The sequence below is a fragment of the Bythopirellula goksoeyrii genome (assembly GCF_008065115.1).
Classification (GTDB): Bacteria; Planctomycetota; Planctomycetia; order Pirellulales; family Lacipirellulaceae; genus Bythopirellula; species Bythopirellula goksoeyrii.
In genome coordinates this window covers 3,725,357-3,956,042 of record NZ_CP042913.1, presented here as the reverse complement: position 1 = coordinate 3,956,042, position 230,686 = coordinate 3,725,357, and the positions used below count along the sequence as shown (strand labels likewise).

177 protein-coding genes, 1 tRNA gene and 3 pseudogenes (1 of these 181 only partly in view) are annotated in these 230,686 nt (G+C 51.6%); 106 read left to right on the top strand and 75 right to left on the bottom strand.

Annotated elements, in window-relative coordinates:
• The 4 genes in view from Pr1d_RS15685 to Pr1d_RS15670 are tightly spaced (at most 6 nt apart) and all read left to right on the top strand, a layout consistent with a single transcriptional unit that may run on beyond the window.
• On the top strand, nucleotides 1-1,926 hold the 3' portion of the coding sequence (locus tag Pr1d_RS15685; protein WP_168205264.1) for a methyltransferase. 753 nt of this gene lie to the left of the window's left edge; only the last 1,926 of its 2,679 coding nucleotides appear in the window; the start codon falls outside the window, past its left edge; its stop codon occupies nucleotides 1,924-1,926.
• Between the two features lie 6 nt (nucleotides 1,927-1,932).
• Nucleotides 1,933-2,868 carry an ArdC-like ssDNA-binding domain-containing protein gene (locus tag Pr1d_RS15680; RefSeq protein WP_210417734.1) on the top strand — a complete coding sequence of 312 codons (936 nt, stop codon included), beginning with the start codon at nucleotides 1,933-1,935 and terminating at the stop codon, nucleotides 2,866-2,868.
• Nucleotides 2,865-3,326 (top strand): hypothetical protein, encoded by a 462-nt coding sequence (locus Pr1d_RS15675; RefSeq protein ID WP_148074407.1) that lies wholly within the window; start codon nucleotides 2,865-2,867, stop codon nucleotides 3,324-3,326. The genes Pr1d_RS15680 and Pr1d_RS15675 overlap by 4 nt, the downstream gene beginning before the upstream one ends.
• Nucleotides 3,319-4,365: a DNA-methyltransferase gene (locus Pr1d_RS15670; protein ID WP_148074406.1), complete on the top strand. Its 1,047-nt coding sequence runs from the start codon at nucleotides 3,319-3,321 to the stop codon at nucleotides 4,363-4,365. The genes Pr1d_RS15675 and Pr1d_RS15670 overlap by 8 nt, the downstream gene beginning before the upstream one ends.
• Before the next feature lie 54 nt (nucleotides 4,366-4,419).
• Here Pr1d_RS15670 and Pr1d_RS15665 read toward each other — a convergent pair whose 3' ends face one another.
• Nucleotides 4,420-4,629 carry a hypothetical protein gene (locus tag Pr1d_RS15665; protein WP_148074405.1) on the bottom strand — a complete coding sequence of 70 codons (210 nt, stop codon included), beginning with the start codon at nucleotides 4,627-4,629 and terminating at the stop codon, nucleotides 4,420-4,422.
• A gap of 147 nt (nucleotides 4,630-4,776) precedes the next feature.
• On the opposite strand from Pr1d_RS15665, the gene Pr1d_RS15660 reads away from it, so the two are divergent.
• Entirely contained in the window at nucleotides 4,777-6,195 is a 1,419-nt protein-coding gene (locus Pr1d_RS15660) for an IS4 family transposase (protein ID WP_148074404.1), read from the top strand.
• 510 nt (nucleotides 6,196-6,705) lie between these two features.
• Nucleotides 6,706-10,488, top strand: a complete 3,783-nt coding sequence (locus tag Pr1d_RS26555; RefSeq protein ID WP_148074403.1) for an autotransporter-associated beta strand repeat-containing protein — start codon at nucleotides 6,706-6,708, stop codon at nucleotides 10,486-10,488.
• Between the two features lie 411 nt (nucleotides 10,489-10,899).
• Here the strand turns inward: Pr1d_RS26555 and Pr1d_RS15650 are convergent, their stop codons facing one another.
• The 4 genes from Pr1d_RS15650 to Pr1d_RS15635 all read right to left on the bottom strand — a co-directional run bounded on the left by Pr1d_RS15650 (nucleotide 10,900) and on the right by Pr1d_RS15635 (nucleotide 13,957).
• Nucleotides 10,900-11,190: a hypothetical protein gene (locus tag Pr1d_RS15650; RefSeq protein WP_148074402.1), complete on the bottom strand. Its 291-nt coding sequence runs from the start codon at nucleotides 11,188-11,190 to the stop codon at nucleotides 10,900-10,902.
• 213 nt (nucleotides 11,191-11,403) lie between these two features.
• A complete protein-coding gene (locus Pr1d_RS15645; RefSeq protein WP_148074401.1) occupies nucleotides 11,404-12,021 on the bottom strand; it encodes a hypothetical protein in 618 nt (205 codons plus the stop codon).
• Nucleotides 12,022-12,221: 200 nt separating this feature from the next.
• Entirely contained in the window at nucleotides 12,222-12,614 is a 393-nt protein-coding gene (locus Pr1d_RS15640) for a TFIIB-type zinc ribbon-containing protein (protein ID WP_168205502.1), read from the bottom strand.
• 320 nt (nucleotides 12,615-12,934) lie between these two features.
• Entirely contained in the window at nucleotides 12,935-13,957 is a 1,023-nt protein-coding gene (locus tag Pr1d_RS15635; protein ID WP_148074399.1) for a PEP-CTERM sorting domain-containing protein, read from the bottom strand.
• A 389-nt stretch (nucleotides 13,958-14,346) separates the two neighbouring features.
• Here Pr1d_RS15635 and Pr1d_RS15630 point away from each other — a divergent pair, with 389 nt between their 5' ends.
• Nucleotides 14,347-14,934, top strand: coding sequence for an ECF-type sigma factor (locus Pr1d_RS15630; RefSeq protein WP_148074398.1), 588 nt, complete (start codon nucleotides 14,347-14,349; stop codon nucleotides 14,932-14,934).
• A complete protein-coding gene (locus Pr1d_RS15625; protein ID WP_148074397.1) occupies nucleotides 14,931-18,146 on the top strand; it encodes a serine/threonine-protein kinase in 3,216 nt (1,071 codons plus the stop codon). The genes Pr1d_RS15630 and Pr1d_RS15625 overlap by 4 nt, the downstream gene beginning before the upstream one ends.
• A gap of 675 nt (nucleotides 18,147-18,821) precedes the next feature.
• On the opposite strand, the gene Pr1d_RS15620 is transcribed toward Pr1d_RS15625, so the two are convergent.
• The 8 genes from Pr1d_RS15620 to Pr1d_RS15585 form a co-directional block, all read right to left on the bottom strand.
• Nucleotides 18,822-19,109, bottom strand: a complete 288-nt coding sequence (locus Pr1d_RS15620; protein ID WP_148074396.1) for a hypothetical protein — start codon at nucleotides 19,107-19,109, stop codon at nucleotides 18,822-18,824.
• Between the two features lie 183 nt (nucleotides 19,110-19,292).
• Nucleotides 19,293-19,616, bottom strand: a complete 324-nt coding sequence (locus tag Pr1d_RS15615; protein WP_148074395.1) for a hypothetical protein — start codon at nucleotides 19,614-19,616, stop codon at nucleotides 19,293-19,295.
• A gap of 159 nt (nucleotides 19,617-19,775) precedes the next feature.
• A complete protein-coding gene (locus Pr1d_RS26085) occupies nucleotides 19,776-23,201 on the bottom strand; it encodes a HEAT repeat domain-containing protein (protein WP_148074394.1) in 3,426 nt (1,141 codons plus the stop codon).
• Between the two features lie 110 nt (nucleotides 23,202-23,311).
• Complete coding sequence (locus tag Pr1d_RS15605; RefSeq protein WP_148074393.1) at nucleotides 23,312-24,493, bottom strand: hypothetical protein; 1,182 nt, start codon at nucleotides 24,491-24,493, stop codon at nucleotides 23,312-23,314.
• Nucleotides 24,490-25,149 carry a lectin-like protein gene (locus Pr1d_RS15600; protein WP_148074392.1) on the bottom strand — a complete coding sequence of 220 codons (660 nt, stop codon included), beginning with the start codon at nucleotides 25,147-25,149 and terminating at the stop codon, nucleotides 24,490-24,492. Before Pr1d_RS15600 ends, Pr1d_RS15605 begins: the two co-directional genes overlap by 4 nt.
• 145 nt (nucleotides 25,150-25,294) lie before the next feature.
• Entirely contained in the window at nucleotides 25,295-25,969 is a 675-nt protein-coding gene (locus Pr1d_RS15595) for a hypothetical protein (RefSeq protein ID WP_148074391.1), read from the bottom strand.
• Nucleotides 25,957-26,154: a hypothetical protein gene (locus tag Pr1d_RS15590; RefSeq protein ID WP_148074390.1), complete on the bottom strand. Its 198-nt coding sequence runs from the start codon at nucleotides 26,152-26,154 to the stop codon at nucleotides 25,957-25,959. The genes Pr1d_RS15595 and Pr1d_RS15590 overlap by 13 nt, the downstream gene beginning before the upstream one ends.
• Before the next feature lie 293 nt (nucleotides 26,155-26,447).
• Nucleotides 26,448-27,920: a hypothetical protein gene (locus Pr1d_RS15585; protein WP_148074389.1), complete on the bottom strand. Its 1,473-nt coding sequence runs from the start codon at nucleotides 27,918-27,920 to the stop codon at nucleotides 26,448-26,450.
• Nucleotides 27,921-28,530: 610 nt separating this feature from the next.
• On the opposite strand from Pr1d_RS15585, the gene Pr1d_RS15580 reads away from it, so the two are divergent.
• The 6 genes and pseudogenes from Pr1d_RS15580 to Pr1d_RS15555 all read left to right on the top strand — a co-directional run bounded on the left by Pr1d_RS15580 (nucleotide 28,531) and on the right by Pr1d_RS15555 (nucleotide 38,062).
• Nucleotides 28,531-28,926 (top strand): hypothetical protein, encoded by a 396-nt coding sequence (locus Pr1d_RS15580; protein ID WP_148074388.1) that lies wholly within the window; start codon nucleotides 28,531-28,533, stop codon nucleotides 28,924-28,926.
• A gap of 53 nt (nucleotides 28,927-28,979) precedes the next feature.
• On the top strand, nucleotides 28,980-30,245 hold the full coding sequence (gene ltrA / locus Pr1d_RS15575; protein ID WP_148074387.1) for a group II intron reverse transcriptase/maturase: 1,266 nt from the start codon (nucleotides 28,980-28,982) through the stop codon (nucleotides 30,243-30,245).
• Between the two features lie 126 nt (nucleotides 30,246-30,371).
• Nucleotides 30,372-30,971, top strand: a pseudogene (locus Pr1d_RS15570) (transposase); the annotation flags it as partial.
• A 357-nt stretch (nucleotides 30,972-31,328) separates the two neighbouring features.
• A complete protein-coding gene (locus Pr1d_RS15565) occupies nucleotides 31,329-34,769 on the top strand; it encodes a choice-of-anchor Q domain-containing protein (RefSeq protein ID WP_148074385.1) in 3,441 nt (1,146 codons plus the stop codon).
• Nucleotides 34,770-35,166: 397 nt separating this feature from the next.
• On the top strand, nucleotides 35,167-36,111 hold the full coding sequence (locus Pr1d_RS15560) for a phosphodiester glycosidase family protein (RefSeq protein ID WP_148074384.1): 945 nt from the start codon (nucleotides 35,167-35,169) through the stop codon (nucleotides 36,109-36,111).
• 532 nt (nucleotides 36,112-36,643) lie between these two features.
• Entirely contained in the window at nucleotides 36,644-38,062 is a 1,419-nt protein-coding gene (locus Pr1d_RS15555) for a sulfatase (RefSeq protein ID WP_148074383.1), read from the top strand.
• A 353-nt stretch (nucleotides 38,063-38,415) separates the two neighbouring features.
• On the opposite strand, the gene Pr1d_RS15550 is transcribed toward Pr1d_RS15555, so the two are convergent.
• From Pr1d_RS15550 to Pr1d_RS15525, 6 genes are all read right to left on the bottom strand, one after another.
• A complete protein-coding gene (locus Pr1d_RS15550; protein WP_148074382.1) occupies nucleotides 38,416-39,483 on the bottom strand; it encodes an NHL repeat-containing protein in 1,068 nt (355 codons plus the stop codon).
• A 224-nt stretch (nucleotides 39,484-39,707) separates the two neighbouring features.
• Nucleotides 39,708-40,076, bottom strand: a complete 369-nt coding sequence (locus Pr1d_RS15545) for a hypothetical protein (RefSeq protein WP_148074381.1) — start codon at nucleotides 40,074-40,076, stop codon at nucleotides 39,708-39,710.
• A gap of 19 nt (nucleotides 40,077-40,095) precedes the next feature.
• Complete coding sequence (locus Pr1d_RS15540) at nucleotides 40,096-41,673, bottom strand: sulfatase family protein (protein WP_148074380.1); 1,578 nt, start codon at nucleotides 41,671-41,673, stop codon at nucleotides 40,096-40,098.
• 441 nt (nucleotides 41,674-42,114) lie between these two features.
• A complete protein-coding gene (locus Pr1d_RS15535) occupies nucleotides 42,115-42,543 on the bottom strand; it encodes a zf-TFIIB domain-containing protein (RefSeq protein WP_148074379.1) in 429 nt (142 codons plus the stop codon).
• Between the two features lie 11 nt (nucleotides 42,544-42,554).
• Nucleotides 42,555-43,376, bottom strand: a complete 822-nt coding sequence (locus Pr1d_RS15530; RefSeq protein ID WP_148074378.1) for a TPM domain-containing protein — start codon at nucleotides 43,374-43,376, stop codon at nucleotides 42,555-42,557.
• On the bottom strand, nucleotides 43,366-43,794 hold the full coding sequence (locus tag Pr1d_RS15525; protein ID WP_168205261.1) for a TPM domain-containing protein: 429 nt from the start codon (nucleotides 43,792-43,794) through the stop codon (nucleotides 43,366-43,368). Before Pr1d_RS15525 ends, Pr1d_RS15530 begins: the two co-directional genes overlap by 11 nt.
• 615 nt (nucleotides 43,795-44,409) lie before the next feature.
• On the opposite strand from Pr1d_RS15525, the gene Pr1d_RS15520 reads away from it, so the two are divergent.
• The 3 genes from Pr1d_RS15520 to Pr1d_RS15505 all read left to right on the top strand — a co-directional run bounded on the left by Pr1d_RS15520 (nucleotide 44,410) and on the right by Pr1d_RS15505 (nucleotide 46,958).
• The gene (locus Pr1d_RS15520) at nucleotides 44,410-44,718 is read left to right on the top strand and encodes a hypothetical protein (protein WP_148074376.1); all 309 of its coding nucleotides are present in this window, start codon (nucleotides 44,410-44,412) and stop codon (nucleotides 44,716-44,718) included.
• 19 nt (nucleotides 44,719-44,737) lie between these two features.
• On the top strand, nucleotides 44,738-45,271 hold the full coding sequence (locus tag Pr1d_RS15515) for a hypothetical protein (RefSeq protein ID WP_148074375.1): 534 nt from the start codon (nucleotides 44,738-44,740) through the stop codon (nucleotides 45,269-45,271).
• Between the two features lie 562 nt (nucleotides 45,272-45,833).
• A complete protein-coding gene (locus tag Pr1d_RS15505) occupies nucleotides 45,834-46,958 on the top strand; it encodes a type IV pilus twitching motility protein PilT (protein ID WP_148074374.1) in 1,125 nt (374 codons plus the stop codon).
• A gap of 178 nt (nucleotides 46,959-47,136) precedes the next feature.
• Here Pr1d_RS15505 and Pr1d_RS15500 read toward each other — a convergent pair whose 3' ends face one another.
• The 7 genes from Pr1d_RS15500 to Pr1d_RS15475 all read right to left on the bottom strand — a co-directional run bounded on the left by Pr1d_RS15500 (nucleotide 47,137) and on the right by Pr1d_RS15475 (nucleotide 59,167).
• Nucleotides 47,137-47,346: a hypothetical protein gene (locus Pr1d_RS15500; protein ID WP_148074373.1), complete on the bottom strand. Its 210-nt coding sequence runs from the start codon at nucleotides 47,344-47,346 to the stop codon at nucleotides 47,137-47,139.
• Nucleotides 47,347-48,535: 1,189 nt separating this feature from the next.
• Entirely contained in the window at nucleotides 48,536-48,676 is a 141-nt protein-coding gene (locus tag Pr1d_RS25795; protein WP_168205260.1) for a hypothetical protein, read from the bottom strand.
• A gap of 80 nt (nucleotides 48,677-48,756) precedes the next feature.
• Nucleotides 48,757-49,653 carry a PP2C family protein-serine/threonine phosphatase gene (locus tag Pr1d_RS15495; RefSeq protein WP_148074372.1) on the bottom strand — a complete coding sequence of 299 codons (897 nt, stop codon included), beginning with the start codon at nucleotides 49,651-49,653 and terminating at the stop codon, nucleotides 48,757-48,759.
• Nucleotides 49,654-50,094: 441 nt separating this feature from the next.
• The gene (locus Pr1d_RS15490) at nucleotides 50,095-52,671 is read right to left on the bottom strand and encodes a serine/threonine-protein kinase (RefSeq protein ID WP_168205259.1); all 2,577 of its coding nucleotides are present in this window, start codon (nucleotides 52,669-52,671) and stop codon (nucleotides 50,095-50,097) included.
• A 105-nt stretch (nucleotides 52,672-52,776) separates the two neighbouring features.
• Nucleotides 52,777-56,895: a beta strand repeat-containing protein gene (locus Pr1d_RS15485; RefSeq protein WP_148074370.1), complete on the bottom strand. Its 4,119-nt coding sequence runs from the start codon at nucleotides 56,893-56,895 to the stop codon at nucleotides 52,777-52,779.
• 71 nt (nucleotides 56,896-56,966) lie between these two features.
• Nucleotides 56,967-58,280, bottom strand: coding sequence for a DUF7453 family protein (locus tag Pr1d_RS15480; protein WP_148074369.1), 1,314 nt, complete (start codon nucleotides 58,278-58,280; stop codon nucleotides 56,967-56,969).
• 329 nt (nucleotides 58,281-58,609) lie between these two features.
• Complete coding sequence (locus Pr1d_RS15475) at nucleotides 58,610-59,167, bottom strand: ECF-type sigma factor (protein WP_148074368.1); 558 nt, start codon at nucleotides 59,165-59,167, stop codon at nucleotides 58,610-58,612.
• Nucleotides 59,168-59,716: 549 nt separating this feature from the next.
• On the opposite strand from Pr1d_RS15475, the gene Pr1d_RS15470 reads away from it, so the two are divergent.
• Entirely contained in the window at nucleotides 59,717-61,861 is a 2,145-nt protein-coding gene (locus Pr1d_RS15470; RefSeq protein WP_148074367.1) for a PAS domain-containing hybrid sensor histidine kinase/response regulator, read from the top strand.
• Between the two features lie 339 nt (nucleotides 61,862-62,200).
• On the opposite strand, the gene Pr1d_RS15465 is transcribed toward Pr1d_RS15470, so the two are convergent.
• Together Pr1d_RS15465 and Pr1d_RS15460 are read right to left on the bottom strand one after the other, a co-directional pair.
• Complete coding sequence (locus Pr1d_RS15465; RefSeq protein ID WP_148074366.1) at nucleotides 62,201-63,055, bottom strand: hypothetical protein; 855 nt, start codon at nucleotides 63,053-63,055, stop codon at nucleotides 62,201-62,203.
• A 365-nt stretch (nucleotides 63,056-63,420) separates the two neighbouring features.
• Complete coding sequence (locus tag Pr1d_RS15460; RefSeq protein ID WP_148074365.1) at nucleotides 63,421-63,786, bottom strand: DUF6717 family protein; 366 nt, start codon at nucleotides 63,784-63,786, stop codon at nucleotides 63,421-63,423.
• 196 nt (nucleotides 63,787-63,982) lie between these two features.
• Between Pr1d_RS15460 and Pr1d_RS15455 the strand changes: the two genes are divergently transcribed.
• The 6 genes from Pr1d_RS15455 (at nucleotide 63,983) to Pr1d_RS15430 (ending at nucleotide 68,250) form a co-directional block, all read left to right on the top strand.
• Nucleotides 63,983-64,267: a hypothetical protein gene (locus Pr1d_RS15455; protein ID WP_148074364.1), complete on the top strand. Its 285-nt coding sequence runs from the start codon at nucleotides 63,983-63,985 to the stop codon at nucleotides 64,265-64,267.
• Between the two features lie 42 nt (nucleotides 64,268-64,309).
• On the top strand, nucleotides 64,310-64,834 hold the full coding sequence (locus Pr1d_RS15450) for a hypothetical protein (RefSeq protein WP_148074363.1): 525 nt from the start codon (nucleotides 64,310-64,312) through the stop codon (nucleotides 64,832-64,834).
• A 13-nt stretch (nucleotides 64,835-64,847) separates the two neighbouring features.
• Nucleotides 64,848-65,030 (top strand): hypothetical protein, encoded by a 183-nt coding sequence (locus Pr1d_RS15445; RefSeq protein ID WP_148074362.1) that lies wholly within the window; start codon nucleotides 64,848-64,850, stop codon nucleotides 65,028-65,030.
• Nucleotides 65,031-65,044: 14 nt separating this feature from the next.
• Nucleotides 65,045-65,143, top strand: a complete 99-nt coding sequence (locus tag Pr1d_RS15440; protein ID WP_148074361.1) for a carbon storage regulator — start codon at nucleotides 65,045-65,047, stop codon at nucleotides 65,141-65,143.
• 144 nt (nucleotides 65,144-65,287) lie between these two features.
• Nucleotides 65,288-65,566 carry a hypothetical protein gene (locus Pr1d_RS15435; RefSeq protein WP_148074360.1) on the top strand — a complete coding sequence of 93 codons (279 nt, stop codon included), beginning with the start codon at nucleotides 65,288-65,290 and terminating at the stop codon, nucleotides 65,564-65,566.
• Nucleotides 65,567-65,823: 257 nt separating this feature from the next.
• On the top strand, nucleotides 65,824-68,250 hold the full coding sequence (locus tag Pr1d_RS15430; RefSeq protein ID WP_168205258.1) for a tetratricopeptide repeat protein: 2,427 nt from the start codon (nucleotides 65,824-65,826) through the stop codon (nucleotides 68,248-68,250).
• A gap of 226 nt (nucleotides 68,251-68,476) precedes the next feature.
• Here the strand turns inward: Pr1d_RS15430 and Pr1d_RS25790 are convergent, their stop codons facing one another.
• From Pr1d_RS25790 to Pr1d_RS15410, 5 genes are all read right to left on the bottom strand, one after another.
• Complete coding sequence (locus Pr1d_RS25790; protein WP_168205257.1) at nucleotides 68,477-68,647, bottom strand: hypothetical protein; 171 nt, start codon at nucleotides 68,645-68,647, stop codon at nucleotides 68,477-68,479.
• A 434-nt stretch (nucleotides 68,648-69,081) separates the two neighbouring features.
• Nucleotides 69,082-72,855 (bottom strand): leucine-rich repeat domain-containing protein, encoded by a 3,774-nt coding sequence (locus Pr1d_RS15425; RefSeq protein WP_168205256.1) that lies wholly within the window; start codon nucleotides 72,853-72,855, stop codon nucleotides 69,082-69,084.
• A gap of 785 nt (nucleotides 72,856-73,640) precedes the next feature.
• Complete coding sequence (locus Pr1d_RS15420; RefSeq protein WP_148074357.1) at nucleotides 73,641-78,092, bottom strand: WD40 repeat domain-containing protein; 4,452 nt, start codon at nucleotides 78,090-78,092, stop codon at nucleotides 73,641-73,643.
• A 476-nt stretch (nucleotides 78,093-78,568) separates the two neighbouring features.
• The gene (locus Pr1d_RS15415; protein WP_148074356.1) at nucleotides 78,569-78,787 is read right to left on the bottom strand and encodes a hypothetical protein; all 219 of its coding nucleotides are present in this window, start codon (nucleotides 78,785-78,787) and stop codon (nucleotides 78,569-78,571) included.
• 406 nt (nucleotides 78,788-79,193) lie between these two features.
• Entirely contained in the window at nucleotides 79,194-80,234 is a 1,041-nt protein-coding gene (locus tag Pr1d_RS15410; protein ID WP_148074355.1) for a tyrosine-type recombinase/integrase, read from the bottom strand.
• 32 nt (nucleotides 80,235-80,266) lie between these two features.
• Between Pr1d_RS15410 and Pr1d_RS15405 the strand changes: the two genes are divergently transcribed.
• Both Pr1d_RS15405 and Pr1d_RS15400 read left to right on the top strand, forming a co-directional pair.
• Nucleotides 80,267-80,340 (top strand) — tRNA-Pro (locus Pr1d_RS15405).
• Nucleotides 80,341-80,551: 211 nt separating this feature from the next.
• Nucleotides 80,552-81,562, top strand: coding sequence for a tyrosine-type recombinase/integrase (locus Pr1d_RS15400; RefSeq protein WP_148074354.1), 1,011 nt, complete (start codon nucleotides 80,552-80,554; stop codon nucleotides 81,560-81,562).
• Here Pr1d_RS15400 and Pr1d_RS26710 read toward each other — a convergent pair.
• Nucleotides 81,554-81,790: a helix-turn-helix domain-containing protein gene (locus tag Pr1d_RS26710; RefSeq protein ID WP_390622090.1), complete on the bottom strand. Its 237-nt coding sequence runs from the start codon at nucleotides 81,788-81,790 to the stop codon at nucleotides 81,554-81,556. The two genes, Pr1d_RS15400 and Pr1d_RS26710, sit on opposite strands and share 9 nt — an antisense overlap.
• Before the next feature lie 386 nt (nucleotides 81,791-82,176).
• Here Pr1d_RS26710 and Pr1d_RS15390 point away from each other — a divergent pair, with 386 nt between their 5' ends.
• Together Pr1d_RS15390 and Pr1d_RS15385 are read left to right on the top strand one after the other, a co-directional pair.
• Entirely contained in the window at nucleotides 82,177-82,416 is a 240-nt protein-coding gene (locus Pr1d_RS15390) for a hypothetical protein (RefSeq protein ID WP_148074352.1), read from the top strand.
• Nucleotides 82,413-82,742, top strand: coding sequence for a type II toxin-antitoxin system RelE/ParE family toxin (locus Pr1d_RS15385; RefSeq protein ID WP_148074351.1), 330 nt, complete (start codon nucleotides 82,413-82,415; stop codon nucleotides 82,740-82,742). Before Pr1d_RS15390 ends, Pr1d_RS15385 begins: the two co-directional genes overlap by 4 nt.
• 157 nt (nucleotides 82,743-82,899) lie before the next feature.
• Here the strand turns inward: Pr1d_RS15385 and Pr1d_RS26310 are convergent.
• From Pr1d_RS26310 to Pr1d_RS15365, 4 genes and pseudogenes are all read right to left on the bottom strand, one after another.
• Nucleotides 82,900-83,022: pseudogene (locus tag Pr1d_RS26310) on the bottom strand (single-stranded DNA-binding protein); the annotation flags it as partial.
• 73 nt (nucleotides 83,023-83,095) lie between these two features.
• Nucleotides 83,096-83,494 carry a single-stranded DNA-binding protein gene (locus Pr1d_RS15375; RefSeq protein WP_148074349.1) on the bottom strand — a complete coding sequence of 133 codons (399 nt, stop codon included), beginning with the start codon at nucleotides 83,492-83,494 and terminating at the stop codon, nucleotides 83,096-83,098.
• 137 nt (nucleotides 83,495-83,631) lie between these two features.
• Entirely contained in the window at nucleotides 83,632-83,982 is a 351-nt protein-coding gene (locus Pr1d_RS15370) for a hypothetical protein (RefSeq protein WP_148074348.1), read from the bottom strand.
• 104 nt (nucleotides 83,983-84,086) lie between these two features.
• On the bottom strand, nucleotides 84,087-84,716 hold the full coding sequence (locus tag Pr1d_RS15365; RefSeq protein WP_168205254.1) for a 3'-5' exonuclease: 630 nt from the start codon (nucleotides 84,714-84,716) through the stop codon (nucleotides 84,087-84,089).
• Nucleotides 84,717-85,250: 534 nt separating this feature from the next.
• Here Pr1d_RS15365 and Pr1d_RS15360 point away from each other — a divergent pair.
• From Pr1d_RS15360 to Pr1d_RS15335, 6 genes are all read left to right on the top strand, one after another.
• Nucleotides 85,251-85,520, top strand: coding sequence for a hypothetical protein (locus tag Pr1d_RS15360; RefSeq protein WP_168205253.1), 270 nt, complete (start codon nucleotides 85,251-85,253; stop codon nucleotides 85,518-85,520).
• 6 nt (nucleotides 85,521-85,526) lie between these two features.
• Nucleotides 85,527-85,787, top strand: a complete 261-nt coding sequence (locus Pr1d_RS15355) for a hypothetical protein (protein ID WP_148074345.1) — start codon at nucleotides 85,527-85,529, stop codon at nucleotides 85,785-85,787.
• Nucleotides 85,788-85,790: 3 nt separating this feature from the next.
• Nucleotides 85,791-88,265 carry a MobF family relaxase gene (gene mobF / locus Pr1d_RS15350; RefSeq protein WP_148074344.1) on the top strand — a complete coding sequence of 825 codons (2,475 nt, stop codon included), beginning with the start codon at nucleotides 85,791-85,793 and terminating at the stop codon, nucleotides 88,263-88,265.
• Complete coding sequence (locus tag Pr1d_RS15345) at nucleotides 88,265-89,932, top strand: type IV secretory system conjugative DNA transfer family protein (protein WP_148074343.1); 1,668 nt, start codon at nucleotides 88,265-88,267, stop codon at nucleotides 89,930-89,932. The genes mobF and Pr1d_RS15345 overlap by 1 nt, the downstream gene beginning before the upstream one ends.
• Nucleotides 89,933-89,981: 49 nt before the next feature.
• On the top strand, nucleotides 89,982-90,398 hold the full coding sequence (locus Pr1d_RS15340; RefSeq protein WP_148074342.1) for a hypothetical protein: 417 nt from the start codon (nucleotides 89,982-89,984) through the stop codon (nucleotides 90,396-90,398).
• 102 nt (nucleotides 90,399-90,500) lie between these two features.
• Nucleotides 90,501-90,737, top strand: a complete 237-nt coding sequence (locus Pr1d_RS15335; protein ID WP_148074341.1) for a hypothetical protein — start codon at nucleotides 90,501-90,503, stop codon at nucleotides 90,735-90,737.
• A gap of 39 nt (nucleotides 90,738-90,776) precedes the next feature.
• Here the strand turns inward: Pr1d_RS15335 and Pr1d_RS15330 are convergent, their stop codons facing one another.
• Nucleotides 90,777-93,416, bottom strand: a complete 2,640-nt coding sequence (locus Pr1d_RS15330; protein WP_148074340.1) for a methyltransferase — start codon at nucleotides 93,414-93,416, stop codon at nucleotides 90,777-90,779.
• Between the two features lie 227 nt (nucleotides 93,417-93,643).
• Here Pr1d_RS15330 and Pr1d_RS15325 point away from each other — a divergent pair.
• The 22 genes and pseudogenes from Pr1d_RS15325 to Pr1d_RS15225 all read left to right on the top strand — a co-directional run.
• Nucleotides 93,644-93,973 (top strand): annotated as a pseudogene (locus Pr1d_RS15325) (TSCPD domain-containing protein); the annotation flags it as partial.
• A 202-nt stretch (nucleotides 93,974-94,175) separates the two neighbouring features.
• Nucleotides 94,176-94,532, top strand: coding sequence for a CHC2 zinc finger domain-containing protein (locus tag Pr1d_RS15320; RefSeq protein WP_168205252.1), 357 nt, complete (start codon nucleotides 94,176-94,178; stop codon nucleotides 94,530-94,532).
• 131 nt (nucleotides 94,533-94,663) lie between these two features.
• Nucleotides 94,664-95,806 (top strand): lipase family protein, encoded by a 1,143-nt coding sequence (locus Pr1d_RS15315; protein ID WP_148074337.1) that lies wholly within the window; start codon nucleotides 94,664-94,666, stop codon nucleotides 95,804-95,806.
• A gap of 25 nt (nucleotides 95,807-95,831) precedes the next feature.
• Entirely contained in the window at nucleotides 95,832-96,056 is a 225-nt protein-coding gene (locus Pr1d_RS26305) for a hypothetical protein (RefSeq protein ID WP_238476516.1), read from the top strand.
• An 18-nt stretch (nucleotides 96,057-96,074) separates the two neighbouring features.
• On the top strand, nucleotides 96,075-96,410 hold the full coding sequence (locus Pr1d_RS26300; protein WP_238476515.1) for a cation diffusion facilitator family transporter: 336 nt from the start codon (nucleotides 96,075-96,077) through the stop codon (nucleotides 96,408-96,410).
• A 44-nt stretch (nucleotides 96,411-96,454) separates the two neighbouring features.
• A complete protein-coding gene (locus Pr1d_RS15305; RefSeq protein ID WP_148074336.1) occupies nucleotides 96,455-98,917 on the top strand; it encodes a heavy metal translocating P-type ATPase in 2,463 nt (820 codons plus the stop codon).
• 11 nt (nucleotides 98,918-98,928) lie between these two features.
• Nucleotides 98,929-99,123 (top strand): hypothetical protein, encoded by a 195-nt coding sequence (locus Pr1d_RS15300; protein ID WP_148074335.1) that lies wholly within the window; start codon nucleotides 98,929-98,931, stop codon nucleotides 99,121-99,123.
• 844 nt (nucleotides 99,124-99,967) lie between these two features.
• Nucleotides 99,968-101,647: an efflux RND transporter periplasmic adaptor subunit gene (locus Pr1d_RS15295; protein WP_148074334.1), complete on the top strand. Its 1,680-nt coding sequence runs from the start codon at nucleotides 99,968-99,970 to the stop codon at nucleotides 101,645-101,647.
• A gap of 10 nt (nucleotides 101,648-101,657) precedes the next feature.
• Nucleotides 101,658-104,894: an efflux RND transporter permease subunit gene (locus Pr1d_RS15290; protein ID WP_148074333.1), complete on the top strand. Its 3,237-nt coding sequence runs from the start codon at nucleotides 101,658-101,660 to the stop codon at nucleotides 104,892-104,894.
• Between the two features lie 32 nt (nucleotides 104,895-104,926).
• A complete protein-coding gene (locus tag Pr1d_RS15285; RefSeq protein WP_148074332.1) occupies nucleotides 104,927-105,283 on the top strand; it encodes an RND transporter in 357 nt (118 codons plus the stop codon).
• A gap of 193 nt (nucleotides 105,284-105,476) precedes the next feature.
• Nucleotides 105,477-105,812 (top strand): heavy-metal-associated domain-containing protein, encoded by a 336-nt coding sequence (locus Pr1d_RS15280; protein WP_238476514.1) that lies wholly within the window; start codon nucleotides 105,477-105,479, stop codon nucleotides 105,810-105,812.
• 109 nt (nucleotides 105,813-105,921) lie between these two features.
• A complete protein-coding gene (locus Pr1d_RS15275; protein ID WP_210417733.1) occupies nucleotides 105,922-108,039 on the top strand; it encodes a heavy metal translocating P-type ATPase in 2,118 nt (705 codons plus the stop codon).
• Nucleotides 108,040-108,566: 527 nt separating this feature from the next.
• Nucleotides 108,567-109,073, top strand: coding sequence for a YfcE family phosphodiesterase (locus tag Pr1d_RS15270; RefSeq protein ID WP_148074331.1), 507 nt, complete (start codon nucleotides 108,567-108,569; stop codon nucleotides 109,071-109,073).
• A gap of 37 nt (nucleotides 109,074-109,110) precedes the next feature.
• On the top strand, nucleotides 109,111-109,527 hold the full coding sequence (locus Pr1d_RS15265) for a thioredoxin family protein (protein ID WP_210417732.1): 417 nt from the start codon (nucleotides 109,111-109,113) through the stop codon (nucleotides 109,525-109,527).
• A gap of 64 nt (nucleotides 109,528-109,591) precedes the next feature.
• Entirely contained in the window at nucleotides 109,592-110,158 is a 567-nt protein-coding gene (locus tag Pr1d_RS15260; protein ID WP_238476513.1) for a cation transporter, read from the top strand.
• A gap of 907 nt (nucleotides 110,159-111,065) precedes the next feature.
• On the top strand, nucleotides 111,066-111,740 hold the full coding sequence (locus tag Pr1d_RS15255; protein ID WP_148074329.1) for a heavy-metal-associated domain-containing protein: 675 nt from the start codon (nucleotides 111,066-111,068) through the stop codon (nucleotides 111,738-111,740).
• On the top strand, nucleotides 111,737-112,273 hold the full coding sequence (locus Pr1d_RS15250) for a hypothetical protein (protein WP_148074328.1): 537 nt from the start codon (nucleotides 111,737-111,739) through the stop codon (nucleotides 112,271-112,273). The genes Pr1d_RS15255 and Pr1d_RS15250 overlap by 4 nt, the downstream gene beginning before the upstream one ends.
• A gap of 32 nt (nucleotides 112,274-112,305) precedes the next feature.
• Nucleotides 112,306-113,475: an ABC transporter permease gene (locus Pr1d_RS15245; RefSeq protein ID WP_148074327.1), complete on the top strand. Its 1,170-nt coding sequence runs from the start codon at nucleotides 112,306-112,308 to the stop codon at nucleotides 113,473-113,475.
• Nucleotides 113,476-113,505: 30 nt separating this feature from the next.
• Entirely contained in the window at nucleotides 113,506-115,137 is a 1,632-nt protein-coding gene (locus Pr1d_RS15240) for an efflux RND transporter periplasmic adaptor subunit (RefSeq protein ID WP_148074326.1), read from the top strand.
• Between the two features lie 19 nt (nucleotides 115,138-115,156).
• A complete protein-coding gene (locus Pr1d_RS15235; RefSeq protein WP_148074325.1) occupies nucleotides 115,157-115,867 on the top strand; it encodes an ABC transporter ATP-binding protein in 711 nt (236 codons plus the stop codon).
• Nucleotides 115,868-115,869: 2 nt separating this feature from the next.
• Nucleotides 115,870-117,012 (top strand): ABC transporter permease, encoded by a 1,143-nt coding sequence (locus Pr1d_RS15230; protein ID WP_148074324.1) that lies wholly within the window; start codon nucleotides 115,870-115,872, stop codon nucleotides 117,010-117,012.
• 66 nt (nucleotides 117,013-117,078) lie between these two features.
• The gene (locus Pr1d_RS15225; RefSeq protein ID WP_148074323.1) at nucleotides 117,079-118,485 is read left to right on the top strand and encodes a TolC family protein; all 1,407 of its coding nucleotides are present in this window, start codon (nucleotides 117,079-117,081) and stop codon (nucleotides 118,483-118,485) included.
• Between the two features lie 895 nt (nucleotides 118,486-119,380).
• Here the strand turns inward: Pr1d_RS15225 and Pr1d_RS15215 are convergent.
• From Pr1d_RS15215 to Pr1d_RS26075, 3 genes are all read right to left on the bottom strand, one after another.
• On the bottom strand, nucleotides 119,381-119,599 hold the full coding sequence (locus tag Pr1d_RS15215) for an efflux RND transporter permease subunit (protein ID WP_210417731.1): 219 nt from the start codon (nucleotides 119,597-119,599) through the stop codon (nucleotides 119,381-119,383).
• 249 nt (nucleotides 119,600-119,848) lie between these two features.
• The gene (locus tag Pr1d_RS26080) at nucleotides 119,849-120,715 is read right to left on the bottom strand and encodes a hypothetical protein (RefSeq protein WP_210417730.1); all 867 of its coding nucleotides are present in this window, start codon (nucleotides 120,713-120,715) and stop codon (nucleotides 119,849-119,851) included.
• Between the two features lie 673 nt (nucleotides 120,716-121,388).
• On the bottom strand, nucleotides 121,389-121,550 hold the full coding sequence (locus tag Pr1d_RS26075; protein ID WP_210417729.1) for a hypothetical protein: 162 nt from the start codon (nucleotides 121,548-121,550) through the stop codon (nucleotides 121,389-121,391).
• Between the two features lie 321 nt (nucleotides 121,551-121,871).
• On the opposite strand from Pr1d_RS26075, the gene Pr1d_RS15205 reads away from it, so the two are divergent.
• From Pr1d_RS15205 to Pr1d_RS15155, 11 genes are all read left to right on the top strand, one after another.
• Entirely contained in the window at nucleotides 121,872-123,275 is a 1,404-nt protein-coding gene (locus Pr1d_RS15205) for an efflux RND transporter periplasmic adaptor subunit (RefSeq protein ID WP_148074321.1), read from the top strand.
• A 58-nt stretch (nucleotides 123,276-123,333) separates the two neighbouring features.
• On the top strand, nucleotides 123,334-123,738 hold the full coding sequence (locus Pr1d_RS15200; protein ID WP_148074320.1) for a four helix bundle protein: 405 nt from the start codon (nucleotides 123,334-123,336) through the stop codon (nucleotides 123,736-123,738).
• Entirely contained in the window at nucleotides 123,732-126,908 is a 3,177-nt protein-coding gene (locus tag Pr1d_RS15195) for an efflux RND transporter permease subunit (RefSeq protein ID WP_148074319.1), read from the top strand. Before Pr1d_RS15200 ends, Pr1d_RS15195 begins: the two co-directional genes overlap by 7 nt.
• Before the next feature lie 66 nt (nucleotides 126,909-126,974).
• Nucleotides 126,975-127,634, top strand: coding sequence for a hypothetical protein (locus Pr1d_RS15190; RefSeq protein WP_148074318.1), 660 nt, complete (start codon nucleotides 126,975-126,977; stop codon nucleotides 127,632-127,634).
• A gap of 101 nt (nucleotides 127,635-127,735) precedes the next feature.
• On the top strand, nucleotides 127,736-128,290 hold the full coding sequence (locus Pr1d_RS15185) for a hypothetical protein (RefSeq protein ID WP_148074317.1): 555 nt from the start codon (nucleotides 127,736-127,738) through the stop codon (nucleotides 128,288-128,290).
• A gap of 1,093 nt (nucleotides 128,291-129,383) precedes the next feature.
• Nucleotides 129,384-129,614, top strand: a complete 231-nt coding sequence (locus Pr1d_RS15180) for a hypothetical protein (protein WP_148074316.1) — start codon at nucleotides 129,384-129,386, stop codon at nucleotides 129,612-129,614.
• A gap of 177 nt (nucleotides 129,615-129,791) precedes the next feature.
• A complete protein-coding gene (locus Pr1d_RS15175) occupies nucleotides 129,792-130,457 on the top strand; it encodes a carbonic anhydrase (RefSeq protein WP_148074315.1) in 666 nt (221 codons plus the stop codon).
• 99 nt (nucleotides 130,458-130,556) lie between these two features.
• On the top strand, nucleotides 130,557-131,804 hold the full coding sequence (locus tag Pr1d_RS15170) for an ABC transporter permease (protein ID WP_148074314.1): 1,248 nt from the start codon (nucleotides 130,557-130,559) through the stop codon (nucleotides 131,802-131,804).
• Between the two features lie 35 nt (nucleotides 131,805-131,839).
• Nucleotides 131,840-132,523, top strand: coding sequence for an ABC transporter ATP-binding protein (locus tag Pr1d_RS15165; RefSeq protein WP_148074313.1), 684 nt, complete (start codon nucleotides 131,840-131,842; stop codon nucleotides 132,521-132,523).
• A gap of 93 nt (nucleotides 132,524-132,616) precedes the next feature.
• Nucleotides 132,617-133,705: a bestrophin family protein gene (locus Pr1d_RS15160; RefSeq protein WP_148074312.1), complete on the top strand. Its 1,089-nt coding sequence runs from the start codon at nucleotides 132,617-132,619 to the stop codon at nucleotides 133,703-133,705.
• 743 nt (nucleotides 133,706-134,448) lie between these two features.
• Complete coding sequence (locus Pr1d_RS15155; protein WP_168205250.1) at nucleotides 134,449-135,771, top strand: trypsin-like peptidase domain-containing protein; 1,323 nt, start codon at nucleotides 134,449-134,451, stop codon at nucleotides 135,769-135,771.
• Between the two features lie 379 nt (nucleotides 135,772-136,150).
• On the opposite strand, the gene Pr1d_RS15150 is transcribed toward Pr1d_RS15155, so the two are convergent.
• The 5 genes from Pr1d_RS15150 to Pr1d_RS15130 all read right to left on the bottom strand — a co-directional run bounded on the left by Pr1d_RS15150 (nucleotide 136,151) and on the right by Pr1d_RS15130 (nucleotide 143,253).
• On the bottom strand, nucleotides 136,151-139,321 hold the full coding sequence (locus Pr1d_RS15150; RefSeq protein ID WP_148074310.1) for an efflux RND transporter permease subunit: 3,171 nt from the start codon (nucleotides 139,319-139,321) through the stop codon (nucleotides 136,151-136,153).
• A gap of 10 nt (nucleotides 139,322-139,331) precedes the next feature.
• Nucleotides 139,332-140,363 (bottom strand): efflux RND transporter periplasmic adaptor subunit, encoded by a 1,032-nt coding sequence (locus tag Pr1d_RS15145; protein ID WP_148074309.1) that lies wholly within the window; start codon nucleotides 140,361-140,363, stop codon nucleotides 139,332-139,334.
• Nucleotides 140,356-141,687, bottom strand: a complete 1,332-nt coding sequence (locus tag Pr1d_RS15140; protein ID WP_168205249.1) for a TolC family protein — start codon at nucleotides 141,685-141,687, stop codon at nucleotides 140,356-140,358. The genes Pr1d_RS15145 and Pr1d_RS15140 overlap by 8 nt, the downstream gene beginning before the upstream one ends.
• Complete coding sequence (locus Pr1d_RS15135; protein ID WP_148074307.1) at nucleotides 141,665-142,612, bottom strand: lysophospholipid acyltransferase family protein; 948 nt, start codon at nucleotides 142,610-142,612, stop codon at nucleotides 141,665-141,667. The genes Pr1d_RS15140 and Pr1d_RS15135 overlap by 23 nt, the downstream gene beginning before the upstream one ends.
• 155 nt (nucleotides 142,613-142,767) lie before the next feature.
• Complete coding sequence (locus tag Pr1d_RS15130; RefSeq protein ID WP_148074306.1) at nucleotides 142,768-143,253, bottom strand: hypothetical protein; 486 nt, start codon at nucleotides 143,251-143,253, stop codon at nucleotides 142,768-142,770.
• A 794-nt stretch (nucleotides 143,254-144,047) separates the two neighbouring features.
• Here Pr1d_RS15130 and Pr1d_RS15125 point away from each other — a divergent pair.
• On the top strand, nucleotides 144,048-147,845 hold the full coding sequence (locus tag Pr1d_RS15125; protein WP_148074305.1) for an RNA-directed DNA polymerase: 3,798 nt from the start codon (nucleotides 144,048-144,050) through the stop codon (nucleotides 147,843-147,845).
• 621 nt (nucleotides 147,846-148,466) lie between these two features.
• Here Pr1d_RS15125 and Pr1d_RS15115 read toward each other — a convergent pair.
• Together Pr1d_RS15115 and Pr1d_RS15110 are read right to left on the bottom strand one after the other, a co-directional pair.
• A complete protein-coding gene (locus Pr1d_RS15115; protein ID WP_449240509.1) occupies nucleotides 148,467-149,318 on the bottom strand; it encodes a GP88 family protein in 852 nt (283 codons plus the stop codon).
• A 219-nt stretch (nucleotides 149,319-149,537) separates the two neighbouring features.
• Nucleotides 149,538-150,431: a hypothetical protein gene (locus tag Pr1d_RS15110; RefSeq protein WP_148074302.1), complete on the bottom strand. Its 894-nt coding sequence runs from the start codon at nucleotides 150,429-150,431 to the stop codon at nucleotides 149,538-149,540.
• A 1,513-nt stretch (nucleotides 150,432-151,944) separates the two neighbouring features.
• On the opposite strand from Pr1d_RS15110, the gene Pr1d_RS15105 reads away from it, so the two are divergent.
• The 11 genes from Pr1d_RS15105 (at nucleotide 151,945) to Pr1d_RS15055 (ending at nucleotide 161,885) form a co-directional block, all read left to right on the top strand.
• Nucleotides 151,945-152,424, top strand: a complete 480-nt coding sequence (locus tag Pr1d_RS15105; RefSeq protein WP_210417728.1) for a hypothetical protein — start codon at nucleotides 151,945-151,947, stop codon at nucleotides 152,422-152,424.
• Nucleotides 152,425-153,828: 1,404 nt separating this feature from the next.
• Nucleotides 153,829-154,188: a DUF488 family protein, N3 subclade gene (locus Pr1d_RS15100; protein ID WP_210417727.1), complete on the top strand. Its 360-nt coding sequence runs from the start codon at nucleotides 153,829-153,831 to the stop codon at nucleotides 154,186-154,188.
• A 71-nt stretch (nucleotides 154,189-154,259) separates the two neighbouring features.
• Nucleotides 154,260-154,511 carry a carbon storage regulator CsrA gene (gene csrA / locus Pr1d_RS15095; protein ID WP_148074299.1) on the top strand — a complete coding sequence of 84 codons (252 nt, stop codon included), beginning with the start codon at nucleotides 154,260-154,262 and terminating at the stop codon, nucleotides 154,509-154,511.
• Nucleotides 154,508-155,359, top strand: coding sequence for a radical SAM family protein (locus tag Pr1d_RS15090; RefSeq protein WP_148074298.1), 852 nt, complete (start codon nucleotides 154,508-154,510; stop codon nucleotides 155,357-155,359). Before csrA ends, Pr1d_RS15090 begins: the two co-directional genes overlap by 4 nt.
• 66 nt (nucleotides 155,360-155,425) lie before the next feature.
• The gene (locus tag Pr1d_RS15085; protein ID WP_148074297.1) at nucleotides 155,426-155,773 is read left to right on the top strand and encodes a single-stranded DNA-binding protein; all 348 of its coding nucleotides are present in this window, start codon (nucleotides 155,426-155,428) and stop codon (nucleotides 155,771-155,773) included.
• Nucleotides 155,774-155,942: 169 nt separating this feature from the next.
• A complete protein-coding gene (locus tag Pr1d_RS15080) occupies nucleotides 155,943-157,142 on the top strand; it encodes a hypothetical protein (protein ID WP_148074296.1) in 1,200 nt (399 codons plus the stop codon).
• Between the two features lie 3 nt (nucleotides 157,143-157,145).
• On the top strand, nucleotides 157,146-157,349 hold the full coding sequence (locus Pr1d_RS15075; RefSeq protein ID WP_148074295.1) for a hypothetical protein: 204 nt from the start codon (nucleotides 157,146-157,148) through the stop codon (nucleotides 157,347-157,349).
• Between the two features lie 176 nt (nucleotides 157,350-157,525).
• Nucleotides 157,526-158,020 carry a hypothetical protein gene (locus Pr1d_RS15070; RefSeq protein WP_148074294.1) on the top strand — a complete coding sequence of 165 codons (495 nt, stop codon included), beginning with the start codon at nucleotides 157,526-157,528 and terminating at the stop codon, nucleotides 158,018-158,020.
• 91 nt (nucleotides 158,021-158,111) lie between these two features.
• The gene (locus tag Pr1d_RS15065) at nucleotides 158,112-159,311 is read left to right on the top strand and encodes a hypothetical protein (RefSeq protein ID WP_148074293.1); all 1,200 of its coding nucleotides are present in this window, start codon (nucleotides 158,112-158,114) and stop codon (nucleotides 159,309-159,311) included.
• Between the two features lie 43 nt (nucleotides 159,312-159,354).
• Entirely contained in the window at nucleotides 159,355-161,592 is a 2,238-nt protein-coding gene (locus tag Pr1d_RS15060; protein WP_148074292.1) for a hypothetical protein, read from the top strand.
• Nucleotides 161,593-161,675: 83 nt separating this feature from the next.
• Nucleotides 161,676-161,885 carry a hypothetical protein gene (locus Pr1d_RS15055; protein WP_148074291.1) on the top strand — a complete coding sequence of 70 codons (210 nt, stop codon included), beginning with the start codon at nucleotides 161,676-161,678 and terminating at the stop codon, nucleotides 161,883-161,885.
• Between the two features lie 220 nt (nucleotides 161,886-162,105).
• Here Pr1d_RS15055 and Pr1d_RS15050 read toward each other — a convergent pair whose 3' ends face one another.
• Nucleotides 162,106-162,306: a hypothetical protein gene (locus Pr1d_RS15050; protein ID WP_148074290.1), complete on the bottom strand. Its 201-nt coding sequence runs from the start codon at nucleotides 162,304-162,306 to the stop codon at nucleotides 162,106-162,108.
• A gap of 252 nt (nucleotides 162,307-162,558) precedes the next feature.
• Between Pr1d_RS15050 and Pr1d_RS15045 the strand changes: the two genes are divergently transcribed.
• Nucleotides 162,559-163,341 carry a hypothetical protein gene (locus Pr1d_RS15045; RefSeq protein WP_148074289.1) on the top strand — a complete coding sequence of 261 codons (783 nt, stop codon included), beginning with the start codon at nucleotides 162,559-162,561 and terminating at the stop codon, nucleotides 163,339-163,341.
• Nucleotides 163,338-164,945: a TraM recognition domain-containing protein gene (locus tag Pr1d_RS15040; RefSeq protein ID WP_168205248.1), complete on the top strand. Its 1,608-nt coding sequence runs from the start codon at nucleotides 163,338-163,340 to the stop codon at nucleotides 164,943-164,945. The genes Pr1d_RS15045 and Pr1d_RS15040 overlap by 4 nt, the downstream gene beginning before the upstream one ends.
• Here the strand turns inward: Pr1d_RS15040 and Pr1d_RS15035 are convergent, their stop codons facing one another.
• Nucleotides 164,946-165,578, bottom strand: coding sequence for a hypothetical protein (locus tag Pr1d_RS15035; RefSeq protein ID WP_148074287.1), 633 nt, complete (start codon nucleotides 165,576-165,578; stop codon nucleotides 164,946-164,948).
• 486 nt (nucleotides 165,579-166,064) lie between these two features.
• Nucleotides 166,065-167,435: a replication initiator protein A gene (locus tag Pr1d_RS15030; protein WP_148074286.1), complete on the bottom strand. Its 1,371-nt coding sequence runs from the start codon at nucleotides 167,433-167,435 to the stop codon at nucleotides 166,065-166,067.
• A 958-nt stretch (nucleotides 167,436-168,393) separates the two neighbouring features.
• Here Pr1d_RS15030 and Pr1d_RS15025 point away from each other — a divergent pair.
• Both Pr1d_RS15025 and Pr1d_RS15020 read left to right on the top strand, forming a co-directional pair.
• Entirely contained in the window at nucleotides 168,394-169,104 is a 711-nt protein-coding gene (locus Pr1d_RS15025) for a ParA family protein (protein ID WP_148074285.1), read from the top strand.
• Nucleotides 169,105-169,114: 10 nt separating this feature from the next.
• Nucleotides 169,115-169,528, top strand: a complete 414-nt coding sequence (locus Pr1d_RS15020; protein WP_148074284.1) for a hypothetical protein — start codon at nucleotides 169,115-169,117, stop codon at nucleotides 169,526-169,528.
• A 30-nt stretch (nucleotides 169,529-169,558) separates the two neighbouring features.
• Here the strand turns inward: Pr1d_RS15020 and Pr1d_RS15015 are convergent, their stop codons facing one another.
• A complete protein-coding gene (locus Pr1d_RS15015) occupies nucleotides 169,559-170,341 on the bottom strand; it encodes a hypothetical protein (protein WP_148074283.1) in 783 nt (260 codons plus the stop codon).
• A gap of 333 nt (nucleotides 170,342-170,674) precedes the next feature.
• Here Pr1d_RS15015 and Pr1d_RS15010 point away from each other — a divergent pair, with 333 nt between their 5' ends.
• Entirely contained in the window at nucleotides 170,675-171,703 is a 1,029-nt protein-coding gene (locus Pr1d_RS15010; RefSeq protein ID WP_210417726.1) for a tyrosine-type recombinase/integrase, read from the top strand.
• Between the two features lie 284 nt (nucleotides 171,704-171,987).
• Nucleotides 171,988-172,206 carry a hypothetical protein gene (locus Pr1d_RS15005; protein WP_148074282.1) on the top strand — a complete coding sequence of 73 codons (219 nt, stop codon included), beginning with the start codon at nucleotides 171,988-171,990 and terminating at the stop codon, nucleotides 172,204-172,206.
• Between the two features lie 739 nt (nucleotides 172,207-172,945).
• Here the strand turns inward: Pr1d_RS15005 and Pr1d_RS15000 are convergent.
• Both Pr1d_RS15000 and Pr1d_RS14995 read right to left on the bottom strand, forming a co-directional pair.
• Nucleotides 172,946-175,168 carry a S8 family peptidase gene (locus Pr1d_RS15000; RefSeq protein ID WP_148074281.1) on the bottom strand — a complete coding sequence of 741 codons (2,223 nt, stop codon included), beginning with the start codon at nucleotides 175,166-175,168 and terminating at the stop codon, nucleotides 172,946-172,948.
• A gap of 8 nt (nucleotides 175,169-175,176) precedes the next feature.
• Complete coding sequence (locus tag Pr1d_RS14995) at nucleotides 175,177-176,277, bottom strand: AAA family ATPase (RefSeq protein ID WP_210417725.1); 1,101 nt, start codon at nucleotides 176,275-176,277, stop codon at nucleotides 175,177-175,179.
• Nucleotides 176,278-176,473: 196 nt separating this feature from the next.
• Between Pr1d_RS14995 and Pr1d_RS14990 the strand changes: the two genes are divergently transcribed.
• The 6 genes from Pr1d_RS14990 to Pr1d_RS14965 all read left to right on the top strand — a co-directional run bounded on the left by Pr1d_RS14990 (nucleotide 176,474) and on the right by Pr1d_RS14965 (nucleotide 183,101).
• Nucleotides 176,474-177,448: a CBASS oligonucleotide cyclase gene (locus tag Pr1d_RS14990; protein WP_168205247.1), complete on the top strand. Its 975-nt coding sequence runs from the start codon at nucleotides 176,474-176,476 to the stop codon at nucleotides 177,446-177,448.
• 2 nt (nucleotides 177,449-177,450) lie between these two features.
• On the top strand, nucleotides 177,451-177,963 hold the full coding sequence (locus tag Pr1d_RS14985; protein WP_148074279.1) for an HORMA-1 domain-containing protein: 513 nt from the start codon (nucleotides 177,451-177,453) through the stop codon (nucleotides 177,961-177,963).
• A complete protein-coding gene (locus tag Pr1d_RS14980; protein WP_148074278.1) occupies nucleotides 177,963-178,886 on the top strand; it encodes an AAA family ATPase in 924 nt (307 codons plus the stop codon). Before Pr1d_RS14985 ends, Pr1d_RS14980 begins: the two co-directional genes overlap by 1 nt.
• Nucleotides 178,887-179,630 (top strand): DUF6602 domain-containing protein, encoded by a 744-nt coding sequence (locus Pr1d_RS14975; protein ID WP_148074277.1) that lies wholly within the window; start codon nucleotides 178,887-178,889, stop codon nucleotides 179,628-179,630.
• A gap of 588 nt (nucleotides 179,631-180,218) precedes the next feature.
• Entirely contained in the window at nucleotides 180,219-181,523 is a 1,305-nt protein-coding gene (locus tag Pr1d_RS14970; RefSeq protein WP_238476512.1) for a TolC family protein, read from the top strand.
• 45 nt (nucleotides 181,524-181,568) lie between these two features.
• Nucleotides 181,569-183,101: a copper oxidase gene (locus Pr1d_RS14965; protein ID WP_210417724.1), complete on the top strand. Its 1,533-nt coding sequence runs from the start codon at nucleotides 181,569-181,571 to the stop codon at nucleotides 183,099-183,101.
• A 55-nt stretch (nucleotides 183,102-183,156) separates the two neighbouring features.
• Here Pr1d_RS14965 and Pr1d_RS14960 read toward each other — a convergent pair whose 3' ends face one another.
• A complete protein-coding gene (locus Pr1d_RS14960; RefSeq protein WP_148074276.1) occupies nucleotides 183,157-184,509 on the bottom strand; it encodes an APC family permease in 1,353 nt (450 codons plus the stop codon).
• Nucleotides 184,510-185,022: 513 nt separating this feature from the next.
• On the opposite strand from Pr1d_RS14960, the gene Pr1d_RS14955 reads away from it, so the two are divergent.
• From Pr1d_RS14955 to Pr1d_RS14945, 3 genes are all read left to right on the top strand, one after another.
• Nucleotides 185,023-185,763: a heavy-metal-associated domain-containing protein gene (locus Pr1d_RS14955; protein ID WP_148074275.1), complete on the top strand. Its 741-nt coding sequence runs from the start codon at nucleotides 185,023-185,025 to the stop codon at nucleotides 185,761-185,763.
• A 103-nt stretch (nucleotides 185,764-185,866) separates the two neighbouring features.
• Nucleotides 185,867-186,205 (top strand): four-helix bundle copper-binding protein, encoded by a 339-nt coding sequence (locus Pr1d_RS26705; protein ID WP_390622023.1) that lies wholly within the window; start codon nucleotides 185,867-185,869, stop codon nucleotides 186,203-186,205.
• 110 nt (nucleotides 186,206-186,315) lie between these two features.
• Nucleotides 186,316-186,603, top strand: a complete 288-nt coding sequence (locus tag Pr1d_RS14945) for a metal-sensitive transcriptional regulator (RefSeq protein ID WP_148074273.1) — start codon at nucleotides 186,316-186,318, stop codon at nucleotides 186,601-186,603.
• 1,313 nt (nucleotides 186,604-187,916) lie between these two features.
• Here the strand turns inward: Pr1d_RS14945 and Pr1d_RS14940 are convergent.
• Complete coding sequence (locus tag Pr1d_RS14940; protein ID WP_148074272.1) at nucleotides 187,917-188,096, bottom strand: hypothetical protein; 180 nt, start codon at nucleotides 188,094-188,096, stop codon at nucleotides 187,917-187,919.
• Nucleotides 188,097-188,359: 263 nt separating this feature from the next.
• Between Pr1d_RS14940 and Pr1d_RS14935 the strand changes: the two genes are divergently transcribed.
• The 4 genes from Pr1d_RS14935 (at nucleotide 188,360) to Pr1d_RS14920 (ending at nucleotide 196,081) form a co-directional block, all read left to right on the top strand.
• On the top strand, nucleotides 188,360-190,282 hold the full coding sequence (locus Pr1d_RS14935) for an efflux RND transporter periplasmic adaptor subunit (protein ID WP_148074271.1): 1,923 nt from the start codon (nucleotides 188,360-188,362) through the stop codon (nucleotides 190,280-190,282).
• The gene (locus Pr1d_RS14930; protein WP_148074270.1) at nucleotides 190,279-193,779 is read left to right on the top strand and encodes an efflux RND transporter permease subunit; all 3,501 of its coding nucleotides are present in this window, start codon (nucleotides 190,279-190,281) and stop codon (nucleotides 193,777-193,779) included. Before Pr1d_RS14935 ends, Pr1d_RS14930 begins: the two co-directional genes overlap by 4 nt.
• 93 nt (nucleotides 193,780-193,872) lie before the next feature.
• Entirely contained in the window at nucleotides 193,873-194,355 is a 483-nt protein-coding gene (locus Pr1d_RS14925) for a hypothetical protein (protein WP_148074269.1), read from the top strand.
• A 247-nt stretch (nucleotides 194,356-194,602) separates the two neighbouring features.
• The gene (locus Pr1d_RS14920; RefSeq protein ID WP_148074268.1) at nucleotides 194,603-196,081 is read left to right on the top strand and encodes a TolC family protein; all 1,479 of its coding nucleotides are present in this window, start codon (nucleotides 194,603-194,605) and stop codon (nucleotides 196,079-196,081) included.
• A 1,351-nt stretch (nucleotides 196,082-197,432) separates the two neighbouring features.
• On the opposite strand, the gene Pr1d_RS14915 is transcribed toward Pr1d_RS14920, so the two are convergent.
• The 6 genes from Pr1d_RS14915 to Pr1d_RS14890 all read right to left on the bottom strand — a co-directional run bounded on the left by Pr1d_RS14915 (nucleotide 197,433) and on the right by Pr1d_RS14890 (nucleotide 203,236).
• Nucleotides 197,433-198,863 (bottom strand): PP2C family protein-serine/threonine phosphatase, encoded by a 1,431-nt coding sequence (locus Pr1d_RS14915; RefSeq protein ID WP_210417723.1) that lies wholly within the window; start codon nucleotides 198,861-198,863, stop codon nucleotides 197,433-197,435.
• 129 nt (nucleotides 198,864-198,992) lie between these two features.
• Complete coding sequence (locus Pr1d_RS14910) at nucleotides 198,993-199,775, bottom strand: cytochrome c3 family protein (protein ID WP_148074266.1); 783 nt, start codon at nucleotides 199,773-199,775, stop codon at nucleotides 198,993-198,995.
• On the bottom strand, nucleotides 199,772-200,542 hold the full coding sequence (locus Pr1d_RS14905) for a hypothetical protein (protein WP_148074265.1): 771 nt from the start codon (nucleotides 200,540-200,542) through the stop codon (nucleotides 199,772-199,774). Before Pr1d_RS14905 ends, Pr1d_RS14910 begins: the two co-directional genes overlap by 4 nt.
• A gap of 73 nt (nucleotides 200,543-200,615) precedes the next feature.
• A complete protein-coding gene (locus Pr1d_RS14900; RefSeq protein WP_148074264.1) occupies nucleotides 200,616-200,930 on the bottom strand; it encodes a DUF5676 family membrane protein in 315 nt (104 codons plus the stop codon).
• Complete coding sequence (locus Pr1d_RS26070; RefSeq protein ID WP_148074263.1) at nucleotides 200,917-201,132, bottom strand: hypothetical protein; 216 nt, start codon at nucleotides 201,130-201,132, stop codon at nucleotides 200,917-200,919. Before Pr1d_RS26070 ends, Pr1d_RS14900 begins: the two co-directional genes overlap by 14 nt.
• A gap of 118 nt (nucleotides 201,133-201,250) precedes the next feature.
• Entirely contained in the window at nucleotides 201,251-203,236 is a 1,986-nt protein-coding gene (locus Pr1d_RS14890; protein WP_148074262.1) for a 2Fe-2S iron-sulfur cluster-binding protein, read from the bottom strand.
• 1,038 nt (nucleotides 203,237-204,274) lie between these two features.
• On the opposite strand from Pr1d_RS14890, the gene Pr1d_RS14885 reads away from it, so the two are divergent.
• Entirely contained in the window at nucleotides 204,275-205,030 is a 756-nt protein-coding gene (locus Pr1d_RS14885; RefSeq protein ID WP_148074261.1) for a response regulator, read from the top strand.
• A 134-nt stretch (nucleotides 205,031-205,164) separates the two neighbouring features.
• On the opposite strand, the gene Pr1d_RS14880 is transcribed toward Pr1d_RS14885, so the two are convergent.
• The 8 genes from Pr1d_RS14880 to Pr1d_RS14845 form a co-directional block, all read right to left on the bottom strand.
• Nucleotides 205,165-205,701, bottom strand: coding sequence for a YfcE family phosphodiesterase (locus Pr1d_RS14880; RefSeq protein ID WP_148074260.1), 537 nt, complete (start codon nucleotides 205,699-205,701; stop codon nucleotides 205,165-205,167).
• A 137-nt stretch (nucleotides 205,702-205,838) separates the two neighbouring features.
• Complete coding sequence (locus Pr1d_RS14875) at nucleotides 205,839-206,276, bottom strand: hypothetical protein (RefSeq protein ID WP_148074259.1); 438 nt, start codon at nucleotides 206,274-206,276, stop codon at nucleotides 205,839-205,841.
• A gap of 100 nt (nucleotides 206,277-206,376) precedes the next feature.
• Nucleotides 206,377-206,667: a glycogen-binding domain-containing protein gene (locus Pr1d_RS14870; RefSeq protein ID WP_148074258.1), complete on the bottom strand. Its 291-nt coding sequence runs from the start codon at nucleotides 206,665-206,667 to the stop codon at nucleotides 206,377-206,379.
• 136 nt (nucleotides 206,668-206,803) lie between these two features.
• A complete protein-coding gene (locus tag Pr1d_RS14865) occupies nucleotides 206,804-207,775 on the bottom strand; it encodes a periplasmic heavy metal sensor (RefSeq protein ID WP_148074257.1) in 972 nt (323 codons plus the stop codon).
• Nucleotides 207,776-207,873: 98 nt separating this feature from the next.
• The gene (locus tag Pr1d_RS14860; RefSeq protein WP_148074256.1) at nucleotides 207,874-208,470 is read right to left on the bottom strand and encodes a hypothetical protein; all 597 of its coding nucleotides are present in this window, start codon (nucleotides 208,468-208,470) and stop codon (nucleotides 207,874-207,876) included.
• Nucleotides 208,471-208,626: 156 nt separating this feature from the next.
• Nucleotides 208,627-209,289, bottom strand: coding sequence for a YHS domain-containing protein (locus Pr1d_RS26065; RefSeq protein ID WP_210417722.1), 663 nt, complete (start codon nucleotides 209,287-209,289; stop codon nucleotides 208,627-208,629).
• 307 nt (nucleotides 209,290-209,596) lie between these two features.
• On the bottom strand, nucleotides 209,597-210,247 hold the full coding sequence (locus Pr1d_RS14850) for a hypothetical protein (protein ID WP_148074255.1): 651 nt from the start codon (nucleotides 210,245-210,247) through the stop codon (nucleotides 209,597-209,599).
• Between the two features lie 353 nt (nucleotides 210,248-210,600).
• Nucleotides 210,601-211,134, bottom strand: a complete 534-nt coding sequence (locus tag Pr1d_RS14845) for a hypothetical protein (protein ID WP_148074254.1) — start codon at nucleotides 211,132-211,134, stop codon at nucleotides 210,601-210,603.
• 405 nt (nucleotides 211,135-211,539) lie between these two features.
• Between Pr1d_RS14845 and Pr1d_RS14840 the strand changes: the two genes are divergently transcribed.
• The 7 genes from Pr1d_RS14840 to Pr1d_RS26060 all read left to right on the top strand — a co-directional run bounded on the left by Pr1d_RS14840 (nucleotide 211,540) and on the right by Pr1d_RS26060 (nucleotide 223,014).
• On the top strand, nucleotides 211,540-212,148 hold the full coding sequence (locus Pr1d_RS14840) for an RNA polymerase sigma factor (protein WP_238476510.1): 609 nt from the start codon (nucleotides 211,540-211,542) through the stop codon (nucleotides 212,146-212,148).
• A 1-nt stretch (nucleotide 212,149) separates the two neighbouring features.
• Entirely contained in the window at nucleotides 212,150-212,986 is an 837-nt protein-coding gene (locus Pr1d_RS14835; protein WP_168205246.1) for an anti-sigma factor family protein, read from the top strand.
• Between the two features lie 211 nt (nucleotides 212,987-213,197).
• On the top strand, nucleotides 213,198-213,497 hold the full coding sequence (locus Pr1d_RS14830; RefSeq protein ID WP_148074252.1) for a hypothetical protein: 300 nt from the start codon (nucleotides 213,198-213,200) through the stop codon (nucleotides 213,495-213,497).
• Nucleotides 213,498-214,058: 561 nt separating this feature from the next.
• Nucleotides 214,059-215,666, top strand: a complete 1,608-nt coding sequence (locus tag Pr1d_RS14825; RefSeq protein ID WP_148074251.1) for a TolC family protein — start codon at nucleotides 214,059-214,061, stop codon at nucleotides 215,664-215,666.
• 207 nt (nucleotides 215,667-215,873) lie between these two features.
• A complete protein-coding gene (locus Pr1d_RS14820) occupies nucleotides 215,874-218,252 on the top strand; it encodes an efflux RND transporter periplasmic adaptor subunit (RefSeq protein WP_238476509.1) in 2,379 nt (792 codons plus the stop codon).
• 89 nt (nucleotides 218,253-218,341) lie between these two features.
• Nucleotides 218,342-222,334, top strand: coding sequence for an efflux RND transporter permease subunit (locus tag Pr1d_RS14815; RefSeq protein WP_148074250.1), 3,993 nt, complete (start codon nucleotides 218,342-218,344; stop codon nucleotides 222,332-222,334).
• Nucleotides 222,335-222,348: 14 nt separating this feature from the next.
• On the top strand, nucleotides 222,349-223,014 hold the full coding sequence (locus Pr1d_RS26060) for a YHS domain-containing protein (protein WP_210417721.1): 666 nt from the start codon (nucleotides 222,349-222,351) through the stop codon (nucleotides 223,012-223,014).
• 944 nt (nucleotides 223,015-223,958) lie between these two features.
• Here the strand turns inward: Pr1d_RS26060 and Pr1d_RS14805 are convergent.
• The 4 genes from Pr1d_RS14805 to Pr1d_RS14790 form a co-directional block, all read right to left on the bottom strand.
• Nucleotides 223,959-225,878 carry an arginase family protein gene (locus tag Pr1d_RS14805; protein ID WP_148074249.1) on the bottom strand — a complete coding sequence of 640 codons (1,920 nt, stop codon included), beginning with the start codon at nucleotides 225,876-225,878 and terminating at the stop codon, nucleotides 223,959-223,961.
• 347 nt (nucleotides 225,879-226,225) lie between these two features.
• The gene (locus Pr1d_RS14800) at nucleotides 226,226-226,555 is read right to left on the bottom strand and encodes a hypothetical protein (RefSeq protein ID WP_210417720.1); all 330 of its coding nucleotides are present in this window, start codon (nucleotides 226,553-226,555) and stop codon (nucleotides 226,226-226,228) included.
• Nucleotides 226,556-226,634: 79 nt separating this feature from the next.
• Nucleotides 226,635-227,564 carry a DUF1559 domain-containing protein gene (locus Pr1d_RS14795; protein ID WP_148076403.1) on the bottom strand — a complete coding sequence of 310 codons (930 nt, stop codon included), beginning with the start codon at nucleotides 227,562-227,564 and terminating at the stop codon, nucleotides 226,635-226,637.
• Between the two features lie 96 nt (nucleotides 227,565-227,660).
• The gene (locus tag Pr1d_RS14790; RefSeq protein WP_148074247.1) at nucleotides 227,661-230,594 is read right to left on the bottom strand and encodes a beta strand repeat-containing protein; all 2,934 of its coding nucleotides are present in this window, start codon (nucleotides 230,592-230,594) and stop codon (nucleotides 227,661-227,663) included.
• Nucleotides 230,595-230,686 lie beyond the last annotated feature (92 nt).

The window sequence follows — 230,686 nt, the reverse complement described above, 5'->3', positions numbered from 1 at the left end:
CGCTCGACCAAGGAGGAGAACGCCGCCCACGTCGTCTCCAAAATGCTTTCCTCCTTTGTGCTGGAGGGAAGTGTCTCTTACAGCCCTCTGAGTGGCGAGACCTACCAGGAGGCCGTCGCCAAGAAGGTCCGAGCTGTTAGCGCTGGAGAGTACGCCCGGGAATTTGAAAAACGCCAAGCAGCCACTCAGCAACATGAAAAGGCTCTGGAAAATCCAGAAACGCTTTTAGAGTTTCACACCTTTCTGCGGGAGAAAGGAGAAGAGGAACTCACGGATGAGCAACTTGCCCTCTACGACCGCTTGCGTGCCGACATGACGCGAAAGGTTCGTGCTGAAGCTGCTCCGAACTGCGTCAGTAAGTTTCAAAGCGAGGAGCTGCACGCCATCGAGTTTCAGCTGAAGGAAGGCTTTCATGACAAACGCCAATGCCCGCTCTGGATAGTGCAACTTTCTACGCGCGTCGAGCGAGACGCCTTCAACGAACTTAATCGTAAAGCCAAGATGCTGGGAGGCTGGTTCTCGAGTTTCAAGAAGACGGATGCGGGCTTTCAGTTTTTGGAGCTGGAAAAAGCGGAGCGGTTTTGCTCACTGCTCAAGGAAGACGCCGACCGGACGGATGTCTTGGAATCGAGAAAAGAACGCCAGGAACTAACGGCTGCTGAGCGGCTCCATGAACTGGCCCAGGAACTATTTTCGCGGGCTGCAGCGTCGCTGGAACAAAGCAAGGAAGCCTTGCAGAACACGCCCAGACGCTCCGATATCCAAGCCGGAGTCCGAGGACGCTGCTACGCGGACCAGGCCATGTCACGCACCCTGCACTCGATTGCCGAAGCCCTCTCACGCGGAGAGGCCAAGTATCTCGATGGCATCCGTCACAAGACGCATGTCGAGACACTCGACGCCGTGTTGTATCTCGCCAAGTGGGCCCGTGTTCGTGCCGAACAACGCACCGAGGGTGAAACTACTTTTCTGCAGGGGAGACGACTCGACCCCCTGGAAGAGGAACCGATCGGACCGGCCACGATTCGGTTTGCAGAGTATCCGTTTCCATGGATCTATAAACGCCACTTGGAAGACCTGGTACGCGATTGCCGCCAGCAAACAGGAGTCAAACAGGCCGCTGAGAAAATGCGAAAACGGCTCGCGCGCGAAAAGGAGGAGTATGTCACCTTCCAGAGCGAGCATGACATTGGGGCCCTCTCTGATTTTGTGGGGCGAGCTAAAGCGGTGGGCGTTGATACCGAACGGGTCGCCTCCTCGCTGGAAAAATACCAGCGGCTCAATTGTGCCGGCATCACGGATATCCATCAGCTGCGAGCAGCCCTGAGGGAATATCTCGGTCATCGCGGGGAAGCACGCGGCGACTCCCCCGTTCAGATTGCCGAGCGGGAACTCATCGGTAAAAAGCTACCCGGATTTTTTCCCACGCCGAGGCCTGTCATTGAGCGAATGCTGGAGCTGGCCAAGGTCGAAGCCCAACACAAAGTACTGGAACCCTCCTGCGGCAAAGGAGACATCCTCGACGCCCTCCAAGCAGAATGCCCAGGTGTTGAGCTGGTGGCGATTGAATACAACCGGTCGCTCTCAGACGTGCTCTCTACCAAGGGATATGCAGTCGAGTTGGGAGATTTTCTCCAGCACCAAGGAACCTACGACCGGATCGTCATGAATCCGCCGTTTGAAAACGGTTCCGACATGACGCACATCCAGCACGCTTACTCGCTACTCACGCCAGGCGGACGGCTTGTCTCAGTGATTTCTGAAGGACCGTTTTTTCGTTCTGACAAACAGAGTACCGCGTTTCGCGAGTGGCTCGCTGAGGTCGGCGGAGAAACCGAAACGCTCCCCGAAGATGCCTTTCAAGGAAGAGAAGCATTTCGAGAAACGGGCGTTCGCACACGGATTTTAACGATTGAAAGGGAGTAAACATTTATGAGAAACGAACAACATCCATACCGCGAAGATGCCGGCTTACCAAGCATGACGGTCTGCGAGTCCGCACCCCAGGAACTCGACTTAGAAAACCTGACAGCACCCAGTGACTTGCCGCTGGCCAAGACCGGGGCTGAGTTTCTCAAGCTGGCAGGGGATGCCTTGTCGGACTTGGAAAGCGACCTCAAGGCTGGAAAAAGTGATACGCTGGTCAAATTACTCGCGACGATGGGAACTTTTCCCAACTACAGTTTTAGTAATGTGATGCTGATTTGTCTCCAGCGGCCGGACGCCACCCACTTGGCGGGTTTTAACGCCTGGAAGAAGCTGGGCCGCTACGTCATGAAGGGCGAAAAGGGAATTGGCATTATTGCTCCGATGATTTTTGGAGCCAAGAACGAGTCCGCTGACGGCGAGGACGCCCCTCGTATTCGCTTCAAGGTAGTGAGAGTGTTTGACATCTCGCAAACCGACGGCGAGCCGCTCGCAGAGTTTGCTGCGATACGTGGTGACCCCGGAGACCATCTGGCTCGTTTGCGAGAGCTGGTCACCGAGCGAAATATTAAGCTGGAGTACGCAGAAATTGCCGGAGGTGCCCAAGGGGTGTCGCGGGGTGGCTCGATCACCATTCGACCCGGCCTTTCAGCCGCCGAGGATTTTTCGGTATTGGTCCACGAGTACGCACACGAAAAGTTACACAAAGCTGACAAACGAACCTCGACTACCAAGATTCAACGCGAAACAGAGGCCGAGGCTGTGGCGTTTGTCGTGAGCCGTGCCGTTGGACTTGATTGTGGCAGTCATGCCAGTGACTACATCCAGCTCTATCAAGGAGACGCCAAGGTTTTATCCTCCTCCCTGGAGCTGATTCAGAAAACGGCAGCGGACATCTTGGGGGCTTTGCTTGCTAAGAAAAGCAAACAGGAGCAGGCATGATTCAGCAAACCTCAACACAACCACTCGACGCTGCTAGCCTCCCCGGGCCTGATACGACCATGAAACGCGAGGCCCTCTTGTCACCTGACCCACGCTTGCAAGCGATGCTCGCGGAAGCCGTGCGGGTTGGCTGGCCTGCCGCCTTTGAAAATGACCTCTATCAGCATGACCTTTCGATTTTAGAAGCTCACCCAGACGAACTGATGGTCTGGATTCTTAGAGAACATGGCACACACTTGTTTGCGATGGAATGTGAGTCAGCGGGCCAGGCGACCTATGCCCGGGCTGTCATCAGATACTGGAGCGGTGAGGACAAACTCAACGTGATTCTCTCCCCTGCCGAGCGGCCTAAGTTCTACCTGGTCAGCTCAGGGGGACTTGCGGAAACGACGGCCCAAGAAGCTGCCAGTAAGATTCGCAGTACTCCAGACACTCCTAGCAGGGAGGACCATGCTTAGCCGGCAACCTCGCAGAGACGAAACAGAACTAGGCTCGGCAGTCGATTCGCTACGCGATGAAGTGCGTGTCCTACGAGATGTGCTCGATGAGATCCGCGAAGCCCTCCAGTGGCAAAACAACAACGCGGCAGATTTTCCGGAACTTGTTCAAAACCGCGAACCGTTGGGGCAGACCGGATGTGAGACCCAGACTGATTGGAGCGCTGGTCTCCAACCACCCTCACAACCTACTGAAATCCCAGACAATACAGAGCCAACACCTGATACCCCCCCTACCCTCCCCAGCCGAGAGTTGTTGTCCGAAGTGTTGCACGGGGATTGTTATGAGTTGCTTCCTACAATTCCGTCTGGCTGCGTAGAATGCCTATTTATAGACCCCCAATATAATATCGGCCTGGACTATGGCAGTGGCAGTCAGGCCGACCGCCTGCCACCAGAAATCTATCTGCGTCAGATGGAACGCCTGGCACAGCTTGCTGTCGAACGACTCACTCCCACGGGAAGCTTGTGGTTCTTGTGTCCCGAGAAATGGGCGGACGAGATGGGAATCATGCTCTCGAAACTCTTGCCGCGTCGTAATCGCATCATCTGGCGGGAGACGTTTGGGCAATATCGTGAGACCTCGTATCCGAGTGGGCACCGGCATCTGTTTTATCATGTGATGGACGAAAAACTCTCCCCGTTTTTTACTGACGAGATTCGTGTCCCGTCGCAGCGGATGCTCAGTGGTGACAAGCGGGCGGCCGGACCTCGTGTGCCCGACGATGTCTGGGAGATACCTAGGCTGGTGGGCAATGCTTCTGAACGAGTGGAAGGCCACCCGTGCCAGTTGCCGGAAGCAATGCTGAAGCGGATTGTGCTTTGCTCAACCCGCCCCGGTGACCTCATCGCCGACCCCATGAGCGGAACTGGTACCACGCTTCGCGTTGCTCAAATATTGGGGCGTCGATATCTAGGAATTGAGAAAGAGGCACGCTTCGTAGACCTCATCAAAGATCGACTCGCCCAAGAGCGTCAGCGGGAGATGTTCCTGCAGTAGACATGCCAACTTTCTTTACTACTGCAAGGCTGCCAACTTGAGAATAGACGTCGTTCAATTGTAGTGAGGCAATTCTAAATGTGGTGCATAGACGAATCCTTCATTACGCTCAAATTCTCGCCCGCGCAAGCGATCCATGACCCAACGCTTGCCCGTTGTCGATGTGATGGCGCTACTGCAGAGGTCTCCGTCACCTCCATCAGTTTCTGCGAGTCGAAAGTCGCTGAAGTTGGTCCAACTCATCGTTCCACACAAGTCTCGCATGCACTGCTATACCAGCGTCTCGTGATAGTATTGCTATCGACCTTGCCCAGATCAGCTTGGCTGCGAATGATTCTTTGGCTTGTCATTTTCGAGGGACTGTGTTGAGAAGCACGTTACTTTTCTTTGCTTCTTTCATGGAGGTCCCCGATGTCCGTTTCGCTACGAGACGAAGTTCGCGGTGCCAAGCTTGGCGACCATCGGTTGACCATACGGCTGGGCAAGGTCATTGAATCGCTCGGCGCGAAGCCCAACATGAGCGTCCCCGCCGCCACCCATGGTCGAGCGGAAATGGAAGCCGCTTATCGTTTCTTCGACAATGACAAGGTCTCGCCCGAAAGAATCCTCAAGCCGCATATCGAGGCCACACGGGAAAGAGTTTCTCAAGCCGAGGTTGCCTTGTTAGTCCAGGATACGACAGATCTCGACTTGACCCGACCGAAGCAGCAAGTCCGCGGGGCTGGCCCTCTGGAATACCATACTCGTCTTGGCGCTTTCTTTCACCCGTTGGTTGCCTTTAATGAACACGGCTTGCCCCTCGGCATCGCCTGGCAGAAATGTTGGACTCGTAGCAAGATCAAGAAAATGACCACGAACGAAAAGGGGCGCTGGGTACGAAAGACACCCATCGAAGAAAAAGAAACTTATAGGTGGATCGAAGGCCTGCGGGCAGCGCGCGAAGTTGCCGACACCTGTCCCCAGACGATTTGTGTCTGCATTGCCGACAGTGAAGCGGACGTTTATGAACTGTACTGCGAACCACGAACAACTTCAAGTGGCGAGGTGCACTTATTAGTGCGTGCCTGCAAGAAGCGGATTACGGTGGACACGGAGGTGACGTGGCTAGAAGCGGCTCGCGCTACAAAGTGTCTGTATCAATGTAGCGTGAACGTCAGTGGTCGCACCACGAAACGGCCCACGAATAAGCGCAAACGTCACGAATCACGCGAGGCACGCCTTGCGGAACTAGAAGTCCGAGCCACCACCGTGACGGTGCGTCCTCCGTATCGAGCAGGTCGCAATCGCAAACTGTCCGACGTCACGTTAAACCTCGTCCTCGCCGAAGAATCCAATCCCCCAAATGGCGTTGCACCGATCCAATGGTTGCTCGCGACAACACTTCCGATCGAAGAGGTCCAGCAAGTGCGGCAAATCATTGCTTACTACTGCATTCGTTGGCAAATTGAAATCTATTTTCGAACGCTGAAGAGCGGCTGTCGGATAGAAGATCGTCAGTTGGAGACACTAGAGCGAATCCTCAATTGTTTGGCAGTCTACGCCATTATCGCTTGGAAGGTGATGTATCTATCGCGACTGGGAAGCGAGTGTCCAGAACTAAGTTGTGAGCTGATCTTCGAACCGAGCGAGTGGAAGTCGGTGTGGATGACGATTCGCAAAGCGAATCCGCCATCTACCCCACCGCCATTGAATGAGATGATCCGCATGATTGCTTCGCTAGGAGGCTACGTCATCCGACAATCGACACGCCCGGGTACGCAAACACTATGGTTCGGGCTGCAGCGAGTTTACGACCTGTCCACCGCCTGGCAGACATTCGGACCGGACTAGTTCTCTTTTTTTTGACGATGACTTATGTGGAACGATGAGTTGGTCCAACTTCAGCGGCCAAGAAGTTCGGTGAACTGCAAGAGGTGTCCTTGTCGACGGTAGACCGCTGGAAGTTGCAAGAGTCTTTCGCCGCTTCGGTGGTGCACCCACGAGCACGATGAATAACCAAGAATTGTTTTTGGTCGAAATCACCGACGTTAGTTTGAGTCGCCATTTGAGAAGGTCACGCATTCATGCACGGAAGACAAAAGTATCCCATCGCATCGGATGGTGATGCAAATAGCAAATAAAAAATGAAATGCGGCAATCCCCATTTCAACGCCAAAATGTCAGAGTGGGACTCATGGGTACGGAGCTTGACTTCTAAATCCGATCAAGGCGGACTCTTGCAAATCATGCCAGGGGTTAAGATAATCATTCTGCCCCGAGCGCTACCAACCTCAGCCTGAAGTTGTCGTCTCGTGGGCGCGCTGCCCCGCATTGGGCTGGTGTGCCTGGGAGATCGGCATCATGGGTTCTTTTCTGCTGAGGGGGCCTGATGGCCTCGCTTTCTTCTCGCGAGCTTTGTTTCGATTCGTTGTCAGTCTCTTGGTTGCGATGGCAGTGATCAGCATTGCTGAGGCGATCCCCTTTCAGTTTACGTACGACGATGCTCCCGACGAAGGTTTCTGGGACCCCATCCTAGGTGATAATCGCCGCGCCGCGATGGAACGGGCTGGGCAGATCCTGGGCAGCTATCTGATTCCAAGTTTTGAAGGGGAAGTGATTACCGTACGAGCCGTCTTTGAGAATTTGGGCCCGACCACCAATGCCTCGACTTCCTCGGATACGCTGATTGATGAGCCAGACGGTCTGCTGGCAAACCGGGCCTATCCATCTGCCCTGGCGAATCATCTCTTGGGACAGGATCTGAATGTTTTTGCCCATGATATCAAAATTCGCTTCAACTCGACCGTCTCGTTCTATACGGGACTCGACGGGTCGCCCTCCTCGACAGAGCAAGACCTCATTCGCGTGGCAATGCACGAGATGACTCATGGACTTGGTTTCACAACCCACTTTCTTGAAGATGGCGACATCTTTGAAAGCCCTTCTATCTACGACGGCTTCATCACGGTTGGCTCTTTTGGGACTCCGCTGAATACGATGAGCACTGCCGCGCGAGCGGTCAATCTTACCAGCGACAATCTCTTTTGGAGTGGTGCCAATGGAGTGCTGGGCAATGCCGGCATGGCTCCCAAAATCTATGCTCCGAATCCGTATCTCGCTGGGTCGACTCTCTCGCATCTGGATGAGGCAACCTATACGACGGTGCTGATGACGCCGTTCGGGTCTCCGGGACAGCTGACGCGTTCACTCACTCCCAGAGAGCGGGGAATGCTGCTGGACATGGGCTGGACCGTGAATGTGTTTCCACAAACGACGACTTGGGCCGGCGCAGTCAGTAACCTTTGGCTCGATGCCCAGAACTGGTCGCCTGCCGCGGTGCCGACTAATGGGGACAATATCGTGTTCGACACGAGTTCGCAGACGGATGTCGAAATCAAGTATTCGGATGCCGGCGGGATTTTTCCCCAGACGCAGTTTCTCAATTCCATTTCGTTTACTGCAAGTGCACCGTCTTACACACTACGATTTGGACTGCGAACCATAACCGAAATCACCGGCCCTGGCTTTGCCTCAAGTTCTGCGGTTCCACAAACGATCGTGTTGGAATCGTTTGAAGACGATCCGTCCGCGGCGGCCACGTTGCTGCCTGACGCAGGCGCGGACATGATCTTTCGCAACAGTTCCTCGGCGGGCAACCTCAACTACGAGTTGCACGGGGACGTCACCGTGCTTCAGCAGGTGGGCCAGGAACTGGGCCTCATTCGCCACGGGATCGTCCGGGTGGATTTTCTCAACAATGCAACGGCCGGGACGGCGTCGTTTGATTTGACTGGTGGCAGCGGTGACGGAGCCTTCGGCGGGGTGTTGAGTTTCAAGAATAGTTCCACTGCAGGGAGCGCGAATTTACGAAATCGCGCAGGGCGAATTGGCGTCTCACTCCCTCTGGGAGAAACGGCGTCTGGTTTCGGGGCACAAACAATTTTTAGCAACGCGGCCTCGGCGATGTTCGCTCGGATCGACAACGATGGCAGCTTTGAAGCGACCGACAATCGTGGCACAACCCACTTCAACGATCTTTCGACCGCGATGGGCGCAGCGATTGTCAACCATGGATCGAGCTACGCCGATGGTACGGGAGGAGCGACATTCTTTAATCACAATTCGACGGCAGCTCAGTCGACGATTACGAATGAAAGTGCTTTGGTAGCCGGTGGAGAACTCAGTGGTGGGACGACGGTTTTCGACGTTGTAGCGACGGCTGGCAATGCGATCATCACGAACCAAGGCAGTAGTGGATCGCTTCTCTTGGGAGGTTTAACGCGGTTTCGTGATGATTCGACCGCAGGGACTGCGACGATTCACAACAATGGAAGCGCAAACGTCCTGTTCGCCAATGGGGGGGTTACCCAGTTCTTCGACGATTCAACCGCTGGCGGCTCACGGATCCATAACTATCCCAGTGGCTGGTCTGCCGGTCGTACGGAGTTTCACGATTTTGCCACAGCAGGCACTGCCACGATCGACATTGAACCGGTGACGGTCGGCTTCGGTGGGGCAGTTTACTTTAATGACAATTCCAATGCCGCTCAGAGTAACCTTCGCATGTTTCCTGGCAGTGCTTCTTCCGTCATCCGTTTCGACCACGAGGCCTCTGCCGGCAATGCACACCTCGAGATTATGCCGGGAGCACTTGGCAGCATTGAGTTCTATGCTACCTCGACGGCACAGAACAGCGACATCGACGTGGGTTCGACGGGCGTCCTCAACTTTTTCGACTACACGACCGCCGGGTCTGCAAATATCGACATCGGCAGCAATGCGACAGGGACGTTCAACGGTGGGATCAATTTCCCAGGGGTTTCGTCCGTCTCGGCCGACCAGTCGACGATCACCGTCCGCGGGGGAGGTGTGGCCGGAAGTTTGAATTTTGCCGCGAACGCAACGGCCGGTAACGCCCAGATCGTCATTGAAGGCGGCAGTGGACCGGGAACTTTGGGAGGACTTGTTTCCTTCGGACAGGAGTCTTCCAATGCCGGAGCGAGTACGATCTTGGTTGGCGCTGGGCTGAACGGTGCCCCCGGAGGGCGTCTTGCTTTTGCGCTTGGGGCGAAGGCGGACTTGGCCACAATTATCACGCAGCAGGATGCTGTCCTGAACCTGCTTGGCAACCAGTTTTACGGCGGCACTTCCATTGGTTCTCTCGTCGGAACGGGAGGAACAGTCTTGATGCAGTCGCACCTGAATGTTGGTGGACTGGGGCTCGACGGCACCTTCGATGGGCAATTGATCGACCCAAACCCGGCGGATACGGACGGAACTCTCACAAAAATCGGCGGCGGTACGCTCATCTTGGGCGGTGCGAATACTTATGACGGAGTCACGACCGTTGCGCAAGGAACGCTGAACGTGAATGGCTCGATAAGAGGAGGAGCCGTCGTTCTTGGCGGTGCAACCCTGGGCGGCACCGGTTCCATCGAAGGTGGAGTGAACGTCCTCACCGGAGGAATTTTCTCTCCCGGTACGAGTCCCGGCGTCTTAACCGTTGACAGCTTGACGCTTCAAAGCGACTCGGAAGTTCGGTTCGAGCTCGGCACGTTGAGCGATCAAATTGTGGTCCATGAAGACCTCACACTCGGTGGTTCACTGGTACTCTCCTTCCTGGACGGGTTTGTCCCCCTGATGGGAGAGTCGTTTACGCTCTTTAGCGGTTCGTTCGGGACCCCAACGGGACAATTCGCCGAGATCGTCTTGCCGCAAGGAGTTCAGCAAACGCTAGACATCAATTACGCCGACGGGTTAATAACGTTGGGAGCGCTCTCGAATGCCAGCCTAATCGGTGACTTCGATAGTGATCTCGACGTGGACGGCAATGACTTCCTAATCTGGCATCGCGGTGGATCACCCAGTCCACTCAGCCCCTCTGACTTGAACGACTGGCAGCTGAACTTCGGCAACGTGGTCTCGAACACAGTCTCCCTGGCGGACATTGTAGTACCTGAGCCACCGGATTCGACGCTGCTGCTGATGGCGGCGATGGGCTGGGTGCTTACTCGTTATCGCTGGAATTCGAGAGTTAGGCACATCTTGCTTGCTGGGGCGAGTCCGTCCAAGCGGCCCTGGGTCGCCTTTCTCAATTGGTGCAGCCGCTCGGAAAAGCTGCAAGTTGATAAAGTCGGCGGTTAACACACCAACCGCAATTTTCTACTTTTCTATTTCGCTGCGGTTGCACGACCTCCTTCAGTTCGGTGACCTACAAAATGAGCGAGGTTGCATCACCCGTCAGCTCGAAGGGGTTAGTGAAATGCTATAAGAGGTCAGAAATCCCCGACAAGAACTCTGCAAGTTCGAGTCGGACGCAACTCCGGTCGGATGGGTCACCCTCAGTCAGTTTCTGCTATGCCGGATTACAGTCGGTGTGTCTCACCTCAGCGTGCAGGATACTGGCGGTTGTTTGCAAATTGCGATTCGACATGTGGGCGCAACGCTAACTTGTGTCATCCACGGCGTAGCAGATCGACGCGGGCTCTCCCGAGAGCTTTGCCTGAGAAGAAAGCTCCGAAAAACAGTCGTCATTTGCCATTATTCACTGTTGCCTCAATAACGACGGCCTATTCGAGCAAAGATCTGCAGTACCGCCAGAAACAACCCGGCTGGGACTCCCACATATAATCCGCCGATTCCAAGGCTGAAGCCTACGAGCAGGCCCCAGGCATCCGGCGACCCGTCCGTGCAAAATACCAACGAGTATAAGAACGCTCCCCAGGATGGTCCTAGAAAAAACGCGGTCAACGCACCGATCACCGGCATATTCCGACGATGCCACGCCCAGGCAGTGACGGCGATTGCAGCCACCCCAAACATAGCGATAACCAATGCTATCTGCATGAGAGACTCTTTATCTTGCGATAGTTCTATGAGAATTGGGTGACGAATTGCGAATTGCCTCGTAGCCTCTGCGCGAGTTTTCGAGATTTGCTATTTGTATGTAGGCTTTGGCGAAGCGGCACATATGCCACATCTTAGTTTGATAGTGCAATTCTATTCTCCAGGCAGCCTCGCCTCTCAGTTAGAGAAAAATGCTTTATTCACAGCTGCCAGTTAACGGTTCGTTGATTCTTCGAGACGAGCAATGCGCCGATTGAGTTGCAAGACTTCTTCGCTCAAGCGATGTGTCTCCCAATGCAAGTGGTCGACAAGTGCCAAAGCACTCACAGGGTCACAAGTCAACTTCATACGTAATCTGCATACTTCCGCGTAACTCCGTAGTCTCTCAATCTGTGCATCGGTAATCAGCCTCTCATTCTTATTCCGCAATTCTTCCGCTGCTTTGAGGTCATAGTCTGCCAATTGTGACTGTAATTCTACGTGTCCTTTTATCGATTGGCTAAAGTCTGAGCCCTGCTCCGCGTGAGACAGATTCTGTTCAGCCAATCGAACTTGCATAATCAGTCGTGTGATGTCGTAATCTGTAACAGATTTTTTGACCATACGATTCTGTTCTCGAGCCTCTGCAAGCTCTGCCTTGGCAAGTCTTAGACAGGCGCGGGCGTAAGCAACCGAGAGATTGTCTTCTGGCATGTTTTCGGAAGGGGAGTTGTATGGTGCCGGGGAGACACGATCAACTGTCTCGTCACTTTGCTGTTGCGTTGACGCCGTTGAGCAAATAGCCAATACGATGATTGAAATTGAAAGTACAAACGTTTTGTGAGTGAACATGATTTTGTCCCTCCTTCTCTTAGGTGCCAGATTTCGAAGTACCACGTAGTCCCTCAATCTCAGCCTTATATGCTGTCAATGTGGACATCCATGCAACTCTGGCCAAGCGGCAGATACCGAAAACCCTAGGAAGTGTTAGTACCGGCCTTCGTGGCAGACAGAAGGCCCCACGCTAGCAGTCAAAACCTCAGGGGCACCATTTATAACATCCGCAAATGTGCTATCGATAATTCTTCATCGAGCGTCTGCTTTTCCTGCAAGATCGCGTCCAATTCACCATGGTCGACCCAGCACCCTAAGCATTGATCACAGCGATCAATCCTAACCGGCCGCAAGATTGTGTAAGTTATCTGTTGCAGTCGACCGTTGGGGCACCGTGGGCACCGCATATAACCTGCGACCGCGTCGGTGTTGTTGACTATCTCATCAACCTCCTCCCGAAGATGACTTTCGACATCGGCAAGTTTCAGCCCACAGACTGCCTCCAACTCATGAAAGTCGAGCCAGATTCCTGCACATTCTGGGCACTTCTTGAGTCGAATACCGTCGATCTTGGCTCTTGCTAGTCGCGAGCCGTCACGTGGACATTTCATCACACACCTCCTTTCCTTCATCGAATCGAAGAACAGATCAATGGTGTGGGTTCAAAATTATTGTACAACTAAACATCAAGGCGACTATTTGAGAACCGGTGCTACGAGTCCGACAGTCTTTCTTGTAAGTATCAATGGAAGAACCGTCAGCGCTTACAGCACGGGTCATCACGGAGCCAAGCTAATGGCTCGGGGCACTCGCCTAGTTGCCCAACGTTTTGCCCAATCACACTTTGGGCGACAGCCGAGTCGCCACTGCGACTGCCGCCCATGCCATTTGCTATCGCATCATGTTCCTCCGTTTCTCGGTTTTTCTACTATTAAAGAATTTGTTGATTTCGATGTGACATGGGTCCACGAATACAAGCGAACGCGAATCCTACCAGTAGCAGCAACACCGTCGCGGGCTCGGGCACTGCTGCTCGGCTTTCCGCCAGCAAATTGGGTGTGCCGTAGTTCGCTTGCCATTCGGCCAGGTTGCCGATGCTGGGATTGCGTTGCAACATAAGGAAATCCGCTCCGTCGACGTCGCCATCCAGATCGAAATCCCCGGGTAGCGCCTGTACCATCACATCCCGCAACTCCGTACCAAAACGCCACTCGTCCAATTCGGGGATGGGACCGAAGTCTTGTGTAACGACACTAAACCGTCCCATGGTCTGATCGAGGTCAAGTCCTGGGAACGACTGACTAGCAACCTCTGCGGACGAGCCGTCATAGATCGTCGCGGTCACCTTGTCGGGCCCTAACGTGGTGAAATCGTATTGCAGCAACGCAAAGTAGGTTTCGTCGACGTTCATTTGCGATTCGGGGAGTACAGTGCTTAGATGCGCGTCTGGTCCCCAGAAAAACGAGATGCCGCCGTCTACGAATCCGAGCCAAGTTCCGTCAATTCCAAAGATGGAGGTCTCTGCACCTTGCGAGCGTCCTAATCCGGCGAGGAGATCCCCACGCGTCGTTGGAGCATTCTTGCGTAGTAGCATGCTCATATAGTAGGTGCCGTCGCTGGGTGTGTAGTCGATTTCGCGACTCAGATTGCGTGTAGCAGAACTGTTCGACGTATAGCCGACCAAATGGCCATTAAACGTCTCACCAGGGGTCAATTCATGCGTTAATCCACCCGGGACCGGGACTAGGGCACCAGTGCAGCAATTCCCCCACGGACCCACGAAACCACTCGCTCCGACGGTGGGATTTTGGCTCAGAATTGAAGTAAACGAAACATAGTCGTTGCCCCCGGCGGAAGTAGCGAAGGATTCACTCGCAATCGGCGCGGCGTGGGATAACAACCCCAAAAATGTGTTGCATACGAACGTTGCCAAGAAAATAGATGCAGTTTTCATCTCTACTCTCCTTATTTGCCAAGGGTATACTGATCACTCACGCTTAGCGCTTCTCGCCAAACGCTGAGTCTTGCTTCCAGCACTCTGGTGGTTGTCGCTACCACCGAAGTGCCCCTATATAGTTACTCGTAAACCGTCCAAGTTTTCCGACATTTTTCGTTGAAAGCTACTAAAGCTTTTGTTCACAGCCGTTATTGATTCCACCGACATTAAGTGGGCAACTTGGATTCCGGGTGGGCGGAATCGCTCACTTCTCCCTTCAAGGTCTCTAACACTCCTGAACGGGGTCGCAGGATTCGAGCGGTACAAGAGTTGCGAAAGATGAATAAGTGGATAGCTTGGTTGTGACCCTATCGACCAAGGTGCAGGCCAAGAGTGCCTGCTGAACAATGAACAGCGGGTCCATCACGCACTGGATCGAGCGGGTCAAAACGGGGAGCGAAAGTGTCGCTGAGAAGGAGTTGTGGGACCGATACTTTTTACGCTTGGCCGCCTTGGCACGCCGGAAACTTGACGACTTGCCGCCGCAAGTTCGCGACGACGAGGACGTGGCGCTTAGCGCGCTGAACACTTTCTTTACACGTGCCAAGGACGACAACTTCCCCCAACTGCACGATCGCAGAGACCTCTGGCAGCTTCTCACCAAAATTACCGTCAGAAAAACCGCTGATCTGCGTCGCAATACGCGCGCACAAAAGCGAGGATTCGGTCAATTGCTGGACGATTCTCTGAACGATGAGTATTTCAAGAATCTAGCAGGGAATGAACCCACGCCGGACATGGTGGCCGCTATCAACGAAGAATGTCGCCGCTTGATGGCCACATTGGATCCATCACTGCAAACAGTGGCTCGGATGAAACTGGAGGGCTACACCAATCGCGAAATCGCAACATCGATTGGAAGAGTCGAACGCACGGTCGAGCGCAAGCTCGACTGCATCCGACAGATCTGGTCGAAAGGAGTCGCATTACAATGATTCCAAAGCGGACTGCGGACTCTAACGAAATCACTCAGACCCATCTGCTCCACACTCTTGACCAGATTTGTGATCGTTTCGAGGAGGCATGGTGTGATGGGCAGCACCCCCTCATCGAGGACTATATCGAGGGTCTGCAGGATCCACTTAGAACACGCCTACTCCAAGAGCTCGTCGCACTGGAGGTCTCCTATCGTCGCAAGAGTGGTCAGACACCTGATGCTTCTGAGTATGAATCAAGGTTTACCAGTGATACTGCAACCGTCCGCGAAGGTTTTGACGATTGCAGTTCGACCGCGCAGGTCGAGACAGATTCCCTCGATCGTACTGAGATACCCTCCCTCTACTTAGACATTCGTTGCCCCAGTTGCAATGCGCCGATGCAAGTGGCTGTTGACACGCCGCTTACCGAACTGATCTGCAATCGTTGCGGAAGTCATTTCAGCCTGGTAGATCAAAGTCATGCCACACAGAGAGCGCCTCCGCTCTCACAACTCGGGCGATTCGAACTTGTCGAGCGGCTGGGGGTCGGCAGCTTCGGAAGTGTGTGGAAGGCGCGGGACAAGGAGCTCGATCGCATGGTCGCCATTAAGATTCCACGTCAGGGGATGATGACCACCGAAGAGAAAGAAAGATTCTTTCACGAAGCCCGCGCCGCTGCCCAATTGCAGCATCCCAATATCGTGAGCGTCCATGAAGTTGGTAGCGAAGGTGAATCGATCTATATCGTTAGTGACTTTGTTCACGGCTTCACGCTCAGCGATTGGCTCACCGACCAAAAGCTGACCGGCCGAGAAGCAGCCGAGCTATGTGCGAAAGTTGCTGAAGCGGTGCACTATGCTCACGAGCAAGGTGTGATCCACCGCGACCTCAAGCCAGCGAACATCATGATCGACGGCGATAGGGAGCCACACCTTATGGACTTTGGCTTGGCACGCCGTGATATAGGAGAGATGACAGTCACGATTGACGGGCAGCTCCTCGGCACTCCCGCCTACATGTCACCCGAACAGGCCCAGGGCGAAGCACATCAGGCCGACCGCCGCAGTGACATTTACTCCCTTGGCGTGATCCTTTTCCAACTTCTCACGGGCGAGCTACCATTCCGCGGAAACACCCGCATGCTGATTCACCAGGTAATCTACGACGAGCCGCCCAGTCCGCGGAAGCTGAATGCGCACGTGTCCAAAGATTTAGAGACGATCACTCTCAAGTGCTTGGAGAAAGAACCTGCCAAACGGTACCAAACTGCTAAGGATGTCGCAGAAGAACTGCGGCGGTATCTGGACGGAAGACTAATTCAGGCAAAGCCACATGGAATCATCTCGAAGACCTGGAGATGGGCCCACAGGAAGCCCATGGCGGCGTCCGTCGTTGCCATGGTAGTTGGCTTGGCGATCGTCGGCCCGCTGGTCGCCCTGCGCCAGAGACAATTGGTACGTGCAGAACGAATTGCGACCGCACAGGTGGCCGCCGAGGCGGCAAAAGCGGAAGCAGTTAGCACTCTGCTCTTGGACGCGTTGCAGGCCGCGAACCCTGATGCCGCAAGGGGGAGTGACTACACGGTGCGTCAATTACTCGACAACATCTCAGCGAAAGTGGGACACCAGTTCACAGAACTACCCGAAGTAGAAGCAGCAATCCGTACAACAATGGGCAACGCCTACCGTCGACTAGATCTGTTCGATGATGCCGAGGCACATCTCACGAAGGCATTAAAACTGAGAAGACGCGTCTTCCCTCCAGATCACCCAGAGATTGCTAATAGCCTCTTCGCCAATGCCTGGCTTGCTTATGGAAGGGGTGACTGGAGTCGATGTGAGACGCTCTCGCGAGACGCTCTCGCGATACACAAGAAGCATCTCCTTCATAATGAAGAAACAATTGAAATACTCTCCCAATTGCATTTTGTACTTGTAACCCAAAGGAAGTTAAATGAGGCAGATCAGGTTGCTCGAGAACTGCAAACAATGGCACATCAGATGCCTAACGGACATCCGGAACTTGCCAATGTATTGCACCGTTCGACTTTTTACTTAATGGAGCAGGGTGACTTTGGGCGTGCAGAAGAAGATGGGCGCGAAGCTGTTCTATTGCATCGCAAATTCCATGGGAACTATCACCCGGAAACAGCATGGGGACTACTACATTTGAGTGCGGTACTCCGCGAAAAAGGGAAACTCGACGAAGCTGAAGCGTGCAGCCGTGAAGCCCTTTCCATTTTCCGTACCTATCACGATGATTCACACTCTGGCAATCTCGCGGCCATATCTTCCTTAATAGCTGTCTTACGGGCGAAAGGGGATCAAGCGGAGTTGGCCAACCTACGTCTTGAAAGAGTATCGCGCGCGGAGAAAGCTTTGGCAAACGCCGAGTCAGAGGTCGAGGCACTGCGACTGAGAAAAGCTGATGCGCTCAATGTCGCTGCCTGGGAAATGGTGAGCGCGAAGCCGGTCGATCCGTGGGTTCCTGATCAAGCGGTAGCCTGGGCAACTGAGGCAGTTGCTCTTGCTGAAGAGGTCGATAGCGATTCACTTCCTGCATATTTAGATACATTGGCGCTCGCGCAACACTTGACCAGAGCCACCCACGATGCAATAAAGACACAGAAGCGGGCCATATCCCTGCTCCGTGGTGATCCCACTCTGCAAGTGTGCCTGATCTACGTGCATTTGATGCAGTTTTACCATGCCTCAGGAAATGACGAGGAGGCGGTGACCTTAGCACGTGACTTCAGAGACAAGGTGATCGCGGCATACCCGAATGACTCAAGCTTAGCTGCAGCTATTCTGGCAAAATCTGCGCACGACGCGATCGCTGAACGCCTCGCAGCGCCAGCTGAAATTCTAGCCCATAAATCCTTTCAATTGCGACGCGATCTGTTCACAGATGATCATAAAGATGTCTGGTTCCGCTATAACGCCGCCAGCATGCTTGGCGAGGCGTTGGCGCTCCAAGGCAAGTTCGCAGAGGCAGAACCGCTGCTCGTGGAGTCAGCCGTATGGATGACCACCGACTCACGAATGCCGACGCCAGAAGAGACCGGCGGGGAAGATCGTGCACAAGAAGCCGTCAAACGCGTCGTACAGTTCTACCAAGCATGGCACGAAGTTGAACCCGATGCCGGGCATAAAGTAGATGTTGAACGCTGGATGAACACGGAAGGAGTCCTCATGAAGACGGCCGAAGCGGCAACACCGACGAGTAACTAGCTTGAGCGCCCGACTTCAAGACGCACGTCAACAATGCTGAACTCGCAGACAACAGTTAACGGCTTTGGACATAACGACCGAGAGATCTGCACCTCTAGCGCTACGCATTGTCCATCTCACGCAAATGATGCCACCGGACTCCCGTAATAGAGAAGTGCCTGCGACTTGGTTCGTGCGAAGTCGTGCTAAATTATTAAGGCTGCAGGATTTGCAACGCTTGCGAGTAAGAGGGTGCTGGCTAATGGCCAGAAGCAAGAAACTGCAATTCCCCTAGTCGGCGGTCGATTCACTGGCCACAGTTCACTCCCACAAAACTGACAGCGGTTGCATTGATCGCTGCTGCCATCTGGGCGATGATCTGGGCACCTTCAATTCTAGTTGGTGCGCTCACAGGGAATCTTATTGGTCGCGCTGTGAGAAACATGGTGCAGAAATGTCCTCACCCACCAGGGCGTGCATCGGACGAGCAGGGGCTGCCCAGACAACTGTGCGCATGATTTAGGACGTTATCGTGCGGGATACTGGCGGTTGTTTGCAAATTGCGATTCGACATGTGGGCGCAACGCTAAGTTGTGTCATCCACGGCGTAGCAGATCGACGCGGGCTCTCCCGAGAGCTTTGCCTGAGAAGAAAGCTCCGAAAAACAGTCGTCATTTGCCGTTATTTACCGTTGCCTCAATAACGACGGCCTATTCGAGCAAAGATCTGCAGTATCGCCAGAAACAACCCGGCTGGGACTCCCACATATAATCCGCCGATGCCTAAGCTGAAGCCGAAGAGCAAACCTGCGTCCGGCCCACCGTCACGGCAGACAGCAATCGAATAAATGAACGATCCCCATGTGGGACCCAGACAGAACGCGACCAGGGCACCCGCTGGCTCATCCATCCGATACCACGCCCAGGCCGTAACAGCCACGGCAATTGCGCCGAACGCTACGATAACCGCGATTACTTCCGCCATACCTGCACCTCGACAATGCCTCAACGGATACCAATATAGCTCAGCTTATTCGGAGCAAACATGGTTTATGTCTCTGTCTTTCGGTGTGTTCACCCATCGTTGCCGGTCAAAAGCAAAGCAGCTGTTGCCGAAACTTGAGCGGGTTCGGCTGGAACCGAGATTCTTGATGATCACAAGATCTGGCTACAGTCCCAGATCGAAAAGTCGCTCGAGCAATGCGAGGAACAGGCAACTAACCACAAGTAATAGTACGTGCAAGTACGGCAGGCAGGTGAGGAGCAGCAGCTGCTTCCGATTTGCCTTGGTGTGGCGAAGATAGCGGTACCAAGCCACCACAAAGCACAACGGCCAGCCGAAGATCGTCGCGGCCGAATTTAAATTGATAAAGCCAAGCGAAAACGAATACTGCCAGCCCTCTCGTGCTTCGCCTTCGGGGAAAGCATTGAACAGACCAGCATTTGCGAAAAACGACGACCATCCACGCGCATAACCACCCAACTGCGGCAATCAATTGCAGCAAACCTGCCAGCCAAGGAACCCAGTCGTCCACTGCACGGGTCCGAGGTATTTCTTCATCGGGAGACTGGGGCATTTATTTTATTTAGCTAAGGGCGATACAAGTGATGATCTGCGTGACAGTGATCAAGATCAGTCATGGTGGTTTTGTTATTGCTGATCCAATTGATCACTCCAGTTTTCCACGCGAATCACGACGGTGCGATCTGAAGTCACTTCGAGTTTACGGTTCGCAAGTTCCTCCTTGTTCTGGTCTTTTTCAACCGTCTCCCAACTACCGCGCGTCACCTTGTACTCGATGCGGCTGCCCTGAGCGAGGCGCACTTGCGACTCGTACACGCCCGACGCCTGCCGCTGGAGTCGTAGGCCCTTGGGGTTCCAGTTCCCCAAGGCCGGGTCGTTTCCGGTGATATAGATCACGTCGTCTGCCGGCGTCGATTCAGGCGCATGCACTCGAAACGTTGCCAAGTAGGTAGTCGGGCGTTGGGATGGGGCGATTGCCTTGTGCGGCCGGATGTAGGCGTCGAGCAGTCGGCTGTACTCCGGATGGAGCTGCCTGAGCCGCTCAAACTCTTGCTGCCCTTCTTTGCCAAACCTGGATGAAAGAACAAGGAGCAGGCCACCGCGAGCATGATCGGACGGAGCCTGCTCGATTGCGGCCTTCAGCGCCGGAATCGCCGGCGGGCCCACGCGCTGGATCAAACCTGCCAAATCAGGAACCATCCCGGTATCTCGTTCATTGGCAAGCCCGCCGAGCAGCACTGGCAAGAACGGCAGGAGCTCTTTCTGCGATGTCTGGGACAGCGCCTTTGCCGCCTGCCTCCGCAGCGTCCCCGGCGCTTCGTTGTCAGCCAGCAGTCTTACCGACCAAGCAGTACTTGCCTTTTGTGGCATCGGAGGACTGGGGGGACGATTGGGGCCAGTCCGCGGCGGCTGTGGCGGAACGAAGTGCCCCGCGCGCTGCAGTGCCTCTTTGATTGCCGTCTGATACATCCGCGACGCTTGCGCATCCCAGGTTCCCGCGAAAGCGGCCCACCACAGCGATTCGACTTCACGATCTTCTTTACCGTGTAACTCCTCTTTCAACGCTGAACGGCCTTCGTCACCCATTCCCCACAATGTGGCGGCCAATCGCTCGCGTGTGGGATCGTTGGTGGTAGCTCGCAGCGCGTCACGCACCGGCGGCACTGCCTCTGGTCCGATCTTATGAATCGCGCGGGCTGTCCTCCGGCTCAGGTTCGGGTCGGCGGCTTTGACCGCCTGGAGCATACCGGAAATTGCCGGTAACGCGGCCGGACCCAACTGCTCAAGACGCTCGGCTGCCTGGACTCGATACTCGGCGGGTGCTTCGTTATCAGCAATTAACCGGCCCAACCAAGCTACATTCGGACGATCGCCAAAGTACCACGCATAGGGATTGGGAAAGAAATCCATCGTCTGGGAATCAGCAGCGGCCATCGCTGCCTTCAGTACCGGCAGGCCACGTGGGTGGGTGGGTATCAGAACCGCCACGGCCCGCGCGGCGCTTAAGCGTGCCGCAGGATTATCAGACAAGGTCAACTCGACCAGCCTTGCTGGCAGTTCCTGCTGTTCCCTTAGGATGAGCGCCACGGCGTCAGCCGCTTCGCTAGCCACACCGCCGGGCACACCTTGTACGAAGCTCACATCAGCAGCATCGGCTGCTGCAATGATGTCCAGCAGTGGTTGAATCGCAGCCTTCGCTTGCGAACCAAGTGATCCTAAGCCGGCCGCAGCCGCACGCCGCAGTGGTTGCTCGCTACTGTTGAGTGTGGCGAGAAGCACTGGCATCGCGTCCAAGCCAATCGCGCGAATCGCCGCCAGTGGTTCGTCGCGACGCGGCTGACCGAATATTTCATTCGGCATGTAAGAAGCACTCAACCGCCCCAGCCACTCTTCCAGGGACCGGCCTTGGTATCTGAGTTGTCCGTCGCGTCGCTCGACGCGGTCCACGACCGGTCCGCGCGCTCGGGCCTGCGCGGTGAACTGCTCGTACGCCTTGGGATCCAACTCTTTGAGCGTCCGTTCAGCCGCAGCGCGCACGTGGGGACTTTTGTCGTTGCCAGCCGACTCGACCAACACTGGTACTGCTTCCTGCCCCATGTTAACCGGGAGCAACCCAAGCATCGTCGCCGCCATTGTGCGTGCGTCAGTGGCCTCGGAGGTACGCAGCGCTTCGATAATCGCCGCACGGGCCTGGGAACTCCGATGGGCGATAAGACCCAAGGGATGGAGTAACCGTTGTTTGTCGTTGACCAGTGGATTCTTCAGCCCGTCGATGAGGATCGACGTCGCCGCCTCGCCCTGCGGACCTGTGAGCAAGGTCGTGATGGCGTCTTGTCTCATCCACATGCCTGAGCGCGGGGGATACACGTTTCGCAACATGTCCATCGTCGCACCGCCCGCATGCACCCGCCACAGATCCGCTTGCCGCGCGGACAATACTCGCACCATGTCCGTTGCCGCTTCACGCGCTTGCGCCGCCAAGCGGTCCGCAGCGAGGACATCGTCCGTCTTCCAGACGGCCAGGCGAGTTCCGCCCAGCAGCCTGCCGTCGGGCGATCGTTCGGGACTGTCTTGGGCGACCGCTAGCGACGTTCCATCCGGCGAAAACGCAAAGGGTCCTCCGGCCAGCAGTGTGCCGACCACTTGCCGTGACGGTACGTCGTAAATTACGAAGACCCCGCTACGAACGCAGGTCGCTAACAACCGACCATCAATTGAGAAACCGACGTGGCGCAGATCTTGTCCTGCAAACGACATTTCATCGACAAAACGCAAGTCGCCCGCTTCGGTCGGCTCGATCCGCCACAGTTTTGAACCGCCCATGCTGTCCGCCACGACGTATTTTCCTTGTCGATCAACAACTAGCGGACGAGACAACTTGGTGCGCACTACGGCTAACTCCCGACCTTCGGCCAAGCGCCACGGAACTTCAGGGCTATCATTTTTGTCCGTAACAAGCATCGTGCCGTTGGGTAGGAACGCTACATGACCGTTGTGTCCAATCTCGAACTCGCCAACCAAGTCGCGCTGCGCCACGTCCCACAGCCGCAGGTGGCTTGGTTGTCCGCGAAACCGGTTGTCGGTGGCCGCGAGCCATTTGCCATCCGGTGAGAAGGCGATTGAAATGACTTCGTCGCGAGATTCTTGATCGGTGTCGCCATAGCCAGCCAGTGTCGCCAACTCCTTGCCATCGGCTGGATCCCACAGTTTGAGCCCTAACGCGGCCGCTACGGCCAGCACCTTGCCGTCCGGGGAATAAGCCAAACCTCGGACCGGGTTCGGCATTCTCAAGTTGCGTGTGACCGCACCCGAGTGTCGCAGCGTTGCCTGCTGCTCGCCATTTTCCGCGTCGATGAGCAGCACGAGGCCGTCTGCCGGTCCGTCCCGTTCGCTTGTCAAGCCACCGACTGCGATTTGCTCGCCTGAAGGCGAGTAGGCCACGTCGAGCGGCTCGGCAATTGGTAGCTCGCCAGATACGACCGAAGCGCCTATTACGGGGCCGCTGAATATGACGAGATTCAAGGCAGCATTGACTAGGTATCGAGACCCCATGATCCTGGTTCCGCCTCCTTCGTGATGGTTCGGTCGGGGCGCTGAAGCGACCGCCTCTTACGGTGGGGCAAGCCCTCAGTCAGCACCCGCCCCAGCCTGTTGCGGCCCTGCTATTGCTCCGAAGCCACCTTAAGACGTTCCTCCATTCGCTTAACAAGCAGTCGGTCACAATCAGCCTGCGATGTTGGCCGAACGGCCTGGTAATCCTTGTGATGTGAATTTTGCATGTCGACAAGGACCCACTCTCCCTGGCGGTCGCACACAACGAAGTGCACAATACCCTGTTCCCAGTTCTGGGGGTTGAACACATAGTCGGCACACAGCACGTAGTCGGTTTCCGGCGGATGCTGTCGCACATAATCTCGAACCTCGCGGGCCAGATCCCACAGGACTTTTAACTCATTGGGATCCTTCTGGGACGCGGTGAACTTGACGACTTCTGCGGCGGGCTGGGCCTGACACAGTGCTGCGGTATTTAGTCCATTGGCCAAAGCCTGAGCGCTGGCGACATCTGTCGCACGGCCAAGCACGCGAGGAGTCACTACCTGCAATGTCCGATTCGGTCCGGCCTGGCGGAAATGCTCTTCCCGGCTTGGCATAGCATCCCGTTCTGCCTGCGGAGGCAGTCCGCTCCGCTCGTCCATTAGTCGTGCCATCTTACCCGGCTGGGCGGCTGCGGCGGTCTGTTCGTTGAGACCCAGTTGTGGCGCTAGGCGCTCGACGACCTCTGATGACAGAGTCATCAGGTCGCGATGAGCCTGAAGTTTCTTCAGCGCTTCATTCTCCGTCGTCAGAACTTCGCTCCATACCACCTCGCCTTGTTTGTCCACAAAGACACTCCGAATTCCCTGTAGCTCGCCCTGTGGTAGCTTGACGTTGTATTCGACGTACAAGGCGTAGTCCGTGGTGATAGGGTTTTGTTGGATGAACTTGCCAAGCTCCTGCGTCAACTGCTGTAATTCGCTGGCCTCGCCAGAATCAAAGGGTTTGCCTCCTAGTTCGATGTTCTTTAGTCCCTGTTTTTCCAACAGCAGGCCGATGAGTTCCGAGACCCTGTCCAGCGATCTGCCGGCGACACGGACTGGGAGAATGGTCAACGTTGCCTTGGGACTTTGAGACTTCATCTGCTCCAAACGCTGGTCTTGCTGTGCGGCAGTTCCTTGAGAGGGTGCCTCTTCCGCAACGACCGACACGGCAACTAAGCATATCTCGACGAGCACTCCACATGCTGCAATACATACTCTCGCTCGAAGCCGCTGTAACGTCTGCTTCTTAGTGATGGGGCGGTTCATTTGATTCCCCTTTCCCCGATTTGATTCATGACTGAGAGTCTGAACTGCGAACAAGCAAATAAGCTTGCCAACGCTACCGCCAGACTCGTTGGTTCAGGGACATACTCGACAACATAGGCGGTGACGATCAGTCGAGTGGCTTGCTCATCATTCCAGAAGGCAGATCGTTGTCCGGTTGAGCTTTCACTGGCGAAGAAGGCGATCCGATTCTCATCAATTTGTCCGAACAAATCATTGGGTTCGCCGGGATGCCAATTGGCGAATGCGAATGGTTCTCCAGTTATCCATTGCCACCCAGCGGTTGGATCTTGGGTTTCAGGTTCTTGGAAGGCACCTAGCCAGGCGCCAAAATAATTGCCGATTCCATCCGTCTGCCAATTCGAGGGCGAATCCGTCAGACTGAAGACAAACTCGTTTTCTTCTGAAGAAGTGACGGTCGCGAGGTATCCCCCCTGAGCCTGGGCGTTCAATTGGGCCTCAGGCCAATTAATAACGCGTTGAACCCCATTGAAGTAGGAATCTGTCGGCCCTTGAAAAACTTCATACCAATGCCCATTCCCTCCGTCGGCAATTTCCCAGCGCACGTGTTCGGCTCTCACTTCACCGTGCTGCACACCAGTCAAAACTGCGAAACAAAACAAGAGTCTTGTATCCATAGTTTAAATCTCCTTCATTTCATCGGTCGTGGCATCTCTGAAATAACTCGCGGAGCTGTCACCACCGATGTCTGCAATGTTCTGGGCTAACTCGCACGTGGTGGTTCGATCGATGCACCGTAGTGAACCGGCCAGTTTGCCCAGGTCAAACGCCGAAGCGGAATTTCATGCGTCTCAATTGAATCAAAACAACATAAGCCGAAAACGACAAGATGGTCGACGATGGTTCGGGAATGACAACGCCGTACCTTATGTCGTCGATTCCAACCGCGTCAGTGTTGTTGGGGTTCCCAGCTACATATGTGATACGGGTGATCGAGGCGCCATTATCAATGAAGCCAAAGAAAATGGTCCCGCCTGCGAAATTCCCGGGGGGCATCTCGATTGCTGCCTCTTCCCCGTTTGCATACCTGATGAGCATTTCTTGACCATCGATTTGCCACCCAGTGAAGTACGCGCCAACGGCATTAATCGGGTCTGAGAACTGAATAGTCGTCCCATTGTTTCGGAGAACATTCACTGGGCTTGTGGCGTAACAGTGGAGGTTCGCTGTGGCGCACACATCATCTGCGTCTCCTATGGTACCGCCAGATATGGTCACTCCCGCAGGTAACGCTGTCTCAAAGTCAAGCATTGCTAAGGCTCCGGTAGTAAGGTCGAATGCCGCTGCAGCAGCTGAAGAATTTGGCGACCCGACGAGCGAAGTACTTCCATTGTCGCTACCAGAGTAAACCACAGGAGCAGCGTGAACACCATCGGAAAAACTGCCGAGACCGAGAGCCGCCCCGACTACCGCCGCACTGATCGTCAACCATCGCATCGCACACCTCCTTTGATCGAGACTTCCGTCCTCGCAGGGTTGCTGGCATGAAGTTGAAAGAGTTCGGGCTTGGTTTGGCTTTGCAGCGGTCGATGTTTCAGCGGCATCAGCGGGTTTGCCGTGGCCAACAACTGGACGGTTTTTAATTTGTTGGACGGTTCGGCGAGAATGCTCTTTCGTGTCATTTCTAATCGCCATTCCAGTGCCCGCTAAAATAAGTCCAACCGACAAATAAAGCGGATATTTCGATGGAATAGCGACTCTTCCCTCCCAATGACCATTGGTTAAACTATCTCCGAAATGCGTTCCTCTGACGAGCACGATTTCCATTCGATAATAATGAAGCATAAACCACAGATCGCCGCGAGTTCCAGATGAGAAAAAATAGGTTAGGAACAGTAGAACATACCCGACGACCATCGTGATGACCCATTTGTTTTTCATCTTTTCACCCATGATGGCTTGCTTTGGTTTTCGCTCACGGATCGAGTGAAGGGGCAACTTGGATCGGAATGCGAACCAGATGACGTTCGTTCACAAAGAATTCGAAGAAATAGACTCCAGGCTCCAGTTCAGGGACTGTTCGCATTGCGTACCAGATATTATCCCGGATTGGAATCACATTCCTTTCATATCGCCCTTGTGAGCAGAGGATATTGAAGTACAACTCTGCGTCCTTAAGGCCGACTATAATCAGAGAGAAATGAACTGGATCACCCGCAGAAAAGCGAGTCGAGATACCAGTCAATTCTTCAGGAATAGGCATCCCATCTTTGTCGGTGTCCGTCCAGGTATGGTAAAAGTTCAAATGCAACAGCTCACTCACGGTGTCATTGTGAACGCCCACTGGAACGCCAGCAAGAACTATTGGCTTGGCAATTCCTTTGTCGAACACGAAGAGGTACTCCCCGTTTCTTTCCGTCTGCTCAACTTGTTTTTCGCAGGGGAAGAGACGCCGCGTGACGTCGACAGTGATGCTGACGTTTTCTCCAGGAGCGATCTCTGATCGAAGTTTCGACGAGAGCTTTTCGTCCATAAACATTCCCGCCTTCGGGTCAAAGTGACTCTTACTTTCTATTGCTCCTATCTCCGATTTGGGTGGTAGGCCAGTGTGTTCCGAAAAGAGGGAATTTCCTCTGATGTCGCATAAGAGTTTCTCATCCTTCCGTTCCAGGCTGACAAGTTCATAGGTGGCCTGACCGTGGGAATGGATATAGTCAACATTCAGTTCGCTGTTTAAAGTCCATGAATCGCCAATCTTCACGGGTTTCTCTGGTAACCCAGGCCAATCTCCTGGAGTGAACTGCATTGGCCCGACCACGGACTCTGCTGCCACTATTTGCTTGACGGCACCACGAGAAGTAACCTCAATTTCGAACTGCGAACTCCTCATTGCCCGGAATTCATAAAGCATCGAATACCTTTCGCTGTCGACTGATGTACCGACAGTGGCGTCGTCTGTTTGGCTGTCATAGTCGAAGGAGAACCATTCACTATGAAATTGAATGCGATCGAAAGTGACTGTGAGAGTAGCTGTTCCATCCGAGTCCACTGAGTTCACGGTCCACCGATAATCATAAATGCGTTTGGTTTGATACTCCTTGTTTTCATCGTCAACCACTGTTTCATTGACTTCCATTTCAACACGAATTACGTCATCAGGTACAAATATCCAACGTAAGGGTGTCTCGGCCTCACTTCGACTAGCTTGCTGGGTTGTCTGCTGATCGAAAACCTCTTTCCCGAATAGATATTGCGGGCAAATTAGAATCGTTACGAAAAAACTAGAGATCAGAAAACTACTGATGGTCACCTCCGAAAACCGAAGACTTCTATTGGAGATGATTTGCTCAGCCTTCTGTCCTGAGGACCTAAGAGTGATTCCAGGTCGTAACACTGCCGTGGGCATATACAGAGTAGCCGGTACTATATTTCGAATGCGACATCGCATGATACACCTCCCTTTCCTGGGACCAGTGTTCATGCCGACGGCGACCCTCGCCCCGCCGCGGGCGAGTCAACGGGAATGCCCTCCCCTGATAAGACACCCCCATTCTGTCACAGGGGCACAGTGCGATTACGCACGCTGTACGCCCCCGGCACAACGGACTGGCTCAAAAAACCAAGGGTAATCGGCCTCTCACGTACCATGTGAAGACCTAGGAGAATAAAAGGAGCAAACGACATGCCAACTCTCGGTGGATAGATCCCATTCTTGAATCTAACCTCCCACACCAACGGTAACTGCCTAAATGGATTTGGTCTGCACATCCTCCTTCAGTTCGGCGATGGGCCAACTGAAAGAGGTTGCATCAGTTGCGCCAAGCAAAGCTTGGGAAGGGGGAATGAGATGTAAAGTACAACTTTGAAACCTTTCATCGGAACCTTGCGGGTGAGAACCCCGTCCAGTAGAGCCTGACCCGCAACTGGAAGCGAGTTTTGCGTGGTGCCGGGTGACCGGCTCTGCGAAGCCGACCAAGCTCCGCTCGGTGCCCGCAGCGAGTCCGAAAGCCATGCTATTGAGCGTCGAAAGACCCAATCGTGGGAGCCTTTGCCTTTTGATGACCAAGGGCCACGCTGCTGCACTGTATGGTCTGGTGCAAGCAGTCCTGCCGGCGTCGGTTTGGAACATGTGCAAACGGATGATTGAGGTTCCCCAGGAACTTGGGAGATCCTGTTGCTTCCTCGGCAACATCCCGGATGGAGACACCGGGTTACCAACTCCAGGCCTTGGCGGCTTACTCGTCCGTCAAGGAGCGAAAGAGAACGAGTGCAACCGAGGTATCGCCAAGCGAAGGAAACGAAGTGCGGCGAGATGGGTAGCAGGAAGTCATAGCGTCTTGATAGTACCGTTGAAACTGGCGAACTTCACCCTGTTGGAGCCAGTGGAGGGAAGCGAGACGTCGAATCATGGAACCGTTTTTGAGAAACACGACGAATGCCTCGAAATTCGATAGACGTGTACACGAAACAGAGACGGATAGCAGCGTTGGCGAGACGGTCTTCAGAGATGGCCTTCACTTCGCTCGCCTATCTGATGGACATTGACTGGTTAAAGGATGCTTATCGATGCACGCGTAAGGACGGTGCTGCTGGTGTCGACGGAGTGACCGCGGAACAATATGAACAGGATTTGGAGGGCAACCTTCAAAGCCTGCTCGACCGCGCGAAGTCCGGCACCTATAAGGCTCCTCCTGTGCGACGAGTGCACATTCCGAAAGGCGGCTCCACCACGGAGACTCGTCCGCTCGGAATACCCACGCTGGAGGATAAAATCCTTCAGCGTGCGGTGGTCATGTTACTGGATCCGATCTATGAGCAGGACTTCTTGGACTGTTCCTACGGATTTCGACGTGGCCGCTCGGCACACGATGCATTGAGTTCCTTCCGTGACCAGACGATGCGCCATCGGCGGACGGGCGTGACAGTTTTGGAGGTCGATATCCGGAAGTTTTTCGATAATCTGGATCATCAACATCTCAGGCAGTTTCTCCGACAGAGGGTGCGTGATGGCGTGTTGCTGCGTCTGATCGACAAGTGGTTGAAAGCGGGCGTGATGGAAGATGGTAACGTCAGTTACCCGGACTCTGGATCGCCCCAGGGTGGTGTTGTTTCTCCCTTGATTTCGAACGTGTTCTTGCACTACGTGCTGGACCTCTGGTTCGAACAAGAAGTGAAGCCCCGCCTGCGTGGGAAGGCTTTCCTCATCCGCTATGCGGATGATTTCGTGATCGGCTTTTGCGATCCTCGCGATGCTGAACGCGTGCTGGAAGTCCTTCCGAAACGATTTGGTAAGTATGGGCTGACTGTCCACCCGACCAAGACGAAACTTATATCGTTCCGTCCCCCGTCTTCACGGACGAAGGACGACGATCGTCCTGGCACGTTTGACCTGCTTGGATTCACCCACTACTGGGCGAAATCCCTGAAGGGCTATTGGGTGGTCAAGCTCAAGACTGCCACGGATCGTTTCACCCGCGCTGTTCGTCGCATCGATCAATGGTGCCACGACAATCGACACTTGTCGCTTGCAGAGCAGCAGCAAAAGCTCAACCAGAAGCTACGTGGACACTATGCGTATTACGGAGTTACAGGGAACTCGGAAGCAATGAACCGGTTTCGCCAAGAAGTCGAGAACCGATGGCGTAAGTGGCTTAACCGCCGCAACAACATCCGCTCGATGCACTGGCAGAAATTCTGCGCATTGCTCCGTCGTTACCCGCTTGCTCCGGCGCGCGCCGTTCGCTCGCAGCTTCGTCACGCAGTGAAACCATGATTTGAGGAACCGTATGCTCTAATGCGGGCACGTACGGGTCTGTGGGAGCCCTGGGTGAGTAATCACCCAGGGCCACCTGGTCCGCGTTGAATTGGGGCTTCTCCGAAGTTGCAGAGGTGTCTCAATCTGAGATACACCATTCGCATCAAGTCCAACTTCGTACTGGAGCGGGAAATCGAGCATCTGCTAACCCGACCCGTGGGCCGTCCGTCGCACAAGCCGAAGGTCTTCTATCACAGTTTCCAGTATCAAGCGAAGTCGTGGGAGCGAGCGGGGCGCGTGGTCGCCAAGATCGAATGGCACGCTGGCGAATTGTTTTCACGCGTTGGGTTCATCGTGACCAACCTGAGCAAACAATCCAAGAATGTGGTGCAATTCTACAACGGTCGCGGCACGGGGGAGCAGTGGATCAAGGAAGGCAAGAACGCCGTCAAATGGACGAAGCTCTCCTGCCGCACGTTCAAGTACAACCAGACGCGCCTGCAACTGTTTGCCTTGGCGTACAACTTGGCGAATTTTCTGCGGCGGTTGGCACTGCCGAAACCATTTCAGCACTGGTCGCTGACGACGCTGCGGGAAAAGCTGGTGAAGATCGGAGCCAAGGTGACGCGGCATTCGAAGTAAGTGTTCTTTCAACTGACCGAGGTGGCGGTGCCAAGGCGATTGTTCGCAGACATTCTCGACCGCATTGCGCAGCTGGCAAAGCCGCCGCCTCTGGTCGAGTGATGTGACTCGGGAGCGAAACAAAGAGTGGAAAACGAGGTTCCCAGCGGAGAAGTTCTGCGCAGGACCAGCACTTCGCCGCTGAAAAACGACTCGACGGGAACCGATTCGCAGTTTCCAGCATCGGATGGAAGAAAAAATGGAGAAAAATCACCACGCGCTAGACACGGGGGGGGGGCGCGATGTTAACATAGGGAACGATTTAGGCTTGGAGCGGTTCCAGGCTCAACCCAAATGGGAAATCCCGGTTTATACTCCTCGCAGGGGTCTGTCTGGTGGTAATTTGCCGAGAGGCGGGGGGCCATCGGGCGGTGGCTCTGTTGGTGTTGTGTGCCCGTCGCTTCTCCAGGATACCCCGTCATGGCTCACTCCCCCTCACTGCGCCGTGCTACCTGCGGTTCTCGCCGCCTTTGCTTCGAACCGCTTGAAGATCGGCGGATGCTGGCGATCTTTGTCGACACCCTTATCGACGAAGCCGACGGCAGCATCACCGATGGCGACATCTCGCTGCGCGACGCGATCGCCCTGGCGCCTGCGGGCGAGACAATCGGCTTTGTCTCGGGCGGCGCGATCAATCTGACGCTCGGCGAGTTGGTGATCGACAAGGATCTCACGATCGCCGCCGCAAGCGGTTTGCAGCTTACTATTGATGCGCAGAACAATTCGAGGATTTTCAATATTACCGGCGGCAACGTGGGAATCAGCAGCTTGACGCTGACGCGAGGCAGAGCGGATGATCCTTTTGGAGGTGCTGGTGGAGCAATAAGGAATCAAGGCAGTCTCACCATTACGTCATCGACGATCACCTCCAGCTATGCCTATTTCGGAGGTGGGATTGCCAACGTGAGGGGGGGCACCCTCACCATCACCGGTAGCACAATCAGCGAAAATTTTGCCTTTCTATATGGAGGCGGGGTTTTTTTTGACGGCTTGACCTTCACAGAAGACTCGATGTCCATCATCGGCAGTACCATCTCTGGCAATACGGCGCGGGAGCAGGGTGGAGGCGTCTATGCCTATGCATTTCCTTCCACAGATAAAGAAAACGCGCCGATAGTCATATTGGACAGCACCATTACGGGAAACGCCGCCACGGATGAAAACAATGGTTATGGAGGTTCTGGCGGCGGCGTCTTACTGAGACGCGCCCTTTCGCCCGTGATATCGGGAAGCTTGATATCGAACAATTCAGCCAGAATAGGTGGAGGTATCATTCAAGCCGCCTACTCTGAACTAACGATCGCCGATAGCACTATCTCGGACAATACGGCGTCTTCAGAATCTCCAATTCTTGCCGCTGTTGGCGGCGGCGTTCTGATATCTAGTCTTAGGCGAGCTTCGATCACAGGCAGCACGATTTCTGGTAACGTAGCCGACGTAGGCGGCGGCATTAACAATTACGGTAGTCTAGTGGCGTCTGGAAGTACGATCTCGGACAACACGGCCGTCAACTCGGGTGGCGGCATCTTTAACTCGACCGTATCTGGCGAGCTGACGATTGTTGAGTCCACCATCAGTGGCAATAACGTCACGGATAATCTAGGCGCAGGCGGTGGAATCTTCAACGACGGTGGCACGCTCAACATCGAGCGCAGCACGCTTCGCGGTAATTCTGCAGGCGCTTTGGCCCCGGGAGGGGGTATTTTCAACTCTGCGGGAACAGCCAATGTCGTGAACTCCACGCTCAGCGGCAATTCGGCCGGGCTTGGCCAGGGTGGCGGTGGTATCTGGAATCAGGCGACGCTTAATGTTCGCCACAGCACGGTGACGGATAATTCTGGCTTTTCGGTCGGTGGAATTTTGAATTACACAGGCGGCACGGCCACGCTTAGCCACTCAATTCTCGCCGGCAACAGCGTTGGCTCTTTAGGTGCGACAAGGGACATTTCCAATCAGGGAACCATCGTCGTCGATGATTACAACTTGTTTGGAGCCGCGGCTTACTCGACGGCGAATTCACTCGGCGGTCTCACGCCCGGCGCGACGGATATCGTCGCCACCAGCAACGGCACGCTGCCGACGCCCCTGGCCAGTATCATCGACACCACGCTGGCCGACAACGGCGGGCCGACGCTCACGCATGCGCTCGCTGCCGGCAGCCCCGCCATCAATGCCGGCGATCCTGCTTTCTCCACGCCGCCCGATAGCGATCAGCGGGGATTGCCGTTCGTACGGCAATCGGGTCCCCGGATCGACATCGGCGCCATCGAAGATCACCCACAACTACTCATCGTTACGACCCTGAACGATGAGAGTAACGGCACCGGAGAGTTCAGCCTCCGCGAGGCAATTGAAACTGCCAACATGAATATGGGTGCCGACGTGATTTCCTTCGATCCAGGTCTAGCCGGTGGCACAATTGATTTGACGCTTGGTGAGTTGGATATTACCGACAACGTAACCATCGTGGGACTGGGCGCCAATCAGCTCACCATCGACGGCGGCGGTAATTCCCGCGTATTCGATATCGGCCTCAATAAGAGCGCCAATATTAGCGGCCTGACGATCACCGGCGGGGTCGCCGACAATGGCGCCGGCATCCGCAGTGCCGGGAACACCAATGTGACGCTTACGGCGATGGTCGTTACGGGCAACGTGGCGACACAAGACGGAGGCGGCGTGTTTAGCTTCAGCAATCTGACGATTGTCGACAGCACCATCTCCGGGAACACAGCAGGCGACGACGGCGGCGGACTTTGGATCTACAACGACGATGAGAACTTCGTCGAACGGGCCGTCATCTCCAACTCGACGATCTCTGGAAACACCGCCACCGGCAGCGGCGGCGGGATTTACGTCGATTTTGGGAAAACGCTCATTCGGCATAGTACCATCACCCAGAACACGGCTGCTGTGGGCGACGGCGTGCTGAGCCGTGCGTCGTCGCTCGTGAACACACGATTTCGCTCAACCATCGTCGCCGACAACACCGATAACGACGACGTGGCTTCAGTCGGATTCGGGTTGAGTTCAATCTTATCGGACGGCTACAACCTTGTCGGCGGTGGCAATTCTAATGGAAGATTTATCGCCACCGGCGATCAGTCGGGAGTCTTCGATCCGCAGCTGTTACCGCTAAGCGACTACGGCGGCCCCACACCAACCCATGCCCTGTTGCTCGGCGGTCCCGCGCACGACGCCGGCGACCCTGCCGACGTCGCAGGCCAGGGCATCGTCCGCACGTTCGATCATCGTCGCAGCGGTTTCGACCGAGTTAAGGGCGCGGCGATCGACATCGGGGCGTTTGAAGTCCAGGAGGCTGCTGTCGATTCCGCCGACTTTGATGACGATGGCGACGTCGATGGCCGGGATTTCCTTTCCTGGCAGCGGGGCTTGGGTACACCCAATGCGCAGAAGGCCGATGGCGATGCAGATAACGACCTGGACGTGGATGGCGATGACCTGGGGGTGTGGCAGGGGCAGTACGGGATCGTTCCGCCGCTGGTAGTTCTCAGTCAAGAGTCTAGTGCTGAGCATCCAGAGCCAGAATCTGGCTCTAAGTTCTCGGATGTTGGCTCTCAACTTTCGACTCTTAACTCTCCGCTCTCTAACACCGAACTCATTGATCTCGCGCTGGCTATGGAGTGGATGGATCAGGCTGAGAGTGAGGGCAATTTCTTCGTTGAAGTTCAACCAAGCGAGAATGAGGCGGTTCGGGATGCTGTGTTTGCGAGGGGAGACGTTCTTTCGACATCTGTTCTTTCCGCGGAGTACGAATCGCTTGCAGCTGGGTCGGATGATGAGAAAACTGGAAAGGAAGCTTGGCTTGCCGAGGAACTGCTGGAGCGAGTGTTTAGGTAGTAGAGGCTGGTCAACAAGTCAAACGCTTATCAAGACCTCCAAAAAACCACACTATTGATCCAAGTCGCGTCTGCCATTGTAGTACGTGTCGACGCGATTAAGATGCCCCTGACGGCGTCGTCAAAGTAACTTGCTAAGTGCACTCGTTGTGCGCGACCTCGTTCAGTTTGGCGACCGTTTAATTGAGCGAGGATGCATCACTCTCAGCGCCGTAGCGGTTCGCCTGAGGCGCATCGGTGTCATTTTTCGGGAGACACCTCTGCATCCAAGGCTGCTCCTGGCGACGCGTCTCACGGCATCATGATTGAGTACAAAGTTGGAACAGGTGCGTATATTGAACTTAGGAGCTGCAATCGTTAAATTGCCATGGCTCGACAATTCGCATAGGGAACACCCCATGTCCCGGTACCACTACGTTTATCTGATACTCGCCACCCTTGTACTTGGTCCCGTCGCTAGCGCCGAGGAGCACATAGCCCAACCATTCGTTGGTGTGACGCTCCGAGGACTCTTTCTCGACGACCCTCGCCCTCTGACTATTTGGGTGGCAGAGATCGATCTCACTGCGGATGGAATCTCGTTTCTTGTCACCCCTGGCAATGGCGACCCAAACGGGAGTGAGGCTGGTGACCCAAATGCTGAGACGACAAGGCAGACCACCTTGGAATTTCTCAAGGAACAGAATGCGCAGCTCGCAATCAATGCCACATTCTTCGGAATGAGTGCCCGGGATACGGACAACCTTGGCCTTGTCGTCTCTGCTGGCGAATGGGTCTCGCCATTTCGCGAAGATTGGCCCAGCTTCAACATCAGTTCGGACAATCAGGCTAGTATCGTGCGCGGTAAACACGACACCTACCAAGTCACCAGTCGGAGTCAACACGAGAATCTGTACAACGCCGTCACTGGAAGCGATCAGATCGTAACCAATAGTAAGGCGACGACCGGCAGACGAGAGTTCAGCACCGCCTTGCACCCACGAACCGCCATCGGCTACACCGCTGACAAGAAGCTCATTCTGGCCACCGTTGACGGTCGTCAACCGGGAGTCTCGGAGGGAATGTCGCTGTTGGAACTCGCCAGTTTGATGCTGCGGTTTGGTTCCGTTCAGGCGCTAAACCTAGACGGTGGCGGATCGACGACGATGGTCATTGCCGATCCTGAGCCACGCGTCCTGAATACGCCAAGCAGCAAGAACAAGGCCGGCGAGTGCGGAGTGCTCCGCAAAAACGGCACCAACCTCGCTGTGTTCGCCCGCCGAAATCCAAGTTATCAGCGGACGGCCCCCGTACTAAGACGTGCCAATCGTGGCCAAGCAGAGCAGGCCGTGTGGTCAGATTGAACGCCCGAGGAGAGCGTGCCGGCTTCCCACGACCATAGGCGTTTACGTTGTCGCACAAGGCGTCGTTGAGGCAACGGCTTGCATGCGGCGGTCCGTTCACCGCCGGCAGTTCGCAGATTTTCCAAGTCACCGAGGATGCATTGCCAGCCCCCTGGAAGAGGTTCTTCCAATGCGCGGAGGTGTCTCGATCTGCGACAGATCTCAGCGACTTAGCTCCACCCGAAACTCGCAGCGAGTGGTCCAATCGCTGCGACTTGACGACTGACCATACTTGCAGCGGTGTGGGGACCTAAGCAGCGTCGAGTGCGATCTGAGGGCACTTACTCCGACTGCTTAACGTATGGCATAACCGGGCCGCCGCGGTTTATGGTCTATTTGGAAACGCGCGATCGGCGACTCCGCGTTCATGCCTTCCTTTGCTACAATTTGGAGAGTTGTAGATCCTCAGCATACGGGTCGGCCGTTGATGTGGCATTTTTCTTCAGTGACTTCATGACTTTAACGTCAAGATTCCACCGGTGAGGGATAAGAAATGAGAACAATCGGCTCCATCACACTGGCATGGCTGATGCTCTTGGCTACGGCATTGGCGGCACCAAGGAACGTACTGTTCGTGGCAGTTGATGACTTGCGTCCTGAACTAGGCTGCTATGGTGCGGGCCATATGAAAACACCCAACATCGATCGCTTGGCACGCAATGGCTTGCTGTTCGAGCAGGCCTATTGCCAGCAAGCCATCTGCGCCCCGTCGCGCATCAGTATCATGACGGGGTTGCGACCCGACTCAACCAGAATCTACGACCTGAAGAAGCCACTCGACGAATATCTGCCTGATGCTCGCACGCTGGTTCAGCACTTCCGGGAGAACGGATACAAGACCGTCTCGCTCGGAAAGATCTATCATCACGGCGAGGATGACAAGGAATTCTGGAATGTCCTCGATCGTTGTGGTGCTCCGCATTATGCTGCTCCAAAAAACGTAGCTCTCGTCAAGAAGCTAACACAAGAAGCCAAAGCCAATAACTTGAAGGGCAATGCTTTCAAGAATTACGTCCGAGGTCCGGCTTATGAGTCGGTCGAGGTACCCGACAACACCTATACCGATGGGATTGTCGCCGATCGCGCCATCGAAGAGATTCGTAAGCAGGATGATCGACCTCTGTTCCTTGCAGTTGGTTTCAGGAAGCCGCACCTACCCTTTGTGGCGCCCAAAAAGTACTGGGATCTATATAACCGAGAAGACATTAGTTTGCCATCCAAAGATCAGCCAAAAGGTTCGGCTGATTGGGCCTTCGCCAATTGGGGTGAGCTCCGCAACTACCACGATATGCCGAAGAAGGGATACGTCTCCGACAATCAGGGAAAAGCCTTAATCCATGGATACCGCGCTTGTGTCTCCTACGCAGACGCACAGCTTGGCCGGGTACTTGCCGAACTCGACAGGCAAGGATTGCGCGAAGATACGCTCATCGTCCTATGGGGCGATCACGGCTGGAAGCTTGGTGACTACGGCGACTGGTGCAAGCATACTAACTTTGAACTCGATACCCATGTGCCGCTCATCTACAGCGGCCCGGGCGTGCCTCGAGGCAAGCGGTCCAAGGCACTGGTGGAGTTTGTGGACATTTTCCCAACGCTCGCCGAGTGCTGTGGGCTAGATATTCCACAGTGTGACGGATTGAGTTTGGTTCCTCTCTTCGCAGATCCTTCGAAGACATGGAAAAAAGCCGCCTTCAGCCAGTATCCACGCAACGGGGGCATGGGCTATTCCATCCGCTGCAGAAACTGGCGTTTCACCCAGTGGCGCGATAAGAACGGTACGGTCGTTGCTCGAGAGCTTTACGATCATAGTGAGTCGGACGTCGCAACAGTCAATTTATACAACCATCCTCAGTACAAGGAGGTGGCACGTGAGATGGAAACCATCCTAGAAGATGGATCACTAGACTGAGGTAGTTAAAATGGGCTAGCCCGAAGCAGCAGCCTAGCGATTCGATTAATCTGTTTAGGACAGATTTGCCGAAGCAGTTTCGTGCGGATTGCGAACAGCACCCGGCGTGAAAATTCGACGTAAGTTCCGGGCCTTCTCCATCAGCTGTCGGTGGAACTCACGTCGATCAATTCGGTGACTGGCCAATCGAGCGAAGTTACTCCACCCGCTGTCGTTTCAAGGGACCACAAACTGAACGAGGTCGATTTCACCGACCGAAGTCACTGGCATGTCCGACCATCACCCCACTCCCGTCTTTGTTCCAAGCAAGGGAAGCCAGTCCTCGACGGAGCTGCACGAAGGGGAAAAGCCCACTAAGTCGTCGTCATTGGGCGTCGAGTGTCGATCCTCAGTACGAACAGACAAGCGAGCAGGCACAACATGCCCGAGCTCGGTTCTGGAACCACCACCGCAACTGCAAATGCGCTCACCCAGAGATCGGTCCCTTCGGCGATGGCCGACGCGTTGCCCGTCACCCCGTCGAACGACCGCAACGTCGGTAAAAGAAAAACCGCCCCGCCCCCGCGGTCCAAGACAACGACATCACCTGTCGACAGATCGACGTCGAGATCAATTGGATTGTACCAAAGATCATTGCCACTAACGATCTCCGTACGATCGCCGCCCTGACCGTCGAACTGCAGAAGTCTCGGCGGACGAGTTGCAGCTGCTCCACCCAGATCGAGTACGATCGCGTCACCGTTTGCGTCTGCCGTGATCTTCGTAGCGTCGTACCACAAATCGGGCCCTTCGGCGACGATTGTTGCATCGCCCGTAAGTCGATTGAATCTCCGAACAGCGGGCAGATCGCGGGCCGCCGCGCCGCCCAAGTCCAGGACGAAAACATCGCCGGTTAACGGATCCGCCACCAGGTCTACTGCGTTGTGCCAAAGATCTTGACCGTCAGCGATCACTGTCCGTTGGCCTGTCTGCCCATTGAACCGCAGAAGTGCGGGCTCAAGAAAAACCGCCCCGCCTCCCTTGTCGAGCACCACGATGTCGCCGTTGCGGTCAACTGTCACTGCCAGTGGATCGATCCACAAGTTTTGGCCGCTGGCGACTTCCGCACGTGCGCCCGATTCCCCATCGAACCGCAACAATCGCGGCGGATAAGTCACAGCCCCTGCTCCCAAATCGAGCACGATCACATCGCCAGTTGTTTGATCGGCCGCCATGTCGAGTGGATCAGTCCAGATGCCATCCCCACTCACGAGTTGGGATTGATACCCAGTCGTGCTGAGGAATTCATGAATCGCAGCGGGGTCACGTGCGCTCGCACCGCCTTTATCTCCCACAAACACGTTGGCAGCCATTGCTGAGCTGGCGGCTACACACAGAAACCCCAAAACAATTAGAGGCTGACACGTTCGGGCCACATTCATTACACACCTCCTAGCCTACTGGCACATGAAGTACAGAGCGACAAGACGAGTGATCACCCGTTGCAGATGACCCGTCCTCAATATAACAGAAGTCGCAGGGTCGGTTGCACGAATTCGAGCGGCCCTTCGTGATTGGGCGTCGACGTGTGGGTTTGCGGGCTTCCCGCAAGTATAGATACGGTCAAAGTGAGCGAGGTTCTTTCAAGCTGCTTGCCGATGCCGCATCAAACGTCCGTTTTTGAAACGCTTCCGCCGGGCAATGTTTCTTCCGAAGAACCTGCTTCGGTCGCCCCCACCGCTCGCATTTCGCGGGCACTCGAAGCCGCGTCGGATACATCATTCTCAGCGGCTAAGTTTTTCGGTGAACTGCAAGAGGTGTCCTCGCCGAGACCACACTGCTGCAGCCTTCGCATTCCATCGGACCAAATGTGGTAGACCTCTGCAGAAATAGTGCTGCGATACTTCTCGGCAACAGCAAGTTCTGCAACAAGCCAATCATCGGCCATCGGCAGCTGGAGCCAATTACGGATGTGTCGATAGCATGAGAATATCGAAAAGGTGTGGGCTGCGGGCGAGTTGACTGGCAGGCTCACGGTGGCTTGCAGTAGGCCATTAGTCTTCGACCCAGCGGAATTGCTGGGTGACGTCAAATCGAACTTTGCAATCGTTTCGACCAACGGCGTCAGGGCGACTGGCGCCAGAGCGAATTAAGTCATCCAATTCCGAGGTCAGTTCGGTCACCTTCTCCGGTCGTTTCAAGGCCAAGTCACTTGCTTCACCTATGTCCTTGGATAGATCATACAATTCAGCTACGGTCGGTTTGCCACGCGAGGCTTCCAGATTTGGTTTCGAAAGTCGGTAGACGAGCTTCCAGTTATCCCGACGGTAGGCAAACTCACCAAAGTTGGAGTGGTTAACCATAGTGCTCCTGCTGGGCCTCTTTGGGTTTTCGATGCGAGTTGCAGCTCCATGAAAACTAAAACTATCCTGCGCGCATCCGTCCGGTAAGTCTCGCCCTAACACTTCCGCGCATGTGGCATACACGTCGGTCAGGCAAACCATGGCGTCGGACCGTGAACCGGGAACTACCTTGTCAGGCCAACGCACGATTAGTGGCACTCGGTGGCCGCCTTCCCATACGTCGCCTTTGTGACCACGGTAGGGTCCGCTCGGCAAATGTTCTGCGGCGACCAGCTTGTCCCAGCCAGTGTAGTGGGAATGTCCATTGTCGGCCGTGAAAATCACGATGGTATTGTCAGACAACCCTGCGTCATCGATCGCTTGAATGACTTGGCCTACCGACCAGTCAGTTTCCATTACAAAGTCCGCAATGGGGGCGATGCCACTCTTGCCGCGAAAACGTTCTGAGGGCACTATTGGTTCGTGTGGCGAAGTCTGCGAGAAATAGAGAAAGAATGGTTTGTCGCCTTTGGCGTGGTCGTGAACATACCTGACCGAGCGCCTGGTCAGCTCAGGCAGGATCGTTTCGAATCGCCAGTCAGGTGCCATGGGAGCACCCTCGAATTCACGCGGCATCACGACGAAGCCTTCTTCGGGTTCATATGTATATTTTTCTGTGGGTAGCTGCGTCACCCGGTCGTTTTCGATCCAGCAAAAGGGTGGCATGTTGGGCAATACGACTCCGAAGTAATAGTCAAAACCGTGGTCCGTAGGCCCTCCACCAATCGTTTTTGTGAAATCCCACTTAAAGTGTTTTTGATAGTTGCGCTGTAGCGGATGCATTTTGGGTTTCTGTGGCCCAGCCCAGTCCCAACCAAGGTGCCACTTTCCAATACATGCAGTTTCGTACCCGTTCTCTCGCAAAAACTCGGGAAGCGTTAACAAGTCCCCTTCAATCAGCGGTGGTTCGTAAGCTGCGATTACCCACTCCTGCATCCGAGTCCGCCAACAATATCGCCCTGTCAATAAACCATAACGAGTTGGAGAGCACACTGCCGACGGACTGTGAGCATCTGTGAAGCTAATGCCCTCGCGGACCAGCTTGTCCAAATACGGAGTCGGAATCTTATTCTTTGGATAGTGAGCGAGAATGTCCCCGACGCCAAAATCGTCCGCTAATATAACCACAATATTGGGCGGTTTGTGCAACGCTTCGTCGGCCTTCAAAGTAGTTGTCTTGTCAAGAGAACAGATGACAACGATAACGACTATGGATACTCGCAAAATCATGGCAAATCGAGCCTTTCATGGGCAAAAAGCGAATCAAAAGAATTGTTTTCACTGATCGGAAGTGTCGCTTCCTGTCAATCATACTGGATATCAAGATTCCTTTCCTGCCGTGCTCTGGAGCCACCTCCCACAATCAGCAGACTTGCTCTGGGGCATCAGTTGCATCAACCGATCGCTGGAAGAGCTTCTTCCAAGGCGCAGCGGTGTCAAAGTACACCTCTGCGAGTTGGCGTCGAGCGTAACTTCAGTCGGGTGGTCCAACTTCGTTCAGTTCGAGAGTTCTTCAGGATGCAGCGGTGGAGTTTGAGCGAGACTACCACTGAGTCGTCCGAACGGAAAGTGTCCTTGGCGGTCGTGAATATCAGCGTGAGATAGCCGCTGCGAGGCTTGAATTACATCAGTTCCTGACAGCGTATTGATAATCCGTTGAAATTGCCCCATCTAGTCGAATTGTGAAAGTTTATCGATCGCCCAGTTGACCCAGGTCAAAGCCTCCCCTTTAATGCCCTCTACAGGGGCGTGTGATTCCAACTTCCCTTTCTTTTCGAGGTGCCCGCGGACAATCTTGATCTCTTTGAGTTCACTCTTGTACAGCCATAGCCCTTTGCACACTCTACACATGTCGATTTTGACGTAGGTCTGTGGGTAGTCAAAAGCCTCTAGTGGGACAAGGCATTTCGGGCAAGTCATCCCCGTTGGCTTGGCGTCGTTGGGAACCTGCAAGTCCTTGCTGGCGACCGGCAACACCTCGTTCAGTTCGTTGGCATCGAACCAGACGCCCTTACAACGCTCGCATACGTCGACGACTACGTCGGAGCGCTTGAATTTGTAGGGCTTCAGTGAAGTCTGATTGCACTTGGGGCAATGCATGTTCTGTCCTTCTACCAGCTACCGGTAGCGCCTCCGCCGCCCGACGATCCTCCACCAAACCCTCCGCCAAATCCGCCCGAGCTCCAAGAGCCGCTGGAATCACTGGATTTGACGAGAATAGCCAGAATTCTCAAAACGGCAAGCACGAGAATGATGAGAATTCCAACGCATACCCAACCCCACCCGCGTTTGCCGCTCTTGAAGAGGCTGAATGCGATCGCGCCAACGATGGGGATGGCGACGATCAATGCGATCAACTGCCAATTGACGCCGACACGCACACCGGCGAACTCCGCCATGAGTCCCCGGACCCCTTCTATAATGCCCTTGTTGTATCGATCCTCCTTGAACTGCGGAATGATCCGGCCATCCATGATTGCCACAGCGTCAGCGTCGCGCGATCGTCCGTAGCTTTTGCCAAGTTCGATCCGAGCCTCGCGGTCGTTCCGCGCTACTAGCAGCAGCACGCCGTCGTCTTTCGGTAGGTTCCCAATGCCATATTTGTCGAACAGACCAGTAGCAAACGACTCGATGGAATCGTTCGCGCTGCCCGGATAGTCCTTGATGGAGTTAATTATTACGACCGCAATTTCCACGCCCGTCTTCGCTTCGACATCCCAAAGCCATTGCTCGATTTGTTCTTCTTCCTCTGGTGGTAGCAGGCCCGCAAGGTCGGTCACGTAGCCCGAGTCCGGCTCTGGATAGGGGGCATAGTTCTTCTGCTGCGCCAGCCCCTGCTCGGCGCCTACCGCGGCTGGCGGTTCTTCTTGCGCAACACCCAAAGAGGAGAGCATCACCAACACAACGAGTGACCACAGAAATTCAGTCTTCATGGACAACCTCGTCAGTAACTTCGTTGACGTCGTCCTCAGCACGTGGGAAATAGGTAGCGAGTTGGTCGCCAACGCGTTCGACTCCGGTGCAGAGACCGTCGACCAGGTTCCCCGCCTGGAACTTCTCCCGCATCGCGCTGCAGACCGTTGACCAGAAGTCTTCTTCCACCTTTTCGTGGATCCCTTTGTCCCCGTAGACAAGAAACTCGTGATTGACGAGGACCAGCAATATCATCACGGCGTTGCGGTCTTGAGTCTCGTGAAGCTCGTATTTGTAAAAGAGTGACTCTGCTTTCTCACGGATGTCTGTCCAGCAATAGCTTAAGACGATCACCTTTATTTCCGCGGATGTTCGATATTCTGCGGCGGAGACTGCTTCAGTAATTCGATCGCTGGCTTCCTTTGACATGCTATTCATTGACTTCATTTGAGAACTCAAAATGCTGGTCTTCCGGTTCGTCTGCGGCGGAATCGCTATTGAGAGTTGGCCTGATGACCATCCCCTCCAGGCGTTCATTTTGCGCTTGATTGTCCAGCAATATCAATCCATTTGTGGACAAGACGATCTAAACACCCAAAGTACTGCTTTCCGGTACATGAGCCGGTAATAATACAATCAGATGCCAACCGGCAACGTCAGGACTGGGCCTTTTTCGGTCCAGCCTAGGAGGCGTAACCTACCGGCATTACGCCCACCGGGACCCACTTGCCTTCAAAGCGATCATGTCGCTGCCCCAGCCGACGGCATTCACCGCGCTAGTACACGGCTTTAACGGCGAGTGCCCATGCTGCCGCCGTAGGTTCCGACAGGCGTAGAATCCGGCCGGGGTGACGCCTCCCGGCTAAACTGCGGAGGGGTCGCCGCCGGTGGGCAACCTCAGTGGCATGACTTGCTGAAACCAGTCGAGCCCTTAGCCGCTGAGCATGCGGGAAATTGCGGGCGGTGGGAGTTGTGACTATTCACCTCCGAAGTTGGTACAATCCCGTTTAAACTACTTGTCATCCAGCGAAACCAATTTGCGAGGTAATTGCAGTGAACTCTGTTGCCGATGCACTTGTTTATGCTGTGGCGTACATCAATTGCCAAGAAATTGAAGACGAGGAGAGCTTAGACGATTCTGAGGACGCAAACGAAGCAGCGATGAGTCATATCATGGCCTATCTTTTGCATGCTACGCCAGAAGAGGAGGAAGCGTTGGCGGCGGCTGCGAAACGGGCTCTGATAGAGGAGCAGTCTCTCTCCTATCCACAGCAAGAAATGATCGACTTCTTCAAGAGTTGGATGGAATACGTGCTAGGCGGAGATTGGGATGGAAACGAACGAGCATGGGACGACGCATAAAACGTGAGATGGTAACCTAATGTTGGTTCGTTCGGGAGCTAATCGCCGTGTTGGGAGCAAAGCGAAAATGGGACACTCGCAGTTGCGACGAGTAATCATTGATCAGACGATGTTCAGCATGGCGTTTGAACGAGACGTGGACTTTCAAGATGTCTGTCCAATATCTACCTACCTTGATTTAGAATCCGGCGAGGTCGAATGGATTTACGAGAACGATGAAGATGCGTACATGGAGGCAGGCATTTCTCCCGAGGAGAACAGCACCCTTCGCGAACGTACTAACGCCTCTCCCCAGCAATACCTTGAGATTCCTGGTCTTGATCACGGTGACCATCACGAGCTTCTGCGGGAATTCCTGGATTCAGATTGGACTGAGAATATGGAAGACCATACAAGGGCGCGAATCGCCTATTCCGGCTCCATCGGTGGGTGGAAGAAGTCAGTGAATGACGACAGGATTGTCCACGCATTCTATGATTACCGTGAGCGAAAGACCCAGCAGTTGGCGGAGGAGTTCTTGCGTGAGCACGGTGTCGAACCAGAGTGGAAGTGAAGCTCAGGCGCAGCGGTGGACAATCTCGAAGGACTCCTCTGTACTTAGCCAATTCTGTTAAATCACGTCGGGTGGTCCATCCGCTGCGCCGCTGCAAATTGCCGAATTGCTGGCGGTGGCGCGACCTCCGTCAATTGGCAACACTTGCCCTAGTTGACATAAGCATCGACTGGGGCAAGTGCTTTGAACTTACCAATCTCAGGCCTCGTGGCCGGATGGTTGGCCAGAACTCTGATGAGGTGGGGGGTGGTTTCGGGTTGCCGGGAAATTTCGTCGTGGGTGTGATCAGGGCGATCGTAGGCAGGTTAGTGTTCGGGCTCCTCGGGTTTGAAAGCACTAATATCTTGGGAAGCCTGATCACGGTCACAGTAGGGGGCGTCTTACTTCATTTTCTTTTTACGAGTAGTCAACCGCGCGTAGGCGCACTTCGTCGCGAATCTGATTATAATGGAAACAACAACTTAGGGGTTTCCTTTGCCACAGAGCATGGAAAAGAGCAGCCACAATAGTGGATTTGGTTTTGCCTGGACGAGGACTCTCCATTAGTTAGGGGACCTGTCTCATGGAACTATTACCTCCTGAAGAAGAAATTCAAAAACTCCTGACCTTCGTCAGCGAGCATGAAGCCTCGGACTTGCATTTGAAAGTCGGATATCCTCCCTATGTGCGGATCGGAGGGCACCTCCGCAAGTTGCAGTTGCCGGAACTTCCGGATGCGAGCTATTTGGATGGCATGTTTAAGTCGATGGTCCCGCACGATCGTTGGCGAGACTTCGAGAATAAGGGCTCGGTCGATTTCTCAGCCGCTCACCACACAGGCGACCGCTTTCGGATCAACCTATTTCGTTCACGAGGTGAGATTCATGCGGCGATTCGGCGCGTGCAGGCTAAGATCTTGAACTTTAATGATCTGAACCTTCCTGACGTCTACCGCAAAATGATCACGGAGACTAGTGAAGGATTAGTCTTGGTGTGTGGCGTGACGGGCAGCGGCAAAAGTTCCACCTTGGCAGCTATGCTCGAACACATCAACCAAAACCGTAGCATGCATATTATTACCATCGAAGACCCCATCGAGTTTGCTTTTCATGGGAAAAAGTGCATCATCTCGCAGCGTGAAGTGGGACTTGACGTACCGAACTTTCAGGATGCGATGCGAGTTGTCGTACGGCAGGATCCCGACGCGATACTGATAGGTGAAATGCGAGATCGAGAAACCATGTTGGCGGCGATTCAAGCTGCCGAGACAGGACACTTGGTGATGGGATCGTTGCACTGTGCAGATGCTCAGTTGAGTTTTTCTCGGATTCTCGAATTCTTCGAACGGAGCGAGCACAGCTTTATCCGCTCCTCGCTCTCAAACAGCCTGAAGGCAATCATGTGCCAGCGGCTGTTGCCAGCTTTGGAAGAGGGGCGGCGCTATCCAGCGACGGAGGTGTTGCTGGTGAACTCGATTGTCAAAGACAAGATCTTGCACGAAGAGGACGATGACCTGCCAGCACTCTTGCATCAATGCCGGGCGGAAGGGATGCGGGAATACACTCATTCATTGTGTGAGTTGGTGCTAACAGAAAAAATCTCGCGCGTAGTGGCGCTAGACGCTGCCCCCAATCGTGAGGCCCTGCTCTCGTCACTCAAAGGGATTGATTCGGCTTCCTCTGGAATTATCTCACGATTAAGGAAATAGGCTGCTGCCTTTGGGTCGCTTCATTGAACTAGTCGCCCAGCCGAGTGACTGCTCAGACCAACCTCTCTGCCCAGTCGATCGATAGGGGTCGATTTACCGCCGTGAAGTTATCTCATTCACGTTTTTTAACTGAACCAGAGAAGACAGTGATCTCAGTATCGTTGGCGTAGTCAATCATCTATGAAGTGACGGGATCTGTCGGCAGATCCTGCGTGTCATCGATACGCTGCCGTGATTGCTTGGAATCGTACTCTTCCACGAGCGTGGAAGGACACACTTCCTGTTCGCCGCACTGATGGCAGACTACACGTATCAAATCCGAGCCGCCAAGCTTCAGGTGTTGTTGCTGGCAAAGCTTGTAAAGCTGCTGTAGGTGAACGCACGCCATGGCAAGACTCCCTTGGTTAAGTTATCCGATTGACATCATAGCAGCTTTTCCTAGCTCTGCGTGCCCCTCGCCAGGTCGCCGTGGGATGAGATTACATCTTGCAACGATCCCTCGAACATGACAAGCCAAGAAATCACTCACTGCAAATCAACACTCGTCTAACTCTACGATTCAATCGAGCGATTTAACTTGCGAATGAACTATAACAGCATTTCCGGGTGCGAATACCGGTTTTTCCGGAATTGTCCCTCGTATATTTCACTCTTATGGCCAAATACAACGAAGCGCAGATTCAGATCTCGCCACGTCGAACTAGAGTGAATATAGAGGAACGATCCGTCAGCACATGTGGCTAGAGTACAGGCAGGAAATCCCCGGCCAAGATGGCAGCAGCGCCTTGTCCCAAAATTCCCCTGTCACGCTTTCGGCTCAGGTTCTGACTGACAGGCATTACCTACATCAATTTCATCGCTTCATGTCTGATAAGGATTGAGAGGTGTCTTATGTTTCTGTCTCCTTGCTGTAACTGTGTAAACAAGGCTCACTGTTCACGCTGCGGCCTCAGCCACCCGTGCAAGTATTACGTCGATCCAGCTTTGGAAGAAATGCCGAAGCGTCTGAGTGAGCTGGCGGTCCAATTGTTGCGTCCCGCTATCCTGGAAGGGGGCCACACCGAAATCCAACAACCTAGGAAAGAACGTTGCTCACAAAATATGACGGCAAGCGCAAGAGCGGAGTGGACCGTTAGGATGCACAGTGCAAGGCCCCACGTAGTGGACCCCATTGGTGGTTAGTGCTCCAAGCGGCGACGGCTTAAGTGCGTCCCTTGATTTCACTAATCCTTAGTTTGATGGCACTCGTCGACTTTAGTCTACTTACGGCAATATCTTGGCAGCACTCTGTTTCTAAGCCCATGACATCAATCACAGTTCCAGATTACCATCGAATCGGCGCCGGTTGAGACACCCTCATAGAATGTTCTACCCCGCATCGGAGTCAGTTCTCAACTGGAATGGGAGTGATCGTTTGGCTGTAGAGGTGAATTCGACTTCGCTCAGATAGGCGACTGCCCACTCACTCAGGATGCATCAGTCTCAGCAAGTTAGCCCGCTCGCCAGCTCGCACTCATCGCCATTTTCTCGACTAAAATAGGGACATCTGTGCAGTTAGCGTAAGTTGCCTGACCTCATCACAGAACGACAGGAGGTTCAGCAGGAGGCCGATCGAGGCCATCGGCTGGTGGAACCTGCGACGAAAGCACGTGCCGACGGCCTGGAGTCGTCGCCATGTCCATCAGCTTTGAGTCCGTTGCCGAAAATAACTTAGCCATCAAAAAGCTCTCGTGTCGTTCCCGCAAGGAATAACGCGAACAGTAGCGACGTATGCCGTCTCACGCGAATTATTCATGGACTATTTCACAGCGGCGACAACAACAGTCACGTTGTCCTTGCCACCATTGAGCAAGGCCTGCTTCACAAGTTCATCAGTAGCTTCCTGAGGATCGGCATGCGATTGCAGCGTTCTGGATATGTGGTCGTCCGGAATCATATCCGTAAGTCCATCCGTACAAAGCAGTAACCGGTCGCCAGGCTCAACGCGGACGTGATAAATTTGCGCAGATACTTGCTGCTTATCTCCGCCAAAATGATTCAGCAATAAGTGGCGAAACTGTTTAACGCTCTGTGGGGCCTTCCCTGCATCGACAAAAGCCTGGGCCACGGTCTCGTCATGGGTAATCTGTCGGAGTTCTTTCTGTCTGAGGGTGTAAGCACGTGAGTCGCCAATGTGCACGATCAATACATCATGAGACAGGCAAAGCGCAGACGTCCACGTGGTGCCCATGCCTGCTAAAGCGGGATCGGATTGGATGTACTCCCGCATGGTGGACTGAAGCTGATCAACGTACGCTCGAACACGCTGTCGAATTTGCTGAGCTTCGAAGTCTGTAAACCTCATTACCCAACTTGTAGCATGGTTTGCCAGGTCGAACATGGTTTCCAGAGCGACTCGGCTCGCAAATTCCCCAAATCTTTCACCACCCATTCCATCAGCTACGATTGCGGCAAAACTGCTGTCTGTAGAGAAACTGTTGCTATTTATTTTTAGATTGCTCATCACTAGTTCACTGGAGCGTCTGCGTTGAATGACCGCAAAGTGGTCTTCATTGTTTGGCCGGACCTCGCCGACATGTGAGGCTGCCCCAAATGAATATTGAAGTGCGGGTTCCTTGGGCGCAAAGAATCGATGAGCGAATTCGTCCTCCGAGAGGAAGACGTCGGTTTCCTCAAGATCCCGAGAATCTGCCATTCAGCTCACCGCACAACTAGAGAGTTACTGCAAACTATCCAAATATAGGCGGAACGCCTGTTCCGCGTCTAGCAGGATGCATTGACCGCGGCGGCGAAGGCCTTCTACATACTACAGCGGTATGTTTCCCAGCAGGATACCGATGCGAGTTTGCGACGAGCGCAACTCCGGTCGGGTGGTCCAACTTCTGCAACTTAGCAGACAATCAAGCTAACGTCCTTGTGCTCAACCGACGCGGCAATGAGAATTGTTGGAGAGGAGCACGGGTGGTGAGTCTCATGCCCGCAATGGGTCGGATATCCCGCCATTTCGATAGTTCGGAATTCGTTTTAACAAAGCAAAGTATCGTGCTGGAAGTTCCTTTCGCTGCTCCCGCATGACTTGTCGACTACTGAGAAGGTTCAGCTTTGCACACGAATCTCAATAGCCCAAAAACATCTACTACTCTTCCTCGATTTTGGGTGAATGGACATCCAATTGCTCAATCGCTTCCCTCAGTTTCTTGAGGTTAAGCCGATCTCTACCTGCGGATGGGTTACTTGCCTCCAACTGCTCAAGCAAATCAGAGGCTTCTTGGATCGCAGCAAGTACGTCATTCTCCCTTCCAGCGACTCGCAAGGATATTGCATATTCCTCAAGCAAAGTGGCAAGTAAAACTATTTGATCACTTGCGTCAGTGGTGGCATCCAACCTGCTGCGCGCTTCAAGAATTGACTGCTCTTGATCGCGGAGTCCTTCATCAACGTTCCCCATTTTTACCAAAGCATTGCCTCTGTTGCTCAATGCAACCAGATCGTCAGGTAGTGCCATAAGGCATCCGCTATACGCTTGAGCCGCTTCAGCATGTCTTCCCATTTCATCGAGCTGAATTCCCTCGAAAAAGATCGCATTGTAGTAGGTTCGATCGATGCGTCTCATATCTCGATAGGCAGCGAGTATTCCCTCGTCTGATAGTGGATCAGCAAAGGGCGGGCGCACCCATGAAGCTGCAGCTCCCCAGCGGCGATCTCGCACGATATAAAAGAGTTCGGCCGCGTCCTGTGGCGCGGTCTGCTTGGCAAGCGCCCTGAGGCGAATGGCCTCCTGATCGTGGTGCGTTCTCACATCGCCGTCGGTTAGGTCCCCTAAGCGTTGATAACAGCTTGCAAGTACCCAATAGTAACCCTTCGTAGGTGGATGCAGCTTGTCGGCAATCGCCAACATTGAGCGAGCTTTGCTGATCGTTTTTAACTTTTTCGCAGCAGTCTGACCATGAGGCTCCATCCAAAGCACTTCGTAGTGAGAAATACAGATCAACAATTCGTAGACCTGAGGAATAAGTTGATCAATATAACCCTTGGGCAAGTTCTTGCTTTGCAGACTTGCAAGCCACTTGGAGTCGTCGAGGACTCCATAAAGTCTGATTGCTTCTTCAGCCAACTCCGACGGACCAGAAGAGCGATCCCTTCGAGCCTTTTGGTATAGTTTCGTAAACTGCTGGTAGCGATCTAGTTCGTTGCTAAGTAATTTTATTTCTTTTCGAAACTGCTCACCTGCCGCACCAAGTTGGCTTGCGGTTGAGCTTGAGGCCGAGAGTAGTTGCCGTGCCAATATTTCCTGGTTTGAGTCAATCGCGGCGTTTACTTCTTCTAGGTCTTGCTGCAATTGTCTGGTCACCGCTGCTTGAAACGCAATGTGCCCTCCCAGCCAAACGGCAATTGTCAAACTGATCACGATAAAGCCAATAGCGATTGTCCACGCAATTTCGGCATGTCGCCGAGACCATTTTGCCAGTTTCGTAAATAGGGTAGGTGGAATTGCCTCGATTGGCTCGTTGTTCAGATAACGACTGACGTCTTGTGCCAGTGAGCTAGCCGACTCGTACCGGCGGTTGCGTTCCTTTTCCAATGCCTTCATGACAATCAGATCTAGATCGCCCCGAATTGTAGAAGTCATTTTCCGTCGGTCGAATATCTCCCGCTGCTGCACCGGGAGTGTCGAATCGTCGGAACCCTTGAGCGTGCTGAGCCGGGTACTGGGCCTGAGGGGATCGACATCACAAATTATTCGACGGACCTCATCAATACTCAGCTTTGATAGCTCCTCTCGATTGAAAGGAGTCGTGCCTGTAAGCAGCTCGTAGAGTAAGACGCCAAGCGAATAGACGTCGCTACGGATGTCAATATCGAGCCCGTGCTGATCTGCCTGCTCAGGACTCATGTAGAGCGGCGTACCTACAAGCTGCGCAAAGTGAGTGAACAATGTTTTATCCGTAAGATCATGGCTGAGCGCCTTGGCGACACCAAAATCGATCACTTTTACCACAGGTTGGCCATCGTGATTGGTGATCTGCACGTTTGAAGGTTTTAGATCGCGATGGATAATTCCCTTCTGATGGGCGTGATGTACCGCCTGGCAGAGGGTGATGAAGAGATTCAGACGGCTTTCCAGCGAAAGCCTATGTTCGTCGCAGTATTCTGTTATCGGAATACCACGGACTAACTCCATTACAAAGTAGGGCCGACCCTGCTCTGTGGTTCCTCCGTCGAACACTCGGGCGATGGAGGGATGATCCATCATGGCCAACGCCTGCCGTTCCGCCTCAAATCGAGCAATCACATCGCGGCTGTCCATGCCGGGATTGATGACCTTGAGGGCGACTTTTCTTTTGACCGGCTCAAGCTGAGCGGCCAAGTAGACTGTGCCCATTCCGCCACGGCCGATCTCTTTGAGAATCTTGTAGCGGTCGACAACGGGATGGGAAGAAATATCCGACATTACGGACGTCTCTTCAGTACCAACGTCGCCGCTTGTTTCTTTCTCACCCAATTGGGGATTTAGCACTTGAAATGCGCCGACTAGTCGATGATCTTCGGAGTCCCTGTGGGCGATCAGCAGCCGATTGACTTCCTTTTGTAACGAGGCATCCTGGTGACATGCCTCGTCAACGTAATCGGTCCGCGCGGCAGGATTTTCGATATCAAGCGCTGCGAAGAAAATCGACTTGGCAGAGTTTTCGGTCGACGAGAGATTTTCCATCGGCTGCGAGACCATGGTTAGAGGGTCGGGCTGTCAATTCATCATAGCAGAATGGTGGGAGTCAGTAGTAATTGACTAATTATTATCACTTCACCGATCAACACATCAAACAGATGAGCAGGCAGAACCTCGATTTCCCAAAAATCGATCTGCAAAGTGCGACTTTTTCGTCAGCCTTAGCGTGCTGAGAATCCATGCTGGAACTATTGCTAGTAACAGAAGAGAGCTCGGTTCGGGAACTGCCACGCTGACTGCCGATTGAGTAGCACTGCGGCCGTAGTTAGCCTGCCAGTTAGCGAGGTATCCAATAGCAGGGTTTCGTTGCCAGATGAGAAAGTCCGCACCGTCGACGTCGCCATCGAGATCGAAGTTGCCAGTTTCGATAGTCGGAAGCCCACTAGCTGAGAAGAGCACATTTAGGGCATGGCCGGAGTCTCCAAGAGATAAATAGAATGCTCCATTGCCGAGGTCGTTTAGGAATGCACTCTCTTCAATGACATAGGTCCTAGCCGAGAAGCCGCTGATTGAGCCGAGGACTGTGGCGATGGTCCAACTGTAGTCCTGAGTGTTATCGAAATTTGATGCTTGCCCTGGAGCGTCGAGTAAGTCCAGCGTGTGGAGCGAGATCGTCATCGGCTCGGCGATGGTGGCGGTGTTGAGGAGATCACCTTCAACGGCCAAGAGGTCATAGTCGACTCCGGAAGTTCCCTGGGCGTCGCGGACTTCGAACTCGAGGGTCGATCCTCCCTCAAATGTCATGTTGCCGCCGATTGTCAGCATGCCGGGACTAAAACCGGGGGATACCGTAGAAAATGTACCAGCAGCTACATCACCAACGGACTTGCCAGATCCCTTAAACTTGGCAGGATCAAATCCGGGAATACCTAACATCTTAATATTGGGAACGTCCATCTCACCTGCGAGATCGACGGCGAGCGTTCCCGTCAATTCGACAGGCGTTGAAGATGTTATTTTGCCTTTGACGCTTACCAGACTATTTCCGGTGAAATGCCAATTGGCGGCCTGCGCCGTTGCACCTGCTTCTACGGCCAGCGATCCGGTGATAGTCGCATCGCCGGTGGACGCCAGATTGCCATTGATTACGACTGACCCCAGGCCGAGCACATCCATCCTCCCCGAACCCAAGACACTTGCCCCGGCGCCGAGGACCAAAGTGCTTCCATCGTTGACGAGCAATTGGCCGTCGATATTGACAACGCCCGACTGGATATTGTTTTCACCAAAGCAATTGACTAATCCGAAACCCGCACCCGCTGTGGAGGTCACCACAGCACCATCGAGTGTCGCTTCGGAGATGGTTCCGCCTATTTCAACTGGACCTGTCACTCGCACTTGTTTGTTGAGAGTTCCATCAATGGTGACCAGGCCGTCCTGTAATTCTAAAACCCCGCTCCCACCTAGAGTTGCTCCGTCGGCAATTATGAAATGTCCGCCATTTCTCACAAACATGGGGACGTTGACTGCTAACGTGCCAGCGGCCAGGGTGCTCGTGGAGGTCGAAATCGTTAGGGCTCCTTCGTTGATTGATAGTGCCGCGCTGCTGGAGAACATTGTTCCGACAGCAGTAACGGAACCTTCGATGACTCCCTCGCCTTCCACTTGAGAGCCGCTTTGGCTCGTCATGCCTTGCGAGCCGAGCGAGAGGGTCGTGCCGGCGCCAATTCGGATTGTGCCGCTATTGGAAACCGGATCATTTGGTAATCCCTGCACCGGCCGACCTGTCAGGTGCAAATCATGTCCGCCACGCAACTCCAGCGTGCCAGAATTAGTCCACAGCCCGTCGATTACAGAGATTTCAGCGTTCGGGCCATCCAGGACTACGACGGCATCATTGTGCCGCAGATCAAATGGGGTCCCGCCAGCGGACGCTGGAAGTTGAATGGCGCCAGTTCCTCTAGCAATCCAAGTTCCTTCAGAAAGCGTTGCTATTGGGGTGATCTCCAGGGGTGCGAGCGGATGAACCACGATGCTGTTGGTGGTTCCGATCACAACAGTGCCGTCGCGAACTTCCAGCGTTCCGGAATTGTCAAACGGCTGATTTGACGGGAGATTAAATTGCCCTCCGGAGTCCACGAGTAATACGCCATCATTCGTGACGAATGAAGCCACGGAAAGGTGGCCATTGTCAACCGTGACGATTCCTTCCTCGTCATTGTGTAGTCCTGAACCGAGAGTTAGGTTCATGCTCGGTCGGACATTTATCGATCCCGCATTATATACAGTTTCTCCGAAGTTTAGCGTACCGCTGTTGACATTGACGGTTCCGGTATTGTTGAACGTGACACTGAAGTTAGTGACGCCTGTTCCGCCGCTCTTGGTGAAGGTCCCAGCGTTGTGGAAATGCGATTGACCTCCGGCGCCGTTGGAGAAGCTGCCATCGAAATCGGTGTCGAACGTCGCTCCCAGTTGGTTGTTAAACACTGCCCCATGGCTGGTGGTGATTGGGCCGGCCGTCCAGGCCGCTGCGCCAGCGTTGTTGATGGTGCGGCCATACGTGAGGAACTTGGTCGACCCGCTCAGATTCAATCCGCCGTTGGCATTGGTGACGCCCGTGTCGGTCATCTCGCCACCTGTCCAGGATGTGAGTCCCGAAGCGGTGACCTCCGCTGTGCCGTCGAGAACGCCATTGGAAAGATTAAGTATATTGGTGGTGGCCGGGGCGTTAAATTTGGCCGTGCCACCGGTAATGTCCGTCGTTTCCGTCACGTTGTACGTGCCGTCGTTGAGGTTCCACATTCCACTTTCGAACTGCACTGTTCCATTGCTAGTCACGGAGCTGCCAGTGTTAAAGTCGTGCGTCCCCCGAAAAGCCAACGTCGTTCCTGCCGCGGCGGTAATCCCCCCAGTGCTGATGCCACCCTGGGATAGCATGAGTGTGCCGCTATCGACTTCTACGGTTCCTGAATTATTGAATTCGACACTGAAGTTAGTGACGCCTGTTCCACTGCTCTTGGTGAGTGTCCCAATGTTGTTGAACTGTGACTGACCTCCGGCGCCGTTGGAGAAGCTGCCATCGAAATCGGTGTCGAACGTTGCTCGCAGTTGGTTGTTGAACACTGCCCCATGGCCGGTGGCGATTGGCCCGGCCGTCCAGGTCGCAGCGCCAGCGTTGTTAATGGTGCGGCCATTGGTGAGGAACTTGGTCGACCCGCTTAGGTTCAGACCACCGTTGGCATTGGTGACGCCCGTGTCGGTCATCTCGCCGCCCGTCCAGGTTGTCAAGCCAGAAGCGGTGAGTTCCGCTGTGCCGCCTAGAAGGCCAAAGGAGAGGTCTAGGGTATCGGCGTTCGCCCCACCGGTGTTACTGAAAATGGCCGAACCCCCAGTGAAGACCAGTGCGGCCGAAGGCACCGCCGAGGTGCCGTTGAACGTGGTCGTGGCACCACTGAATGTTGTCGTTGCACTGGCGCTATAGGTCCCCGAGATCGTGTTGGTTCCACTGCCGGAGAACATGACGTTGGGAGCACTCACGCTGGTACTTGCCTCGAGCATATGCCCGCCGCCAAGCCCCAGCGTCGTTCCTGCCGCGCCGGTAAAGCTCCCACTACTTGTTCCACCTCCCGACAAACTCAGCGTCCCAGTATCGACTTCAACGATGCCTGTATTGTTGAATTCGACACCGAGGGTTGTCGTGCCTGTTCCGCCGCTCTTGGTGAAGATCCCAGCGTTGTGGAAATGCGATTGACCTCCGGCGCCGTTAGAGAAGCTGCCATCGAAAGCGGTGTCAAACGTTGCTCCGAGTTGGTTGTTAAACACTGCCCCATGGCTGGTGGTGATTGGGCCGGCTGTCCAGGTCGCCGCCCCGGCGTTGTTGATCGTGCGGCCATTGGTGAGGAACTTGGTCGACCCGCTTAGGTTCAGACCACCGTTGGCATTGGTGACGCCCGTGTCGGTCATCTCGCCACCCGTCCAGGTTGTGAGACCCGAAGCGGTGAGATCGGAGATTCCTGTGATGGATCCGTTCGATAGCTGCAATTCTTCAATGTTAATCGCCTGATCCACCGTGACCGTGCCGCCTGAAATCAGTGCATCGTAGGTCAGTCCTCCATTTCCATTATTGGGAAACAGCAGACTGTCCCAACGGGATGAATCCGACCAATTACCGGTGGAACCGTCCCAATTGCTGGTGATATCGGAGGCCGTTGCGAGTTGGCCCAGAGAAGCCATGGACAAGACAACGCAAAGGAGGGTCTTAGGATTCATCAGTAATTCCTTGTAAATTTGTGAGCTGGTGTCTTCAGATAAGCAGTATCTCGCATCAACCACCCGTGTTCCTATCCAGTCTGGTTGGATCGCAGGCGCACGAACATGACCATACCAATCGCGCCAAGAATCAGTGAACTCGGCTCTGGCACAGCGATCGAAGTCGTATAAACACCGCTTGTGCCATCTGTGAAGCTAGCTGCAAAAGCAAGGACGCCTGCGTCGAGCGAGTCGATGCCAAATCGCAGACCGTTCACGCTTCTACCGTCGAGCGTATCTCCAGTTGCGACGATTTTAGTCAGCACGTCTTTAGAGATTGATTTCGCGTAGATTCCAGTTTGGCCTTCTGAGTCCAGCCCCTGAAACGCAATCATTGATCCAGATACGGAAACAGACGGGTTCCCGTTGAAGAAGAGCTGTGAGAAATTCCCGTTGCCAAAGGGGACGGATGTATTGAGATCCGCCACGCGAGTGAGCATGCCACCCTCCGCGAACACAGCGTAAATACCTTCCTGACCGTTGTCTCCGAGGCCCTCGAACGCCACGATCGATTGGGACAAGTAGGGGAAATAGAAACTTCTAAAAGTCCCGATTCCATCGGGGATTGCGAAACTGGCGTCAGCCACGCGGACGATTGATCCCTCCGTGACGTCTCCAATGTAGATCCCAACTTGCGAATTGGCACCCCGTCCTGTCCATGCCACCTTGTTGCCATGCAGCGCCACGCCTGGCTGCCCCAGTCTCTCAAAGACGCCAACGCCACCTGGAATTGGGGTGTTTCGGTCGGCGACTCGCGTTAATGGTCCGCCGCTGGTCGACCCAACGTAAATGCCGCGCTGGCTGTTACCAACATTTCCACCGCTGAACGCCACCGTCGAGCCCGATGCAGATTCAAGACTCATTCCGGAAAAGGTTCCAGAGCCATTCGCTATAGCGGTATTTTGGTCTGCAATTCTGGACAACGTCCCGTCTGTCATTGAGACAGCGTAAATTCCAAGTTGATCGTTGCTACCTCTGGCCCGAAAGGCGACGATAGACTCCGATGAGGATCTTGGACGTTCAATTGAAGTGAAGTTTCCAATTCCAGCTGGAATTGCGTCATTGAGGTCGACGATCACCTGGAGCGATCCGCCTGTCGACGGGCCAACATAGATTCCTGCCCCACCATGAAAAGCCACCGTCGAACCAGAAATGATTGGCTTGTCAAAACCATCAAAATTCCCGACGCCATTTGGTATGGCCGTTGACGTATCGGCGATTTTAGTGAACCCTGCAGCAAGGGCCACTGGACTGGTGCCCCAGGCAAGAATCAGCGTGATCAAGTACATCCGCACCCAAGATAGATGCGACCGGATGCTTGAGATTAGTGTGAGAGTAAGGTTCATAGAGTCCTCGTAATCGAGTGTCTAATGGCACATGTGGGTTGGATAAGTGATGCGATTTAAGGGCAAAGAGAGCTAGTTATCGAATTCTGCTGGGAGCCTGGCAGTGAGGGGTGCTCTTTTTGAAGTCCAAGTCAGCTGTGGTCGTATAGCTCCTACAAGCTAAGTGCGTATTTGGACTGGTGCGCGTCCCCAATAATCTTGAAAAAAATCCCAATTTGTTTCTCATGCAGAAACTGAGCCTGATTTGGCTACAGGGAGCAGGATGCTGATCTCATGTGGTATGGGGCACATGAGAAAGAAGAACAGCAGAAGATTTCTGCCGAAGCACTCTAATTCGAGCCATAATGAACGGCGAACCAGCTGCGGATGTAATCCCAGTGGCGGTACGCGGTTTTTCGGGACATTTCCAGTATCCGACCCGCTTCGACAACTGAAATGCCTGTGAACAGCAACAGTTTCAAGAGTTCGGCCGATTGCGGATCATTGATTGTCAGACTCTCGATCGCTTCGTTAAGATCGAGCAGTATCGCTGGGTCCGTCGGCAAACTAAACAAGAGATCGCAATCGGAATATCGTTGTTTATCACCACCTCGTTTGATTGCCATTTTCTGGCGGGCATGCTCAACTAAAATGCGCCGCATCGCCTCGGCCGCGACACCAAGAAACTGCCCGCGACTTTCCCAGTTTTTGGCAGTTTCGTTGTCAACGAGTCGCACATAGGCTTCGTGCACCAAGGCGGTTGCCGATAAGGTGTGGTCCAATCGCTCGGCACGCATCTTGCTACCGGCAAGCCGTCGCAGTTCCTCATAAACGGCTGGAAACAGATCGGCACCTGCTTCGGCGCGACCCTCTTGGATTTGCTGGAGGATGAGCGTGACATCGTTCATAGGTTGTAGTATAGCTGGCCTCCGGAGCGTGATCCATCAAAGCCCAACGAGTTTCCATAAGCCACGAAAATCAGTGGGCTACGGCTGGGAACGGACTCTAGTAGCATCAATCAGATCTCCGAAGCACCATACTTCGGGAGGCGAAATTATTGACTATGGCCGCTCGGTTCCGAGGTCGCAAAAGACACTTTGCCAACAGCGGCCGGGGGTGCACGACCTCCATCAGTTTGGCGACCTGCAAAATGAGCGAGGTTGCATCAACCGACATGGGTTGGCTCAATTCGCCAGACGCACACTCGCCTTTGAATCGGAGCATTTCTGGGTGAAGTCTGCAGCAAGCGGCCAAAACGGTAGAGGCATCGAAAATCGCGGACCGGATAGATTAATCCAAATGCGAAAACACTCTAATTCAAGCAGGGGCACATTGAGAGTGCCTGTCGGCAAAGCCACTGCTATTGGCGTTCATTGGCAGCGCGTTAGAATAGGCGGACCCCTCGCTCAACCAGCCTTTTCAACACGACCCCTTATATGCCGTAGCTCCTCCTTACCATGAACGACCAGCGCTCTACTAGCAGGTCCAAACCTTTATCTGTCGCTGACGCGATGCAAGGGCCAACGACGGCACCGCCGGACTTAAACGAAGTCGACTTGCAATATTCGACAGTTCGCTACGGTAGACCTGCCCAGGATAGCGCGGAGGAAACAGAATCTGTAGAGACGCAAGTGCAGCTTTCGCAGGTGCTGGATGCCGCCACTCAGGTGTCGATCTGTGTCACCGACATGAACGGCATCATCACACTGTTCAATTCCGGTGCGGAGCAGATGCTCGGCTACCGAGCGACTGAGATGGTCGGCAAACGGACTCCAGCGATCATGCATTTGGCATCCGAAGTGGAAAGACGCGGTAAGGAACTCTCACGTGAGTTCGGCCGCGATATCTGCGGTTTTGAGGTATTTGTCGCTTATGCGAAGGCTGGCAAGTTTGAACGCCGTGAATGGACGTATGTGCGCAAAGACGGCCAACGCTTCACCGTAAACCTTGTAGTAACGGCTGTCCGGAACGCGGCGGGAGGAATTACGGGATTCTTGGGCGTGGCTGAAGATATCTCCGAGCGCAAGCGCTCAGAGCAAGCATTACGCAAGAGTGAGGAGCGATTTGATCTTGCGGTTGCAGGTTCGAACGATGGCATCTGGGACTGGGATGTGCGGACCAACGAAGTCTACTACGCACCTCGATTCAAGGAACTTCTCGGTTTTCGCGACGACGAATTTGACAACAAATTTGCGGCGTTTGAAACGGCTCTCCACCCCGATGATCGACAAAGGACACTCGAACAGGTTCAGCGCCATCTGAAAGAACGAGAACCTTACGATGTGGAGTACCGACTGTTGACCAAGTGCGGAGAATATCGCTGGTTTCGAGCTCGCGGGCAGGCTATCTGGGACGAAACTGGTCAAGCAATCCGCATGGCTGGCTCGCTCACGGACATCACCGAAAGCAAGCGGACCGGAGTAGCCCTCGAACAAAACGCAGCTGAGATTCAACGGGCATATGAAACGCTTCGCGTCGCCGAAGCAGAAGCCCGCAAGGCTGTGGATGAACGTGACCAATTCCTGGCGATGTTATCGCATGAATTGCGCAATCCCCTCTCGGCGATTCGCAATGGTATGGGCGTACTGGGACACGTCCATGCAGACCAAGATGCTATCGAACACGCGAGAAAGGCGATCCAACGTCAAGTTCATCACATGTCTTGTTTGCTTGACGACTTACTGGACGTGGCGCGGGTCACCCAAGGCAAGATCGGGTTTCGACCTCGGCCGTTGGATCTCAATGAGCTAATGCTAGAGTCGGCTGAGGCCATCCAACCGATCATGGATGCACGTGGGCATGAGTTTTCCATCTTGCCAGATCCAGAATCAGTGGCCGTCGAAGGTGATCCGACACGGCTGCTGCAAATCATAGAGAACTTGCTGACCAACGCTGCGAAATATACTCCTCACGGTGGCAAGATTGCCGCGGTTTTGGAGAAGCAAGGGGATTTTTGCGAATTGTGCGTCCGGGACAACGGCCGGGGTATCGATCCCGACTTGCTCGAAGAGATCTTCAACATGTTCTTTCAATCCAATCACGCCTTGGATCGGAGTGAGGGTGGAATGGGAGTAGGTCTGACGCTGGTCCGCGCTTTGGTTGAGATGCACGGCGGGACAATCAGCGCGAAGAGCGATGGACTCGGCAAGGGTAGCCGATTTGTCGTCCGGCTACCGCTGACGGATAGTCCAGCGTCTCCATCCGATAAGGGTATTGCGGCTGAAACGGGCGGAACAGCGCGTGTTGTGCTGATCGAAGACAACCAGGATAGTCGAGAGATGCTCCAAACACTACTGAGACTCGATGGCCATCAAGTAGAGAGCGTTGAAGATGGCCAAAAGGGATTGGACACGATCTTACAGCAGCGTCCTGACATCGCGGTGATTGACATCGGTCTTCCGATCATGGACGGCTACGAGGTGGCCCGACGGGTTCGGAAACACTTCAGCAAGTCGGAAGTGTTGCTGGTGGCTTTGACTGGCTATGGCCAGGAGCAAGATCAAGAGGCGGCGTACCAAGCTGGTTTCGATGAGCATTTGGTGAAACCAGTGAACCTTGAAAAGCTCAAGCTACTGCTGCAGCAGCCACGAAAACCTCGCTGACGCCTCTACTTTGGCGACCAATTGGCTCGGTCTTGGCGGCCTCCCTCACTGCCGTCATTGGCAACTTCGGCAATCAGTCTCTCGGAGTTATATATGGGGGACGCTGCCCTTTAGTCAATCGTATCCCAACCTGCTGGAGTGTCACCACCTCTGTCAATTCGCGTTCGCTGGAACTCGCTGAAGTTGCATCAACCGCTCGCTCGAGCGAAGCGTCGTTTGCCGCAGAGGTGGATCCCACCGATCGCAGTTTTGGGCTGCGAATAGCACAGTCAAACCGATGACGCTTGGCGTCCGGCAGATGCGACTCGCGTGACGGCAGTAAACAGAGAAACGAGTGTATTAGTTCCCAAGCGGATGGTAGAGAAACTTCGTAACCACTAGGTCAATCGGCTTATCCGAGGCGGGCGGTTTGCCGTCGTCCAGCCACAAGTTGATGCGAATGTTTTCATTCCTCGGTTCGGGCACACCGTCGCCGGCATACGTCCAAGCAATAATGACCGCCTCTTCCGGAATACGTGGTGAGTCGAACCGACCACGGGCTGTCTTAAAGTGAACCTTTCCTTCCTGCCAAGTCATCACTTGAGTCAGATAGGGATCCTTCTTGTCGGGCTCTACGCGATAGCGCACCATGTTCCCTGAGTTTGTGAAAGGTTGAATAACGAACTGAGCATTGGTCGAATCGTCTGGATTGCTCCACCGGGCAAATTCGAAGTCCAATTCTCGATTGGGCCAAGGTAGCCCAGCCTCCCAGGTGAACATCCCCGCAATCACGTTGGCATCGACATACTCCGGCTCAGTTTTGGTCTGGAAGATATAGCTCCCATAGCCAAAGCTCTCTTGGAGAATCACTTCCGTGCAGTACCAATTCCCATCTCGCTTTGAGATGGTCAGATGCAACCCCTCGTCGTCCACCCAAACGTCTTCTACCCGGTCGGAGAAAAAATTTGGACCCGGTCCTGCTGGCTTGTGTTGCACCTTGGTGCTCCACTTGTATTCGGAGAAGTCTATGAACCGCGTGTAGGCTTTCGTGTCCTTCGGCCATCGTTTTCCTTCTGCGGTTGTTGACTGCTCGGCGGTTATTTCTGTTGAACCTTGTGGAGGCTCTTTGCCATAGCTAGTTGGCACCGAAGCTGGCGTGGTCGTTACAATAACAACACATAAGGTAAACGAGAGTGTGCGTAAAGAGTCTCGCATATCGATTCTTCCTTATCCGAATGGTTTATTCTGCCCAGCTGTCTTCACAGGCCATAGAGTGGGTGATTCTGTCGGCAACAATTGCAAACAAGGCTCTCTTTTAACAGCGATAGGTTGCCCCATCCATTCTAAAGCAAAGATGAGTCAAGCACACCGTTCTGCTAATGTTGCTCAGAATTGCTACGTGTCCAGCCTGTGTCACACTGCGGAGCTCGGCGGGTGTTGGTGCGGCTAGGTAGGACAAAATGCAATGGGCGACGACTCCATTCGCCGGCGAACCGAACTTCACAAAAACGAAGAATCCATTCGGGCTGCGAAAAGCGCCGTCAGTGGTGCTTGGGCAGAACTCCATCGTCCCACGGTATTTAATACTCGGGTTCAGCATTTCTCAATTGCACATAGAGATTCTTCGGAGCACAATCAAAATAATTGAGTATTGCGTGAGATAGCCACCCCTCTCGACCTTCTTCTCGCCAAAGGTAGACATTCCCATCTGATTCTTCTCTTACCCATTCCAGATGTAAATCCGCACTGGGAAACGGAGTTGCGGAGAACAGCATCAGAAAGCCATCCTCCCCTGCATCGATTCCGATGCGTTCAATCGCAAGGTCGATCAGGGTGTCGGCACCGGCTACAAAGGGCTCCTTGTCCAAGCCGACCCGCTCGTCGTCGAAGACCCAGAGACCATGCCATTTAAAGGGGTGAATTACCGCAAATGAGTTTTCATGCATGGCAAGACGTCCTTTCAGCAGGATTCCATCCGTCCGCAGGTTTGCTCAACCGATTGTACCATCCTTGCAACAACATCGAACCCCAGGCTGAGAGCATCTCTGTCGAAGGTCCCCCACATGTGTCATTTACCCATTCCACTGGCGGAGGGGTTCTATTTGAGATAGGTTGTGGGCTCCCGAAACTCGAAAGGACCCGATGACTCAAGACCGCAAAGAAGTTGAATCCTTCGCCAAGCAGCACCTCGGCAATACTGCAAGGCTATTTCCCTATAAGTCGAAAATGGGTAGCGACTCGGAAAACTGGTGGGCATTGGCGGTTTCCGGTAAGATAATTGGCATGCGTCGTCAATTATCTGAAATCCAGAGTCTAGCCGAACGTGGGCCAATTGAAAAAGAGATGCTTCCTGCCCCCCAAAGACCCGTCACCGCAGCTCAGGCGAGCGAGGCAGAGGCTTCAGTCGAGTTTGGTCTGAGTGGCTGACAACCATGAGGAACTCCAATGCATAGCACCGGCAGATCTTTCTTGTTAGCTCGATGCCTATCCGCGTGTGTCGTGGCGTCACTTTGCTCACAAGTTTTTGCCGCAGGCAATTTGGATGACAACAACCTCCGCAACGATTTGGTCTATGACTCCACTAGCGGCAATGTTCAGTTGGAAGTTCCCGACTTCGTAGCCACTGGCCCGGTAGTTCAGTTCAGCCTGGGCACCGATCAGGCTTTCAATCTGGACGACGGGTTCGTAACCCAGGGCCTTGACTGCGGATTGATTCTCCCAGCTGTGGCATGTGGAAACGAGCAAGCAATCTCTTACGATGATCCGACGAACCTAGGATTCCAAGGGGTGTTCGAGTTAGGCAGAATCCTCCCGGCAGGTTTTTCTGGACCGCAGGTACAGAGTTTCTTGAACGAAGCTTCCTACCGAACTTCTGGCATTCCGACACTCACTGAATTCGACATTTTCGTCGTCCCAGAGCCATCCACACTGATTGAGTTTCTGCTAGTAGTTTTCTCGCTAATCGCAGTACGGCAGCCCTATTCGCGGAGTTAGTTGGAGCTGGCGAGTGTCAGTTGGGTGCGAGACCGAACCCTATCTCTCTGCGATGTCTTTAAGGTTTGCAGGGGAGCTGGATGCCATGCGAGCCAAGGCCGCAGTGGAGCGAGCAAGTTTGGATAGTCTCACCGCCTTAAAGCATACTGGCAAAGATGAAGTCTTTCGGATTATGCTTGAATCGTTGGCCTGGTAGCAGTACGTATTGACATGAATGAAGAAACTCAAGAGAAGTCAGCGGTCGTCTTAACACGCAGAGCGGGCGAGGCAATTCGTCTGGGAGACGATGTCTTTGTTCGTGTCGGATAGATTTCTCCAGAGAAGGTTAAGCTAGAAGGGATCGCCCCTGAGTCAGTGCCCGTGCATCAGGGAGAGGTCTACTACGCGATTCGAGGCCATCTTCGCCAACGCGGTGAATCGCGATGAACTATAAAGGCGTGGAAGACTCATCATATGACTGTCGACTCGTTTCTATTGTCGTTCTTACTAACTGCAGGCCGTGGCCGCTGCAAATACGTGATAAAAGCTGCGGAGATCGAAGGAGTCGTTGATAACTGGCTGTACTCTTTTTCCGGAGTGACTCGAGAACAGAGAGATTTGGGACGACTTACTAAACGGCAACAAGAGAAACTCGAACAAGCGGCAGATATTCTCAATCGCTTCGTCCCAATGTTCGTAGAGCAGCCGGAAGATGGGAGCTATTCGCCCCACATAATCGATATGACCATTTAGAGGATTAGATTTGGTCGGTGCCAAGGAGGCAAGCCAGGTAATCCTGTGGGACGTGGCGTAGTTGGTTCAATTTTAATTGCACCCATCCCAGGACTTCTACGTGCTGATACGTGCAGATTCCTTAGCATTTTCGCCTGGGCGGGGAATTTGACTCGAATATGTGGACCGTGAAACAATCCGCATCTACAATCGGGTGAATATACCAAGCAAAAATCCTACTTCGGCAACTGTTCCGAATGCAATGCAAGGGGTTCGCTATGCGTCAGTTGTTTATTCTTATCGTTCTTGGTGTAGCATTTGGCTCTCCTTGCGTACTCGCTCAAGAGTATCACTCCGGTGATATGGTCGTAGTTATTCACAATACGGATCTTAGTGGCGAATCCGAACACGTTGAGACTGTTTGGCCTGGCTTGACTCTGAAGGTTCAGAAAGTGAATGGCGATGATCTATGGCTGACCTACAGCAGCTCCGGCTGGCTTCATAAGTCGCATGTGATACCGCTGAACCGCAAAGCCGCCGACCAACTCACTTCTTTGATTCAGAACAATCGAAGCTCTGCACGGCTCTATATCGGGCGGGCGTGTGTGTGGCGTGCACTAGGGGAATTAGATAATGCACTTGCGGATTCCGAAGAAGCCTTAAGACTCGATCCAAGCGATTCAATTGCTTACTCCAGTCGAGGAAATGTCTGGGCTGCCAAGCAAGAATACGACAAAGCTATCGATGACTACAACGAAGCCATCCGCCTCAACCCGAATAGATCAAACAGTTACGTCAATCGAGGTGCTACATTAGCTTCCAAGAAAGAATATGAAAAGGCTATCGCGGACTTCAGTGAAGCCATCCGCCTCGATCCAGATGATTCCATTGCACACTACAATCGCGGAAATGCTTGGCTCGCCTTACAAGAATCGGATAAGGCCATCGACGACTTGAGTACAGCCATTCGCCTCGATCCGGATAATTCGTCGGCTTATGCATATCGAGGAATAGCATGGGGTTACAAGCGAGAAAATGACAAAGCCATCGCTGACTTTACAGAAGTGATTCGCCTCGATCCAAGTGATAAAAACGCTTTCTACAGTCGGGGAGTTGCGTGGAACGTTAAGCGAGAGTACGACAAGGCAATCGAAGACTTTAGCGAGACTATCAGACTAGACCCTGATCATTCAAACGCTTACAAGTGCCGTGGGAGTTTATGGGGTAACAAGCAAGAATGGGATAAGGCCACAAATGACTTCACCGAAGTCATTCGCCTTGATCCGGATGATTCATTCGCTTACAGAGGTCGAGGAACTTCAAGGAGTGCTAAACAGGAATGGGACAAGGCAATCGCAGACTTTAGTGAAGCTATCCGCCTAGATCCGGAGGATTCGATTGCTCAGTACAATCGCGGATCCTCTTGGGTGGCAAAGCAGGAATGGAATGAGGCCATTCACGACTTTAGCGAAGCCATTAGACTCGACCCAAACTATGCCGCAGCCTACAACAATCGAGGAGCTGTTTGGAAAGTCAAGCAAGAGTACGAGAAGGCCATCGACGACTTTAATGAAGCCATCCGCGTCGAACCAAAAGATGCCAAAGCATATGCGAACCGAGGAGCTTCATGGATTGCCAAGCGAGAGTATGACAAGGCGATCGACGATTTTAGTGAAGCTGTCCGCCTCGATCCGGATTATTCATCCGCGTACTACAATCGAGGAACTGCTTGGAATGCCAAGCAAGAATGGGAAAAGGCCATCGCAGACTTCTCCGATGCCATTCGCCTCGATCCGATTCAATCTCAAGCTTATCTCTACCGAGGAGCCGCATGGTTCAAACTGCGAGAGCACGACAAAGCTATCGATGACTACAACGAAGCCATTCGCCTCGATTCGAAATATGCCAGTGCATATACTAATCGGGGAGCTGCCTGGTTTGCCAAACAAGAGTACGACAAGTCCATCGACGACTTCAATGAAGCTATCCGCCTCGATCCAAAAAATGCCAACGCATATACTAATCGAGGAGCTTCATGGCGTGGCAAGCTAGAATACGGTGAAGCTATAAATGACCTCGACAAAGCCATCCGCCTCAATCCGAATGACTCTAAGGCTTATTTTAATCGAGGAGCTGTATGGGTTGCCAGGCAAGATGCTGACAAGGCCATCGCCGATCTTAACGAAGCCATCCGCCTCGACCCGAGCTCTACAGATGCTTACCGAAGCCGAGCAACTACATGGGGTGCCAAGGGAGAATTCGACAAGGCCATCGCTGACCTCAATGAAGTCATTCGCCTCGATCCTTCCTCGGCGTCTTACCACACCCGAGGAACTGCATGGAAGCTCATGCAGGAATACGACGACGCAATCGCCGACTTCGAGGAAGCCATTCGCCTCGACCCCAAATATGTCGATGCCTATGTTTACCTTAACTGGATCTACGCAAGATGCCCTGATGAGAAATATCGTGATGGCAGCAGGGCGGTGGAGTTAGGCACCAAAGCATGTGAACTTACCAATTGGAAGAGTAGTATAGGTCTTGAGAATCTTGCGGCGGCGTATGCCGAAAAGGGAGATTTCGTGAAGGCTCAAGAACACTTAGCTAAGGCGATCGCTCTGAATCCTGTCCGCAATAGGAAAACATTGGAAGAGGTACTTAAGTCATACAAAGAAAAGCAAGTTTTGCGAGATGAGCAGGAGTAGAGGGCCGTGAAGCACAAGCTGCTGCTTTCGCGATGGGTAGAAATATTAAATGCTTGTCCCCGCAACCCACTCAGTAAACCTCAATCGCCTCCCCACAGCCATGGCACTGCATGCGGCGTTGCTGCTCAAGGTAAAGAGAATGCAGCTCAGCCTGCGTTAGAGGAGCAGAAGTCTCCCTCTCGCACGCCATTTCATCGTCTATAGGTTGCTCTGACATCTGAAAGCCTCATTGGGTAACTAGTGCGGAATAGTCTGCCACTTGCAGACAGCCCAAGACAGCGAAGGAGTCGTGCTGATTCTCTTCTGATTCAATTCCGTAGCGTGCCAGCACTGCAGGAAGAATCTCGGCGATGGAAGTGTAGTCTGAGGCGGCCAGTTCCGATGGGCAAGTAATCATGGTCCAGGTTCTCCGTGAAAGTGAAGAAAAGTTGCCATGGCCCCAATATAGCAAAAAGTATACGTATGTATAGTACTATCTTCTAGAAAACTTTCCACTCGAGCTTTCAGTACTTGCATGCTGTCTGAGCGTAGTTTTCCAGTGGCTGCCAGATTAATCTTTGACGTCTGCTTGCTTGCGATAAGATAGGGATCGCGTAAGTTGCCTCCACGAAGACCACAGCAGGCACTCTCTAATGACGTCCGATGTGCACCCTCTCGTCAACGAGACCACGCCCACTCGACGCCGCTGGTTTCGCTTTAGTGTGCGAAGCCTCCTTGTTGTCACCACGCTGGTGGCCTGTGCTCTTGGCTGGATAGCCAAAGAACGCAGCCAGTCGAACTTCGAACACCAGATTGGAAAAAAGCTCGAAGTGCAACGTTTTTATGACGCAGCTATTCAGGCCAAATATCGAAAAGTATGACTCGGCATTCTGGCAACGCATTCTCTAAGTCAGCGACGTCCTCCATGCGAACTTGAGTATTCCTAACTTGCAACATGCGCAATGAGTTCAGACCCGCGAGGGTTCGGAGTCCCGCGGCAGAAACTGGCGTGTCGATGAGAACTAGCTCTTTTAGGTTCGTCAAGGAGTGGAGACTCTGTAAATCGGCATCCTCGTAATCTACACCGCTTAAGCCGAGCCACTCGAGTTTCGACAGCTCTCCAAGATGTCTGATCCCATGTTGAGGGAGTTTGGCCCCGGTCAAGTCGAGAGATTTTACCCTTTTCAGCGCAGCCAGATTCGCCAGGGCTTCCTTGGAAAGTTGACATCTTCGCAGATACAGATGGGTTAGATGATCGAGGCGTGAGAGACATTGCACACCTACTCCTGTTAAAGTGGCGTCTGCGACCGAGAGGTGCTCTAGTTGAGTGAGCACGGCCACTTTCTCTAAAGTTGTGTCCGTTGTGTTGGCACCCAAGTTCAACATTCTTAAGCCCTTGAGTTCAAGCACTTTGGACATCGCCGGACCTAGGTTGTCGGCCTTCGTCAGATCGGCGCCATTGAATCCTTGGCCAGAGCTCCAAAATGCCTTTACGCCTAGCTCAGCCAGGTCAGCCTTGGCTGTTCGCGCTTTTTCTGACATTGGCCGAAAGGAGATCTTCACTTCAGGCAAGTGTTGTTGAAGTTCAGCAACTCCATTTTCACTGACGAGTGTGCTTCCTAGGTCTAAGCTGCGAAGGTTCTTGAGTCCGAAGAGGAAGCGTAAGCTGGCGTCCGTGACCTTCGTGGAGCTTAGGTCAAGTGTCTCCAAGTTTTCCAGCTTGCTGAGATGGGTCAGTCCCTCGTCTACCTTGACTTCGCCCAGGACCAAACCCTTGAGATGCTTCAGGCCTCGAAGATGGATGAGTCCAGCGTCGCTGATACTGGTTCGATACAGCGACAACGACTCCAGCTGATTCAGTTCTGCTAGGAACTTCATTCCTGGATCGTGGATCTCGGTTCCATAGCCCCCTACGGACAGCGATCTCAGTCGTTTTAGATTCCGAAGATGCTCAAAACCGACGTCGGTAATCAGGGTGCGTTGCAGGTCTAAATCTTCGAGCGACGTGACCTTACCTAGGTGCACGAGGTCTGCGTCGGTGACTCTTGCTCGATATAATGAGACCTTCTTTATCTGGGAGAGTTCAGGCAGGACGCGCATTGCAGCGGCCGGTTGATTTACGCCGTGAAGCAATACATCTGTCAACGTCGCAAGCTCCTTCCAGCGACTGGGCAGTAGGGGCAGTACGCCGCAATTCAGCTCGACGGCCTGTTCGAAATACTGCGATCCAAAATCTGTGACTAAGGGATGTTCTTGCACAACGACATTTACTGCCCTTTCCGGTGAAAAACTCGGATCGGACATCCTATGAATAGTCTGCGCTTCTGCCCGCACCGCTTCCAGGGCTCGCTTTTGACTCTGGACGACTGAAAGGGCTGGATTGGCCAGTCCCAACTGCGTGACATCCTCGTCAGAGATGGCAAGGCTGTCGATAATCAACAGCTCCAATGCGTGAAATTCCGAGAGAGTTTCCACGACATGGGGCGTCAGTCGGGTCCCACTCAGGTTCAAACATTTCAAGTGAGGCAAGGCGGACAAGTGAACCAAATCGTCACTCGTCACACTGGTGTCAGTGAACCAAAGCGTCTCCAAATGCTTCAGCGAATTGAGCGTTGCCAAGCCTTGGCCAGTGATTTGTTTGCCGCTAATCCACAACTGTTTGAGATGCTCCAGAGGGGTAAGCTGCGCGATCCCCTGATCTGTAATAGAATCGCCCAGTAAGAACAGTGTTTCCAGCGTGCTCAAGGTTGCCAATGCTTCCAAGTCAGCGTCCGTGACCGGAAAGCCTCGTAAGTCCACGAACTCTGGATCAAGTTTTAATCCCTGTGCGTCAGCCCGCCGCGACATGCGGGCCACACTGATTGCCTCGCGTAAGGTACGTCCTTGGCTCCGCATTAACAGATCGATCACGCCGCCAAAGGTAGTTTTCGTGCCGTGCAAGTCTAGACGGGTCAATTTGATAAGATTCTTCAGATGCGATATTCCGACATCCGTGATATTTGTGCTGGCGAGGCTGAGACTCACCAGATTGTCCAGTTTGCCAATCGATTGGAGCCCGTCGTCGGAGATCTGAGTTCGATTGAGCGAAAGGTATTTCAAATCTTTCAGGCCTTCCAATTGGGCCAGATCGCTGTTTGTCAACTGTTGGTAGTTGAGGTCAAGCGATTCCAGCACTCCTGCCTCGTAGACCTTCCCCCAACCGGCCGCAATAAGTGCCTGCGTCAAATCGATGTTTGTGGACTTCTCGGCCAACTCGGCAACTCCCTTGAATGTCAGTTTTGAGTTCGCAAGGTTAACCTCGCAAAGATCAGGAAATCCCAGCAATACTTCAACCAGCTCATCAGAGAGCCTGGTTGACGCTAGATCTATCCTCTCTAGCTTCTTGAGTCCTTGAAGCTTCTCAAGATCCGCAGCAGTAACTACGGTGCCGCTCAAACCCAACTCTCTCAGGTCTGCAAGTTTCCCCAATCGGACAATACCTGCGCCGCTAATAGGTACGAAATTGACATGCAGTGCCTTGAGGGTCGGAATGTCAGCAATCGATTCGACCCCTACGTCGGTAATTGCAGTGCGACTAACGTCAAGCCATTCCAAGTTTGGTAGTTTTGCGATTGATTTAGCTCCGGAGTCAGTAATGCGCGACGAAACGAGCGAGAGCCGATTCAGGGCGGGCATTTCCGAAATGTGCTGGAGGCCCTCGTCAGTTATTCCGCCTCTGAGTTCTGCAAGCTCTCTCAGCGAGTGGTCTTTTAACGGCAAAAACTTTTCATGCACGCAACTCCGAATATGTTGCTGCCATATGTCGTCGTGTGACCATCTGTTTGAGGTGGCGTCGAGATTTAGAGACGTCAGATGCGAAAGTTTCTTAATCGTCTTTATTCCGTTCTCGCCGAGATTGCGACAGTACGCCAAATCTAAGGTCTGTAACTCTGGCAACTCGGCAAGGTGGGCCAGGCCGCTGCCTCTGATCTGCGTTCGACGCAGGTTGAGTGAAGTAAGTTGCTTTAACCTTCCGAGATGCCGAAGGCCTTCATCCGTCATCGTGGTCCGATTCTCAAGCGTAAGTTCGCGTATCTCCCGCACTTTCTGAAGTTTCGCCAGATCCGCGTTTTGAATTCCATCACCAGAAAAACCGGGGTCAATTCCGCGCGTGCGATCGAGACGCACCACGACCACTGGGTGATCTGGACGAGTCATGTCCACGTCGTACTCTCCAGAATGACGCTGGATCCATGCCAAGACCTCTTGCAAGGCGTCCCTGGCCACTGTGGCACTGCCGTGTTGTGACTCAGCCAGTTGCTGCAACGCTTGGCGTGCTTGTAGATGCGTCCGCTCGTCCGCCGAGTCATAGAGCCGAATAAGAATTTGGCAGGCTCGGTCACTTACTTCGAGATCGTTAGACAAAGCTGCGTCGCGGACCGCCGGGATAACGCTGCGACCAGACTGGATTAGATTCTCTGTCGAGGCCTCTCGGACTTGGAAGTCACTGCTGGCTAGTTGCTCGACCCATGATTTGACCTCAAGCTCGTTGGGTTCTGCCTGGACGACACTCGATAGTCCGCTCCATTGCACAATAGCGAGCAGAGCAAAGTTTGCTACGACGAATGGGTTTCGAAGTGCTGACATGATCAAGGTGGCTCCAAACTCTAAAAGCATATGACATGAAGAGGCACATTCCTGTTATAAGATTAAAAGCTTTCAAAGCAAATCGAAAAGTCATGTAACTTGGGATTGGTACTTAATCGTCCTATTGGCAAGTCTGTGGCGTAATAGTCCTTGAAATACAGGTTTTGATTGGTGCAGCTTTACTCGTCTTGAGAGTCTCAAGTTGTGACGTCACATAGCTAGCAGATTAGAGATTGATTCAGTGCCGAATTGCAAGCTTTGCCGTCAAATTCAAACAGTAAGGTGCGTTCAGATATCGAACCTGATCGAATCGACTGGCTTCTCCCAAATTCAATGTTCGTTCTGACCGAAAGACATAGTAACGGTGAATACCAACTTTTAATGCGGAACACATTCTGGCGAGAATATAGAGCGGAAAAGAAGGTGACAATCTTTCTGAACACCTGCGGTTGGCCTCGATTCTCGCTGGTCAGCCAGTTCAAACAAGATATGGGCTCGAGAAACTTGATGACAATTGGCCATCGATTCTCGACTACTTCTTTGGCACGGTTGAAATGCTAATACATGCTAAAAGGTGCTAATCAATTGCAATGCGGCAAAGAAGTAGTAAAATGCTCGAACTTTTTACGTGTGAGTGTCTTAGCTCGATTACACCGGTGAGCCTCGTAACCTCGAGGTTGTCGGCCGAAAAGTTGGGCACGCTGTAAGTCCTAGAACCGTTCAAGCTGTATTGCTCGAAGCATTTTCCTCGGAATTGCGCCATGTTGCAGAAATGGACATCAACATCAGCGCGTTGTTCCAGAAACGCCCGTGACGTCCCTCGGCAACTCAATCCCCAATACTCCCATTTCCGCAATCGCGCTATTCAGGCCTCGCAGATCGATAAGTCGACCTGCACCACCACCATCTGCTATCACGAGTTGGTCCCGAATTCTATTAAGATCCATCGCGCGGACTGGTGCTTTTGTGATTGGAATCGACCAGATTGACGTGGCGCGATCAACATCCCAAATCTCAATTGTCTGGCCTCCGCTCACGAGTGTTCCTGTCTCAATAAGCCATCGCAAAGACACAATAGGTCCTTCCGCATTCATCTGACAACGCTCTTTCTTCGTCGAGACGTCCCAGACCACAATTGAACCATCTTTGCATCCTGCCGCTAAAAACTTCCCGTCAGACGTGTAATCTAGCGAGGTCAGGTCGCCGTGTTCGAATCGCAAGGTGCCCGATTGCTTCCCGTCTCTCATCGATAGGAAAAGGATTTCTCCTGCTTCTGTACCTACGGCGACAATAGGCTCGCTAGGATGGCACGCAAAAGTTTGAGCGGTGGACTTACTCTTTGATCGAACTTGCCAGCCATGCTGCCCCAAGCAAGACAAGGTTCCGTTACTAGAGAGGGCAAATAAGCGATCCCCCTTGTTGTCAAATGACACCTCGACAATAGAACCGACGTACTCGACATAGCTGCGAACGTATTTTCCCGTTTTGCGATCCCAGATAATGACGCCCCCCTCGACGCCACCGGTAGCAATAAATCGTCCTCTTGGGTCTTGCGCTACACAATTGATTGGTGCATGATGGCTCTTCTTCAGACGCTTGATCTCTTTGTTTTGCTCTGCATCCCAAAGGGCCGTCAAACCGTAGCCGTTGAGAAGAAGTCTAGAACCCGTCGGATCAATCCGTATGTTGTCAAGACCGTAACTGGGTGTATAACCAATCGGATACCCCGGCGGGCTATTAGCATTGGGCACGCGATCGTCAGCCATTCGGATGACGTCTTTGAGTAACCAAGGTGGTGACAATCGCCGTTGGATTTGACCGCTTTCGCAATCCACAATCATCAGTTCTTCTTTGTCGTTGTTGGTCACGACGCACCACCGACTTTTTGGATCAAATGTGACCGACGAAATCGACGCTGGTAGTTCGACCAAGCGTTTTCCATTTATGCTGCTCCACATTCCTGCTATCCGTGTCCGCTTTGCACCGCGATTACCCAGATCGAGCTGGAGGACGATTGTCGAATGGTCGGGACTCAAGTGGGCCCGCCCCGGTACTGCGCCGGATGAATGCTCGAGAGGAGTTCGGACGGTGCCAGGAATAACCTGAACGGATAGCCCTTCATCGTCTTTCCACACCAGCAAGCGATTGAAGCCGTCCTTCCAGAGCTTCCCACTATGTGTAACTTTACCGTCAGACCATCGCACAATATGCGCCTGCGCGAACGGATGGTCGCTCTCTGATTTCTCTTCTTCGATTTCAAGTTTCAAATAGACAAAATCCTCATCAAACGAGACTACGGGCGGATCGAGACTGAATTCCCCTACGTTCGCATAAGAGCCCACCATTTTGTATTCGCCAGACTTCAGATCCCACAGGTAGATACTTAATGGGCTCGACCTGGATGAGCCAAAAGACATTCGCTCCTTGAAAGGCATTAAGATAAGGACCTTTTCGCCTGAAGGATGGACAATCGCCATCGAGTTCTCCCTAAAAAGTGGCTTCGCGGTCTCTTTGGGGCCGCCTTCCTCGACAGCCCCATTTTCCGCCGAGTTGCCATCTGCCGCGACTACTTCCCTATCTTCTGCAATCGCATCGAACGCGGCTTCCGCCTTTCGTGCAAGCTCTTTGATTGCTGCTTCCGCAGTCGAGGGATCAGCGAGCTTATTGGCAAGTTCAACCGGTGTCTCGCCGAGTCGCAACGGTCGGTCCGCATTGTTCTGCACTTCAACTCCGCTAGGCTCATGGGCTGTAGAGTCACCAAGTGTATAACGCTGTCCTGTCTCAAGGTCCCAAACCCCAACGAGAAATTGTCTATCTCTCAAGCCGCTACGATCAGCTAACAAGAAAATGCGTGTGCCAAGAAACTTAACTCTGAAGGGGAAAAGATTAAATTCGTCATCTGGCCAGTCCGCGAGCTTAGCAACTCGCTTCATCGATGGCAGATTGTACACCGATCGCAACGGTCGAACGAAAACGTTATCTTCCACCTGATCAAAATAGACCTCCCTGAAATCGGGAATCTCGCTTTCAATAAACTCGTTGTCTTCCCTATTGTTTCGAATGTCTCGAATTTCATATTGTTGGTTCTGCCATGGGCTTTTGTTCTTGTTTTTGACCGAACCTGCGTACTTCAAACTCGGTATTTCCCACAACTTCATCACCTCACCCTGTGTGATAAGAAGCCACCGGCCACGCGGCGAAAATTCGACAACCGGCTTCCCGGAGGAATCGCCATTGTCAAAGTCGAAAGGACCGAGCTGTCCCAGCACCTTGTCCTCTTGCACATCGAGCACTTCGTAGGAAACCGTATTGACAGTCTCGCTTTCGAGGAGGACAGCGAATCGTCGCGTGGCATCCCATCGCAGTGCATTGCCAACTCCGCTGGCAGGAAATTCCTTAATTAATTCACCTGACTGAGACGAGCGGATTTCAGTTCGCCACGAAGGATATTGGCCCTCTATTGAATCGACGGTAAAGGTTGACTGTCCATCCCTTTGGAAATTGGCTGAAGGCCGTCTGATGTTGGCCTTTGACGAATCCCATAGCTCTCGTTCGTTCGCAAGGGCGACTAGACTGGGACCTTCTCCGCCTGCAACAATGAGGCCATCACTGGCGATTTTAAGATCCCGGCAACGTGTCGGCAAAATCTGTTGAGAGAGCGGCGTACCGAAGTCAGCTTTCCATACCGCCAGACTGAGTGTTTGACCCTTGGTGCGATCCGGCGGTATCTGTCTGGTCTGCGAGCCGAAAGAGTCAGTGGTAACATTATCGAAAACAATCGCATAGAAGCCTCGTGGGGCGGGACATAATTTGACTACTTGTCGGAATTCAGTGGGGTTGGCATATTCCGCACCGAGCGTGATCCCACTTTGATGATCGTAGCAATTCAACCGATTGCCGACGCAGTATACGAGCCAATTGGGGTCTCCGGCAAATCCAAATGCCCCCAAGTGTTTCTCGGTGGCAATAGTAATTTCGTTCGGTTGGTCGCCACGTTCTCGTAGCTTGAGCGTATTCGACGATTCAGGTCCCATGTGTCTACTATTCCAGATTGCATCGAATAGTGTGCCTTGGACCTCGCGATGCCAGGGCGAATGGAAACGTAACATACTGATTTCACTGTCGGCCAATTGCCTTTCAGAATGGGTTCCATCTTCAAGTTGCCATGTCAATTCTTTTTGTCTCGTGTTTGTGTTTCCAATTGACTGGAGTTGAACCTCGCCTTGCTTTGCACAAACGAGGTAATTATTGAAATGCATGTCTGGAAGCTTCCATTCATTCAGCTTTTTGCCTTGGACGAGATCAAACACTAGCAGCCGCGGAGAATAGTCGAGGACTACCAGTTGTGACCCGTCGGGCGCGACTGTCATAGTATTGACAATTCCAGGACCAAACTCCATACCTTGCTGCGCGAACCTCACTCCTTCGAGTCTCAAGAAGCGAACCGTGTCCGAACCGTTGTCAATCACGGCGACTTTTTCACGATTAGCACGACCTACAACGACGACACTTCCACTTGAATTGCTTCCAACATGAATTACCTTTTCCAAGTCGATTTGGAATTGTGGGCGATCTTTGACAGACCCAAGTTCTTCGAGTGGAATCTCCTTGACTTGTCGCAGAGTGGCAAACTCCAGCCATCTTGTCGCTTCGGATCGGATCGCTTCCTCCGACAATGCGCCTTGCTCTCGGAATTTAAGAATCTCGGCTGCGAAAATGTTAGGATCGAGTTGCTCGATACCGACGTGAGCTTCCGCTGCCAGTTGAGAAATATCTCTGATCGTTTGTCGAGCCTTTTCCCGATTGACAGGTTTGCTGGGTTCTCGTCGTATTGTTTCAAGATCGTGGAGTAGCGAATTCGCCCGCGCGAACTTACCCGCTATCTCCGAATTGAGTGCCTGCTGCCAAGCCTGCACATTAGCTTCCTTAAGTCGCCCGGATTCTGCACGAGCGGTTTCCAGCTGCGCCTCGGCTTCTTTGGCTTTCAATTCTTGCTGAAGAGCATTGTCTGTTGCCTTCAAAGCCAATTCTCTCTGACGCAGAGCCTCCTGCGAACTATTGAGAAGAATAGTGCTGACGACGAGAGCAATCAGCAAACTTACTACTAGCGCGCTCCCTAAAGCGCTAACCGCTCGATTGCGCTTCACCCAACTCCAGGAACGTGCCACTCGACCAATCGGCCGTGCATGGATTAGTTCTGATTCAAGCCGACGACGAGATTCTTCGCTAGGATCCATGATATAATCCCGCTGAGTTGAAGTTGACTAGCCACGATCTTTTTCTGTTCGCCTAGATTATAATTGGCGTAGTGTGTCTGTGTCCATAAAGGCGCCGACTATATATACTCAGCAGATTGGACGTTCTAGGGTCTTCCTTACTGGGGATTGCTACGTCAGAATTAGTGCGACGGGCTGAAAAATTCGTAAGCAAATAGAATTGCAAAGTGGAGTGCATTCAAGTCCGACTTCGTCATGACGTAGCGTCCGGCAACATTAGGTTCCGCCTTGGATTCGAGCAACTCTCAATTGTCGAAGTGTTCAAAAAGTTTTTAGGGATGAAAATTCCTAATCGCAGATTGAATCGACTTCTTATACGCGGTTTGTGACATTCGCAATAGTCGCTTATCGGGACAGATTTGCCATTAGCGCAACATTGCCATTCCGGCATGGGCAGCTGGCCGCGACGGTAGCCTTGTCACTTGGTAATGGTGCCGTCAAGCAGCGAGTCGCTGGTAATTCTTCAATACACCACCAAGTCGAGTGTGGCAGGCGATCGTTTCTTCTTTGCCAAGTGGCTCATCAACGACAGACCAAGTGCCGGTGAGTGGCCGATTGTCTTTGCGCTGGTGAGGCCTCGCCTCATAATAAAACCTCTGATATTCGCTAACGATATAATCGAGATGCTGCAAGCCAAACACAATAAACTGGTTCAACCACTCTTAGCTTCAACAGCCGTTCTCGCTCGTCATTGCTAAGGAAGATCCGTTTCTTAGGTACTCTCGCCAGTAGCATCTCATTCTCTGCTTTGAAGAACTCGATTTGGCGACGCAAATCCTCCTCTGCTGAGGCTGCCAACAGGAATAGCAACGGAGAGAACCAGTTCGACATGCAGAAGGCTTTCTGGCGAAAAGTGCGAGGAATCCTAGGTGACAAACTTTCTGAACACCTGGGGTTGGTCTCGATTCTCGCAGGTCAGCCATACAAGCAAGCAATTGCCATGAGCCAAAGAAGTAGTAAAATGCTCTAACTGCTTACGTGTGAGTGTCTTAGCTCGATTAGTGGTGGGAGCCTCATAACCTCGAGGTCGTCGGTAAGCTTCGCCAAAAACCCTGGAATTAGTTACTTTCGCTGTTCCAGTGCTGAGAGTAAGTGACTCGGATCTTGAGCCACGTGCTGATAAATCTTAGCGAGGGTGGAAACGTCAGCATGCCCTAATAGTTCGGCAACCACAATGGGGCTGACACCTTCCTTCAGCTTTCTTGTGGCAAACGCATGTCGCCACATGTACTGGCAATATCTTTTTCCCACCTTTTCCTCAAGTCTCGCAAACCGGCAGTTCACCGCCGAGGTTGTCCAGGGCTTCGATCTCGTGTTCAGAAAGATATAGGGACTGCCGTTGATGTTCCGTTCGATAATTCGTTTCGAGCGACTCGTCAGATAAATCACCCGCTGCTTCCTTTTTCCTTTGGCTTCGTCCTCAGAAATCACACAACGAGACCTCTCCAGATCGAGCTGGTCTTTCCGAAGTCCCTTGGCTTCCTGAGGACGACAGCCAACATCCCAGCAAAACGTCAGCAGCTCTCGAAAGCATTTGTCTTTGCTAAGTCGGAGCAGGCGGACCATCTCAGGAAGTTCAATCAACTCGGTCCTCTTGGTAGCCGGTGGACGCTTCATTCCCGAAAGAGGGTTGTGTTCCATCCAGCCCTCCCCGTGGCCCCAACTGTAGGCTGACTTGACTGCCGTGATGCGGGCCCGTTCAGCGGTACCTCGGTGATCCACCCACTGCCGCACAATTTTAGGGGTCATTCGAGAGGCCGGAAGTGACTGTGGGGAGTATCCTTTGGGCACCAAAAAATCGAGGAAGTCCTGGAGGTAATTCCGATACCATTGGATGGTCTTGGGAGCCTTCGTTTTTCTGCAATCGCTGATGAACGCATCGAGCAAAGAGGCCACCGATCCGTCTGTGACGGTCTTAGGCTCCGAAGCCATCAATTCGTGAAACCGCTGCTGGGCTTCCTTTTTGTCAGTGGAGAGTTTATGCTGCTTTCCATGAAGACACACATACCATGCCTTCCGAGCTTTCCAGTACCATGGTTTTCTGGGCTTAGCGGGCATATCCGTGTCACCTATCCGTGTCAGGGGCGTTTTTTCTACTTTCATTATTGCGATAAGTCTTTATAAGTCAAGAAGTTCGGGCCGTGGCGCAGTCTGGTAGCGCGTTTGACTGGGGGTCAAAAGGTCGCAAGTTCAAATCTTGTCGGCCCGACTTATTTTTCTCGGGGTTTTTGAAATCCCTTTCCGCCAATCGGTGGTCAGATGCACCAAAAGTGCACCAAATTTTAGACTTGTTAGAATAAACTAGACGACCTATGAAATAAAATGGCAGCCCGCCTAGCTGGTACTAAGCAGGCTGCCCAGAGCGAACCTCCTTGTCCGCCGAGCCTTGATTCGGTTTCTTGACTCTGGAGGTATTATCGATGCGTCGCCCATTTTTTCGTAAGCAAACCCGGTCGTGGTATGTCTGGGTTGGTAAGAAACTCATAAATCTCGGCAAGGAAAAAAAACTTGCCTTGGTTAAGTTCGAGCAACTAAACTCATGTAGTTCGTCTGACGCCTCACTTGAGCCGGTAGTTTCTGTCCTCAATAGGTTCCTCGCTTGGACTTGCAATAATCGGTCACAGAAGACGTACCGGTGGTATAAGGATTTCCTGCGGTCGTTTGCTCAGCACATTGGTAAAAGCCTCCGCGTGACTGACCTCACCGCCGACCATGTTGATACTTGGATTGAAGCAGAGTTTCCTAGTGCTTCGGATAGCACTATCAGAGGGGCAATGGGGGCTGTTCAACGGGCAATGAATTGGGCGGTAGGCAGAAGGCTCTTGCAATATTCCCCGCTGGTAGGTCTTGAAAGGCCAGCAGGAGGTCGTCGTGAGTTGTTGCTTAGCGATGAAGATTGCAAACGCATCTTTGCTGCCACCAGGGATGAACCCTTCCGCAATGTTCTCAAAGTACTCTTCGCAACGGGATGCCGTCCCCAGGAAGCTCGACTTGTGTGTGGAGAATATTTTGATCGACAGGAAAAGCGATGGATCTTTCCATTGAAGGAATCCAAGGGCAAGAAATATCGCCGAGTCATTTATCTTCCTGAAGACATCGTACAATTGACTGATCAATTGTTGGAACACAATGCCACAGGTCCACTTCTTCGGAACTCTTTGAACGAACCTTGGACTGCTAATGCAGTTCGCTGCCGATTCCGTCGACTCGCAATAAAACTGAAACTGCCTGGCTTGTGCGCATACACGGTTCGCCATACTTTCTGTACGAACAAACTGAAGTCTGGAGTAGATCCTGTCACTCTTTCGATTCTGATGGGCCATCGAGATACGACTATGGTAGCGAGAGTTTATAGTCATCTTGAAGCAGTTCCCAAGCACTTACACACAGCACTCAATAAAGAATGCATTAACAGCACTTTTTCAGGCTAAATGATCGTATTCAACCAGATCCCGGACTGAAGTGTGCACTCGACTTGACGCAATGAATTGGTCCAAATCTTGCTGAAAAATTCGTATTGTTCCTCGTCCATTCCCGAATCGATGGTGGGCGAGCTTACCCGACTCACAAAGGCGATAGACAACTTCTCGGGATATAGCCAGCATCTCTGCGACTTGTTGTGCACTCAAAGGGATTGGGGAATCAGAAATCGCACGCATTTTTGTACTGTGTTTTCTCATGGCGGAGTCCCGGGATATTGAACCAGTGAAATCTGTAGACGCGCTTGTTAGGCCGCAGTCCATTTTTCTTTTATTTCACAAAAAAACCCGCGAAGCCAAACGGGCGTTGGCTTCGCGGGTAATTGATCAGGTCGGTTGATCTATAGGTAGTCACTAAGGCCGTCGACTGTCTCAGTGACTACCCCCATTTTACCATCTGATTCTGTCAGGTCAATCATGGCTATGATATTCGGAGCAGAAGATCCATAGATTGCGGATCTGCAATCTGCAGGTGGGCAGAAGTAAGGGAGTCCTAGAAAGCCTTTGCCAATGCTCTCACAAATCAGGTATACTGAAGGTAGGTACCCACTGGAGAATCTAGTAAAATGACAATTACGACAGAGGAATTTGATAACTTTACTGACTTTGGGCGTACTTTGCTTAATTCTGGCAAGAGCCCTATGTCTCTGGACGATTTGGTCATTGAATGGGAGTCCTATCAAAATCGCGACCAAATCAATGAGGCCATACGCGAAGGGATAGCGGATGCGGATGCTGGTCGGCATCGTCCAGCTGAGGAAGCAATGAAGGATCTACGACAAAAGCATGGCCTTTCCACCAAATGAGCTTCCGCGTCAACTTGACACTCCGTGCCGAAACGGACGTCTCTGAAATACTTCAATACATTCGGGAGCGTTCCCCCCAAGGGGCCGCCACCTGGGCGGACCGGTTTGACCAAGTATTGGCGGAACTTACCGAGTCAGCGAATCGGAAACCGCTCGCTCCAGAAAATGGTGATCACGAGGAAGAAATCAGACATGTGGTGTTCAAGACTCGTGTCGGTAAAAAATACCGAGCCATTTTTTTGATTCGGGAAGATCTAGTCCTAGTCACACATGTCAGAGGACCAGGGCAGGACTTGGTGCCACGGCAAGAAATGCCAGTTAGTTGAGTCTGTATGCATAGGGAGAGAAGGCCCTATGCGGAGATGCAGTGATGCAGGAAACCTTCTTTACTTAAAACGTGTCATTGTGACCATCGGCACCGGCACCAACAAATTCTGGATCCTCAGGAGTCGTTGTGTCAGATGTTTGGGAATCATCGGCTTTTCGGCCTCCGAACATACGCATCTGCTCACAGACAACTTTCAATTTGGATCGTTTCTCGCCATCTTTTTCCCAGGTGTCTTGTTTGAGACGCCCGTCGACTAGGATAAGCGACCACTTAGCGACTCCGCCAGAATTTGTTGGTAAGTATCAGTCAAGAAGGCCCCAAGCGGAGTGCAAATTTGCAGGGAAACCTTCTTCAGAAAGAATCGTCAGTAGCAGCGGCAACCAGTTCCTGAGATTCCTCAGTTGCTGATTGGTCGTCCGATTTTTTGCCACCGATCATTTTCATCTGCTCACAAACCACTTTTAGCTTGGAGCGTTTCTCCCCATCTTTTTCCCAGGTGTCTTGCTTCAGACGGCCTTGGATCAGGATCGGAGAACCTTTCACCAGGTATTCATTGACGATTTCTGCGGTACGACCCCAGAAGGTAACGTCAATAAACGAGACGGACTCAACCATCTCATCGCCGCGCTTAAAACGCTCATTCACGGCAATAGGGACTTCACAAACGGCTTTCTCGCCTCCAGGTAAGTAACGTAGCTCGGGGCTCCGTACCAAATTACCCATCAGCACCACTTGATTGAAACTCGACATAATATACCATCGCTTTCTCTCTTCAAATCTGAAGAGCGTAAAAAAAGTAATTGAACCTTAGCTGTTTGCACTCCGCAGGGGCTCTGGCAACCAGGCTTGTCTCGCCAAGCTCCCAGAACCTCGACTGAGGTGTGGCCTTAGGCCAGCTTGAGTCCAAGCGGCTTATCCGCCTCGAATTCCTGCTCGGTAGTTTTAGCCAGGGGGGTAATGGAAGCGGCACTTGTGTGGACGACTTGTCGAAACTGAGCAGCCCGCAATGCCTCGACTTGCTCCCCCGCCTGCCTGCTCGCTTCCATAAAGTCGCGGGCGGAATCATCTTGCATAAAGGGAAGCACCAGGGTCTCTCCCGTTTGGGCGTTGGTCCAGGGTTTGCCGACTTTGGCACGGTACTGGACCACCCCGCGATAGGTATGCGAGTAAAGCTGGTAGGCGGCCCGGCCTACGAGTACGATCTCGCCGATGGGTTTGTCGGTATTGCACTTGATCATAAAAGTCTCTCCAAAAAAGTTGGCTTCTGCTGAGACTCATTCTGCGGGATCTTAAAACCTTAAGCAAAAAAATCTTTTCCAATAATTCAACGTGTACTCTGAGATTAAGCCGCAGCGGCTGTTGCCGAGATCCGGTGGAACTCCGCCAGGAGGCGGGCCAGCTCGACTGTAGCCCGCACGTCGCTGAGTGCCGTGTGGTCAGGCTGAGTAGCGAGTCGAAAATAATCCGCGAGTGCCGCCAGTGAAAAGTTGTCAGGTCCAGGCTGGAGCGCCTGGTTGTCCTCAAAAAACCACTGGGTCTTTTGCATAACGCAGAGGGAGCGCCTGCAGGCTGGAAAAAACAGTTTGTGCCGTTGGAACAACTGTTCGAGGCGGGGGATGTCAAAACGATTCGAGTTAAATCCTGCCAGCTGGGCGACGAGGTACGGTTTGCCGGTTTTAGGGCTCGTCCGCTCGGTCGTGGCATGCCGCCGCAGAAACGCTGCGAGCTTGGCGGCTGCGTCTCGTTCGGGCAGGGCGTATTTTTCCCACACCGTGGGGCTGAATTTGTTGACGCCTAGAAAACGGGGGTCCGCCTCCTTCATCGCAAACTCAAGCTTCATGTCAATCGAATCGAGTTCCCGGTAACTACCACTCTCGACAGCAATCGCGGCGAGTTCAATGATCGGGGCTCGTCTGGCCCTTCCGGCGGATTCAATGTCGATATAAATCGTACGGCTAGCAACATTATTCATGGGGCTGATTGTGGGGCATCTAAACTTGCTAAGCAATTCTTTCTGCGAGTTCCAGGTAGCGTGCCGGTAGGATTGCAAGTGCCAGCAATTCGAGTCAGCGACCACCATGGCGGTAAGGGCCCAGTAGCAAGATAGAGTGCCAGTGACGAAGAACAATCGCCGACAACTCAAGTTGAACTAACGAATGTCAGAGAACACCGCTTGTCGGCACAGCTAACTTCGTAAAAAGATGGCCATAAAGTGGGTCAGCGATTCTCGCTGGGCGGCACTCTGTTAGGTCCTGTTTGCGTCTTGGATGGAGCGAAGCGAGATGCACGGGTGTGGTCTTACTTTCTGCACCTCGAATCCAGGTTGCTGCGTGGCAACTTTGCACTCCGAGAACCTAGGTTCCTAGGCTTGGAGGAACTTAGGGTAAAACCTAGGTTCCTAGTTGGTGAGGCTGGCAGGTAGAAACTGTGTGGGAGAAAAACGGAGAGGGCGAAAAATATTGGACTGGTTGTTTGAGTAGGGAGTGGGGCTGTGATAATTTCTGCCATGGCACAGAGAAAAAACTCCACAACTTCCAAACGAGTCAGCGGAAAGCGCAAACTGGTCAGCCCGACCGAGTCGATCCCAAAACCACCCCCCAGCGAAGAGGAGGTCGCGCTGAATGTCGAGATTTCCAAAGCGGTCGGATGGCGACTGAAAATTGCGCTCTTGCATCTCGAAGCCGGGGGCAGAAAAACGGCCAAGAAGCAGTTTGTGCAGGAAGCACTAATCGCTGCCCTCAATCGGTTCGATGACGAATACCAGAGCGGGGCATAGGTGGGCATGGTCAAGCGGAGCACAAAAACACTCACCGAGCAGTGCGAGAAAGTGACGATTCGATTCACCAAGAGTCAGGCCGAGCGGATTGCTGCCGAATGCGAACTCAACGGGATGAAACCGTCGGTTTATCTCCGGCTGGCCAGCATGTCTTTTACTAATAGTAAATTCCTGGATGTCTTTAGTCTGGTTTCGCAAGTGGCGGAAGAACAGGTCCGGTTCCGCAGAGATTTTAATGAAGCGGTCTACCGGGAAGGAGAATCGTAAGTCATGCTATCGATCAAGCCGGTGGGAGGAAGTGCCACCGAGGTCAGCTACTACGCGCATCTAGGGAATGCCGAGAACCACGACTACTATTCAGAGAATGGTGTTAGGCCAGGAGTCTGGTGGGGGGCTGGGTCAAGAGCACTTGGCCTCACAGGAGAAGTAGACCCCGCTGAACTAAAAAACATTCTGGAAGGCTTGTCCCCAGACGGCACGAAACAGCTCGTGCAAAAACGCAAAGGGGAAAAAATCCAGCGGCGGGCCGGTTTCGATCTCACCTGGAGCCTGCCCAAAAGTTTTAGCTGTGCGTGGTCACTCGCGGACGAACAAGATCGCAAGGAAGTCGACCGGGTGGCAGCACTGGCTGTGGACCGGGCTCTGGAGGCGTTCAGCCAGCTGTGCGGGGTCACGCGTCGCGGCAAGGATGGCCGGATCGCCGAGAATGCCCAGCTCGTCGTCGCCCTGTTTTCGCACGATACGACCCGTGGCCTCCCCGGCGAAGCACCCGATCCTCAAAGGCATTTTCATGCGGTCGTCGCCAACCTGGTAATTCGCGAAGATGGCACCACCGGGGCCCTTGATGCACGTGTGCTGTTCCAAAGACGCATGAAGATGGCCCTGGGGGCCTTGTTCCGCAGCGAACTATCGATGCTGCTAGAAACCGAGCTAGGCATAAAAACCTACCGCCCGCAAAGGGAACGAAGTGAGGAACTGGTGAGCTGGTTTGAGATCGAAGGAGTTCCGCAGGAACTACTAGCGGCGATGTCAAAGCGTCGGCAGGCAATCGAAAAATGGCTGCGACAACACGGTTTGTCCGGTGCGAAGGCTGCCGAGAAAGCGGCCCTCAACACGCGTAACGACAAGGAGTTGTTCACGTGGCCAGAACTGCAAAGCGCCTGGAAACAACAGAGTGTCGAATTTGGGTTTGGCCAGCAGCAGGTGGCTGAGCTGTTTGGCAAAGAGCTACAGCGAGATAAGCCTTACCAAGAACTTGCACGGGCGACAGACTCTGCACTGGCCACGCTCATGGGTCGAAAAGCACGCTTTACTGAAAATGAATTTCTGGAGCAGACCGCCATCGCCGCTCAGTCGCGGGGCATCGGAATTGGTGCGGTGCTGGGTGGCGTGGTGAAGACTCTGGAGCATTCACCCGAAATTGTCGAGTTGGTCGCCGACGGGTTTGTGCGAACTTTTACCACCAGAGCGATGCTCGAAGTAGAGCAGCGGTTAATAGGGGCCGCCACCCGACTCCACAATAAGTCAACGCATGCCGTGGCACCGAGCATGGTGCAGGAAGTCATTAGTCGCCATGAAACTTTGCGGCCAGAACAAGCACAGGCCGTCCGAGACATTGCCACCGGGTCTGACATCGTGGCGATTACCGGCGTCGCCGGTTCAGGAAAAACCACCATGCTCAAGCTGGCGCGAATCGCCCTGGAGCAAAATGGATACTCCGTCATCGGCACATCACTCGCCTCCAAGGCAGCCAAAGGCCTGGAAACCGAAGCGGGCATTGCGTCGCTGCATATCCATAAGCTGCTCTACGAGATTGAGAATGGCAACCTGACACTCACCGCGAACACCGTGCTGGTGGTCGATGAAGCAGGCATGATCGGGACGGTCCAGTTGGAAAAACTTCTCCGGCAGGTCGAAGCAGCCAGGGCAAAGATCGTATTGGTCGGTGACCACAAGCAGCTGCAGGCCATCGATCCGGGCGCACCCTTCCGGCTCATCGGGGAGCAGATTGGTACGACCGAACTAATGCAGGTGGTCCGGCAACGCGAAGCCTGGGCCAGAGAGGCCGTCTTGCAGCTCCGAGACGGAAACGCCCAAGAGGTACTCGAGGAATTGGATCGACGTGGTCAGCTTCATATTGGCAGCGAGCGTGAAGACGCGCTAGAACGATTAGTCGCGGATTGGTGCGACGAGGCCTTTGCCTACGAGGCGAAAGTAAAAGATCTGTTGGTGCTGGCTGGGAGGAACCGGGATGTGCGTGAACTGAATCGGAGAATCCAACACGAGATGAAATCGCGAGGGCAGCTAGGAGAATATGCCGTCGAAGTCGATGGGCTCGACATTCACCTGGGGGATCGGGTGCTGGTCACCAAAAACTCAAAACTGCATCACCTGCGCAACGGCACGCTGGGGGAAGTCGTCGGAGTCGAACACCGCACCGTCTGGCTCCGAACCGACGAGGGGATGGAGATCGAAATCAACACCAGCGAGTTTTCTCATTTGACGCTCAGCTACGCGATGAGCATTCATAAATCGCAAGGGACGACTTGCGAAGCGGCATTCTTGCTTGTCGACCCGGTGATGGTCGACCGGGAGCTTAGTTATGTAGCCGGTTCCCGGGCTCGGGGGAATACGTGGGTCTACGCCGACCGGGCGTCCACCGGAGCACTTGAGCAGTTAGCGGTGCGGATGAGCCAGAGCCGCCAGCAGGAAATGGCACTCGAATATCTACCCGAGGTCGTGTGATGGATATTTCAAGTTCGCTAAGACTTTTAGTGGTTGTTGGCCTTGTGCTAGGACTGGTGTTTCGACAGCAAGTTCTCCGCTGGCTGCGGGTCCGCAGCTACACCCGTGGCCGGCAACTCGCCAAACCGAACCGATCTAGAATGTCCGGAAAGTCTTCGCACGGTCTGCGTTGGGGAAATAATCTGCTACCAGAATCTACGGCGACGCAGCACTTTCTTGCCGCCGGAGTGACTGGTAGTGGGAAGAGCCATGTGCAGCGACTCTTGATGAAGAGTGTGCTGGAGAACATGCATGTTGGTTCAGACTCGCGTGTGCTGATTTACGACGCCAAGGGGGAAACAACCGCTTATCTCAAAAAGGTAGGGGTCACAACTGCGGTCTATTCTCTCAATCCTTTTGAGTCTCGCAAGGGTTTTCCGCAGGCCGTTGCCTGGGATATCGCCCGTGACATTACCTCACCCACCAGAGCACTCAATTTCAGTTGCTCGCTCATCAAAGCCGAGTCCTCGGGGGCGAACCAGTATTTCACCAATTCAGCCCGGCTGATAGTGAACGGCGTGCTCTTGAGTTTTATTAAACACTCAGCAGGAGTCTGGACCTTTAGTGACCTGGTCCATGCGACACTGAGCCGAGACCGACTTGAAGCGGTGCTCAGCCGCGATACTGTTGGCCGGGAGTTGTTTGCAAGATTTTTGCCTGACGACCGGACAGGACACTCGGTACTCACCAGCGTTATTTCGAGCATGGGCTACTACGCCCCGGTGGCTGCTCTCTGGCAACGCACTCCAGAAAAACTTTCGATTCGAGATTGGCTCAGCGATAGTTCCGTGTTGCTGCTGGGGGTCAACAAGAGCGCCAGTGCAACACTCGATGTCCTCAACGAACAGATTTTTCGTTTCCTGGTCGAAGAGATCGACGGACAACGCAATAGCAGCACGCGGCGGACCTGGGTCTGGGTGGATGAAGCGCGTGAAGCCAAGTCCATTCTGCGGAGTGAAGGGCTTCAGGCCCTGGCGGTGAAGGGCCGGTCGCGGGGGGCGTGTCTGCTTCTGGCTTTCCAGGATATCGAAGGGTTTCGCGAGGCAGCCGGTAGTGACAAGATCGCCGACGAAATCATAGGGCAATGCTCCCACAAGGCGATTCTCCGGATGGAATCTCCCGGCTCGGCGGAGTGGGCGGCGAAAATGCTGGGGCAGTACGAAACCCTGGAGATTTTCCGTTCCGAGAGTTCTGGGGGTCGCGGATTCTTTTCAACGGGTCACAACGTTTCCGAACAACGGGTCATGAAAGATTCCGTACTCCCTTCGGAGTTTTTCACGATTCCCCCCACCAATAAACAAAATGGTCTCACCGGCTACTTTCTGAGTCCCGACTGCGGGGCCAGAAAAATCACCCTACCCTCCTCAGACATCAGTCCGATTGTCGTGAGCGAACAGGAAGAAGAACGGTACGCCTTGGTTAGCAAGCCGGAATCTGATCAATGGCTGCGGGAGTGGTCTATGAGTGATAGACAGCGGTTATCGCTACCGGCGCAGCCAGAACTGGAACTGGCGGATCTCACTCCAGTGCAGCGGGGCCAGAAACTGAAATTTCGGCCTGGTCCGTCTCGGCAAGCGATCAGCAAATCAAAAATGCCTGCGGTCACTGCGGCCGGAAGAGGCGACTAGTTGAGTTCCCTAATGCAACACTTGATACCACTACCTGCATAACGGGAGCATGAACCAATCAAGATCCAACAACATTTCGAATGAACCTGAGCAACAAGCAGAGGCAGATGATTTTAACCAGTTGACTGAGGAAGATGTCCGGTATCTCAATGAACGCCCACCCCAGCCGGACCCTTGCACTTGGTGCGGGGGGAGGCTAGTGCATGCCCAGCTGTGTGTCACCAAGAGTGACGCGTTCCAGCCTCGGCTCCAATTCGGCAAGCACAAGAATCGGCCGGTCAGAGAAGTGAAGCCCAAGTATCTGAGGTGGGCACTCAACACCGGTTGTCAGATGTCGCTGCTAGCCTTGGGGGCGGCGATCGAAGTCGTGCGTAGCTCGGGTCTAGCAAAACCAGCGGAAATTGCCACCTGGGAAGAACGTCTCAGGGCAAAAGAATTGGTACCAGAAGGGGAGACTGAGAGTTAGTTTGGGTCGATGGCGACTGGCCGCTTTCAAATTCAAGAAAGTTTGCTTAGCCCCGCGTTCTGACCGATAATCTCTTCATAAAATGACAGAGGAGAAGACAACATGACACAATATGCGATACCTGTGCGAATGAACCTGCGGGCCTTTGCGGAGGTGGAAGTTGAAGCCAATTCGCTCGAAGCAGCCTGCATCCGACTTCAAGAAGACATTCAAGAAAACGGCATGATCACCATTGCCGACACACCCGACTTTACCGCCGATTGGGAACATGCCGACCAGTTGGCCCTGGAGGATGTGATGCTACCTGACGGTAGAATATTTCCAGGAGGAACTTCCTAGGCGTGAGCGCCGAAATAGTGGCCTCCAAACTGCCGCCAGCTAATCTTTATCAATGACCACAATCCTCGTTTTCACTCCCGTCTGGCGAAAGGCGTCGGTCGCACGGAAGGCATCTGCCGGCAACTCGTAGGATTCGCCCGCGATCTCATGGAGCCATGCGCGAAACTCAGTAGACTTCGTGTCGTTTCTAAAAAACGGTCCTTCACACATCACCGAAACAAGCCTGCCACCGGGCGTCAGACATGCTAAGGCATGTCTGACATGATCGATATCCTGTCCTGATTCAAAAGGGGGATTCTGCACAATCCGGTCGTACTGTCGGTTGTGTTCCAAGAAGTCAGTAAACTCAACTTCAATCGCTTTGGCGGCAAGGACCTCGGCGAGCGTTCGGTTTTTCTCAAGGGCAGAAATCTGAGCTGCAGGAATCGTCTGTCGCAGTGCCTCGACGATATCCCCTTTGCCACAAGAGGGCTCCAGCACTGTGTGCTGTGGTTGAATCTGGGCGTAGTCGAGCATCTGTTCAATTACGGCACGGGGTGTCGGAAAAAAACCTGGCAGGTCTTTGCCGATGAGTTCACGCTCGGCCACGCGAATCGGGTCATCGCCTCGCGTGCTGGCTTTGTGAGGCAGGTATTCTCGCAGAGCGGCTCGGAGCGTGTGCAAGTCATCGATGTGGGCACGTTGTAGGCGGTGGTGTTTTTCCAGTCGCTCGTCCAGCCACGTCGTGTCAAACCCCACCGATTTCGCCCGGGACAAGAAGTCGGTCAGTTGCTCAATATCATGGCTATGAATGAATTCGAGAAACTCACCGGGCAAGCGGCGCACCGTTTTTGCCAGCTTGGCGGCTGCCTGCTTGCAGCCATTTTTCACCAGGCAATACCCGATTGCCTCCTCCAGATGACGCCGGTAAATGGAAGGATACGGGTATTCAGCAAAGCGGATATCCTCTTCCGAGTAAGGTTTTTCTTCTTCCTCCTGGACCCTGAGACCGTAGCCATATTCATGGTCATTTTCTGCTTTTCGGATCGCTCGTATTCTCGCCCATTTGGCGAGAGAGAGTACGGTGTCGAGCGTTTCCAGGTGGGTCTTGTGTCGGATGCCGTCAAGGTACTTGGCTGCTCCCGTAGAAAGGACATTGGCAACGGAGTGCAGCGATCTGGCAAGTGCCTGGTCAGCATACGCTTTGCCTCGCACACCTGCTTGAATGTCAGCCCGTCGAGCGGTGTTTTGCAGCGACGCTTCACTGGCGGCAAGGGTCTCTTCGGCTCGGGCAAGCAGATTGTCGGCCAGTTCGTGGAGTCGTTCAGCTGCCGTTTGATCTTTGCGTTCTTTACGACCCACTAAGATTTCTTGACGGTCTGCATCCCCCTCCAGGAGTTTGGTAAACTTGTTGGCTGACTCTTCGGAGAGGAACTGGAACCCCGCGTCGCTCTTTTTGAAAGAGGAATACCAGCCCCCCAGCATGGTGGCTTTGGTCTTTAGTTCCTTGAACGTGGGTGCTGTTACGCGAGAACCAAGTTGCACAATCCAGAGCGGACACTCTCTTTTTTCGTGATACCCTTGCTTGATGGTGAATTCGACTTGACCGAGTTCTTCACTCTCAAATTGCGTGACAGTGGCTGCCGGTCCGGAAGCTGCGCGCCGTTCACGAGCGAGATCCGCGTGGAGCGCATCCCAAAGAGCCATCTGCTCGCCAGTGAGTGCGGCTTCGCCTTTGGCCTCAATAAACCTTTGAAAATCGTAAAGGGTTTGTGGATTGGCAAGCGCCTCTTTTCTCTCCGCCTCTTTCTCAGCAAACTCTTTGTGGTGGGCTTCGTAAGCCTCTTCGGTGACGCCTCGCACCTTGGCCTTCACCGCTGCGGTGTAGCTTTCTCCCATCCCAAAAGAGACGGAGCCATCCAATAAGAAAAACGACAGCATCTTGCGGTAAATACTTTTGGCGTTCGCAGCCTTGGTATTACTGCGGGCACTAAAGTCCCCCAGGTTATGGGCAATGGCCTTGAGCTGGGGAGCCTTGTAGGTACTGCCTAGCTCAGAATGAATCGCCTCTTCGCTCTCTACAATGCGCTCAAAAGTAGTTTGATACTCCTGGTACGTGAGGTCTCTGTCGCGTGTCTTCCAGATTTCTTTGAACTCAGCGAACGTGTAGGGGACCTCATGGGGAACTCGGTCGGCCTCATGCCAGCCACCATCCGGCTGGTGCTCACTGTTTAACTCAGTGATGATCTCTGAGAGTGGTATGCCGTTTGTGAGTCGGTTTGGTTTGGTTTCTGGGGCCGGATAGATGGCTCCCACATTAAACCATTCGCCATTTTGGAGAGTGTCATCCCAGGCGACCCGGACTTCGTTTCTGGCATGGCTGATGCCTATGACTTGCCCGGTATGGAAGCGATTGGGGCTCAGGTGCGCTTCGACGGTATCACCCCGCCGGATGACAAAGCGATGGGCAGGGCCATCGATATCATCCCGGATCCGGTCGACAGTGATTGTAACCTGATCATGCAACTCCGCAGGCTCTGGCCACTCGGAGTGTTCACATTCGTAGACGATCTGCCGGTCGGGCCGGACCAGTGGCGGCGGTGGCAGTGAGGTGACTTCGGCCACCAGTTCCGGTTCTTTCTGCTGAAGTTTCTCAGGTGGTTTTATCACCACATCAAAATCAAAAGTCCGTTGTTGCATTACTAAGTATCTTTGTTGTTCGTCATGTTATGTCCTCTAGTTAACGAACCGTGACATAGCTGAAAGACAGACATACTGGTAGTAGCAGTAGGGAAACGCTTGTCACTCAAACTGTTGGATTAGCGAGCTGACATGTGCCACAATGAACCATGCACCAGGAAGAATCTCCATCGCCTCATGAACACCAACCAGCGGATAATTTCGCGGAATTGTCCGGGAGCATCCCGCGCGAGCGACTCCCTGTGACCCGCACCTCAATCACGCACAAATTCAGTGTTTGTGGCACAGAGGGGTATTTGATTGTGGGGCTCTATGAGGATGGCCGGCCGGGGGAGCTGTTTATCAAGATTGCCAAAGAGGGTAGTACGCTCAGCGGACTGTTTGACACGATTGGGATCCTTACCTCACTGGGGCTGCAATACGGCGTGCCGCTAAAGGTTCTGGCTGCGAAACTCGAGCACACCCGGTTCGAGCCGTGTGGGCATACCACCAACAAAGAGATTCCTGAAGCGACGAGCCTCATCGATTACATCTTCCGCTGGCTGGCGATGAATTTTCCTGACAGCGATGTCTCTAAGGCAAGTGGAGATTGATTTCTGCGTAATCATGGAACAAAAACAGATCATGCACAGGACCTGTTATGAATCGGGATCAAATACCTGGAAAAGAGGAGAGAGGACTGACTCCTCATCTCTATTCTGTTCTTTTTTGGTTCCACTCAGTTTGACTAGCAGACCAGAGGCGTTTAGCGTGGAGGCCATGATGATGTACTATGGCGATAACCGGCGACTGGACCCGATTGATTTCAAGGCCCTCAAGGCACAGATATCGATTATCGATCTACTGGAGCTTTTTGAGTGGCAGGCGATTAAAGCACGTGGCGATGAGGTTCGCGGTCCTTGTCCGGTCCACGGCTCCAGTTCCCCGACCAGCACGATATTCGCAGTATCCACCAGCAAGAACGCCTGGAAGTGCCGCAAGTGCGAAGCGGGGGGCAATCAGCTCGATTTAGCCGCCCACTACTTTGACATCCCCCGCGACCAATGTGTCCGCGTAGCCGTCGCGCTCTGCCGGGAGCTGGGCCGCGAAATCCCCAGAATAGAGAAGAGGAGCTAGTCCTCCCATCCCTTTGAAAGGTAGCATTGGCCAAAAAGCGTCGACCTACTTGAAAGACTGCCAGGATTATACAATCCGTTGGTCTTAGTCATGCATAATTGGAAAACTGAGCTTGTTCTTTGGAAACAGCAATGAATCTTTTCCTCTCCAATCTTCTGGCAATCTTCATCCTCGGCGGACTATCCCTTGTTGCCAGTTGGTTTCATCCGCTGCCAAAGTGTTCGAAGGGACTGTTCTGGTTTGGTCTAGCTGTCATAACCATCGGCATCGTTGGACTTCTCGTCGTTGTTGTCTCTCCCCCCGGCCGAGAACCAACGATTCCTGAGCCGAACTGGGTGCGGCCTGACTTACCTCCATCGACCAACTTAGTGACAATTTTGAGTGCCGACTGGGATGCCGCAGCCTATGCAGATTGGCCAGTTGCAGAGCTGATGGGCGAAATCAGTGAGGCCGCTTACCTCGCTCCTGTCGAGGCCGAAGCCAAATTACAATCGCTAGGGTTTACCAATGTTGACTCGATCAAAGTGGCCTCGATGCTCGGCTACGTCCTGAAAAAAGACGACATCGCAGTCATCGTGTTTCGGGGAACTGACGATGTACCTGACTGGATCGCCAACCTAAAAACTTTTCCAACTCGCACGTCTGATGGCCGTGTCCATCGAGGATTCTACAAGGCGTACCAGTCGCTCAGCGGTCAAGTCAAGCAGCTACTGCGAACACACGATACAAATTGCAAAACTTGGATTACGGGCCACAGTTTGGGCGGTGCTCTGGCGGTGTTGTGTGCCTACGATCTCATCGAAAATGAAAATCGGGAAGTCACAGGACTCATTACCTTTGGTCAGCCCATGGTGGCCCGAAAAGACTTTGCTCAACATCTCAATGACATCCTCAATAGAAAATATGCCCACTTTGTGAATGATGCTGACGTGGTACCGCGAATCCCTCCTAGCTATCGGCACTGTGGATCACTCGTTTGGTATACTGAAGGAATGATCCGCAGATCGGAATCGCAGGAGCGCTCCTTTGGAGCTAGCGCCGACGATCGCAAGGTCGCTGCAACAGATCGTGAAGAAGATGAAGAAATCGAACCGCTTTCTGAGCGAGAATTTCGAGAATTGCAAAGAAATCTGAAAGCAGCAGAGACCGTACCGGAAGTCACGCCAGATGGGGCTCCCATGGTAGGTGGTAGCTCACCGCTTATTGAGGATCACGCTATGGCACTCTACTTGGAAAAGATACTGTTCTTCCTCAATCGCGATGCTTCGAATTAAACAGCCATAGTAGGAGGGAGAGGAGATGACTGGGAACAACAGGCAAGACGAAGGCAGGAAGCAGTTTTTGCGTCGCGGACGTTGTGTCGAGACAGCGAGCCTAGTTTACAACATATTGGAAGTTGGCGTTTCGTTGACGGCTGGGTTTTTGACAGGTAGTTCCGCACTTATCAGTTGGGGCGTAGACAGTATCGTCGAGGCGAACTCAGCGGCGTTTATGATTTGGCGTCTGCATGGAGAAGAGAAGTGAATCAGCCAGCAAGATGTGTTGAAACGCAAGAAGATTGCACTAAGTGTCTTATCTGGCGCGTTCACCATCGCAGTTCTGTTCATTCTGTACGAAGCAATAAGCAAGCTTATGAGCGGTCAATCACCAAGCATGTCATGGTGGGGCATCGGAATTCTGGTGGTGTCGCTGCTCGTCAATCCTGTACTTGCATGGGGAAAGCATCGTTACGGCAAGAAGACGGACTCTCCCTCACTGAAGTATGACGCCATCGACACCATGATCTGTGAGTATCAAACTATTGTGGTATTGCTGGGAACCGTACTGGCGCAGTGGCAAGGGTGGTGGTGGGCTGATCCGGTCGCTGCCTTGGTTTGAATCGAAACAGGTTGTCAACGAAGAAGTAAAAATGACGAGGACGAATGAATAAAGTCAAAATAGAACTCAGTTTTCTGCTGCCCGGCGTGCCTGATATTCCCGACAGGTGTGTCGAGCGAATTTCTGAGCGTCTGCGGGAGCACGCTGGGATTGACGATGCACATGTCTCAACAGCGGACAAAGGCCAGCCGCATCGACTGTGCATCCACTTCAGCCCGGACGCGATTTCAATGGCTGAGGTTGAGCAGATCGCCCGTCGGGAAGGCGCTAAGCTGGAAGATCGGTACGGTCACTTCGTCAGGCGTATCGAAGCAGTGCATGCTCGGCGTGCATCCGCCATCGAATCACGTTTGACGAGAGTGAGCGGTGTGCTGGAAGCCGTCGTTGCTCCCGACGGTGCGGTTCGCGTCGAATACGATCGTAAAGTCGCTAACGACCAGGCGGTTGAGACGGCTTTGGTTAAATGGTCGAGAACCAGTGAAGTAGTGGAGGCGGATCACACCGGCGACGAACACGACGATCAGGGCCATGAGGACGATCACGATCACGCCGGTCGCGACCATGCTCATGGCGGCGTCTTTGGGCTGCGAAGCGAACTGATCTTTGCCGTTCTGTGCGGCGTCTTCCTGTTGGTCGGATGGTTGCTGGAGACGTTTACTGAAGTCATAGACTGGGTGCCGCTGGTTTGCTTCATCGCTGCGTACATTTTTGGAGGCTATTACACGGTCTTGGAAGCCGTTGAGAAAATCCGCGATGGCAAGTTCGAGATAGATTTCCTGATGCTCATTGCCGCCGCCGGAGCGGCGTCGCTGGGAGCATGGGCGGAAGGGGCGCTGCTGCTTTTTTTGTTCAGCATCGGTCATGCACTGGAAGGCTACGCGATGGGGCGGGCCAAGCGTGCCATCGAAGCACTCGCGGAACTTGCTCCGCGAACGGCTCGCGTCCGACGGAACGGCACGGAATCCGAAGTCCCTGTAGAAGAACTTGTCGTCGGTGACATCGTCGTCATTAAGCCCGATGAAAGAGTTCCAGCAGACGGTTTTGTCATCCTCGGTGAATCGAGCATCAATCAGGCTCCGATAACGGGCGAAAGTGTTCCCGTTGATAAGCGTCCGGTCAGTGACGCAGATGCAGCAGCGGACGATCCGGAATCTCTTCCTCCAGAGCATCGAGCTTTCGCCGGAACGATCAACAAATCCGGTGCATTAGAAATTCAAGTCACCAAGATCGCTGCAGAGAACACTTTGGCTCGCGTGGTGACGATGGTGAGTGAAGCGGAGACGCGAGTTTCACCGACCCAGAAGTTCACGAAAAGATTCGAGAAGTACTTTGTTCCATCGGTGATCGTTCTAGTTGTTCTGCTGATGTTCGCACCGCTGGTGCTGGATGAGAGTTTCAGCGAATCCTTCTACAGAGCGATGGCAGTTCTGGTCGCGGCCAGCCCGTGTGCTTTGGCAATCGCCACGCCAAGTGCCGTACTCAGCGGAGTGGCTAGGGCGGCAAGAGGCGGCATTCTGGTCAAAGGTGGAGGACCATTGGAAAGTCTTGGCAGCCTCAATGCGATCGCCTTCGATAAGACCGGCACGTTGACCGAAGGCGAACCGAAAGTCACGGATGTTGTGGCGACAGATGACATCGAAGAAACGGAACTTTTGCGGACAGCGATCGCTGTTGAAGATTTGAGCAAGCATCCGCTGGCAAAAGCCGTCGTGCGAGACGGGAAAGCAAAACTTGGCGACACTGAAATCCCCGAAGCAACGGATTTGCAAAGTATTACGGGGCGAGGAATTCAGGCGACGGTTGAAGGTGAAGTTGTTCACATCGGTAAAGACGACCTGTTCGCTGAGGTCGACGGGCCATCGCTGCCCGATTCTGTCCGTAAGACTGTCGAATCACTCGAGCGAAATGGTCGTACAACGATGGTTGTTCGCCGTGCCGACCGTTATCTTGGCGTCATCGGATTGATGGACACACCTCGTGAAGCATCCAAACGAACCATTGCTCGTCTTCGAGAACTCGGCATCGAGCGGATGATTATGATTTCCGGCGACAACCAGCAAGTTGCTGACGCGGTTGCCAAAGAAGTCGGACTTGATGAGGCTCGTGGCGATCTGATGCCGGACGATAAGGTCAGCGAAATAATAAAGCTGCAAAGGGAAGGCGGCGTCGCAATGGTCGGCGACGGCGTCAACGACGCTCCGGCAATGGCGTCCGCTTCGGTCGGCATTGCGATGGGAGCCGCCGGTAGTGACGTTGCTCTTGAAACGGCAGATGTCGCTTTGATGGCCGACAACCTCGACCACCTGCCGCTGGCAATCGGTCTCAGCCGATCCACCCGCAGCATCATTCGGCAGAATCTGTGGATGAGTCTTGGCATGGTCGCGTTTCTCGTTCCCGCCACGATTCTCGGACTCAACATTGGCCCTGCAGTTGCTCTGCATGAAGGCAGCACACTGGTCGTCGTCTTCAACGCGTTGCGATTACTGGCTTACAAACCTAATAACTAAAAGGAACAACAATGGAACTCAAACATATCGTACTCGGCTTGCTTGAAGCGGTCGTCTGGTACTTCTTCATCTACTACTGGCTCGATACGTTGCGAAAGCCGAGTCGCAACTTGTGGATCGCGTCTGCGGTGTTGTTGGCTTTGTTCTATCTCGGCTTAGTGCTTTGCCCGTGGGTCAGACATACGCCTGCCTGGCAACAACTCTGACCGTCTAGGTGAAGATTCAGAGGACAAAGGAAAAAGAATAAATGCAGCCATCTTGAATCACAGTTAATTTTGAGTTGATAGCTGATAAGGATTATCTTGCAGAGCCGCCAGACATAAGCCCCCTCGAAATCGCTTTTTCTAGCACATTCGCTTTCTAGTTCAGCCAGCAACGGCCTTAATTCGCACTTGCAGCAGGATCAATTGGGGCGTATACTTGTTTGACCATCTAGCTATCTCCTGGAAAAATACAACCCCCAATATGTTTCGTCTGGCCATCATCTCGTTCATCGCACTTCGTGTGACTATGTGCCCGCTCTTTTGTGCGGTTAGCAATGGTGATGCTTGTGTGTTTACTGAAGAGATAGCAGTCACTTGCACTTGTTCGGCGGGTCACAATGAAGCGTGCCAAAGCGACGAGGTTCCGGCACCTCTTCCTATTGATTCGCCTTGCGATTGTCCAGTTCCCTGCGATACCGGCTGCGTTTGTCAGGTTGCGTTTGAATTTAGTGGTCGTACAACTGCTGCTTGCATCGAGTTGTCGCTAGACTTCTTACCAGTGTGCTTCGATACGGCGGATGTCACGGAAATTATTGCGTCGCAATGTAAAGAACACCCGCATCGACTTGACTTGCTAAGCGGACGCTCGATTCGTCTCGTCTTCGCGTCTCTCTTGATCTAGGCCGCTGCTGGCCATCGCTCGCTAACCAGCGAACTCCGTAACCAATTGCATCTGCTGTTGCGCGTCGAGTTTTTCAGTCTGGTTCGCTTGCCCCTTGGTAAACCACTCGGATTGCGTTAGTCGTGATCCGTGGTTGCCTCGTGTTCCACCAGCAGGAGTTCTGTCATGAGTCACTCAATTATTGATGCGCTAGATAATCCACAGAGCCGCCATCCCGCCCCGTCATCTGCAAACGGACGCTCGGATCAAGAGTCGGAACAAGGTGCGAATGCCAAGCCTCGTAGTCCACTCCGACGCGTGCTTTCGATGCTCTTGGAAAGCATTGGACCGACGTTGGTCCTCGCGGGATTCGCGGCGGTGTTTTACTTCGGGCACCACAACGACTGGAAGATTCCTAAATTTGCCGCACTGACTGGCACCGTGAAACCGGTCATAAGTGATTGGTGCGAAGAACACAGTGTGCCGGAATCCATCTGCGTCGAGTGCGACCCGACACTGATGCCAAAAGGGCCGGACTATGGATGGTGTCCCGAACACGGCGTTCATAACTGTCCGCTTCATCATCCGGATGTCGCGCAATTGAAGGATACGCCGATGGTTTTGCCAACTGATTTTGAGCGGGCGGCACGGGCGCTCGCTATTGCTCCACGAAAAGAGAACAACAGTGCTTGCGAAGTCTACAAGACTCGCATCCAGTTCGCATCCATTGAGTCAGTGCGTCAGGCAGGTGTCGATGTTGAGTTGGTCGAACGCGCTCCGGTCGTTGAGGTGGTCAATGGGAGTGGGGAAATCGTTTACGATCCGACGCGCAAAGCAAGCTTGGCCTCTCGCGTGCCGGGCACTGTCTGGGTCGTTGAGAAGAACGTAGGAGATCGAGTTTCCAAAGGTGAAGTTCTTGCGGTCGTCGATGCCGCTGAAGTCGGCGGACTCAAATCCTCTTTGATGCGCTCACTTGCAGAGCGAAAGCTTCAACAACAAAACGTCGCTAGACTTACTGAAGCCCGAAACGCGATCGCCGGATCCCTAATACTCGACGCGGAAGCTGCTTTAGCAAAGGCTCAAGCAGATGTCTTAAGCGTAGAGCAGTCGCTGCGAAATCTTGGCTTGCCAGTGCAAGTCGATTCGCTGCAGGGATTGTCCGAACAACAGGTTCTTGACCAATTGCGTCTACTCGGAATCCCGGATTCGCTTCAGGCACGACTCAACAGCCAATTGGTAACATCAAATCTGTTGCCAATCTTCTCTCCCCTGGATGGAGTGGTGATCGAACGATTCGTATCCCCGGGCGAAGTAGTTGATTCGACACGTATTCTCTTTCAGGTCGCCGACATTAGCCAGATGTGGCTGACACTGAACGTTCCGCTTGAAAATATGAGCCAGTTGGCGATCGGGAAACCAGTTCACTTCCAAGCTGATGGCAGTCGTGAGAGTGTAAGTGGGACCATCGATTGGATCAGCACGTCGGCAGATAAAACGACTCGCATGGTTCAAGTGCGCGCGGTGCTAGATAACTCTAACGGTAGGCTTCGCAATGAAACTTTTGGCACGGGAGAAGTAGTTTTACGGACAGAATCTGACGCCATCGTCATTCCGACTGGTTCATCGCACTGGGAAGGTTGTTGCCAAGTCGTCTTTGTTCGCGACAAGAACTACTTCGACAGTCCAGAGAACTACAAGGTCTTCCATGTTCGCTCGGTTCGATTGGGCGCTACTAGCGAAAAATACACCGAAGTGATTTCCGGCGTCCTGCCCGGTGAAGTCATCGCGACCGCTGGCAGCGACGTACTTCGGGCGCAGCTTCTTAAAAACAACCTTGGTGCAGGCTGCGACTGCGTCGCCGAATAGGAGAGCAAGGATGCTTAATTGGGTCATTGATTTTTCGCTCAAGCACCGTGCCACGGTTATTTTGGTTACGTTGCTGTTTGCGGGTGTTGGGGTGTTCTCACTTCAACAACTCGACATTGATGCGTTCCCGGATACGACTCCGGTGCAAATTCAAATCAATACGGTCGCCCCCTCGTTAGCGTCCGAAGAGATCGAACGACAGATCACATTTCCAGTCGAGCAAGCGATCAGCGGCTTGCCAGGCTTGAATCAACTTCGCTCGATTTCCAAGTTCGGTTTGTCGCAGGTTGTGGTTATTTTTGACGACGGCATTGATATCTACTTCGCTCGTCAATTAATCAACGAACGTCTCACAACCGTAGAATTGCCTGACGGAATTCAGCGACCGCAAATGGGACCTGTCTCAACTGGGTTGGGGGAAGTCTTTCACTATGTCTTGGTGTATGACGGCGTCGATTTCTCGAGGGTGTCGCAGGAAGAACGCATCAAGCGGATGACGGAATTGCGAACGATCCATGATTGGATCGTCAAGCCCCAGTTGAGGTCGGTGCGCGGCGTTGCGGAAGTAAACAGTTGGGGCGGCTACGAAAAACAATATCAAGTGCGACTCGATCCTGAGCGTCTCTTCAAGTACGGCCTGACCTTTGAGCAGGTTTCCGATGCAATCAAATCGAATAATGAAAATGTCGGCGGTGGAACGGTCACTGACGGCAGCGAAATGCTACTCGTTCACGGTGTTGGGCGAACCGTCAATATCCAAGAGATCGAAGACATCGTAATCGCGACCGAAGAAGGCGTTCCAGTTTACGTCCACGATGTGGCAGACGTGCAGGTCGGTCACGAAATCCGTCGCGGTGCTGTCACTGCGAACGGTCGCGGCGAGGCGGTTCTGGGACTTGGCTTCATGCTGATGGGTGAGAATAGCCACCATGTTACTTGGGCAATCAAGCAAAAGGTACAATCGATTCGTGAAACGTTGCCTCCCGGAGTGAAACTCCAAACGGTCTATGACCGAACGGAGCTGATCAACGACGTTATTCACACCGTCCAGAAAAACTTATTCGAGGGTGGACTGCTGGTTGTTGCAGTGTTGTTCATCTTTCTTGGCAATCTGCGAGCGGGAATCATCGTTGCGATGGCGATTCCGCTATCGATGCTTTTCGCCTTCTCAGGAATGTTGAAGTTCGGAATTGCAGCCAGCCTGCTCAGCCTTGGTGCGATTGACTTTGGACTGGTCGTCGATAGTTCGGTAGTAATGATCGAAAACTGTGTGCGACACTTAGCGAATAACCGAAACGGCAGAAGTCGCTTACAAATTATTCGCGATGCAGCAGTCGAAGTTCGTAAACCGACGATGTTTGGCGAACTTATCATCATGATTGTCTACTTGCCGATCCTGACCCTCGAAGGGGTCGAGGGCAAGTTGTTCAGGCCAATGGCGTTGACCGTTATCATGGCACTGGCTGGGTCGATGGTTTTGTCGCTGACATTGATGCCTGTCTTGGCAAGCCTGTTTTTGCCCAAACGCATTGAAGAAAAAGAGCCGCTGCTTATCAGGGTGCTCAAGCGACTTTACGCACCGGTGCTGCGGTTTACGATGCACCACAAAGCGTTCGTCATTGGTTCGGCTTTGTTGCTGCTGGTGAGCGTCTTTTCGCTCGTAGCTCCTAACCTAGGTTCCGAGTTCGTTCCTCGGCTTTCCGAGGGTGCGATTACGCTTAATGTGGTGCGGCTGGCCGGAACCACAATGGAGGAATCGATTCGTTACAACACAAAAATGGAGCAGGTGTTATTAGAAAAGTTCCCAGACGAGATTGCTCAAGTCTGGAGTCGAATCGGCACAGCAGAAGTTGCAACCGACCCCATGGGAACAGAGCTTACCGACCTGTTTATCACGCTTCGTCCGCGTGAGCAATGGATGCGTGCTGAGACACAAGAAGAGCTTACGAAGCTTGTTCAAGAAGAATTGCGAGACTTGCCCGGCCCGCGTCTCGCTCTGTCGCAACCGATTGAAATGCGGATGAATGAAATGATTTCGGGGGTTCGCTCCGATGTGGCCGCCATTCTCTACGGCGATGATCTTGATTTGATGGTCGAAAAGGCATCGGAGGTCGAACGGGCGCTCAACACGATTCCCGGTGCGGAAGATGTCAAAGTGGAACAAGTATCCGGCCAGCCTGTTCTGCAAATCCGTGTGAAACAAGACGAGATTGCACGTTATGGAATCACGGCTAGCACAGTGATGAATCTCGTGCGGGCACTCGGGACGCACCATGTTGGCGAAGTCTACGAAGGGCAGTTGCGATTTCCTTTGATTATCCGGCTGCCAGAGAAAGCCCGTGCTAATCCGGATGCCATTCGTCAAATCTTAGTCGCGACACCATCGGGCGAACGAATTCCGTTATCGCGGTTGGCCACGATCGAAAAGGTCGACGGACCGAACACAATTAAACGGGATTGGTATCAGAGACGGATCACAATCGAGGCAAACGTTCGGGGGCGTGACCTTGGCAGTTTCGTTGCCGAAGCGCAACGAGTCGTCGCTGAAAAAGTGCAATTCCCTACTGGACGATACCGCATTGAGTGGGGGGGGCAGTTTGAGAATCTGGAGCGTGCCCAAACACGACTCATGATCGTCGTGCCGATCGCGCTCTTGATGATTCTCTCTCTGCTCTACATGACGTATCGTAACTGGGTCGATTCGCTACGAGTCTTTACGGGCGTTCCGTTTGCTTGGATCGGTGGTGTGCTTGCCTTGTGGATTCGCGATATGCCGTTTTCGATTTCGGCAGCGGTTGGCTTCATTGCCTTGTCCGGCGTCGCGGTGCTCGATGATATGCTCCTCGTATCGACCATTCGACAACTGCGAAGGCTTGGTCGCTCACTCGACGAAGCGGTTGAAGAAGCCGCGATGACTCGCTTACGTCCGATCTTGATGACCACGCTGGTCGCTAGTCTTGGCTTCGTGCCAATGGCATTCAGCACGGGCATGGGTGCGGAAGTTCAGCGACCACTCGCCACCGTAGTCATTGGTGGCGTTTGCAGTGCGATGATTATGAGCTTGCTCGTCCTGCGAGTACTTTACGTTGTTTTCAACTCACCTGTTGAAAAATTTGATGGAGATGGAGGAGATGATGACCGTCATCGTCTCCAACCAGATCCGCCAAATAATCCAGAAGTCGAGCACGAATTGGATTCAGACTATTCGTTTGAATCCAAAAACGCGCCAGAACGATTGACAGTCTAACCCTTGATTCGGCAATGCCGAAGGAGAAACGAATGAATTGGATGCTTAGAAGACCAAGCCTATTGTTTGGGCTGTTATCGCTCAGCGTTATTGCTCTCAGTGGCTGCGGAAAAAGCGAGACGGCATCGGATGGTACTGCCCGATCACACGCAGTGACTAATGTTGACAACAGTCATGGCGGCTGGTGGTGTGTCGAACACGGCGTACCCGAAGAGGATTGTGCCCTCTGTGACAAGAGCCTAGTTGTCAAGTTCAAAGAAGCGGGAGACTGGTGCGAAGAACACAAGCGGCCCGAATCGCAATGTTTCATTTGCAGTCCCAAACGCTTCGACAAGTTTGCGGCCACCTACGAAGCGAAGACCGGCCACAAACCGCCTCAACCTGAATAGCAGCAAATCCTATAACCGTATTGACTGCGCAACATATTTTGCGCGATTACCAGCCTGCAAAGTCACTCGCTGCCATTCGCGCTGTAGCCCTTCCCCCAATCCCAAAACTTAAGGAGATAGCCATGTAACGTTCATCCCCCTGCGAAAGGACTTACTGTTTGGAAGTTTTGTTTTATAAGAAAGGAATCTGAAAATGTACCGTACCTCTCTATGTATTGCCCTGACGTTTGCTCTTGCCTTCTGTATGACCAGCCAAAGCTGGGCAGCAGCATCTAAGTCGAAGACCACCATCACCTTGAAAGTTCTTTCCTGTGAGAACTGCGCCAAGAAGGTGGCGGATAAGTTGTGGGAAGTTCCTGGCGTTGGTGACGTGAAGACGGACATCAAGTCAAAAACTGCGATTGTCGAACCTGAAGCTGATGCAACCTTGTCGCCGCTTCATTTGTGGGAAGCGGTTGAGCAAGCTGGCAAAGAACCTGTGAAGCTCGAAGGTCCGAGTGGGACGTTTACCTCTAAACCAAAGAAATGATATCTATCCTGCTGTAACGTTGTAGCCACCGGGATCAACTGTTCCCGGTGGCTTTTGAAAGTACATCACCGTTACACTTGGAGGCTATGACAACAATAGAGGACAACAGATGAGAGAATACCGTTTACGAGTTGCCAATATGGACTGCGAGAACGACGCGGCGCGATTGCGGCGTTCGCTGGAGTCGCAGGACGATATGGAACTGCTTCAAATCTTGACATCATCCGGGACGGTACGGTTTTCGGTCGATGAAAATGAACTCTCACAGGACGATGTTAAAGCAAGGTTTTCCGAACTCGGCTTTCCGGTTCAAAAACAAGGCGAGCAAGCCAGTCTGCCGCCGTTCTGGAAAAACCCGAAAGTCTTAGCCGCAATCGTCTCGGGTGTTTTACTGCTGGTCGGATGGTTGCTCAGTTACGCTGTTGACGGTTGGCTGCCGCTTTCGCTCTACACGCTTAGTATCCTGATTGGCGGTTACTATTTCGGTCGCGAGGCTCTTGAAGAGTTGATCTTCGAGCATCAAATTGGCATCGAATTGCTGATGACCGTTGCGGCGATCGCGGCATACGTGCTGGGGCAACCTGCCGAGGCGGCGATGCTGGTGTTTCTGTACTCGATCAGCGAAGCTCTTGAGGGCTATACCGAGGCGAAGACTCGTTCCGCCGTCCGGGCGTTGATGGACCTGACGCCAAAGACGGCGCTGTTGATTGAGGATGGGAAGCAACGCGAAGTGCCTGCCGAGGAATTGCAACCGGGGGATCGGTTTCTCGTGCATCCGGGGCAATCCGTTCCGACAGACGGCGAAATCGTTTCTGGTGCATCGAGCTTGGACGAAGCCCCCGTGACTGGCGAGAGTGTGCCGGTTGAGAAAGGCGTTGGTGATACCGTCTACGCGGGCAGCATCAACGCCGAAGGATCGCTTGAAGTCAGGGCCACCAAAGCATTCGCAGAGAACACAATCTCGCGCATCATTGTGATGGTCGAAGAGGCTCAAGAACGCAAAGGCGAAAGCCAGCGATTCATCGAGCGATTCGGCAACTGGTATAGCCCCGCCGTGCTGCTCGTCGGAATCGCGATTGCGGTGTTGCCTCCGTTGCTTCTTGATACCACGTGGTATCAATGGGCCATTCGCGCTACGATCTTTATCGTGGCCGCTGCTCCCTGTGCCTTGGTGATCTCAATTCCTGTGACACTTGTCGCCGCATTGGGAACGGCGGCTCGCCATGGTGTGTTGATCAAGGGTGGCGTGTATATCGAACGGCTCGCTGAAATCAACGTCGTTGCTATGGATAAAACCGGCACGATCACGCTGGGCGAACCGACGGTCACCGATTGCGAACTCGCTGACCACGGCGACGTGCCGTCACGCGATGAAGTTTTAGCGATCACCGCCGCCATCGAACAACTCAGTCAACATCCGCTTGCCAAGGCGATTGTTCGCTTTGTTGAGGGCGAAGAGATTCAGCCTCGCAAAGCAACCGATTTCAAATCCATCACCGGAGCCGGTGCGTCCGCCTCGGTCGATGGCCAGTTAATCTACATCGGCAAACCGAAGTTATTCGAGGAGGAGTTGAAGGTCGATCTGACGTCGCTATCCGGCGTCGTCAACCGTTTGCAAGACGAGGGCAAGACGGTCGCAGTCGTGGGAACCGACAAGGTTGCGTGGGCCGCAATCGCGATGCGTGACACGGTTCGCGAGAACGCCAGACATGCGATTGCGCAATTGCACGACATCGGCATCAAGAAGGTCGTGATGCTGACGGGAGATAACGAACGAACGGCGGCACAAATCTCCAAAGAAGCTGGCATCGACGAGTTTCACGCCAGTTTGAAACCCGACGACAAGGTAACCAAGCTGCGAGAACTGATGCAGCAGCATGAGCACGTTGCAATGGTCGGCGACGGAGTGAACGACGCACCCGCCTTGGCCGAAGCCAGCGTTGGTGTCGCAATGGGTGCCGCTGGAACCGATGTTGCCCTAGAAACCGCCGACGTGGCACTGATGGCTGACGATTTGGAGAAGCTTGTGTACGCGCTAAAACAAGCCAAACGCAATCAATCCATCGTGCGGCAGAATCTTATCCTGTCCGCAATCGTCATTCTCGTACTCGTCGTCGGAGCCGTTTCGGGCCAGTTTACTTTGCCGATCGCGGTATTGGGTCACGAAATTAGTGAGTTTGTTGTCGTTGCCAATGGTTTGAGAATGTTGAGATTCAGGGAGGGATAGGAATGAAGCCAATGAGTTACCGGGCAGTGAGCATAACGCAACTGGTCCAAGCGGGACTGAAACAGAAGCGACAATACGGAGGCGCATCAGGAACACGATAAGTCCTTGGTGTGTGAAATCGATGAAGCGTGAGGCGGAGGTTGAAAGTGAACAGGAACCCCAAAAAGAGTGCGGAAATACGGAAGCCAGGTCGTCGCCAGGAGGAGAAGGAGGGGCATGTGATTGTCCTTGTTGCACCAAACAAAAAGAGCGACACGTACAAGGAAAGCAAATCACAACAAGATTTCAGAGCAGGAAGGCAGTTCGTGTGACAAGGGGAAGACGACGGTGCTTCCTGTGAATAAGGACGAAGATGAGGCTGGGGACGAGAGGGAATCAAGCGGCACGGCTGGGGCAACCATTGATCCGAAGGCGGAGTAGGCGAATCGCTGTTGCGATAGGGTAATGACAGTGGCAGGCAGCTGAGCGTACTTGCTACCGTCGACAGTGCCTAATCGATGACTAACCGTGGTAAGGAATAGCACTACATGCGAGTTGGAATATTTGCGGATTCGCACGACCATTTGGACAACATTCGCTTGGCGGTGGAACGCTTTAACAAGGAGCAGTGCGACTACGTCTTGTTTGCAGGCGACCTGATCTCCACGATCGCCGTTCCTCCTTTACGATCCCTTAATTGTCCTTTGGTAGGTTGTTTCGGGGACAACGAAGGCAACAAGCCGGGGCTGCGTAGCGGACTGAGTATCGTCAGTACGTTGTTTGGTGATCCGCCCGTCTTCTTCGGGACTGACGACGGTACAAAATTTGTGCTGACCCACATGGAACGACAGTTGCGTGGAGTGATTGAACCATTCGACATTGCCGTTTACGGCCACACCCACAAGCCGAGGATCGGCCGCGACGCTCAAGGCCGGTTGCATATTAACCCTGGCGAGACAGGCGGCTGGTCGTTCGGACGACCAACGATCGCGATGGTTGAAACCAGTTCCTTTAAGGTTGAGATCATCAACCTTCGTGAACCGGATGGGGATTAGCAACATGCGAGAAATTTGACTATTAACGTTTGGCGTCTTGTCGGCTGCTTTGTTCGGTTGCGACCGCAGCGCGTCGCTATCGCCGGACGAGAGAGCTCGACTGAGCGGAGTTGCCCCAATCAAGTTGACCGACGCCAACTTTCAATGCGAGGTCATCGAAAGCGAACTCCCCGTGCTGGTCGATATGTGGACACCCTGGTGTCAACCCTGCATCGCAATGAAGTCTACCATCCGCGAAGTCGCTGAAGATCTAGCCGACGTCATGAAAGTCGCTGAACTAAACATCGAAGACAATCGGTTCACCCAACAGAAATATAAAATCGATAAATATCCATTGCTGCTGGTCTTCGTTGACGGCACTGAAACTCAACGAATTGTCGGATTGCAATCGAAAGACGAGGTGATGGACGTGCTGCAAGTTCACACAAAGGATCGGAGTAAAGCTCAGCGATGAACGACGACTCGAAAACTAACGAAAAGACAAAGACAACAAGTCTGAAAGGCGAACGCTCATCTGGGTGCTGCTCATAAATTTTTCCCAGGCATTGCTTGCGGGAATCGTCGGCTTCATCGCTCAATCTACGAGTTTGTTGGGTGCGGGACTCGATAACCTCGGCGATTCGTTCGTCTACTTCGCTAGTCTGTACGCGGTGGGCCGTTCGACGACCGCAAAATCGCGAGTCGCCAAGCTCTCGGGCGTCTTGCTGATTACGTTGGCAATTGGTCTGCTGGTTGACGTCGTTCGGCGTTTTGTAACAGGTTCCGAACCAGTCGGCTGGGCAATGATCATTGTGGCGATCGTCAATGCGGGGAGCAATATGTGGTGTCTGCGATTGCTACATTCTCATCGCGAAGAAGGCGTTCATCTAAAAGCTTCGTGGATATTTACTACCAATGACATGATTGCCAATCTTGGCATCGTCCTATCCGGCATCGCAGTGATGTTTTTTCAGTCCCAACTCCCCGACTTGCTGATTGGATTTGTCGTAGTCTGCATCGTTATCAAGGGGGGATGGGAAATTCTGTCCGATGCAAGCGAAGCCAGACAAGTTGTCTACTCGTCCCAGCAGAGTGAAGATGTGTGAGAATACAACACGTCATCGACAACATACGTCAGCTGGTAGCATTGTTCGACTGCCAGGCAATGTTGGTCGAAAACGTTGCAGGGGCTGCATTGCTTGCAATTTAAGCAATGCTAGTAGAGCGAACAATGGCTTTGTCCGAAATCCCAGGATCGGTTAAGCTGCACAGTCCAAATGTGCCGATTCAGATAGAGTTGAACAATCTGCTCATGTAGTATGGAGCCAGCGATAGTGTTTCGCCATTACGACAACTCGAAGCGAGCCATAGCCCTCTTGGGGGTAGTGCTGGCATTGTCGTCTGGTTTTCAGCAGGCACATTGGCTCTGCGAACTGGGTGGTTGCAAGGCCGCCGCAGTTGCGGTTACCAGTTGCGAACATCACTGCGCAGTGACTCATTCATGCTCCCACTCGCATGGATGCAACGCGGACAAGCCAAGTGGTTCTGAAGATTGCAGCGGGAGTCAAAATGGCTCTTGTCCCTGTCCTCCCGAGTGCTGGTGCCATCAGGCACCGCAGCCCTTAGAATTGCCACGCAGCGCTCCTGAGCCAAACGAGTTATTACTGCAAGGTTTCGTGGGGGGTACTGTATCCGTTAGCGCAGTTGCAAACTGCGATTCGGCTTCTTTGCATATTTCAGCCTGGGCCAATGAGGCGATGGTTGAATCTTCTCCCGAGCGCTGCGCCCATCTCTGCCGCTTTCTGATTTGATTTTGCGGCGAACTTCTGTCGTGTCATCATGCGCGACAATTCTTAAAGGTTGCTATCGCACCAATTCCTGTGCGTGAAACTACCTTCAACTACAACTACATCGACATCGTCTAGCTGTCGCATCATCGCAATCAATCAGTCAGCTAGTGATGCGCACTTCGAAATGGATTTCTAAACCCGTAATGGATGGAGAACGAACATCATGCGCCAAATTAAAACCTACTTGCTATGTATTTCTCTGGCAGTTCTCATGGGGAGCAGCCATGCCTTAGCAACGGTCCCTCAAGGCAGTTATCAAGTGCAAATCGTGGCAGCCGACATGTGCTGCAAAGGCTGCGTACAGAAAGTCGCTGGCCAGCTTTATGCTGCCCCAGGTGTGACGGGCGTCAAAGCCAATCTCAAAGACAGAACGGTCGTAGTCACGGTCTCTCAGCAAAAGGGGGCAACGCTGGAACAACTTTGGCAGGCTGTCGCTGCCGGTAAGGGTGGCCCTACTAAACTGACAACTGCCGGAGCAACCTTTACGCTGACTCCCCCTGAATCGCTCGAAAAGAGCCAATTGCCGTCTGCTTCGACAAGTTACGTTGTGGTTGAGAATCTTAACCACGAGGGTCGTGCCCAGAAAATTGCCAACCAACTCTACGCTACCCAAGGCGTGGAAAAGGTGAACGCCGGTGCCCAGCAGAACACTTTAGTGGTTACCAGCCAGCAGGAAATCTCACCTTGGGTATTGATCGGGGCAGTCACAGGTGTCCAAGAGCGTCCTATGGCAATCGTGGGATCCTATGGCCGATTTGATATCGAGTGGTCAGCCCCCAACACCTCCCGAACCAACCAACAAGCTCACCAACCAAATAACCAAGGAATTCAAAGATGAAATCATTTGACTTACTGACTATTTTTGCCCTGCTTAGTTTGCCAATCGTTATCGGTTGTGGAACTTCTGTAGATTCAACTGCAACGGCTATACACGCTACCGCAGTAAGTATCGACGGCAGCAAGTTCCTGCTCACTGAGGAACCGGAGGGTGCCGTGGGTGTGATCGCAGCTCGCGAAGAGGCCGAGGACGGCAAGCCGCTTGTTATGGTCGGACGCATTGGTGGTTCGACCAATCCATGGATCGAAGGACGCGCTGCCTTTACCTTGCTTGACGCCTCCATGAGCGTCGTGGCTGAAGGGGAAGACTCTGGTGAAGGAGAACTATGCACAGGAGATTGCTGTGCTACGGAACGATTGGCTTGTACCGCCATGGTGAAGGTCGTCGATGCCGAAGGCAAACTGGTTTCCGTAGATTCCCGTCAATTGCTCGGAGTCAAAGAAGCGGACATGGTCGTTGTTGAAGGGCGTGCCCAGAAGGATGAGAGCGGTAATTTCGTCATGTTGGCCAATCGTGTATTTATTCGTCGTTAATCTACAATCCTAGAAGACAAAGAGAACATACTATGCTTGGTCAACGACTCTTACCATGGGACTACGGAGTGCGGAATTTGTTTCGCCGACCATCCCGGAGTGTGCTGACATTAGGAGGATTGACGATTGTCGTTCTCTTGGTGCTGGTCGTCGTGGGATTCATTCGGGGACTCGAAAAGTCACTCGCTGCCACCGGTAATCCGAACGTGGTTCTGATCTATGCTTTGTCGTCTGCGGCGGATATTGAAAATTCATCAATCCCCGGGCGAACTCCGGCCTTGTTGGCGGCGAGTGTCGATGGAGTCCGGCGCCAACATGGCGTTGAATATGTTTCACCCGAGCTTTATCTCGGGACCCGCATCACGACGGCCAACATGACCGAGCCAGGCATGGGGTTGGTACGTGGTGTGACGACGACTGCACCCTTGGTACGTGGACAAGTGCAGATTGTCGAGGGTGCCTGGCCGCAAACAGGCGAAGTCATGGTCGGACGGCTAGCACATTCAAAATTGGGAGCAAGTAAAGAAGACCTCTCGATCGGTCAACAAGTGACATTCGACGGTCATACGTGGACGATCAGTGGCCACTTTACTGCTGCTGGTTCGGCATTCGAATCAGAAATTTGGGCACCCTTGGCCGAACTGCAAACAACCCTCAAGCGACAAGATCTTAGCCTGGTAGCAGTTAGCATGGATTCGCCTGAACGTGTCGCCGATGTCGACCTGTTCTGTCGCGAAAGGATCGATCTGGAACTCAAGGCCGTGTCAGAATCCATTTACTACGCCAGCCTACAAAAACATTATAAGCCCGTGCGGATGTTGGGTTGGGTGGTAGTGGCTTTGGTGGCTGGGTCAGGAATTTTTGCGGGACTCAACACGATGTATGGAGCCGTCGTCGGTCGAGTGCGTGAACTGGCCACACTCCAGGCTCTCGGATTTCGACGCCGCGCGATCCTGCTGACTCTTGTACAAGAGGCGACACTGTTGGCTTGTGCGGGGGCATTATTTGCCTGCATTGTTGGGCTCTGGTTGGTCGACGGTGCGGCGGTTCGCTTCACCATGGGAGCATTCATGCTCAAGGTCGACAGTGTTGGCATTTCCGTGGCCTGTGGTGTTGCTGCGTTGTTGGGAGTTGTGGGAGCACTTCCTCCGGCAGTCAAGGCTATGCGGCTACCGGTCGTGGAAGCAATCAAGTCAATCTAAGAAGGTAGCGGAAGAGGTTCCGAAAATATCATGACAAATACCGCAACTCAACTTGACCTTAGTCAACTGGCCGTCAATCGTGACCAGCCGGCGAAGTCGCCCGTCAAGTTCAAGCGATCTTGGTTGACGCGATATATGCTGCCCGGTGGTATCCTGGTTGGGTTTGTAGGCCTTTTTGCCTGGGCAACTCGCGATAGTTTTCTGCCTGCCCAATCGATCACAATCACCCCGGTGGTCGTGAGTCGAGCAGAAATCAAGCAAGAAGGGACGCCCCTGTTTCAAGCCGCCGGTTGGATCGAACCGCGACCGACCCCTGTCGTCGCATCGTCGCTCGCTGCTGGAGTGATTCAAGAGATGTTGGTCATCGAAGGTCAACATGTCGATAAAGGTGAGCCGGTCGCCAAATTGATCGACATCGATGCCAAACTTGCGCTCGCGGAGGCCCAAGCTCAACATACATTGCAAGAAGCCGAAGTTCGTCGAGCTGAAGCTGCCCTGGTAGCGGCCAAGACTAATTTTGCCAAGCCACTGAGTCTACGAGCGGCGCTTGCTGATGCCGAAACGTTGCTTTCCAAGACCGAGCTTGCGCTGGGCAACCTTCCCTATGCCCTCGAAGCGGCAAAAACTCGTCAGCACCTTGCCGAAGAAAACGTCCGTCGGAAAGAAAGTGCAGGAGCAGCGGTTACGGGACGAATCCTCCGCGAAGCGCGTGCGGAATTAGCTACTGCGACCAATACCTTCAATGAGCTAGTTGCGCGCGAGCCCATGCTTCGCTCCCAATTCAGATCTTTAAGTCAAAAGCGAGACGCGCTGGCTGAGAATCTCAAACTCTTGACGGAGGAGACGCGTGCGCTGGCGGAAGCCGAGGCCAATCTAGCAGTAGCGAACGCACGAGCCGACCAAACACGGCTCCGCGTTGAAATCGCTGAATTACAACTAGAGAGAATGATCGTCCGCTCACCGATTGACGGCTGTGTGCTGAGCCTCGATGCGCGTCCCGGCCAATGGCTCACAGGTGTTGGCAGTTCGACGAGCCAGGGATCGAGTGCTGTTGTCGGGCTCTACGATCCTAAGTATCTCCAGGTGAGAGTTGATGTGCGATTGGAAGACGTGCCACAAGTGCAAATCGGGCAGCCAGCACAAATAGAAACAGCGGCTGTTGCTTCGCTGATTGAAGGGGAGGTGATTTCCGTCACAACTTTCGCGGATATTCAAAAGAACACGTTACAAGTCAAGGTTGCCGTCAAAACCCCCCCTGCGGTAATCAAGCCGGAAATGCTAGGCAAAGTGACGTTTCTCGCACCCCCGTCGCCTATCGTGGAACAAGAACCAGGTGAGTCGCCACTAAAGCTGTTTGTACCGCAGTCGTTGGTAACGACAGGTGAAGGTGGCTCAAATGTCTGGGTAGCGGACCTTACCGCTGGCACCGCCAAACGTAAAGCCGTGGAAGTGGGTCGGGGTGCCACCGACGACGGCTTAGTTGAAATTACGAGTGGACTTCAGCCCACTGACAAACTAATCGTTGCTGGTCGAGAGTCGGTTGTCGAAGGGACGCGCGTTCGCGTTACCAGCGAGGATCGTACCCTTTCGAGCGGCAGTTGGAACACGCGAGGCGGCCAGCCTGCCGCGCGCACCGCCCAAGCCCCTCAAACAGGTAGCTAGCCCCCAAAGGAGCCCAGTTATGTCATTAGTCACAGTAACCAATGTCACCAAAGAATACGCCAACGGCGAAGAAGTAATCCGCCCACTAGATGGAGTCAGCCTTTCAGTTAATGAGGGGGATTTCGTGTCGCTGATGGGTGCCAGTGGCTCTGGAAAGAGTACGCTGTTGAATCTGATCGCCGGGATCGACGTGGCAACTTCTGGTGAGATCGTCATTGCCGATACCGACATCACGAAGCTCTCACGCGGCAAGCTGGCCGATTGGCGGGCCCGCCATATCGGTTACATCTTTCAAACACATAATTTGATTCCTGTCCTTACGGCTTATGAAAACGTGGAGTTGCCACTATTGCTGCTCCCCATGTCGGCAGCCGAACGCCGTAAACGGGTCGAGATCGCCCTCGAAGCGGTCGATCTCACCTCGCGAGCCACGCACTACCCCCGCCAAATGTCAGGTGGTCAAGAGCAACGGGTTGGTATCGCACGGGCCATCGTTGCCAATCCGACCGTGGTGGTCGCCGATGAACCAACCGGCAGCTTAGACGACGAAACGACTGAACAAATCTTGCTGCTACTGGAGCGAGTGAACGATGAACTCGGCATGACTCTGCTGATGGTAACCCATGACGCAGACGCTGGGTCACGGGCTCGCCGCCAAATTCGCCTTGAACGTGGCCGACTGATTGAAAACGGTAAAGAAACACAAACTGCTCAACTAAGGACGGCTTAGACATGCATAAATTCATCCCTTACGTCCTCAAAAGCCTCTGGCGACATCGCGCCCGCACGCTGCTCACGGTGAGTGGCACGGCGGTCGCACTGCTGGTGTTCTGTTTTATCGGTGCCGTGCAGCAAGGCTTGCTCGCGCTCACCGCTGGTGACGACGCCGGTCGTACACTCATTGTATTTCAGGAAAACCGCTTCTGCCCGCAAAGTAGTCGATTGCCGCAAGATTATGAACGTACCATCACTAAAATGTCGGGAGTTCAGGATGTCGTAGCAATCAAAGTTTTTACCAACAACTGCCGCGCGAGTCTCGATTCAATCGTCTTTCAGGGAATGCCCCCCGAGAAAATGAAAGCGTGGCGCGACTTCGATCTGCAATCCGGTGATTTTTCCTCGTTTGCTGCGCAAGATGATGCGGCGCTAGTCGGTGCGGACGTGGCCACGAGGCGGGGCTTGAGTGTCGGAGATAAATTCACCATCGGCGACGTGTCGGTCGTTATTCGCGGTGTCTTTCAATCAACGTCCGCCGCTGAAAACAATCTAATTTTCACGCAACTTGAATTCCTGCAGCGTGCTCGTGGAGCAAACGAGGTTGGCACTGTGACGCAATTAGAAGTCCACCTCAACGATTCAGCCGATCCTGAGAAGATTGCCAAACAAATCGACGCCGAGTTTAAGTCCGGCCCCGTGGCCACCACCACCCGCACCAAAGGGATGTTCCAGGCCGACACCCTCGCTGACCTGGCAGAACTCATCGGCTTTGTCCATTGGCTCGGCTACGCCTGTGTGGGCCTGGTGCTGTCGCTCGTGGCGACCACCACTGTGATGGCCGTCCAAGATCGCATCAAAGAACACGCCGTTCTGCAAACCTTGGGACTGCGACCGCTTCGCGTCTTTGGGCTGGTACTCACCGAGAGTTTGCTGCTGAGCACATTAGGAGGCATCCTGGGCGTCGTGGGGAGCACATTACTGTTGTCGTCGTCAGGGATGTCTGTCGCTGCCGAAGGGGTGACGATCGCGTTTGAACCATCACTCGTACTTGCCATCCAAGGGGTCTTGGTGGCCATCGTCGTCGGTATCCTGGCTGGCATCGCCCCCGGCTGGCAGGCATCGAGGACGGAAATAGTATCCGCCTTACGGCACGCCTAGCGAACAAGATCTGCTTAGCGAAGATCGCAAGCGGTGACCGATAACAATTGCAAGGAGGAGTCAAGGATGACCCAAATCAATAAACAATACGTTTGGTTGCTGGCATTGCTTGCAGGGTGCGTATCTGCACCCGGTAGTTCTCCAGCAGTAAATGCAGTATCTACCAATAGCACTGATCACGATTCCATTCAGCAGGTGGACTACACAGAGATAGACTCTAAAGTCAGTCAACCCGAGTCGCTGCTTGCCGATGAGTACTCTGAGTTGATACCAACTCCCCCGATTGATCTTTCTCAGAGTGATGGCTTGACCGTTGATGCAATCGAGCAGCTAGCACTGGCAAACAATCCCTCCGTGGGACAAGCCTCGGCCAAGGTCCGTGCCTTACGAGGCAAGTATGTGCAAGTGGGGCTGCCACCTAACCCTACGGTTGGCTATGCCGCTAGCGAAGTCGGCCAAGATGGCCTGTCTGGCCAACAGGGCGCCTATGCCGGCCAAGAGTTCATTACCGCCGGCAAGCTCGACAAGAATCGCGCGATTGTCGCTGCCGAAATCGACAAGGCCGAGCATGTACTTCGCACCACACAACGTCGCGTCCTCACCGATGTCCGCAGCAGCTACTATCGAGCCCTCGTGGCACAGCAGCGCATCGAGACTGCAAATACGCTCCTAGAGGCAACAGGCGAAGCGGTCAAAGCATCGCAGAGCCTTTTGGACGCCGAAGAGATCCCGCTCGCGGGGCTTCTGCAAACAGAAGTCGAACAGCAAAACGCCCAGATCATCCACCGCATGGCCGAGAACGAACTCATCGGCGCCTGGCAACAACTCTCCGCAGTAGTAGGTGACTTGGACCTGCCCCCCCAAAAGTTAGTTGGCGATCCGAAAACCTTGCCGAACGAACTTGATTGGGACGAAACCCTCGCGCGCATCACCACTTTGAGCCCCGAGATGGCAGCCGCGATGGCGGAACTCTCGCGTTCCCGCCGGGCTCTAACACGGGCTCGCGTCGAACCGATTCCCGATGTCAACACCCAATTTACTGTCCAATACGACAATAGCACCGACTACACGATCGCCGGTATCCAAGCTACGATCCCTTTGCCAATCTGGAATAAGAACCAGGGTGGCATCCGTCAGGCCCAAGCAGAAATATCCGTCGCCTCGCAAAACATTGACCGTGTCGCACTCGACTTGAAAAACCGCTTGGCTACCACCTTCCGTGAATACTCCAATGCCAGAACCCAAGCGGATACCTACGCCAACGAGATTCTGCCGCGTGCAGTAAAAACATTCGATCTTGTACAACGCGGCTATTCGCTGGGTGAGTTAGGTTATTTGGACCTGCTCACCGCCCAAAAGACCTACATGCAAACGAATCTCGCTTACCTCGACTCGCTCAATGCCTTGTGGCAAAGCTGGACAGAAATTGATGGTTTACTTTTGACAAAAAGCCTGTCTACACCAACAGATTAACTTGCTTGATAATCTTGAATAGTACAAAAGGATGACTTGGTTCCGTTAGATTTGCCGCTTCCCCTCTTAAACGAGTTCGATGGAGGAATCCCATGTACCACAAACCATTGTTCTATAGAATCGCGCTCTCCCTGGTAGGAATAGCCATCGTGGTTGGCTGCCGTAGTACCAAAAAGTCATTGCCGCCAGTAGCCGCGTTGCAGACTCCGACCCCAGTTAGTGTTCCTGTGTCTTCGATCAACGAAAATATTCCGCCGATGGACCCGAACCTAGCGGCCTACTTGCGGCCTGAAGATGAGAAGATGGAGTCGAGTGAAGCATATCGCCCACAAGCAAGTTCCTACGGTGCTTCGTCTGGCTCGGGTTATTCATCCCCAAGGGGTTCTTCCTCATCGGGTTGTTCATCGGGATGTTGCCATTGATAACATTTTTCAGCCTGTCAAGTCACAATACACGATCTCAAATAGCCGGCGACGTGATTAGAGGATGTTTTATGGAAAGATCAATGGCACTGGCTGTCCTGCAACTGCCAAGACTTGCTGACGGCAGCTAATTCGGTTTCCAGTTGATCCAAAACAAATAACTACCTCCTCCTATTAACAAGACGAAGACCAATATGTGAGGAACATCTGGATGACTGAATACGTGCATGGCAAGGGACGCGAAAAACGACCCTCCAAATACGAGGACAAACATTCCCCTGGCGAGGCACTGCTTCCACGTGAGCTTCGGTAATCTTCGCCTCTTGTCACCTTTCATGTAACACTCTCTCGTTGGTATCCTAATCACTTTCTGATGTTGCATCTGCTAACCAAATCAACTTCCCTGCTACTTGAATTCGGGTGGATACTTCGCCTGCATTGCTCACACTTTTACGTCTACTTCGTCTTTCGGTTCAAACCAGCTGTAAATGGCCGGCAGGACGAGCAAAGTCAGCAAAAATAGACGTGACCACGCCACCGATTACCACCGTGGCCAGGGGTCTTTGAACTTCCGTGCTGGAAGTGATCGAAACGGTCATCGGGATGAAGCCCAAAGCGTCGATAGTCGCGGTCATTAGCACCGGGCGCACACGATCTAGCGATCCCTGGTATGCCGCGTCGATATTGCTCATGAGGGGTTCTGGAATAGGCAGTATCGGGAGCGTGCGAAAAATTAAAAGACTTTGATTCACACGCTAATAATTAAGATGTGCTAATGTCGCTTCGTGGAGTGTCAGACTTTAAGACGCGTCATTGCATCGTCGCAGGTATCCACCGACCATCTAATAGAAGTGTATTGTAGCGATTAGAACTCGAATGTCCACCCTGCTCGTTATCGCACGAGAGGTGAATGAACAGAGATACGTGTCTGATTGCGATCCTTAAGGCAAGCTCGGTGGCGGGGAAGTCTCCACATCAAGTACGGTCGGCGGTGGCGCGATTTCTGCCGGGGGTGGGGCTAGTTCTACGGTTTGTTTGTCATGGGGATTGATGCCAGCGTCATACATGAGGTGATGTAATAGTGCTTCCATCAGTTCCATTTTGCTGAGGATACCTCCTTGTCCAATCTGACGCTGATGTTGTCGGTTCCACCCTACAATTTTACTCTGAACCTGATGAAACAAGGGATCAAGATTTTGTACTTGCAGTGCAAGTTCGTCACGCTCTTGCTGGTTGTCTAGAGCGGATAAGTATTTGGTAGACTCATAAATCTGATAAGCTTCACGGTACGTCTGAGCAAACCCGGAATTGGGAGCATAGTTGTAATGCATGTCGAGGCATAGTTCGTTGGCAAGCTGCTCCAAACGACCAGACAAGTCGGCGACTTGTGTCAAGCTGCCAAATTCGACCGCGATCGGTTTGGATACGGTATAAGTGCCTGCATCCGCAACATACGTCTGTGGCTGGTAGTAGTAACGCCCCGAATCTACCCAGTACGTTCCATGGTAATGATGATTATAGTGAGGCACCACATAACGATGGCCTAGATGGACACCGAAGTGCCCGTATCCACCTCCATGTCCGTATCCACCTCCAACATGGACATCGACATGTCTGTGACCGCCATGTCCGCTGTGTCCACCATGTCCACCATGTCCACCATGTCCACCATGTCCACCATGTCCGCTGTGTCCACCGTGTCCGCTGTGTCCACCGTGTCCGTGCTGAGCCCTTACAACCTGCGATTGACAAAAAAGCGAAGTGATCGCCATGAAACACACAATCGCCGATAGGAAATTCTTTCTCATTTGTCTGTCCTCCTCGGCCAATATCGACCGTTGTTCACTAGATAAACCTCTACCAAAGGGAATTTGCCACCTATCTTGTGACAGATTGCGTCCGAATGTACGGCTTAAAGCAACTGAAATGCGCTTCATGAAAGCGCCTAAAGGAGAATTATACACAGCAAGCGACAGGTAAAATATAAATCAGCAGATTGTGGGAATAGGTGCAATGCATTCCAGTTCCAGACCAGTTGACCCCAAACTGACTAGCATCATGTCGCGAGCTAGCTTTGATTGCACTAACTACTTGTACAATAACAAGTTAGAATCGTAGGCCTCCGCTGCTTCTCAAAGCCTATTTCCACCTGGGGCGTTAATTATATTGCCTCAAATGACGCAGCTGGATGGGCGATTCCATTGCTTAGCACCCGCTTTATTGAAGTTGGAGATGATTCACTGCCGATAATTGAGAAATAGTGGCTGGTAGGACCCCATTCATCTAAGTGAACTGGGAAACTGCCATAGACGTAGTTTCCGAGGAAGGCGATAATTTATCTTCGGACTGCTGCCTTACTTTAATTTATTCAGATATTTATGAATCGATTAATCGTCGTACTTACTGTTTTCAGTGTACTCGGACATGCCGTCATGGGATGCTGCGCTCATGCGGATCACCATCCAGCTTGTCAAGTAGGTTCTATAGACCAGTTTGAACACGACTCCCACGAGGCAACACATTCGCATCATCACGAAGGTAATGCTCCGACAGCCCCTTGTAACCACGCTCCTGGTGAGGACCACGACTGTCACCATGCAAATTGCCAATGGTTGACTTCGTCGGGCAGTTTGGATCTCTCATTTACGTCTCCGTTCAATAATGACATTCTCGTTTGCGACGAATTCTCTCTGCAGGGCTGTGATAATCTCTCACGAACTCTATTGTCCTCACTTACGCAGTCGCCTCCACGGCTGCCAGTGCGCTCGCACCTTGCGCTGAGCATTCTCTTGATCTGATAGCAGCGACTCTCGCTGTAATGCCTCTAGGTAAACTGCTTGGGCGATAGCCTGGAGCAATTCATGCCTGCGTGGCGTTCGTCCCCTCAGGATTATTCCAGAAGTTTCTCACAGTCCTCGACCAAGGGTGCTTGTATTGGCATTCTTGGAGGTGGAACAAACCCATATGTCTAAGCCGACAACTCAATATCAGAAACGCTACAAACTATTCGTGCTGGGTGCCGTTGTGATTGGTGTCACGATTGCCGCTACATTCACGCGCGGTCAATGGTGGCCATTGGTCCAGCGCTTGGTTTCTGAATCTGCAAAGCCGGCTGCGATTGCCGCAGAAGAAGCTGCGCACGAAGACGAGCACGACCACAACCATGCGGGTCACAATGAAGCAGCCTCGATCGAATTAAGTGAAAAGGGCCTGAAGAATATCGGATATGAGCCTTTCGCGGTCAAGCCGACTCAATACGACAAGAAGCTTTCGTTACCAGCAATTGTCGTGGAGAGACCGGGACGTTCCCAGGCCCATGTTACGGCCCCATTGACAGGTGTAATCACTGAGATTCATTCAGTCGACGGCGAAGCGATTGAACCGAGCCAACCTTTATTTGAGATGCGCCTGACCCATGAGGAGTTGGTCGCGGCACAACGTGACTACTTGCGCACTTCTGAGAATTTAGCCATCGTAAACCGCGAAATCACGCGGTTGAAGTCACTGGATGCGGGGGTCATCGCAGGACGCCGAGTTCTTGAACAAGAATATGAAAAACAAAAGCTGGAGGCATCGCTTCGTGCTGAAGCTCAGGCGATGCTGCTGCATGGACTGAGCGAAGAACAGGTCAAGGACATACGCAATTCCGGACAGCTTCTGCAAATGATCACGATACGGGCTCCAGCACATACTCACAACGGAGACGGCTGTGCAGAAGATCACCCATATCAAATCCAGAGATTGGGAGTTGCCCAAGGAGAGCAAGTGGATGCAGGTCGTGAATTGGCAGTGCTCGCCGATCATTGCGAACTACACATCGAAGCATTGGCCTTCGAGGATGATGCAACTCAAATCCGACGTGCCGCTGAACAGGGCCGGCATGTGACGGCCAATTTACTTGTGAACGATTCACCCGGCGCTGAAATTTCTGATCTGGAGGTGCTCTATGTAGCCGATCAGATCGACCCCGATACACGGGCCTTTAAGGTTTACCTACGCCTTAAAAATAGAATTGCGCTCGATAAATCCACATCGGCTGGTAAACGATTCGTTGAATGGTTTTACAAGCCTGGCCAACGTATGCAGCTCAAAGTACCGGTTGAGACGTGGAAAGACCAGTTGGTATTGCCCACGACAGCCGTAGTCGATGAAGGGGCCGAAGCGTATGTCTACCGGCAAAATGGTGACCACTTCGATCAAGTGTCCGTACAGGTACTTTATCGGGATCAAGACTCGGTCGTCGTCGCAAATGATGGAGCGCTTTTCCAAGGGGATGTAATCGCTGGCAACGGTGCTTACCAGATGCACTTAGCACTTAAGAACAAAGCGGGGGGCGGCATCGATCCTCACGCAGGTCACAACCATTAGGCGGGAGAGTCGAGTGTTGAGAAACACGAACTGTACAAAAGTTAGAGAGCATCCGATTATGTTCACTTTTGAAAAACTTGACGTGTGGACGAAGTCCATCGAACTGACAGATGTAATTTACCAAGTGATCGAAAACCTTCCCCATGATGAGATGTATGGATTGTCGAGCCACCTGTACGAAGCAGTCGTCTCCATCCCAACCAACATTGCAGTGGGTTGCGAAAGAGTAACAAACAATGATTTTGCTCACTTTGTTTCGGTGGCATATGGCAGCCTCATGAAGACTATTTCACTATTAGAAGTGGTACGTCGGCGAGATCTGGTATCGCTAACCACGTTCGCTACTGTGTACGCATTGTGCGAAGAATTGGCACGCATGCTAAGTGATCTAAGTTCATCACTCGAAAAACGTTCGAAAAGCATTCCCCCTAAAATCTCAACCCCCAACACGTCCCTATGCTAAATGGAATCATTCGCTTCGCGCTGCTGAACCGCCTTCTGGTCATTGCGGCTGCGCTGTTTCTCTTGGGCTATGGTGGCTGGCAAGCCTTGCAGCTTCCCATCGACGTCTTCCCCAATCTCAACCGTCCTCGTGTGGTGGTTATGACGGAGGCCTCCGGGATGGCCCCCGAAGAAGTGGAAACGCTTATTACGTTCCCGATTGAGACGGTACTCAACGGTGCCACAGGTGTTCAGGCGGTTCGGACCTCCTCAGGTATCGGATTGTCGGTCGTTTACGTCGAATTCGATTGGGGGACGGACATCTACAACGACAGACAGATCGTGGCTGAACGTTTGGCCATCGCAACCGATACATTGCCACCCGGAGCTAAACCTCAATTGATGCCCATTTCGTCGATCATGGGTCAAATCATGATGATCGGCATGACCGCTGAGGGTGATACTACTCCGATTCAACTGAGGACTTTGGCCGACTGGGTTGTGCGTCAACGACTTCTGACAATTCCAGGAGTTTCCCAAGTGATCGTCATGGGGGGGGATCGCAAGCAGTTTCAGGTGTTGGTAGATCCGGACATGTTATTGCGGTTCGGAGTTTCCCTGCACGAAGTAAAAACGGCCCTACAACAAAGTAATCAAAACACGGCAGGTGGCTACCTGGACGAACAAGGCCCGAACGAGTATTTGGTGCGCTCACTCGGTCGCGTGAAAACAGTGGAGGAGATTGGCGACGTTGTCGTCAAACAACGGGAGCGGCAGTCAGTGACGCTTTCGCAGGTGGCCCGGATCGTCGAAGGGGCGCAAGTGAAGCGGGGCGATAGTTCCGCCTACGCCCGTAACGAGCAAGGCGAGATGACCGGTGGAACAGCGGTTGTACTCACCATCTTAAAACAGCCACAAGGAGACACTCGCGAGGTAACCAATAGGGTCACTGCAGCTCTGGAGGAGATGCAAGCTTCTCTCCCGGCGGACGTCCGGATCCTTCCTGAATTGTACCAGCAAAAAGAGTTCATCGATCTGGCAATTGAAAACGTCGTGGAAGCACTGCGCGATGGTGCCATTTTGGTCGTCATCATCCTTTTTCTGTTTCTAATGAACCTCCGCACCACGCTGATCACTCTCACAGCAATTCCACTCTCTATCGTGATCACGGCGATGGTGTTCGCGGCGTTTGGACTTTCCGTCAATACGATGACGTTAGGGGGATTGGCAGTCGCCATTGGTGAATTAGTCGATGATGCCATCGTTGACGTCGAAAATATATTCCGGCGCTTGCGTGAGAACCGTCAATTGCAATCCCCTCAGAATCCACTCTTGGTGGTATTTCAGGCAAGTGTTGAGATTCGCAACTCGATTGTTTACGGCACTGTAATCGTCATGCTAGTATTCGTGCCACTCTTCGCCCTCTCTGGGATGGAAGGCAGACTCTTTACGCCACTTGGCATCTCTTATTTGGTCTCGATCGCATCTTCCCTCTTAGTATCGTTGACGGTAACACCTGTACTGAGCTACTGGCTACTGAGTGGATCGAGTACTGCTGGCGAAGAAAGAGACGGTTTCCTTCTTCGCTGGTTGAAAGTAATCGCCGGCATGGTCATTCGGATCAGTTTGAGATTGGCATGGCCAATCCTTGCAACAGCGATGATTGCGGTAGCAATTTCAGGCTGGGCTCTCTTGCGACTAGAGAGCGATTTTTTACCCCCTTTCAATGAGGGGGCCGTTCAGATCAATGTGCTCTTGCCACCCGGTACTTCTCTGGCCACTTCGAATCAAGTCGCGGTACGTGTGGAAGAGCGTCTCAGCCAGCTCGACGATTTGACGGCCTTTGTCCGGAAGACCGGGCGTGCCGAACTCGATGAGCATGCCGAGGGAGTCAACGTCACAGAGTTCGTGGCGACCGTGAACCCTAATACCGAGCGTTCGCGAGAAGAAGTCATTGAAGAAATCAGCGAAGCCTTGGCGGACATCCCCGGCATCGTGACTGCGGTAGAACAGCCCTTGGCGCACCTGATTTCTCACATGCTCTCAGGCGTGAAGGCTCAAGTTGCCATAAAGCTCTTTGGAGATGATCTGGACGAGCTGCGCCGTCAGGCGCAAGGTATGCAGGCCGCTATTGCGGATATCGAGGGCATCCGCGACTTGCAGGTCGAACAACAGGTGATCATTCCCCAACTAAGAATTGAAGCAGATGGCCAAAAACTCAAGGCGTTCGGACTCCGCCGCAGTGACGTCAATGAATTCGTTGAGACCGCGATGCAAGGTGAGGTTGTTTCTCAGGTGCTCGACGGACAACGAACCTTCGATCTCATGGTCCGAATGGGGGAAGAGTTTCGAGAAGACCTGAATGCCCTTAAGCGACTTCAAATAGATTTACCTGGTGGTGGTAGCGTGAAGCTAGAAGATGTTGCCCGGGTGTACAAAGCCGGCGGTCCAAACACAGTCAATCGCGAGCAAGTGCGACGCCGAATTGTCGTGCAATGCAATGTTTCTGGACGCGGACTCGTCGACGTTGTGGGAGATATTAAGGAGCGACTCCAGCCGATTGTCGCTGAATTGCCATCAGGCTATTTCGTCGAGTATAGCGGACAGTTCGAAAGCCAGCAGTCGGCATCGCGTTTGATCGGTATCCTCTTTGTCGTATCGCTAGTCGGTATGTTCCTGGTGCTCTACAAAATGTTTCATTCGGCAAACCTTGCTTTACAGGTGATGGTCGCGCTCCCCATGGCTTTCATTGGTAGCGTGGCGTCGATATATCTCACCGGGCAGACGCTGAGTGTGGCAAGCATGGTCGGCTTTATTTCGCTTTGTGGTATTGCCTCTCGCAATGGAATCCTGCTGATCAACCACTATCTGCATTTGGTCAAGTACGAAGGGGAGGACTGGACACGCGAGATGGTAGTTCGAGCCGGCAAGGATCGCTTAGCACCGGTACTGATGACAGCTCTCACTTCGGGCATCGGACTGGTACCGCTGGCCCTCGCCGCTGGTGAGCCGGGTAAAGAGATTTTGTACCCGGTAGCCACGGTCATCATCGGCGGACTGGTATCCAGTACGCTGTTGGAGTTCCTCGTGCGTCCAGCTTTATTCTGGACTACAGGCATCGGTTCTGCACGCCGCGTAGTGGCGGCTGGTCAGGAGCGTATAGCTCTTGAAGTAGAAGAAGAGTTTACCTAAGGCTGGCGTCTCAGACTTGGGCAATTTGTATATGAGTTCTGCAATCCAAACAAGGAGGAAAAAAGAATGAAGTATCCCATGCTACTTGGAGCACTTGTGCTTGGTATAGCATCAACGAATGCCTATGCACAATCGTCCGCCCATCAGGATGAAGAATTTGTGATTGCGTATCGTTTGCCGGAAAGTATGACGTTGGAATTCGACAATCAACAAAAGGCCCGTGAACACTTAGATGCAGTCCGCAACCTGGGCTGCGAAGTCTCTCCCGCCGGAACTAATGGACACGATGCTGTTACCTATCTTTGTCCCAAGTGGAAGTCCTTGACGGTTGCCAGCGATGAACTGGCACACCAGTGGGAAGAATGGCTCACGGCTGCTGGCTTTACTACGCTCCATGGCCATGAGGCTGAGCATGAAGCAGGCCACACCGAAGAGCACGGACATGATCACGACGAGAACAAGCACGGTGAAGAACATGAAGAAGTAATGTTCCGACTTTCTAATTGGGCCACATTGCAACCTGAACCCGAATTAGATTCGCAGGAACTGTTGGCGATTGCCAAGGGGTTAGGATGTGAAGTGCAGGAACCTCAGCAGACTGGTCAGCCAGGCATTCAAATTCGTTGTGTTGATTGGAAGCACTTAGAGCTCTCTACACACGAAGACGCTGAGTATTGGCAACAATGGCTTACTAAGGCTGGCTTTGAAGCCAATCATGAGGACTGAGATAACAGGGCATTTCGTGAGATCTTACCGCAGAGTCCCATTCAACAGAATTCGAAAGTTCACGTCAAACAGTTGTACTCATTTTCAGAAGGAGTTTAATCATGAACCTACAATACACTTTGTTAGAAATTCCCTTTTGCATCGTTGTTGCAGTTGGAATAATTGGTTGCGGTAGCGACTCGTCTCAGCCATCAACCGCGTCTCATGGTACGCAGACCGCAGGCCCACCCGCCACGGTGGCAACGGGGCACGACGACCATGCCCATCCCAGCGAAGGCCCTCATGGTGGTAGCCTGGTTGAGCTTGGCAATGAGGAATATCATGCGGAAATAGTTCATGACGATGCGACCCACACGGTGACGGTTTATCTTCTCGACTCGGCTGCAAAGAAACTCGTGCCACTTTATGCAACTGAAATATTGGTGAATCTAAGCCACGACGGAAAAGCTGAGCAGTTTGCACTGAAAGCCAGCCCACAGTCGAGCGACCCGGCTGGCAAGTCGTCACGGTTTGCTTCAACTGAAGAGGAACTTGCCGAAGATCTCGACCATGAAGATGTAAAAGCACAACTTGCTGTGGAAATCGGTGGAAAACAATATCGTGGAGAGATTCACCACGACCATGGAGAGGCCTCTCATGAAGGGCACAAACACTGAGTCACTCCGTCGAGTTATTATATGAGGAGCACATCTAGAATACGTGATAGCAATCAATGTGTGCTTTTAGGAAGAGATGTTTTTGATCATGCGACTTTGTAATGTTAGTCGATAGTTGTATTAATCGACTTTTTACGTGGCACTATCTGAGCGTCAGTATGTTTTATCGAGCCAGAAGAATTCGAAACGTCGTGGCAGTCTGCCTCGCCTTGTGGATGCCGTGCCCAGCAACTCTTGCTGGACAGTGCCTCTGCTCAGGATGTCGAGACACGAGTAGCTGCAGAATCTCGACCACAGCAACCGGTGCATCACTGTGTTGTACCGCATGTGCCAGCAAATGCTGCGGTAACGAGTGCAAAAGTGAGCCGAATGATAAACAGCCTTGCAGCTGTCAATGCCATCAAACACCATTTACTGCTCTGGCGCGGTCTGGACAAGCTTCGTCCTCCCTCTCCGACTTTGCCGCCTTCGGCTGCTTCTGGCAACTGAAAATGACAATAGAACCGATGAGAGCCGCCTCTGTCTTGTCTTCTTTCGTAATTTCCCATTCACGGGTAGACGCATGCATTCTTTTGTGCCGCCTGCTGATTTGATTGCCTAAGCGCTAGGCTTACTGAATGGCTCCGAGAATAGTCGTCAGTTGACCGCTTCTTGCGCTAGTTCGCCAACAGAACTGCATCTGCATATCCCAATAACGATGCGGTTCTGCGGCAATCATCTCCCAAAGCTGTGGAAAACAGCAATCACGTCCCAAGATTTCAAAACACAAAGGTTTCAAAAGGAGTTTATTATGTTTATTTCTAACAATTCCCTGCGCGAGTTTGAAGGAAATGCTAGAAGTCTGAGCTTCTCACGCCAAAGCAGAAATTGGCATTCGACTTGTCCACAAAAGGCAAGTTCGAACAGATCTATCAATTCAGTTGTAATAGCAGAGTTTCGTGACGAAGTGTATGCCTCACTTGCTTCTCTCTTGAAACATCTAGGTCTTGTCATTTATAGGGCAGAAAATGCGACTGAATTAGCAGGGCAGATAGTTAGCAATAGTCCGGACCTGGTACTTCTCAGTGCGACACAACCTGATGAAAGTTCTTGGTTGACGTCCGCCAAACTACGACTTGTCGATTCGAGCCGGCCAGTCTGGATCTATACACCTAAGCCAGCCAGTGCGCTCGATCAGTGGCTAAGCATGGCTGGTATCGACGAGGTCATCGTTTATGGTGGAGTGCTCGACACTCTGGTCGACAGTTTGCATGATCGAATGTCACGGAAGATCTCCGCCGCGAGCCGGAATGTGTATAACTTCCGCCGTCCCACGGCAATCTAAAGGATACTTCAACACTACCCAAGCAGCCGACGAAGAACATATCTCAGAACCGAATGTCAGCACTGTAATCGCAGCGTTTCGGGAAGTGTTGGGAATAGGCTCTAAGAGTTTCTTGAAACTCATTGTTCATATAAGAGATTGTAAGAATACGAAACACATTTCAGGAGGATATTGACAATGCAAAAACTTATCGATGGAATCGATTATTTCCAGAGGAACATTTTCAGTCATTACCAGAACGTATTTCATCGGCTCACGTTGGGACAACAGCCGTTAGCCCTTGTCATTACGTGTTCCGATTCGCAGATTCACCCAAGCCTGTTGACGCAGACAGGGCCAGGAGAATTGTTCATTCTGCGAAACGCCGGTAATCTCGTTCCGCCCTTTGGAAGTGCTCATGGCGGAGAGGCAGCTACGATCGAGTATGCAGTAGCTACGTTAAAAGTGCCAGATATTATCATTTGCGGCCACTCATATTGCGGGGCAATGACCAGCCTCATCCATCCTGAAAAGTGTGGTGATTCACCAACGGTACATGCCTGGTTGGCTAATGCGGAAGCGACCTTGCGCATCATTCATCAAAACTATAATCAACTCGTGAATGATCAAGAGCGCGTGACCAAAGCTGCAGAGGAGAATGTAATCGTACAATTGCAAAATCTTAGAACGCATCCATCCGTAGCAGCAGCTTTATCGCGTCATGAGCTGAAACTACACGGCTGGATCTACTGCTTCGAGACGGGGCAGGTATCTGTTTACGTACCGCAGCTACATAGATATCTTCCACTCGAACAAGTTTACAGCTATTCCAACTGCGAAACAATGGAGGGGGTCTCTACTTGAGATATAGAGTTGGTTAAATAATCTAACTCCGATTTGTTTTCTATCAACATTGCGAAAGTGACTTACAACACTTCAACAATCTTCTTAGGGATGGATTCCATGAAACTACGATCAATGATTTGGAAAGAACTTTGGAAGCGGCCATCGTCAATGCTGCCCAGTTTATTGGCGATCACTCTAGGCGTGACGGCCATGGTGGCGAGTCGAAATATTACGATCTCCTCCGACCAGAAGAACGCTGAGGACATGGAATCCCTCAAAGCGAACGTGTTGGTGTTGCCACCAGCAGTCACCCTGCAGGACTATTACGCGGCCGACGTGCATGGCTACACGATGCCGGACGAATATGCTTCGCGACTGGCTCTGGCGAAAATGCCGGGAGTAAAGAACGTTGCCCCAATTCTCAGCGTGGTATCGGATGTCGATTCAGTGCCCGTCCTATTCACAGGCATTCTCCCGCAATCCGAGTTGCACGCGAAGTCAGATCGCCAAGACCTTGGATCAATCAACACCGTCGGCTCTGCCCATTGCTGCTGTGGGACAAAGGCTGACGCCGATGCAGGAACCAATTATCCGAAATCGTTCGCCATGAGCAGGAACCTCCAGGAACTTGGTGAACGCGAAGTGATTCTTGGGCAATATCTGGCTACCCAATTGGGAGTCAATGTCGGTGATGATCTAACGGTACTCGGCGAAACCTTTGCTGTTCTCTCCGTGCTCCCATCAACAGGTACTATCGACGACAGCCGCTTATACGCCCACCTGCATAGTGTTCAGGACCTGTCCGGTACTGGGCCGGTTGTGAACGCCATCGAGATCATGGCGTGCTGCGAAGACGCTGCTGAGAGTTTGATGACGAATCTTTCCGCCGAACTTCCGGAGTATCGTATCATCACCATCGCTCAAGTAGTGCAGGCACTAGCCGCCGTCAATGGTCGGGTGGCAGACGTTTTATGGGTGTCTCTCTCGATTCTGCTGAGTGTCGGAGGAATGAGTCTCGCCCGCAGTATGTATCACAACGTGACCGAACGTCGGAAGGAAATCGGCACGCTGAAGGTACTTGGTGCCAGCCGCAGTTTCGTGATTCTAATGTTCCTCGGCAAGGCAACGCTGCTTGGTTTGGCCGGAGGACTAGGAGGGTTCGTTGTGGGCACCGCCCTCGCCGCGGTCGTAGGACAACAACTGTTAGGCGTTTCTGTTCAGCCAATGCCGCATCTTTTATTCGTTGGCATCGTCTATGCAGTCACAGTTACTATCGCCGCCAGCTTTCTGCCCGCCACATTTGCAGCTGTCGTTGATCCTTGCCTGCTTCTTAATGAAGCAGGCCACAGCCACCAGCGCGGCTGAAATCCTAGGAAACACAATAGCGAAAGGGTCTCCCCATGTACCAACTTCAATCAGTTACTCAAACCTACAAGCGTCGCCACAACGTCGCGACCGCACTCGATAACTGCAATCTTGAAGTATCCGACAATGACTACATTGCAATAGTCGGACCCAGCGGCAGTGGCAAGACGACATTGCTGTCGATTCTGGGTGGGTTGCTGGCTCCGTCATCGGGCATCGTCTTGTTTGGGGACCGCTCATTGTACGGAATGTCGATTGACGAACGAACCAAACTGCGAAGCGATAAAATAGGCTTCGTCTTTCAGTCCGTCAATCTCGTGACATGGCTGTCGGCCTGTGAGAACGTCCAGATTCCGCTAATGCTCTCTGGCAAGCCAGAGGAAGAGCAACGAGAACGTGGTCTCCAACTTCTCGAACGAGTGGGGCTATCCGATCGAGCGGACCACCTGCCATCGGAACTGAGCCCAGGCCAACAACAGCGGGTCGCTCTGGCCCGCACATTAGCGAACGATCCGCAGGTAATACTTGCGGACGAACCGACGCGGAACCTCGATTCGGGAACGGGCCAGCAAGTGATGAGCTATCTCAGTGATTTTCACAGGAACGGACAAACGATCATCATTGCCACCCAGGACGCAGGCACCGCCGCATTCGCGAAGCAAAGGATACAACTTGTCGAAGGTGTTACGTATGAACTTGACAGGCTTTCCGCCGCGTAAACATGCTCTTTGTCTCACCTAGCGCACGTCACTCTAATCGACTTTTAATCCGGCTAGTGAGCTGGGTTCATTCAAGCAGTCACGGATTCACTTATGTACATTAGAAAAACTGTACCAATCAGCAAGATGCTTCGCTGGACGCGGGGGCATATTATTGGCTTCCTGTTACTGGCGCTTGTCCCGGTTTTTCTGTACGACATCCTTGGACTGACTTGGCTACACGTGCCGTGGCTTCCGCTCAGCGTGGTTGGTACGGCTGTTGCTTTTATTGTCGGCTTCAAGAACAACGCTTCTTACGATCGCTTGTGGGAGGCTCGGAAGATTTGGGGCGGCATCGTTAATGCATCGCGATCCTTCACGATAATGGTGAGGGACTTCGTTCAAGATGACCAATTGCCCGCGGACGAACTCAAGTCGATACACCGTGAAATGGTGCATCGACATGTCGCTTGGTTGACCGCACTAAGGTATCAGTTGCGGACAGTGCGTCAGTGGGAAAACAAACGTGCATCTCCCGCAAACAAACGGTTTCGAGGTGTTGTCGTCAATATATTGGAATCAGATGTCCCTTGTCGGGAGGCGATTGCACAATATATAACGCAGACCGAATTAAAGGATGTGTTTGAGAAAGAGAATCAAGCATCTCAACTTTTGGGCATACAGTCCGCACGGATCAAAGAGCTTCGACAACGCAATCTTGTCGGAGCCTATGAGCACGTTGCGATCGAACAAGCGCTATCGGAGTTGTATGCATTGCAGGGGAAATCGGAACGCATCAAGAACTTTCCTTATCCGCGTCAGTTTGCAACGCTGAACTACATGTTCGTATGGTTATTTATCTTTCTGTTACCGTATGGCGTGATGGAGGAATTTGAGAAGATTGGTGATCACATTATTTCAGAACATCCTGCGCATGAATCTGCGAGGGCTGGGCTTCACGCTTTATGGGTCTTTATGGGCAAACATTTCGTCTGGTTTTCGATTCCTTTCAGCGCCACCGTTTCTTGGGTGTTTTATGCGTTGGAAATCGTCGGCGAGCATTCAGAGAATCCGTTTGAGGGTGGCCCTAACGACGTCCCGATTACAGACCTAAGCCGAAGCATCGAGATCGATATTCGTCAGCTCATTGATGATGAAGGAATACCGGACCCATTGGTATGGGGTAGCGGAGTTGTGCTATAGAATGTACAGGAGAACTGCAAAGTCCGTTTTCTTGCCCTTTGGCACAGCTTGCAAGCTGTCAGGTGACCACGTCACTATCAGAGACAGACGAGGAATAAGTCCTGCAAGCACCGCTGCCGAATCACTGATAGCGGTGTGAAAAAATGACTTTGCAGTTCTCCTGATAGAATGTACTGCATCATAGACAATGAGACCCACGAGAAGTTACGATTGATGGTCTTCCACCCTTAGGAGTCTTTTATTATGAGCGATCAACGCATGTGGAAGGCGGCCGGGAAGCTACGCTCACGGTCTTCCACGTTGAAGAACGCGGTACAGAAGACACTCCTGCCAATCAGCATCTCCGAGGCTTCGAACATCTCAATTATATTGATCACGCTTGCCTGGAATTATTGATGACCTGGAAAAAACAGCATGAGCACTCAGGCGGGAGGGTGATTATCGACTGGCCATCACTGCATTCGCGATATACGGATTTTAAATCGGTTATGTGAAAACAGCATTTTGGCAGGTCAAAATCAGAGTTCTTTTGGGCATGCAACGTGCGCGCTACTAATACAATCTTCTGGAGAATCGAACTCATGCGTTGCTTAACAAATCCCAAGGTGTGTTTATCACTTGCGAGCATGCTTGCGTGTGCACTCTTTACAGGAGATGCTCCTGGTCAAACGTCATTAGGATCACAACAATTTTCACAGCACCCACAAATATTAAGCGACTGTTTTCGCCAGACAGTTCAGTCCGTGCTTCCCGCTGTCGTGACGATTGAGGTTTTACGCGGACCTCGAAATCTCCCCAATTGGCGCTCCCTTTCCAATCATCCTGAGAAATCGTTTGCAACAGAGAACGCTTCTGAGTCTTTGGGATCGACCTTCATCCCTCAAGATGGTTCGGGAACTGGGCTGATCATTGACCATCGAGGCTTCATACTCACGTGTAATCATGTCGTTGATTCGGCAGAGACTATCTTTGTGCGATTGTCGGATGGTCGTAAATATGAATCGCTTAAAGTATTTTCCGATCCCGTAACCGATTTGGCAGTCATTCAAATTCCTAAGGACGATTCCTTAACAGTAGCGCAACTCGGCAACTCCGATAACCTGGAAATTGGAGACTGGGTAGTTTCTATTGGTAATCCCTATGAATTGGGACTATCTGTCAGTACAGGCATCATCAGTGCAACGGATCGACTCTTACCAACAGCTCCTCGAACGCCCTTGCTGCAAACCGACGCTGCTAGCAATCCAGGGAACTCTGGAGGTCCTATTATTAATCTTCAGGGGCAAGTCGTGGGGATTAGCGAAGGGGGTTACGGTAGCCACGAGGGATTTCAAGGCATAGGGTTGGCCATTCCAATCAATACGGCCAAACAGATTGCCCAACGACTGATCGAAGATGGTAAGGTTACTCATGCTCAGCTTGGTTTTGACACCGAACCTATAGAATCCAGGGTAGCGGAGTATCTTGGCCTTAACCATAACGAAGGCCTGTTGGTGTGTGCCGTCAAGCCTCACTCTGCGGTGGCAAGGGCAGGAATGCAAGTCGGCGATGTGGTGACTCGCATGTGTGATGTGCCGATTCGAAATAGTCGTGATATTGTCAGGGCAATTGAGAAAGCAACTCCCCAAATACCTTTATCATTGGAAGTTTTCCGAGACGGTTCAATCCTCAAGATAAAATTCATTCCAGAACTTCTTGATGTCAATAACCATAGTGCTCCCCAGCAGAACACACCACATCAGACGTCAAACGGGTTTGTCGATACCATGTATGGATTGGTGGTCGATGAGCTCGCTTCAGTAGAAACTGAGAAACTTGGATATAGTGATGATCTAGAAGGAATAGTCGTTACTTATGTCTTTCCCCAAGGAGTGGCTGCGAAGGAGGGAGTCAGTGCCGGTATGATTATCATGCGAGTTGACAAGACGACTGTGACTAGTCTTGCGGACTATCAACGAGCAATAAATGATAAGTCAAGTGAAATAGGGATTTTGGCTTTGTTAGCAACCCCTCAGCAAAAGCATTTTGTTCTCTTAAAGAGTGGAGATAATGAAGATTTGAGATAGTGAAATGCCAGAGGAGTTGCGGAAAGCATCCTCGTGGTTGCTTCCCTTGGAGTTCATTACGAGCGGGGGAGCCTATCTCCTGCTCGAACTCGACCGCAACAGAGCAAGTCAGAGGACTCCGCAGGAAGTGATTCCGTAGTTGATTTCCTTCAGTTTCCGGCCAGTTGTGAATCGTTTGATACGAGATAAATACACCGCGTGAAGCGGCCAAGCGGACAATTTCGCGACTGAGAGAACTCGGTGTTAAGCGAATGATTATGATCTCGGGCGATAATCAGCAAGTTGGTGAGCCGCGCGACACGCAACATAATTCGTCAAAACCTATGGATGAGCCTGGGCATGGTCGCGTTCCTTGTGGCAGGGACTTTGAAACGTGCTGCTAAATTTTTATATCCTTTTCATCCCTGTAAAATACAGAGAATAACATCGGTAAAACTAACAAGGTGAGAACGGTCGATGAGATAATTCCACCTATCACCACCGTTGCTAGAGGTCTTTGCACTTCTGAACCTGTTCCAGTAGCAATCGCCATGGGAATAAAGCCTATGGAGGCTACAAGAGCCGTCATAATGACAGGCCTAAGTCGCGTTAAGGCCCCTTGAGTTACTGCTTGTTCAATATCCATGCCATCATCTATCAATTGGCGAATAAAACTCACCATAACAACACCATTAAGTACGGCAACTCCTGAAAGCGCTATGAAACCTACTCCGGCAGAAATGGAAAATGGAATTCCTCTTATGACAAGCGCCATTACACCTCCAGTGAGCGCAAATGGAATTCCAGAAAAAATGACCAAAGTGTTTCGGATAGAATTAAAGGTAGAAAAAAGAATAATAAAAATTAAGAGTAGTGCAACAGGAACTACAATTTTAAGTCTCGTTTTAGCACGAGCGAGATTCTCAAACTGTCCACCCCACTTATACCAATACCCGGCAGGTAATTTAATATTTTTTTCTATGAGCTCAGTAGCTTCTTCTACAAAAGAGCCCATATCACGTCCTCGAATGTTAGCTTGAGCAACGATTCGCCGTTTTGCATTTTCTCGGCTTACTTGATTCGCCCCTTCCACAATCGAGACTGTAGCAACTTCGTTTAACGGCACAATACTTGGTGAATAGTCTTGGCTATGAGAATGCTTTTGACTCTCAGGCGCACTCTCGACTTTCAGTGGGATTGGGAGTTGCCCTATCAAATTAATGTTTTGCCGCATTTCTTCAGGTAAACGTACAACAATATCAAAGCGTTGATCCCCTTCAAAGATAAGTCCTGCCTCTTTTCCTCCTAGTGCCATAGCAACTACATTTTGAACGTCCACTACATCCAAGCCATAACGGGCAATCGCCTGATTATTAATGTCGATAAATAGGGAAGGAAGCCCACTAACCTGCTCCACCTTCACGTCACTGGCCCCTTCGACCTTGTTTAAAAGGGAGCTTACCTCCGTTGCCTTTTCTAAGAGCACGTCCAGATCGTCACCAAATATCTTTACAGCAACATCACTTCTCACACCCGAAATAAGCTCATTAAATCTGAGTTCGATTGGTTGAGAAAATTCGTAAGCATTTCCTGGAATTTCCTCCAGAACCTCTTCAATCTCAGCGATAAGATCTGATTTTGACTTTGAGGGATTGGGCCATTCACTTCTCGGTTTTATAATCACATAACCATCGGCTATATTCGGTGGCATAGGGTCAGTTGCAACCTCTGCCGTTCCAATACGAGCAAATGTCAGTTCTACTTCTGGAAATTTTAAAAGTGCCTTTTCTACTTCCTTTTGCATCTTAATCGATTCACTTAGAGACGTAGCGGGAATACGAAGTGCCTGGACAGCAAGATCGTGTTCATCAAGTGAAGGGACAAATTCGCTGCCGAGGCTTCTGCCGAGAAGTACTGATGTTATCAAAATTGTAGCGGCCAGTACTCCTACAAGAGTTCTTTGACGAAGGCTAAAACTTAGCGCTGATTTATAGTGTCGCTTGAGAAATCCAACGATAGCTCCTTCTTCTTCACTTACCTTGCCCGTGAGAAAAATAGCTATCATCGCAGGGACAAAAGTAAAAGACAGAACCAGCGCGCCAAATAGCGCAAGTAAGACGACTTTCGCCATAGGGACGAACATCTTTCCTTCGACGCCCGTAAGCGTTAAAATCGGAAGGTAAACTATCATTATAATGCCGACGCCAGAAAGCACAGGGCTGGCCACTTCTTTAGCTGCGGCAAAGGTCTCTTCAAAGCGTTCCGATCTCGTAAGCGTTCGGCGAAGACTGTGCTGCCTCTCCGCAAAGCGCCTAATAATATTTTCCGCCATAACAACAGAGCCATCCACTATAATGCCGAAATCGATAGCCCCTAGACTCAAGAGGTTCCCACTAATTCTGTTATTTACCATCCCAGTAACTGCAAAAAGCATCGATAGCGGGATGGCGAGGGCAACAATAAGGGCGACTTTAAAGTTTCCTAAAATACAAAACAAAATAACTATGACTAAGAGCGCTCCCTCGACCAAGTTTTTTTGAACGGTGTGAATGGTTGCATCCACAAGGCTCGTGCGGTTATAGAGCGTTCTTGCGACTACACCTTCAGGCAATGTGGTATTAATTGTTTCCATTTGCGCAGCCACCGCATGTGCAACTGTACGACTGTTCTCACCTATGAGCATCATGGTCGTGCCGACCACTGCTTCTTCACCATTAAGTGTTGCCGCGCCAGTTCGAAGCTCTTTACCTAGATCAACCCGAGCCACATCCTTTATAAACAAAGGCGTTCCATCTCGGGTGAGTATGCGAACATTTCGCAATCCCTCTACGTCCTTAACTAAACCGCTGGTTCGAACAATATACTGTTCGCCCTGATGTTCTATGTAACCTCCTCCAGCAAAAGAGTTGTTTTTCTCAAGAGCTTCGAGCACATCTTGAAAGGTAAGTCCATAAGCAACTAGCTTTTGGGGATAGGGTGTTACATGAAATTGTTTAGCAAAGCCCCCTATTGAATTCACTTCTGTGACACCCGGAACATTGAGTAGCTGTGGACGAATAATCCAATCTTGGATTGTCCTTAGATCCATCGATGTATATTCTGAGCCATCCGGCTTAACTGCTCCCGGCAGCACTTCAACTGCCCACATAAATATCTCGCCAAGGCCAGTACTGATTGGTCCCATTGCGGGCTCGCCCATCCCTTGAGGAAGTGCTTCTTTAGCCTCTACTAGTCGCTCCCCTACCAGTTGTCGAACTAAAAATAGGTCTGCATTGTCATCAAACACCACTGTAACCTGTGAGAGTCCATAGCGCGAGATTGAGCGTAATTCACTAAGGAATGGAAGCCCACTCATAGCCGTCTCAATTGGAAAGGTAATTCGCTTCTCAATCTCTACTGGAGAAAGAGCGGGCACAGAGGTATTAATCTGTACCTGGACGTTAGTAATATCTGGCACAGCATCGATTGGCAGGCGGGTGAAATTATATATTCCAAGTGCTCCCATACCAAAGGTAGCGAGCACAATGAGCATGCGGTTTCGAATTGAAAATTGAATCAGTTTACTTATCACGTTCCGCTCCTTAATGACTATGTTCTGCAGCCCCTTTCCCAAGCTCTGCTTTTAAGATAAACGTTCGACCTGCTGCAATTTTGTCTCCCGCTTTCAAACCAGAAAGTATCTCGCTGGTAGTTCCATCCGTTCTTCCAACTTGCACATGACGTACTTCAAAGCCGAGTTCTCCATCCTCAGACTTACCATTTACAAAGACGCTCTGCTTGTTTTCGACTAATAGTATCGAGCTGTTCGGAACTGCAAGCGAAACATTTTCAGAATCTAAGAGTGCTTCGACCTCAACAAACATACCAGGAAGCCAGTTAAATGATTCGTTGTCGAGTTCAATTCTGGCAAGAGCAGTCCGAGTAGCTTCAGTTAACGTAGGGCGAATGTAGCCTATCTCACCCAATTGCATAAGATTTATTGCCTTGGAGGTAACGCGCACAGATGTACCTACTCGAACACGCTTTAGATCTTTTGGAAAAATGGCAACATTGACCCAAATGTCCTTCAAACTAGCAATAACAAATATCTCACTTTCTTCATTTACAAACTCGCCTCTTGTTGCATCTTTGCTAATAACAACACCGTCAAGTTCCGCCTTAATATCATATGGAGAGAGGCTTTCATTGCTCTGTATGGTCGCCAATAGCTCGCCAGCCTTTACTGGCGATCCCAGTTCTTTATTGACTTTCTGTATCGTTCCAGCAAAACGAGGTACGACATGGATTATGTTGTTGCTATTTATAGTGGTTTCGCCGTATAGCTTTAGAGAATCCTGCAATTGAGCTGGTCCAGCCGAAACAATCTGTAACCCTGCTTTCTTTGCCCTGTCTGGCGATAGCTCCACAAAATTTTCATTATGGCCCTCATCACCACTTGATTCTCCATGGTCGTGACCGTCATCTGATTCTTCATTTTTTCCACTACTTTCTTCGTGTTTATCATCTGTGGCATGAGCTTCGTGGTCACCATGAGGCTCAGCGTTGACTAATGCAAGTTGAACGAGAGTAAAAATAGCTAAAGCAATAGCCTTTAGGGGAAAGTGTTTATTCATTATTCATATCTCCGTTAATATTTTTCATAAAAGTTCCTGATAGTGCGCCGAGTTCGGCTTCCGTTTTATTAAGAGTGAAAATTGTTATAGCGAGTTGTGTTTTTACGTCAAAATAAGCGCGCTGTGCATCGGCCAGGTCTAGATATCCAACTCGACCTGCTGAATAAGCTTCCTTCATCTGTTTGAGTGCTTTGTTACTCTCAGAGAGAAGTACCGTCTTTAGCTGTTTATACTGAGGGATGAGCGCCTTACGTCGTTGTATTAGAGAATCAAATTGAGCTTGAATATTAATTTTGGTGTTTCGATAGAGTTGCTCCGCAGCTCTTATCGAGTGCTTTGCAGCCAGAATATTTCCCTGATTAGTATTAAAGAGTGGTATAGGAATAGAAAGCATGGCTACGAAAGTTGTATCATCAGTCTCTTCGAATTGTCTTACACCTGCCTGTGCGGTAAGATCAGGAATTCGATTTACTCTCGCAAGAGCATGATTCGCTTTCGCCGCAATAAGTTGCAATTTTTGAAGCATTACGACCGGGAATTCATCGATATCCAGGCTATCAAAGGCTTTTTCAGAAGAGTTCCAGCTCTGCTCAGGAACATCGCCGAATTCAGCTAAGTTGCCCATCCAAAACGCAACGAGTTGAGTCTTGCTGACAATTAGCTCTGAAGATGCAAGCCGTAGGGCTATCATTCTGTTTTCCAGTCCCACTTTCGCCCTTGTTACTTCACCTTTGAGGACACCGCCAAACTTAAGCTTTGTTTTAGCAGCTGAAAGAACCTCAGTCGCTATAGTTGTATCCTGTTCCGCTATAGATAAAAATTCCTTATCTCGCTGCACAGCTGCAAATGAAGTAACTAACTGTGATAGTACTTTGTTACCAAGCTGTTGTGCTTGCATCTTAACAACTTTCGCGGCTACATTTGAGGCATTTGTTCGGGATGAAATCTTACCGCCGAGTAAAATTGGTTGGCTAAGAGTATATGTAGTCTCTGATAGACGAGTGCCATTGAGATCTCCACCAAAGTTTTCAAGTTCAACTGCCGCCTGTGGATTTGGGAGTAGGGTTGATTGTAGTACTCTCGCGTCCGCCGCCTTAAGTTGTGCAGATTGAGCTTGTATCAGTGGACTTTCTGAAATCGTGCGGTCTATAAGCTCATTTATAGTATGTACCTTCTTTGGAGCAGCATATACAGCGCTACAGCATGTGCAAGTTATGCCTGCCAAAACCAAAAGTAATTCTTTTATCATTATGTCCCCCATCAAAATATCAAAAATACCTGACTGTTTACTAATCCTCTCGTTAGTCTTCGCCGCAACATTCACGCCACCTTCTATGCATCCATATCCACTGAGATGGAGCTTCTCTAATATATGAACTAAGAATGGTATTGATACGAAGAGTAATCTCTTTATACGCTTCACTGTCATACAGTAGCTCTAGCCCAGAAAGTGGCAGTACATCGATTGAAATGTAGTAACTCCCTAGTTTCTCGCGTCGGGCAATACCTATTAGTGCGGGCAGTTTATACTTGTGGATGAGTCTTGCAGGAACATTCGTGGTGCAACACTTCTTGCCTAGAAACGGAACCTTTAAGCCATTCCCTTCATGTTGATCGCAAAGTAACATACAAAGATGTGGCGGCAACGAGCCTTTATGTGCATTAAGGACCTCTCGTGTTACCTCTTTCTTATCAAAAAGATGAAGACCATATTCAGTACGAATGTTCTTCAAGTGATCAGCAACAACTCTGTTTTTAGGAAGTTTTGAAGCAACGATTGTTTTCGTAGGTGAAACCACGGAAGCTAACCATGCCCCTACATACTCCCAAACACCATAGTGAGAAGAGATGGCTATTGTGAGCGGAATTTCGCCAGATTGACATTTATGAATAAGACGCTGAGCCTCATCTGAAACATCCATGCGCGTACTCTTATAGGATCTCCTCAAGAGTCTATGCATACAAATACTTTCTATTATTACCAAAATATTTGAATAGAAAGAACGCTTACCTACTCGTATGGAACTCTCATCAGAAAGAGCAAGAATAGATCGGAGGTTCTTGAGTGTAATAGCCCGGCGACGCTTGTTCGTTGACCATAAAACAGCAGATATCCCGTAAGAAAAGTGATCTAGTACCTTCAAAGGAAGAATTCTTAGAGATACTGTCACAAAGTTTAAAGCAAAAGCAGCAAGAGAATATTTAGCTTTTTCAAAACTGGTCGATAGCATGAGAGATTCGTTGTCCATAACGGTAGACTGTTTTATGAATACAGAAGTATGTAAGTATTACGAGGCTGGAAAATATTCCAGATCGCACGATGTTGCTAAAGATAGGCTCATTAGCTTCAATGAGCCTGCAACTCAGTACAAGGCAGAGAGTGCTATGTATTTTTAACTGGATATCAAACCAGTAAACGGACTGACGATAGCATGAAAAGGCCTCCCACCTTCGTAGAATCAGGCGAGCTAAGACCTGAATACATCGGCTCGGCGACCTTATAAAAGTAAGAATCTTGAATAGCAGTAATAGCCGCAACGTACTCTATCTGCGGGACCTCTAAAGATTTAGAAGAGATAAGGAAAGACCGCTCTTTTGTTATGACATGAGCTGGATCGTGCGGATCATTTAACACGCGTAGTTTTGAACTGATACGTTTACCTGAGCTAGCTAAACGCTCATCATCAGTTTCCTTTACATGTGCAAATATGACATGGCTGCCAACATGCTTCTCACAAAGCTTTACTTTATGGGGAGGGCAATCCTTCACAGTGCCTTGTGCAGCGAAAGCACCTGGTAAATTTGACAGGGTTAGCACAGTAACCAGAACAAGACGAAACAAGCGTCTCATAACTGAAGAAGAGGAATATTGATAAACTTTAGCTGCCATTGTCATATCACTTTGGTAGTGTAACTTCTAAACCTTAAAAAGACAATAGGTTATGATGTACTTGAGCAAAGGACTCGCTTTCCTCCTTTTAACAAATTCCAGACAGAAGCTACGACTATAATCCTAAAAATGGTAGGGTCGAGAATAAGCTAACAACTTGGTATCACAATCGAACCCAAAAATCCTATGCCGGATCTCAACTTAGAAGCCCTATCAAAACCTAGGATATCAACTGTCGTTTTCTGCAAACCACCATAATTGTAGGGTTCTTGGCATATTCGGTGAGGTTTTGATAGGGCTTCTTATTTAGTTGTACTTCCCCCCCCGTAAGTGATCCAGTCTTTTGCGAGAATCGCATCCGGGCGTAGCCCGGAAAGGATTTCTCAGATGAAGAAGACACGTCACACGACTTCCCAGATAATTGCGAAGCTTCGTCAAGCGGACGTTGCCCTTCCCTCCGCTCCGCAGGTTACTTCGGCTACGCCTCAGCAACCTGCTCCGCTACGGCAAGCCAGCGGAACCCTAGGACCAGATTCTTTCTCAAGCACTGGATCATAAAAAGGGGGAAGCCCAGTTGATGATACAGCAATTACTGGACACTCGTGCTATAATTTTTTTCTACTAGGATCAACAGAAAAAAAGCAATCACCGAAGCTTGCCGGTCAGTGGTGAAGCAAGAGTCAAAAAAAGTAGCTCTAACACAAGTCCTGGTCACCGGTGAAAGACTCTTACCACCGCTGCTAGAACCCGGTGAGACAACCACGACATAACCACCTGGTTTCACACTCAATGCCATGCAACGCGTTCTCACGCCATCCCTGGAAGATGTTCGATTGGAATGCGTGTTAATGCAGGCATGGAAAAAGACTTCGGCAAACTTGCGCTCGCACAGCTGGTATGCCGACACGCTTGGCATCGACTATCAGTCGCTGCGAATTCCTGATTTCATCGCCGAGATTCAGGAGGACCTTGAACAGTTTGAGGAGTGGCAATCGTTGCCGTTGGAGCTTGTGCCAGCCCCCAAGTCGCAACGCTGGAAATTCGAAAACGATCAATGGAAGCCCAATCCCGGCAGCTCGAATAAACTCCGTCCTCTGGCTCATGTGGCTCTCCGTGATCAGGTTGTGGCGACCGCCATCCTGCTCTGCTTAGCCGATCGAGTGGAGAGCCAGATGGGTGACCCCCGTCTCACAATAGAGCATGCAGAGAATCGGGAACGCGTGCTTGCGTACGGACACCGGCTCTTCTGCGACGGCACGAACGACGGACTCCGGCATCGCTGGGGTAGCGCAAAGCTCTATCGAAGCTACTTCGATGATTACCAAACATTTCTTGAACGACCAAGGATTGTAGCGGAATATGCAGCTTCTGAAACTGATGGCGAAGAGATAGCAATCGTTCATAGCGACATCTCCAAGTTTTACGATCGCGTGACCCCAGAGGTGCTATTCAAGCAGGTGACTGCTTTCCAGCGAGACGGGGATGACAAGCGATTTTTCAAGTTGGCCAAGTTAGTGCTCAATTGGGAATGGGCTGACGTACCGCGCGCCGAGAAGCACGCGGAAAAGCACGACTTGCCAAGGTTCACCGACGTCGCCCTTCCACAAGGCTTGTCCGCAGCGGGCTTCTTCGCAAATGTTGCCATGCAACAGTTCGAAGCAAAGCTGCGTACTGCCTTCGACAGGCCAATCGATGATGCCGAAGAAATCGTCTTGCTTGATGCCTGCTATTACGTCGATGATTTCCGGCTCGTTCTTCGTGTACCTGAAGGCTGTGAGGAAGGCAATATCTCTCGCCAAGTGACCGCTTGGCTTCAGCACCTGCTCGACGAAACTTGCTCTGGCCTGGTCGTGCAAGACGAAAAGACAAAAACAACGGTACAAGGACGAGATCGTCGATTCCTCGTGCCTCAGTCACGCACGGCAAAGAGAATTCAGAATGAAGTGTCGGGCGTATTCGATATGCTGCATGGTACGGAGCTTATCGGGTCAATTGAGGGCTTCTTTCACACGCAACAAAGATATTCGTCTGAATCGACGCCTGAGGGCGATGGCCGCTCGGGACTACTGGTAGGCATGTCTGACATGCAAGACCAAACAGCAGCCCGCTTCGCTGCCGGTAGATTTCGAAGAACTTTTCGGTCTCTGCGTCCGATGCTCTACGACGAATCGACTGATGATAGCCCCGAGGCGCGTGACAACACAGGCGATGATGACGAAGACCGTCCCCCCTCAGCCTTGCCACGCCAACTCGTTCTGTCGAAGGCCCAACTAGACGACCGTGGCAAATTATTTGCTGCGTTGTTAATCGAAGATTGGACCATCAACCCAGCAAATGTTCGTTTATTGCGGATAGCGTTGGACATCTACCCTGATGTCGAATTCTTGGATCAGGTCCTCCGTATTCTGAAACGCGGCTGGACAGTAGGGGGCTCCCAAGGTACACAGCGAGAAGTCCGGCAATATTGCTTGGCAGAGTTGTTTCGGGCCGGAGCTACCGAAACTGGCATTGTCCCAGACGAGGAATGTCTTCCTTCGGCTGTAGATGTCAACGAGTATCACCAGAGACTCATTCAGGAGGCGACAGAGATCTTCAATCTCTTCGTCAGCAGACAGACCACGAGCACTAGGCTGCCGTGGTACTTAATGCAGCAGGTGTTCTTATACCTCGCGGCTCGTGACGCCTTCCCCACAGATCTCGACTCGCTCGGCAAGAAGGGCGGCCCCCACCTGGCACTCTATCGCCGCTTTGCACATTTCCTTGCTGGGGATCGCGTAGCGTCGTTGGATGAAAGGACGAGTTTTCTGGTGATCGCAAAATCAGGCTTCGGACTCGATGAGGCCATCGCCCGCACTGCGGAGAACACGGTTTCTGCTGAGTTCCTCGAAAGAGTCGACGGAGTATCGCCATCAACAGCGGCAGAACTTTGGAGCGAAGTTGAGCCTTCGGCAAGTCCTGTCCTGCGACAGACTGCTGAGCGGCTAGGGCTTTCACCCAAAGAGACGGCAAGAGATGAGACGCGTTTGCCGGATCTCTCGTCGGGGCAGCTCAACCCATTCGTCGATGAGATAAACCTTCTCTATCTTGCCGAATGGCTATTCTCCCTTGACCGCGATGCGTTCGATAAAGTCATATCCCCTTGGCAAATCAATTGCAAGTTAGAAGATTACTATCAAGAATTTGGGCGCATTGATGCCGGCTCGTTCGTGCTACACAAGTCACCGCAAGTGGCAGTGCCTCTATTTCGACCGCCAGACTGGTGTGAGAATCTCCAGCAAAAGCAGCGGTATCAGATCGGCATTTTGCTGCGTTTTGCGATTCGCGGGAGCACCTCACTCTACTCAGGGGCTCCACGGCATACTAAGAATCTCAAACGCTACAAACGCCCAATCTCTCACTGGGAACAGCAACGCTATTCTGGTTTTCAGGGAAGGTCAGCATTTGGACCGGCGTGGATTCCCCTGTCGTCTTTTATCGAAGACTTGTTGTTCGAACTTCTTAGGTGGCCTGGCTCTGGAGTTAGCAAACCCGTTACTCCGCTTCGCAGGTTAGCCAGCAAAGTGAAGCGACGACTTAGCGAACTAACCAAGCGGTACGGGGCGGCAAGCAAAACGTCACTTCAGGACATGGAGGCTCTGCCCCCGTACAAGACTGGTCAGCAATGGTCGAGACCGTTGCGCATTGGAGTGGTGCAGTCAGTTACGCCATGCATGGATGATTACACTACTTGGCTAAGCGACCCAGAATTGCGAGATCTGGATTTTCGCCGAAAACACAAGGCACATATTGCTGCAATTCTCGAAGCGGTTGCTCAATTGCTCCGAGTGAGAGAGTCACATCGTTCTCAAGGAAGATCTGATGGTCAACTACTGGACATTCTTGTATTCCCCGAATTGGCCATACACCAAGATGACATTCGCCCACTGCTGCTGCCATTTGTCCGCGTTCACAAATGCATCGTTCTATTTGGAATGGTTTACCATCGCGACCCCACACTTCCAGGGAATCCTCTGCTCAACAGTTGCCAATGGCTTATCCCAAGCTGGAATTCGCACTCAGGATTGACGGTCGCGACTATTGAGCAAGGGAAACGCTTTCTAGCAAAGGAAGAGAGAGCATTCGAATCTGCTGGACTAAAAGGCTTTCGTCCAGCGCAATGGAGGATCGAGTACCATTGGCATTCCGACAAGAAACAGCATCGTCCCCTCTATATTTCAGCGTCCGTGTGTTACGACGCTACAGATTTGGCATTGGCTAGAGACCTGGGCAGCCAGAACGATCTCTACATTATATGCGCTCTCAACCAGGACGTTGGAGCGTTTGACCGAATGTCGGACGCCATCAACTACCACATGTACCAAGGCGTGCTCGTAGTCAATAATGGTCAATTTGGTGGCAGTAGTTTCTACATGCCGTTGCAGAAGCCCTTTCACCGTCAGATACTCCATCAACACGGGCAGCCACAGGTGTCGATAGCGTTTGCTGAGATCTCCCCCCAAAAGCTCATAGATAGGCCAGGAGGTGATGAGAATGACTTACCGCCTGGAAAATGGAAGACGCCACCAGCTGGATGGATCAACCCCGGTAGTTAGTGGCAGACTTATCGGCGTCTATCGTATCAGCGAGCAGGTAAGTGAGGGCGCGCCAGATAATCACAACAAGCCTCTCAAACCTGCCTCAGCTTTTAACGCCGAACGCACCAAAATAGCCCACTACCTCGTTCGGATTTCATCGGTCAAATACATAATTTACTTCGATGATTCGATTGGCAGAGACATTGCGCTACCCTGCAGTTGGATAACCACAAAGGAGATTGTCAAATGACCGTTTACAAAGTCCCAGTACGAGTTGAGGTGCCAGCTCACGGAGAGGTAGAAGTTGAGGCAGATTCACTCGAGAAGGCCTGCATTCATATCAGAGATGACATTAGAGAACATGGCTTCAATAGCATTGCTGGAGAAGCTGAGTTCACCACAGATTGGGAAAACGCAACGAATTTATCATTGGGAAGAGTCGTGCTCCTTGATGGCAGAAAGTTTACTGAGCGTTCCTAATCAAGACCTGTGATATTTCACACTTAAGCAAATAGTTGGGTACTTATCTCTTTTCCGTATTTGGCATCTCGCTACAAGAGCCCTGAAAGCCTCAATAATTCGTGAAAGCCGACCAACAAAAAACAGCGGGGACACCCAAGGTGTCCCCACTGCGTTTTGCTAGGCAGCATTTGTTCTGTTCAACATCAAACCAGCCGTTGGCCAGTCTGTTCTTACTACAAATCCCGACAGGTCTTCGCGAGCAACGCCTTTCGCCCGTAGGCCCACGATTGCCGGTGATGGATCAAGATACCTCAAGTCGTCTTTGTCTCCATCAATCACCCGGTAACCAAGCCAAGTCTTGGGAAGCTCCGGCCAAAAGACTACAGCGACGTTTCCTGATAGTTCAAGCAGAGGAGTTATCCAATGGATATTCAGCTCGTGAGCAGAAAACGTCAGATCGTAGTTGCCAGGCCACGGCTCACCATCAAGCCTTCCACTCAGGAACTTTTTCATCCTTCCGGGATGCTTGGTGTAATCGTAGAACTGCACATTTGGAAATTCCCGAAATACATTCGGGTGCCTTTTTTCCCAAGCGAGATCTCCCGTGCCGTTCAAACGAACCACTGGCAGCATTCCTTGAGTCTCGGCATCATAGCAGAGCTGATGGAGATCTTGCCGAAGCAACGCCATAAACGCATCGTTGTCAGCAGCGTAAAGTGCTGAACGACGATCACGTGCACTGGTTGCCTGATCAGATCCCATCCGCCCGCTCGTAAATCCGAGGCAGGTGCTCAAACAGCCCGGACTTGCGTTCGGGCAGTAGAGGCCACTAGTCAGATAGAGTATGCGTGAAAGCACTCTCCTCGTTTGTGACTTCTCCACTTTCGAGCTGCTGCTCAGTAGGTACCGTGGTCTTCCCAGTCTGTCGAGAATTTCCTCCGGAGTAAAGTTGTCGTAAGTGAACAGTGATTTTGGATCATGAGTTCTCAAGACCTTCAATCGATTTTGCTTATTCTTCCTTTCATTCATTTTCATCACCAAAGTCGCAGTCCGATTTACCGAGGTGGCGACTGCAATAACCAGTCCTCGTCAGAAGCTGTTGCTTCGGACCAGTCCTGATTAGCTTTGGGATGAATTGGAAAAAAGAAGAGACCTAGCAGTAATACTTCAAGTGTAGCGAGTCGCCTGCAGGAGTGAAGAGTCGAAGTCGGAAATTCTTGCAATTCGCAAAGTGTTGGATCGAGAATTCTACTTTGATTTGTCAGGAGTGGTTTGCTGTCGATTGACCTTGAAATGTGGTGCGTTCATTAGGTTAGTGCTGGGAGGTTTTTTGGGGAGAGGATCATGTTTGGTAGTCTTGTATTTGGTGCTGGTCTGAAAGGGTTGCACCGTATAGTTAAATTGTATTTGGTCCACCATACTGTTCGTAATAGGCTCGCTTGAGACTAGCCCTCGAAATACAGCGCTGTGGCAAGCATGATCTACGCCAACCCAACATCCTGACAAAACATTTACTACTTCTTCATTTGAATTCCGGATGGCAAACTTCTTAGTGAAAATCGACTGAAAACAGCCATGACTAAGTTTTTCATCAAAACCAAGCATAGTGAATAGGAATGGACTGACTCGTACGGCATAGAGCTGGTACGGTCCATCGCTTTGACCTGCATTGTTGTTGGCCCACCCAGTGAAATGAAGTGATCCTGGGGGAGCATAAGGGGGCGCAACGATCTGCCACAATTTGACCTGCTCCGCAAACCAAGTGTGATCTTTGGGACCCGAGTCTTGACGATTGTAGCTGATGAATCTGCCGAACTTAAGATTGAGGTAATCTTGTGGATTGTTGCTCAAGGCTGTAGTAGGGCGTTGCTGATCGATTAATTTATCAAGAGTGAGCTTGTTCCCCTTGCCTAGTACATTTTCTGATCCGTCGATGATCTTCCGGCAATTTCCAACCGTCGCATGATACGGTGGATGGGGATTCGGACCGCTTCTGCCATTTTCTATAAATCCAAAAGCTGATTCGCTGATCGTGCCAAGTATTCTTACTAGTTTCCTACGACTCGTGTTTTTACCAACTGCACTATAGAGCGACGCTATAGTATCACGGTCAATTGGATAATGTTCATAAGGTTTTGACATAAAGGTACCTTAGGTTGGGAGGGAGATTACCTATTGTTACAGAGCGCGCACCAGCTGAAAATATCTGTGCGCATTATTTCAGCTTACATCTCAGTGAGAGTAAACTTCAAATAGGCAGCACTTGTTGGCACCTAATCGCAACACGAGTAAAAAAGAGGTAGTCAGAATTTTACAGTATGGCCGATAGGACGACTTACTATCAAGGTTCCGAGATATTAGGCGATAGAATCTTAAATTATTACCTAAATGGAGTTCTCCTAAAAGGAGTTGAATAGTATTAGGAAATGTAGTATCGCAAGCAGAGGCATGCGAGAAAAGCTTTGACACATCACACGATTCCAAAGCCAACACAAGGGGGTCCCCGTTGAACAATTACCACACCGTGTGATTCGGTGGCACGTTGGTTCGCTTAGCGTGAGAAACTACTTACCAATGTGTGTAATCTAAAACAACGGGGCCCCTCCCTTAACAAAATTGTACTCCAGAAATAGGCATTGTTCCCAGTCTATTGTGGAGTTTTCGCATATACCAGGCGAACTTTCCCAAAAATTGCTTTTGAACCGGCAATCTTAAATCAACTTATTCCAGTTTCAAGCCCCAATTTCCTGCTTTGGACGAATTTTCACACCCGCAATTTATGTTGGCAATTGGTTTCCCTCGAAGTCTTCAATTGGGAGACAGTGCAACTTACTACCTTGAGGTGGCCCACACTTGACGGTAGTTGAACTTCTGACTCGGTAATAATGCTCTTGGTGGCAGGGTGCTAACGGTTGAGAAGTCCGCTGCAAAACCTCTGCCGTGAGTATCTAAAATTTACTCACAACACACTCGGTCGCCTCAGTGATTGCCCTAGAGCCATCCCTGATTACCCCACCACTCTAGACTCCTGGATAGGTCGACAAAAACCTTGATCAGTTCGTTAGACCCTGCTGGGGTGTGATAGTACTATATAAAGTATTTATTGCAATCTTATTTGTGAAGAAATATTAATGATCCCGTTTGGCATGCTTGGACTTACGCAGAAGCATTAGCAATCATTAATGAGCAGAACTATTTTGGCGTACTTATTATTGTATTCATTGGATGAGATGTTATAATACGGACAGTTTCTCACGCTAAGCACATTAGGACCTACTATTCCTAGTGGCCAATCTGTCGCGGAATCATCTAAAGCAAAATCAGCCTTGCACGGCTACCTATTTTGTAGAGCGATGATGTCCATTTTTCCCTTAGCGACTGTGCTATCCAAGCGATCTTGCACCTATGGTCTAATCTCGCGCACCTGCGAAGTTAGGTCGTGTCCATGCCCGATGCAGAACAGGTCACTTCAGTCTTCTAACGTAGCAAAGCTATTAGTAGCTCAGTTTCGATTTCTGCGAAACTGCGGTGGGATGTCTCTGAGCCATCGCCAATCAACTAAGTCTTGCAATAGGAATGGTTTAGTCGGGTGGTCCAAATTAACGATTGCTCCTTCGTCTGCTCTGATTGGAGGGACATTGTGAACGAAAACATCATGGCAGTCTTCGAAGCTCTTCCGCCAAATCCAACTCCAGCTGAGTTAATTCACTTCGCCAATGTCTTTCGTACTGAGTTTGGCACAGGAGATCCCGCAGTAAAGAAGCGTATTCCTTGGACGACCATGTCGATTCCCACGCCGGTCTTGAGACTTTTCGCTCTGACGGCCAGGCGAATCGAAGCCTCAATGCAATCGGGTCGAAGTCAAGATAAACATCCACATTACTACGTCCATAAAGGGGTGCCCCCTTGGTATCCCGGATTTCTGGGGGTGGAGGAATGGCTGGCAAAATCTGAGCGAAGTCGGAGGAGTACAGTTCGCCGCCGAGATAAACTTCGAGATGCTAGGGAGTTGTCACGTGCTTCTGAAGAAGCGGTTGAGATGCCTAATGTGTTGGACATTTCCAGCATAGACGACAAGTGTTTGCTGAAGAGCACATTATGTGCGCTTACGCGAGGAGAGTCATCTGAGGTTTGACTCGGCTGATGGAAAAAGGCGTTGAGATCACCTCACAGGTGGTTGAAACCATACCGATGCCGACGGTAGCTGCTAATAGCTTGTTGAGAAGGAGTATCGCCTCGTTGCTCTTCAATTGTTGCCAGCCAGTTAGACCATCGGATGACTAAATAAACTGCCGGTAACTAGAAATGAGCATCAAACAACAAATGAGCATGACAAATTAAATCCTATCAACATCGAATGCCGCCATCGTGGCGCCGGTTAATGTGTATGGTCGCCGGTCGGGGCCGGTAACTCCGCAATGGCTCCGATGGCGGCATTCGATGTTGATTAAAGAATAATTGGGGCAGCAAGTCTATTCTTGCCCGGTGATACTCCTGTGAATAGATGTTACTCCTTATACTAGGCGAAATAGTTCCAGCCAAGGTATCTACGGGGGTTAATTGTGGGGTGTATTGCAGCTGCACGGTTCTATCGCACACACCTCCCTTCATGCTTCCTGCTTTTAAGAGCATGTCGCTAGGAATTATAGTCCAAAAACTGGAGGCCGATAAGTCCGTAGGACACTACTTGACCCATTGATATACTCTTGGTCGAACAGGAACCTTGCCATCTTGGTCCAGGAAATACTGGACATCCATTAATGTGAGGGATTGAGAGGCAATAAAATGAGTGACTCAAGAGGATAAGTTATGTTGGGATGGAAATTGGTAGGCAATCAATTGGTTCTCATCTCTGGTTAAAACTGTTGTGGTACGCAGTTCAAGTGGACAAGACATTAGAGAGAGATGTTGTGGCCGATCGCTTCAAGTGCTATGAGATGACAAATGGAGCAGAGGTAAGAAATTGGGATAGTGTTCAGCTATTTCATTTCAGGTGAGATCTAGCTGCACCATTGAATTGTATTCGTAATGAAAGATTAAATTCTTACTCATTACACTTGCCCTGAAGTTGATGAGTGTATATAACTTACCTAAGTGGAAAGGCGATTGCACTTTCACTCAGTGGTCTTACCAACCACTGGAATTTCCGAATTCACAAAAAGACCTATTGCACGGGAGAACTTCCCTAGTGATGGGTCTTTGTTCTTTATGCATGATGGGTATTCTTGCCCAAGCGATTGATACGGTTGCAAATCGTATCGTTTCACACCTTCATAGGCGTGTCGCCAATGCGCATTCGCGGTCTGTCGTGTATAGCGTCGTCACTGTCGGTCGCCTCATCACCACCAAATCTCAGTTGTTGCCATTCCTCAGTCCATGCTTGATCGATTGCGGACTGTATCTGGAGTCTTTGACGGGCAAGGCCAATGTCCTACCTGTCAGCGAATTCTGGAGCCGGGCAGAAACTGACTCCAATAACCATTTCCAAAACTAAATGCTAGGAAAACTCAGAATGCTCACTCGATATAAGATGCGATACATGAAAAGCCTTCCCAAGGAGGCTCCAGAAGCTGCCGAAGGTGCAATTCGTCAAGACACTCGAAAACATACCAAGCATTGTCTGCGACCCACTCAAGAGTTGGTCGAACGTTATCAGGCAAACAACTGCACATGGGACGAGTTTGCTGACGAATACGGAGCCCTGCTTAACGCAAGGTTTTCCGAGGACTGTCGGGCATTTGATGAACTGGCACGGCTGGCCATGGAGGGTGATGTCTTTTTGGGCTGCTCCTGTCCCACCCAACAGAATCCAGATGTAACCCATTGTCATACGGTTCTTGCACTTCGATTTATGCAAGAGCATTACCCACTCCTAACGATTAAGTTACCCATTGCCTAAGTGTACCCCTATGGCTGATCAAAAAGCATTAGTCAACAAGCTGTGACCCCAAAATTCAAGGATCCCTGATCATGCTAGTTTTATCCAGGAAGAAAAATGAATCTATTGTCATTAATGATGACATCACGATTGTTGTCGTGGAAATTCGCGGTGGTAGGGTCCGCCTGGGATTCAAAGCTCCCCGGGAAGTGCCCGTTCATCGCCGCGAAGTTTATGACGCAATTTTACGAAATCACTCCGACTCAATGGATCCCAAGAGACGACCTCTGCTCCAAGATGTGCTTGATAATGTCCAAGAGCTGGATCGGGAGAACTTGCAGTGAACACGTTTCCCTTCATCGAGAATAGGTCGATTCTTACTAGGACGAGTGGTTTCCTAGGCGAAGGCTATACGCATTCACTTAATGCCTATGCTGGCTGCGGATTCTCTGGGAGTCTTTGTGGGTCGTATTGCTACGCGCAACACAATCATTGGATTACCCAAGGGCGATCGTGGGGATTCTATGGCATTAAGCAGGATATCCGCACAGCTTATCGGCGAGATTATGATCGCATCAAACGGCCCCAAAGGTCTCAGCCGAAGTCGCTTATGATTTATATGTCCAGTAGCACCGATCCCTATTGTCCGCAGGAACAGCGCGCTCAGGTTACTCGCGCCTTGCTCGAAGAGATGGTAATCCGTCCACCTGATGCAATCGTGATTCAAACTCACGGGACTTTAATTACCCGAGATATTGATTTGATTGCGGAGTTAGCTAAGCAATCCAAGCTCTGGGTCTCGCTCACGGTGGAAACGGATAGGGAGCAAATTCCAGGATTTCCCGCTCAAGCAAGTTCGCCAGCCAAACGCATGGAGGTGCTTGCCAAGTTTCGCTCTCAAGGAGTTCCAACTCAGGCAACTGTCAGTCCCCTTTGTCCAATCGAAAATATTCAACGGTTCGCGGAGAGTTTGGAACGAGTGTGTGATCGCGTGATCCTGGACCACTACCTCCTGGGAGATGGGTCCCACGGTCTTCGCACTCGAAGAACAAGTTTTCCTCAGCTGCTTGCAGAGGCAAGTTTTGGAGAGTGGAACACGATGGAAAAATTCGAGAGCGTGTTGTCGCAGTTTCGTTTGGTTTTAGGTGAAGAGCGCGTTCTCGTCAGTGCCAAAGGATTTAATTCAATCTAGACCTTCGTTCCCTAGAAAGCATCAACTCTACCCTCCCGTGAATTTTATTAAAGAAAGGTATTGAAAATGAATTCTCAACAAGCAACGGTCATCATCAGCGGTCGTCTGGTAGACGATCCGAAAGTGAAACAGCAAAAAAAAGCCGCAGTGACGGTCACCGAGATATCGGTTGCCGTGAATGGTCCCGGCCCAGAAGAGGTGATCTTCATCGATGCGGCCATCTTTGGTGAAAACTATGCAATGCTACTCGAAGAAAATGCCACCAAGGGGACCGAGATTGTCGTTTTTGGTCGCCTGCGCCAATCGCGCTGGAAAGATGATTCAGGCGTCAGTCATAGTCGACATTCGGTGCTCGCATCGCACTTGGCAGTAGTACCAAAACCTCAACAGGAGACAGCTGAGAAAACGGCCTAGCATCGCACATTAGAGTTCCCCCCAGTAGTTGGCCTGCCGGCTGATGACGTCGGGTACTTCCACCAGGAAGCGTCACAGTCGGGTCGACCAGGCCAGCTACCGAGGGAAATATTAATCGGTTTGACTCGTACAGATCGATTGCGAGACGAACCAATCGCTGGAAAAAATCATGTCCCTAATTACTACTACTTTTGCAATTGACGGTACAGAGAATGCCGCAGCATTGGATGACGGTGAGCGGGGTCCTGGGTCTGTGGATACCGCACATCCATCATTCGCCCAGTGGTGGCATGTTTGCGAAGGGGAGATTGCGAGTTTGTGGTTGCCAATTCCCCTTCACCATCCCTTACTGAAAAACATCCGTCCTGAATCGGGAGGACTTCTCCACGTCCAAGATGCGGATGGCAGGCCAATCGAGGTCCAGTTGGGAAGCGACATGGGAATTGAGTTGGTTATCAGAATTTCGAGTTCACCCACGGATTTGGGAAATCTGGTTGTCCACGGAAAATTTCGGTTCGAGATAAAGCGTGACAACGGTTCCCGGGAAAGTTTTCGCTATTTCCCCGAGACGAACGATTTTCGTTGTCACCGCCTGGCGCGAGGAATCTGCCAGGCCTCAATCGGTGGTTCTCGTATTACCTTCACTGCCAAGGGTGAAGCGATAGCGCGAGGTCGATCTGAGAGTCAATCTCTTGCGGCGGATGGTGAGGGAATGACGGTTTTGGAGGACCATTCGCAACTTTGCTCTGATGGGCGGGGCCATGTGGTCCATATCGCGGGAACTGGTGAAGTCCAGGAGTATTTCCACGACCGGAACAGGGGCGTCTGGCTAGCCTTATGGATTCCTACTCCATGCTGGAATTGGTCGGAATTAATGAGTGCGGAAACGACGATCAGCGCGGAGCTACTGGGCCTCGTGGTGGTTTATGCCAGCGGTGCGGTCCAGCTGTGGGGAACTTATACGTTTGATCGATGGACTGAAATTCATGAGGCCCTGGTCGGAGAAGATGGCCGCTGCCAGTTGTTGGTGACCCGCGAGCAAGGGAGTGATTACCTGTACCTTTTTGAAGATGGTTCGGATCAGCCGACCGGGGTCGCGCGGTTTTGTCCGAACTATTTTCTCGGCAAGGATGGAGAAACCTACTATGCCGGGTGGCTCTATGCGGCGAGTCGCAATTCGATTCCTTCCGGAGTTGCAGGGATTAATCCCCTGGGCACGTTGCTTTTGGCGATGGGGGTGGTTCTGGGCATCGGGTCTTATTGGAGTCAATTCTCAGGTGAACTCTTGGCAGGAATGTTGTGGGTCATGTTGTTGTGGGTTGCGGTCCGAGGTGTGGCTCACTCACTCCGAGCTGTATGGGAAGCATAAGCGATGATTAGCCATCAACGAATCCGAAGTCGACTTCTGTCAGCGGCGGCAGTCCTGCTGCTACTGGGGTTGTTGTTTCCTACGGCAGCTTTTAACGAGGCGTTTACGCGACTGTTTGGCGGAGTGATGGGGCTGTGGTTTTTTTGGCAGCTGTTCCTCCTGATGCGCCAACTTGTGGCGTGGTTTGCGGAACGGCTGGGGATTTGAATGCAATGTTGAGTTTTGTTTGTGTGCGTGAATTGTTGATTGGTTTGGTGAAAAGTGTGCCATGGCAAGGATTGTCTCTTTCAAAAACGTTCGCGTTTTTGAATGGGCTAATTGCTGATCTGCCCAGCGGAAGATTCGCTTTCGTTCCAAGGTCGGCTGTTATTGGAGGAATAGCTATGTTTGCAACGTCAAGCAACTATCCAAAGCATAAATCACCCGTTTTCGGAACACCGAAAACGACCAACAACAATGATCAACAGTTTCCGACTGGGATTCTGCAGATACCGGGATTTCCCGAGTACGAAGCAGCCTGGTGGGAGGCTCCCCAAGGGAGTGGAAATGAAGGAGCGATTTTTGCTTCGGTCTCGAAAGTCTCTCAAGATCGAACCGGCAAAAAGAAAACGCTCCGCACGTTTCCGCTTCACAACGGGGGGTTGTTCGCGAATATCCTGGGGTGTTGCACGCTCCTGGATCATTTTTCGAATGATCCGTCGATCAATGAGGCTGAAAGGCGTTTGTTCGGAAACGTGTCGCTCGCTGTTACCGAGGCCCTTGTAAAACACATCGGGCCAAGGACGCTACGACACGGGTCGACCAAGTCCCACGCCAATGGCGATGCCAGTTCGCTGCAAAGCAGCATGGCGTCCTTGTTTGGTGGTCTGGAGGATTAACTCACGCACGTTCCAAGTCCTGGGATCTCTCACGAGATCCCAGGCATTTTTACTTGTTGGCACTTAATTTTATGAGGAGTCAAGAAAAATTATGATCAGCGTTTTCGATACTAATCTCAATGGGGTTCCTGAAATCCCTTTACCGACGCATACCGACGTCAAAGAGCAGGCAAGCAGCCACAGAAACCCTCATGCTTCTGAAGCCACTTCTGACATCCCCAGTCAGGAAACCGTGACCAGTCAGGGTTACACGGTTACCTATGGCACGGGTCCAGTACGGCGGGTCGCGATAAAAGAAGCGAGCGACAAGGTTTTGAGTAAGCCCCCTCGGGTAGAGAAAACTCCCTTAGATCAGATGAAATTTGCGTCCTCGACCCCGGGTGGTCAGGAAACTGCCAAGTCGATAGGGGCGAGTCTGCACGAAAGCAATCCTGAATGGAATTACTTTCTTCAGGTCGCGGAGTGCGTAAGGCTGGAAGTCGCACCGTGGCTGGCGGCTGCCCAAAAAGCCGTCGAAGATGCCAATTCGAAAATAAAGGTCACCCCCCATCAGAAGACGATCCGAAAAGGAGCCTGGAAATCACTTCTTGATTTTGGGAATTTTCCAGATGTGGTGGGAATTATTTTCTACTCCTTGGTGATCCTCGTGGGAGGTGTCGCCGAAACGACCTGTGGGATGGTGTATACCTATGTTGCTTGGGGGGATTTTGTCCGGATCGATTTTTCCATCTTTACCGAATTCATGATCGCCTTCGCCCTGACGTTCGGCTTCGTGATGGGGCCGTTCGTGCTGTTGAAGTTCATCCCTTTTTCTCAAGATGCCGTGGGTGCGAGTCGTTTTTTCAAACGGTTTCGCGTTGGGGCAGTGTTGTTGATCATGGCGGGGCCGGTGACATTTGCGTGGGTCCTGGGGACCAGCAAAGACTTCCCGCCAAGTATGGGATCGGCAGCACCCCCGTGGAATCCCGGCATGATCGGTTACGTCGCAGTGGCCATGTTCACCCTGGCGTTCACGACCACGGCTGCGGCGGCATTTCTCAAGTCGTGCGTGAATGGGCTCTACACGTTTGATACCCTGGAGATTCCCGAGGGACAACATGTGTCAACGGAATTGGGGTTTGCCAACGAGGCCCTCGCTAGCTGTGTGTCCATTAAGGCACGTGCCGAGCGTGCTATCAAGGCCTATCAGGCTGCTCAGCAGAATTTGGAACTGACCTGTGTAAATGTTTCGGCTGCCTACCAAGCAGATCTCAATGCGCGACAGCAGCAGGCATTCCTGTTGGAGGCTTAATGTTTTTTCCTGTGTGAACTAATTATGAAAGAGAGGTTTTCCCATGCGTTGGTCTCATTTCTTTAATCCCAGTTCGTTGCTGGCGGCAGCGATAGCAGTGGCTCTTCTGGGTACTGTATTTTCTGAAGCTGCAGCTTGTAGCTCTTTGGTGAACTGCCTGATGAACGACTGCATCAGGCTTGGTCCCTTCGAGATCACTCCCTGGTTGCCAGGATTTGTGGCCACCAGCGGGGCTATTTGGATGCTCTCCAACCAATGCAATCCCCTCCTGAAGTGGCTGGGGAGGGTCAGTAGTGTAATGCTGAGCATGATGGCAGTGCTTATCCCTTGGACCGTTTGGGAGAACTCTCCCGCAACAGAAATGCTGAGGACAAAGGTCTCAACGGATTCTGTGGGCCCGTTGTTGCTGATCTCCTTCTCTTGGTTGTCGCCGTTTTTCAATCTATGTATGGTCGAAAAGTTGATCAAGCATTTCCACACTCTCAGTTTGCTTTTCATCTTAGCGGTCACAATGAATTTCACTTACGCTGTGGATGAGATCGGCTCGTCAGGTTCGGTGGTAGTAAAGCAACATATTACCTTTGATACTGATCTGAGGGAGTATTTTATGTTCGTGGCGGATGGATTTCAGGAGGGCCGGTTAGAAATCGCTGAACTAATTGATCGCATCATTCACAAGTCCCCTCCCAAGACGGTGCTGCATCTGTTTGCCTGCCCCGCGCATCGACCCATTTGCTCGTTCACCGTGGGGGATGAACCGAGCGCGATCCGCATGCGGACAGCTTCGATGAAAAAACCCCTAGCGAAAGCAGGTCCCTTTTTCAGAGAGCCTCCAGAAAATGGATCCTTGCAGCTCGACTTACCGCGCGTCGCAGCAAGTATCGCCTCAGTAAGAGCGACGCCGTTTCCGGCACTGGTGATTTTGGCGGGAGACCCGGTGTATGATGGGTCTCCTCATCACCAAGGTTTCTCGATGCGCCAGGGCGTTGTGCCGACGTTTGCCACGCTACGGAAATCCTCCCTCTCGCATCTCTCTCCTTTTTTTCAAGGGGTCAAGGACATGCCGAAAGACGCCTTGGTGACGATACTCGCCCATGATTCCCAATGGGGAGTGGATCACGTCCATCAAGAGGCGGTCGAGGATTTTTGGCGTGAGCTATTCCGTAAGCAAGGGGGCGCCCATCTACTGCGTATCACAGCTTCGGTGGAGTCGGCGTTTGATCTGATGAGACCGCAAGCGATGCCGAACATAAAGACAATCCCGGTTGAGGAGGAATTTGGGATGCGGCCCGCCACGATCTTGTCAGCACAAGAAAATCCCGAGGGCATACCGCTGATTGTGTTTCTCGGCCGTCCCCGCGACAAGCCCGTCCTGTTTGAAGTCGATCCACCCACCAATGCCGAGGAAATGTTTGAGAAGGCCCTCAAGTCCCAAACCCATACTTTGATCGCAATGCGGTGGAACGTCGATGGAAGTCTCCTTACCTTTACGGATCCCGACTTGCATTTCTCGCATCCGGATTTTGCGGAGGAGATGGCCTACGACAATCGCCGGACACCGTTTGCCTGGCTGCTGAAGGATATTCGCTACGGTGTGACGCTTCCCGGAGGAGATCATCCGGGAGACGCTTTTGGAGAAAACTGGGAAATGGTCGTTGTGAAGAATGAGTATCTTGACGAGCTCGAAGCCTGGATCAACGTCTACTGCGCTGTCGGCGGCCCCATCAAAATCAATGTGGTTCAGATCGGGGCCGGCATCAGAAAGGATGCCTATTACACACTTCCCGTTCGTTTTGGAGATGAGGCGACCGAGAGCAAGACACGGGACCAGAGCCAAGCTTGGTTTCGCCTCCCCTTGCCACTGCAGGCCAATGAGAAATTTGAGCCTTTGAGTAATTCGGCACGCGTGGAAACCAAGGTCCCTCGACAATCAGCGAAGACGCCCCCCCCAACACCAACCCAGCCCAAAGTGGCGGCTCGTTCGGCACCGGTCAAGCCGCTGCAAGTCGTAGTCCCAGCTTCCCAGCAGGAGGCCCCGCAGGTGACGCCAGTCGTAGCTAAGATAGTCCCGTCTGCGAGTAGGCCAGAGCCGGCTACTCAACCGCAGGTTGCAAAGAAGAAAACCTTTCCAAAGAAAACAGAGGCTCCCACCCTCCGCCAGCAACCAGCGGTTCGACAGGTGGAACCCCAACGAAAGCAAGCGATTCAACCCGTGGTATTGGCGCCCCAGGTTCTGCCGTGGGCCTGGGATGAAAACGCCTGTCCACCAATCGATTACTGATTTTTTGTAGCGCTTCATGTAGGAGATTTGCCACAGCAATTCTCTCCGAAGGTGCAAAAAATCTTTTCAAGGAGGAGCCACCTATGGACTATGGGTACAATCGAAATGGACGTCGGGCAATTAGAAAGCGAAAGCGTCGGCAAGCAAACGACAACAACTACGCCAGAGATCTGTATTATCTTACAGAAACTCTCAGGATCGTAGTTGGAATTATCATGCAAACGGCCCTCATCGGTACGGGCTTGGTATTGGTCGGTGTCGGTCTGATGCGCGCTATCTACTTGCTAGGCTAATGTTTTCTACAGGAAACATCTGGTCGGCTCACTCTCCTTTTCAGGGGAGTGAGTTTTTTTTCATCAGAGCATGTCGAAAGAACTCTTTTTCCCAATTCCCTTGGGAACCTCCAGACTCTCTCCGTTACCATGCTCTGTTCAGGAGTGACCACTTGCCAGAAATTCTCAGCCCCATGCGAGGTGCTTTGGCAAGTCGCAACGTGAGTTGCCAACTAGTTTCTCAATCATCTTCCCAGCGACGGAGACCCAGATAGAGTCCCAGGCCGCCGGTGGCAATCCAAGCAATCGCCGTGGGGAGATCCATGAGTCCCGTACTGGCCAGCTGTTGGTGCAATTCAAAGATGGTCGGAAGCAAGAGGAGAAAGATTCCCAGTAGCACCCAGCGATTGCGTAAGATATTAAATATTTCTCGGTCGATCATAGAATCCTCCTGGCACGAAGTGGACCGCCAGACTATCGGATCCAGCGCAAATGGCAACTCGAGCCGAACGCGACTTCTAAAATGCCATCCTTAAAAGCCAATTTTAGAACGATTTCCCCAATGGGCAATCCTGGTCTTAATAGATAAAATCTTCGGTTTCCCGGTATGTTGCGAGCTTGGGGGCCAGCGGTGCGTTCCATGGCGGTTAGCAAACCATCCAGCGGCTACACTTGAAAAAGCGAGTCCTATTCCATGACATCCTTGCTTTTCGACAAGACAGGCGGAGGAACCCTGTCGCAGAGAATCCTGGGTCATGTCGACCGGTATCGCATCACCACGCCGCATGTTGTCGAGCGGCTATTCTTTTCTGCTGAGGTCGGTCCAGATCATCATGCCAGTATACAGCAAGCCACGGAAGCTTTAGGCGAGCTGGTGTCAGCGGGCAAACTTCTCCGGCTGGTCGAACCGCAAAGTTCCAAGAAGAATTCTGCAACTAGCGATTCAGCAGCGACCAAGATCAGCAAGCCACAGGGGTCTTTTGCTGAAAGTGTCTATGTGCATCCCGAGCACAAGCTCACGGCGGGAGTTGATCTGGCGCGACTATGGTTTTGTTGCCTCGATACCGAGCGGAGGTATTTTGCGCTCCATGAAGAGATCGAGCCCCTGTTTGCCGAGGAAGGGATCGACCCACCCTATCACAACTTTTTCCATGCCATCTCCCAGGAAGAAGGGGGAGACGTTCTCTTTCGTCTCTATCTCTGTCGTGCCGAAAAGAAAAACGCTCGCGACCAACTCAAGAGCATTCTGACCAAGTATGCCAAGCAGTTCCACCAGTGGATCGACCAGGGAAGTTATGGTGTGGCGGTGATCGTGCAAACGAAGCAAAAGAAAAACGAGATCGAACAACTCTTGCAAAAAAGCTATGGGGGAAAGCTACCTCTGGATAATCAAGCCCGCTTTATCGTGACGGTCGTTCCTACCGAACAGAGCTATCCCGAAGCGATCAAGCAGTACGAGAAAAAGGTATGGAAGTGACGGAGAAACTATTCGATACCGGTCACTCCATCACGCTGGGGGAGTGGATGTATGATGAGAAGGAGGAACCGGAACTCTCCCTGCAAGATCTGTGGAGAAGTGACCAATCCCCGAGAGAACTTGGTAAGCAAGGCGATCCGGTCATCGTCTCGCGTGAGCTTCTCAAGTCGGGACACACGCATCTGCGCGGCAAGACCGGTTCTGGCAAAACGAGTCGCTTGATCCTCCCGCTAGTGGCGAACTTGATGAAGCCTTATACGCTCGCTTGGCAGGCCAAGGATGGGGAGCAACAAAGTTGTCTGGAACGCGATGCGATCGTGATCGTCGATCTGGGGGGTGATAAGGCCCTGTTCAATGCGGTCAAGAGTTTAGCGGAGGCAGATCCTGAGCGGGAATTTCGCTTTCTGTCGCTCGACGCTAATCACTCGCAGAAGTTTGATCCGTTCCAGAGTATTCCCGAAGATGGTTACCGCATTATCCGCTTGTGCAATCTGTTTCTCGAAGCCTTTTCACTCGATCATGGTCTCGCTTATGGGGGAAGCTGGTACAGCCAAAGAAATTTGTTGTTGATGCTTTCTATTTGTGAGCGACTTGTTGCCCAAAAACAGAGTGGTCGAGAGATTACACTCCGCGAAGTGGATCGCTATTTGCAAAACCCAGATACACAGAACATTCGTGATGCGGAACAGATCCGAGGGATCTTCCGATTTCTTCTCGAATATCCCCAATTGCAGCCGGGACCCCAAGACAAGGACGTCATTAATCTCAAAAACTCGATCCAAAATCGAGACATCATTTATGTGTTCGTCCCCTCCATCGCCGAGGCGACCACTGCCAGACAGATCGCAGGGCTTGTCTTGTACTCCACGGTCAATGCAGCCATGACGCTCTACGAACAACGTGAATCGGGGGAGGAAGGCAATAGGCCCCAGCCCCATGTCCATGTGTTTGTCGACGAGTTTCAACAGATCGCAGGTGCTTCCTTTGAGGCCTTGTTGACAGGTGCCAGAAAATACAATCTCTCGCTTTATCTGGCCAATCAAACCACCGAATCGCTTAAGACGCGAGATCTCGATTTGTCCGCCACTGTGAGAGACAACTGCACGTTAAAGATCTATCAGACGGTAACGGGGAAGCAGGATATTGAGGAACTCTTGACGTTCAGCCGAGAAACTACCCGGCGACTCAAAAGCACGAAGCAGAAAGAGAGCATTCGAGTCAAGCAGCGTGCGGCACTCGGGAGTGAATCGGAAAGCGAAAATATTACGACTCAACTTTCCAAATCAGAAATTCTCAATATCTCCGCCACCGCAGGTGCCTGCCTGGCGATCATCGAGGATGGCAAAGGGCATCGCGAGCCAATTCCTTTAATGACCAAATTCTTATGTTCAGAAGCCGAGTATTTACAGTTCCGTGCCCAGCCTTTGCCCAAGACCTCGGGGACTTCAACTCCCAGTGCTCGCCATGGCCGGGTACTATCGAGCATGCCGTTGTGGCGTTCTCAGCACTTGGAAGCCAATAAGTCAGCGGAACATCAGCAGCGACTGGGGCGATTTACCCAACTCAGAGAGCGATTGGAGGCCGAAGAGCGTGGAACGATGTAACTACCAGATCTGGTAAGCCCGCTCACGATACTCCCGGTGGATAGCTGCTAGTTTGGTCCGAGCGTAGCTCCCTCCCCCTTCGACAATGCTGTGCAGTTGCCCTTGGGCGTTGACCAACACAGCATCGGGGACGTGGCCTCCATAATCTCCCGTGCTCCCGTCCGAACGAAGCATATCACCCGAAACCCAGTGCAGATCAGAACCGGGGATTACGTGATTGTGCAAAAAGAGGTAGACCCCCGCCAGATGCAGGTCGTGTGAGAATTCGCTCGCCCGGGGCCGAACACGAACACCTCCAAAATGCTCACAAGCCCCTTTAGTGGGAAAGATAAGATCCATCATCTGTTTCTGCAGGCACCACCGTTTGCGGAGCCGATAGGCAACGGGTCCCAGGTCAGGCTCCGGATCCCCTGGGGACCACGTAAATTCGGGACCTTTGATTTCCAGCTCTGGATGAAGCAAATGAGATTCGCGAACCACCAATTGAGCTTCTTCAAGCTTTCTGATCATTTCATGGGCAATTCCCTCTTCACCGCTGTACCATTGGTGAGCAATCTGAGAGACCGAGAGAAATCGCACGTCTCTGGTGAGCGATTCAATCAGCTGTTCGTGATGGTCAAGTATGGTAGGCATGGTGAACTGAACGTGAGAACAGGAACTGGCCGGTAGGTTTTGGGGGATGGTTAAGTTGGCGGTAAGTCCAACCGAGTTTGGTGGAGAGTATGTGCGGCTAGTCGACAATTTGTTACCTTTGAGACTTCGATATCCGCCGCACAAGGATAGGAAGTCGAAAAACCTTCCATGAGAAAACAAGAGCGACTCTCCCCACGATGGACGAGAGCCGCTCACTAGAACGCTGCCAAAAAAGTTTGGCTACGAGACCTAGTTAACCCTCGGGAAGTTGGACGCCTCCAGAGCTTCCTTCCGTTTCACCAGGCAGATGAATTATCGCCGATATCTGTTTGCAAATCAAATCCTTTACGCATGATTTCTAGAATTCCAACATTTGGCTATGAGTCATGCCTCCTAAAACGCAAACATGAGACAAAGTCGCGGCGAAGCCGCGTCCTTTCTCTCTCAGCTTTCTTGCAGCTGGCGTGATAGAATGAGTTAGGGAAATTAATGGCGACCTAACTTCTCCCAACGAGTACGCATGGCGCTTAGCTCCCACATCCTCGCTTCTGCAGAATCGCCTCGCGCGACACTCTTTTCGTAATAGGCTTTGAAGAGACCTCTGTGGAGTGATTCCTGTAAATATTCTTCAAAGTTGCCCTCCGCTTTGAGGTGTGCAAGGAATTTACGAAAACGAATATCCTTCAATGCCTGTTGCTTGGTGGCACTGCACTGTTGCTGCTCTTGCCGAAGTGCCTGCCTCTGCTTGGCTTCTCGCTTGCGGGTTAGCTCAGCCTTTCGCTCGGACTCGGATTGATATCCCTTGCGAAACGCAAAAGGGGACTTACGGATAATACAGCTACCAAGCCACCCAGGTCCCAAATGTTCACCATGGGCGCGGCGGTCGTCATAATTCTCAAGGGCAGACAAGATGCGTTTACGTGAGTATTTGGTTAACAATTCGGCTGCATTCTCTATCCCTCGCTCTAATAGCTTTTCAGCCAGCGGATCGGAGTGGTCTGCCTTGTGGGGAAGCTGGTCCTGGCGGAGATCAGTGTAGACGACTTCCCAATCCCCACGACCTCGTCGGACATAGTTGGACTTGCAGAACCCTTTCTCCTCTAATTCGGCATGGGCCTTGGAGAGGGTAGCCTTGACTTGTCCCGTATGCATCTTGCGGCTCACACCTACTTTATCAAAGGCAAGTTGCTTGAGTGGAAAGGGGACCTCTTTGCGCCGGTAAAACCGTTTATCGAGCAGTCTAAACAATCGCTTGGAAATGGGACTCTGGAGACGTATCCAAAAGTCAAAATCAAGGTTGCGAATATTGCCAGATTGGAGGCTTTCCCACATGAAGTCGCCCCAGATGAACCAGCCTTGCTTGCCTTCGTAGGTGGCTTCTTCGTCCTGGAGTTTCCAGCGGTCGAGGAGACTAAAGGTATCCTTGACTCGTTTTTGTTTCCCTTTGTGCCAAAAGGCATCATTGGAAAGCACGGTTGTCCCTGTCCAGCGATCAAGACTTTCTGTCAAGCGGCGATAGCTTTTTCCATCTCTGGCCCAGTGAAGTTCTTCGAGAAATTCATAAGCGGTAAACGGAACTTTGCGGAGCTGCATGCCGTAGGTCTTGGTAAGTTTCAGGCAACCGACAAGAACTTCCTCATCGACTGAGGTGGGAAGCCCCAATAGATCCGAGCCAGTAACCGTCCACTGCCGCCTAACTCGTTGGTCCGTGGAGGGGTCTGTGATTTCGTCGGAAAAACTGAGCGTCTTGATCCCAAGAGGAGGTCGAGTACCAATCACAGCCAGGGGGAACTCAGCCAAATTCATTTCATCTTTACAAAGACAAGGTCGCTTAGGTACTGCGTTGTGTTTCTTCATTTCCCTCCACTTAGAAAAATCAACACCAGTTGAAGATCTGTTTATCTAAGTTTATTCGTTTAGGGCTCGTAACCCTTTGATCACGTTCCCCTTTTGGGCCTGTTTGGTCAGTCAAGTCACGTGGTTCGGTCAGTCACATCACGAGTCTTCGTCAGTCAAATCACAGCCCAATGGTCACTCAGGTCACGTGTTCTGTCAGTCAAATCACGTGTACTATCGTCAGTCAAATCACGTGGTGTGAGCCCCATCATGGTTTAAGCAACTTGAACTAGACGCTAGCCCAAAATGAAGGTAGATGGCAAGAGAAAAAAGAATGGTCTTGGTGAATCATAAAGTCTGGATTGGTTGCCACAACTGGGGATGGTTCACTTGGCTGGGCAAATATGGGGAAAGCTTCTAGATAAATGCTTAACACGGTTGGCAATCTCCCATTTCGCAGGCCACGCATCGGTAATTCAAAGAAGGAAGAGGTTTAGAGGTGGCGAGGGAGTTAGTTCCGACTCGTTTTTTAACTTATAAGGTCTCCCAGAACGAGAATGTCCCCTGGCCTCTTCGACGAGTACCGCTTGAGGGATTTGGCGGTTGGTGTGTGGACCCCGGTTGGGAGAGACCGCTGCAGATAAGCGTCGCCTAGTCATTGCACCGTTTGGGCCATTCCCCACCCGCAGCCATGTTGTCACCCGCGTTTTGTGGGTGTAACGAGTGATCGAACTCGCGTTTAGGCTTTCTCTCCAGCAAACGTTCCAACGATCTCGGGAGAATTCGAGTTCCGGATACCCCCACCGAGAAGGAGATCGGTAGTTTTAGCGGTCAATCGAGAGCCTGAGAGCGACATCGGTCGAAGAGTCGTGCTAACTTGCCTGCGACCGCACGTTCGTGCTTGCGGTCGCGCGACCGGACGAGGTATCGTTCAAAAAGCCTCTTGCGAGATCCGACATTTCTGTGTCAGGGTGAAAGCATGAATATTACCTTCGCACACAGTAAGGGAGGCGTGACCAAATCAGCCATCGCTAGTAATCTATGTGTCTGGCTCCACAAAAAAGGTCATAACGTGGCAGCTATCGACTTAGATGCTGGGGCCTATGGCAACAAATCGCTCACCACGAGCGTAGGGCAGGCGGAACCAGAGATACCCATTTATCAGCCGGCAGACTCGGCTGAGCTACGCGACTTGTTGCCACAACTGGCCGAACAATTTCATTTTACCGTGGCCGATGCACCTGGTGGTTTTCAGAGTACGGCACAAACAAACATTGAACTACTCAAACACAGCGATTTCGTACTCATTCCAGTTAAACCCGAGTTTGATGCCATTGAGCCGTTAACCGTCGTGGAAGAGATTATCGATGAAGCCCGACTGGAAAATCCACTCCTGGAAGCACGGGTCATTATCAACTGCCTGGATGGTCGGACGCGGACTGGACGTGATCCACAAAGTATAGTGGATCTGATCCATTCGATTTGTCCAAATCTAAGGGTGATGAGGCAAAAGGTCCGGGTCGACTTCTCAGCATTTCAGTCAGCTAGAATTAATGGAACTGTTGTCATTCAGGGGGGCCGGTCTCCGGCACAAGAAGATTTGAATGCATTGTTTGCCGAGTTGTTGAGCGACATGATCGTCAGCATTGGCCGACACAGTCAACAACAAGCATCTACTGCGAATAGTTAAGGAGGAAAGCATGAAACAAAAACGGTCGATGGATGAGGCACTCACGGCTGCCAAAGAATTACGCAAGAATCTTGTCGCAACTCCAGCTGCTCCGCAGCCCGAGTCGGAGTCTCATTTGAAAGTTGTTGATTCCCCAAAAGTTTCGCAAGAACGAAAACCGGTCAACACACAAGCCGAAGTAGATGCTTCGATTTCGCTGAACAGCGAACAGTCCGCCGGTTTTGTAGCGAGCGTGAAACCCATCTGGGTACGGCATACGATTGGTCTCCGAGATACGACGAGTCTCAGCTTACGAGACGCGGCCGATGGCCAGAAACGAAAAGAGCGGTATGGGAAGTTGGGAGTGGGGGAGCCAGCGAACGAACAAGAAATTGCCGATCTGGGCATTACGTTGGCTCTCAAGCAGTTGGGATACCTCTCCTAATAGAATGACTAAAGACCGGTAGGCTTCACCTTAGGAGAGAACCGATTTGAGCCGCTTGGCATAATTGAAATAGGTTGCCCGGCAACCACCTCCCTGGAGGGTAAAACTCTTGGCCCTGGCTTCTTGTGTCGGATAAGTTTCGTCAACCAATAGTTCCAAGGTAAGGCGGGTCCGCTGATTCCCTATGGATTCGGGAATTACTCGCTTCCAATCGAGGCCAGCGTTCTTTAGTTCGCGGGCTCGGTAGTAGAGTCGCATTGACGGCGAGGCGATTTGATCGAGTCGCTCGCCTATCCAACTGTAAAGTTCCAGATCATCAAACCATTCTCCGACTTTGAGATGAACCTCAATTGCGGTCGGCTGGAATACTAGTACTTGGCCACGATCCTCGACGGCTGCGGTGTTGCGATTGGTGCTTTTCCAGTCATTACTAATAATGACGACTCGACTACTGGTGATAAATTCTCGTGGAATCCCTTCTTTTTCGAGCCCTTTGGCAGCCGTATGCCAAGAAACCTTTTTTTCAGGTTCGGTCTGGCAAAGATTCTTGAGGAGTCGGACTCCGTTCTTATCCGCATGGAGAGAATCAACATCATCAATCACAATAAACTGGTCTCGATGGTTGTAGAGTTCCACGTAAATGCGAAAGGGGCTGGCATTGCCTTCAATCCAGCAGGTGTCACCTGCGAGGGTCTTTTGCACAATTCTGCTCTTAGCGAGTCCACGCGCACCCACCAGAATCACCAGATTCAGATGCCCTTCAGCAAAAGCTCGCACAAAGTTTTCCAGTTCCTCGTAAGTGGTGAGAATCATAGCATTTCTGGGGCTGAACTTCTGCTTGTGGGCTGAGGTTTGCTTCATGCCTTGAGAGTAGCACGACAAATAAGTCTAACGCACCCCTGTTTTTCTTAGACGGTTAGACTCTGTCTTGAGGATGTTTCAGATTATTCTTGTTCCTTGGCGACTTAACAGGGTCGTGGAAGTTCAGTGACAGTCGAAAGTGGTTTCTGGGACCTCGACTCTTAGACTCCGCTTGGGAGCTGTCTACCAAGGGAATTGTTGAATCATTCAAAGGGCTTAGTGCTGATTAGCAGCAAGAGTAACCCCTATTATTCCTCTATGGATAAAACGTGGGGGGGTTGCAAAATGTCCTTTTTGAAACTCCCTGTCTGTGCCATCATACTTTTATCGATGAAGAACGTTCCCGCAATTATAACTCAGGTAGAATATGTACCAGTCGCTATCTCGGTAGGCTTGCTTCCATCGCTCATTGAACGAGCAGGCAGCGACTCTTGCAATAGATTCTTAGAGTTCTTCGCGGCGCGAATTCGTAATCGTGGAACTCGCGATGCCTATGCCCGTGCTGCAGGACGTTTCTTCGCTTGGTGTGATCAATACCAGATTGAGTTGGCTCAAATCTCACCGTTCGCAGTTGCCAGTTATATCGAACAACTTATGCAGGAGTTGAGTCCTTCCACAGTAAAACTTCATTTAGCAGCAATTCGATCCCTATTCGATTACCTTGTCACAGGACAGGTCGTCCCGGTGAATCCAGCCGCATCAGTGAGAGGACCCAAGCATGTTGTGAAAAAAGGAAAAACTCCAGTCCTTACAGCAGAAGAAGCTCGACTGTTGCTGGATGGCATCGATCTACGAACGATTACTGGGGTTCGAGACCGGGCCCTGATCGGTGTGCTGGTTTATAGCTTTGCACGCGTTTCAGCTGCCGTCGGTATGAATGTGGGTGATTACTTTTCGCAAGGAAGACGCATGTGGTTTCGCCTACACGAAAAAGGGGGCAAGCACCATGAAGTCCCTGTCCACCATAATGCCGAAGAATACGTCGATGCTTATTTACAGCGGGCTGGTATCTGTGACGAGGCTCAAGGTCCCCTGTTTCGCACAGTTGATAGCTGGAGTAATCTGACGACATGCCGAATGCACCGTGTCGATGTGCTCCGCATGATCAAGCGGCGCGCTCGTCAAGTTGGACTCTCTTCGCGAGTCTGTTGTCATACATTCCGGGCAACGGGAATCACAGCCTATTTGCAAGGGGGTGGACTACTGGAACACGCCCAGCGAATTGCTGCCCATGAATCGGTACGAAGCACCAAACTCTATGACCGCACTTCAGACACAATCAGCCTCGATGAAATTGAAAAGATTCAGATTTGATGCCAAGCCGTTGATTCCTTTTGTCTATAGTCAGTGACATGACTTTGTCGTCTTCAGGGCAGGTAGCATTCTCTGTTTGTGAACCTATTGAAATCGGTTTGAGTAAGGTTTGAGAACGCGCTACACTGGGCTGTTCCATTCAGTAGGGTAACTTCTTTCAAGAACCTCTGGCTTAGTGCCCATTCGGAGAGGAGCAATCTTGCTCTTGTCCGAGACCGGCGACGTGCATTTTTTGAAGGTTCATTGATTCGGTGGCCACTCTGACCACTAGTAAGGAGGTTCCCATGGGAAAAATACGCTTAGGCTGTCTGTTTTGTGATCGCGATGACTTTGATGGTGTAGACGAGATTCCTGCCGATTGGTACGCAGTGGATCACGTACAAAGCTATGAAGATTCGTATGCCGAAGCAGTCGAAAAATCTGATCCGGTGTTTGATTGGCAAACCCACTTAGGGGTCTGCCCCTTGTGTGAAGATAGTCATTGTTTCGTGAACGAAGAATGAAGGTTTGGGTAAAGGTCGCGTTCTGCACGTCGTTGGCCTCACCCTTAGATATGAATACGCCTCAGTGGTATTCGATGTCAGTAACAGAAGCTTTTCGCAGATCAGCTCCATTTCCGGACGATCATCTCAGCGACGTCATCGGAGTCTACTGGATTGCTTAGAATAATAAAGATGTCGTGGGCCCCGAATGTGGTATATACTTTGACGCTTCCTCGAACTACTCGAACATGACCTGGCAGAAACCGGTGGCTTGACGATTTGTGGACACCGAGCAGCACCTCTCTTACCTAGGATAGGCTCTCAAGCAACGCTAGCGACCGGAGAACTGCTGGGTCGCAATCGTGGTTCCAATCGCGCTTTCTTGACATGGAACTGCCTACTTACAAACTCGCATCAAAGTCACTTTCAGTAGGGACTGACTCTGTCGCCATGCCCCTTTGAGGATGTCGGATGCCGATGCGAATTGGTGGAAGCGAAACTTGGAAGAGGAGGACGATGATGAGGAAGAAGGGTGGTGAGGGAACAGCAAGTCGATCAGCATGCGGATGACTGAAATCATTTCCACCTAGTTAATCTACTTGGTTCTTTGGTGGTTATTTTTGCACGACTGGTTCCCTGTTGGGAGGACTATGCCTGAGGAGGTCGACACGGGCCACGTCGAGCATAATCGGTTCTTTGCGGTGCGGAATGAGTAACTCGGCACTCTTTCCGACGAAATCCGGCAATTTAGCAAGTGGTCTCACCGAACTCGAATTGGCACTTCGATCACGGGCATGATCGGTTCAAGCTGTGTTTGGTAACGCTGAACAATCCTTTCATACAAATTGGTGACTTTTGGTGCAGAAACGGTGATGATCAATGCGTACTTAATTTTGTCACCGACGGTTGGCTTGCCAGCTTCACGAACTTGATAGTGGACATCGAAAATAGGGTCTTTAAGAGTGCGAGACTGAAATCGCTGTTGACGATGAAGCGTGGTCTCCCATTTGTGAGCGTCCAGTCGAAGCTCTTTTTCGGTATCAAAATCGGTGCGACGGAAAAAGCTCTTGGATTTTGGGTGAACAGCGTCTTCATCAAATTTATGGGCGTGGGGGCGAAACGTCACATCAAGACCACCGCGAGTGTAATTGCCGGGATCTTCTGGATCCGTTTGGCAGGCAAAGCAAAACGTGGCCGTCAGCGTGACCATGCCTTGCAGACTTCCTGATGGCAGCGGAACAGGTGTGCGAAGATACAGCCCTGGAGTTAGTACGCCTTGATAGACGACTCGTGCATGCCCGTCTGGGCAAATCACCAGGGAGTCTAAATCTTGTGCGACTCGTCCCCAGCCAATTTCATGCACCGATAACTCGCTGCTGGGTTCAGAGCAGTGAACGAGCAGAGACTTGATCGCCAGCATGGACAAACTGTTTCCAAAATGGGCACGAACTCCCATGCCCATACGAAGGGCATAGGGAGAAGCATAGCTTGTTCCTGCATCGGGTGTTGCAATTGTCGTTGACTGGTCTAAAACGAAAAACGGTTCGCTCCCGCAACCACCAAACGCGATGACTTCAGGTTTGATCAATCCTGGACTTCTACCTGGGCCGATGCAGCTGTAGGGGGCACGGTTCCACGTATCGCTACGACTATCGGCCGCTCCAATTGCAAGGGCGTTGACCGAGTCCGATGGAACCTGCACTCGGGCATTACCGGATTCGTGATCCTGTTCTCCCTCATTGCCGACAGCGATCGTTGTCAGCGTTTCACCATCTGAGAGTACGGAATCAAGCACGGCGGTCCAAGCATGCACGTCGTAATCTTCAATCGGGAGGGCTGGGCCGATGCTGAGATTGATAAACTGGTATTTGCGAGATTGCAAAACATTCTTGATATGGTTCAAAGCATCGTATAACTCCAGCGGATCTTTGGTGGTATGTTTATCGAGCACTCGGAAGTGATCGACCGTGCCATAAGGCTGAGATAGCTCGATTCCTTTGATTATTGGGCCAAACAGTACTGCGGATGTCACTCCAGTTCCGTGATCGACGTAACCATCGACTGCTGGGCCGATCCCTTCAGGGTCATGAGCTACCGCGAATGGAGTGTTGTGCAAGTCCGTAGAGATACCACCATCAAATACGGCGGCCCGAAGCTGCTTGTCGAGAGGCTGCGAATTGGGAAGCGTTACAGGAAATGGCTTTGTTTTGGCGGACGCTCGGATAATGGGGCGAAGCGGTCTCAAACCTGGCATTTCGCGAATGGTGCGCAGAAATGAAAACTGACTAAGGTCGTCAATCAATTGACGTGGGGCACGCACCGGTAGAAAACACAGACCACTTACGTCAAAGCGACGGTCCATGATTGGATCAAGGCCCAAAGACTCTGCATAGAATTCAAAGGCTTCGAGAATTCGACTCGGCCTGGGAATGCCTGACGTGTGCAGCACCACTTCCAGCATTGGCTCCGCCGTACGTTTGCGAAGTCTCTGCACGCGGTCTTTTGCTTGCGGTGCCCGAAAGTTTTCAATCTTGAACAAATCTCGTGAGCTTCTGTCAGTCTTACTGAGATTGGGAATTCCTTTTGCAAATCGATCAAAGTCTTCCCTTCTTCCTGCAACGAACAATTCGGTAGTCGGCGATTCTTCAGGGTCGCCTTGTTTCGTCCATTTTTCGGGAGTCGTTCTTGCTGGGCGAGATCCAATTGCTTCCATTCTTGCTTCCCGTAGCAAGTCGCCGGGAAAGTATGACTTGGCCGTGAACTGTGGATGCAGGGTGACAATTCCGACTGAGTATCCATCGGGGCAGGCTTCCTCGGGCAGTGCGGCAAGTGAGCTGGCAGCGACGGCAAACTGGGGTGCCAGCCGAGTTTTGGCATCGTTTAAGCCATAAGGGGGATCCTTCGATTCCATCGCTTTGCTGATATTCACCGGTGAGGTGAGGCGATGGCCGTTACCAAGAAGAAAGTTAGGTTTCTTTGCCATGGTCACCCCTAATCTGCGCTATGTAGTTTTCGAAGCGTGTCTCGACTTAGTCCGGTAAGATCGTTGATTGCTCGCTGCGACAGACCGGCTTCGTTAAGCCTTAGAGCAATTTCTTTTTTAGTTACTTTGGAATGGTTATCAATGTGCTGATGAATGAGTATCGGGAAAAGGTCTGAAAGTAAGCAGTCCTTCAACACTGCCTGCCTGCGAAGTAGTTTAATCTGGCGTTCGATGTCACTATAAGACTGTCCGAGAAGCACTTCGGTCAATGCTGGCAACCAGACCTCATCTAGGACGGTGCCTTCCTCAACGAACAGTTTTAATGCTTGCTCCACCGCATCGCGGGGCGGAAGTTCAAACTCGATGTGAACGTCAAATCGACGCCACACAGCTGGGTCTAGCAACTCGTGATAATTGCTGGCGGCAACAAGAAGTCTGCCTTCGGGCCAGTCATCAATCTCTTGCAACAGGACCGTAACAAGTCTTTTTAGTTCGCCCAGTTCTTGATGATCGTCACGTCGTTTGGCAATCGCGTCAAGTTCATCGAGCAGCAACACACACGGCACACCTTTGGCGTAGTCAAGTACGTGACGAACATTGGAGCCGGTGCGCCCAAGGTAGCTACTCATCACCGCCGACAAGTCGAGCATAAGAAGGGGTCGGTCTAGTTCACGAGCAAGCCACCGAGCAGCAAGTGTTTTCCCAACTCCTGGAGGACCCGTGAAGATTGCCGTGCGTGTCGGAGCCAGCCCTCGTCCATGTAGAGAGTCTGCGTGCTGATGCTCCATGACAATCTGGCGGAGCGATTCCTCGATATGGGTCTGCCAGATGGGTTCGTGTTCGAGTAATCCGGTCGATTCGATTCGAAGCAAGTCCAAGTGGCTGTCACGGTCGTGTGGAACCGTGGCCATCGCTTCGTTGCGTAGCGGCGATTTACGCGTGGGGGCCGCTTTGAGTAGATCCTTGAGCTGCTGACCGAGTTCCGGCACCAACTTTTGGTACTTTCGTGACATACGCGTGACATAGGTCTGGACGTCTTGCGGACGCCCAGCCAATGCCAGCCTTGCCAATTGGACCAAATCTTTGCTTTTTTCGCTCTGTTCGTCCACCAAGTGAAATCCTCCCCATTTGCGTGTTATTGAATTATCTCAGAAAGTGGACTATTTTACAAGAGTAAGTATTTACATCGTCCATTGCGGGGCGTATACTCCTTCCTAAATTGGGAAAACGGCGGACTAGTTGGCACCGTTTGATGCAAAAGTCGTCCACATCGTGGTCCTGCGGTCGTTTATGACAGGAATGCAAATGCGTGATCAATTCATAAAACACACAGATCTTGTTTCCTTTGCTGATAGTTCGGTGAATCTCAAGCGAGAGGATGCCAAGGAATATCGTGACCAAGTTAACCGGCTCCGCAGCATGTTGGAGGGATTCATTGCTGAGAATCCGGATGTCGGCCTCAGAAAGATGCTGCTTTCCGGCAGTCTTGCCAAGGGAACCGCTCTGAAGTCGCTCAACGACATCGACGTTGCAGTGCATGTGACTTCACCTGACGCGCCTACTGGGGAGGCGGACCTACTTGACTGGCTGATCGAGGAGCTTCGCAAGGTCTATCCAAACATGAACGCGGACCAGATCAGTCGCGGCAATCACTGTGTCCGCATTTCATTTCGGGGGAGTGGCCTTGATGTTGACGTCGTGCCAATCTACGAAATCAAGGATGACCCACTTGACCGGGGCTACTTGTACGCCAGCGATTCAGGTCAGCGAGTGCTGACCAGTATCCCAATGCACTTGGAGTTCATCAGAACACGAAAGCGTACTTGCGAGAATCACTACGCCCAAATGATTCGCTTCGCCAAATTCTGGTCGTCCAAGCGAAAGGCTGCGATTGGACCGTCATTTCGTTGCAAGTCGTATCTGCTGGAACTGGTAATGGCTAGTCAATTGGATTCCGGGGCAGTTTTTTCCAACTACCCAGACGCTCTTGAAGAGTTCTTCGCCTACATAGTGAAGAGTCAGCTGGCTGATCAAATTGCTTTCACAGATTTCTTCAGAGCCAGTGAGATCCCCAGGCGAGGTCAGAATCCGATCGAAGTGCTCGATCCAGTGAATCTCGATAACAGTATCGTCGCCGATTACACGACGAACGACCGAGCAAGATTAGTTGAGCAAGCAGAGGAAGCCCTCGATGCAATTTCGGAGGCTCGGCATGCCACCACAAAGGGACGCGCGGTGGAGTGCTGGAAGGAAGTTTTTGGCCCGACATTTAAGGTATAAATATGTCTACTTACACCTATACCCAATCATCCACATTCACCGTCACACACGCAAAGCATCTAGCTTCGAAGATTGCCGCTGATTTGAACGCCTGCAGCCGTCTTCATGGTCAGCCCGCGATTTCCTCGGTCAAATCTTACAACGAAGAGCTGATTGAGTTGTTGCGGAACGGCTACCTTAGTCGCTACGAATTCGGTTTCAAATGTGACGACAAACGTGTGCTGAGCTGGTCCTACGATATCACGCCTGCTGGGAATATCGAAACGGATGACCGCGCAGGGAAGATGTCTGCATACGTTGATCTAAGTGGTACAACGTTTTTCAACTACGTTTGGTACTCCGGCAAGTATCATGGCATGAACTCCGATCAACAGGCGACTTTCAAAGGGACTCATCCTATCAATCGGACGCCAGGGGATCCACCAGCCGATGGTGTGGGCTATTGGACGGGAACTGAGAAGAATTACTCGGCGGGTGGGACTGAGGTCTCCCGACGGTCATTTAGGAGCTATTGATGAACAACCATTCGACAGACGGAATATTTGATGAAGTGACGGAATTTCCTGATCCAGAGACAAAGCGTCGGCTGGAGAGGCTGGTGGGACTCGACGAGGTTAAAGAACGGCTCGTGAAAGAGGCGATGATGCAACTTCAACCCTCTTCACTGGAAGAGTGGTCTCTTCGACATTTTGACCATTTGCTACCCGCACTGTGTTTCTTTCAACGCCGACCCCCACTGTTTATTTTGGCTGGTGACGTTGGAACAGGAAAGACCGAGTTGGCCGAGACATTCGGTGATGCGGTGTCGCGTAAGGCAGGAATTCCCATTCTCTTACATAGTTTAAGTTTGACGGCCCGAGGTACTGGGGCGGTCGGTGAGATGACCCGATTGATTTCCGCTGCGTTCGCGATGATTAAGTCTCAAGCAGCTTGTCTTACGGACAGGCAAGCTGCGACGACAGGGCACATCCTTTTAATTGACGAAGCAGATGCGCTGGCACAATCCCGCGAATCAGCGCAGATGCACCATGAGGACCGTGCGGGAGTGAACGCTCTGATTCGGGGGATTGACGATCTGGCTGAAGGCCGAAGACCCGTTCTGGTGGTGATGTGTACCAATAGACTTCGTGCCTTAGATCCTGCTGTCATGCGGCGGGCGGCAGCCACGTTTGAATTTAGCCGTCCCAATGCGGAGCAACGACGCGTGGTGCTACGAAATGCATTCCCCGAATATGTTTGCTCCGAGTCGGAACTTACGCGAATTGTTGAATTGACAGGGAACAGGGACGTTGGTGCAGGTTTTAGTTTCTCTGATATCACACAACGACTTGTGCCTTCGGTGGTCTTAGCTGCCTATCCAAATCAAGGCATCAATGCGGAGCTGATTGCTAGCGTCGCATTGACAATCAAACCCACACCGACTTTCACAGAGGTCTAAATGTCTGAAGTGAATAGAGTTGATTTGTCAGGCCTTTTTAAGAGTCGTCAGAAAGCAACGCTGGCAGCTCAGGAGTTGAATCGAGAATATGCTGTTCACCAAGGGACCAAAGGTGAGGCAACCGAGACATCTTGGATCAGCCTTCTTCGTGAGTACCTCCCGAATCGGTATGCCATTGAACGAGCGATGGTCGTCGACAGCAACGGCGAAGCAAGCGAACAGATCGATGTTGTAGTTTTTGATCGTCAATACACTCCGTTTGTGATCAACTATGAAGGTCTTGTGTACGTTCCTGCTGAAAGCGTGTACGCAGTCTTCGAGGTTAAGCAGGATATTTCGAAAGAACACATAGAATACGCGTCGAAGAAGTTTCAGTCCGTCAGAAGGCTGAAACGCACTTCGGCGTTGATAACCGATCAAACAGGGAGGACCACCAGGAAAGAACTCTTCGAGATCCTCACGGGGATATTGACGCTTTCTTCCTCTTGGAATCCTGGGCTGGGGGATTCGTTTGAACGAGCAATCCACCAGAGCTGGACAGAGCAGCATGGACAAATTCATCTTGGATGCGTCTTGTCTGAAGGTGGCTTTCGTGTAATCAACGACAATAGCAGATTAAAGATTGAAACGAGCGATCCTGAAGCAAGCCTGATGTACTTCTTGATGTCACTTTTCAAAATGCTACAGCCGCTCGGGACGGTCCCGGCTGTTGAGATGGACAAGTACCTGAAGTGGATTGAGTAACTTGGATTCACTGGATAGTTCTAGCATGAGGAACTTTGATCAGGCAGATCGGCATGATCCGTACTAGTGCAGCGGATATGGCGATAATTTTAAGCAACGGAGACTTTGAACTGGAGATAGTCTGGCAAAGACTTTTTCGATATCTCACCTGTCGGCCGTTTGCCGAACCTAGCAACGGACTAGGAAGCCATCACATCGAAAGTGAACTTGAGCATTCCTTGAGGCCCCCTTCTTTGAGAATGTGCGCCAATCAATATTCTGCAGAGCATGCTAGCAGTTTTCGTGAAAGAAAAAATCCTCATCCTCCCTTCGCTACGTCAAGTGTGTAACTTGATATGTTGCCACAAGTGTGCTTGCCAGTTCTAGGATTAGAAAGAATTGATTCTTCCAATTGCAATCAAGATCTGCCGATGACTAATTTAGAGAAGTTTTCACACGGCCCTTTTCTGGAATCCCCGCATGCGCTCGCACGCAAAACTAGTCATTATGAGTTCAGGTGTCCTGCTAGCATTCTTGCCTTTAGCAGTCTCTCAAGAATTGATTGCTCCACGACCTGCTCCAGTGCCTTCGCCTACTGGAATGCAGTACATGGCGCCTCCACGCATTCCCGCTACGCCGAATGAAATCGCTTTTTCCGAGGCCTTCGCGTCACAAGGGCCAGTCGCCAATTACGGGCTGGAAGAACTTCTTGCGTTGGCAGCGAAGAATAACCCGACGCTCCGGCAGGCGGAGGCGCATATTTCTGCGGAACTGGGAAAAGCACTCCAAGCAGGGCTCTATCCGAATCCTGTCCTCTCCTATGAGGCCGAGCAAATCGGCGTCGATGGCCCGAATGGCACAAGCACTCCGGGTGAATTTCAGGGGGGCGTCATCGAGCAAAGATTTGTCACTGGAGGCAAACTGCGACTTAGCCGCGAAAAGTACCTACGGCGAGCACGCGTTTCAGAAAATCTCGCGATGGCCCAACAGTTCCGCGTATGCAATGACGTTCGCATTCACTTCTATAAGACATTAGCAGCTGGGGAAATACTCTCAATCCGTCGTGAGATGGCAAAAACGGCCGAAGACTCTGCTGTCACTGCACAAGAATCTTACAACATGGGGCAATCGAATCGACCGCAGGTTCGGCGAGCCAATGTAGCCTTACAACGTGCGCGACTCGATGTCTTAGCAGTTGAGAATGCCTACAACGAAGCCTTCCGTACATTGAGTACTCTCGTAGGCATCCCGTTGTGCGTGGGAACTGTTGAGGGGGTGCTGGAGACTCGATGTCCTGTGATCTCTTTTGAAGAAGCATATGGTCGGCTGCTTGCCGAGAGTCCCGAATTGGCAGCGGCACGGGCCAAGCTGTCAGTAGATCAGGTAACGGTGGCCCGAGAGAATGTTCAGTGGGTTCCTGACCTCGTTGTGCGTGGTGGGGCGGGATACAATTTTGAGGCCGAGCAGACGACTGCGGTGGCAGGTGTCGTCTTGGAGGTTCCTCTCTACGATCGAAATCAAGGAACGGTCCGGCAGGCCCAAGCAGACTATGCTCGTCAGCGTCAAGAAATTGAACGAGTAGAACTCGAACTTCGAAATCGTTTGGCAATGATCTATCAGCAATATCTCACTGGGATGCAACATGCTCGTGAATATGAGCAGGTGATTCTTCCAGAATTGAAGGCGGCTTACCGTGAATTGCTTGAGAGCTACAAGGAAAGGCGGGTCGATTGGCCCGACGTTTTGATGGCCCAACATGACTATTTTGACGCCCGGCTTACTCAGGTAGATAATTTACTTCACGCCCGCACGCAAGAGGTTTTGGTGTATGGCTACTTGTTGCACGATGGATTGATGGCCGCACCCGGCATTTCGCCACAGGGACACATCGAATCGGTGCCTAAGCCTCGTTAAAACTTAAATGTCTTATCGCCCATTCGCTTGTGAGTGAGAATTACCATGAGTAAAAAACCGTCTAATGCGAATCAGAGTGAACGACGCCGATTCTTGAAAACTTCCGCCATGGCTGCTGGTGGTGCCTTCTACGGCGGGCTAGTGGGAACAAGTACTGCCGCACAAGAACATGCACGCAAAATGCTTGATATGCAGCACGGGAATCAGCTTCCGGCTCCATTGGGAGATCCCGCTGCGGGAAGGCCCGTTGGTGTTCAAGCAGAGTATGATGGTTACTCTCGATTCAAACCGACACGTGGCGATGATCCAGACTCCGATTTTTACCTCGGCAAATTGATGCCCGGTTTTCGGAGTGCTGATGCCGGGAACGCTCCCTTCTATGCACCTGACCTAGACAAATTACCTTGGAAGATGGTGGGTGGAGTCAAGGAGTTTCACTTGGTTCCGATGGCAGTGGAACGCGAAGTATTGCCTGGGTATAAATTAAATGTTTATGGGTACAACGATTCGATGCCTGGTCCGACAATTGAAGTCACCCAAGGGGATCGTATTCGCATCATTGTCACGAACGAATTGCCCGAGGAGACTTCAGTCCATTGGCACGGCTTCGAGTTACCCGTTCAGTATGACGGTGCCAGCGAACTGACCCAAAATCTCATCAAACCAGGAAAAAGCTTTGTGTATGAGTTTGACGTGCATGAGAATGGCACGTTTTTTTATCACTCGCACATTCCCATGCAGGAAGCATTTGGCAGTGTCGGGTTTATGATCGTTCATCCCAAGAAGGTCTATGCCCCCCCGGTGGACCGCGACCTTGGGCTGATCTTTCAGAACTTTTATGTCGAGCCATCGCAATCCATTGCTGACTCATGGAGGATGGACTGGAACTGGCAAACGATTAATGGACGCAGCGGCCCGTACACGACGCCGCTCGTTGTCAAGCATGGTGAGCGCGTCCGAATTCGCATTATGAATTTTTCTCCAATGCAGCATCATCCGGTTCATATTCATGGCCACACATTTTGGATTACAGGGCACGAAGGAGCGCGGATCCCTAAGAGTGCTTGGGTACCAAGAAACACTGAGTTAATTGGCATCGCACAGGCCACCGACTTTGAGTTCATAGCCAACAACCCGGGAGACTGGATGTTTCATTGTCACATGGTGCATCACATGATGAACCATATGACTCGTCAAGTCGGGCCACGTGTGCGCCCCGACCAAACGGTTGAGGCCTATTTGGCGGATCTTGACCGATCTCCGGGTGTGAATCTCAAAAATTCAGACCCAGGATTCAAGACGCCCGGCTATCCGCAAGAAATGAAGGGTATGGTCATGCAGCCCGAATTCATGAAGGCGATTTGGAATCGCCGTGAAGTGCAAGGAATGCGAGCGACGTGGCCGATGTCGGTCATGGGACTGATGACGGTACTTCGTGTGCTGCCAGATGATCTGTACCGGATTGTGATGGAAAGCGACGACCGAGTGGAAAAAGGGGCGGTCTTTGCAGAAATCGTGCGGCGATTTGGCTCGCCCGCGGATTATGAGGCGGCGATGAAGATGCATGGAATGTCGTGAGTCAATTGGTTTTTTGACTTAGCCATTGTCTAGATGCTGTCTATTTGCCGCCAGACTACGAAGCATGGTGCTGCGATTGGTGAGAGTCTGACTTATCTGAATCTTCATCTGCTTTCCACGAAAGAAACCATCTTTCTCCAGCAAAGATGACGACCATCCCACCCAGCGCGACCCAAATGACTAGCATGTCACTCGTTGCTTTGATCCAAAGAAACGCACCAAGGATCGCTGTGTCCAGTACGATAGCCGTGATGGGTATGCAGCGGTTGGCGTCCACCTCCTTGCGAACGTGACGTAGTACACCCCAATGCATAGCCATATCCATTATGATGTAAAAGATTGCTCCAAGGGAAGCAATGCGGGACAAATCAAACAGAATCGTTAATGTGATGGCGAACACGACCGTATAGACAAGCGTATGCTTCTGAATGTCACCGGGCATCCCAAAGTGTTTGTGCGGCACGAGTTTCATTTCGCTCAGCATCGCCAGCATCCGGGAGACGGCAAACGTACTGGCGATCAATCCCGAGATCGTCGCCACAATCGCCAGTCCAACGGTGAAGTAGATTCCCCATTGCCCAAATGCGGGTCGCGCCGCCTCGGCCAATGCATAGTCGCGATGTTTGATGATTTCCGATACCGAGAGATTTCCAGCGACGGCCAATCCCACTAGCAAATAAACGACCACACAAACCGACAGCGAAATGATGATCGAGCGACCAATGTTCTTCTTCGGCTCTTTGATTTCTGACCCGCTGTTGGTGATAGTCGTGAAGCCTTTGTAAGCAAGGAGCGCCAAGGCAGTCGCTGACAAAAAGCTACCTGCTGATGTTCGTTCGGTCACTCCAAGGGTGTCAAATGTCAGACCAGAAACCCACAGACCAGCGGCTGCAAAGATGACAATACCGGCTATCTTGATCACCGCCGTGACAGTCGAAAAGGTACCGATGAACTTGTTGCCGAGTATGTTCACAATGAAGGCGGCCACGAGCAAACCGACTCCTAACGCAGGTACAAGCAATTGATTGTCCTTCGCATCGAACAACTGCAAGGTGTATGTCCCGAAGGTCCGTGCAACTAGGCTCTCGTTGATGACCATGGAGAAGTACATCAGCAGGGCCATTCCGGCCGTGACAACTCCTTTGCCATAGGCTTTCATCAGGAACATGGCAATACCGCCCGCCGACGGATATTGCTCAGCCATTTTGACATAACTATAGGCACTTAAGCCTGCCACGACCGCTGCGGCCAGAAAGGCCAGCGGAAATAGACCACCTGCCTGCTCGGCAACTTGTCCAGTGAGTGCGAAAATCCCGGCACCAATCATTACCCCAGTGCCCATCGCCACGGAACCAGTCAATGAAAGACTGTTTTCTTCGTATTGTTCCGATGATTGCGTGTCACTCATATACCTGCTTCCTTCCCCCGAACAATGGTGTACTCGTATCTTTACAGATACTAGGATTGCGTCAATTATGTCCCAAGCTGAGGGATCCATCGTTGGGCAAAGGTGGCTCACAGCTCCAGCCTGCCCTCGGTACTATGATGGCTCTTTAACGACCAGCATGGCCTACCGCCGACCAGCCCACGGAGGGAATTCATTTGGCGCGAATCGAAGGGCCGTACAGTAAAGTGTTCAATGCAAAACTGCAAGTATTCTTCAGAAGAATTAAAACATAATTTGATTATTTGCAATTTATTTGTGAAGAAACAAATCGCCTACGGCATCCAACCCTATGTGACCTGCTGACAGCCATGGTTGTCATAAGAAAAGCAGGAGGGCCACCCCTTTAGCAATACAAATGGAGGTGAACGAATTGGCGAATGGCGAAATTATATGACAATGAATCGAGAGTGTCATATTATTTAACCAATCGTCGGAATTACAAATCCTACTTTTTGAAAAGTATTGAGATTACAAATGGAAGCTGTTTTTTCAACCAATATGAAATGTGAAAGTTGCTTGAGCAAAGTTGCTGCCGTACTTGATGGCGCACCTGGAGTGCAGAAGTGGAATGCAGATTTAAGCGATTCCCGAAAACTACTTCGGGTTCAATTGGATGAATCAGCGGATACCCAACAAGTAATTGATGCGGTGGACAGAGCGGGTTTTTCCGCGAAGATCTTAGATGAATCGAAAGAGGTAGAAATTCCAGACAAACCGGCATTTACGATTTCTAGTTACAAGCCGCTGTTGTTGGTACTGGTCTATGTCGTCGGTGCGACCGTATTGACTGAGTCCCTCCATGCAAGTTTTGCTTGGCAGCGGGCGATGAGTTACTTTATGGGCTTCTTTTTCCTTGGTTTTGCGTTTTTCAAGTTACTGAATATCGAAGGATTCGCCGATGCATTTGCGACTTACGACATCATCGCCAGACATTCGCGACTCTACAGTCTGATATACCCTTGGATCGAGGTGACTTTAGGATTGCTATTCGTCACCTCAACTTACTTATTCGCTGCCAATCTGGCCACCGCGATAATCATGGCTGTTGGTCTTATAGGTGTAATCTCTGCTGTCCGACAAAAACGAGCTATTCAGTGTGCTTGCCTAGGAACCGTCTTCAACTTGCCGATGTCTGTGGTCACCATCGTGGAGAACAGCGTTATGGTGGCGATGGCGGGACTGATGCTGGTGGTCATGTTACGGGGGAATAGCTGAGAACGAGATAAAGAGTTCATTGCTTCGGCATTTTGAAATCACCAAGTGGCATAAAATGTGCGTGAGTTTTTTTCGATTTAGGTATGTTTTCTAACCCCGTTCAATGAGGAGAATTGTGATGGCTACAACGAGTTCATCAAAAGACTGCATCCAAGCCTGTGCCGAGTGCGCTGCTACTTGTTTGGAATGCTTGGTCGAAATGCTCAACAAGGATTCCAATAACGACTGTCCAAAATGTTGCTTGGAATGTGCAGCTATCTGCCGATTGTGCGCAGATGCTATGGCCATGAATGGCAAATACTCGCAGCAAATCTGCAGACTTTGTGCCGAGGTGTGTAACTGGTGTGCCGAGCAGTGTGAGGTCCACGATCATGATCACTGCAAAAAGTGCGCAGAAAGTTGCCGCCGGTGTGCGAAAGCATGCCAATCAGTGGCTGCTTAGCCCAAATGATCGGCTATTGACCAGGCCATTCCTACAATAGGCACGGGGGATATCTGTCGGTAAGCTATAAATTGGTAGCGCCCACTACCCTTTCCGGCAGGAGTCCTCATATGCTTTCAAAGATAGAAAAATCAAGACTCTCCAACCGACTGCGTCGGGTTGCTGGGCAAGTGTCAGCAATAGAGAGGATGATCGACGAGGATGCCTACTGCGTCGACATCCTCACGCAAATAGCGGCCGCAAGCGGTGCACTCGATAAAGTCGGTCAAATCATTCTGGAAGACCATGTTAAGACATGCCTGGGGGATGTAGTACGAACCGATACTTCGAAAAAGCACAAGCAAGAGATCGACGAGTTAATCAAGATATTTCAAAAGTACACTCGTATAGTCGATTAAGTAGCGTGGTATCAGCAGAGCAATCAAACCAACATCTTTCTTGAGTCGATTCTCGGCTCATGAAGCTATTCACTATTGGTGAACCGAGTCTCCTATGGCCACTTGCAGCGATCGATCTCCTCCTCAAGGGTTCTGGTTTGTGGAGTTCCTGTTTTTGACCGGTCAAAAACTGCTATCCTGTAGGTGAGGCAGAATGGGATCGCGCTATCCATTTTTTGGGGTCTGTGACAGTCTAAGACAAGTTTCACAGGGGCTTTTTCTGACCCGGGGGTAAGGTCACTTATCTTGACAGCATAGTCCGGGATGCCATCATTACAGAGAGCTAGCAAGGTTTGCCCTTGACCTCTCCTCGGGTTTTGTGGACCTTTCACAGCTTAAGTTTGCAAGGATAAAGGAGTTAGGGGCTACGAGGCCTGCTATTTCGCTAGTTTGTTCTTCAGATTGGTCTCCGTGCCTGTCGAAGAAATGAGTGAGGAAGGTTTTGTCCGTCGATGAGGGCGGCAACTATTAGGATTGTTCAACGTGTGCATTACTCAACACATCGCCGCTCGCATCCTTATCTGGCTAGCAGCCATAGCAATTCCCATGCAGGGTGTGCCGACGGTTGCTTGCGAGTGTTCGAAGGTGTCACACAGTCCTACGAAGATTGAATCTTCAGAGGGTTGTTGCTGTACTGACTCTCAAGCAGAATCGGGTCGTTGTCCTTGTACTGGGGCTAAGGTCTGCCATTGTGGTGAAGACAGTTCCTGCAAACAGCAGAGTCGCACTTGTTGCAGTGTAAGCCCGGAACGTCATAGCTGTTGTTCAGGTGGCACTTGCCCCTGCTGTGCGGATGGGAATTGTTCGTGCGGCGCTAATTGCCAGTGCGGCAAGAATAACGCCCCAACTGAACCAGTCTGTCCTCCTGTCGAGAATAACTCACCAGAGAGGATCATTGCGGATGCTACTGTACTAGCTTCTCTCGCAACGATTTACCAGCCTTGTCCGACACATCAATCTCTAAGTGTGACTGTCGGATCAGAATCACTAACTTCTCTTGATCGCTGCATCACCCTCTGTCGGTTCACAATCTGAACCGAATTCTTCAGCACCACTGCGCGCCGTTCCTTTCGTGCTAGCTGCGCGCATTTCTAGCTGATTACGAGTTTCGCATTGTGAAAAACAAGCGGGACCTAGTTATGTGGTCTGTAATATCTCCTTGGCGTTGTTTAGCTGGATATTGAGCGCCCAACTTAATTTTCAACAAGTACTGTTCGTAGGACGGTATGGCTAAGGGATAAACCATTTTCGTGACTCGAAAGGAATCGAGGTGATCAAATGTGCAATAGCAAGTATCGTTGGTTATTTGTGGTAGTAATCTTGGGGTCGCTCACGGCTGGTTGCCAGACGGCAAGCCGATTTGTTCCAGGTAGGCGTCGGGCATCGACAGTAGCAACTTCTGCGTCAGTACCGGCAACAACTCCCCCGTTGTCGGTTGCCGCGAATTCCGTCACGCAAGCTGTGGAAAATTCTAATGCAAAAATTGCATCGACTGATCCACTTCATGGTTATTACTCCAAGGACGATCCCGCTGAGTATTTGACGGCCTCTACCAATGATAAGGCGAGCCGGAGCAGCTATGAACCTGCAACTAGAACCAGCGGATCGACATCACGTTCATCGGGCTGTAGCTCAGGATGTTGTCACTAACAAGACAAACTAAGTCACACCATCAACACACCCAACGCATACGAGAAAGTTGTATAGCGAGGTATTTATGTCCGAAGCAAATAATGAACTTCCAACAATTCCAGAAGAACATACGCCTCAAACAGTCCCGAATGCTGTCGAGGCGCAAGCAACTGGATTACAATCTGAGTCCCAGTACTCATGGATCAAACTATTGGTCCAGCCACTGCTCTTGTTGGGCGCTGGCGCAATATTGATCATTGGTCTCGGCGTAGCTCAAAAGTTGGGCTGGGTATCTTCTGGTGGGGGTGGAGCGACACACGTCGCAGCGACTGAAGCCTCGAATACTCGCTATATCTGTCCGATGATGTGTACTCCTCCGCAGGCCGAGCCAGGGCGCTGCCCAGTCTGTGCGATGGAGTTGGTGCCGGCTGCTTCGGGGAATGGACCAAGCGACTCACGATCCGTGCAGCTTGACCCGGTAGCCCGCAGGATAGCAAACATTCGCACGGCTGCCACCAAAAGGATGTCACTGGAAAGAACGATTCGCGCTATCGGTGAACTGAGCTATGACGAGGGTTCGCTCAAGACACTCTCCGCTTACGTCGACGGACGGCTAGAAAAACTCTACGCCGATTACACCGGAGTCGTTGTCGAGAAAGGTGACCACCTCGCATTGGTTTACTCACCTAAGCTCTTCTCCGCCCAGGTGGAGTACCTGCTGTCGAAGAAAGCCCACGGAAATAGCCAATCATCGTCGCTGCAGCGTGTAGTGGAGAGTAGCTCTAATCTCTACAAGAGTGCTAAACAGCGACTAATCGAGCTGGGCATGACTGAGCCTCAGATTGCACAATTAGAGGAGCAAGGAGAAGCGAATAGTCGTATGCACCTTTGTGCTCCGATCAGTGGGACAGTGATCGAGAAACTTGCCGTGGAGGGACAATACGTGAAAGAGGGCCAAGTGATATATCAACTGGCCGACCTTTCGACAGTGTGGTTGATGCTGGAGCTATTTCCAGAGGATGCAGCAACAATTCACTACGGTCAGAAGGTGGAAGCCGAGGTGCAATCGTTACCAGGCAAGACTATTTCTGGTCGAGTCGCCTTCATCGACCCGACTGTGGATCCGATGAAAAGAACGGTGGGCGTCCGTGTTGCGGTACCGAATCCCAATGGCTTATTGCGTGTCGGCGATTACGCGAAGGCCACAATCCGTGCGCCCTTGGCAGTTGCCGAGCGAGATTCGTGGCAAATCTATGATCCGGAACTGGCGGGACAATGGATAAGTCCGCGTCATCCCCAGATCGTGCGCTCATCACCGGGACAATGTCCGGTCTGCGGAATAGACCTAGTGCCTGCTGCTGACTTCGGATTTACCGACAAGCCCGTTGCCATGGATCAATGCCTAGTGATTCCAAGAAGCGCTGTTTTGATGAACGGCGGTCATAGTGTCGTCTATGTAGAAACCGAACCCGGAAGATTCGAGATTCGTCACGTAACCGTCGGCATGGTGAACGCGGATCAAGTGGGAGTCCTCGATGGACTGGAAGAGGGAGATCTAGTTGCCACCTCAGGGAACTTTCTGATTGACTCGCAAATGCAATTGGCGGGCAACCCGTCTTTGATTGATCCAACGAAGGGAATGCACGGAGTCGTGGATACCGAGTCCGCTGAGATCGAGTCCGCACTAGCTATGCTAAGTGCTGCTGACCGAAAACTTGCCGAGGAACAAAGCGTTTGCCCTGTAACCATGTACCCCCTGGGGTCGATGGGAGTTCCGCCCAAAGTTGAAGTTGAGGGTCGGACAGTTTTCCTCTGTTGTGAAGGGTGCCGCGAAGTTCTCATGGAAGAATCAACCAAGTATCTAGCCATGCTATCGAAAGGAGTGGTGTCAAACTCCAGTGGAGAAGGAGAAAGCGATCTGCCGGAAATTGGTGCGATGGAAATTATCATCTCTGAACCATCTTCGGAATCGTCTGTCGAGAAAACCGAACTGGAGGTTGTACGATGATAAAGAGTTTGCTCGATTTTTGTATTCGTGAGCGATTGGTCGTTCTCTTGGCATGCGTTGGCATCGTGGCTTACGGATGGTACTCCACCAAAAAGGTTCCCATCGACGCCATTCCCAACGTAAGCGAAAACCAAGTCATCGTGTTGTCGGAATGGATGGGACGTTCGCCGAAAGATGTCGAAGACCAAGTTACTTATCCACTCTCCGTGGCCCTGCAAGCAGTGCCCGGTGCCAAAAGTGTGCGTGGCAAGAGTATGTTTGGCTTCAGCTTCGTACAAGTGACGTTTGACGACAGTGTCGATTTCTATTGGGCTCGTTCTCGGGTCGCGGAGCAATTGTCGACGATCACTGGCAAAATGCCCGAAGGGGTGACCCCGCAACTTGGTCCTGACGCAACGGCACTAGGCCAGATTTACTATTACGTACTTCAGCCACCCGCAGGCATGGATTTGGCAGAGCTGCGCTCCAGACAGGACTTTTTCATCAAATATGCCTTGCAATCGGTCGACGGAGTAGCAGAAGTTGCCTCGATTGGCGGCTACGTCCGGCAATACCAGGTAGAAGTGGATCCCGACGCACTCCGTTATCACAAGATCCCGCTCAGCCAGGTGCTTGAGGCCGTAAAAGCATCGAATATCGATGTCGGCGCCAAGACGGTCGAATCGAGTGGAATGGAATTTATCGTCCGGGGAAAGGGCTTTATCGGTTCGGGCAAGACCGAGGCCGAGGCGATCGAGCAGATCGAGAAAACGGTAGTGATGACACGTGAGGGCGTGCCAATCCGGGTCCGCGATATTGCCCAGGTGCAAACGGGTCCTGCGTTTCGCCGTGGAGCACTCGATTTCAATGGCGAAGAGGTGGTTGGCGGTGTCGTGGTGATGCGTTTTGGTGAGAATCCCCGGGAGGTCATTGAACGGGTTAAGGAAAAGATCGCCTCGCTAGAGCCTGAGTTGGACGGCATCAAGATCAAGGCAGTCTACGACCGTACGATGCTAATTCAGGAAACGGTCGCCACACTGTCTAATGCATTAGTGCATGAAACGTTGATCACGATTGCCGTGATGGTACTGTTCTTATTGCACGTGCGCGCTAGTATCGTCATCTCCGTCACTCTGCCTATGGCCGTCTTGATGGCGTTCATCGCGATGAAGTTCTTTGGCATAGACGCCAACATTATGTCGCTCGCTGGCATTGCCATTGCCATCGGCACGATGGTCGATATGGGAATTATCGTCTTGGAAAACATCTATGGTCACTTGGCCGATTGGCAGGCAGCGGGCTCGCCGGGAGGTGAGCGCAGACGCGTGACAATTATTCGGGATGGTGCCGCTGAAGTCGTTCCCGCCGTGATTACCGCAGTGAGCACGACCATCGTGAGTTTTCTTCCGGTGTTTTTTCTTACTGGTCGTGACCACCGCTTGTTTTCACCCTTGGCCTGGACGAAATCATTTGCACTCATTTCAAGCTTGATCGTGGCGGTGGTAGTCGTACCAATGCTCTGCCGCATTTTTTTGAAAACCTCAAAGTCCTCTCGGTGGTCAAGTCTAGGGGCGGCATTGGGAGGCGCAGCCCTGAGTGGCGGTCTCTGCCATTTCGTCTGGGGTGACCATCTCTCCGCATGGACGACTTTGAGTCTAGCGTGGGCAACGGCCATAGCTGCTCTATTCGGAGCCTTAGCAGGATGGTGGATGAGCAGTGAGAAAATCCGACACATGGAGGAGAACCCGGTCAGCCGCTTTGTCTTATGGCTTTACGCAGGCAGATTGCGTTTGGCATTGCGTCGCAAAGCCTTGATGATGTCGTTTCCCATACTGATCTTCATACTTGGGCTGGGAGCCTGGATTGGGCTGCCAACCGTACTGCGTCCTTTCGAGAAGGTGTGTGCCATGCTGGGGGCAGACCTCAACGAAGTCCCTGGCTACGTCACTGCCAAACACACGTTTACAGGACTAAAATCGGACGATTGGATCGCGCTGGACGAAGGAAGCTGGTTCTACATGCCAAGCCTCTATCCTGCGGCAAGTTTTTCTCAGGCGATGGAAGTTCTGCAAACTCAGGATGTGCTCATTAAAGCAATTCCTGAAGTAGAGAATGTGATGGGCAAGATTGGCCGTGTTGATTCGGCACTCGACCCGGCCCCGGCGGCGATGGTTGAAACCTATGTGATGCTCAAGCCTCGGGACCAGTGGCGGGAAGGGATGACTGAGCGAAAGATTTGGGATGAAATCAATGCCGTGGCAACACTGCCCGGTGTGACTCCCGCTTCACCACTCCAGCCTATCGAAGGACGTGTGGTGATGCTGCAAAGTGGTATTAAGGCGTCCATGGCAGTGCGGATCTATGGGGATAACCTCAAAGGTTTGGGTGAAGCAGCCTTAGCAGTTGCTAACCAACTCAAGGAGAACTATTTGGTTAACGCTGGCACCGTCAACCCTGATGTCGTCATGGGGAAACCCTATTACGAATTCGAGATCGACCGCGAAGAGGCGGCTCGTTACGGCATGTCAACCATGATGGTTAATCAGATTGTCTCAGCAGGTCTCGGGGGGGTGGATGTCACCAAGACGGTGCAAGGTCGGGAACGCTACCCAATTCAAGTTCGTTATGAACGCAACCTGCGAGAGCAGCTCGATGAATTGCGTAAGGCTCCAGTCGTCACTCATACCGGTGATGTTGTGCCCCTAGAGCGACTAGCGACTGTGACGACTACTTGGGGACCTGGAATGATTAACAGTGAGGATTCACGACTAGTTGCACATGTGATGTTTTCCCCTTCGGGTGCCAAGGGTGATTTGGAGACTGTAGAGGGTGTCATGGAATCCTTGAGAGATGCTCGTGAAAGTGGCGGACTGACATTTCCAAAAGGCAACTTTGAAATGCAAGCGGTTGGCTCATTCCAAAATCAGATCGAGGCTAACCAACGATTAATGTGGATTGTGCCCACAGTGATTCTCATCAATTTGTTATTACACTACCTTCATTTCCGAAACTTTCCCATCTCTTTGATCGTTTTCTCAGGTATTCCCTTTGCTGCTGCCGGAGGCATGATCGCGGCGGCCATTATGGGTGTCGAGATGAATACAGCCATGTGGGTTGGCTTTATCGCGTTGTTTGGTTTGGCAGCCGACGACGGAATTGTGATGGCAACCTACATGCGTGATACACTCAAACGTCGCACCATTCGCAATGTAGACGACATTCGACTTGCCATCTACGAAGCCGGACTTAAGCGGATTCGACCGTGTATGATGACCACGATTACCACGATCATGGCCTTAGTGCCGGTGTTGCTGTCGACTGGACGAGGGGCGGACGTGGCGAGGGCAATGGCTTTGCCGGTCTTCGGAGGCATGCTCGTCGAACCATTTACCACCTTCATTGTACCAACTCTGTACTGTGCTTACGTGGAGTTCAAGATGCGCGCTGGTATGGGGGACGAATATTGGAACGAAGAGGAAGAGGGAGAAATTCCACTGACGGCTTCGTCAGCCGCATAAGGGTTTTGAAAGATGTTTTTTTGTCCTGATGGAAGACGCCGCTAAGGTGCTGTGTTTCTTTAAGGGATTTAGTTGTGTAGAAGGAGAAATGAAATGAAGAAACTTACTTTGATGACTGTGTTTGTTGTTGCGGCCGGTATAAACCACACTACCTGGGGGCAAGAAAGTGCTCAGCCTTCTACGGAGTTTTCTCAGCATGACCAATTGCGAATCGCCGTTCAGGAGATCTGCCCTGTATCGGGAGAGAAGCTGGGTTCAATGGGGAGTCCCGTCAAGGTTGCCATCGGGGAGGCACAGGAGGAAGTCTTTCTTTGTTGTGCGGGCTGTGCGAAAGGCAAGATCGACCCGCAACACTGGGCTGCGATTCATGCCAACATTGCCAAAGCCCAAGGGAAATGTCCAATTATGAAGAAAAACTTGCCCGCCACGGGTGCCAAGTGGACGGTGGCCCAGGGAGAAATTATTTACGTTTGCTGTCCTCCGTGCATTAAGAAAATCAATGCGAATCCGGAGGCTGCTGTTGCACAAGTAGACGCGTACTATACCGCCTATCTGCAGACACAGAATCGCCGTTAGAAGAAATCTGTGGAGATGAAATCCTTTGCGCCGGGCGTCCAAGATTCGATGAGGAATCAAGGGCGTCCGGACTTTACTACCTACTTGTGAATATTTTGCCTAATCCGTACAGGCGGACTCCAAACTGCATCGTATGAGTTGTCAGGCTTGTACTAAGTGTGACGGCAAATCTCGTAAATGCCGATGTTAATCTCGTATCAATGTAAGTTGGCAAGGCTCACACCGTGCCCAAAGAGGGGGGCCAAGGATGGCCGATCGTCGAACAATACTGCTATTTGTTGTCGCGTGTCTCGCCACGTGCGGGTGTCGCTCTACGCGTCAGATGCGTGATCGTGAGTATGCACAGGTCATTCAATCTGTTCAGCAGGCGAACTATTCCCCTGTACCTGCAGCTATGGCGGTCGCTCCTATCGCGCCCGACTTGGAAGGACCACAAGAAGTCGATTGGCTTATACAAATTGCCCTCGACCAGAATCCAGAAGTGCAAGCGGCTCGAAAGCGGATCGACGCGGCGGCCCATCAGGTCCCCGTGGCAGCGAGCCTGCCAGACCCTATGCTGGGGGTCACTTCGTTCCCTGCGCCTGTGCAAACTGCGGCCGGAAACCAGGAACTCTCGCTCTCCCTCAGCCAGAAGTTGCCTTTCTATAAGAAGTTGCAGACTGCTTCCAGCGCTGCCGAATCTCACACGAACGTGGCTCGTGCCCAACTGGCAGCCGTCGAATTGGCAACAATCCAGAAGGTGCGCAATGCGTACTATGAACTGTATTTTATCCAGCAAGCTATCGACGTAACCAAAATCGAGCAGCAAGAATTGGCAAGAATCCGTGATGCTGCGAACGCTCGCTACAAGGCTACGCTCACCAGCCAACAGGATGTACTTCGTGCTGAAGTGGAGCTTTCTAATACGGACAATGAATTGATCCGATTTCGGCAACAGCTCGCCAGTGCCCAAGCGAGACTTGCCCGTGTACTGCATGTCTCGCCACAAACGAAACTACGTGCTGTTGACAAACTTTCGCCCGAACAGGCACCAGACGATTTGGCTCGCCTCGAAGAACGGGCTGTCACCGCTCGACCAGAACTACATGCCCAATTGGCCGCACTTTCGCGTGATCGCCAAAAAGCGCAATTGGCCCGACTCGATTACGTTCCGGACCTTACTTTGGGAGCGACCTGGATTGATGTATCCAATTCTGGAATCAGTCCCATCAGGAACGGAGATGATGCAGTGCTGATCACAGCGGGAATCAATGTTCCTCTTTACCGTAAGCGAATTGATTCCTCTGTGAAATCGATTGAAGCCCAAGCTGTTGCGACAGCACGTGAATACGACGCACTAAAAGATGGGACACTAGAACAAGTGGCCGACCTGTTTGCCCAAGCACAGAGCCAACAAGACATGCTAATGCTATTGCGAGAAGACATATTGCCCAAATCAAGACAAACGTATGAGGTTTCCAGTAGTGCGTACTCCGTAGGTCAAGTGGATTTTCTGCAATTGATTGACAACTTCCGAGAGTTGTTACGATTTGAACTTAGCTATTTTCGACTCGAAGCATCGTTACGCCAGACGCTCGCCGAACTGGAACGGGTTATTGGTGGTCAACTTCCTGCGACCATGGAGAATATTGCCGTTCCCGATCTACCAGCACCCAACCTAGAGCAAAAGCAAGTTCCAGAGGAAATTGATCCCTCCTTGGAAACAATCCGCCTGCCACCGCCATAACAAACACGACAAGTCAAATAACTAACTCCTGTATTAAGAAACAACTCCCGGGGGGCCGGACAGTGAAATTCGTCAATTTACTTGCAGCCTTGGTATTACTAGCCATTTTAATGAACTTAGGCTGCGCACCCGCATATCATTATTACCCTGGCTGCCACGTGCCATGTAGGTATTGTGCGCCTTGTCCGCTGCCCTACCGCCACTACGATGGCTGTAAATGTCACTCGTGTGCTGCATCGAAGTACCTCGTGAATACGGCACACATTGTTTCTCAAGAAGTGATTCAATCAAACGACGATACAACAACAGATTGAAGCCAATGGTGAGACTCTCGCCGACTATTCAATGAAAAAGAAGCCATTCGTTTCGTACCCATTTGGCACATTCTGTATTGGCGACTCGTGCTGTCCCATCCCACGAATCATCGACAAAATCGTGTCCTAAAGGCTTTGCAGCTTTGGAACCGATATGGGTTAGTTTTCGTCAAAACTTAACACTTTTCGTGCAAAGGTGACTAAAGTGGAGTTTATTGTAGCAAGTCGCGAATCATCCCAGCTACAATAGAAGCATTCAGCATGCGAAGTGAAGCCTACTCGTATGGCTTTATTTTTATGCATCTCCCGTTTTGAACGTAAGACCAACGAACGAATATGAGGAGTATTGATAGGGAATTACGTTGGTTGATGTTGATTGTATTTGTCGGCGGATTGATCCGTCTGTCACTTGTCGATAGTCAATCGTTGACAGGAGATGAACTTTTCGAATTGAGGACTTCAGAGGGTTCTTTTCACCAAATTGTATTCTCTGAAAGTCGATTCCCGCCAGTTTCAGGTTAAGTATCTTATCGGTTTTGCCCGTCCTACTCGTGGGAGGCTTGAGTTCGGTGGCCAGTTTTGGATTTAATGTCAGACACATTGCTTGGTCGGCTGTACCCCTTTATGTTTTAGTAGCAATCGCGATACGGGCTATCGATAATTGAAGGCTCCAATTGGCAACTTTCTTCCTGGTAGGATTGTGTTTTTCGACTTCAATCCTTCAGCGGAATTATTTGGACAAGTATCGAAATGAAGATCTCGAAGCGGTGGCCAAGTATTTGGAAACGAGCAGCAATAAGCAGCAACCTATCCTTGTTGAGTCAGGGTATTTGTCACCCGTGGTGCAGTCCTACTTAGACACAAGTTGGGATATCGTGCCATTTCCATCGATTATCGAAGGAAAAGCTAATCGCCACCTAAGTAAGAGAGGCTGTTCTTCTCATGGTGACTGCCGCAGCCATCATGCATCTGAGGATTTGAAGAGTCAGAAGTTCCCATGCTTGTTTGATCCTCCATTTGATGCTATTGTCCGACTCTCATGACATCTCGACCAGTACGACCGTCACATCATCTTGTTGAGATGCTATGCCACGGAAATCCCTCACTGCTTCGTCGATCCGTTGAATCGTCTGTTCGATTGTGAGTTTTCGACTTTCATTGAACAATTGAGCAATTCTTGCACGACCGAACATTTCTCCTTGTGAATTAAACGTCTCGCTCAATCCATCGGTAACGAGTAACAAACGAGTACCTGTTGATGCTAAGAAATCTACTTCTTCCCAGGTGGCATATTCATCGATTCCAACTAGTAGTCCCGTCGATGTCAATTCTTGCAGAACTCCTTCGGATGATGCCAGCCACGCAGGTTCGTGTCCAGCACTTGCATATTGAAATTGCCCCACACTCGGCTCAACTCGAATAAGAGTCATCGAGACAAAGTCTTCCATAAGACTGACTGCTACAAATCGTCGATTAACGACGTCGAGCAATGTGGCGGGTGATACCTGTGTTTCCACAGCTTGCAACAAGACGGTCTTGAGCATTGCCGCACTCATTGCGGCTGGAATTCCGTGTCCTGTAACATCAGCCACGCAGATTAGCCATGACCCATCGTGCAGCGAGAGAATATCGTAAAAGTCACCTCCGATATCCTCGGCAGGCTCAAACAGCTGTGCGATGCGCAAGCTTACACTGGAAATGTTCTTCGGCAAAAGGTTTTGTTGAATCTCTCTCGCTTTTGCCATTTGCATTTTACGGTTTCGGTCGGCTGAGGCTAGCGATTGACTCATAGTGTTTATCTCAGTTGCAAGGTAGTCCATTTCGGCATTATTGAAAGAATCAAACTTCACATCGAACAAGCCTCTACCAATCTGCTGAACTGTTGCTACAAGTTTCTGGACAGGATGTGTTACGGCCCGCAATAGTAGTATGTTGACAAGCAGGGCCACACTGACAAAAGCAATGAGTATCCCACTCAGCCGTCTTATTGCTGCTTGGCGGACCCGGTGCTTGACATTTGAGAGCCTCTCAGCAACGTAAACAATGAATTTGTTCGACTTGGCGGTGCCCACAACGAACTCCTGATTGCTGATCGATGCTCTACCGGTGGATGAATCGCCCGCACGATGAAGGGCGGCCAGCATTTCCGGCGATTCGCGTCCGTGCGAAGTCGCCTGAAGAGTTTCAGATGGAGTCTGAACAGCAATATGATGCCCGGGTGACTTCTCGGTTTGCATTTGTTCGCATACGCTGTCGATGTATTGTTGTACGTCATGCGTGCCGCCTTTACTTAGTCGGGTAATGGCCGGAAGCAAAGTTTTAGCTTCTTCCTCCAGTGCTAGGTGCATATCTATAACTCGTTCGCCCATCATGCGGTTGTAATCGTACACGAGAAAAACCGTGACCAGCACCACGAGAGGTAGGTTGACGGCGAAAAGTAATTGAGTGCGAATCGACCTACTAAACACCTTTGATTGCGAAGACTTGTAAGAGTCAGTTTGGCTTGCGAAAGCATTGCTCTTCAACATCAGTCAAAAACCTTTTGCTACTGTGAACAGGATACAAATGGACTGTTTTCCGAGATGATTGCTTAAGTATCAGTGGTGCTTATACCAGCCTGCCCCCAGAATGTCGTTCCACGACGTGGTTTGGTGGCATTGAAAACATTGATCGACGCGAGCATGCGGCTTGCCAGCTACACGAGCCGAGATCATCTTGAAGTGCATCATGTAATGGCTGGGAGGTGCTTGATGGCATTGGGCGCAGTCCAGTGAGTTAGGAGATGGATGCCTGAATTCGGGGATGGTCCAGCGATCCGTGGCGTGACACTGGGCGCAGTCTTGTCCAAACAGTTGGAAATGGCGGTCGTCATTAGAGTGGCAAGTCGCGCAGTCCAGTACCGCTTCCTCGGACGTGATGAGGGCATGAGGGGATGAACCGTGGTATATGCCAATGATAAATTGGAGGCGCAGCAACTCGATCTGACTATCAGCGTCGTCCTTCAGTTGACGCAAACCGATCTCTGCCAATACGGAGTGATCCATCTTTGTAGGACGGCTCGCTCTGCCCTGATGCTCCAGATGACACTCCACGCAACTGTTGATATTGGCATGAAAAGAGGTCGGCTGTCGTTGTAGTATCGATTCATTGTTGGCATGACAAATGATGCAATTGGCAGTCTCAACTCCTTTGACGGATGTGTGACATGCTGCACAATTGCTTTCTAGATGTGCGTGAGCAGCCGATAGCGCACCCGGCTCGGCCATTCGTTGCCAGGCAGCCGGTTGCTTGAAAGTGGATTCTCCCGGTGTGGCTAACCAGAAGGCTAGGATTACGCCAGCACTGACAGGTATACCGATGAGTGTCCATTTGAGGCTCATCTAACCCACCTCAGCCCGAAGTGAATCGCTGTCCAGACATGTAGTATCAGTAGGCCGTATAGTATGAACGATATGACAATGTGAAACTTGAGCCATTTTCCGAACCAAGTTTTGAATTTTCCATGGGTGTCGATTGCGTATTCGACATCGGCAATCGATTCTGCCAGCCGCACCATCTCGCGGGGCGATGGAGTCTCAGCAGAGCTGGAGAAGTCCGCGCTATTCTCGCTCAGAAAAAAACTCGCTGTGAGACGTGAAAAGAAACCGGTAAACGGTTGAATGGCCAGAGCCGGTTGGTGCTGGGTGACTAACTTTGTTCTGATCTGGTCGTAGATGGCTTTTAACCCATCGAGCAGCGTTTTTTTCTCGCGGATCTCTTGAGAGAATTGCTGCATCAAATAGCGTCCCACAAACCCGCTTAACACGACTAGCAGTGTCATGGCCGTCAAGGCGATCCCTAACGGGCTTTCGTATTTGTGTCCACTATGGATTACAACCAGGATCGGCCCAAGTACTCCTGCGTAAATATGCCACGCCAGTAATGTTCGCTTCGAGACAAACTTCGTGGTGTATTGCTTGAGCGGCTTGACGCGTTTGACGATCATGTAAGCAAGCGGAGCAAGCATGAGCAGCGCGCCTGTCACACCGAACACACCGCCCCACAAGCTTCCTGCGAATCGCGGTGACTCATGAAACGGAAATCCGAGCCAGGTGATGAGCATCAATACCACCAAGGCAGTGACCAAGATTCGCTCGCGTTCCTTCATAAACATTACTCACATAGAAGCTGTTGATACAAGTGAAATCAACAATGTGGGGGAGACCCTTGCTGCTGTTGACTCATTGGTTTACCTCTGATGTGCGAGCAGATGTCTCACAGTGTCGTGAATTGTTTCCCAAGTTGTAAAAGAGAGCCACAACGGCTCCAACCAGCCAGGCCAAGATAAAGGTTTCCAGCACGCCGGTGATTGCCTCCCACCACGGCATGTCCCAACGCATAATGGAGGTAACATCCCAGCCGTGCAAGAGACTGTTGAAAAAGCGAATGGTCATGTCATGGGGGACAGTCAGCATGACAAAGACACAGCCGAAATACAGGAGTGCGGCAGTAGCTCCGAGAGCAAAACCAAGTTGCTTGATGCTAATGGTTTGCATGATGATCTCCTTGATTTGACTTGTGGTTGTTCTTGTGGACGTTTCGCCGATGGTCACCACCGACCATGAACAAATGACAGGCAAACATTAGTACGATGGCAACATACAAAGATACTCCCTCACCTAGACCGAATAGTGGCAACAAGAAAAGAAGCAATAGCGGGATTATGCAGCCCAGCAACATTCGCATTGTGTGATTCATTCATTTCACCTCGATCTAGGTTAAGGAAACGATCAATCCGTGCATTCTAGCCGTTCCAATACTGATTCATGTTCTACGTTCTTAGCAGTTCAATATCAGCCGTTCACCCTCCCGCATGTCACGCCTCCACGGCCACGCTGCCTGTGGACTTCGCTTGACACGAAAGAATCATTCCCAATTTCTTTTCTTCTGGCTCTAGTCCGTCCTCGACTTCCATCGATACTTTTCCTGACAGAAGTTTGACAATACAAACCCCGCATGTTCCGATTCGGCATGAATAGTCGATGTCAACGCCGACTCGTTCGGATGCCTCCAAGATGGTCTCATCCGGCTGGAACTCCGTCGACTTGGCTGACTTACTGAAAGTAACCGTACCGCCGGTCTCCGCGATGTCCGTCTCGGCAATTTTCGCCCGTTGCTCAGCTCGCACACGTGGCTTTTGCTCGCCACCAAAGTTCTCGCTATGGATGTTCTCTGGCGGCACATCGAGTTCCATTAGCATTTCCTTGACCGCATCCATCATTGCTGGAGGTCCACAGATGTGGATCCGTTTGGCCGCGATGGAAGGGACCCATTCGGTTAGCAGTTCTCGCGAGAGACGAGCTTTGCGATAGCCATTGATGTCTTCTTTGATGCGACTCATTGCGACAAAGATATGTAGATTATCGTGCCGTTCCTGAAGCCTTCTTAGCTTAGATTCAAAGATGAAATGCTCAGGATCATGGCAGGCCACGATAAAGTAGATGTCGCCGTTCCATGCCATGTCTGTTAGGGCGCGGGTCACGCTCATCATCGGTGTGATACCCACGCCACCGCCGATCAAGACAATGTCTTCCGATTCTTTACCCGTGAATACGAATTTTCCACTTGGCGCTTGCACTTCGAGAGTGTCACCCACCTTGACCTGATCATGAAGAAAACGCGAGCCAGTGCCATACTCCTCTCGCTTGACCGTAATTTCACAATAGTATCCTTGTGTTGGTGACGAAGAGATGGTGTAGCTCCTTCGGATCGGTTTCTCGCCGACAGGTAGTTTCAAGGTGAGAAACTGACCGGGAAGATAGCTGAAAGGGATGCCGCCACCATGACAAGCGACAAGCCGAAAAGTTTTTACGTCGGGCGTTTCCTGGTCGATGCGGGCAACCCGTAACCGACAAAGTTTCTTCTTGCGGATTGGCAGCAGGCCTTCCGAAATATCTGATCGATCTGTTGCTTTCTCGTTGCTGGGACAAGTCTCTTCCGAATTATCGCAACAATCGGCGGCCATCGCCGCAGACGATTTAGCAGCATCTTTCGCATTTGTTGAAGAGCTGGAGGCCGTCGATGCATTTGACGGCGGGCTGTTAGCTGGCAAAGCCATCTCCGTTGCAGGTCCATTGGCTGTTTCAGCCATGGCCAGCTTCTCCAGTAACGCCGATGCACGGCGCATTTTGAAAAAATACATGGCAATCATGGCAACGGCGAAGAGAACTAACACCACCATCAGCAGGGTGTGAAAAAGTGTCATACCCCACAGCCGAAAGCCAGTGTGTTGCGTACCCGGTGGTGGAAGCAGGTTCATTTCACGCTTAAACCATTGCAGAGCCACGTTTTGCGGTGCTTTCCCTTCGGCTATCGCTCGATGGGCAGCCAGACCACTTTCAAACTGTGCCAGGCCCTCGCGCATTTTGGCGGTGGCCGATTGCATCGCATCGAAGTGGTTCGTCGGCGCTGCACGAGTCAGCTCGTCAAGTCCCTGAGCTAGAAGTTTTGTGCCTTCGATCATTCGCAGGTGTGCTTCCTGCTCGATGGCAGCCCGCTGTTCCATCGGCAAATCGGGCAACGCCATTAGCTGGGGATAGATCTGCTTGGGCTTGGGCGCACCCATCTTCTCCATCATGCCCTCCATCATTCCGCCCATGCCACCACCCATCATCCCACCTGGGCCGCCCATTCCACCTGCGGGACCAGGATTTGGTGTTCCACTGCTCTGAGCATCAGGCGGCTCACCTCCTTGGGATTGACCAGGGTGATGACTTGCGTGTTCTTCGGGGGAGATTTGAGCGTTGCTAGAAGACGCCAAGCTAGCGGCAAGCAACACAATGATAGCTGTCTTAAATATCATAAGTGGCTGCACGTCAATTTTAGTAAACTTAGCAGGCTTATCTCGCGTACTAAGATCATCCGTATAATTTTGTTTGAGCTGTGATGTATCATTGAACGTTCCGCTAGCGTGCGGTGTAGCGGTATAAATAGTAGCTGCCTAGATTTAGATGCATGGCCTGACCGATTTCTTCACGAGATGGCTTCTTTCTATGCGGAAAAGTGCCCAAAACAACTTCTTTTTATTGAGGCGTTGCTACACGGGCTCTAAGTCAAGAATTGGTCATCAACCGGCCTTGACCCTCGCTCGGATTTAGCGATACGTTACGAAAAGGTGCTGAGCAGAAAAGCAAATATTCCGTTAATAAGTCCGTTCAAACTGGTCGATGATTAGGAATGGACAAATCCTGCGGTCAATTGCCGCACGGCCTAATCAACAATGCAACGATGAACCAACTGACACTTAATATCTCGAAGTCCTTGACTCTACTGGCAGTCTTATTGCTGCCGGTGGAGCAAACGCTGGCGGCAACCTGTTGCTGTCACGGCAGTAGTGTTGCTGGAAGGCATGTCTCAGTCGGATCACAAATTAGTTGCTATTCACAGGTTCAGGGGGCTTGCTGCAGTACTGATTGCCAATCTTGCTGCGCTGGTCATTCCGGGTCCAAGCCGTGCCGGTGTCCTGCAGGACTTTGCGGCTTGAAGATCCCAACCGCTGTCGCCCCTACGACGGACACTACCTCGGTGACCGATGCGTGGACGTTTGCCGAGGTCTCACCAATCTCGTTTAACTCAGTTGGTCACTCTTCTCGCAAATGGTATCCACATTCGGCTATCGATATTTTGACCAGCGGATCTCAGCGCTGCGTCCTTCTATGTCGTTATCAAATTTGAGGCTCTCTCATCCGACGCGGGTCTGCTGCTCAATGTAGTTGCAGAATGATCGTTGTCGCCGGACGTTAGGAATTCTTGTTGGATTCCGCGTCCCCTGTTTTTTCTTTGAGAGTTTTCAGTTATTTAACCGATTCCGCGCGAGCGGTACGTTTAGAAGGAGAGAGTCATGATTCTGCAGAATACCCATCATGTTGTCGATTGTCCGATTTGTGGTCGTCCCCTGGAATTGCAATCGCAGTTAATCAATCACGAGATCGCATGCGGTCACTGCCGTGGAGAGTTCTTCGTATATGAAACCGATGACGGATTGTTGTCTACCGCTAATCGAGATGGCACGGACTTGCTGGGGCGGGTAGAACAGTTGTTGTGCGCCACGAGTGGTACATCGACGCTATTAGGAAATCGTTGCTGCCAGGAGCCATCTACGTCGGTTTCTGTGCCGGACAATTTTGGATTGGCTGAAGATTTTTACCTCTCCACACTCGAAGCAGAGGAAACCGAAGCAGAGCTGCTGCCTACGGCGGTTCTGGTTGAGCCTCGGGACGAAGTATTCGCACGGCTCGCGACCGATATGGCCGAGCATGGGGTACGCGTTGTCCGAGCCAAGTCGGCAACCGAAGCTCTTAAGCTATGCGGGAAGGATACGCCGGTCTTGGTAGTTGCTAATGTCGATCTCCCCGACCAAACCGGCTGGCTACTCGCTGCCAAACTCCGGTTCGTCGATCGAGGCACTCGCATTTGGCTCTACCAGACAGAATCCTCTGGATACGATCTTGGCTTGGTCAACTTCTTGAATGTCGATGAGTTGCTAGACTACCAAGGCGACTTATTCAGCCTGTCGGAAACAATCGTCGAGCTAATGAGCGAATGGTGCGAGCCTAACAGCGAGAGTAATGATATGCGAAGAATGGCCGCTGCGTAAGGCATTGTCTAGATGGTTGTGGGCAACGTCTTGGACGACGCTGTCCACAACCGCTTTTTCTTTGAATTGCTCGTCCTTTAGTTTGGCATGATAAGGAGTATCACACCATCACTTGCTGAACTCACTCTATAGCGTCACCTATCCGAAAGGAGTAGCACATCTTCTCCATGTGTCTTGGTGTCGTTTTGCAGCAAAACCAGTTTGGCTTGAAGTGGTTGTGTTTCCAAGATGGTGACCGATGGTTGTCCGAAGATCCAACCGCTCGTTTCACCTGGATTGACAATCAGTCTTCCGGCGCAATCTTTTTGAATCGAGGCACGATGCGTGTGGCCGAAAATAGCAACTTCGCAACCTTCTATCTGACCGCGAAGTAGTTCTCGTTGGTGTGTCACAACAATTCGGGTTCCGTCTGGGGCACGAAAACCAAAAGGAGGTTCCGCCAGAGGACCGATGATGCGCATGCCACCCCGAATGCCTATGCGGTTTCCTTCATTGTCTCCAAAACAGCCGACAAGTGGGCAACGCAAAGCCCGAAGAGGAGGTATCGCAATCGTCGAGACAAGATCCCCCGCAAACACAACCAGTTCGCAGCCATTCTCATTGAAAACATCGACGGCCCGCCGGATATTGTCCAAGTGATCGTGACTGTCGGCAAAAATGCCAATGCGCATGACTTTACTCTCAATTGTGAAAGACCTTTTCGCATAGTTCCGCACACACCTTGGCTGGCAAAAGCAACACTAGCTTATACAGTAACGCAGGGTGTTGCAATCTAAGGTCTTACGACAAGGCGGTCTCTCTTGTAAAACTAGTGCTGATGATTACTTTTGTCGTTATCAGAGTGTGTCGCGCAGACAAACATCACATCGTCGCCACACTTCGAGCAGACGTGTTTCACTTCTTCATACTTTCCTTGGCCTTTGCTAGTGCCCATGACAGTGACAGTCCCGCCACAAACGCATTTGTGCTTTTGGCCTTTGGTCATCAGTGTGACGTGTGAATTGTCGTTTGTCACATGCTGGACCATTACATGTTTGCACATGCTGCATGCCATAGCGATTGCATCGCCCGGCTTCAGGGCTTCGGCCTCCGCTTGAGTCGAGATGTGGTTCATGTGCATGACATGCTGGCCTGAGTTCGCACCGTGATCTTCATCCGCCCCTTGGACCGTAACGGACCAGGACACTGCCAATAAGATCGCAAGAACCGAACCGAGACTGGCTACGCTGGTAAGTGGCTTTTTCATCGGAAGCTCCTTTTCTCTTGGTTAAGAGTTGAATACGTGTCTGACTGAAATTCGTGAGTACTTTGTGTCTTCTTTGAGGGTCTGTTGTGTAAAAGAAGAATTATTCGATGTCCATGAATCGGTTCATCGTGCCGAAGGAATTCGATACGCATTTCGGACATGCCTCTAAGGGCTGACAACCCGGCTCGCAGCACCACTGGCCGTCCACAAAGAACTTGTATTCGTAGTGACCAGGTGCCAACTCCATTTGCACTTTCCAATTGCCTTGGTCGACGTTTGCCAATGGAGTCGCATCGGTTTGCCAGTCATTGAATGTGCCAGCCAGAAACACCGCGCTGGCATCAGGTGCATGGCAACTGAACTGAGTTAGTTTTGCTTTTACTTTCGACATCAGATTTGCTCCTTACGTGTACCAATGAAAGTGATTAACAAGTCATTTCGCGATACGCGTTCTTCCGGAGTCTGCGTGGGAGAACGCGATTACGACTTCGATGCTCTTCGCCTTAATAGTCGTACCCGTTTCTGCTTTAGTGCTGGTTAGTGTTGCCCGTCGTCGTATGTTCTAACGGCAATACCCCAACCAAAGCTTGTCGTTGCTCGTCTGATAGCACTTGGGCCGCTTCTCCGACGGCGCGGATGAAGGCGATCCGCTTGTCACTCTGCAGTTTCTCAATCTCGCGGATTTTTGCCTCAATCTCCGCCGCACTGGGAAATTCCGCGCTGGTAAGCCCCCACAAATCTTGCTCTGCCTCAGCAATCGAACGGTCGTAGGTGGCTTGACTCATTAAGGTCTGTTGCTTGATTTGATTCAGTTTAGTTTGCTGGTCTTGCGACGGTTCGATGTGCTGCATGTGGTCGAGAAAAAAGTTTGATGACCCGACATGGTAGATGTGCGAAGCACCAGGAAAACCGGGAAGAGCCGAAGGCATTTGCATCTGCCCCATCCCAGGCATGCGACCCATCATTGCCATCCCTTCGCCTCCCATCATGCCCATGCCGCCCATACCCATGCCACCCATGCCTTGGCCGGACTGCATCGAACCCATGCCCGACATCATACCCATGCCTCCCGCGTCCATTCCTGACATTCCCTTGCCCATGTTTCCCATGCCCATCCCTTGGCCTGATTGCATCGACTGTCTGTCTGACATCGTTGCCATTTGTCCCTTTTGCATCATCGCCATGTTCGGCTCGGAATTGTTTTGCATATTGCCCATCGACATTCCACCTTGGGCGGGAGGTGACGTCGCCTGGTGGTTTTGCTTTAGGGCTGCTTCGAGGGCGGCAATCTTGCCTTGTAGTTTTTGAAACTGCTCCAAAAGAGATGCATCATCCTCTGGCGATGACGACTCATTTGCAGAATGGGATTGGTGAGATGGATGATCTTCTTCCGATTGCTTGGCATTGCTCGTTGTCTCCATATTGCCGACTATGGGCAAGCTCAGGACCAAGTAAACTATTGTGCGGGAAATGCCGATGTTTTTCGCAAACGTTTCCATTGCTTTGTCCTCTCAATATTTATGAACCGATTGGCCACTCGTCCACTGATGCCTTTGGTTTTGGACGTTGGTAGCCGTGACGCTTCCATTGAAGCGAATTAGTTTCGAGTCGAGACCTTATCTAACAACACATACAGGCGTGTAAGTTCAAAACGCATTCGGTCTAATTGCCACTGTAGATGGTCCATGGGGGATTCCGTCACGTCAGGATCGCGAGCCTTTTCCAAGGCTAACCGAGCTACCTCAGTAGCCGCACGCAGCCTCATAATCTCCAAATCATTGACGGAGCCGGGGGTCTGTTCATTAGCCGCCACCGCAGCCGCCAGGTCGGACTCTGCCAGTGCCAACGCTCCCATAACTTCTTGCAAATGCAGCTTGTGTGAGTCATTCGCTCCACGATCTGTCTCGTAACGAAGCATCTCTTGTGCATAGGCCACACTGTTGCGAAGTCGCTCTACAGTCCGGGCAGAATACAAATTCGCAATCTTTTCATTTCCAGTGAGCGCAATTTGCAACTCCACTTCAGTTAAGCGTAAAATTGCGCGGGCATAGCGTACTTGCACGTTTTCAGAATACGCATTGATAATTGCCTCCTGCGATTCTGTACCTTGACCTTGCGTGTTAGTTGACATAAAGACCATGGTAGCCATCACAATAGTAGTCAGTAATTTCTGAATATATATCCTGTCATTCATTTATTTTTCTAGGTGTTGCTACATCAGGGTCGATCACCCACAACGGTTAGGCTGCTCAGAAGTTATGTTGTTTTTCCATTTGTCACCTGTGAGATCGTTTCCAGACGGTTAATTCTTGAAGTTGGAAAGACTCGGCAAGTCTCATACATGGTTTCGCTAAATTGTCTTAATTTGAGCGTATTGCTCTGGGTCGTCTTGAAACTTTGTCAAACAGCCCTTGGAACAAAAGTAATAGGGATGTCCGTAGTAAGACTCAGTCCCAGCGGCAGCAGAGTGGAGTATCTTCATTCCACAAACAGGATCTGTTGTCAGCTCCTCTTCTGAATCACTCTCAGCATCGAGTTGCATGTAGGTATCGAGAAATTCCAAGAGACGTTCTTCCACCCAGTCAGCCACTTCTTCCTCCTCCACTGAATCCGATGGCAACGGCAGGTTGTCCTGCTCAACAAACTTCACAAACACCGGTACAATGCGGCATCGCAAATGCACGAATAGAGTTTCAAATCGCATGTCGTGTTCAATGGAGAATTCGATAGTTGCGAAAGCGGGAAATCGGTCGCAATACTCGAAAGTGCAACTCGACTGGTGTGACTGTTGCTCTTCCAGCAACGCGGTGTTCGGAAACTGCTTGGCTAGGATCTCCAGCCGAGGTCTTACGACGGTCTGGTTTAGCTGATCGGCCAGGTTTTCGAAGGCTACTCGCCGCAATTCGACTTCGGCCATATACCTTTCTAATTCCTCTGGCGTCCAATGCGGTTCTCGAAAGGCGTCGCTCAATACATCCTGCACGTGCTTGGCGAAAGTGGTAAGGTCTGGCATGATACTTCTTCTATTCTGTTCGTGCCTCTGCCAGCCAAACAGTGCTAAGCATCGACTTGTGCTCGCGCGGATTTTCAACCTACACCGATGCTTGGCTGGGTTTTCGAGTAAATGCTTTCAGTTGATCGGCAACCCTCAAACTGGAGATGGTTCCTCGATTAACGAATATGGCCGTGACTTTCGATTCTCAAAGCGACCAGTCCGGAATCGAAGAAAATATCTTTTACCGTTCCGGACTGGGGTCGCTTATCCGTTTGACATCGAGACCACATGGTGTGGCCTAGCAAGTCGGCGTGCTTATAGGAGATCAGTTGTTATGATCGCGTTCATGATTGTGGTCACTGTGATCGTGGCCTGCTTTCATACCGGCCTTCTTAAGCACTTCAACTTTAGCAAGCGTGGCGGCTGGATTCGCTTGTGCTTTGCCAGTGCATCCTTTACAGCATAGGTAGACTGGCTTGCCATTGATTTTCAACTTGACTGGCTCACCCATCGCTCCGAGGAGGTTCTTGTTGGCAACGGCACAGAATTTCTGAGCCTCGGCTGCTGCCCGCTCATTGGCAGGTAGTTTCGCCAAATTAGCCGAGACGTCCGTCAGTTTCTGAGCAGTCTTGAGAGTCTCTTGGCCTCCTGCAATGGCGTCTTCGACACATCCCTCGCAGCACACGAAAACTTGCTGTCCTGCAACCGTAACTTTCAGCGGGGCGCCCATTGAACCAAGCCGACTGTACTGCATGATTGGACAAAACCGTTGTGCCTCAGCTTGCTTGCGATCCTCAGGCGAAAGGGAAGCAAGTGCATCCGTAATTTTCTTTTCCATCTTCATTGCGTCGTGATCGTGATTGGTAGACGTTCCATGGCTAGGTGAATCGTCGGCCAAGAGGGAACTTGAACCCAAACCGTTGACAAACAACGCTATGGCCAGGGTCAACATTAAGTGAGATCGTAGAATTGTCATTTCATAAATCCTTTTTTTTGGGACGGGGGGGACAAAGTCATTGAGATGCGAACGCAGGCGAGAGCAAACTCACCTAGTACCATTCGCACATCAAGGAGACAAAGGTAGTAAAATTAGATGCGTGGCAAATACAATTTCATCTCACAAAATCGAATTTGTCTGGGAATTTTGTCAATTGCTACCAATACCAGGAGGACCCACGAAGTTAGGGCATTCGTTTGGCCAAAGAGACTTGTCGCACCAGACTCGCTGCAAAACTAATCAACTAGACAACATCGACTCATCCAGATGGAGAGTCGATGATGCGTCCAACGTCACTAGTAACCATTTCAGACTGCGTACGGTCGCAAGAATCAGTTCGAGGGTTTCTCTTTCATTTCCATCGAACGCATTAGAGCATCGTGCTCTGCCTGGGCTTTGTCCAATTCCAGAATAATCGTATTGCAGCAATTCATGCAGATTGAGCCATCCACTGAGTCCTTGCAGCATTCTTCGTGAAGCATCTTATGATGCTTCACTGCGGCTGCGAGGTGCTCGTTGATTGATTTCAATGCTGAGACAGCAGCGGGGTCGCTACCGACTTCCTTCTGGACAGTGACCAATTCCTGCTGTGCCTTGGTAATGTTTCTACCCAATTCTTCGGACTGGGATTTGGCTACCGCTGGCTCCATGGATTTGGCGTCTCGGGAATAGCGGTAGATGTCTCGCGAGTAGTTACGAGCGTGTTGCACGCTACGCGATGCCCGCTGGTTGGACCAAGACCCTATTTGACCCGTAGGGCGTGTGCGCTGTTCAATCCGATCTCGCTGAGCAAATACGGATGATGAGGCTGCCAGCACGGCAACCAAAGTAAATAAGCTGACTACTATTCTTCTTTGACGTAACATGGCACTAACTCTCCTCAAAATATGCTCGGCCTTTGAAGCCCTTACTATAAGGACTACACGATCCAAGCAATTGTTTCGGTGGCGGTATGTCAGTTCCATCAGGTTGACGGACTCACCCGCTTATGCCCTCTTAGATGCGGAGTCGATACGATTTCTTCACGGCCTAAAAACAAAAACCTAGTTGCCAAAACCGCCTTCTCAATGCGGCGAAAAGCCGGGAGAAACCAGATAGGGAGCAGTTTTTCTCGGCAATCAGCCAACCAAAGCATAAGCCACCTGTTTCCTACCTCCACAGAGGGTAAACTAGGAGAAGTGGGCTCATCCGGGAGCAATTGATCCACGAACGGTTTCAGGTACGTAAGAACTTATGTCTTCCTTACTTCCTTACTTCGGGAGACAATCCTCATGAAATTTGCCACCACGCGAAGAACTGAACCTCTTTCCGCATCTAAAAGCGATGAAGGAATGCTCGCGTGGGCTGATATGCAAGAAGCTACAGCAGTCGCGGATGCTTGCCAACAAGGTGATCCAATTGCGCAACGTCGCCTTTACGACGTAACGCATCAGAATGTGTATCGCTTGGTGGTCCGTATGGTAGGCATTCAGGATGCCGCAGATGTCACTCAGCAAGTGTTTCTTCAGGCGTTTCGTAAGATTAGCCAGTTTTCTGGCAAATCCCAAATTGGCACCTGGATGTATCGAGTGGCTGTGAACGAAGCCTTGCAGCACCTTCGCAAGAGGAAGCGACGGCAATTTGAGCCTCTGGAACAGGAACCGATGGACCGTTCTGTAACTAGCCGCGAGAATATGGATGACAAAGAATTATTAGAGCGGGCGCTCGGGCAGTTGGATCCAGAATTGAGATCTGCCTTTCTGCTCCGCGAAGTGGAAGGGTTGTCGTATCGAGAGATAGCGGATGCGCTAGAGATTCCTGAGGGAACGGTCGGCTCCCGCTTAAATCGTGCTCGTCAGGAACTCAAACTTCATCTTGCTCAACTGGGTTGGGAGCCATAACTTGAATTGCTCTAAGGTCTATGATCGACTTTCCGCATATCACGACAGCGAGCTGTCACAAGAGGATGCTGCGCAAGTTGCGGCTCACCTGGCCAAGTGCCCTACCTGTACAGAAGAGCTGGCATCTTACGTGCGGTTGTCGGGCTTATCCAGACGACTAATTGATCCACCGGTGCCGGAGCAATTATGGGCAGAATTGCAGTCGAAACTCGATACACCAACAACGTCTTGGAAAAGAATCGCACGACATCTGCCCGATTATCTTCCGCAACAACGACTGGTGTTGGCTGCTTCACTGCTAATCGCCTTTGGAATAGGAGTTCTAGCGTATCTCAATTGGTCTTCGCATTCTGAACATAATCATCTAGCCATGAATTTCTCTCACTTCCTGGAGGAATTCGAGCAGCGGCCTGAGGAAGCACAACAGATTCTTTTGGCCAACTACAATGGCCGGCAAAGCACACTTCAGGAAGTCACAGACGTCCTCGGCTATGAACCGGTAGCAGCCAACAAATTACCACCTGAATATAGAATGGACCAAGTATATTTGCTGGACATGCCTTGTTGCACCTGCGCCCAAATTGTATGCAAAAACAAGGAGGGCCAATCAATTGCCATTTTCGAGCACGCGATTGATCAACCAGTTTGGTTTGGTGACAGACCCACGGTTGAATGCCTTTGTCATGACATTCCTACGAGTGTCACTCAAATGGGTAACCGGCTTGCCGCTACCTGGAAAGAGGGTCAGCGATTCATCACTATTATCGGGGCAACGGATCTCGACGAGGTGACGGAATTTATTGCTCACTTTAAGGGAGTATTTCCTGTCAAAGGGTGATATGTTTCTTAGGTCCCGGAAGCCTCTTCTAAACCACGTCTGAAGAAACGGGCAAGTTCTAGCATCAAACACTATAGAACAGGCAAACTGCAGATTTAAGGAGAGTCACCTCTCAGCGAACCTTTCCTCAGTTTTGTGGAAAACCTCTGCACCAAGGAGCTGGAATGCCCAAAACAGACGACTTGTCGACAGCCTGTGTGGATAGGAAACGATGAATCAATCCGAATGCGCTACAGATCTGAGAGACCATGCGGATGTTACCCTCAGTGTAACTGGAGAAGTTCAAAAGACGATCAAAGAGCGCATTTGTCATTGCCCCTATGCCTTCCATTTCAACAAAGTCTATTGCTACTATTTCCAAGGTACGCTTACGCTCCGTGGAAGCGTTGCAACATTCCACCTGAAGCAGATTCTCCAGACAATGCTCTTAGACATTAAATATGTACAACGACTTGTGAATGAAGTGGATGTGACGAACGCCATAGGTTTAAGCACTGAGCGACAAAAGTAATTTTATTGTAAATGCCACAAAGAGCATTCTGATTACAGAACATCCTATTGCTCGTGTTGATGAGTAATCTATGAATGCGAGGCTTGCATCTAAGCGCAAGAAGAAAAGTTTTGTACCGTCATATTTTCGTTGAGAATGAACGTAGTGGTCCGCCGAGTCAAAAACGTTTAATTAACCATCTCGCAGCTGTTCACTCCTAAACGGCAAGGATGTCTACATCACAGCGAGGGCTGCAGCAAGGACGAGAATTTTCGGCCACTGGGATGAAGAAATGCCACATCCGAAGCATCTAATAACGTAAGAGACTAGTGTATAGTCAAAGAACAATGAACTTTCTCGCGAAGTTGACATGAGATACGATTCGGTTCAAATTCGGAGAAGGATACCACTTTGTGAGAGGCTGGCTAATCTAATGCATATTGTGTTATGGATATGTGGCATTTGCCATGCGAGGAAAACATGTTTCGTGTTTGAACTGGCGGCCCCTTTGTAACGCTAGCCCCGCTGTTACGTAAACTCAGTTGACTGGGTGCGTAGTGAATTTTGTGTCAGGATGAGTTCATGACCGATCATCAGATTCGATCACACAAAAGCACAGGTAATACTCCGTTATCTTGGGGATCATGTGTCCTGGCGTACCCCACCGCAGGTGTGAGTCATGTTACGCACAAACTATTTGTTCGACTTGTCGTCACTGTTCTTACCCTAGCTCTACTCAGTGCTGCAAGCTGCGTCTCCCAGAGAGAAATTGGATTGCCTGAGAGTAATGGCCCGGAGGTGGAGAGATTCGATGTAAGAACTCTATCGGCTGTGTCGGGTGAGGGGAGGACTGTCCTATCGGAAACATTTCTTCCTAAACAAGTCATCCAGATCAAAGAAACAAACTCCACAGTGTCAGCCGAAGGCGACTCAGATCACGTTCTCGAACAATCCAAAAGTTCGGCTAACGTTGTGTTCGCTCATACGACCCAGAGTGACGCACCGCTTGTGCTTCACGAAATAATTGCGGCCGCAATCGACTCGCATCCTAGCATTATTGCTGCTCGACAACGCGTGGCTGCTGCTGCCAACCGAATTCCTCAGGCACGTGCATTACCGGATCCCGTTTTAGCCAATAGTCTATGGCCCGTTCGTGAGCAATCGCCGCAGACGGCAAGTGGACGCATTAGCAGTCAGTTATCGCTCAAGCAAGGTGTGCCGTGGCCAGGCAAGCTTTACACTCAGGAGGCAATTGCCTCACATGAATTAGTAATGGCTGAGGCGGAGCTCGCCAATTCGGTGCAGGAGATTAAAGAGGCTGTGCAGCTTGCATACTACGAGCTTTGGCTTTATGAAGAGGCAACAAGTATTGTCGAAGCAAATCAAGCTTTGGCACGGAATCTTATTAAAGTATCCGAAGCGCGTTATCGTGCAGGTGGGAGTCAGCAAGACGTCGTAAGAGCCGAGCTGGAAACTGAAAAACTTGAAGATCAGCTTATCTCACTCCGCCGGAGTAAAGAGGAAGCGAAAGCTGATCTGGGCACGTTAGTCAGAAATCCCTTAGATTTCCAATTTACAAAGTTGGAAGAGCCGAACACCCAGCGTATTCCACTAGCACTGGATGAGCTAGTTGAATCAAGCCACCGCTGTAATCCAAATCTTATGAGCCTTGTTGCAGAAAAGTCTCGTGATCGTGACCGTCGCAAGCTTGCGAGGCTCAAGAACTATCCTGACTTTGAATTTGGTCTTATGTGGGCACAGATTAGCGACGACCATGATGCCTTAAGCCCCGTCGCCAATGGCCGAGACAGTCTCGGAATTAATGTGGCGATTACGCTACCAATCTGGCGAGAAAAAATCGATTCCGGCAGGGAGGAGGCGAAGCATACGTTTAAGAGCACTGCTGCGCGATATGAGGCGGGGTGGGATGAATTGCGGGGTATGCTCCGTCGTCTCGTTGCGGCGGCTGATGCCTTGGCCGAACAAATAGCACTTTATGAGCAGACACTGATTCCGCGTACAGAACAGAATCTGGAACTCGCTACAGCAGATTATCGTGCCGAGCGCGGCGATTTCTTTGGGGTTGTCGATGTGTATGAAGAATTGTTAACCCACAGGCTTCAGCTTGCTCGCGCGAAGGCAAGCCTCGCCGGTACGATTGCTCAGATAGAACGAACAGTCGGTTGCTGACTTATGGAAAGATATGACACAATACGATAGGGTTCAAACTGATCTGTGCATCTCTACAGCTGGAGTTGAAAACGTCGTAAAGAGGTTCTTCGCTTTTTATTTTGTGACCTCACGCGCGAGTATGGTGGTAGTCAACGAACCACCCCCAAAGTATTGATGTGGTAAATTACCTTCAGTCGTCAGTTGTTGCAATGAGAGAGGTCAATTATGGATAACACAACGCAAATGCGCTGGTGGAATACCTTCTACGGCAAGCATCGCTTCAAACTGTGGGTGATTCAGGGAGTATTACTTCTTGTGATTGGGTTTTCGGCTGCGTGGATATTCGATAGTACACCGCCAAGTGAAACCAGCACAAGTAATGTGCTGACCACCGAAGTGGCCTCGGTCCCGACCATGTGGACTTGTTCGATGCATCCCCAAATACGCAGCGATAAGCCCGGCAAGTGCCCCATCTGTGGTATGGACCTGGTTCCCGTCAAGAAATCTGCCGGTGGGGTTCGTACTATCTCGATTGGTTCCGAAATAAAGAAGCTGATGAATTTGCAAACGGTCCCAGTCGCACGTCAGTACGTGACGGCAAACGTGAGGATGGTAGGCAAGATTGAATACGACGAAACTCGTTTAGCCTACGTCACTGCATGGGTATCGGGACGACTGGATCGCCTTTTCGTTGATTTTACAGGCGTAGAGGTCCACAAAGGGGATCATATGGTTTCGATATATAGCGAGGAACTCTACTCAGCACAAGAAGAGCTAATTCAGGCACTGAAATATCGATCTGAAAGTCAAAACTCAAATCGCTTTAGCGCTCCCATTGATCTCGTTAAATCGGCACGTGAAAAACTGCGTCTTCTCGGCATCACTGAGAAACAGATTCAAGAGATCGAACAGCGGGGGAAACCGATCGATCACATTACGATTTATTCGCCGGTGAGTGGCATCGTGATTGCTAAGCTGAGGCAGGAAGGTGATCGCGTTAACACAGGAGATCGAATCTATACTTTGGCTGATCTAACTCAATTATGGATGCAGATGGACGCCTATGAGTCCGATCTCGCTTGGCTACGCTATGGACAAGAAGTCGAGTTTACGACGGAAGCTTACCCCGGTGAAGTTTTTAAGGGTCGGATCGCTTTCATTGATCCCGTGCTGAATGAAATGACGCGGACGGTGAAGGTGCGAGTGAATGTTCCGAACGAAGACGGGCGATTGAAACCGGAAATGTTTGTGAGTGCCATCGTGCGCTCTAAGGTCGCTGCGGGTGGTCGTGTAATCGATCCTTCGTTGGCTGGTAAGTGGATCGGTCCGATGCATCCAGAAATAGTTAAAGATGAACCGGGCAACTGTGACATTTGTGGAATGCCCTTAGTGAGAGCGGAAACACTTGGCTATGTGACGGCTGAACCGAGCGATACAGCTAAACCCTTGGTAATCCCAGTTTCTGCGGCGTTATTAACTGGAACCCGTGCAATTGTGTATGTCCAGGTTCCCAACACCGAAGAGCCGACTTACGAAGGCCGCGAAATCGTCCTCGGCCCACGCGCAGGCGATTACTATCTGGTTAAATCCGGACTCAAAGAAGGTGAGCTTGTAGTAACAAACGGCAACTTCAAGCTGGATAGCGCGCTGCAGATCTCGGCCAAGCCTTCCATGATGACGCCTGAAGGGGGCGGTTCAGCAGGAGGTCACAATCATGGGGGTGAAACGAAGGCGGGAGGTAACGGCGACGAGATGAAAATGTCAGGTGGCTCTGGGATGACCTTGCCGCCGGAACTCAAGACGAAGCTATTTCACACGATGGAAAGTGTCGAAGCCATATCCCAAGCAGTCAAGTCGAAGGATTTGGATAGAATTCATGAGTCATACATAACCCTTGGTGAATTGATTGCAGCAGTCAATGCAATGCAATTGCCAGGCGATATGGGGGACCAATTACAAGAGTTCGTCATGCTCTTACGAAATGATTCCATTGAAGGTGGCGACGTCCAAACTTTGCAAGATGCGGAACATGTCACTCAGATTACGAACCGACATGCAGAACGTCTGCAGGAAATGTTCGGTCTCTTTGATACCGGTCATCAGATGGCAGAAATAAAACTCGATGTCCCCGATGCCTTTCGGCAGCAGTTAAGCCAACTCATTCCATCTTATCTGGCCCTCAGTGAAGCCTTGGCTGCCGACGATGCAAATGGAGCCAAGATGGCCGTTGAAAGTCTAGAGCAGAGCGTTAGTTCACTCAAAAATCAATCGCTGGAAGGTGCGACGGACAATCGCTGGAAGGCGGAGCACAATGACCTAATAAAGATTACAGAACAGTTGGCAAAGGCGAACGATCTGGACGGTCTGCGGTCGGCATTTGCATTACTATCGGAGCAAATGCTTTCGCTGCAACGTACGTTCGGCTTCGCGGGCGCTCACCAACTCTTTGAGTTGCATTGTCCGATGATCTTCGACGGGCGAGGAGCCAGTTGGATTCAGGCTGATGAGACAGTTCGCAATCCATACTATGGAGGGTCAATGCTCAAGTGTGCAGACCGAGTTGAGCCATTGACTGTAAAAGACTCGGGACACGATCATGGATGAGCAATGTCGTCCTAAGGAGACGAAGCTCTCAAGCTATGAAGATTAGAGGATTGCGTATATCGATTTACTGATATCCCTATATGACTTAGATGACTGATACTACCGAAAATACGATCGCACCTGATATTGAAGCTAGTCGCCATACGATGCTGGGCAGCATCATTTGGTTTTGCCTCAACAATAAGCTAGTTGTATGCTTGCTAGTCCTTGCGACGTTAACTTGGGGAGTGATGGTCGCGCCGTTTGACTGGCAAGTCGGCGACCTGCCTCGTGATCAGGTCCCTGTGGATGCGATTCCTGACATTGGCGAGAATCAGCAAATTGTTTTCACGGAATGGATGGGACGCTCGCCCCAAGACGTCGAAGATCAGATCGGTTACCCGCTAACGGTTGCCCTGCTTGGCCTTCCAGAAGTCAAAACCATCCGTAGCTATTCGTTGTTTGGTTTCTCGACAATCTTTATTATTTTCAACGAAGATGCAGAATTCTATTGGTCACGCTCTCGTGTTTTAGAAAAACTTAACAGCTTGCCATCGGGCACTCTCCCTGAGGGTGTTCAGCCCGCGCTTGGACCTGACGCAACCGCACTGGGACAAATTTTTCTCTACACGCTTGAAGGCCTAGACCCCGATGGAAACCCGACCGGAGGCTGGGACCTGGATGAATTAAGAACAACTCAGGATTGGTACGTTCGTTACTCTTTGACTGCGTCCGAGGGTATCAGTGAAGTTGCGTCGATTGGCGGTTTTGTTCGAGAATACCAGATCGACGTGGACCCTGATGCAATGCGAGCAGCCAAGGTTTCGTTGGGTGACGTGTTTCAATCGGTGAAAATGACCAACGTTGATGTGGGAGCAAGAACCATCGAGCTTAATAAAGCGGAGTACGTGATTCGCGGCCTGGGTTTCATCGAGGAAGTTGAAGACATTGAAAAAACAGTGGTCAAAGTCACGGACAATGTGCCGATCACGATCAAGGATGTCGCCAATGTTGCCCTCGGCCCAGCGCTCAGGCGAGGTGCGTTGGATAAGGCAGGTTCTGAAGCGGTTGGTGGTATCGTGGTCGTTCGCTATGGGTTCAATCCGCTCCAAGCCATCAAGAACGTCAAGAAAACAATCGAGGAAATCACACCGGGACTGCCGACGAAAGTCGTCGTTGACTACACTCGAACAACTAAAGAACAAGTTGATGACTACGCAGTTGCCAACAATCTAGAGCCAATCAGCGGTGCAAATCCAGATTTTGAATCGTGGGTAACTCATCTGCGGAAGCTACCACGAGAGCAGTGGCCCAATTGGATCACAACCAGTCAGATTCATGTAGTGCCGTACTATGATCGTACGGGAGTAATTTATGAGACGCTTGGAACTCTGAACTCAGCGCTTGCGGAAGAAATCCTCGTCACCATTATCGTGATCTTGGTGATGGTGCTACACATGCGCAGCTCAATTCTGATCAGCTCCCTGCTGCCTTTGGCAGTCCTCATGTGTTTTATCGCCATGAAGACTTTCGGTATCGATGCAAATATCGTCGCTCTTTCAGGTATAGCGATTGCTATTGGTACGATGGTTGATATGGGGATTATTCTTTGCGAGAACATTCTCAAACACTTGGAGGAAGCGGATCCAGCAGAAGATCGTGGACATGTTATTTTTCGCGCCTCCAACGAAGTGGCCAGTGCGGTGTTGACAGCCGTTTCAACGACGGTCGTGAGCTTTCTGCCTGTATTTACCATGGTCGCGGCCGAAGGCAAACTATTCCGCCCGCTAGCGTTTACCAAGACATTTGCCCTCTCGGCCTCTGTCATTGTGGCACTAACGATCATACCTCCAGCGGCTCATATTCTGATGGGGGGGCGGATCAAGTCGAACACTCTTCGTCGCTTCTTGATGATTGCATTGATGTGTGCAGGCTTCTTATTATCCCTCTTTATTTCCTGGTGGGTCGGAGCGATCGTTGCTGCTCTGGGCTTCTATAAGCTCTTGGAAGAACGTATTCCCACCGACTATCAGAAATATGGGCCCTATGCTGCAAGTGCTGTGGCAGTCGTTGTCGTCGGTCTCCTTCTGACAGACCACTGGTTGCCACTTGGGCCTGACAAAGGAGTGCTACGGAACTTCTTGTTCGTTGGGATACTGATTGGTGGCCTACTAGGATTCTTCACTGTGTTTCAACGCTACTTGTACGAACCAATCCTCCGCTGGTGCCTTGCCCACAAACTTCTTTTCTTGTCGTTGCCCACCTCATTTCTTCTCTTCGGTGGATGTGCTTGGCTGGGATTTGATCGGATCTTTTCATTTATACCTGGTACGGCCTCAATTCTGGGTATTTCCGATTCGACGATACGAGAATCACGGCCGTGGGTAGCAGCAAGTTCTATTTTGCCTGGGCTAGGCAAAGAGTTCATGCCTCCATTGGACGAAGGTTCATTTCTTTACATGCCGACCACCATGCCGCATGCCTCGATTGGTGAAGCAATGGACGTGCTGCAACTACAAAACAAATTCCTTATTTCGATCCCTGAAGTGGAATCGGTAGTAGGAAAAATTGGGCGTGCAGAGAGTCCGCTCGACCCGGCGCCCATCTCGATGATCGAGACGTTCATCGCCTACAAATCAGAGTACAAAACGGATGAGAACGGCAATCGTCTTAAATTTCGCTTTAATGAAGAGGCGGATGAATTCGCCCGTGATGCACAAGGCGAATTGATTGAAGATGATGGGGGGCGACCATTTCGCCAGTGGCGCGACGAGATCAAGACGCCTAGTGATATCTGGGAACAAATCACCGAAGCAGCCGACATTCCGGGAACAACCTCTGCTCCAAAGCTACAACCGATCGCGGCACGAATCGTCATGCTGCAAAGCGGCATGCGAGCGCCGATGGGGATGAAAGTCAAAGGCCCGGACCTGGAGACAATTGAGCGTGTTGCATTACAAATTGAGGGATTGCTTAAGCAGGTTCCCACTGTGCAAGCGTCCGCCGTCATCGCTGACCGCATTGTAGGCAAACCCTACTTGGAAATCGACATCGACCGCGATGCGATCAAGCGATACGGGTTACATATCCGCACCGTTCAAGACGTGATTGAAGTAGCGATTGGTGGCCGTCGTATCACGACAACCGTCGAAGGTCGTGAACGCTATCCAGTGCGAGTGCGTTATGCACGTGAATTAAGAGACGAAGCAGAGTCATTGGGACGGATTCTGGTGCCCACGGCGATGGGACAACAGATTCCACTGGAGCAATTGGCCAAAATCAATTACATCCGCGGCCCGCAAGTAATCAAGAGTGAGGACACGTTTTTGCTCGGTTATGTACTATTTGACATGAAAGTCGGCAATGCGGAAGTTGACGTAGTCGAGGATGCTCAAGCATTCTTGCAAGCAAAGGTCGAGAGTGGTGAACTGGTTTTGCCAGCAGGAGTGAGCTATACGTTTGCAGGAAACTATGAGAATCAGATTCGCTCTCAGAAGACCTTGATGGTTGTGCTCCCTTTAGCTCTGGGAGTCATCTTCTTAATTCTCTATTTCCAGTTCAAATCAGTCATCACAACATCACTGGTGTTCAGCGGGATTATGATTGCTTGGGCAGGCGGTTTCATCATGCTGTGGCTCTATGGCACAGATTGGTTTTTGGACTTTAACGTCTTTGGAACCAACATGCGAACGTTGTTTCAAGTTCACACGATCAATCTTAGTGTTGCCGTCTGGGTTGGCTTCCTCGCTTTGTTCGGTATTGCCAGCGATGATGGTGTCGTCATTGCATCTTATCTTGATGAAAGCTTTAGAAAAGATCGTATTGCAAATGGAAAACACGCACGCGAAGCCACCGTTACGGCTGGGATGCGTCGAGTTCGACCTTGTCTGATGACGACTGCCACAACGTTACTTGCTTTGATTCCGGTGCTAACATCCACTGGTCGCGGCAGCGATATCATGGTGCCGATGGCAATCCCCAGTTTTGGTGGCATGACAATCGAAATCATGACGATGCTGGTCGTCCCCGTGCTTTACTGCTCGGCCATGGAATGGAAACTCAGACTAGGCATTAATGATCCGCGTTTTGCAGAAAACGCTTAGCAACGGAGGATGTAATGTCCGAACACCACCCATCATCGGAATTTTGTCAGCAGATCGAGCAGCGACTCAAGGTAGTTCAATCGAAAGTGGAGCAAGAGCGAGAGACGATGAATGTCGTCATGGTGAATCTCGAAGAGCAAGAAACTAAGTTTAATCAGATTGCTGGCCAACTTCTCAATGAAATATTGCGCCCTACAGTGCAAACCCTGACAGGCTATTTTGACAATGTACAACTCGATGACAATACTGTGGGGCCTTCTGTGCAGTGTGAGTTTCGCCATTCAATCCGTTTTCCAGCGGTGGCGACTGTAAGATTTCAAATAACTCATGATGAGAAGATCGAAGCTATTTCCATTCACTACGAAGCCGAGATTCTTCCAGTGTTTATTCGATTTGAACGAAGTGACACTCTAACTCAGTGCATGAATGAGTTTGATGGAGACGCTGTGCGACAGTGGGTAGAACAGAAAGTCCTCGGTTTTATCGATTCCTATCTGCAAATCGAAACTCACGAGCAATATCAACGTGACAATATTGCACTCGATCCTGTGTGTGGAATGAGGGTGGCGAAGCCTAAAGGATTGACTTGCGAACACGATGGTCAAACCTATTTCTTCTGTTCCCAGCACTGCCTGGAGCGGTTTGTCGAACAGCCTGAAGACTTTGGGGTGTCTGCCTAGCAATTCCCACAGTAAGTCCAGCAATTTCATGCGGTGAAATCTCTCGTCCGAAATTCATGGAGGCCAATCTTGATGAAAGTGCTTTGCTAAATAACATAATCGCGATACTATACTTACAGCACACGGCTCCTGGGATCGACGGTTGATACACAATTTACACCAAGCACTAATAGATTGTGAAGAAGCAACCCTTCCAGAACGAGATGTCAAGGAATTATGAGTGTTCCTGGAAAGAGCCGCCTTCAGAACACTCGATGAGTATGAGGCACGAACATTAGTAGCAGCCATGTCAGAAGACGGGCCCGCGACCCAGTACATCAAGAGAGTCCGAAACCTATTGCGTGGGTCGAATCTGCCTCCAGCGCAACACCGTCAGTTAGTTAGACAGAATTTCAAGGCAATATTGTCACTCAACTCCTCGCAAGAACTCTCGGACTTGGTTTATGAGGACACGCAATCGCCACGCGATGATAGTAGAGATTCTATGGGAGGTGGATTGTAAGGGCAATCTTCAGGAGATACGAAAGGCAGCTGAAGACGAAGCGAAACGTGCTATCAAGATGCACCAAAAATGCACCAAAATCTTTCCAATCCATGCCTATTGCAACAAACAAGACGATTCATACAATGTCATAAGTAGCTTAGTTGACAGGGATTTACGTTCACATAGGGACTTGCGTTCTAATCTAAAATCTGACTGGGGGTCAAAAGGTCGCAAGTTCAAATCTTGTCGGCCCGACTTTACTTAACTCTTTGCTGAATCGCTAGTTTCGATACCTGTTGATGGTCGAATCTGTTGCGGTTTCCTTCTCTTGGAATCGGTTCAGAGCGATCAGAGTTTGTTTCTCAGGTAGTTGCAGAGGTGTGGTATCTTATTCGCTCGAAGTCCACAGGGCGTCCCAAATGGTACCCTGCAAAGCCATTCCCAATAAAGCGTCCTGCCCCTACGAAGATGTTGCGGACTGCTCGAATAGCAAACGCTGCAGCTTACTTACCTTCCACCGATCTTTGCTTAGGAGGGCCGCGGTCGCCACCAGCCCAGCCAACCCGCCTGTTGTGAGCAGAGTGGCTAGAGAACTTTGTGAGCTGAAAGAATTCAGAGGTGGCTGTTCAACTTCACGGTGGAGCCAGGTTGGTTGGTTGGAAAGCGAGTTGCCCACGACGGTGCGGAGAATGTGGCTTACTGGCCGGCGGATTTCATCGTCGGAGGTAAAGCCGGGAGAATTTGCAACAGTTATCGAACGAACGTTGGACTGGAAACGATTGTAAAAAGCGTTGAACTGGGCGAGTAACTCACGATGCCGCAATTGCCCTGCTGCGGAAGTATTGAGCGGGTAGTGAGGCAAGAATCCCTTGCGAGGCCGCGTACCAGGTTCGATCGTGCCAGAATAGTCGGCGTCGACGCTCAGCACGATATCTCGATCGGTGAGCAAGCTGGCAAGTTGTTCGCTGTCGTCAGGATCGACAATATACAGTTCACAGTTTTGTTGATTTTCAAGCGACTTAGAGTGTGTAACTGATCGCAGAAGCTCGTGCTCGCTATAGCGGCGGATTTCGCGGGTACCTGGCTGGTTCCAATCGCCTAGACGGGTAGTACTAACTCGAGCGATTTCGTCCGCCGAAGTTGGTAGTAACCAGTCGCCGACGGTGATTGAATATCTTCCGTAGTCAGGCATGTACTTCCGTGAAGTAGTTTGCGATTCGCGCGGTACAACCCAGATAACTTGTGCTGGAGTGGTCTTATTGGATAGCAAACCTTGATAGATGAGTGGCAAGATCCAGCCGGCAATGCTCATATTGCTGGCAATCACAATACGCTGAGCAAAGGTTGCAGCGTCGCTCAATTGTGCGAATGGGTTGTCGATAGGCATCGAGGGATTGTCAAACGGATCACCGAGATCCGCATGGGCGTCCCAATTCACCAGCACTGGCGGCTGATCGCGTTGAAAGTTTTCAACTGCCAACAGGTCGGTTGCCAGATGGGCAAAACTGAAGTTATGGCCTTGAGTACATCGCACCGGTGATCCCCCGGTCGAAACGCCGACTGGTTGGAATCGTTGGTTAAGAATCTCGAAGGCATGAAACAAGGGTGCAAGTTCAAGAATCTTAGCCGCATGCAATTCGGCCTGGTGATCGTAATTCGGCAGTGGTGCAAGGTCGGGAGACCCTGGCGAGAGGGCAGGCATCCGGCCAAAAGCGTAGGCAACGAAGTATTCTTCCTGCCATTGCTGTTTCGTAGAAAGTAGAAATTCCCAGGCAAGTTGCAAGGTTCGCAGTGCTGCAAAGAGCGAATTCCAGGGAGATGTTGAATTGGAGTCCCGCGCTGCCACATGAAAGCTGGACTGACGAAAGGTATCAGCTGCACGCATCCAATTGCTCATATCCAGTGCGTGGAGGAATACCTCGTCAATTGGTGTCTTGGCTTCATGCTTACCAAGCGCACTTTGCAGCGCCTCGCCAACGGTTTGCTGACGTTGCTGAATCTCTGCGATTTGCGGCCGGATAGAGCCGAGGGGTGGAAATTCGCCGGTGTTACTGTCTGCCGAAGCATTCACCCCGATCAGGAGAGAACCAATCGACCCTACGCTGAGAGTAGCGAGGAGTGAGCGCCGCGTAAGTTGTGTTCGAAAGGAATCGGCAATCGCTCGTTTGTCCTCCGGTTTTAGTCCTTTGATCTCTGTCGCAGAAAGTTGGTCGTGAAAGTCGTTTAGATCGCGAAAAGGCAAGCAGATGGCTAGCCAGTGGAAGAACTGCTGACGCGAGGCTCTGTTGAGCTTTTCCATGCAGGGAAGCGACTCGAAATGGGTCCGCAGCTCTGCGGGAACCCCTGCTTTTCTAGCTCCGGCGTTTCCTGTTTGGGACATCAGCGATTTGGGCAGACAATTCGAAAGGGTTCAAGGGAAAAGAAATTTACGCATTCCAGAAGCGTTCTTTCAAAACCAATAATCGAGGGCCATCAGGTTGAAAGTCTATTGCTTTGTAGGCCGAGTCTCAAGCTAACTCAAATGCATCACACCCCAAAATTTGACACCCGGCCTCCAGCGATGGTTTGAAAGCGTTCGATTTCACCCATTATATCGGAAGTGTTCGAACTCGGACAACTCAATGCCTGGAAATACAACCGGTCGGGACAAATAGCTGCTCTACCTCTTGTGATCCTTGCAACTATTTTCGCTAGAACTTGAGGTGACACCATTGCTGACGAACACGATTATTTCGTAGTCACCTCAAAATCATGCTCGCTACGACCGGCTTCCACTGTAATCCGCAGTGTGCTGCGGTCGTTGAACCTTGCAGGAAGAGCCTCTTCTAGCAAGGGCTGTGTAGGGCTGTTGGGGACATCGTAGAGCTTACTCTCGCCGATAACCTTGGGAATGCGAATTTCGACTATCGATTCGCCGATCGGAACACGAGCGCGATACTTCCCCCCGTTGATCATGCCCCCGGCTGTGAACGAATTCCCATCCACGGGAAAGAACGAGATGGAACCCATCTGAGCAGGGTCTCCATCTACGGTGATTGTCCCGGATAGCAAGCCCACGCTGGGGTCACCGCAGCTGGCACATGACAAGCACGAAAGTACTAAGATCAAGTAGTTTGGCAACGAAGGCCGCATTTGATTAGCGATTCCAATACTCCTGGTCAAATGATTCTTTCAGGCCCCCATTCATACTTCCCATTTCTTTCCAAGGGATAAGGGCGATGGTATCGGCTATAAAATGGACTGAGCCGTCGCAGTATGCAGCATTCACTCCCCCAGAGTGCCTGCTGCGCGCAGCATAGATCTGTCGACTTCCGGCAGCGGCAGGCATCGAAGGATCGATGTTCGGGCGGTACCATCCCCCCTTGATGATATCGGGCGCAGAAGTGTTGGGGGTCAACAAGGTTTGAAAGCGGAAATTACCCTGGTCGTTTTGAATATCGCCACGCCAGTCGTTGTCCTCATTGCTCCAGGCCTTGAGAGTTTCTGACATCAGGAGCGTCTGTGAAGTTCCATCAGTGATGTGTGAAAAATCAGTCTTGCGAGGCTTTGCACCGTTGCCGCCGATATAAGAAAAGGGGGCCAGGCCCGCAGGATCAAGTGGCCATCCATAGGGAGTATTGCCCCAGTTGACCACATAGTTGCCGCGCCGCCGCTGGTATTCGCCGACGATTTGGTCGGAACCGATATCGCTTGGGCAGTAATAGAGCGAAACGTGTTTCCCCGTCAAACCATTCAGAGTATAGGGGATGGTTGCTGGAGGCAAGAAAAAGGGTGTGTCAAAATCGTTCTGCTGGTCCAAAGACATCTGTTCCGTGAACGGCCAGAGATGCATCACCCAGGTTTGCCGTGGGTTTTCCCGAGCCCCTGGTGGCAAGGTTTTCTTGGTGCCATGGTAATTGTGCATGGCAGTGGACCACTGCCTGAGCTTGTCCATGCACTCAAGTCGTCGTGCAGATTCACGAGCGGTCTGCACAGCGGGGAGCAGAAGTCCTACCAATACACCAATGATTGCAATGACAACCAGGAGTTCGACTAAGGTAAAGGCAGTTCGAGAAAGCCTATACATAGTTCACCTCGGCAAAGGGGAAAGCCGAAAAAACACCGGTTTAATGCGATCAGCCAACTCACAGAAAAGCTTTGCTGAGAGTTGCCGGGTCGATGCCTAACCCATGGCGTGGAGGGACCTCCTTCTGACACCCGCCAACGCAAGCGAAGCAATCGTGGCCAACACGAAAGCATTAGGTTCTGGTACAGCAGCTAAAGCTCCCAAAGCACCTCCACCCACGTTGAGCAGACCATTGCCCGTGAAGAACGCGCTCTTGTTGGTTGCAGTGGAAGTAAGGCTACCCCAGATGCCGTTCGATTGTTCGACGCCGTTGAAGAACAAATCGCCAATGACGTCTGTACCTGCGAAGTTTAGATCCAATACGCCACCCGCCAATCGCACTGCTGAATCATCATCCAAGAAAGCGTTGGTAATACTGAGAATTCCGGCTTCCACAGCTGTGTCTCCCGAGTAGGTGTTGCTGCCCGAGAGTACCCACTTACCTGGCCCAGTCTTATCGATTGCCACAACCCCTCCGGCGTCGGAGTCACTAATAACTGAGGCGATCGTATTATTGTTCGAGTTAGAACCAGCAAGTGTCAGAGTTCGTTCGACGGTCCCAAAGACGATATCGGTATTTTCTTTGAGAATGAATGGGAAGCTATTACTCAAGCCAATGCTTGAGCTCGTAACTCCTGTAACCTCTGTATCCGCAGGGATACAATGCGAGCCATCCGGATTGCACGGAGCCTGAGTGAACGTACCGCCAGGGGAGGGATCGCTCACGGCCATTCCAATGACGATGTCCGAGGTATCGGACACCTCAATAATAACATTCGGTTGGCCAGAAAAATCGTCCAGCGTGCCAGTCCGAGTTTCTGCATCGTCGCGACCTAGTAGTCCAGCGTTAGTGAACGCGACAGCCCCGGTTCCCGAAGAATCAATCGTTGCACCACCTGTTCCAATAGTAAACAAGCGATTGGTCGAATCACCCGTACCGACATATTTCAGCGTCGAACCTTGAATGAATAGATTCGAGGCATCGGCAGAGGCTGAACCGATACTGCTCGCAACGCCACCGTTGGCAAGGTCGTCAACGACCAGCGTGGGTGAAACCAACGTATCGTAAAAAAGGCCATCAGCTCCACCGCGAGAGTCGGCTGCCGCCTGCTGCTGAGCGGTGTCGGTATACTTCGTGATAATCGTTGTTTTACCTGAGTAAGTGTTGTCGCCTAGCAGTTCAACGGTACCACCATTACGAACTTCAAGAGAGTTCGACCCAACCAACTGAGCGTTGGGTAGTGTCAACGTTCCACTACCTCCTCCTAATCCATAAGTCGAGTTGGCAGGTGTAATCATTCCCGTATAGGTCAGTCCTGTTTCTGGAGCAGCGACTGTCATGCTCCCGGCGTTCGAGTAGGGGAAACTAGTAAAGTTCAGATTTGCAGCTGCATCACTGGGAGCAAGCATCAACCCTCCCCGACTACCGGGGCTGATCTTGTTGAAGAAGGTGGTATTGTTTGCGATGCCGGTATCGACACCAACTGCACCTCCACGACCACTGATCAATCCTGGTCCGGTGTTTAAGGAATCGTTGTCAGCATAGTGAAGGTTCCCCATTTCAATAATTGTGTCGCCAGAATGTTGGTTGTCTCCCGGGCCCACGTCGATGAGCAAAACTCCAGTACCTGTCTTATGAATCTGTCGCACCTGTCCAGAAAATAGTGGATCATCGCGGATAATCCCTGCAAACACCGTGGTGCCCGTACCATCGAATGAGAATCGGCGATCTAAAGCTTCGTCGTCTTCCCAAATGTCAAGCTGACCAGTCAGCGTAAGCGTCTTGCCTGCGTCGAGCAGGTTGATCATGCCACGACTATTGGTCTGTGTGATTGCCCCGGAGAGAGTGATCGAATTACTCCCTTTGAAGGTCTGCCATTGGGCCATCGTCATGTCGTTGGCAATGGTGCGATCTCCACCAATTGCAATGATATTGTAACCGTACTGATTGGCAGGACCTTGCTGTCTCATCGGCCCCGTTCCGAAGGCGCCATCGTTGGCGATTTCAATATTGGCGCGCCTTAGGATAGTCCCACCGCTGTAAGTGTTCGCCTGGTTCAGCCTGACAGTGCTAAGGGGCAGCTTTACACTATTGGTAGGTGCACCGATAAATAGATCACTGTCATTTGCTCCGTCGTCGATAACTGCATTGATGATGAGGGTACCTTGAGATCCGTCAGACTGATTCAGGGCGAAGTCGCCACGCATCCCGGTAAATTGGTTGTTCAGGTTGATATTGCCATTAATGGTTGTCGTAATGTTCGCAATATTGTTGAATGACGCGCTCGGGGTTCCTTCTACGGAGGTCTCTTGTTCATAGGAGAGTCCTCCCTGAATGATGAGATCCGTAGTTCCGATCACATCCACGTTCTCGGCTACCAACCGTACTGGGGCAGAAATCCGGTTGACAGAGCCAGCAAGCCCTCCTGAGTTGAGTATGGACCTGCCACCCTCGATGCCTGTAGCACTGAGACCATAATTGTCCTGCCAGATACCCAGATCAATGCCATTAACCGCCAAATCGCCATTTGCATCGCCCGTTGCGTTCGTTGGCACAGGGTTCGTAATGCCGTAACCTCGTTGCCAGTTTAAGAAGTCACCTCCGTCGACATGACTGTTCTTGTTGAAGTCGGCGTTCCCCAGTGGTTGCGAAAAATCGTTTTGCAGCCGCAGTATTGCACCACTACTGATAATATCCGTGGTCCTTGCGCCCGTGGTACTACCAAAATAGACTCCAGCTGCGGTGACATTGTTCCCTGTGGAGCCTAAGTTGAGTGTCAAGTTACCAGCCAGGGGTACGGCTAGATTGGCGACTTGCTGCGGACCGTTGGGGAAATTGGCCATGTCCCAGTTGCCATTTTGTTGCCAGTTCTGAGCCCCCGTCGAGCCATTCCACGAAAACTCAGTGAGCTGCGAAAAGGCAGGTGAACTCCCAAAGTGAATCAGTAAGCCAAGAGAGACTATCGACACGGTTTTCTTAATACTGGACATCTTCTCTACTCCGTAAATAGACTATACGCGCTCTAGAGCAGCGTTTGCTGCAGGAACAATTGAGCGAACAAGAAAATGGGATGGCACATAAA

What these genes read in the sequence shown, in the direction of transcription:
- Pr1d_RS15680 (WP_210417734.1), top strand. Translation starts at nt 1,933, where the DNA reads ATGAGAAACGAACAACATCCATACCGCGAAGATGCCGGCTTACCAAGC.
- Pr1d_RS15675 (WP_148074407.1), top strand. Translation starts at nt 2,865, where the DNA reads ATGATTCAGCAAACCTCAACACAACCACTCGACGCTGCTAGCCTCCCC.
- Pr1d_RS15670 (WP_148074406.1), top strand. Translation starts at nt 3,319, where the DNA reads ATGCTTAGCCGGCAACCTCGCAGAGACGAAACAGAACTAGGCTCGGCA.
- Pr1d_RS15665 (WP_148074405.1), bottom strand. Translation starts at nt 4,629, where the DNA reads ATGCGAGACTTGTGTGGAACGATGAGTTGGACCAACTTCAGCGACTTT.
- Pr1d_RS15660 (WP_148074404.1), top strand. Translation starts at nt 4,777, where the DNA reads ATGTCCGTTTCGCTACGAGACGAAGTTCGCGGTGCCAAGCTTGGCGAC.
- Pr1d_RS26555 (WP_148074403.1), top strand. Translation starts at nt 6,706, where the DNA reads ATGGGTTCTTTTCTGCTGAGGGGGCCTGATGGCCTCGCTTTCTTCTCG.
- Pr1d_RS15650 (WP_148074402.1), bottom strand. Translation starts at nt 11,190, where the DNA reads ATGCAGATAGCATTGGTTATCGCTATGTTTGGGGTGGCTGCAATCGCC.
- Pr1d_RS15645 (WP_148074401.1), bottom strand. Translation starts at nt 12,021, where the DNA reads ATGTTCACTCACAAAACGTTTGTACTTTCAATTTCAATCATCGTATTG.
- Pr1d_RS15640 (WP_168205502.1), bottom strand. Translation starts at nt 12,614, where the DNA reads ATGAAATGTCCACGTGACGGCTCGCGACTAGCAAGAGCCAAGATCGAC.
- Pr1d_RS15635 (WP_148074399.1), bottom strand. Translation starts at nt 13,957, where the DNA reads ATGAAAACTGCATCTATTTTCTTGGCAACGTTCGTATGCAACACATTT.
- Pr1d_RS15630 (WP_148074398.1), top strand. Translation starts at nt 14,347, where the DNA reads ATGAACAGCGGGTCCATCACGCACTGGATCGAGCGGGTCAAAACGGGG.
- Pr1d_RS15625 (WP_148074397.1), top strand. Translation starts at nt 14,931, where the DNA reads ATGATTCCAAAGCGGACTGCGGACTCTAACGAAATCACTCAGACCCAT.
- Pr1d_RS15620 (WP_148074396.1), bottom strand. Translation starts at nt 19,109, where the DNA reads ATGGCGGAAGTAATCGCGGTTATCGTAGCGTTCGGCGCAATTGCCGTG.
- Pr1d_RS26085 (WP_148074394.1), bottom strand. Translation starts at nt 23,201, where the DNA reads ATGGGGTCTCGATACCTAGTCAATGCTGCCTTGAATCTCGTCATATTC.
- Pr1d_RS15605 (WP_148074393.1), bottom strand. Translation starts at nt 24,493, where the DNA reads ATGAACCGCCCCATCACTAAGAAGCAGACGTTACAGCGGCTTCGAGCG.
- Pr1d_RS15600 (WP_148074392.1), bottom strand. Translation starts at nt 25,149, where the DNA reads ATGGATACAAGACTCTTGTTTTGTTTCGCAGTTTTGACTGGTGTGCAG.
- Pr1d_RS15595 (WP_148074391.1), bottom strand. Translation starts at nt 25,969, where the DNA reads ATGCGATGGTTGACGATCAGTGCGGCGGTAGTCGGGGCGGCTCTCGGT.
- Pr1d_RS15590 (WP_148074390.1), bottom strand. Translation starts at nt 26,154, where the DNA reads ATGACACGAAAGAGCATTCTCGCCGAACCGTCCAACAAATTAAAAACC.
- Pr1d_RS15585 (WP_148074389.1), bottom strand. Translation starts at nt 27,920, where the DNA reads ATGCGATGTCGCATTCGAAATATAGTACCGGCTACTCTGTATATGCCC.
- Pr1d_RS15580 (WP_148074388.1), top strand. Translation starts at nt 28,531, where the DNA reads ATGACCAAGGGCCACGCTGCTGCACTGTATGGTCTGGTGCAAGCAGTC.
- ltrA (WP_148074387.1), top strand. Translation starts at nt 28,980, where the DNA reads ATGGCCTTCACTTCGCTCGCCTATCTGATGGACATTGACTGGTTAAAG.
- Pr1d_RS15565 (WP_148074385.1), top strand. Translation starts at nt 31,329, where the DNA reads ATGGCTCACTCCCCCTCACTGCGCCGTGCTACCTGCGGTTCTCGCCGC.
- Pr1d_RS15560 (WP_148074384.1), top strand. Translation starts at nt 35,167, where the DNA reads ATGTCCCGGTACCACTACGTTTATCTGATACTCGCCACCCTTGTACTT.
- Pr1d_RS15555 (WP_148074383.1), top strand. Translation starts at nt 36,644, where the DNA reads ATGAGAACAATCGGCTCCATCACACTGGCATGGCTGATGCTCTTGGCT.
- Pr1d_RS15550 (WP_148074382.1), bottom strand. Translation starts at nt 39,483, where the DNA reads ATGAATGTGGCCCGAACGTGTCAGCCTCTAATTGTTTTGGGGTTTCTG.
- Pr1d_RS15540 (WP_148074380.1), bottom strand. Translation starts at nt 41,673, where the DNA reads ATGATTTTGCGAGTATCCATAGTCGTTATCGTTGTCATCTGTTCTCTT.
- Pr1d_RS15535 (WP_148074379.1), bottom strand. Translation starts at nt 42,543, where the DNA reads ATGCATTGCCCCAAGTGCAATCAGACTTCACTGAAGCCCTACAAATTC.
- Pr1d_RS15530 (WP_148074378.1), bottom strand. Translation starts at nt 43,376, where the DNA reads ATGAAGACTGAATTTCTGTGGTCACTCGTTGTGTTGGTGATGCTCTCC.
- Pr1d_RS15525 (WP_168205261.1), bottom strand. Translation starts at nt 43,794, where the DNA reads ATGAATAGCATGTCAAAGGAAGCCAGCGATCGAATTACTGAAGCAGTC.
- Pr1d_RS15515 (WP_148074375.1), top strand. Translation starts at nt 44,738, where the DNA reads ATGTTGGTTCGTTCGGGAGCTAATCGCCGTGTTGGGAGCAAAGCGAAA.
- Pr1d_RS15505 (WP_148074374.1), top strand. Translation starts at nt 45,834, where the DNA reads ATGGAACTATTACCTCCTGAAGAAGAAATTCAAAAACTCCTGACCTTC.
- Pr1d_RS15500 (WP_148074373.1), bottom strand. Translation starts at nt 47,346, where the DNA reads ATGGCGTGCGTTCACCTACAGCAGCTTTACAAGCTTTGCCAGCAACAA.
- Pr1d_RS25795 (WP_168205260.1), bottom strand. Translation starts at nt 48,676, where the DNA reads ATGGCTAAGTTATTTTCGGCAACGGACTCAAAGCTGATGGACATGGCG.
- Pr1d_RS15495 (WP_148074372.1), bottom strand. Translation starts at nt 49,653, where the DNA reads ATGGCAGATTCTCGGGATCTTGAGGAAACCGACGTCTTCCTCTCGGAG.
- Pr1d_RS15490 (WP_168205259.1), bottom strand. Translation starts at nt 52,671, where the DNA reads ATGGAAAATCTCTCGTCGACCGAAAACTCTGCCAAGTCGATTTTCTTC.
- Pr1d_RS15485 (WP_148074370.1), bottom strand. Translation starts at nt 56,895, where the DNA reads ATGAATCCTAAGACCCTCCTTTGCGTTGTCTTGTCCATGGCTTCTCTG.
- Pr1d_RS15480 (WP_148074369.1), bottom strand. Translation starts at nt 58,280, where the DNA reads ATGAACCTTACTCTCACACTAATCTCAAGCATCCGGTCGCATCTATCT.
- Pr1d_RS15475 (WP_148074368.1), bottom strand. Translation starts at nt 59,167, where the DNA reads ATGAACGATGTCACGCTCATCCTCCAGCAAATCCAAGAGGGTCGCGCC.
- Pr1d_RS15470 (WP_148074367.1), top strand. Translation starts at nt 59,717, where the DNA reads ATGAACGACCAGCGCTCTACTAGCAGGTCCAAACCTTTATCTGTCGCT.
- Pr1d_RS15465 (WP_148074366.1), bottom strand. Translation starts at nt 63,055, where the DNA reads ATGCGAGACTCTTTACGCACACTCTCGTTTACCTTATGTGTTGTTATT.
- Pr1d_RS15460 (WP_148074365.1), bottom strand. Translation starts at nt 63,786, where the DNA reads ATGCATGAAAACTCATTTGCGGTAATTCACCCCTTTAAATGGCATGGT.
- Pr1d_RS15455 (WP_148074364.1), top strand. Translation starts at nt 63,983, where the DNA reads ATGACTCAAGACCGCAAAGAAGTTGAATCCTTCGCCAAGCAGCACCTC.
- Pr1d_RS15440 (WP_148074361.1), top strand. Translation starts at nt 65,045, where the DNA reads ATGAATGAAGAAACTCAAGAGAAGTCAGCGGTCGTCTTAACACGCAGA.
- Pr1d_RS15435 (WP_148074360.1), top strand. Translation starts at nt 65,288, where the DNA reads ATGACTGTCGACTCGTTTCTATTGTCGTTCTTACTAACTGCAGGCCGT.
- Pr1d_RS15430 (WP_168205258.1), top strand. Translation starts at nt 65,824, where the DNA reads ATGCGTCAGTTGTTTATTCTTATCGTTCTTGGTGTAGCATTTGGCTCT.
- Pr1d_RS25790 (WP_168205257.1), bottom strand. Translation starts at nt 68,647, where the DNA reads ATGATTACTTGCCCATCGGAACTGGCCGCCTCAGACTACACTTCCATC.
- Pr1d_RS15425 (WP_168205256.1), bottom strand. Translation starts at nt 72,855, where the DNA reads ATGTCAGCACTTCGAAACCCATTCGTCGTAGCAAACTTTGCTCTGCTC.
- Pr1d_RS15420 (WP_148074357.1), bottom strand. Translation starts at nt 78,092, where the DNA reads ATGGATCCTAGCGAAGAATCTCGTCGTCGGCTTGAATCAGAACTAATC.
- Pr1d_RS15410 (WP_148074355.1), bottom strand. Translation starts at nt 80,234, where the DNA reads ATGAAAGTAGAAAAAACGCCCCTGACACGGATAGGTGACACGGATATG.
- Pr1d_RS15400 (WP_148074354.1), top strand. Translation starts at nt 80,552, where the DNA reads ATGCGTCGCCCATTTTTTCGTAAGCAAACCCGGTCGTGGTATGTCTGG.
- Pr1d_RS26710 (WP_390622090.1), bottom strand. Translation starts at nt 81,790, where the DNA reads ATGCGTGCGATTTCTGATTCCCCAATCCCTTTGAGTGCACAACAAGTC.
- Pr1d_RS15390 (WP_148074352.1), top strand. Translation starts at nt 82,177, where the DNA reads ATGACAATTACGACAGAGGAATTTGATAACTTTACTGACTTTGGGCGT.
- Pr1d_RS15385 (WP_148074351.1), top strand. Translation starts at nt 82,413, where the DNA reads ATGAGCTTCCGCGTCAACTTGACACTCCGTGCCGAAACGGACGTCTCT.
- Pr1d_RS15375 (WP_148074349.1), bottom strand. Translation starts at nt 83,494, where the DNA reads ATGTCGAGTTTCAATCAAGTGGTGCTGATGGGTAATTTGGTACGGAGC.
- Pr1d_RS15370 (WP_148074348.1), bottom strand. Translation starts at nt 83,982, where the DNA reads ATGATCAAGTGCAATACCGACAAACCCATCGGCGAGATCGTACTCGTA.
- Pr1d_RS15365 (WP_168205254.1), bottom strand. Translation starts at nt 84,716, where the DNA reads ATGAATAATGTTGCTAGCCGTACGATTTATATCGACATTGAATCCGCC.
- Pr1d_RS15360 (WP_168205253.1), top strand. Translation starts at nt 85,251, where the DNA reads ATGGCACAGAGAAAAAACTCCACAACTTCCAAACGAGTCAGCGGAAAG.
- Pr1d_RS15355 (WP_148074345.1), top strand. Translation starts at nt 85,527, where the DNA reads ATGGTCAAGCGGAGCACAAAAACACTCACCGAGCAGTGCGAGAAAGTG.
- mobF (WP_148074344.1), top strand. Translation starts at nt 85,791, where the DNA reads ATGCTATCGATCAAGCCGGTGGGAGGAAGTGCCACCGAGGTCAGCTAC.
- Pr1d_RS15345 (WP_148074343.1), top strand. Translation starts at nt 88,265, where the DNA reads ATGGATATTTCAAGTTCGCTAAGACTTTTAGTGGTTGTTGGCCTTGTG.
- Pr1d_RS15340 (WP_148074342.1), top strand. Translation starts at nt 89,982, where the DNA reads ATGAACCAATCAAGATCCAACAACATTTCGAATGAACCTGAGCAACAA.
- Pr1d_RS15335 (WP_148074341.1), top strand. Translation starts at nt 90,501, where the DNA reads ATGACACAATATGCGATACCTGTGCGAATGAACCTGCGGGCCTTTGCG.
- Pr1d_RS15330 (WP_148074340.1), bottom strand. Translation starts at nt 93,416, where the DNA reads ATGCAACAACGGACTTTTGATTTTGATGTGGTGATAAAACCACCTGAG.
- Pr1d_RS15320 (WP_168205252.1), top strand. Translation starts at nt 94,176, where the DNA reads ATGATGATGTACTATGGCGATAACCGGCGACTGGACCCGATTGATTTC.
- Pr1d_RS15315 (WP_148074337.1), top strand. Translation starts at nt 94,664, where the DNA reads ATGAATCTTTTCCTCTCCAATCTTCTGGCAATCTTCATCCTCGGCGGA.
- Pr1d_RS26305 (WP_238476516.1), top strand. Translation starts at nt 95,832, where the DNA reads ATGACTGGGAACAACAGGCAAGACGAAGGCAGGAAGCAGTTTTTGCGT.
- Pr1d_RS15305 (WP_148074336.1), top strand. Translation starts at nt 96,455, where the DNA reads ATGAATAAAGTCAAAATAGAACTCAGTTTTCTGCTGCCCGGCGTGCCT.
- Pr1d_RS15300 (WP_148074335.1), top strand. Translation starts at nt 98,929, where the DNA reads ATGGAACTCAAACATATCGTACTCGGCTTGCTTGAAGCGGTCGTCTGG.
- Pr1d_RS15295 (WP_148074334.1), top strand. Translation starts at nt 99,968, where the DNA reads ATGAGTCACTCAATTATTGATGCGCTAGATAATCCACAGAGCCGCCAT.
- Pr1d_RS15290 (WP_148074333.1), top strand. Translation starts at nt 101,658, where the DNA reads ATGCTTAATTGGGTCATTGATTTTTCGCTCAAGCACCGTGCCACGGTT.
- Pr1d_RS15285 (WP_148074332.1), top strand. Translation starts at nt 104,927, where the DNA reads ATGAATTGGATGCTTAGAAGACCAAGCCTATTGTTTGGGCTGTTATCG.
- Pr1d_RS15280 (WP_238476514.1), top strand. Translation starts at nt 105,477, where the DNA reads ATGTACCGTACCTCTCTATGTATTGCCCTGACGTTTGCTCTTGCCTTC.
- Pr1d_RS15275 (WP_210417733.1), top strand. Translation starts at nt 105,922, where the DNA reads ATGAGAGAATACCGTTTACGAGTTGCCAATATGGACTGCGAGAACGAC.
- Pr1d_RS15270 (WP_148074331.1), top strand. Translation starts at nt 108,567, where the DNA reads ATGCGAGTTGGAATATTTGCGGATTCGCACGACCATTTGGACAACATT.
- Pr1d_RS15255 (WP_148074329.1), top strand. Translation starts at nt 111,066, where the DNA reads ATGCGCCAAATTAAAACCTACTTGCTATGTATTTCTCTGGCAGTTCTC.
- Pr1d_RS15250 (WP_148074328.1), top strand. Translation starts at nt 111,737, where the DNA reads ATGAAATCATTTGACTTACTGACTATTTTTGCCCTGCTTAGTTTGCCA.
- Pr1d_RS15245 (WP_148074327.1), top strand. Translation starts at nt 112,306, where the DNA reads ATGCTTGGTCAACGACTCTTACCATGGGACTACGGAGTGCGGAATTTG.
- Pr1d_RS15240 (WP_148074326.1), top strand. Translation starts at nt 113,506, where the DNA reads ATGACAAATACCGCAACTCAACTTGACCTTAGTCAACTGGCCGTCAAT.
- Pr1d_RS15235 (WP_148074325.1), top strand. Translation starts at nt 115,157, where the DNA reads ATGTCATTAGTCACAGTAACCAATGTCACCAAAGAATACGCCAACGGC.
- Pr1d_RS15230 (WP_148074324.1), top strand. Translation starts at nt 115,870, where the DNA reads ATGCATAAATTCATCCCTTACGTCCTCAAAAGCCTCTGGCGACATCGC.
- Pr1d_RS15225 (WP_148074323.1), top strand. Translation starts at nt 117,079, where the DNA reads ATGACCCAAATCAATAAACAATACGTTTGGTTGCTGGCATTGCTTGCA.
- Pr1d_RS15215 (WP_210417731.1), bottom strand. Translation starts at nt 119,599, where the DNA reads ATGAGCAATATCGACGCGGCATACCAGGGATCGCTAGATCGTGTGCGC.
- Pr1d_RS26080 (WP_210417730.1), bottom strand. Translation starts at nt 120,715, where the DNA reads ATGAGAAAGAATTTCCTATCGGCGATTGTGTGTTTCATGGCGATCACT.
- Pr1d_RS26075 (WP_210417729.1), bottom strand. Translation starts at nt 121,550, where the DNA reads ATGAGAGATCCAAACTGCCCGACGAAGTCAACCATTGGCAATTTGCAT.
- Pr1d_RS15205 (WP_148074321.1), top strand. Translation starts at nt 121,872, where the DNA reads ATGTCTAAGCCGACAACTCAATATCAGAAACGCTACAAACTATTCGTG.
- Pr1d_RS15200 (WP_148074320.1), top strand. Translation starts at nt 123,334, where the DNA reads ATGTTCACTTTTGAAAAACTTGACGTGTGGACGAAGTCCATCGAACTG.
- Pr1d_RS15195 (WP_148074319.1), top strand. Translation starts at nt 123,732, where the DNA reads ATGCTAAATGGAATCATTCGCTTCGCGCTGCTGAACCGCCTTCTGGTC.
- Pr1d_RS15190 (WP_148074318.1), top strand. Translation starts at nt 126,975, where the DNA reads ATGAAGTATCCCATGCTACTTGGAGCACTTGTGCTTGGTATAGCATCA.
- Pr1d_RS15185 (WP_148074317.1), top strand. Translation starts at nt 127,736, where the DNA reads ATGAACCTACAATACACTTTGTTAGAAATTCCCTTTTGCATCGTTGTT.
- Pr1d_RS15175 (WP_148074315.1), top strand. Translation starts at nt 129,792, where the DNA reads ATGCAAAAACTTATCGATGGAATCGATTATTTCCAGAGGAACATTTTC.
- Pr1d_RS15170 (WP_148074314.1), top strand. Translation starts at nt 130,557, where the DNA reads ATGAAACTACGATCAATGATTTGGAAAGAACTTTGGAAGCGGCCATCG.
- Pr1d_RS15165 (WP_148074313.1), top strand. Translation starts at nt 131,840, where the DNA reads ATGTACCAACTTCAATCAGTTACTCAAACCTACAAGCGTCGCCACAAC.
- Pr1d_RS15160 (WP_148074312.1), top strand. Translation starts at nt 132,617, where the DNA reads ATGTACATTAGAAAAACTGTACCAATCAGCAAGATGCTTCGCTGGACG.
- Pr1d_RS15145 (WP_148074309.1), bottom strand. Translation starts at nt 140,363, where the DNA reads ATGAATAAACACTTTCCCCTAAAGGCTATTGCTTTAGCTATTTTTACT.
- Pr1d_RS15135 (WP_148074307.1), bottom strand. Translation starts at nt 142,612, where the DNA reads ATGGACAACGAATCTCTCATGCTATCGACCAGTTTTGAAAAAGCTAAA.
- Pr1d_RS15130 (WP_148074306.1), bottom strand. Translation starts at nt 143,253, where the DNA reads ATGGCAGCTAAAGTTTATCAATATTCCTCTTCTTCAGTTATGAGACGC.
- Pr1d_RS15125 (WP_148074305.1), top strand. Translation starts at nt 144,048, where the DNA reads ATGCAACGCGTTCTCACGCCATCCCTGGAAGATGTTCGATTGGAATGC.
- Pr1d_RS15115 (WP_449240509.1), bottom strand. Translation starts at nt 149,318, where the DNA reads ATGAATGAAAGGAAGAATAAGCAAAATCGATTGAAGGTCTTGAGAACT.
- Pr1d_RS15110 (WP_148074302.1), bottom strand. Translation starts at nt 150,431, where the DNA reads ATGTCAAAACCTTATGAACATTATCCAATTGACCGTGATACTATAGCG.
- Pr1d_RS15105 (WP_210417728.1), top strand. Translation starts at nt 151,945, where the DNA reads ATGGCAGTCTTCGAAGCTCTTCCGCCAAATCCAACTCCAGCTGAGTTA.
- Pr1d_RS15100 (WP_210417727.1), top strand. Translation starts at nt 153,829, where the DNA reads ATGAAAAGCCTTCCCAAGGAGGCTCCAGAAGCTGCCGAAGGTGCAATT.
- csrA (WP_148074299.1), top strand. Translation starts at nt 154,260, where the DNA reads ATGCTAGTTTTATCCAGGAAGAAAAATGAATCTATTGTCATTAATGAT.
- Pr1d_RS15085 (WP_148074297.1), top strand. Translation starts at nt 155,426, where the DNA reads ATGAATTCTCAACAAGCAACGGTCATCATCAGCGGTCGTCTGGTAGAC.
- Pr1d_RS15080 (WP_148074296.1), top strand. Translation starts at nt 155,943, where the DNA reads ATGTCCCTAATTACTACTACTTTTGCAATTGACGGTACAGAGAATGCC.
- Pr1d_RS15075 (WP_148074295.1), top strand. Translation starts at nt 157,146, where the DNA reads ATGATTAGCCATCAACGAATCCGAAGTCGACTTCTGTCAGCGGCGGCA.
- Pr1d_RS15070 (WP_148074294.1), top strand. Translation starts at nt 157,526, where the DNA reads ATGTTTGCAACGTCAAGCAACTATCCAAAGCATAAATCACCCGTTTTC.
- Pr1d_RS15065 (WP_148074293.1), top strand. Translation starts at nt 158,112, where the DNA reads ATGATCAGCGTTTTCGATACTAATCTCAATGGGGTTCCTGAAATCCCT.
- Pr1d_RS15060 (WP_148074292.1), top strand. Translation starts at nt 159,355, where the DNA reads ATGCGTTGGTCTCATTTCTTTAATCCCAGTTCGTTGCTGGCGGCAGCG.
- Pr1d_RS15055 (WP_148074291.1), top strand. Translation starts at nt 161,676, where the DNA reads ATGGACTATGGGTACAATCGAAATGGACGTCGGGCAATTAGAAAGCGA.
- Pr1d_RS15050 (WP_148074290.1), bottom strand. Translation starts at nt 162,306, where the DNA reads ATGATCGACCGAGAAATATTTAATATCTTACGCAATCGCTGGGTGCTA.
- Pr1d_RS15045 (WP_148074289.1), top strand. Translation starts at nt 162,559, where the DNA reads ATGACATCCTTGCTTTTCGACAAGACAGGCGGAGGAACCCTGTCGCAG.
- Pr1d_RS15035 (WP_148074287.1), bottom strand. Translation starts at nt 165,578, where the DNA reads ATGCCTACCATACTTGACCATCACGAACAGCTGATTGAATCGCTCACC.
- Pr1d_RS15030 (WP_148074286.1), bottom strand. Translation starts at nt 167,435, where the DNA reads ATGAAGAAACACAACGCAGTACCTAAGCGACCTTGTCTTTGTAAAGAT.
- Pr1d_RS15025 (WP_148074285.1), top strand. Translation starts at nt 168,394, where the DNA reads ATGAATATTACCTTCGCACACAGTAAGGGAGGCGTGACCAAATCAGCC.
- Pr1d_RS15020 (WP_148074284.1), top strand. Translation starts at nt 169,115, where the DNA reads ATGAAACAAAAACGGTCGATGGATGAGGCACTCACGGCTGCCAAAGAA.
- Pr1d_RS15015 (WP_148074283.1), bottom strand. Translation starts at nt 170,341, where the DNA reads ATGATTCTCACCACTTACGAGGAACTGGAAAACTTTGTGCGAGCTTTT.
- Pr1d_RS15010 (WP_210417726.1), top strand. Translation starts at nt 170,675, where the DNA reads ATGTCCTTTTTGAAACTCCCTGTCTGTGCCATCATACTTTTATCGATG.
- Pr1d_RS15005 (WP_148074282.1), top strand. Translation starts at nt 171,988, where the DNA reads ATGGGAAAAATACGCTTAGGCTGTCTGTTTTGTGATCGCGATGACTTT.
- Pr1d_RS15000 (WP_148074281.1), bottom strand. Translation starts at nt 175,168, where the DNA reads ATGGCAAAGAAACCTAACTTTCTTCTTGGTAACGGCCATCGCCTCACC.
- Pr1d_RS14990 (WP_168205247.1), top strand. Translation starts at nt 176,474, where the DNA reads ATGCGTGATCAATTCATAAAACACACAGATCTTGTTTCCTTTGCTGAT.
- Pr1d_RS14985 (WP_148074279.1), top strand. Translation starts at nt 177,451, where the DNA reads ATGTCTACTTACACCTATACCCAATCATCCACATTCACCGTCACACAC.
- Pr1d_RS14980 (WP_148074278.1), top strand. Translation starts at nt 177,963, where the DNA reads ATGAACAACCATTCGACAGACGGAATATTTGATGAAGTGACGGAATTT.
- Pr1d_RS14975 (WP_148074277.1), top strand. Translation starts at nt 178,887, where the DNA reads ATGTCTGAAGTGAATAGAGTTGATTTGTCAGGCCTTTTTAAGAGTCGT.
- Pr1d_RS14970 (WP_238476512.1), top strand. Translation starts at nt 180,219, where the DNA reads ATGGCGCCTCCACGCATTCCCGCTACGCCGAATGAAATCGCTTTTTCC.
- Pr1d_RS14965 (WP_210417724.1), top strand. Translation starts at nt 181,569, where the DNA reads ATGAGTAAAAAACCGTCTAATGCGAATCAGAGTGAACGACGCCGATTC.
- Pr1d_RS14960 (WP_148074276.1), bottom strand. Translation starts at nt 184,509, where the DNA reads ATGAGTGACACGCAATCATCGGAACAATACGAAGAAAACAGTCTTTCA.
- Pr1d_RS14955 (WP_148074275.1), top strand. Translation starts at nt 185,023, where the DNA reads ATGGAAGCTGTTTTTTCAACCAATATGAAATGTGAAAGTTGCTTGAGC.
- Pr1d_RS26705 (WP_390622023.1), top strand. Translation starts at nt 185,867, where the DNA reads ATGAGGAGAATTGTGATGGCTACAACGAGTTCATCAAAAGACTGCATC.
- Pr1d_RS14945 (WP_148074273.1), top strand. Translation starts at nt 186,316, where the DNA reads ATGCTTTCAAAGATAGAAAAATCAAGACTCTCCAACCGACTGCGTCGG.
- Pr1d_RS14935 (WP_148074271.1), top strand. Translation starts at nt 188,360, where the DNA reads ATGTCCGAAGCAAATAATGAACTTCCAACAATTCCAGAAGAACATACG.
- Pr1d_RS14930 (WP_148074270.1), top strand. Translation starts at nt 190,279, where the DNA reads ATGATAAAGAGTTTGCTCGATTTTTGTATTCGTGAGCGATTGGTCGTT.
- Pr1d_RS14925 (WP_148074269.1), top strand. Translation starts at nt 193,873, where the DNA reads ATGAAGAAACTTACTTTGATGACTGTGTTTGTTGTTGCGGCCGGTATA.
- Pr1d_RS14920 (WP_148074268.1), top strand. Translation starts at nt 194,603, where the DNA reads ATGGCCGATCGTCGAACAATACTGCTATTTGTTGTCGCGTGTCTCGCC.
- Pr1d_RS14910 (WP_148074266.1), bottom strand. Translation starts at nt 199,775, where the DNA reads ATGAGCCTCAAATGGACACTCATCGGTATACCTGTCAGTGCTGGCGTA.
- Pr1d_RS14905 (WP_148074265.1), bottom strand. Translation starts at nt 200,542, where the DNA reads ATGAAGGAACGCGAGCGAATCTTGGTCACTGCCTTGGTGGTATTGATG.
- Pr1d_RS14900 (WP_148074264.1), bottom strand. Translation starts at nt 200,930, where the DNA reads ATGCAAACCATTAGCATCAAGCAACTTGGTTTTGCTCTCGGAGCTACT.
- Pr1d_RS26070 (WP_148074263.1), bottom strand. Translation starts at nt 201,132, where the DNA reads ATGAATCACACAATGCGAATGTTGCTGGGCTGCATAATCCCGCTATTG.
- Pr1d_RS14890 (WP_148074262.1), bottom strand. Translation starts at nt 203,236, where the DNA reads ATGATATTTAAGACAGCTATCATTGTGTTGCTTGCCGCTAGCTTGGCG.
- Pr1d_RS14885 (WP_148074261.1), top strand. Translation starts at nt 204,275, where the DNA reads ATGATTCTGCAGAATACCCATCATGTTGTCGATTGTCCGATTTGTGGT.
- Pr1d_RS14880 (WP_148074260.1), bottom strand. Translation starts at nt 205,701, where the DNA reads ATGCGCATTGGCATTTTTGCCGACAGTCACGATCACTTGGACAATATC.
- Pr1d_RS14875 (WP_148074259.1), bottom strand. Translation starts at nt 206,276, where the DNA reads ATGAAAAAGCCACTTACCAGCGTAGCCAGTCTCGGTTCGGTTCTTGCG.
- Pr1d_RS14870 (WP_148074258.1), bottom strand. Translation starts at nt 206,667, where the DNA reads ATGTCGAAAGTAAAAGCAAAACTAACTCAGTTCAGTTGCCATGCACCT.
- Pr1d_RS14865 (WP_148074257.1), bottom strand. Translation starts at nt 207,775, where the DNA reads ATGGAAACGTTTGCGAAAAACATCGGCATTTCCCGCACAATAGTTTAC.
- Pr1d_RS14860 (WP_148074256.1), bottom strand. Translation starts at nt 208,470, where the DNA reads ATGAATGACAGGATATATATTCAGAAATTACTGACTACTATTGTGATG.
- Pr1d_RS26065 (WP_210417722.1), bottom strand. Translation starts at nt 209,289, where the DNA reads ATGCCAGACCTTACCACTTTCGCCAAGCACGTGCAGGATGTATTGAGC.
- Pr1d_RS14850 (WP_148074255.1), bottom strand. Translation starts at nt 210,247, where the DNA reads ATGACAATTCTACGATCTCACTTAATGTTGACCCTGGCCATAGCGTTG.
- Pr1d_RS14845 (WP_148074254.1), bottom strand. Translation starts at nt 211,134, where the DNA reads ATGTTACGTCAAAGAAGAATAGTAGTCAGCTTATTTACTTTGGTTGCC.
- Pr1d_RS14840 (WP_238476510.1), top strand. Translation starts at nt 211,540, where the DNA reads ATGAAATTTGCCACCACGCGAAGAACTGAACCTCTTTCCGCATCTAAA.
- Pr1d_RS14830 (WP_148074252.1), top strand. Translation starts at nt 213,198, where the DNA reads ATGAATCAATCCGAATGCGCTACAGATCTGAGAGACCATGCGGATGTT.
- Pr1d_RS14825 (WP_148074251.1), top strand. Translation starts at nt 214,059, where the DNA reads ATGACCGATCATCAGATTCGATCACACAAAAGCACAGGTAATACTCCG.
- Pr1d_RS14820 (WP_238476509.1), top strand. Translation starts at nt 215,874, where the DNA reads ATGGATAACACAACGCAAATGCGCTGGTGGAATACCTTCTACGGCAAG.
- Pr1d_RS14815 (WP_148074250.1), top strand. Translation starts at nt 218,342, where the DNA reads ATGACTGATACTACCGAAAATACGATCGCACCTGATATTGAAGCTAGT.
- Pr1d_RS26060 (WP_210417721.1), top strand. Translation starts at nt 222,349, where the DNA reads ATGTCCGAACACCACCCATCATCGGAATTTTGTCAGCAGATCGAGCAG.
- Pr1d_RS14805 (WP_148074249.1), bottom strand. Translation starts at nt 225,878, where the DNA reads ATGTCCCAAACAGGAAACGCCGGAGCTAGAAAAGCAGGGGTTCCCGCA.
- Pr1d_RS14795 (WP_148076403.1), bottom strand. Translation starts at nt 227,564, where the DNA reads ATGTATAGGCTTTCTCGAACTGCCTTTACCTTAGTCGAACTCCTGGTT.
- Pr1d_RS14790 (WP_148074247.1), bottom strand. Translation starts at nt 230,594, where the DNA reads ATGTCCAGTATTAAGAAAACCGTGTCGATAGTCTCTCTTGGCTTACTG.